Annotated in this window: 180 protein-coding genes and 15 pseudogenes; 105 read left to right on the top strand and 90 right to left on the bottom strand. The window is 53.6% G+C overall.

Annotated features, from left to right (window positions below):
• Window positions 1-147 precede the first annotated feature (147 nt).
• Window positions 148-1,221: a RepB family plasmid replication initiator protein gene (locus AC6I8D_RS23205; protein ID WP_312056599.1), complete on the top strand. Its 1,074-nt coding sequence runs from the start codon at window positions 148-150 to the stop codon at window positions 1,219-1,221.
• Between the two features lie 1,750 nt (window positions 1,222-2,971).
• Here the strand turns inward: AC6I8D_RS23205 and AC6I8D_RS23210 are convergent.
• From AC6I8D_RS23210 to AC6I8D_RS23225, 4 genes are all read right to left on the bottom strand, one after another.
• Complete coding sequence (locus tag AC6I8D_RS23210; protein WP_497821066.1) at window positions 2,972-4,165, bottom strand: diguanylate phosphodiesterase; 1,194 nt, start codon at window positions 4,163-4,165, stop codon at window positions 2,972-2,974.
• Between the two features lie 305 nt (window positions 4,166-4,470).
• Entirely contained in the window at window positions 4,471-4,680 is a 210-nt protein-coding gene (locus AC6I8D_RS23215; RefSeq protein WP_312760005.1) for a DUF1471 domain-containing protein, read from the bottom strand.
• A gap of 225 nt (window positions 4,681-4,905) precedes the next feature.
• Entirely contained in the window at window positions 4,906-6,690 is a 1,785-nt protein-coding gene (locus AC6I8D_RS23220) for an EAL domain-containing protein (protein ID WP_497821067.1), read from the bottom strand.
• A 513-nt stretch (window positions 6,691-7,203) separates the two neighbouring features.
• Window positions 7,204-7,428, bottom strand: a complete 225-nt coding sequence (locus tag AC6I8D_RS23225) for a DUF3606 domain-containing protein (RefSeq protein WP_312056595.1) — start codon at window positions 7,426-7,428, stop codon at window positions 7,204-7,206.
• 379 nt (window positions 7,429-7,807) lie between these two features.
• Here AC6I8D_RS23225 and AC6I8D_RS23230 point away from each other — a divergent pair, with 379 nt between their 5' ends.
• Window positions 7,808-8,047 (top strand): transcriptional regulator, encoded by a 240-nt coding sequence (locus tag AC6I8D_RS23230; protein ID WP_312056594.1) that lies wholly within the window; start codon window positions 7,808-7,810, stop codon window positions 8,045-8,047.
• A gap of 168 nt (window positions 8,048-8,215) precedes the next feature.
• Window positions 8,216-8,710, top strand: coding sequence for an Hsp20 family protein (locus tag AC6I8D_RS23235; protein ID WP_312056592.1), 495 nt, complete (start codon window positions 8,216-8,218; stop codon window positions 8,708-8,710).
• 109 nt (window positions 8,711-8,819) lie between these two features.
• Here AC6I8D_RS23235 and AC6I8D_RS23240 read toward each other — a convergent pair whose 3' ends face one another.
• From AC6I8D_RS23240 to AC6I8D_RS23250, 3 genes are all read right to left on the bottom strand, one after another.
• Window positions 8,820-9,590, bottom strand: coding sequence for a MerR family transcriptional regulator (locus AC6I8D_RS23240; protein WP_312056591.1), 771 nt, complete (start codon window positions 9,588-9,590; stop codon window positions 8,820-8,822).
• Window positions 9,591-9,800: 210 nt separating this feature from the next.
• On the bottom strand, window positions 9,801-10,010 hold the full coding sequence (locus AC6I8D_RS23245) for a CsbD family protein (protein ID WP_312056589.1): 210 nt from the start codon (window positions 10,008-10,010) through the stop codon (window positions 9,801-9,803).
• Between the two features lie 148 nt (window positions 10,011-10,158).
• A complete protein-coding gene (locus AC6I8D_RS23250; protein ID WP_497821068.1) occupies window positions 10,159-11,379 on the bottom strand; it encodes a diguanylate phosphodiesterase in 1,221 nt (406 codons plus the stop codon).
• A 1,050-nt stretch (window positions 11,380-12,429) separates the two neighbouring features.
• Here AC6I8D_RS23250 and AC6I8D_RS23255 point away from each other — a divergent pair.
• Window positions 12,430-12,714, top strand: a complete 285-nt coding sequence (locus AC6I8D_RS23255; RefSeq protein ID WP_497821069.1) for a DNA polymerase V subunit — start codon at window positions 12,430-12,432, stop codon at window positions 12,712-12,714.
• 31 nt (window positions 12,715-12,745) lie between these two features.
• Here AC6I8D_RS23255 and AC6I8D_RS23260 read toward each other — a convergent pair whose 3' ends face one another.
• Window positions 12,746-13,066 carry a hypothetical protein gene (locus AC6I8D_RS23260; RefSeq protein WP_312759998.1) on the bottom strand — a complete coding sequence of 107 codons (321 nt, stop codon included), beginning with the start codon at window positions 13,064-13,066 and terminating at the stop codon, window positions 12,746-12,748.
• 967 nt (window positions 13,067-14,033) lie between these two features.
• On the opposite strand from AC6I8D_RS23260, the pseudogene AC6I8D_RS23265 reads away from it, so the two are divergent.
• Window positions 14,034-14,439: pseudogene (locus AC6I8D_RS23265) on the top strand (methyl-accepting chemotaxis protein); the annotation flags it as partial.
• 52 nt (window positions 14,440-14,491) lie between these two features.
• Here the strand turns inward: AC6I8D_RS23265 and AC6I8D_RS23270 are convergent.
• Genes AC6I8D_RS23270 through AC6I8D_RS23280 form a run of 3 tightly spaced genes read right to left on the bottom strand, consistent with a single transcriptional unit; the run spans window position 14,492 to window position 17,478 of the window.
• The gene (locus AC6I8D_RS23270) at window positions 14,492-15,295 is read right to left on the bottom strand and encodes an MBL fold metallo-hydrolase (RefSeq protein WP_497821070.1); all 804 of its coding nucleotides are present in this window, start codon (window positions 15,293-15,295) and stop codon (window positions 14,492-14,494) included.
• 37 nt (window positions 15,296-15,332) lie between these two features.
• Window positions 15,333-16,205: an EamA family transporter gene (locus tag AC6I8D_RS23275; RefSeq protein WP_497821071.1), complete on the bottom strand. Its 873-nt coding sequence runs from the start codon at window positions 16,203-16,205 to the stop codon at window positions 15,333-15,335.
• Between the two features lie 10 nt (window positions 16,206-16,215).
• Window positions 16,216-17,478: an MFS transporter gene (locus AC6I8D_RS23280; RefSeq protein ID WP_497821072.1), complete on the bottom strand. Its 1,263-nt coding sequence runs from the start codon at window positions 17,476-17,478 to the stop codon at window positions 16,216-16,218.
• A gap of 131 nt (window positions 17,479-17,609) precedes the next feature.
• Here AC6I8D_RS23280 and AC6I8D_RS23285 point away from each other — a divergent pair, with 131 nt between their 5' ends.
• A complete protein-coding gene (locus AC6I8D_RS23285) occupies window positions 17,610-18,065 on the top strand; it encodes a winged helix-turn-helix transcriptional regulator (RefSeq protein WP_497821073.1) in 456 nt (151 codons plus the stop codon).
• Window positions 18,066-18,120: 55 nt separating this feature from the next.
• Here the strand turns inward: AC6I8D_RS23285 and AC6I8D_RS23290 are convergent, their stop codons facing one another.
• The 4 genes from AC6I8D_RS23290 to AC6I8D_RS23305 all read right to left on the bottom strand — a co-directional run bounded on the left by AC6I8D_RS23290 (window position 18,121) and on the right by AC6I8D_RS23305 (window position 24,892).
• Entirely contained in the window at window positions 18,121-19,236 is a 1,116-nt protein-coding gene (locus AC6I8D_RS23290) for a metallophosphoesterase (protein ID WP_312056579.1), read from the bottom strand.
• A gap of 278 nt (window positions 19,237-19,514) precedes the next feature.
• The gene (locus AC6I8D_RS23295) at window positions 19,515-20,738 is read right to left on the bottom strand and encodes a cupin domain-containing protein (RefSeq protein WP_312056577.1); all 1,224 of its coding nucleotides are present in this window, start codon (window positions 20,736-20,738) and stop codon (window positions 19,515-19,517) included.
• A 449-nt stretch (window positions 20,739-21,187) separates the two neighbouring features.
• Window positions 21,188-23,515, bottom strand: coding sequence for an FdhF/YdeP family oxidoreductase (locus AC6I8D_RS23300; RefSeq protein WP_497821074.1), 2,328 nt, complete (start codon window positions 23,513-23,515; stop codon window positions 21,188-21,190).
• Between the two features lie 258 nt (window positions 23,516-23,773).
• Entirely contained in the window at window positions 23,774-24,892 is a 1,119-nt protein-coding gene (locus AC6I8D_RS23305; protein ID WP_497821075.1) for an acyltransferase family protein, read from the bottom strand.
• A gap of 195 nt (window positions 24,893-25,087) precedes the next feature.
• Between AC6I8D_RS23305 and AC6I8D_RS23310 the strand changes: the two genes are divergently transcribed.
• From AC6I8D_RS23310 to AC6I8D_RS23320, 3 genes are all read left to right on the top strand, one after another.
• Entirely contained in the window at window positions 25,088-25,399 is a 312-nt protein-coding gene (locus tag AC6I8D_RS23310) for a hypothetical protein (RefSeq protein WP_497821076.1), read from the top strand.
• 37 nt (window positions 25,400-25,436) lie between these two features.
• Window positions 25,437-26,261, top strand: a complete 825-nt coding sequence (locus AC6I8D_RS23315) for an SGNH/GDSL hydrolase family protein (protein ID WP_497821077.1) — start codon at window positions 25,437-25,439, stop codon at window positions 26,259-26,261.
• Window positions 26,262-26,870: 609 nt separating this feature from the next.
• The gene (locus AC6I8D_RS23320) at window positions 26,871-29,975 is read left to right on the top strand and encodes an efflux RND transporter permease subunit (protein ID WP_497821078.1); all 3,105 of its coding nucleotides are present in this window, start codon (window positions 26,871-26,873) and stop codon (window positions 29,973-29,975) included.
• A gap of 171 nt (window positions 29,976-30,146) precedes the next feature.
• Here the strand turns inward: AC6I8D_RS23320 and AC6I8D_RS23325 are convergent, their stop codons facing one another.
• On the bottom strand, window positions 30,147-30,332 hold the full coding sequence (locus AC6I8D_RS23325; RefSeq protein ID WP_072051034.1) for a con-10 family general stress protein: 186 nt from the start codon (window positions 30,330-30,332) through the stop codon (window positions 30,147-30,149).
• A gap of 207 nt (window positions 30,333-30,539) precedes the next feature.
• Here AC6I8D_RS23325 and AC6I8D_RS23330 point away from each other — a divergent pair, with 207 nt between their 5' ends.
• From AC6I8D_RS23330 to ahr, 3 genes are all read left to right on the top strand, one after another.
• Complete coding sequence (locus tag AC6I8D_RS23330; protein WP_312759976.1) at window positions 30,540-30,836, top strand: hypothetical protein; 297 nt, start codon at window positions 30,540-30,542, stop codon at window positions 30,834-30,836.
• A 267-nt stretch (window positions 30,837-31,103) separates the two neighbouring features.
• The gene (locus tag AC6I8D_RS23335) at window positions 31,104-33,077 is read left to right on the top strand and encodes a methyl-accepting chemotaxis protein (RefSeq protein WP_312056563.1); all 1,974 of its coding nucleotides are present in this window, start codon (window positions 31,104-31,106) and stop codon (window positions 33,075-33,077) included.
• A gap of 104 nt (window positions 33,078-33,181) precedes the next feature.
• A complete protein-coding gene (ahr, locus tag AC6I8D_RS23340; RefSeq protein ID WP_031378088.1) occupies window positions 33,182-34,198 on the top strand; it encodes an NADPH-dependent aldehyde reductase Ahr in 1,017 nt (338 codons plus the stop codon).
• Between the two features lie 53 nt (window positions 34,199-34,251).
• Here the strand turns inward: ahr and AC6I8D_RS23345 are convergent, their stop codons facing one another.
• The gene (locus tag AC6I8D_RS23345; protein WP_497821079.1) at window positions 34,252-34,920 is read right to left on the bottom strand and encodes a DUF2268 domain-containing putative Zn-dependent protease; all 669 of its coding nucleotides are present in this window, start codon (window positions 34,918-34,920) and stop codon (window positions 34,252-34,254) included.
• Between the two features lie 378 nt (window positions 34,921-35,298).
• On the opposite strand from AC6I8D_RS23345, the gene AC6I8D_RS23350 reads away from it, so the two are divergent.
• Both AC6I8D_RS23350 and AC6I8D_RS23355 read left to right on the top strand, forming a co-directional pair.
• A complete protein-coding gene (locus AC6I8D_RS23350) occupies window positions 35,299-36,078 on the top strand; it encodes an MBL fold metallo-hydrolase (RefSeq protein ID WP_312056559.1) in 780 nt (259 codons plus the stop codon).
• A 66-nt stretch (window positions 36,079-36,144) separates the two neighbouring features.
• On the top strand, window positions 36,145-37,161 hold the full coding sequence (locus AC6I8D_RS23355; RefSeq protein WP_497821080.1) for a GlxA family transcriptional regulator: 1,017 nt from the start codon (window positions 36,145-36,147) through the stop codon (window positions 37,159-37,161).
• Window positions 37,162-37,227: 66 nt separating this feature from the next.
• Here the strand turns inward: AC6I8D_RS23355 and AC6I8D_RS23360 are convergent, their stop codons facing one another.
• A complete protein-coding gene (locus AC6I8D_RS23360; RefSeq protein WP_312056556.1) occupies window positions 37,228-37,629 on the bottom strand; it encodes an H-NS family histone-like protein in 402 nt (133 codons plus the stop codon).
• 271 nt (window positions 37,630-37,900) lie between these two features.
• On the opposite strand from AC6I8D_RS23360, the gene AC6I8D_RS23365 reads away from it, so the two are divergent.
• Window positions 37,901-39,463 carry a GGDEF domain-containing protein gene (locus tag AC6I8D_RS23365; protein WP_497821081.1) on the top strand — a complete coding sequence of 521 codons (1,563 nt, stop codon included), beginning with the start codon at window positions 37,901-37,903 and terminating at the stop codon, window positions 39,461-39,463.
• A gap of 68 nt (window positions 39,464-39,531) precedes the next feature.
• Window positions 39,532-39,981: a VOC family protein gene (locus tag AC6I8D_RS23370; RefSeq protein ID WP_497821082.1), complete on the top strand. Its 450-nt coding sequence runs from the start codon at window positions 39,532-39,534 to the stop codon at window positions 39,979-39,981.
• Window positions 39,982-40,234: 253 nt separating this feature from the next.
• On the opposite strand, the gene AC6I8D_RS23375 is transcribed toward AC6I8D_RS23370, so the two are convergent.
• Window positions 40,235-40,636 (bottom strand): H-NS family histone-like protein, encoded by a 402-nt coding sequence (locus AC6I8D_RS23375; protein WP_312056552.1) that lies wholly within the window; start codon window positions 40,634-40,636, stop codon window positions 40,235-40,237.
• 1,239 nt (window positions 40,637-41,875) lie between these two features.
• Between AC6I8D_RS23375 and AC6I8D_RS23380 the strand changes: the two genes are divergently transcribed.
• Window positions 41,876-42,058, top strand: a complete 183-nt coding sequence (locus tag AC6I8D_RS23380; RefSeq protein WP_312056715.1) for a DUF2256 domain-containing protein — start codon at window positions 41,876-41,878, stop codon at window positions 42,056-42,058.
• A gap of 81 nt (window positions 42,059-42,139) precedes the next feature.
• Here AC6I8D_RS23380 and AC6I8D_RS23385 read toward each other — a convergent pair whose 3' ends face one another.
• The 3 genes from AC6I8D_RS23385 to AC6I8D_RS23395 all read right to left on the bottom strand — a co-directional run bounded on the left by AC6I8D_RS23385 (window position 42,140) and on the right by AC6I8D_RS23395 (window position 43,378).
• Complete coding sequence (locus tag AC6I8D_RS23385; RefSeq protein ID WP_409456009.1) at window positions 42,140-42,445, bottom strand: hypothetical protein; 306 nt, start codon at window positions 42,443-42,445, stop codon at window positions 42,140-42,142.
• Window positions 42,446-42,538: 93 nt separating this feature from the next.
• Window positions 42,539-43,081 (bottom strand): YfaZ family outer membrane protein, encoded by a 543-nt coding sequence (locus tag AC6I8D_RS23390; RefSeq protein WP_312056680.1) that lies wholly within the window; start codon window positions 43,079-43,081, stop codon window positions 42,539-42,541.
• 60 nt (window positions 43,082-43,141) lie between these two features.
• Entirely contained in the window at window positions 43,142-43,378 is a 237-nt protein-coding gene (locus AC6I8D_RS23395; protein ID WP_312056681.1) for a YgdI/YgdR family lipoprotein, read from the bottom strand.
• An 897-nt stretch (window positions 43,379-44,275) separates the two neighbouring features.
• Between AC6I8D_RS23395 and AC6I8D_RS23400 the strand changes: the two genes are divergently transcribed.
• The 3 genes and pseudogenes from AC6I8D_RS23400 to feoB all read left to right on the top strand — a co-directional run.
• Window positions 44,276-44,479 (top strand): hypothetical protein, encoded by a 204-nt coding sequence (locus AC6I8D_RS23400; RefSeq protein ID WP_312056683.1) that lies wholly within the window; start codon window positions 44,276-44,278, stop codon window positions 44,477-44,479.
• 707 nt (window positions 44,480-45,186) lie between these two features.
• Window positions 45,187-45,414 (top strand): ferrous iron transporter A, encoded by a 228-nt coding sequence (feoA, locus tag AC6I8D_RS23405; protein ID WP_046289418.1) that lies wholly within the window; start codon window positions 45,187-45,189, stop codon window positions 45,412-45,414.
• A pseudogene (gene feoB, locus AC6I8D_RS23410) lies at window positions 45,411-46,748 on the top strand (Fe(2+) transporter permease subunit FeoB); the annotation flags it as partial. The gene feoA and the pseudogene feoB, both read left to right, overlap by 4 nt.
• A 365-nt stretch (window positions 46,749-47,113) precedes the next feature.
• Here the strand turns inward: feoB and AC6I8D_RS23415 are convergent.
• Window positions 47,114-47,506, bottom strand: a pseudogene (locus AC6I8D_RS23415) (glutathione synthase); the annotation flags it as partial.
• A 65-nt stretch (window positions 47,507-47,571) separates the two neighbouring features.
• Between AC6I8D_RS23415 and AC6I8D_RS23420 the strand changes: the two are divergent.
• Complete coding sequence (locus tag AC6I8D_RS23420; protein ID WP_001067848.1) at window positions 47,572-48,276, top strand: IS6-like element IS26 family transposase; 705 nt, start codon at window positions 47,572-47,574, stop codon at window positions 48,274-48,276.
• 50 nt (window positions 48,277-48,326) lie between these two features.
• On the opposite strand, the pseudogene AC6I8D_RS23425 reads toward AC6I8D_RS23420, so the two are convergent.
• Window positions 48,327-48,920 (bottom strand): annotated as a pseudogene (locus AC6I8D_RS23425) (alpha/beta hydrolase); the annotation flags it as partial.
• Between the two features lie 124 nt (window positions 48,921-49,044).
• Between AC6I8D_RS23425 and yaaA the strand changes: the two are divergent.
• Window positions 49,045-49,824 carry a peroxide stress protein YaaA gene (yaaA, locus tag AC6I8D_RS23430; RefSeq protein WP_092720585.1) on the top strand — a complete coding sequence of 260 codons (780 nt, stop codon included), beginning with the start codon at window positions 49,045-49,047 and terminating at the stop codon, window positions 49,822-49,824.
• A 27-nt stretch (window positions 49,825-49,851) separates the two neighbouring features.
• The gene (locus AC6I8D_RS23435) at window positions 49,852-50,478 is read left to right on the top strand and encodes an HD domain-containing protein (RefSeq protein ID WP_148570042.1); all 627 of its coding nucleotides are present in this window, start codon (window positions 49,852-49,854) and stop codon (window positions 50,476-50,478) included.
• Window positions 50,479-50,493: 15 nt separating this feature from the next.
• Here the strand turns inward: AC6I8D_RS23435 and AC6I8D_RS23440 are convergent.
• Window positions 50,494-51,189 (bottom strand): annotated as a pseudogene (locus AC6I8D_RS23440) (cryptochrome/photolyase family protein); the annotation flags it as partial.
• A 3-nt stretch (window positions 51,190-51,192) separates the two neighbouring features.
• Between AC6I8D_RS23440 and AC6I8D_RS23445 the strand changes: the two are divergent.
• From AC6I8D_RS23445 to AC6I8D_RS23465, 5 genes and pseudogenes are all read left to right on the top strand, one after another.
• Window positions 51,193-51,786: pseudogene (locus tag AC6I8D_RS23445) on the top strand (oxidoreductase dimerization domain-containing protein); the annotation flags it as partial.
• Between the two features lie 108 nt (window positions 51,787-51,894).
• Window positions 51,895-53,442: an IS91-like element ISCR8/ISPps1 family transposase gene (locus AC6I8D_RS23450; RefSeq protein ID WP_076205821.1), complete on the top strand. Its 1,548-nt coding sequence runs from the start codon at window positions 51,895-51,897 to the stop codon at window positions 53,440-53,442.
• A 223-nt stretch (window positions 53,443-53,665) separates the two neighbouring features.
• Window positions 53,666-55,159: pseudogene (aroA, locus tag AC6I8D_RS23455) on the top strand (3-phosphoshikimate 1-carboxyvinyltransferase); the annotation flags it as partial.
• Between the two features lie 109 nt (window positions 55,160-55,268).
• Window positions 55,269-55,652 (top strand): hypothetical protein, encoded by a 384-nt coding sequence (locus tag AC6I8D_RS23460; RefSeq protein WP_148570043.1) that lies wholly within the window; start codon window positions 55,269-55,271, stop codon window positions 55,650-55,652.
• Window positions 55,653-55,874: 222 nt separating this feature from the next.
• Window positions 55,875-56,579, top strand: coding sequence for an IS6-like element IS26 family transposase (locus AC6I8D_RS23465; RefSeq protein WP_001067848.1), 705 nt, complete (start codon window positions 55,875-55,877; stop codon window positions 56,577-56,579).
• A 53-nt stretch (window positions 56,580-56,632) separates the two neighbouring features.
• Here the strand turns inward: AC6I8D_RS23465 and AC6I8D_RS23470 are convergent.
• A pseudogene (locus AC6I8D_RS23470) lies at window positions 56,633-56,944 on the bottom strand (recombinase family protein); the annotation flags it as partial.
• Between the two features lie 159 nt (window positions 56,945-57,103).
• On the opposite strand from AC6I8D_RS23470, the gene AC6I8D_RS23475 reads away from it, so the two are divergent.
• Entirely contained in the window at window positions 57,104-60,088 is a 2,985-nt protein-coding gene (locus AC6I8D_RS23475) for a Tn3 family transposase (protein WP_497821083.1), read from the top strand.
• Between the two features lie 6 nt (window positions 60,089-60,094).
• Window positions 60,095-61,129: pseudogene (locus tag AC6I8D_RS23480) on the top strand (nucleoside recognition domain-containing protein); the annotation flags it as partial.
• A 338-nt stretch (window positions 61,130-61,467) separates the two neighbouring features.
• Here AC6I8D_RS23480 and AC6I8D_RS23485 read toward each other — a convergent pair.
• The 5 genes from AC6I8D_RS23485 to AC6I8D_RS23505 form a co-directional block, all read right to left on the bottom strand.
• On the bottom strand, window positions 61,468-62,490 hold the full coding sequence (locus AC6I8D_RS23485; protein ID WP_497821084.1) for a tyrosine-type recombinase/integrase: 1,023 nt from the start codon (window positions 62,488-62,490) through the stop codon (window positions 61,468-61,470).
• A gap of 682 nt (window positions 62,491-63,172) precedes the next feature.
• Window positions 63,173-64,465 carry a CitMHS family transporter gene (locus AC6I8D_RS23490; RefSeq protein ID WP_497821085.1) on the bottom strand — a complete coding sequence of 431 codons (1,293 nt, stop codon included), beginning with the start codon at window positions 64,463-64,465 and terminating at the stop codon, window positions 63,173-63,175.
• Window positions 64,466-64,764: 299 nt separating this feature from the next.
• On the bottom strand, window positions 64,765-65,910 hold the full coding sequence (locus AC6I8D_RS23495) for an L-dopachrome tautomerase-related protein (protein WP_312056689.1): 1,146 nt from the start codon (window positions 65,908-65,910) through the stop codon (window positions 64,765-64,767).
• On the bottom strand, window positions 65,907-66,599 hold the full coding sequence (locus AC6I8D_RS23500) for an RraA family protein (RefSeq protein WP_312056690.1): 693 nt from the start codon (window positions 66,597-66,599) through the stop codon (window positions 65,907-65,909). The genes AC6I8D_RS23495 and AC6I8D_RS23500 overlap by 4 nt, the downstream gene beginning before the upstream one ends.
• Window positions 66,596-67,576: a hydroxyacid dehydrogenase gene (locus AC6I8D_RS23505; RefSeq protein WP_312759956.1), complete on the bottom strand. Its 981-nt coding sequence runs from the start codon at window positions 67,574-67,576 to the stop codon at window positions 66,596-66,598. The genes AC6I8D_RS23500 and AC6I8D_RS23505 overlap by 4 nt, the downstream gene beginning before the upstream one ends.
• 94 nt (window positions 67,577-67,670) lie before the next feature.
• Between AC6I8D_RS23505 and AC6I8D_RS23510 the strand changes: the two genes are divergently transcribed.
• From AC6I8D_RS23510 to AC6I8D_RS23535, 6 genes are all read left to right on the top strand, one after another.
• Complete coding sequence (locus AC6I8D_RS23510) at window positions 67,671-68,558, top strand: LysR family transcriptional regulator (RefSeq protein WP_312056692.1); 888 nt, start codon at window positions 67,671-67,673, stop codon at window positions 68,556-68,558.
• 117 nt (window positions 68,559-68,675) lie between these two features.
• Window positions 68,676-69,086: a DoxX family protein gene (locus tag AC6I8D_RS23515; protein WP_312056693.1), complete on the top strand. Its 411-nt coding sequence runs from the start codon at window positions 68,676-68,678 to the stop codon at window positions 69,084-69,086.
• Window positions 69,087-69,125: 39 nt separating this feature from the next.
• Entirely contained in the window at window positions 69,126-69,797 is a 672-nt protein-coding gene (locus tag AC6I8D_RS23520; protein ID WP_497821086.1) for a sugar dehydrogenase complex small subunit, read from the top strand.
• Window positions 69,784-71,376, top strand: a complete 1,593-nt coding sequence (locus tag AC6I8D_RS23525) for a GMC family oxidoreductase (RefSeq protein WP_312056695.1) — start codon at window positions 69,784-69,786, stop codon at window positions 71,374-71,376. The genes AC6I8D_RS23520 and AC6I8D_RS23525 overlap by 14 nt, the downstream gene beginning before the upstream one ends.
• Window positions 71,376-72,740, top strand: coding sequence for a c-type cytochrome (locus AC6I8D_RS23530; RefSeq protein ID WP_497821087.1), 1,365 nt, complete (start codon window positions 71,376-71,378; stop codon window positions 72,738-72,740). Before AC6I8D_RS23525 ends, AC6I8D_RS23530 begins: the two co-directional genes overlap by 1 nt.
• Window positions 72,741-72,751: 11 nt before the next feature.
• Window positions 72,752-73,219 (top strand): GlcG/HbpS family heme-binding protein, encoded by a 468-nt coding sequence (locus tag AC6I8D_RS23535; RefSeq protein ID WP_312056697.1) that lies wholly within the window; start codon window positions 72,752-72,754, stop codon window positions 73,217-73,219.
• Window positions 73,220-73,308: 89 nt separating this feature from the next.
• On the opposite strand, the gene AC6I8D_RS23540 is transcribed toward AC6I8D_RS23535, so the two are convergent.
• Window positions 73,309-73,725 (bottom strand): MarR family winged helix-turn-helix transcriptional regulator, encoded by a 417-nt coding sequence (locus AC6I8D_RS23540; protein ID WP_312056698.1) that lies wholly within the window; start codon window positions 73,723-73,725, stop codon window positions 73,309-73,311.
• 191 nt (window positions 73,726-73,916) lie between these two features.
• Here AC6I8D_RS23540 and AC6I8D_RS23545 point away from each other — a divergent pair, with 191 nt between their 5' ends.
• From AC6I8D_RS23545 to AC6I8D_RS23555, 3 genes are read left to right on the top strand one after another with little or no spacing between them, the layout of a single operon-like run.
• Window positions 73,917-74,522, top strand: coding sequence for a non-oxidative hydroxyarylic acid decarboxylases subunit B (locus AC6I8D_RS23545; protein WP_312056699.1), 606 nt, complete (start codon window positions 73,917-73,919; stop codon window positions 74,520-74,522).
• A gap of 2 nt (window positions 74,523-74,524) precedes the next feature.
• Complete coding sequence (locus AC6I8D_RS23550) at window positions 74,525-75,949, top strand: non-oxidative hydroxyarylic acid decarboxylases subunit C (RefSeq protein WP_312056700.1); 1,425 nt, start codon at window positions 74,525-74,527, stop codon at window positions 75,947-75,949.
• A 13-nt stretch (window positions 75,950-75,962) separates the two neighbouring features.
• Window positions 75,963-76,193: a non-oxidative hydroxyarylic acid decarboxylases subunit D gene (locus AC6I8D_RS23555; protein WP_312759943.1), complete on the top strand. Its 231-nt coding sequence runs from the start codon at window positions 75,963-75,965 to the stop codon at window positions 76,191-76,193.
• Window positions 76,194-76,364: 171 nt separating this feature from the next.
• Here AC6I8D_RS23555 and AC6I8D_RS23560 read toward each other — a convergent pair whose 3' ends face one another.
• From AC6I8D_RS23560 to frlA, 4 genes are all read right to left on the bottom strand, one after another.
• Complete coding sequence (locus tag AC6I8D_RS23560; RefSeq protein ID WP_312056703.1) at window positions 76,365-77,096, bottom strand: GntR family transcriptional regulator; 732 nt, start codon at window positions 77,094-77,096, stop codon at window positions 76,365-76,367.
• 99 nt (window positions 77,097-77,195) lie between these two features.
• Window positions 77,196-77,981: a fructoselysine 6-kinase gene (frlD, locus tag AC6I8D_RS23565; RefSeq protein ID WP_497821153.1), complete on the bottom strand. Its 786-nt coding sequence runs from the start codon at window positions 77,979-77,981 to the stop codon at window positions 77,196-77,198.
• Window positions 77,982-78,080: 99 nt separating this feature from the next.
• Window positions 78,081-79,103 carry a fructoselysine 6-phosphate deglycase gene (frlB, locus tag AC6I8D_RS23570; protein WP_497821088.1) on the bottom strand — a complete coding sequence of 341 codons (1,023 nt, stop codon included), beginning with the start codon at window positions 79,101-79,103 and terminating at the stop codon, window positions 78,081-78,083.
• A 21-nt stretch (window positions 79,104-79,124) separates the two neighbouring features.
• Window positions 79,125-80,465: a fructoselysine/psicoselysine transporter FrlA gene (gene frlA, locus AC6I8D_RS23575; protein ID WP_497821089.1), complete on the bottom strand. Its 1,341-nt coding sequence runs from the start codon at window positions 80,463-80,465 to the stop codon at window positions 79,125-79,127.
• A gap of 732 nt (window positions 80,466-81,197) precedes the next feature.
• On the opposite strand from frlA, the gene AC6I8D_RS23580 reads away from it, so the two are divergent.
• Genes AC6I8D_RS23580 through AC6I8D_RS23590 form a run of 3 tightly spaced genes read left to right on the top strand, consistent with a single transcriptional unit; the run spans window position 81,198 to window position 94,879 of the window.
• Window positions 81,198-82,862: a ShlB/FhaC/HecB family hemolysin secretion/activation protein gene (locus tag AC6I8D_RS23580; protein WP_497821090.1), complete on the top strand. Its 1,665-nt coding sequence runs from the start codon at window positions 81,198-81,200 to the stop codon at window positions 82,860-82,862.
• A gap of 12 nt (window positions 82,863-82,874) precedes the next feature.
• A complete protein-coding gene (locus AC6I8D_RS23585; RefSeq protein WP_497821091.1) occupies window positions 82,875-94,544 on the top strand; it encodes a hemagglutinin repeat-containing protein in 11,670 nt (3,889 codons plus the stop codon).
• Window positions 94,541-94,879: a hypothetical protein gene (locus AC6I8D_RS23590; protein WP_448310741.1), complete on the top strand. Its 339-nt coding sequence runs from the start codon at window positions 94,541-94,543 to the stop codon at window positions 94,877-94,879. Before AC6I8D_RS23585 ends, AC6I8D_RS23590 begins: the two co-directional genes overlap by 4 nt.
• 88 nt (window positions 94,880-94,967) lie before the next feature.
• On the opposite strand, the gene AC6I8D_RS23595 is transcribed toward AC6I8D_RS23590, so the two are convergent.
• On the bottom strand, window positions 94,968-95,102 hold the full coding sequence (locus AC6I8D_RS23595; protein ID WP_448310742.1) for a SymE family type I addiction module toxin: 135 nt from the start codon (window positions 95,100-95,102) through the stop codon (window positions 94,968-94,970).
• 261 nt (window positions 95,103-95,363) lie between these two features.
• On the opposite strand from AC6I8D_RS23595, the pseudogene AC6I8D_RS23600 reads away from it, so the two are divergent.
• The 17 genes and pseudogenes from AC6I8D_RS23600 to AC6I8D_RS23680 form a co-directional block, all read left to right on the top strand.
• A pseudogene (locus AC6I8D_RS23600) lies at window positions 95,364-95,633 on the top strand (VENN motif pre-toxin domain-containing protein); the annotation flags it as partial.
• A gap of 45 nt (window positions 95,634-95,678) precedes the next feature.
• Window positions 95,679-96,017 (top strand): annotated as a pseudogene (locus AC6I8D_RS23605) (polymorphic toxin type 17 domain-containing protein); the annotation flags it as partial.
• Between the two features lie 5 nt (window positions 96,018-96,022).
• Window positions 96,023-96,238, top strand: a complete 216-nt coding sequence (locus AC6I8D_RS23610; RefSeq protein WP_497821092.1) for a hypothetical protein — start codon at window positions 96,023-96,025, stop codon at window positions 96,236-96,238.
• 30 nt (window positions 96,239-96,268) lie between these two features.
• A complete protein-coding gene (locus AC6I8D_RS23615) occupies window positions 96,269-97,123 on the top strand; it encodes a hypothetical protein (protein WP_497821093.1) in 855 nt (284 codons plus the stop codon).
• Between the two features lie 7 nt (window positions 97,124-97,130).
• On the top strand, window positions 97,131-97,352 hold the full coding sequence (locus AC6I8D_RS23620) for a CdiA C-terminal domain-containing protein (RefSeq protein ID WP_497821154.1): 222 nt from the start codon (window positions 97,131-97,133) through the stop codon (window positions 97,350-97,352).
• Between the two features lie 6 nt (window positions 97,353-97,358).
• The gene (locus tag AC6I8D_RS23625; RefSeq protein WP_497821094.1) at window positions 97,359-97,664 is read left to right on the top strand and encodes a CDI system immunity component; all 306 of its coding nucleotides are present in this window, start codon (window positions 97,359-97,361) and stop codon (window positions 97,662-97,664) included.
• A gap of 218 nt (window positions 97,665-97,882) precedes the next feature.
• Entirely contained in the window at window positions 97,883-98,122 is a 240-nt protein-coding gene (locus AC6I8D_RS23630) for a CDI system immunity component (RefSeq protein WP_497821095.1), read from the top strand.
• Complete coding sequence (locus AC6I8D_RS23635) at window positions 98,047-99,036, top strand: hypothetical protein (RefSeq protein ID WP_497821155.1); 990 nt, start codon at window positions 98,047-98,049, stop codon at window positions 99,034-99,036. Before AC6I8D_RS23630 ends, AC6I8D_RS23635 begins: the two co-directional genes overlap by 76 nt.
• Complete coding sequence (locus AC6I8D_RS23640; RefSeq protein WP_497821096.1) at window positions 99,021-99,884, top strand: VENN motif pre-toxin domain-containing protein; 864 nt, start codon at window positions 99,021-99,023, stop codon at window positions 99,882-99,884. Before AC6I8D_RS23635 ends, AC6I8D_RS23640 begins: the two co-directional genes overlap by 16 nt.
• Window positions 99,885-100,111: 227 nt before the next feature.
• A complete protein-coding gene (locus tag AC6I8D_RS23645; RefSeq protein ID WP_072051033.1) occupies window positions 100,112-100,303 on the top strand; it encodes a DUF4926 domain-containing protein in 192 nt (63 codons plus the stop codon).
• 201 nt (window positions 100,304-100,504) lie between these two features.
• A pseudogene (locus AC6I8D_RS23650) lies at window positions 100,505-100,786 on the top strand (tyrosine-type recombinase/integrase); the annotation flags it as partial.
• Window positions 100,787-101,512: 726 nt separating this feature from the next.
• On the top strand, window positions 101,513-101,824 hold the full coding sequence (locus tag AC6I8D_RS23655; protein ID WP_497821097.1) for a polymorphic toxin type 25 domain-containing protein: 312 nt from the start codon (window positions 101,513-101,515) through the stop codon (window positions 101,822-101,824).
• Window positions 101,811-102,272 carry a hypothetical protein gene (locus AC6I8D_RS23660; RefSeq protein WP_497821098.1) on the top strand — a complete coding sequence of 154 codons (462 nt, stop codon included), beginning with the start codon at window positions 101,811-101,813 and terminating at the stop codon, window positions 102,270-102,272. The genes AC6I8D_RS23655 and AC6I8D_RS23660 overlap by 14 nt, the downstream gene beginning before the upstream one ends.
• A complete protein-coding gene (locus AC6I8D_RS23665; RefSeq protein WP_497821099.1) occupies window positions 102,245-102,574 on the top strand; it encodes a hypothetical protein in 330 nt (109 codons plus the stop codon). Before AC6I8D_RS23660 ends, AC6I8D_RS23665 begins: the two co-directional genes overlap by 28 nt.
• A pseudogene (locus AC6I8D_RS23670) lies at window positions 102,529-102,651 on the top strand (VENN motif pre-toxin domain-containing protein); the annotation flags it as partial. The gene AC6I8D_RS23665 and the pseudogene AC6I8D_RS23670, both read left to right, overlap by 46 nt.
• 251 nt (window positions 102,652-102,902) lie before the next feature.
• Window positions 102,903-103,418 carry an O-acetyl-ADP-ribose deacetylase gene (locus AC6I8D_RS23675; RefSeq protein ID WP_312759934.1) on the top strand — a complete coding sequence of 172 codons (516 nt, stop codon included), beginning with the start codon at window positions 102,903-102,905 and terminating at the stop codon, window positions 103,416-103,418.
• Window positions 103,419-103,896: 478 nt separating this feature from the next.
• Entirely contained in the window at window positions 103,897-104,901 is a 1,005-nt protein-coding gene (locus tag AC6I8D_RS23680; protein ID WP_497821100.1) for a LacI family DNA-binding transcriptional regulator, read from the top strand.
• Here AC6I8D_RS23680 and AC6I8D_RS23685 read toward each other — a convergent pair.
• The 4 genes and pseudogenes from AC6I8D_RS23685 to AC6I8D_RS23700 all read right to left on the bottom strand — a co-directional run bounded on the left by AC6I8D_RS23685 (window position 104,894) and on the right by AC6I8D_RS23700 (window position 110,093).
• Window positions 104,894-105,778 carry an NAD(P)-dependent oxidoreductase gene (locus tag AC6I8D_RS23685; RefSeq protein ID WP_312759930.1) on the bottom strand — a complete coding sequence of 295 codons (885 nt, stop codon included), beginning with the start codon at window positions 105,776-105,778 and terminating at the stop codon, window positions 104,894-104,896. The two genes, AC6I8D_RS23680 and AC6I8D_RS23685, sit on opposite strands and share 8 nt — an antisense overlap.
• Window positions 105,779-105,835: 57 nt before the next feature.
• The gene (locus tag AC6I8D_RS23690) at window positions 105,836-107,191 is read right to left on the bottom strand and encodes an NAD(P)H-dependent oxidoreductase (protein WP_031377937.1); all 1,356 of its coding nucleotides are present in this window, start codon (window positions 107,189-107,191) and stop codon (window positions 105,836-105,838) included.
• A 34-nt stretch (window positions 107,192-107,225) separates the two neighbouring features.
• Window positions 107,226-108,683, bottom strand: coding sequence for an MFS transporter (locus AC6I8D_RS23695; RefSeq protein ID WP_312759928.1), 1,458 nt, complete (start codon window positions 108,681-108,683; stop codon window positions 107,226-107,228).
• Between the two features lie 478 nt (window positions 108,684-109,161).
• A pseudogene (locus AC6I8D_RS23700) lies at window positions 109,162-110,093 on the bottom strand (Rpn family recombination-promoting nuclease/putative transposase).
• 409 nt (window positions 110,094-110,502) lie between these two features.
• On the opposite strand from AC6I8D_RS23700, the gene AC6I8D_RS23705 reads away from it, so the two are divergent.
• The gene (locus tag AC6I8D_RS23705; RefSeq protein WP_312759926.1) at window positions 110,503-110,790 is read left to right on the top strand and encodes a hypothetical protein; all 288 of its coding nucleotides are present in this window, start codon (window positions 110,503-110,505) and stop codon (window positions 110,788-110,790) included.
• Between the two features lie 65 nt (window positions 110,791-110,855).
• On the opposite strand, the gene AC6I8D_RS23710 is transcribed toward AC6I8D_RS23705, so the two are convergent.
• From AC6I8D_RS23710 to AC6I8D_RS23725, 4 genes are all read right to left on the bottom strand, one after another.
• Window positions 110,856-112,475 carry a cholesterol oxidase substrate-binding domain-containing protein gene (locus tag AC6I8D_RS23710; protein WP_312759924.1) on the bottom strand — a complete coding sequence of 540 codons (1,620 nt, stop codon included), beginning with the start codon at window positions 112,473-112,475 and terminating at the stop codon, window positions 110,856-110,858.
• A 21-nt stretch (window positions 112,476-112,496) separates the two neighbouring features.
• On the bottom strand, window positions 112,497-112,733 hold the full coding sequence (locus AC6I8D_RS23715) for a phage holin family protein (protein WP_409519818.1): 237 nt from the start codon (window positions 112,731-112,733) through the stop codon (window positions 112,497-112,499).
• Between the two features lie 123 nt (window positions 112,734-112,856).
• A complete protein-coding gene (locus tag AC6I8D_RS23720; protein ID WP_312759922.1) occupies window positions 112,857-113,378 on the bottom strand; it encodes a winged helix-turn-helix domain-containing protein in 522 nt (173 codons plus the stop codon).
• A gap of 775 nt (window positions 113,379-114,153) precedes the next feature.
• Complete coding sequence (locus AC6I8D_RS23725) at window positions 114,154-115,131, bottom strand: Rpn family recombination-promoting nuclease/putative transposase (RefSeq protein WP_497821101.1); 978 nt, start codon at window positions 115,129-115,131, stop codon at window positions 114,154-114,156.
• 596 nt (window positions 115,132-115,727) lie between these two features.
• Between AC6I8D_RS23725 and AC6I8D_RS23730 the strand changes: the two genes are divergently transcribed.
• Window positions 115,728-115,937: a YdgH/BhsA/McbA family protein gene (locus tag AC6I8D_RS23730; protein ID WP_312056173.1), complete on the top strand. Its 210-nt coding sequence runs from the start codon at window positions 115,728-115,730 to the stop codon at window positions 115,935-115,937.
• Between the two features lie 205 nt (window positions 115,938-116,142).
• Here the strand turns inward: AC6I8D_RS23730 and AC6I8D_RS23735 are convergent, their stop codons facing one another.
• From AC6I8D_RS23735 to AC6I8D_RS23750, 4 genes are all read right to left on the bottom strand, one after another.
• Window positions 116,143-116,691 (bottom strand): NADPH-dependent FMN reductase, encoded by a 549-nt coding sequence (locus AC6I8D_RS23735; RefSeq protein ID WP_312760129.1) that lies wholly within the window; start codon window positions 116,689-116,691, stop codon window positions 116,143-116,145.
• Window positions 116,692-116,725: 34 nt separating this feature from the next.
• Window positions 116,726-117,844 (bottom strand): porin, encoded by a 1,119-nt coding sequence (locus AC6I8D_RS23740; RefSeq protein ID WP_312760127.1) that lies wholly within the window; start codon window positions 117,842-117,844, stop codon window positions 116,726-116,728.
• Between the two features lie 659 nt (window positions 117,845-118,503).
• On the bottom strand, window positions 118,504-124,074 hold the full coding sequence (locus tag AC6I8D_RS23745) for an ATP-binding sensor histidine kinase (protein WP_497821102.1): 5,571 nt from the start codon (window positions 124,072-124,074) through the stop codon (window positions 118,504-118,506).
• Window positions 124,071-124,457, bottom strand: a complete 387-nt coding sequence (locus tag AC6I8D_RS23750) for a response regulator (protein WP_312760124.1) — start codon at window positions 124,455-124,457, stop codon at window positions 124,071-124,073. Before AC6I8D_RS23750 ends, AC6I8D_RS23745 begins: the two co-directional genes overlap by 4 nt.
• A gap of 504 nt (window positions 124,458-124,961) precedes the next feature.
• Between AC6I8D_RS23750 and AC6I8D_RS23755 the strand changes: the two genes are divergently transcribed.
• On the top strand, window positions 124,962-125,171 hold the full coding sequence (locus AC6I8D_RS23755; protein ID WP_497821103.1) for a YdgH/BhsA/McbA-like domain containing protein: 210 nt from the start codon (window positions 124,962-124,964) through the stop codon (window positions 125,169-125,171).
• Between the two features lie 62 nt (window positions 125,172-125,233).
• Here AC6I8D_RS23755 and AC6I8D_RS23760 read toward each other — a convergent pair whose 3' ends face one another.
• A complete protein-coding gene (locus AC6I8D_RS23760; protein WP_497821104.1) occupies window positions 125,234-126,694 on the bottom strand; it encodes an amidase family protein in 1,461 nt (486 codons plus the stop codon).
• 149 nt (window positions 126,695-126,843) lie between these two features.
• On the bottom strand, window positions 126,844-127,332 hold the full coding sequence (locus AC6I8D_RS23765) for a GNAT family N-acetyltransferase (RefSeq protein WP_312056179.1): 489 nt from the start codon (window positions 127,330-127,332) through the stop codon (window positions 126,844-126,846).
• Window positions 127,333-127,426: 94 nt separating this feature from the next.
• Between AC6I8D_RS23765 and AC6I8D_RS23770 the strand changes: the two genes are divergently transcribed.
• A complete protein-coding gene (locus AC6I8D_RS23770; RefSeq protein ID WP_312056181.1) occupies window positions 127,427-128,371 on the top strand; it encodes a LysR family transcriptional regulator in 945 nt (314 codons plus the stop codon).
• A gap of 26 nt (window positions 128,372-128,397) precedes the next feature.
• Here the strand turns inward: AC6I8D_RS23770 and AC6I8D_RS23775 are convergent, their stop codons facing one another.
• From AC6I8D_RS23775 to arnB, 8 genes are all read right to left on the bottom strand, one after another.
• Complete coding sequence (locus tag AC6I8D_RS23775; RefSeq protein WP_497821105.1) at window positions 128,398-129,927, bottom strand: Fic family protein; 1,530 nt, start codon at window positions 129,925-129,927, stop codon at window positions 128,398-128,400.
• Between the two features lie 370 nt (window positions 129,928-130,297).
• Window positions 130,298-130,681: a 4-amino-4-deoxy-L-arabinose-phosphoundecaprenol flippase subunit ArnF gene (gene arnF / locus AC6I8D_RS23780; protein WP_312760116.1), complete on the bottom strand. Its 384-nt coding sequence runs from the start codon at window positions 130,679-130,681 to the stop codon at window positions 130,298-130,300.
• Window positions 130,678-131,001, bottom strand: coding sequence for a 4-amino-4-deoxy-L-arabinose-phosphoundecaprenol flippase subunit ArnE (arnE, locus tag AC6I8D_RS23785; protein ID WP_312760114.1), 324 nt, complete (start codon window positions 130,999-131,001; stop codon window positions 130,678-130,680). Before arnE ends, arnF begins: the two co-directional genes overlap by 4 nt.
• Entirely contained in the window at window positions 131,001-132,662 is a 1,662-nt protein-coding gene (gene arnT / locus AC6I8D_RS23790) for a lipid IV(A) 4-amino-4-deoxy-L-arabinosyltransferase (protein WP_497821106.1), read from the bottom strand. Before arnT ends, arnE begins: the two co-directional genes overlap by 1 nt.
• Window positions 132,653-133,570, bottom strand: coding sequence for a 4-deoxy-4-formamido-L-arabinose-phosphoundecaprenol deformylase (gene arnD / locus AC6I8D_RS23795; protein WP_497821107.1), 918 nt, complete (start codon window positions 133,568-133,570; stop codon window positions 132,653-132,655). Before arnD ends, arnT begins: the two co-directional genes overlap by 10 nt.
• Window positions 133,567-135,549 (bottom strand): bifunctional UDP-4-amino-4-deoxy-L-arabinose formyltransferase/UDP-glucuronic acid oxidase ArnA, encoded by a 1,983-nt coding sequence (arnA, locus tag AC6I8D_RS23800; RefSeq protein ID WP_497821108.1) that lies wholly within the window; start codon window positions 135,547-135,549, stop codon window positions 133,567-133,569. Before arnA ends, arnD begins: the two co-directional genes overlap by 4 nt.
• Window positions 135,546-136,541, bottom strand: coding sequence for an undecaprenyl-phosphate 4-deoxy-4-formamido-L-arabinose transferase (arnC, locus tag AC6I8D_RS23805; protein WP_497821109.1), 996 nt, complete (start codon window positions 136,539-136,541; stop codon window positions 135,546-135,548). Before arnC ends, arnA begins: the two co-directional genes overlap by 4 nt.
• Window positions 136,534-137,679 carry a UDP-4-amino-4-deoxy-L-arabinose aminotransferase gene (gene arnB / locus AC6I8D_RS23810; RefSeq protein WP_497821110.1) on the bottom strand — a complete coding sequence of 382 codons (1,146 nt, stop codon included), beginning with the start codon at window positions 137,677-137,679 and terminating at the stop codon, window positions 136,534-136,536. The genes arnC and arnB overlap by 8 nt, the downstream gene beginning before the upstream one ends.
• A 762-nt stretch (window positions 137,680-138,441) precedes the next feature.
• On the opposite strand from arnB, the gene AC6I8D_RS23815 reads away from it, so the two are divergent.
• Window positions 138,442-139,020, top strand: coding sequence for a YceI family protein (locus AC6I8D_RS23815; RefSeq protein ID WP_497821111.1), 579 nt, complete (start codon window positions 138,442-138,444; stop codon window positions 139,018-139,020).
• A gap of 146 nt (window positions 139,021-139,166) precedes the next feature.
• Here AC6I8D_RS23815 and AC6I8D_RS23820 read toward each other — a convergent pair whose 3' ends face one another.
• Window positions 139,167-139,529, bottom strand: a complete 363-nt coding sequence (locus AC6I8D_RS23820; protein ID WP_497821112.1) for a hypothetical protein — start codon at window positions 139,527-139,529, stop codon at window positions 139,167-139,169.
• 135 nt (window positions 139,530-139,664) lie between these two features.
• Complete coding sequence (locus tag AC6I8D_RS23825) at window positions 139,665-140,678, bottom strand: Gfo/Idh/MocA family oxidoreductase (protein ID WP_497821113.1); 1,014 nt, start codon at window positions 140,676-140,678, stop codon at window positions 139,665-139,667.
• Window positions 140,679-140,787: 109 nt separating this feature from the next.
• Here AC6I8D_RS23825 and AC6I8D_RS23830 point away from each other — a divergent pair, with 109 nt between their 5' ends.
• The 4 genes from AC6I8D_RS23830 (at window position 140,788) to AC6I8D_RS23845 (ending at window position 146,857) form a co-directional block, all read left to right on the top strand.
• Entirely contained in the window at window positions 140,788-141,798 is a 1,011-nt protein-coding gene (locus AC6I8D_RS23830; protein WP_497821114.1) for a LacI family DNA-binding transcriptional regulator, read from the top strand.
• A gap of 599 nt (window positions 141,799-142,397) precedes the next feature.
• Entirely contained in the window at window positions 142,398-142,571 is a 174-nt protein-coding gene (locus tag AC6I8D_RS23835) for a hypothetical protein (RefSeq protein ID WP_497821115.1), read from the top strand.
• A 47-nt stretch (window positions 142,572-142,618) separates the two neighbouring features.
• Window positions 142,619-142,822 carry an Hha/YmoA family nucleoid-associated regulatory protein gene (locus AC6I8D_RS23840; protein ID WP_312760095.1) on the top strand — a complete coding sequence of 68 codons (204 nt, stop codon included), beginning with the start codon at window positions 142,619-142,621 and terminating at the stop codon, window positions 142,820-142,822.
• A 1,047-nt stretch (window positions 142,823-143,869) separates the two neighbouring features.
• Entirely contained in the window at window positions 143,870-146,857 is a 2,988-nt protein-coding gene (locus AC6I8D_RS23845) for an autotransporter outer membrane beta-barrel domain-containing protein (protein ID WP_497821116.1), read from the top strand.
• Between the two features lie 696 nt (window positions 146,858-147,553).
• On the opposite strand, the gene AC6I8D_RS23850 is transcribed toward AC6I8D_RS23845, so the two are convergent.
• The 4 genes from AC6I8D_RS23850 to AC6I8D_RS23865 all read right to left on the bottom strand — a co-directional run bounded on the left by AC6I8D_RS23850 (window position 147,554) and on the right by AC6I8D_RS23865 (window position 149,522).
• Window positions 147,554-148,123, bottom strand: coding sequence for a hypothetical protein (locus AC6I8D_RS23850; protein ID WP_497821117.1), 570 nt, complete (start codon window positions 148,121-148,123; stop codon window positions 147,554-147,556).
• A gap of 128 nt (window positions 148,124-148,251) precedes the next feature.
• A complete protein-coding gene (locus tag AC6I8D_RS23855) occupies window positions 148,252-148,659 on the bottom strand; it encodes a LuxR C-terminal-related transcriptional regulator (protein WP_497821118.1) in 408 nt (135 codons plus the stop codon).
• Window positions 148,640-148,885 (bottom strand): hypothetical protein, encoded by a 246-nt coding sequence (locus AC6I8D_RS23860; protein ID WP_497821119.1) that lies wholly within the window; start codon window positions 148,883-148,885, stop codon window positions 148,640-148,642. The genes AC6I8D_RS23855 and AC6I8D_RS23860 overlap by 20 nt, the downstream gene beginning before the upstream one ends.
• Before the next feature lie 46 nt (window positions 148,886-148,931).
• Window positions 148,932-149,522, bottom strand: a complete 591-nt coding sequence (locus AC6I8D_RS23865; protein ID WP_312056199.1) for a helix-turn-helix domain-containing protein — start codon at window positions 149,520-149,522, stop codon at window positions 148,932-148,934.
• A gap of 1,015 nt (window positions 149,523-150,537) precedes the next feature.
• Between AC6I8D_RS23865 and AC6I8D_RS23870 the strand changes: the two genes are divergently transcribed.
• The 11 genes from AC6I8D_RS23870 (at window position 150,538) to AC6I8D_RS23920 (ending at window position 162,212) form a co-directional block, all read left to right on the top strand.
• The gene (locus AC6I8D_RS23870; protein WP_312056200.1) at window positions 150,538-150,855 is read left to right on the top strand and encodes a hypothetical protein; all 318 of its coding nucleotides are present in this window, start codon (window positions 150,538-150,540) and stop codon (window positions 150,853-150,855) included.
• Window positions 150,856-150,864: 9 nt separating this feature from the next.
• Window positions 150,865-151,089, top strand: a complete 225-nt coding sequence (locus tag AC6I8D_RS23875) for a hypothetical protein (protein WP_497821120.1) — start codon at window positions 150,865-150,867, stop codon at window positions 151,087-151,089.
• Window positions 151,090-151,199: 110 nt separating this feature from the next.
• Entirely contained in the window at window positions 151,200-151,730 is a 531-nt protein-coding gene (locus AC6I8D_RS23880; RefSeq protein ID WP_312056203.1) for a fimbrial protein, read from the top strand.
• 66 nt (window positions 151,731-151,796) lie between these two features.
• Window positions 151,797-152,534 (top strand): fimbrial biogenesis chaperone, encoded by a 738-nt coding sequence (locus AC6I8D_RS23885; RefSeq protein WP_497821121.1) that lies wholly within the window; start codon window positions 151,797-151,799, stop codon window positions 152,532-152,534.
• 27 nt (window positions 152,535-152,561) lie between these two features.
• The gene (locus AC6I8D_RS23890; RefSeq protein WP_497821122.1) at window positions 152,562-155,156 is read left to right on the top strand and encodes a fimbria/pilus outer membrane usher protein; all 2,595 of its coding nucleotides are present in this window, start codon (window positions 152,562-152,564) and stop codon (window positions 155,154-155,156) included.
• Window positions 155,157-155,170: 14 nt separating this feature from the next.
• Complete coding sequence (locus tag AC6I8D_RS23895; protein ID WP_312056208.1) at window positions 155,171-156,223, top strand: fimbrial protein; 1,053 nt, start codon at window positions 155,171-155,173, stop codon at window positions 156,221-156,223.
• 61 nt (window positions 156,224-156,284) lie between these two features.
• Window positions 156,285-156,947 carry a response regulator gene (locus AC6I8D_RS23900; protein ID WP_497821123.1) on the top strand — a complete coding sequence of 221 codons (663 nt, stop codon included), beginning with the start codon at window positions 156,285-156,287 and terminating at the stop codon, window positions 156,945-156,947.
• Between the two features lie 80 nt (window positions 156,948-157,027).
• On the top strand, window positions 157,028-158,305 hold the full coding sequence (locus tag AC6I8D_RS23905; protein ID WP_497821124.1) for a TolC family outer membrane protein: 1,278 nt from the start codon (window positions 157,028-157,030) through the stop codon (window positions 158,303-158,305).
• 26 nt (window positions 158,306-158,331) lie between these two features.
• A complete protein-coding gene (locus AC6I8D_RS23910; RefSeq protein WP_312056213.1) occupies window positions 158,332-159,591 on the top strand; it encodes an HlyD family secretion protein in 1,260 nt (419 codons plus the stop codon).
• A gap of 16 nt (window positions 159,592-159,607) precedes the next feature.
• On the top strand, window positions 159,608-161,797 hold the full coding sequence (locus tag AC6I8D_RS23915; RefSeq protein WP_312760070.1) for a peptidase domain-containing ABC transporter: 2,190 nt from the start codon (window positions 159,608-159,610) through the stop codon (window positions 161,795-161,797).
• Complete coding sequence (locus tag AC6I8D_RS23920; protein WP_312056215.1) at window positions 161,778-162,212, top strand: DcrB-related protein; 435 nt, start codon at window positions 161,778-161,780, stop codon at window positions 162,210-162,212. Before AC6I8D_RS23915 ends, AC6I8D_RS23920 begins: the two co-directional genes overlap by 20 nt.
• A 414-nt stretch (window positions 162,213-162,626) precedes the next feature.
• Here the strand turns inward: AC6I8D_RS23920 and AC6I8D_RS23925 are convergent, their stop codons facing one another.
• The 4 genes from AC6I8D_RS23925 to AC6I8D_RS23940 form a co-directional block, all read right to left on the bottom strand.
• Window positions 162,627-163,547: a substrate-binding domain-containing protein gene (locus AC6I8D_RS23925; RefSeq protein WP_497821125.1), complete on the bottom strand. Its 921-nt coding sequence runs from the start codon at window positions 163,545-163,547 to the stop codon at window positions 162,627-162,629.
• 72 nt (window positions 163,548-163,619) lie between these two features.
• Window positions 163,620-164,402, bottom strand: coding sequence for a TIM barrel protein (locus tag AC6I8D_RS23930; protein WP_312760066.1), 783 nt, complete (start codon window positions 164,400-164,402; stop codon window positions 163,620-163,622).
• Window positions 164,402-165,415, bottom strand: a complete 1,014-nt coding sequence (locus tag AC6I8D_RS23935) for a Gfo/Idh/MocA family oxidoreductase (protein WP_497821126.1) — start codon at window positions 165,413-165,415, stop codon at window positions 164,402-164,404. Before AC6I8D_RS23935 ends, AC6I8D_RS23930 begins: the two co-directional genes overlap by 1 nt.
• Before the next feature lie 12 nt (window positions 165,416-165,427).
• Window positions 165,428-166,876 carry a sugar porter family MFS transporter gene (locus AC6I8D_RS23940; RefSeq protein WP_312056221.1) on the bottom strand — a complete coding sequence of 483 codons (1,449 nt, stop codon included), beginning with the start codon at window positions 166,874-166,876 and terminating at the stop codon, window positions 165,428-165,430.
• Between the two features lie 189 nt (window positions 166,877-167,065).
• On the opposite strand from AC6I8D_RS23940, the gene AC6I8D_RS23945 reads away from it, so the two are divergent.
• The 4 genes and pseudogenes from AC6I8D_RS23945 to AC6I8D_RS23960 all read left to right on the top strand — a co-directional run bounded on the left by AC6I8D_RS23945 (window position 167,066) and on the right by AC6I8D_RS23960 (window position 172,513).
• The gene (locus AC6I8D_RS23945) at window positions 167,066-169,024 is read left to right on the top strand and encodes a sigma-54-dependent Fis family transcriptional regulator (RefSeq protein ID WP_497821127.1); all 1,959 of its coding nucleotides are present in this window, start codon (window positions 167,066-167,068) and stop codon (window positions 169,022-169,024) included.
• A gap of 151 nt (window positions 169,025-169,175) precedes the next feature.
• Window positions 169,176-169,790 carry a TetR/AcrR family transcriptional regulator gene (locus AC6I8D_RS23950; protein ID WP_312056223.1) on the top strand — a complete coding sequence of 205 codons (615 nt, stop codon included), beginning with the start codon at window positions 169,176-169,178 and terminating at the stop codon, window positions 169,788-169,790.
• A 247-nt stretch (window positions 169,791-170,037) separates the two neighbouring features.
• On the top strand, window positions 170,038-171,324 hold the full coding sequence (gene fabF / locus AC6I8D_RS23955; protein ID WP_497821128.1) for a beta-ketoacyl-ACP synthase II: 1,287 nt from the start codon (window positions 170,038-170,040) through the stop codon (window positions 171,322-171,324).
• A gap of 304 nt (window positions 171,325-171,628) precedes the next feature.
• Window positions 171,629-172,513 (top strand): annotated as a pseudogene (locus AC6I8D_RS23960) (ROK family protein).
• On the opposite strand, the gene AC6I8D_RS23965 reads toward AC6I8D_RS23960, so the two are convergent.
• Window positions 172,510-173,463, bottom strand: coding sequence for a LacI family DNA-binding transcriptional regulator (locus AC6I8D_RS23965; RefSeq protein ID WP_497821129.1), 954 nt, complete (start codon window positions 173,461-173,463; stop codon window positions 172,510-172,512). The pseudogene AC6I8D_RS23960 and the gene AC6I8D_RS23965 overlap by 4 nt on opposite strands.
• 289 nt (window positions 173,464-173,752) lie before the next feature.
• Here AC6I8D_RS23965 and AC6I8D_RS23970 point away from each other — a divergent pair, with 289 nt between their 5' ends.
• From AC6I8D_RS23970 to AC6I8D_RS23985, 4 genes are read left to right on the top strand one after another with little or no spacing between them, the layout of a single operon-like run.
• Window positions 173,753-174,082 carry a PTS sugar transporter subunit IIB gene (locus AC6I8D_RS23970; protein WP_069729930.1) on the top strand — a complete coding sequence of 110 codons (330 nt, stop codon included), beginning with the start codon at window positions 173,753-173,755 and terminating at the stop codon, window positions 174,080-174,082.
• On the top strand, window positions 174,079-175,407 hold the full coding sequence (locus AC6I8D_RS23975) for a PTS sugar transporter subunit IIC (protein ID WP_497821130.1): 1,329 nt from the start codon (window positions 174,079-174,081) through the stop codon (window positions 175,405-175,407). Before AC6I8D_RS23970 ends, AC6I8D_RS23975 begins: the two co-directional genes overlap by 4 nt.
• Before the next feature lie 20 nt (window positions 175,408-175,427).
• Entirely contained in the window at window positions 175,428-176,828 is a 1,401-nt protein-coding gene (locus AC6I8D_RS23980) for a glycoside hydrolase family 1 protein (RefSeq protein ID WP_497821131.1), read from the top strand.
• Window positions 176,825-177,139: a PTS lactose/cellobiose transporter subunit IIA gene (locus AC6I8D_RS23985; RefSeq protein ID WP_497821132.1), complete on the top strand. Its 315-nt coding sequence runs from the start codon at window positions 176,825-176,827 to the stop codon at window positions 177,137-177,139. The genes AC6I8D_RS23980 and AC6I8D_RS23985 overlap by 4 nt, the downstream gene beginning before the upstream one ends.
• A gap of 243 nt (window positions 177,140-177,382) precedes the next feature.
• Here the strand turns inward: AC6I8D_RS23985 and AC6I8D_RS23990 are convergent, their stop codons facing one another.
• Window positions 177,383-178,171, bottom strand: coding sequence for a MipA/OmpV family protein (locus tag AC6I8D_RS23990; protein WP_497821133.1), 789 nt, complete (start codon window positions 178,169-178,171; stop codon window positions 177,383-177,385).
• A gap of 130 nt (window positions 178,172-178,301) precedes the next feature.
• On the opposite strand from AC6I8D_RS23990, the gene AC6I8D_RS23995 reads away from it, so the two are divergent.
• From AC6I8D_RS23995 to AC6I8D_RS24010, 4 genes are all read left to right on the top strand, one after another.
• Window positions 178,302-178,997: a response regulator gene (locus tag AC6I8D_RS23995; protein WP_046289442.1), complete on the top strand. Its 696-nt coding sequence runs from the start codon at window positions 178,302-178,304 to the stop codon at window positions 178,995-178,997.
• A complete protein-coding gene (locus AC6I8D_RS24000; protein ID WP_031378228.1) occupies window positions 178,994-180,163 on the top strand; it encodes a sensor histidine kinase in 1,170 nt (389 codons plus the stop codon). The genes AC6I8D_RS23995 and AC6I8D_RS24000 overlap by 4 nt, the downstream gene beginning before the upstream one ends.
• A 93-nt stretch (window positions 180,164-180,256) precedes the next feature.
• Complete coding sequence (locus AC6I8D_RS24005; RefSeq protein ID WP_497821134.1) at window positions 180,257-181,393, top strand: efflux RND transporter periplasmic adaptor subunit; 1,137 nt, start codon at window positions 180,257-180,259, stop codon at window positions 181,391-181,393.
• Window positions 181,390-184,443 carry an efflux RND transporter permease subunit gene (locus AC6I8D_RS24010; protein WP_497821135.1) on the top strand — a complete coding sequence of 1,018 codons (3,054 nt, stop codon included), beginning with the start codon at window positions 181,390-181,392 and terminating at the stop codon, window positions 184,441-184,443. Before AC6I8D_RS24005 ends, AC6I8D_RS24010 begins: the two co-directional genes overlap by 4 nt.
• Window positions 184,444-184,495: 52 nt before the next feature.
• On the opposite strand, the gene AC6I8D_RS24015 is transcribed toward AC6I8D_RS24010, so the two are convergent.
• Window positions 184,496-184,741 carry a hypothetical protein gene (locus tag AC6I8D_RS24015; protein ID WP_031378213.1) on the bottom strand — a complete coding sequence of 82 codons (246 nt, stop codon included), beginning with the start codon at window positions 184,739-184,741 and terminating at the stop codon, window positions 184,496-184,498.
• A gap of 87 nt (window positions 184,742-184,828) precedes the next feature.
• The gene (locus AC6I8D_RS24020; protein WP_069729935.1) at window positions 184,829-185,719 is read right to left on the bottom strand and encodes a LysR family transcriptional regulator; all 891 of its coding nucleotides are present in this window, start codon (window positions 185,717-185,719) and stop codon (window positions 184,829-184,831) included.
• A gap of 104 nt (window positions 185,720-185,823) precedes the next feature.
• On the opposite strand from AC6I8D_RS24020, the gene budA reads away from it, so the two are divergent.
• The 6 genes from budA to AC6I8D_RS24050 all read left to right on the top strand — a co-directional run bounded on the left by budA (window position 185,824) and on the right by AC6I8D_RS24050 (window position 193,429).
• On the top strand, window positions 185,824-186,606 hold the full coding sequence (gene budA / locus AC6I8D_RS24025) for an acetolactate decarboxylase (protein ID WP_497821136.1): 783 nt from the start codon (window positions 185,824-185,826) through the stop codon (window positions 186,604-186,606).
• Window positions 186,607-186,620: 14 nt separating this feature from the next.
• Complete coding sequence (gene alsS, locus AC6I8D_RS24030) at window positions 186,621-188,300, top strand: acetolactate synthase AlsS (RefSeq protein ID WP_497821137.1); 1,680 nt, start codon at window positions 186,621-186,623, stop codon at window positions 188,298-188,300.
• 23 nt (window positions 188,301-188,323) lie between these two features.
• Window positions 188,324-189,097, top strand: a complete 774-nt coding sequence (locus AC6I8D_RS24035; protein WP_312760043.1) for a (S)-acetoin forming diacetyl reductase — start codon at window positions 188,324-188,326, stop codon at window positions 189,095-189,097.
• Window positions 189,098-189,304: 207 nt separating this feature from the next.
• Entirely contained in the window at window positions 189,305-190,756 is a 1,452-nt protein-coding gene (locus AC6I8D_RS24040; RefSeq protein WP_497821138.1) for a flagellin N-terminal helical domain-containing protein, read from the top strand.
• Window positions 190,757-191,112: 356 nt separating this feature from the next.
• Window positions 191,113-192,426 carry a CitMHS family transporter gene (locus AC6I8D_RS24045; protein ID WP_497821139.1) on the top strand — a complete coding sequence of 438 codons (1,314 nt, stop codon included), beginning with the start codon at window positions 191,113-191,115 and terminating at the stop codon, window positions 192,424-192,426.
• A 163-nt stretch (window positions 192,427-192,589) separates the two neighbouring features.
• A complete protein-coding gene (locus tag AC6I8D_RS24050) occupies window positions 192,590-193,429 on the top strand; it encodes an MBL fold metallo-hydrolase (protein WP_312056621.1) in 840 nt (279 codons plus the stop codon).
• Between the two features lie 152 nt (window positions 193,430-193,581).
• Here AC6I8D_RS24050 and AC6I8D_RS24055 read toward each other — a convergent pair whose 3' ends face one another.
• Both AC6I8D_RS24055 and AC6I8D_RS24060 read right to left on the bottom strand, forming a co-directional pair.
• Window positions 193,582-193,872: a hypothetical protein gene (locus AC6I8D_RS24055; protein WP_031378219.1), complete on the bottom strand. Its 291-nt coding sequence runs from the start codon at window positions 193,870-193,872 to the stop codon at window positions 193,582-193,584.
• Window positions 193,873-193,881: 9 nt separating this feature from the next.
• Entirely contained in the window at window positions 193,882-196,152 is a 2,271-nt protein-coding gene (locus tag AC6I8D_RS24060) for an S-type pyocin domain-containing protein (RefSeq protein ID WP_497821140.1), read from the bottom strand.
• Between the two features lie 599 nt (window positions 196,153-196,751).
• Here AC6I8D_RS24060 and AC6I8D_RS24065 point away from each other — a divergent pair.
• Window positions 196,752-197,045: a hypothetical protein gene (locus AC6I8D_RS24065; RefSeq protein WP_497821141.1), complete on the top strand. Its 294-nt coding sequence runs from the start codon at window positions 196,752-196,754 to the stop codon at window positions 197,043-197,045.
• 105 nt (window positions 197,046-197,150) lie between these two features.
• On the opposite strand, the gene AC6I8D_RS24070 is transcribed toward AC6I8D_RS24065, so the two are convergent.
• The 6 genes from AC6I8D_RS24070 to AC6I8D_RS24095 form a co-directional block, all read right to left on the bottom strand.
• Window positions 197,151-197,567, bottom strand: coding sequence for a type II toxin-antitoxin system VapC family toxin (locus tag AC6I8D_RS24070; RefSeq protein WP_497821142.1), 417 nt, complete (start codon window positions 197,565-197,567; stop codon window positions 197,151-197,153).
• Window positions 197,564-197,794 carry a type II toxin-antitoxin system VapB family antitoxin gene (gene vapB, locus AC6I8D_RS24075; RefSeq protein WP_159224163.1) on the bottom strand — a complete coding sequence of 77 codons (231 nt, stop codon included), beginning with the start codon at window positions 197,792-197,794 and terminating at the stop codon, window positions 197,564-197,566. Before vapB ends, AC6I8D_RS24070 begins: the two co-directional genes overlap by 4 nt.
• A 429-nt stretch (window positions 197,795-198,223) precedes the next feature.
• The gene (locus AC6I8D_RS24080; protein WP_497821143.1) at window positions 198,224-199,708 is read right to left on the bottom strand and encodes a YsnF/AvaK domain-containing protein; all 1,485 of its coding nucleotides are present in this window, start codon (window positions 199,706-199,708) and stop codon (window positions 198,224-198,226) included.
• A gap of 283 nt (window positions 199,709-199,991) precedes the next feature.
• A complete protein-coding gene (locus tag AC6I8D_RS24085) occupies window positions 199,992-200,921 on the bottom strand; it encodes an alpha/beta fold hydrolase (RefSeq protein WP_497821144.1) in 930 nt (309 codons plus the stop codon).
• 63 nt (window positions 200,922-200,984) lie between these two features.
• Window positions 200,985-201,557 (bottom strand): pyridoxamine 5'-phosphate oxidase family protein, encoded by a 573-nt coding sequence (locus AC6I8D_RS24090; RefSeq protein ID WP_312760032.1) that lies wholly within the window; start codon window positions 201,555-201,557, stop codon window positions 200,985-200,987.
• Window positions 201,558-201,700: 143 nt separating this feature from the next.
• On the bottom strand, window positions 201,701-204,061 hold the full coding sequence (locus tag AC6I8D_RS24095) for a glucose/quinate/shikimate family membrane-bound PQQ-dependent dehydrogenase (protein WP_497821145.1): 2,361 nt from the start codon (window positions 204,059-204,061) through the stop codon (window positions 201,701-201,703).
• A gap of 346 nt (window positions 204,062-204,407) precedes the next feature.
• Between AC6I8D_RS24095 and AC6I8D_RS24100 the strand changes: the two genes are divergently transcribed.
• Window positions 204,408-204,953, top strand: a complete 546-nt coding sequence (locus AC6I8D_RS24100; RefSeq protein ID WP_497821146.1) for a GNAT family N-acetyltransferase — start codon at window positions 204,408-204,410, stop codon at window positions 204,951-204,953.
• 60 nt (window positions 204,954-205,013) lie between these two features.
• Window positions 205,014-205,937 (top strand): GNAT family N-acetyltransferase, encoded by a 924-nt coding sequence (locus AC6I8D_RS24105; protein ID WP_497821147.1) that lies wholly within the window; start codon window positions 205,014-205,016, stop codon window positions 205,935-205,937.
• A 10-nt stretch (window positions 205,938-205,947) separates the two neighbouring features.
• Here AC6I8D_RS24105 and AC6I8D_RS24110 read toward each other — a convergent pair whose 3' ends face one another.
• A complete protein-coding gene (locus tag AC6I8D_RS24110) occupies window positions 205,948-206,193 on the bottom strand; it encodes a hypothetical protein (protein ID WP_089562175.1) in 246 nt (81 codons plus the stop codon).
• Between the two features lie 231 nt (window positions 206,194-206,424).
• On the opposite strand from AC6I8D_RS24110, the gene AC6I8D_RS24115 reads away from it, so the two are divergent.
• The 3 genes from AC6I8D_RS24115 to AC6I8D_RS24125 all read left to right on the top strand — a co-directional run bounded on the left by AC6I8D_RS24115 (window position 206,425) and on the right by AC6I8D_RS24125 (window position 209,121).
• Window positions 206,425-206,958, top strand: coding sequence for an SRPBCC family protein (locus AC6I8D_RS24115; RefSeq protein WP_497821148.1), 534 nt, complete (start codon window positions 206,425-206,427; stop codon window positions 206,956-206,958).
• Window positions 206,959-208,125, top strand: coding sequence for a zinc-dependent alcohol dehydrogenase (locus AC6I8D_RS24120; protein ID WP_046289436.1), 1,167 nt, complete (start codon window positions 206,959-206,961; stop codon window positions 208,123-208,125). It abuts the gene before it with no gap.
• 453 nt (window positions 208,126-208,578) lie between these two features.
• A complete protein-coding gene (locus tag AC6I8D_RS24125; protein WP_031378125.1) occupies window positions 208,579-209,121 on the top strand; it encodes a chorismate mutase in 543 nt (180 codons plus the stop codon).
• Between the two features lie 106 nt (window positions 209,122-209,227).
• Here AC6I8D_RS24125 and AC6I8D_RS24130 read toward each other — a convergent pair whose 3' ends face one another.
• From AC6I8D_RS24130 to AC6I8D_RS24165, 8 genes are all read right to left on the bottom strand, one after another.
• Window positions 209,228-210,232 carry a substrate-binding domain-containing protein gene (locus tag AC6I8D_RS24130; protein ID WP_497821149.1) on the bottom strand — a complete coding sequence of 335 codons (1,005 nt, stop codon included), beginning with the start codon at window positions 210,230-210,232 and terminating at the stop codon, window positions 209,228-209,230.
• 29 nt (window positions 210,233-210,261) lie between these two features.
• On the bottom strand, window positions 210,262-211,671 hold the full coding sequence (locus AC6I8D_RS24135; protein WP_497821150.1) for a sucrose-6-phosphate hydrolase: 1,410 nt from the start codon (window positions 211,669-211,671) through the stop codon (window positions 210,262-210,264).
• Window positions 211,671-213,041 carry a sucrose-specific PTS transporter subunit IIBC gene (locus AC6I8D_RS24140; protein ID WP_046289434.1) on the bottom strand — a complete coding sequence of 457 codons (1,371 nt, stop codon included), beginning with the start codon at window positions 213,039-213,041 and terminating at the stop codon, window positions 211,671-211,673. Before AC6I8D_RS24140 ends, AC6I8D_RS24135 begins: the two co-directional genes overlap by 1 nt.
• A gap of 71 nt (window positions 213,042-213,112) precedes the next feature.
• Window positions 213,113-214,630 (bottom strand): carbohydrate porin, encoded by a 1,518-nt coding sequence (locus tag AC6I8D_RS24145; protein ID WP_497821151.1) that lies wholly within the window; start codon window positions 214,628-214,630, stop codon window positions 213,113-213,115.
• A 163-nt stretch (window positions 214,631-214,793) separates the two neighbouring features.
• Complete coding sequence (gene cscK / locus AC6I8D_RS24150; RefSeq protein ID WP_312056602.1) at window positions 214,794-215,720, bottom strand: fructokinase; 927 nt, start codon at window positions 215,718-215,720, stop codon at window positions 214,794-214,796.
• A 255-nt stretch (window positions 215,721-215,975) separates the two neighbouring features.
• Entirely contained in the window at window positions 215,976-216,959 is a 984-nt protein-coding gene (locus tag AC6I8D_RS24155) for a ParB family protein (protein WP_094106375.1), read from the bottom strand.
• A complete protein-coding gene (locus tag AC6I8D_RS24160; protein WP_031377930.1) occupies window positions 216,956-218,158 on the bottom strand; it encodes an AAA family ATPase in 1,203 nt (400 codons plus the stop codon). The genes AC6I8D_RS24155 and AC6I8D_RS24160 overlap by 4 nt, the downstream gene beginning before the upstream one ends.
• Before the next feature lie 854 nt (window positions 218,159-219,012).
• A complete protein-coding gene (locus AC6I8D_RS24165) occupies window positions 219,013-219,264 on the bottom strand; it encodes a Rossmann-fold NAD(P)-binding domain-containing protein (protein WP_312056601.1) in 252 nt (83 codons plus the stop codon).
• 407 nt (window positions 219,265-219,671) lie between these two features.
• Here AC6I8D_RS24165 and AC6I8D_RS24170 point away from each other — a divergent pair, with 407 nt between their 5' ends.
• On the top strand, window positions 219,672-219,881 hold the full coding sequence (locus tag AC6I8D_RS24170) for a helix-turn-helix domain-containing protein (protein WP_497821152.1): 210 nt from the start codon (window positions 219,672-219,674) through the stop codon (window positions 219,879-219,881).
• A gap of 154 nt (window positions 219,882-220,035) precedes the next feature.
• On the top strand, window positions 220,036-220,470 hold the full coding sequence (locus AC6I8D_RS24175; protein WP_312760139.1) for a LysR substrate-binding domain-containing protein: 435 nt from the start codon (window positions 220,036-220,038) through the stop codon (window positions 220,468-220,470).
• The last annotated feature ends 1,715 nt before the right edge of the window (window positions 220,471-222,185 follow it).

A 222,185-nucleotide genomic window follows, 5' to 3' on the forward strand; every position in this document is an offset into this window, starting at 1 on the left:
GATCGCTAACCACTGTAGTGAGTAAATCAACCACTGTGGCGAGACAAAAAACCACTATAGCGAGTAGATTAACCGCTATAGTGAGTGCTAGTATCCACTGTATCGAGTAACGGCGACTCTCGCTTGTTCACATCACGGATCTTCCGCATGGCCAGAAAAGAACCAGATATCCTGAACATAGCTGAAGCGTTTAGCGAAACAGACAAACGTACCGGTGAAGTTGTTACCCTGACGCCTAACAGCAATAACACGGTGCAGCCGGTGGCTCTGATGAGACTGGGTCTGTTTGTTCCTACGCTAAAGTCCACGGCGCGCAGTCAGAAAAACCAGATGAATGCGATGGACGTCACGCAGGACCTTAAACAGTTATCTCTGGTCCGATCGGAAGGGTATGACAACATCAAGATCCTCGGCGCCCGGCTGGATATGGATAACGATTTCAAAACATGGGTGGGGATCATTCGTGCTTTTGCCACGCACGAGTGTCTGGGAGACACGGTAACGCTTTCTTTCGTCGAATTCGCCAAACTGTGTGGCATTCCCTCTGTTCGCCTCTCGTCGAAGCTCAGGAACCGTCTGGACGCATCACTGACGCGTATTGCCTCTAATACATTAACGTTTACCAGCAAAGGCGGCGAAAACTACACGACTCACCTGGTGCAGTCCGCCAAATACAGTATTAAAAAAGATACTGTGACGTTGCAGGCCGATCCGAAGATTTTTGAGTTGTATCAGTTCGACCGAAAAGTGCTGTTGCAGCTCAAGGCGATTAATGAGCTGGCGCGTAAAGAGTCCGCCCAGGCGCTTTATACCTTCATTGAAAGCCTGCCGCCGAAGCCTGCGCCGATATCCATGGCCCGACTGCGCGCCAGGCTTAACCTGACCTCCCGCGTGATCACGCAAAATGCGACCGTCAGAAAAGCGATGGAGCAGTTGAAAGAGATTGGGTATCTCGACTACACCGAAACTAAGCGCGGCTCGTCAGTCTACTTCTGGGTCCATTATCGACATCCTAAGCTGCGGCCGGCAGAACTGCCGCTTAGTCAGTCGGGTTTAATTGACGATGATATGGATGATTATGATGATATCGACAGCGATGCAGAGATCATGGATATGAGTCTGCCGGATATTATTCCGGAAGAAGAGAGCAGTGAGTTGGTGATGGTGTCACGTGAAGAGAAAGAGCTACTGAATAAAATCCGCAAAGAGAAAAAAGGCTAACCTCCTTGCGGCTCTACGACGCCTGGCAGCGAGTGAGAATGTGAGCAAGGCCGCAAACTAACCACTGTAGCGAGTAGGGCACCGTTTCGGGCAACCGCTGTAGTGAGCACTAACCACTATAGTGAGCAAGATCACTCGCTATAGTGGTTGTTCACCTCCACCCCTGGTATTCACTTACCTGTCAGCCCGTGCTATGAATGATGTTAGTGGTTACTGACATTGCTTTTCCTCTCTGCTGCACATATATCAAGCTGCTGCTGGGCAGTCAGCGCGTCAGAGATGCTCGCTACAGTGGTTATGGGTGGCGCGCTGATGAGACGTCCTTCCGTTCACACTCTGCTCTGGCACGCTGATAATATCGCGATCGCCAGTTTGACCATTCTCGCTATAGTGGTTGTTACCCGTGGCAACCCTGTCTGACTCCTCTTTTCTCCGCCTCGAAATGAATGTTCTTTGGCCCCTTTACGCTTCACAGTGGTTGGTTGCTGTTTTTCTAACCTATAGCGGCTGATTTTTTGTTCAGAAAATGTTGAGTTACACTGTTACTTCCTCGCTACAGTGGTTATCAATTGAGAACGGTCAGCGTGAAGTAAGTTAATACTCGCTACAGTGGTTACCAATTGATAGCAGATACCCTAATACAGGTTAAGTACTCGCTACAGTGGTTAGCAAATGAGAACGGATACCCTAAAACAGGTTAAATACTCGCAATAGTGGTTAGTCAGAACGGTGGATTTGAATTGATCTCTCCTGTTTGCCTGGTCACCGGCCTGTTTTCTAAGCTAATAGCGGCCTATTACTCGCTATAGTGGTTAGTTGCCTGATAGGCAGAGCTTCTCGCTATAGTGGTTGTTGAGCTGTCAGGATGACACTGACTGACACTGACGGGCGAGAAAAACCACGCATCGCGCGGTGTTTTACTCGCTATAGCGGTTAGCTGACAACGAATGCAGGCCATTACCACGCAAATCTGGTCGAATCGGCGCCTCCCTAACTGAACGAACCTGTCAGAACAGGCTATAAACGCGATGCTATCGACTACCTGCGCTCAGGCTACTCGCTACAGTGGTTAGCTAAGTGCGAAAAGCAGCGAAGAGGGTTAACCACTGCGATGAGTTATTGTGTCAGTCGCTGCCTGACGCTCTGCTGGGCAGCGTTGGTGGGAAGGACGTAATTTCTCGCTATAGTGGTTATCGGCGGCGGGGCACCGGTAGGCGGGCACTCACTACAGTGGTTATCCGGTGGAAATTTGGCCGGATAAGACTCTTCTGTCGGGAGCTCAGGAGCATAATTGCGCATAATCACTCGCTATAGTGGTTGTTAATGTCTCTGGCCGACTTTTCACGCGCTCTGGTCGATAGCTCTGCCACCTGATGCTGCGGGATGTCAAAGCGAAACAGATCTCAAAAGTGATACGGTCACTCGCTATAGTGGTTAGTCTGACTTTTTACTCGCTATAGTGGTTAGATGTAATAACCATGATTGCGGAAGGCTAAGCGAGGTAGCCACATGCCAGCGCTGCTGTCCCGAAGGATAAACCAGGGAACTTCAGTCACGGCAGTCCGGATGTGAAAGAGATCGGCTGTATCGGTAGCGGCCGCGGTTCTGACGTGAACATTCATTGTGGTATGCACTCCCGGCAAGGTTGTCAGCTGTGCGCGATCAATAGCGCAACAGGCGCAGCGGATCACGATAAAAAAAGCCCGCCATCCGGCGAGCCCTGCTGAGGGGGTAGCCCACTGTGCCGTGATTACATCGCTTCGCGGTATTCCGGCCAGGCGACCGACTCTGGATCATAACGTCCGGCGGCGGCGAACAGCGTCCCCTGAAAGTTAATCACGCCCGCCGCTTCCAGCCACATCCACTCTTCAGCCTGCACGATACCGGCTGCGATCACCGTAATTTCCAGCGCCGAGCAGCATTTGATAATCGCCTGTACCACCGCTTGCTTTGGTCCGCTGCGGTGAACATCGCGGGTGATACCGGCATCGATGCGGATACGATCTGGCTGAATATGGGTCAGTAACGACAAACCGGCCGAACCGTCACCAAAGTTGTCGACGGATAAGCTGATCCCTACCGCTTTAAGTTCGCGCACGGCTTTGGAAAACGCATCAAGCTGGGAGATGACAGCTGTTTCGCTGACGCCGATAACTACCTGCTCAGGCACCAGACCCGCCTGCTCAATCGCCGCTACAATCAGCTTCACCGCATCCGGCACCACCACCAGCGTCATAGGCAGCAGGCTGACGTAGAGCGTCATGCCGTCCGGGCAAACCAGACCGGCATGGGCAAAGCTCTTTTTCACTGTTTCAAGATCGTCGAAATAGAGCTGTTGGCTGGCTGAATCTTCTGACAGCGATCCTGCCGGGCGGTTAATGGTCGCTTCAATAGCGGTGACCTGACGGGCCAGCGGATCGACGACCGGGCGGAAGCTGACCCCTTCGGTGAGCGGTCTGGAATCCGGCACATCACTGCGTTCAGAAATGAATTCCCAGTAACCCGGCGGAAGAACTTCGTAGTAATTTTCTTTCTCGCGCGACTCAACGAAGGTACGCAGAAATTGCAGTGCCCGATCGTCATAGGTCAGGCGATATTTCGAGGTCCCTTTATCGAGTACCGCCTGCAGCACGGAGGAACGGTCGTGCTCGCGCAGATCGAACAGTTCCATGCCGGCATTACCAAAACGACGTGAAGGTGCATAGTCGCGCATCAATTCCACTACGTTGTGATGGCGTTTATCGGCGCAGATCCGTCCATAAACGGCGAGTATTCCGGCTTCAGGGCCTTCCAGCAGCTGAAAGAAATGGGTGCCGTTGAACAGTAAAATGCCGGTGACATCGTGGGCCGCGTTAATTTTGCTGGCGTTTTCGACCATTTCGGGCACCGTTTTAAGCGGAAAGTCATCCGAAATATGGCTGCGATATATTATTGTGGTCAGCATGTGCAGCTCCGATTTTATGTGATTGTCGGGCACACGCTAACATTGTTCAAATAATGTTGCATCTAACCTTATTTGCTGTCGCACACACTGCACCATCACAGGTGGGAGTAAGCGAAACGGCAATTTTGCCGTTAACCTGTTTTTAACCGTAGCGGCTAAATGCTGACCCGATCCGGTCCGCCTGAACCGGAGGCACTAATGACGTATAATGCGGAGTGCGAACAGGGACGCTGGCGGAGCGTCGTTAAAGCAGCAGGCAAAAAAAAAGCCGCCTTACAGGCAGCCTTTATACAGAACAGATGCACTTATTTAATTAGCTCAGCCGACACATAGGCGCGGTTGTCGACGCGGGCGCCAGTGATTTTATAGGACGCGCCAGCATCTTTCGCCTGTGCAGCGACTTTTGCTTCAGCCGCGTCCAGAGTAGAGGCGGTCGCCGTGATGGTCTGAGCAAAACCAGCGAAAGAAATCAGGGAGAGTGCAGTAGCAGCAACGAAAGTTTTGATGGTTTTCATGGTCATTTCCTCAGTTCATTTTAATTCGGAAGAGGCGTTCTGCCTCGATGGAATGAATAGTAGGCGCAATGAGGAAGAAGAAAAATAGCCTTATTTTGCTGTTAAAGGTCAATTATTTTGAATGACTGATTGGTGCCTGATCGGGCTGCCCGATCGCTGACAATAAAAAAGCGCTGTCTGTCACAGACAACGCTTTAGCTATTTTCAGCCAGGCCAGCGGCAGCCTCAACGGCATTCGCCGCGTAGCTTCCAGTGCAGCCAGTGGTTAAGGGCTTCTTCAGTTAACGGTTTTGAGTAAAAGTAACCCTGTGCCTGATCGCAGCCATATTCGGTCAGCGAGGTCACGGCATCCGGGCAATCGACGCCTTCCGCCAGCACCACATAATCCAGTTCTTTCAGCATGGCGATAATGCTGCGGGCGATGATACGGGAAGCGGTATCTGAGGAAAGCTCACTGATCAGTGAACGATCCAGCTTAATCACATCAAGCGGCAGCCTTCGCAGATAGCTGATATTACTGTAGCCCGATCCGAAATCATCAAGCGAAATGCCAAAACCACGCTGTTTGAGCATTTCCAGACCGCGTAATGCCATCGGACTTTCAATGATGCGCTCCGTCTCCAGACATTCGATACCCAGCAGCGACGTTGGCAATTTTGCCTTCAGCATTTTATTCTCTAGCGCGGCGGCAAATCCCTCGCGTGAGAAGTCACGCACGCTGACGTTGACGGTTAAAGGCAGCTGGATACAGTTATTTCGCAGTCGCCGCAGACGATCCACCGCCTGATCGATCACCCAGGCCGTCAGGGTCGACAGCAGATCGGTTTGCTCTGCCAGCGGGATAAAGCTGGCCGGAGAGAGTTCACCGCGCGTAGGGTGATGCCAGCGGACCAGCGCTTCCAGACCGACCGGCTTACCGCTGTGCAGACAAATTTTGGGCTGATAGACCAGATAGAGCCCGATATTGTCACGCAGCGCCATTTTGAGATCGGTCATCAGAACGAAATCTTCGGTGCGCTGCATTTCGGTGGCGGCGTCAAAGCGTTGCGATGGCACTCCCCGGCCCACGGCTTCGTTGAGCGCACTGACCGCGCGACGGAGCACTTCAGGTGCCGGCACGCTGCCCGCAGTAAAGTCGGCTTCGCCGGTATGCGTGGTGAGCGCCACCGACAGCCCTTCATCCATATCGGCGCTAATCCCTTCCAGACGTCCTGCGACCCACGCTGCACTCAGACGGCTGTCTGCGCGGGTCAGAATAGCGAACCGACCGGTTGCAACCGTATAGAGCATTTCACCGACCGCCGGACGCAGACGCAGCGGCAACAGGGTCGCCATATCTTTGAGCAGACTTTCAACCGGTCCCATACCCATGGTGCGAGCCAGCTCGTAAGCGCGTGACATATCGATGCAATCAATCAGCACCAGACGGCGCGGCGTGGTATCGCCCGCCACGGCCAGATATTGCAGATCGCGGATCAGCCGCTGACGATTTGGCAGGCCCGTGACCGGATCGGCAAAGCCAGCGGAATGCCACGCCTCCAGAAACGACATCACCAGCGTAGAAAGTAATTTCAGCGTCGTGACCTGATCGACACTAAAAGGGTGGGGCTGCGTATCGGTAACACACAGGGTACCCAGAATAATACCTTCGCGGTTTTTTAACGGCACGCCGGCATAAAAGCGAATAAAGGGCGCGCCGGTAATTAACGGATGGGTAACAAAGCGCGCATCGAGATAGGTATCAGGCACGATAACGGCGCTATCACTGTCGACTACATGACGGCATAAGGAGTCCTGGCGCGATGAACGCTCAAGAGCAAAGTTGTGTGCTGCGCGTACCGTCTGATATTCATCATCCAGCACGGAAATAAAGCTGCCCGGAATACTCAGTGCCTGGCTGGCTAACCTGACAAATTTCCTGAGGACATCGTCGCGGCTTTCGTCAGGGCGGCTGAGCGCCTGCAAAGCACGGGTACGGCGTTCGTCGTCGCCGTTTAAATTTTTTAGCATCTGTGTGTGTCCTTCGTACTGTCTGGTGACGGCACGAAATAAAAAGAGAAATTGTACGGTAACTGACCGGAACGATGTGCGGGTCGGGCGAAAGGAAATAATGCGTAATTATAGTTTTCACTGCGATGATATGTGACTCGACGGCGGGTGTCTCTTATTATTTTCTTTAACGCATTTGATGCCTGTTTACGATTCGATAATTTTATCGACAGTCGTTTTTATTTTCACCGTCAGGCCGCAATACTCTCCAAAGCGGCTAATCGTTTATTACCCGATTGGTAATCAATTATCATTCATTCTGCAGAGAATTAAGTTGGGATTATTTTAATTGTTAAAATTGAAGTCAGCGATAAAACCGTCACTGTGTTGGACGACAGGTGTGGGTAACTTTCTAAATTATATGATGAAAATTCAGCAGGGCACCCAGACCGGGATAGATCCGCGATCTGAGTTAACCTCACCGCAGTCAACAGGAGGAGCAACGCTGGCGCTGATGCTCCAGCGGCAGTCCGTTTAACGCTTGTGTTCTGTTTTGGACTGCTCTGGATGCCGTGGCGGCGGGTTTTTTTCCAGCCAGTCGCGCACGTGGTCTGCCTGCGGCCCGGTCTCACGGATGGCGCGTGTCAGTCGATCCTGGGTAGTTTTAAGCTCCTGAGTCCAGTAAGTGATCTGCCACTGCTCTCGTATCTCCACCCGCGACAGGTCTTCAGGCATACGGCGCTGAATAGGGTTTTTCATCTATTTATTCTCCTCTGTTTTTTTCGGTTATCTGTCCTGAAAAATTTTTCCCAGGCTAAACCGACTATCCTGGTGAAGGATGGAGAGGCAGGGTAGCGGAATAATCCCTGAATTAACGCGCGAGAAAATATCAGGAAAATTCCTGGTGTTGGAAATAAGGCATTCTAAAAATCTGAAAAATGACGATTTACCGACAGATTTAGCCGCTTCGCTTATTCACTGACTGTACTTAAAAGATAAGCCCGACATTTGACATTTAATTAAAATGGTCAATTATTCTCATGTCAAAACGTCCGGACCGCGTTCTTCACGCTTCGCTTTCGATAAAAAGTGGCGTGAAATATTTTTGCGCGGGCCCCCTCATTCAAAGGAGTTTTTTTTGGTTAATCGTCCTCCCCGGCAGCCTGTAGTGGTTCAGAATAATGTGCGTGAACTTCGTCTTGCTGCTGGACTCTCTCAGCAAAGTGCCGCCGAGCGCTTCGACCTCAGCCTGCGTGTCTGGCAAACCAAAGAAGCCGCAGTAAATCCGACACCGCTAAGTCAGGGTGAATATGAATTACTGCTGCTACTGGCCGGCCAACACCCGCATTTTTGCCTCGCTCCCCATGCAAAAAAATAGCGGATTACAGGCACGATATTATCTTTATAAATCTTTGGTTTTACTGGAATAAAAAATTTATTTGCCGGGCTTGAAAGCGCAGTAAAAGACCTTATCTGGAGTAGTGACCGGCGATTGAAAACCGGTCAGATGAGCTTTTGGATGAACATTATTCAGGAGGTTGTCACCATGTCTTTACATCAGTTTTCTGTCTTCCCATCGCTGGCCGATTCCGTTTTGTCAGACCGCTTTAGCCGTATCGATAAACTGTTCAGCCAGCTAACCGGCGACAGTCAGATCGCCTCGGTACCGGCTTACGATCTACAGCGGGTTGACGATGTCCGCTATGCACTGACGGTGAGCGTGCCCGGCTGGAAAGAGCACGAGCTCGAAATTGAACTGAGCGGCGGACGCCTTTCGGTCGCCGGTAAGAAAGAAACCACGGCATCCGACGCGTCTGAGGAAGCGAAAGAGGAGAAAAGCGGCTGGATCTACCGCGGCATCGCGCGTCACGATTTCCGGCTGAGCTTCTCGATCCCTGAGCACATGAAAGTTACCGGTGCCAGCCTGGCGGATGGCCTGCTGAACGTAGGCTTACTGCAGGAGATCCCGGAAAGCGAGAAACCTCGCCGTATTCCGATTGAGGTTGGCGGGGCACCCCGGACGCTGGAACATCAGAAATAAGCTGTTGGGGTAAACACAATGGCGGAAGGTGACTCAGGTGGCCTTCCGCCTTTTTTATCGTCAGATTCGGCCGGGTTTTATCCGCTCGTGATGCTGCGGCAGGCCAGCATCAGGCGCTGGCAGCCAGCAGGCTGGTTTCAGTTTCAGCTTTGAGCCGGGTGTCGGTTCCGGTCAGCATTACCGGTTTGCCCGCCTCCAGCATCGATTGATACGCCGCTTTCATCAGCGGAGTGATCCCATCACCGCACCACATCAGATGGTGCTCAAACCGGCGATGCGCCACGGCGGGTTCACCAGACGCAACTGCAGCCACCTCAACCCGGAATCCCTGTCCATTCAGTCGAATGGCCTCCATCCAGATTTCTGTTTCATCAGTGACGCTCACCGCTTCCAGAAAAAGCGGCACGGTACTGCGACGCTGGGCAGCCAGCGCCAGTCGTTCCCACTGGTTGACAATAGCAGAATGAAAGCGCTGCTGGCGCCCTGTTGCTCCTTCACTGGGGTCGCTACGTAACCAGAGATTCAGCGGTCGCAGATAACGATTAACATAATCATCGCCACTGTAGTTCGCGCCCATTATGCGTAATTCACGCGCGATATCGTCATCATCGTCATGCCGCAATAGCTGCAACAATTCTTCTTCCCGACAGATCCAGCCGCCCTGCAGCGTAAGCGCAGGCCAGCGAAGCGAAGCATGAATATCAAAAAGAGTATGCCCACCCGAAGTCAGGTCGCGCACACACAGCGCACGCGTTAGCTGGCTGTCGGAATAACCGGCCGGGCCCGGAGACGTCATGAGTCCGGCACGTCGCCAGCGGCGCAGCGTCTCAGGCAGAACACCGACGAGGCCACAGACCGTGTCGGTAGAGTGTTGGGGCATGTAAGATTTCCGCAGGCGATTCAGATCCCGTTGACAGGGACAAGGCCGGCAGTATGCGCGCCACGCCATGATAAAGAAACAATCATTTCCATAATAATTGCGGTCAGGAGATGTGATGAAGGTAGAAAGTCGGGACAGAGAGAAAAAAGCGCTCCGCAGGCGGGAGCAGATAACGAGCCGGGCGCGACGAGGCCCGGCGTGAACAGCGTATTACCAGCGGTATTTATTCGTATCTTCCCACTCTTTCACTTCTTTTTCGGCCCGATCTTTCTCGTAACCGTAGCGTTCCTGAATTTTACCGACCAGCTGATCGCGCTTCCCTTCAACAACGGTCATATCGTCGTCCGTCAGATCGCCCCATTTTTCCTTAACTTTACCTTTAAACTGCTTCCAGTTACCGCCAATGCGATCTTCATTCATGGTGAACCTCCACTTTAAGGCTGTTATCCAGGGGACTCAATCATTACCGGTCAGGCGTTATGCCTGCGGATGGATTAAGCCTGGCACAGCTTTTGCTGTTTGCAGCGAAGCGGTGTGAGCAAGGTCAAAATTCAGCTAAAAGAGTCGATCAACGCAGAAGACGTCGCGCAGGCCAGCTTACCGGCGGAATGGCATTAAGCGCTGGCCGGGCAAACAGGAAGCCCTGATAATAGCGGACGCCGGCGCTTTCCAGCCACAGCCATTCTTCAATCTTCTCTACGCCCTCCGCAATGACGGTGATTTCCAGCGCGCTGCAGCACTTAAGAATCGCCTGCACGATGGCCTGACGGGGACCACTGCGGTGGATATCCATAATCAGTTTTCGATCGATTTTAACTTTATCCGGCTGAAAGTCCGCTAACAGCGACAGGCCGGCAAAGCCCGCGCCAAAATCGTCGAGCGCCAGACTGATCCCGGCGGCTTTCAGTTGCCGAACGGCAAACTGAAACTCATCGAAGCGCGAAATAACTTCATCTTCAGTGACTTCGACCACCACCTGCTCCGGACGTAACCCCTGGCGGGTGATCTGCCGGATAAGCCGGTCAACCGCGTGTTCAATCACCACCAGCGACATCGGCAGCAGATTGACCGACAGGGTCTGATGTTGCATACCTACATGACGGGCCAGCAGAAACGCATAGTCCTTTGAAGCGAGATCGGCCTGGTAGATTTGCTCTTCAGGCAGCGCGGCAAAATAGTCCGCTGGCGACCTGCCCTGCGGGCCGCGGATCAGTGCTTCACAGGAGACAATCCTGCGATTGGCGACATCGACAATCGGCTGTAATGCAAATTCACATTGCTGGCCGGGGGCAGGGCGATAGGCTAACGGTGCATCCGCTAACGGCGGGGTAATCAGTTGCCACTCTTCTGCAGGGTCAATCGCAATAAACGTCTCTTTGTCACGCCCTTCAACAAACGAGCGTAAAAATTTCACTACCCGGTCGCCTTTCACCCGCTCGGCATTGAGCGTGACACGATTAAGCAGTGCATCAACCACGTTGCTGTCCCGGTAATCGCGCAGATCAAACAATTCCATACCGGCGTGACCAAAGCGACGGGCGGGCGCGTAATCACGCATTAATTCAATCAGATTGAAATGCCGATCGTCCTGACTGATACGCTGGTAGACAGTGAGAACCGCCTCCATAGTGCCTTCCAGCACCTGAAAAAAATGCTGGCCATCAAATAGCAGGATCCCGGTAACCTGAATCGCCGCATTTTTCGAACCGGCATGATCGACCAGCGCCTGCAGTCTCTCAGACGAGACGCAGGACGTAAGCTGGCTGCGGTAAATGATGGTGGAAAGCATAGGCGGACTCGCATGGCTGGTGGTTGCTTTGCAACCATAGCACAGCGCGATACGCGGTTAGCGGCATAACAGCGGCGTTTTAATGCTGCTACTGGGCGCATGGCTCGCTTCAGCCATCGGGCAGGTCACCCGTTTTGCTCGCTGGCGACGACTCTTTTAGCGCCATAAAGTCAATGGGAAGCGGCACAAAATAAAAGCCCCGCCAGACAGGCAGGGGCAAAAAACGGGCAGAACATATTTTTATAGGCTAACGGCTTCCCTGGTGAGGCGCCGGATAATAAGGGCTGATTGATTATTACGCGTTTTTTTCGACAGTTGCCATATCTCAGCTGGCTAATTATTAGCCGTAAAAAAAGCGCCAGAGCAGTATAAAGAGAAAAAATGATTACTTTCAACGGAATAACAACAGTGATTTTGGTAATAACCCAGAATGTTGAATTATCACGTTACAAATAAATAACCGTTCTTAACTGTTTCGATCGATAAATGCGCAATTTTTCTGAATTCTGACACGTGCTGATCCGCGTTATCACGCGACGATTCAGCCACTTTCAGCGGATAGCGAAGCGGGAGATAAAGACTGTATGTTGAATAAACATCCGCTCCGCAGGAAATAACCGGGACCAAAAAAAGAGCCCCCTGTAAAAGGGGGCAAGGGTAGGAGTTAGATCACTCTGTAACTGGAGTGGATTTCGTTACAGAGCCATTTAAAGATAGGGCAAAACCGTCAGCTTTGCCGTTACGCTTTTCTGATTTTTTAATTAGATATCAAATGATTAATAAGCGAAGGGTGAGTTATGTTCTTGCTTATCAACGCGTTACGCTTATATGAAAACGTTTTCTAAGATTTGGCTTAAAGTCATCGCAGCTGAAAGGTGAACAGAACGAGATCGTCAGGATGGCAGCTGCCAGTCCACCAGAAGCTGGCCGACACAACCCACAGGCAAGCCTTGCGCATCCAGCAATGACGCAGCAGAAAACAGAAGCCGCTTGATCATCCTGTTAATCGGTAATACTGTTTATCTATACAGTCTGTGTGAGAAAAGATGAATGTCACAGCCGGATGAGATTTATAGTGCGTTTTGTCAGGTCATGCGCCGGAGCGGTAAGGGCGGATGGACGGTAAGTACCCGTGATTTTGTTGCTGAACTGAAACGGCGCAACTGGCCACATAGCCTGCGGGCTGCTAATCAGTGGATCGAGATCCACATTACGCTGTTTCGTGACATCTCGATTGAGGCGGGTGACTATCGGTTATTTGAACTGCCGGACAGCGCGTTAATACCCGCATTAGCCACCACCGCGATTCAGCTATCTGACCAGCCTGATCGGTAACGATCAGGCTGAAGAAGAGCCGTCGCGGCTATCAGAGCAGGCGACTGGCTGAATGCCCGGTGGGGCGATTCAGGCTGGCTGGGAAATTCTTTTCGCAGCTGAGACGTGCAAGGTTAACCGCCACTTTGCGTTTTTTAAGCCGCAGTTTAGGCAACCACTCTTTGAACTGGGCGGTCAGCGATTTTGCCTGCTGTTCATTCACTACGCGGCAGATGAACAGCTTACTCTTGGTCTGACGGCTGACATCAATGGCATAAATCTCGACACGGTCGCCGCAGACTTCATATTCTACATCGGTAAAGTGCATATGTGGCCAAAGGCCGGTTCTGGCTTCAAAAGTTGCTAAATCCATAATCACTCCTTTTTTTATTGTAAGCGCTATTGCTGTGGACCTGGCCGAAGCCTGGTCGGGCCAGTGAGCATAGACCACTATTCTGTTTCTGCCAGTCCGATCACAGTTTTAAATTGGTCCTGACAGAATCAGTCAGATTCTGGTCACAGTTGTTCAGGCAGGCTAAAAGAATATCCCACTTTTTGATCAGATATTCTGATGATATGTGGCAACCCTGTTGTCTGCGCGGTGACCGGCTCCACAGCGCCTGACCCGCGAATAAACCTTAAGAGTCGGGGCTGCGGTCCACTCTTTTAGCCGACGACGCCCCGCCTGGAATAATTCCCGCTGCCGTTAATCAAAATTAAATTTGCACAATAAGCGGACTAATCATCAGGGATCAAAAAGTGACCGCCGGAGAGCTCCAGCCGCCCGGCAGGTTAATTGTGGCGTTAAGCAAAAAATCAATAAACCGCGATGAAAAATAATGTTTCTCATCCGGTCTTAATAGCGACGTCATCAAGACTGGCCCTTAGTTCAGAATACGCAGTGTGCAACTCAGAATAAAAAATACAGTAGCGGTAATTAATTAAAGACAGGTTAAACAGCGCCGATAAGATCGATTCAGCTAATCACTTTGTTCTTTTTTTAATCTATTACTCAGAGCACCTATAACCATTACACGGCGACTGTTATTGGTATTTCCACTGCTTGCAATGTCCGTGATTGCACAGTGATATCGGGCTTCCAGTCTCGTTTTAAATATGTGCAGGTGAACGCGATTCCCAGCATTGGTGATTTAAACAAATCGATCAGTGCTCCAATCAGCTCGGTATTGCGTTATATGGTTATCAAAGCTTGATGGATAACGCTAAACAGCCGGCCACCGAGCACCGGTTCGACCCGGATTGCTGTCAGCATCGACGATCTCTCTTCCCGCACTGAAGAGCAGGCCGAAACCCTGTCGGCGCTGGTAGCTTTCAGGTAGGCAGCCAAAGCCGCCCGCGCCGGGGAGCAGGGTAAAGGATTTGCGGTGGTGGCATCGGAAGTCCGGGCACTGGCGCAGCGATTGGCCAGCGCGGCGAAAGAGATCAAAGAGCTGATTGAGCAGTCAGTGGGTCACGCGCAGGAAGGGATCTCCATGGCGCAAAATGCCGTCGACAAGGTAAAACAAAGCGTCAGCGCCATTGAACAGACCTCTCAGCTGATGCGTGATATCTCTGCATCTTCAGCAGAGCAGTGGCATTGCGCAAATCAACATTGCGGCTAACCAGATGGATCAGGTCACCCAGTAAAATGCGGTTCGGGTTGAACAGTCCGCTTCCTCGGCGGATGAGCTGGCCGATCGTGCCGGAAAGCTGCGGAATAGGGTCGCGCGGTTCCAGACTGCCTGATTATCATTCCCGGACGGCGGCCTGCGGGCCGCTGTTTATCCCGGTTCTGCGGTTACTCGTCGCGGTCCTGCAGACAGTGCAGATAGATTTGCCCCGATCGCATCACCTTCTCTTTCGCCTGCTGGCGAATATCCTGACCTTCGAATGCGCCGTAAACCTGGCCGAACGTCACGCCCGACAGCCGTTGCATTATACGCTGCACCGCGGCAGCCGGGAGCGGCAGCATATTCGGGTAACTCCACATAAATGAAACACCATGCGCGCCGGGCGTGACCTGCAAAATGTCGCCCGCCAGGATCACGCCGTCACCTTCAGCCCAGTGCAGCACACAGCCGCCGGGAAAATGGCCGCCCAGCCGCAACAGCGTCAGTGAAGGCAGCAGCGAGAATGCGTCACCCTGCCACAGTTTAAGATGCGGACTGTCTCGCACAATCCATTCGCGATCGCGGGCGTGCAGATAAATCGGTGCGTTAAACGCGGCGGCCCACTCCTGCATCGTGGTGTAGTAATGCGGATGGGAAATAGCGATGGCCTGCAGCCCACCCAGCGCGTTCACCAGCGTCAGGGTTGCCTGATCAAGATTGGCAATGCAGTCCCACAATACGTTACCGTGCGGCGTGCGCAGCAGAAAGGCCCGTTGATCGATAGCAAATTTCGGCACGGTTTTGATGCTTAGCAGCGCATCGCCGTGTGCCGTCCATTTGTTGGCGTGGCGGGCGGTCAGCTGCTCGAAATCGATCCAGCTCTGGCCGCCTGCAGGCACATACTGACGCGGGTCATCGCAGATTTTACAGCGATCTGACAGGCTGTAAGGGGGCTGATACGCGGTGCCACAGGCGGTACATAACTTGATCATACTGTCCTCCTTCTCTCCCGGCAGGGAATGGGGTGAATTATGATGCCAGCCTGCCGCGCCACGCCTGCATCAGTCGTGCGCCATACAGGCCGATGGTCAGTCCGCTGACAACGATCAGCAGCGCAGCCAGTTTCAGCGCGGAGAGCTGCTCGTCGAAAATCCAGAACGATCCCAGTAAACCAAACACCGGCACCAGCAACGAAAGCGGCGCGACGGTCGAAACCGGATAGCGTTTTAGTAAGACATTCCATACCCAATAGCCGAACAGGGTGTTGGGATAGACCTGGAAAAGAATCGACAGCAGCGTTGTCCCATGGGCGTGAGTCAGTAAACCGTGAAAGCCACTCAGCCCATTAACAGCATAAGACAGAATGAATAATGGGATCGGCGCGAACAGGCTCGACCAGATTAAAAAAGCGAATACCTGATGACTGTTCGCTTTTTTATACAGGATATTGGCCACGCTCCAGGCGATAGCCCCGAACAAGACGCAACCCAGCCCGAGCGCTGAAACGGAGCCATCGGTCAGAAAAATAATGCACGACAAACCGGTGAGCGCAATGACGATCCCCGCCGACTGAAAGCGCGACAGCGGTTCGCGAAACGCCCAGCTGCCGAGTAACAGGGTAAACAGCGCGCTGAACTGCAGCACCAGCGACGCGACACCGGCAGACAACCCGAGCCGGATGCCGAGATTGACCATGCCCCATAAGCCGACGCCGAATACCAGCCCATAGCCGATCAGCCAGCGCCATTTCACCGCGGGCTTAGCGATAAAAAACAGCGCGGGCAGGGCGCACAGCAGAAAGCGGATGCCGGCAAGGACAAACGGGTCAACCTCTTTCAGCCCCAGCTTAATCACTGAAAAATTAATTCCCCAGATAGCGGTGATCAGTAGCGCCAGCAGCAAATGGTGGGTTTCATTTTATCGATCCTGCAGCAGAGTGAGCGTCAGTGGAGGTGGGACCTGAAGTGGCCCACCAGAACAGCAGTGCCGCCAGGCTGATGGCGCTGCCGAGCAGACAGACTCCCGGCCACTGCCAGCCGGCATAGACCCGGGTGGCGGCGAGGGCCCCGAGGGCGCTACCGACAGAGTAGAAACACATATAGGCAGCGATCAGTCGATGATTTGCGTCGGACCGGCCATGAAGAAGCAGGCTCTGACTGCTGACGTGGACCGCCTGCACCGCAAAATCGAGCAGGATCACGCCGGCGATAAACAGCCACATTGTGTGATGCAGCCCGGCTAGCGGCAGCCATGACAGCGTCAGCACCAGCAGAGCGATGCCGGTGGTACGTTGCCCATGACCCTGATCCGCCCAGCGTCCGGCCCGGATGGCGGCCAGTGCGCCGGCGATACCGGCGAGACCAAACAGCCCGGTTTCGCTATGGCTAAAATTAAGCTGGCTTAACGGCAGCACCATGGCGGTCCAGAACACGCTGAAAGCCGCAAAAATCAACATGGCGAGGATGCCGCGCACCCGTAATAGCGGTTCATCAACGAATAACCGGAAAAAGGCGCACATCAGCGCTCTCCAGGCCGGCCTTTGTACCGGCAAAACCTGGCCGGGCGCGGTTCGCCAGAGGACCGCGGCCAGCAGTACCAGCAGCGTGGCAGAGCAGAGATAAACCGCCCGCCAGCCGGCGAGATCGGCGATTACGCCGGCGGTCAGGCGGGCAACCAGAATCCCCAGCACCACCCCGCCGGTAACCCTCCCCACCACCTGACCGCGTTGCGCCGCAGAGGCGAGTGAGGCGGCGTAAGCCACCACCACCTGAACCACCACTGCCATCAGGCCGACCAGACTCATGGCGATCAGCAAGGCATAAAAGTCCGGAGCCAGGCTGACCAGTAACACGGCCAGCGCAAGCATCAGCAGCTGACAGACAATCAACAGCCTGCCATTAAATAGGTCGCCCAGCGGGACCACAAACAGCAGCCCCAGCCCGTAGCCGACCTGCGTGGCGGTCACCACCATGCCTGTTGCTCCGGCGGAGACGGCGAAGGTTTGCGCCATGGCGGTCAGCAGCGGTTGGGCAAAGTAGACGTTGCCAACCGCCAGCGCGCAGGTTGCGCAGAGCAGCAGCACCAGGTTCAGCGGCACCGGTGTGCTGCTGGCTGATAAGGCCAGACGTTTACTGTCTGTTGCCAGCAACCGGCTATTGCTGTCGGGCTGAACCATCTATACCTCCTGTTATATTGGTTTCAAATTAAAACCAGCTTGGCCATTATTAACGGCTTTGGTTTTTTTTAGCAACCAGATTACGACACTAAGATATACTCAGGCGAAAGCAGAACAGAGCAGGAGAGAAGATGGCGAAGCAAACCGCATTGTTAAACAGTGAATGCCCGGTAGCCCGCACTCTGGAAGCCGTGGGTGAGCGCTGGTGTTTGCTGATCGTTCGCGAGGCGTTCGACAACGTCCGCCGCTTCAGCGAGTTTCAGAAAAACCTCGGGCTGGCGAAAAATATCCTGGCCGCACGTCTGAAATTGCTGGTGGAGCTGGGCGTGTTTGATCTGCGTCCCGCTTCTGACGGCAGCGCCTACAGCGAATACGTGCTGACAGCACGCGGACGCGCGCTGTTCCCGATTATCGTGGCGATGCGTCAGTGGGGTGAGCAGAATATGTTCACCCCAGGCGAGACCCATTCGGTACTGAGGGATAACCGTGACCAACAGCCGTTGCAGCCGCTGGCGGTGAGATCCGCCAGTGGAGAGCCGCTGGGGCCGGAAGACTGCCACCGTGTGCGGGTGGTGAAGGGCGGCTAATCACTCTTGCCGGGCCTGCTGCGGCTGTGTCCCGCAGCAGGCCCGACCGGGTGAATCAGGGTTGCCGTCTGAGCGTGATGCGGGTCAGCTCTGACGGGCGGCCCAATCGGACTGCCATGCCCGGCCAGAGCGCGGTACCGTTATTGACATAGAGCTGCATTCCGTCCACCTGATAGAGCCCGGAAACAAAGCCGCCGTTGGGTTTAGCAAACAACCGGTCCAGCCCGGCGATCAGGCCGCCGTGGGTATGACCCGACAGCTGCAGGGCCACGCCCATCGCGGCGTTAAGGCGGGCATTACGTGGCTGGTGATCCAGCAGGATCACCGGCGCATTGGCTGGCGCATGCGCCAGCGCTTTGGCCAGATCGGGTCCCTGCGCCTGTCTGGCCGGGGCGGATGCGTCGGGCAAACCGGCCACCACCAGCTTCGCCGCGCCGCGCTGGATCACCGTATGGCTGTTGAGCAGCGGCTGAAGCCCCAGTGAAGCCAGATGTTCAGTCCAGATCGCCTGATGAAAGAAGTACTCATGATTACCGGTGATTGCCCATACCCCATCAGGCGCCTGCAGGCCACGCAGCGGGGCGACGTCGTCGCGCCGGTGTTCAAGACTGCCATCAATCACATCCCCGGTCACCACGATAAGGTCAACCCCCAGCGTCATCGCTTTCGCCACCGTGGCTGCACTCCACGCCGCATTAAACAGGCGGGTGATATGTAAATCTGTCAGCTGTAACAGCTGATAGCCGTCGAATTCCGCCGGCAGATCAGGGATCACCAGCGTCAGGTCTTTAACTGGCGGCACCCGTATGGCCTGGTGAACGCCGACGGTGGCCAGTCCCATGGCGAACAGCACCGCCAGATAGCGCACGCCGGGCACCAGTTCCAGCGGATGGCGCAGCAGCAGGGCCACCAGCGTCACCGCGTCAATCAGCATCTGGGTCAGCGCCAGAAACAGCACGGTGCTGAAAGCCCAGTTAAACAGAATGATAATCATCCGCGGCATCTCAGCCGAGAAAATGCCGCCCGAGGTAAAGCGGCTGACCAGCAGATACTGTGAGGCCAGCAGCACCAGCAGGGATAACAGAATTTTGACCACCAGCGGCAGGGATAAGGGAACAATGACGCGCGCAATAACGTACCAGCTGGGTAAGCTGAAAATCAGGTGAAACATAGCAATCTTCCCTTTGAGCGCTGAAGGTCAGCGCAAGAAATAAAACCAGAGCGTGCGTGATAAACCGCGAACTTTCACGGGATGTGCAGGCGTGTAGTCAGGCATGTAGTGTAGACGACGCTGCCGCGGTGTTGACCTGGCGACAAATGCTTTATACCGTGATAACCGCAGGCAGCGGCGGGAGGGATGAAACCAGTGAAAAGAGACGCGGGTGCGGGATACAACAGCCAACGGCCGTGCAGACGCGGTGAAAGTGGCCGGCAATCCGGCCACTGCGGTTACCCGACGACCGGGCGTTTACTCTGCGACAGCGCCGCCATAAAGGTATCGTCCAGATGCAGATGCTGCTTAACCAGCTCCGGCGGCGTGCTGGCCAGCCACTGGTTGAGCGAAATATCGGCGTAATAGTCGCTCTTAAACAGTTCGAGAAAGCGTAACGGACCCTTGCCGGTATTTTCGATGTAATGACCCATGGCGAACGGCACGTAGCCGACGTCACCGGCGCGATAATCAAAGGTGCGGGCCTGACCCGACGAGGCGAAAACGCCCATCCGGCCTTCGCCTTCCAGATAGTATTGCCATTCGTCATTATTCGGATGCCAGTGCAGTTCGCGCAGTCCGCCGGGTTCAATTTCGACCAGTGCCGCAGCCACCTGTCTGGCTATCGGAAAGTTTGAGGTGTCCGTAATCCGCACCGTTCCGCCAGGCGCCTTTAACGGATCCTGAGCCAGCATCCGGTGGGTAAAACGCAGCGAGGATCGGGTGCCGCCCTGAACGCTGTCGGAGGCGGCGCGGTCAGGCGGCGTAGCGGCGAAAATATATTCATCTGACGGCGACGGCAGCTGAGAGAAGACAGAAACCGGGACCTGAAAGTTTTTGGCGAGGATCTCGGGCGGAATGTGCTTAAACCAGTCAGAGAGCAGAAAGGTGCTGTCCTCATCAAAACCACCGTCGTCAAAGGCCAGCAGAAATTCACAGCCATCCGGTCCCAGTCCCTGAATGGAGTGCGGTACGCCGGGCGGGAAGTACCACAAATCGCCGACGCCAATATCATCAACAAACCAGCCGCCGTGAGTATCAAAGGCGGTCACCCGCGCCGTTCCGTAGGTCATGTAGGCCCATTCCGCTTGTTTGTGCCAGTGCAGCTCGCGGATCCCGCCGGTGTTGAGGCGCATGTCGACCCCGGCAATGGTGGTGGAGATGCCCAGCTCGCGTTGTGTCACCTGTCGCGTCCAGCCGCCGCTGCCTTTGCGCACGTGCGCATCGCTGAAACTGTAACGCAGATTAGGCAAGGTACCGCTGTCGGTTGCGGGCGGATCAACCAGGTCGGGATTTTCTGCTTCGCGCATCGGGTCATGTGGGCCGGGATCGCGCCCGCCGGGTTTGGCACCGGCCGGATAGGTCCTGACCTGATTATCATGGGCATGAACCTGACCCGCGGCCAGCGCCACCGTGCCACCGGCGGCAAAGGCCATAAAGCGTCGTCTGCTTAACGTTGTCATTGGCAATCTTCCTTCAGCTGTAAAATAAGTAGAGAGGGTTATGAGTGCTGCCTATCCGTTATAAACAGAGAAGAAAGCTGGCGTTTAACAAACTTGTAACGTTATAGCGGTGGCAATAAACAGATAAGCCCTGATGATACGTTGCTGGAGGTCTGGAAGAATGATGCAGGTTGAGCGAAGGTATAATTTCAGCCGGTAAATGGGCTTAAGAAAAGCACGCAATGGCTAAAAAGTCGGCGTGTGTTTAACGGCGGTTGAAGAAGTGGTCAGCATTGCTGACGAAATAAAAAGTTACGTATAAGGTAAATAAAATTTATATCTTAGCCTGCTGGCTATTGTTTTAACGACGGTGTTTTCAACCGGCAGGCTCACGGCGAAGCAGCGCGCATAAAAAAGGTTGCCTGGCTCTCAGGCAACCTCTGTGGTGACTACGCGACGTCATCGAAGATTTAGCGCAGTACGCCCGACGTAGTCGTTGTCTCGTCGGTCACCCTGGTCATCGTCACCGGGATACTTTTATAGGCAGGAATACCGCTGTGCGTATCATGGCTGTCGAGCGGCACCATCACGTTAGCCTCAGGATAGTAAGCGCCGACCGAACCGGGAGCCATGTCGATGATCACAATCGTCAGGTTTTTCATCTGACGTGAGGTCGGATTACCGTCCGGATCGAGCGCCATTAAATCGACCCGATCGCCGACGCGCAGCTGACGTTTCTCCGCCTCTTCGGCATTGATAAACAGCACGTCACGGCGGCCGGTCACGCCACGATAGCGGTCGTTGAGGCCGTATAACGTGGTGTTGTACTGGTCGTGGCTGCGCAGCGTGGTCAGCACCAAATCATGGCACTTCAGCGATCGCGGATCTTCATTAATCCCCTGCATCACCTTAAATTGCGCCCGGCCGGAGGGCGTATTCCACACCCGTTCCGACGCGGCATTATAGAGCCGGAAGCCGCCCGGTTTTTTCACCCGCTGATTGAAGTTTTCAAATGCCGGGAACACGGCTTCAATCGCATCACGGATGCGGTTGTAATCGGCCGCCATAGCACTCCAGTCCACCACGCTGTCTGGCAGCGTGGCCTGAGCCAGCGCGGCCACCAGCGCCGGTTCAGATTTCAGGTGCGGTGAAGCCGGTTCCAGCGAGCCACGCGAGGCGTGCACCATCGACATGGAATCTTCTACCGTCACGCTTTGCGCGCCGCTAGCCTGCACATCGGTTTCGGTGCGGCCAAGAACCGGCAGCAGGTAGTTATGTTTGCCCAGCAGCAGGTGTGAGCGGTTGAGTTTGGTGGCCATATGCACCACCAGATCCAGCTTACGCATCGCCGGGAAGGTCACCTGAGGATCGGAAATGGCCTCCGCCAGGTTACCGCCCAGACAAAGCAGCGCTTTAGCTTTACCGTCACGCATCGCCTGTATCGCCTGAATAGCGCCGTGGCCGTGTTTCTGCGGCGGGCGGAAGCCAAAAACGCGTTCCAGACTGTCGAGCAGCGACTGTGGCGGTATTTCGGTGATACCCACGGTGCGGTCGCCCTGCACATTGGAGTGACCCCGCAGCGGACAGATGCCGGCACCGGGTTTACCGATGTTGCCGCGTAACAGCAGCAGGTTGGCAATCTGCTGCACATTCTGGGTGCCATACTGATGCTGGGTAATGCCCATGCCATAACAGATGATGGTGCGCTCAGCGCTGGCATAGAGCCGGGCGATGTGCTGGATCTCTTCACGCGCCATGCCCGACACCTTCAGGATGTGCTGCCAGTCGGTGCTCTCCAGATCGGCCTTCAGCGCCTCGAATCCTTCGGTGTGTTCATTAATAAAGGCTTCATCAATCACGCCGGGCTCGCCGTTGCTCAGCGCCTCCTGATGCATTGACAGCAGGATCTTCATCACGCCTTTCAGCATCGCTGCATCGCCGCCGACCCGCACTTTGTAATAGGTCGATGCCAGTTCGGTCGAGCTGAGGGAGAGCATTTCAATCGGGCTCTGGGGCGAGGTAAAGCGCTCAAGCCCACGCTCCCGCAGCGGGTTGATCGCTACGATGGTCGCGCCGCGTTTAGAGACTTCACGTAAGGTGCCGAGCATGCGGGGATGGTTGGTGCCAGGGTTATGACCAATGCATAACACCAGATCGCAATGGTCAAAATCCTCCAGTTCAACCGTACCTTTGCCGACGCCAATCGATTCCGGTAATCCGACACTGGTCGGTTCGTGGCACATGTTGGAACAGTCAGGAAAATTATTGGTGCCATATTCGCGGGCAAACAGCTGCCACAGGAAAGCCGCTTCGTTGGAGGCGCGACCCGAGGTGTAAAACTCCACGCTGTCAGGGTGGTCATAACCGCGAAGATGTTCGCCGATCTCTTTAAACGCGGTCTCCCATTCGATTGGCTGATAGGTGTCGCTGGCCGCATCGTACTTCATCGGGTGGGTGAGTCGCCCTTCGCCTTCAAGGTGCAAGGCGCTGCGCTGCCACAATTCTGTGACCGTATGCGCGGCAAAGAATTCCGGCGTGGTACGCTTGCTGGTCGCTTCCCACGACACCGCTTTCGCACCATTTTCACAAAATTCAAACGAAGAGGCATGCTGAGGATCGGGCCAGGCGCATCCCGGACAATCAAAGCCCTGCGGCTGGTTAACTTTGAACAGGGCGATCACATCCTGCTTGACTGACATCTGACCGCGTATGGCATCGGCAACCGCTTTCAGTGCGCCCCAGCCGCCTGCTGCGCCGCCGTAAGGGGCGATCCCGGTTGTGCGATTTTGCTCTTTCATAATGCTCCACAGGTTCTGTGTTGTTATTTTTGTAAGTCTGGTACACAAATAACCTTATCAGGGTGGATTCAACGCATTATTTACTGAAAATTTTTCTCAAAATGTTTCCGGAAAGCGACGTCACTGGCAGCTGTTTTTTATTGGCAGGCATAATGCTGGCGCAGGATTGCGCCAGCAGAGGAATAAACGGAGCGAGGACGTACTGCATATTAACGGTATTATCGCTGCGCTATATCGGCACGCAGCAACAGCAGTCTGTTAGCTGACCGACGCCAGCGCTTTTGCCGGCTTCGCTTTCAGGCCAAAAAGTGTCGACAGGAAACTATTACGCTTAATGACCATATAGCAGAGGGCGCTTAGTCCTGAAGCAATAGCCGTTACTATCAGAACATAGCTGACGGGATAATTGTCCGGCAGGTAATCATCCAGCAGCCAGGCAAAGCCAATCGCGATAGGGTAGTGAAGGATGTAAACCACCAGCGCGGAATCGACTACCGTGTTCACGATGCGGCTCTCTTTCATGCGCAGCTTCTCAAAAAAGAAGATTACCCAATAGGAAAAGATCACCGAGAAGACGCTGCTAAGCAGAACCGGAATGTATTTCGCTACGCCCTGCAGGTTAAATTTCATCGTCAGGAAGAAAGCGATATAACAGATTATCGCCAGCAGCGTCACAACAGCCGTATTCAGCAGTGGATGTTTCGCTAATTGCGGAATCGCATCACGATTAAGATAAAGTGCATAGCCAGCTGCATAATAAACGCAGAAACGCGCCGTCACCGGAATTAAGGTAATCAGCTCACCCAGGTCTTTAACCGCGAATTTCACCACAAACAGACTGTTAGCAGCGATTATCAGGGCTGCCAGCCACAGGGTAAAGGGCAGGCGGCGGGCAAATGTCGCCAGCGTCTGGTAAAGGCGGGCAGGCACAAAAAAGGAGATAGCCGACAGCGAGACCAGGAACCACAGGTGGTGCAGCTGGGTGTAGGCCGCCAGTAACCCACTGGTTGAGGTATCGACCCCTTTTATCGTCGTGCTCAGCCAGTACATGATGCCGGGGATAAAGGCAAAGGCGGCAATCAGCGGAACCAGCACGCGTTTGCGGCGATTCTCAAAGAAAAAAGCCTGACCTTTGCGTAAAAAAACCATGGCGGAGAACATGCCGGAGAGAAAGAAAAAAGCCTCCATCCGGAAGGTATGGATGAATTCAATCAGTGAACTAAAAATCAGCGACGGATTTTTATCAGCAACGTAATACCAGCTATTACCGCCTGGCAGGCTACGGGCGGCATGATATAAAACACCTTCAAGGATAAGGATGGCGCGCAGAAAATCGAGACCGATGTTTCGGCTCGATAAAAAAGCGGGTGTGGTCATTTTTATTACCTTAATAAATGACGAAGTTGTAGTGTGCGAAGTGACGTAACAGCGGCAGAATATCACTCTGAAGTTTAATTAACATATTGCGCCACGCTTTTCAGAATTCCGCCAGCATGTCCTTTCAGGTAATCGATAAATTATGGTAAACCGGCCTGGCCATTTTTTAGCGCCACTTTTTTATCAGAAAAAAGTGTGCTGCTGCTGATTGTCATCGCCCTTTCTGGCGGAGACCTTGTGGGACGGGCAATCAGTCACCTGATAAACTGCAAGCCGGGTGAAGCTTCGCTTAACAGAAGATTAAAAATTGAGCGGCGCGTAAGCATTTTATTGATGTTTATTCGCCGCCGACGCGGCTTTTTTTTCGCTGCCGGATCGAGAAAGAGATTATCAATCATCGCCACGGGCTTCGCTTATTGGCGATTTTTTCCGCGTAGTACCGGTTTCAGCGGCCTGACAGCGCGGCGGCACGGCAAAATAATTTTGCAGCAAATCAATTCTGGCTGATAAGCTTTTCCTCTTCGCCTTGCCAGAGTTATGCCCAATGAAAAACCTGTTTTGTCATCTGCTTGTTTTTATCGCGTTCTGTTTATCTTCGGGCGTTGCGCTTGCCAGTCAGCAGGATGATAAATTTATTATTGAAGCCTATGGCGGTTCCAGCACCAAAGGCGCGATGGCAGTCAGAAAAGACGGTAAATTGCGGGCGACCCTCACACCCAATAATGAAATTGCACAGTTAAACCAGATGCTGAAGGCCAGATATGGCGCTGAGGTAGAGATCATCAATAAAGGCGCGCTGTCGGCGCAGTCGAAGGATCTGCTGCAGGGTCGCAATTTTTACCGCAATAACAAAACCTGGCGTGAAGAGATGGCCGCCTCGCCGGCAGATCTTATCCTGCTCAACTTCGCCACCAATGACGCCCGCCACTATCACTTCAAAGACATAGAGCCTGACTACATCGTCAGCCCGCTGCAATATCGGGCGATCATGACTGAACTGATTCGTGTGGCGCAGCAGTATGGTAAAGCGGTGATTGTTCAGGAGCCTCATCCGTTATGCGGCCGGGCGGAAAAATGGAACGTTGCGCCCTATGTTGCGCAGATCGACAGCCTGACGCGGGACGAGAATGTGCCGCTGGTCGCGCAGTATCAGCGCATTCAGCAAATTAAAAACTGGCAGACGCTGATGTCACCGGATTGCATTCATCCCTCCGACGCGCTTTACCAGATTAAAGCGCAGGAGACCTTCAGAGTATTAGAGAGTCATTATGACCGGCAGATTAAGGCCGCGATTAATGGCTCGCCTGCCGCTGTTCCGCCACGTTCGCAGGCAGCCTCCCTCAACCGGACCGGCAATCAGGCGGGATAGTGTAGCGAGGAAATTTTAGCGAGACAGGTTAGCCGAATAGCCTGGAGCGGCAGACCGGAAAAAACCTGAAACGGTCAGCCGCTGGAAATTGAAAAAAGCCGGATTCCTTTTCCAGCCTGATCAATCAGATAGGATACCTGATTCGCCTGTTTGCCGCTTTGCTTCGCTCGTTGCGTCAGATGTAATGCCGGACGCCATAAATCGCCCAGAATATGGCATTCGCCCCGAGGTAAGCCCAACATCCCCAGTAGGCAATAGGTTCGCGTTTGGTTCGGAGTTTAGGCAGGAACGCTAATAAATAGAGCGCTGAAGCAATAAGCGAAACGAAGTAGAAAAATTTCATCATTCTCTCCTGTTTAATTTCCTTTATTTTCAGCATAGCCAGGCCTCGCTATTTTGCTTAACGCGTTGCTCAGGTATTCAGACTTAAGCGGTTCTGTCAGGATTGCGTCAGGCTGTAGCCGTCACCGGATCTGCGCGGGATTAACAAATGATACCGTCGGGATGTTTAGCGGGAAGGTTACAAACTATAATCAGCGCTGCAACGTTGTTACACAACCTGCAGGAATGCAGGCTTTGCGCCCGCCCTAAAAGGAAGAGACCCCGCTGATGTTTTCTCGTTTTTTTATTTATCGCCCCGTCTTCGCATGGGTCGTTGCCATTTTAATCATGCTGCTTGGCGCGCTCTCCATCACCCTACTGCCGGTTGAGCAATATCCTGATGTGGCACCGCCGTCGGTGAATATCAGTGCCACCTATACCGGCGCGTCCGCTGAGACGCTGGAAAACAGCGTCACCCAGGTGATTGAGCAGCAGCTGACCGGGCTGGACCATCTGCTCTACTTCACCTCCAGCAGCAGTTCGCAGGGCAATGTGACGGTCACGGTGACCTTCAGTCAGGGAACCGATCCCGACACGGCCCAGGTGCAGGTGCAGAATAAGGTGCAGCAGGCGCTGACCCGCCTGCCGAGTGAGGTACAGCAGCTCGGGGTCACCGTCACCAAGTCGCAGTCCAACTTTTTGCTGGTGATGGGGCTGTATGACACTACCGGCAAGAGCAACAGCACCGACATCGGTGACTGGCTGGTGAGTAACATGCAGGAGCCGCTGGCCAGGATCGAAGGCGTAGGGGATATCCAGGTGTTCGGCGGGCAATACGCGATGCGTATCTGGCTCGACCCGTTTAAGCTCAACGCCTACGCACTGCAGCCTTCCGACGTAACGGCAGCGATTCGCTCGCAGAACATTCAGGTCTCCGCCGGTAAAATTGGCGGGCTGCCCTCGCCAGATAATCAGCAGCTCACCGCCACGGTCAGGGCGCAGTCGCGACTGCAAACGCCTGAACAGTTTCGCAACATCATCGTCAAAAGCGATACCCGCGGTGCCATTGTGCGGGTCGGGGATGTGGCGCGGGTCGAGCTGGGCGGTGAATCTTATGACATGACCACCCGGCTTAATGGTCATCCGGCGGCCGGTATCGGGGTGATGCTCGCCCCGGGCGCCAACGCGCTGGATACCGCCATTCTGGTGAAGAACAAAGTGGCAGAGTATCGACACTCAATGCCGCAAGGCTACGAGGTGGCGTACGCGCTGGACAGCACCGACTTTATCAAAATTTCGGTGGAAGATGTGGTGATCACCCTGATCGAAGCGATAGCGCTGGTGGTGGTGGTGATGTACCTGTTCCTGCAAAATCTGCGCGCCACGTTGATCCCGGCGCTGGCGGTGCCGGTGGTGCTGCTTGGGACCTTTGGCGTACTGGCGCTTTGCGGTTATACCATCAATACCCTGACTCTGTTTGCCATGGTGCTGGCGATCGGGCTGCTGGTGGATGACGCGATTGTGGTGGTCGAAAACGTCGAACGCATCATGCATGACGAAGGCTTGCCGGCCCGCGAGGCCACGGAAAAATCGATGAAAGAGATTTCCGGTGCGCTGATCGCCATTGCGCTGGTGTTGTCGGCGGTGTTTCTGCCGATGGCCTTTTTCGCCGGCTCGACCGGGGTGATCTACCGGCAATTCTCGGTCACCATCATCGCGGCGATGACGTTCTCAGTGCTGGTGGCGCTGACCCTGACCCCGGCGCTGTGCGGCATGTTACTCCGCCCCGGCACGCCGCATCGCAAAGGATTCTTTGGCGGATTTAATCGCTTCTACGCCGCCACCGAGCGCCAGTATCGTCACAAGGTGGTCAGCACCCTGCGTCGTCCGCTGATTATGGTGTCACTGTATGCCGCGATGGGCGTGGTGCTGTTTGTGATGTTTACCCGCTTGCCGGGCAGCTTTCTGCCAACCGAGGATCAGGGCAGCATTATGCTGCAGGCGACGCTGCCAGCGGGCGCCACTGCCAGCCGGACGGAAGCGGTCAATAAGCAGATCATCGACTGGTTTCTTACTGAAGAGAAAGAGAACATCGATGTGGTGTTTACTATCAACGGCTTTAACTTCAGTGGTGCAGCCCAGAATGCCGGCATGGCGTTTATCAAGCTGAAAAACTGGGATCAGCGGCCCGGTAAGGAAAACTCGGCCGAGGCGATTGCCGGACGGGCGACCTATGCGCTCTCCGCTATTCGTGATGCCCAGATATTTGCCCTGACGCCGCCGTCGGTGCCGGGCCTCGGGCAGAATAATGGTTTTACCTATGAACTGCTGGCCAGTGGTGGCACCACCCGCGATGAGCTGGGCAAACTGCGCGATCGGCTGTTGCAACGCGCGGCGCAGAGCCCGGAACTGATCGGGGTGCGGGCCAACATCCTGCCGCAGACGCCGCAGTTGCAGGTCGACATTGATACCAATAAGGCGGTTGCGCTCGGGCTGCAGCTGGATGACGTTACCGATACCCTGACCAGCGCCTGGGGCGGAGCCTATATCAATGACTTTATCGATCGCGGCCGCGTAAAACGGGTCTATGTGCAGGGTGATGGTCAGTACCGGTCGGCACCGTCCGATCTGGATAAATGGTTCATTCGCAACAGTGAAGGCAGCATGACGCCGTTCTCTGCCTTCGCCTCAACCCGCTGGACGATGGGACCGGAAAGCCTTAACCGCTACAACGGTTCCGCTGCTTACGAAATCCAGGGACAGAACGCGGAAGGTTACAGCTCCGGCGATGCGATGAACACCATTGAACGGCTGGCCGATCAGCTTCCGGCTGGGACGACCGGCGCATGGAGCGGACTTTCACTGCAGGAGAAGCAGGCGGGTGGGCAGTCCACCACGCTGTATGCGATCTCCATTCTGGTGGTGTTTCTCTGTCTGGCAGCGCTGTACGAAAGCTGGTCGGTGCCGTTTTCGGTGCTGCTGGCGGTGCCGCTCGGCGTGCTGGGCACGGTGATAGCGGTGGCGTTACGCGGATTGAGCAACGACATCTATTTCCAGGTCGCGCTGCTTACCACCGTTGGCCTGACCTCGAAAAACGCCATCCTGATTATTGAGTTCGCAGAGGACGCGGTGCGTCAGGGCAGTTCGCTGAGCGCAGCGGCACTGCAGGCGGCGCGTACCCGTTTACGGCCGATCATGATGACCTCACTGGCGTTTATCGCCGGGGTGATCCCGCTGGCGGTGGCGACTGGCGCGGGCGCCAACAGCCGTATCGCGATTGGCACCGGCATTATTGGCGGGACGCTGGCGGGTACGGTACTGGCGCTGTTCTTTGTACCGCTGTTCTTCGTGCTGGTGAAACACTACCTCACCCGACATTGCGCAGCGAAATAACCCCTGGCACGTCTGCCGGCTTGCCTGCAGACGTGCTGATTTCTGCCCGCAGCGGCAGCTTCAACGGCTGTCATGGGGATTTTCACAAAAATGGGGAAGGAGTGTGGCAGCAGGCAGTTTGCTGCTTAAAGGTGAGATGCCATTCCATGGCGTAAAACGTCCTAAGGCGCCTTATTCAGAATTACTTGCAGGACGCCGACTGATCCTGCCGCCTTTCCGACCGGCTTCCCTGGCTTTTTCATGATCGTTTTTGAAATTGCCCCCACTGACCTTGCCTCCTGCACTGCCAGCTTCGCTCGCACGGCCCGGATCGTTGGCAAAATTGCCAGCACCACCTCGGTATTTCTGTTGTGTCATAGAGAGACCTCCTATCAATGTTCCATTAGATAAAAAGGACTAGCTAGTCACACCACGAAGCATAGATGACCGCTTCGTTTATGCAAATACCCCCCCCTGAGAAAATGTTGGTATCAGGCTGATTATCCGCAGGTGACCGACCGGAAACGGCAGCGAGCCTGTGTTCGCCAGGCTACCCTTAAAGGCTCAACGAAAAAGGAGAACGCGATGACTGATGCAACCTTAATCGATACGCTTGAGTTTGGTTCTGACCCACAAAAGCAAAAATATGAGATCTATGGTGATGATGCGCAGACGCCGACTTATGCGGTGATTTATCGTCAGCAGGACGGCGAATGGCAGCCGCTGGACGATAAGCTGAGCTTTGCTGCCCAGGATGAGCAGGAAGAGGTGACCGGCTCAATGGGATATGGCGCCGGCGATAGTCTGCCGGACCTGCGTGACTTACCGGCTGAAGCCCGCGAGCGCTGTGAGCAGCACTGGCAGCAGAGCCGCGATGAGTAATCAGTAACGTTGCCGGGATCGCTTCCCGGCTTATTTTATGCTGCTTAAGTGCGCTGTTTTCATCGTTTTCACCAGTTACAGTAATCGTTAAAGCTTTTCCCGCTATTGGCGATAACGAACAGGCGCTGAGCGTGCCGATCAATGATGATTCCGGCCCTCAGGCGTGAGTTCTGAACGCGTACGGACCTGCTTTTAGCCCTCCTTTTTGACACACCAGAAAGCGCTTTTTTAGCGCAAAATCATTCTAATTAAAGCGAAAACAATAATATGTCGATTATTAAGGCGATGATACAACGCCTGCCTGCTGCCCGCTTTGGGCGTAGCAGCCAGCCTGCGCATGGCACTTTTGATTGTCGTGCGCTGCCAGCGTCACTCAGTGCCGCCGGGTTAAGCCAGCGCGCCGGCGGCCTGCTGATGACCTTTGTGCCGCCCGAGGCGGATTTTCAACGGGTCAGTCAGGCCTGGCAGCGCTTTACCTCCGCTGACCTGACGGTGCTGACGCTCTCCTCTCATGGCGCGCTGAGCAGCAGCGGCCGGCAGAGCACCTATTGCGACGGGGCCGGTCAGGAAGGGAGCTGGCTCTGGTTACCGGACAGCCTGATTGCGCGGCATGAAACGCACGTTATTGACCTGCACGTGCAGGATACCCACAGCGCCAGCCAGCGGATCACCGCGATACAGCAGGAGCTGGAGCGGTTGCAGCTGCGGATGCCGCTCTCTGCCGATCGGACTTTCGCGATGATCTACTGCGACGGTCTTTCTGCCTCGGAAGGTTTCCTGATGCAGGCCTGGTATAACAGCGGACGTTTCCCCTGCCTGGCGATCGGCGGATCGGCCGGCGGTAAAATCAGCTTTGACGGCACCTGGATTGGGATTGGCGGCCAGATACTCCAGGGCAAAGCGGTGATTATTTTTTGCCAGATGGCGGCGGGAAAATCGTTTGCCCCGTTCAAAAGCCAGAACTTTACCCCGCTGGACAGCAGCTGGCTGATCGCCGAGGCCGATCCGATCGCGCGCACCGTCAGTACGGTATTTAACCGTCAGGGCCAGCAGCAATCGCTGGTCTCCGCGCTCTGCACCCACCTGAATTGCGAACCGACCCGGCTGACTGAACGGCTGCAGGGGCTGACCTTTGGCGTCAAAGTCGGAGAAGAATACTTTATTCGTTCGGTGGCCAAAATTGAGGCTGATAACGTGCAGTTTTTCTGCGATCTGGAATTTGGCGACCGGCTGTTCCTGATGCAGGAAAAGGACTTCAAACAGGCGACGCAGCAGGAGTGGCAGGCGTTTGCCCGTCAGCACGGCAAACCGGCGGCAATACTGATGAACGACTGTATCCTGCGTCGCGTCGGAAATGCCGGTCAGTTACACAACGCCCACTTTTTCAAAGGCATTCCGGCGGCGGGCTTCTCCAGCTTTGGCGAGATCCTTGGCGTGCCGATTAACCAGACGCTATCAGCGCTGGTGTTCTTTAATCATGATGTGAAAGCGATGAGTCAGTTTCCGGTGGAGTACGCCGGCTACGCGGCACACTATGCGCAGCGGGCATTACGTCGCTGGGAAGCGCTGAACAGCGTGCAGACGGGCGTGCTGAATCGGGTGATCGGCTATCAGCAGGCACTGACGCCGCTGATGGAGGCGCTGCCGGTATTAGAGAGCGCCACCCAAAGTCAGGGCGAAACCCTGAGCCTGGCAGAAAACAGTATTCGTGCCATCAGCGACATCGCCACCCAGAGCCAGCAGGCGCAGGGTCGGCTGGATGACGGGCTGGACGATTTGGAGAAAATCTCGCACGGGATTAACGAGATCACCCACGGCATCAGTAACATCGCTTTCCAGACCAATATTCTGGCACTGAACGCGGCAGTGGAGGCCGCCCGTGCCGGTGAAGCAGGCCGGGGTTTTGCGGTGGTGGCCGGCGAAGTGCGGCGACTGGCCCACTCTTCCAAAGAGCAGGCTGAGGCTACCGCCAGTAACATCAGCGAGGCGGTAAGCACCATCGCTCGCATCCGACTGGTGGCCAGTGACAGCGCGCAGACTGCGACACAGATGGCCGCACGCAGCATCAGTGCCGCTGACACTCTGGCGACCATGAATCAGCAGACCCGCCATGAGCGTGCCGATATCGCTAAACACCTTGGCAGTCTGCGTGAATTAACCCAGGGTATGGATGCGATGCAGGAGGCGGTGGCGCAGCTAAAAGTGTTACAGATTCTGTCTGGCGGGCAGGTTAACGGCTGATTTTTCAGCATAAAAGACAACAAAGTGCGGTGCAGGCGCATCGGCCAGGCAAGCCGCGCCTGCAGTTGTTACACTTGACGATGATTAACCACGCAGAGGTACCAATGAAAATTAAAAGTTATGCAGCCATGCAGGCTGGTCAGGCGCTTGAACTTTATGAATATGATGTTGCTGAACTTGCAGCAGAAGAGGTTGAAGTAGAGGTTGAGTATTGTGGCGTCTGCCACTCTGACCTGTCGATGATCGACAACGAGTGGGGCATTTCACAGTTTCCCGTTATTGCCGGACATGAAGTCATTGGACGGGTTTCTGCGCTGGGCGACGCGGCTAAAAACAAAGGCCTGTCGATTGGTCAGCGGGTAGGCATTGGCTGGACCGCGAAAAGCTGTCAGCACTGTGACGCCTGTATTAATGGTGAGCAGGTTAACTGCCAGCAGGGCAGCATCCCGACCATCATGAACAAGGGGGGTTTTGCTGAGAAACTGCGTGCCGACTGGCAATGGGTAATCCCGCTGCCGGAGAAACTGGATGTTACTACCGCCGGTCCGCTGCTGTGTGGCGGCATCACCGTCTTCAAACCGCTGCTGATGAGCAACATCACCGCCACCAGCCGGGTTGGCGTGATCGGTATCGGAGGCCTCGGCCACATCGCTATTAAAATTCTGCATGCAATGGGTGCGGAAGTGGTGGCCTTCAGCTCAACGCCAGATAAGAAGCAATCGATTCTGGATATGGGCGCCGATGAAGTGGTTAACAGCCGTGACGCTGAAGCGCTGAAACAGCAGGCGGGTCGTTTCGATCTGATCCTCAGCACCGTAGCGGTCGATCTGGACTGGAAACCGTATTTCGCGGCGCTGGCGCCTAAAGGCAAATTCCATACCGTCGGTGCCGTGATGAAACCGTTCCAGGTCGGTGCGTTTGACCTGATTATGGGTGACAAAGCGGTAACCGGCTCTTCGACCGGATCGCCAGGTCAGCTGCGTTCGTTACTGAAGCTGGCTTCGCGTGCTGATATTGCGCCGCAGGTTGAGTTCTTCCCGATGTCAGACATCAATAAAGCGCTGGAACACGTGCGCGCCGGTAAAGCCAATTACCGCGTGGTGCTGAAAGCCGATTTCTGATGATCGTGTGATGAAAACCGATGCCGCAGATTTCTGCGGCATTTTTTTTGCTTTCAGCGAGTGATCAGCCCGCAGCTCAGCCCGGCGGCGATCACTTCTTCCGCCGTCACGTTAAGCCATTTTTCCGGCGTTAAGGCCGGAAGCGGATCGCGCCACGCGGCGACCAGTTGATAACCCAGGGTGTAACCGTACCAGCGGGGACAGGTTCCGCTGCCAAAGAACCAGGCAGTGTGATCGTAAGGACGGCTATTCAGCGCCGCCAGCCTGACCGGATTATCCAGCAGCCACTGACGTTCAACTGCCCGCTCCCACCGTTCGGGCGGCGAATCCAGCAGCCAGCAGACAAACTGTCCTGCCAGCCCTTCACTCACCAGCGCGTCCCCTGGTGTCCAGCCATATCCCGGGCCAGCCATGCGCAAACAGTGATGCACTTCGTGCAGGATGGTGCGCATCAGCGAACCGCTGCTGAGTGTCTGCGCCAGATCGGGATGAGTCGGATCGAGTGTCAGACCAAAGAGCGTTGCACTATAGGCGTAGCCGCCGGTGCCGGTTTCCGGGATCACCGCCGCCGGCGCGCACTGAACCAGAATATCAAGGCGCGGTGGCGGCATAACCGCTGACAGGATCCGCCAGGCAGCATCTGTCTGGCGGGTAATTTCCGTTTGATAATCCTGTAAGTCGCCTGACGCTTCAAGCCAGTGCAGTTTCCATCGTTCAGCCATCGCCTGCTCCTGCAAGGATCAGATTGAGCCGCTAAAGCGGTCAGGTTTTGCTGTCCGGCTTCAGCTCGCCGGCACTCTCATCAGCACGCATGTCAACACTCTGACCGGCACGGAGAATCACAATGCCTCAGCCGATCAGTTTATCTTCGCGCCATCCAGCTTAGCCGCGACAGGACGAGATTGTCATCCCCCAACGCGCGCGAATGTTGCCGAACGCGACAGGGGATTTGCCTGAGCTGACAGGTTGGCCTGATTTCATCGATCACTGTCCATTGAGCCTGTCACGCCAGCGTTCGCAACCGGGTAAAGTCACACTATCGCAGCAACGACGTCGCCGACGCTGGCTGCATCCGACTGAAAACTGACCGGAGCCTGATTATGCAACTGACCCAAGTCCGTAACGCCACGCTGGTGCTGCACTATGCCGGCAAGAAATTCCTGATTGACCCGATGCTGGCTGAAAAAGAAGCCTGGCCGGGCTTTGTCGGCAACGCCCGTCCGCACCTGAGAAATCCGATGGTGGAACTGCCGATGCCGGTTTCGCAGCTGCTGGATGTCGATGCGGTGATTCTTACCCACACCCATACCGATCACTGGGATGAAGCCGCACAGCAGCAGGTGCCCAAAACGATGATGATTTATACCCAGAATCACAGCGATGCTGACCTGATCCGCTCTCAGGGTTTCCTCAATGTTCAGGTGCTGCAGGAAGCAAATGCGTTTGTCGAAGGCCTGACGATCTATAAAACTGACGGCCAGCATGGCAGCAATGCGCTGTATGCTGACAAAGTGATGGCCGATCTGCTGGGCGATGCCTGTGGGCTGGTGTTTACCCATCCGTCGGAAAAAACGCTCTACGTTGCCGGCGATACCGTCTGGGTTAAACCCTATGTGAGGAGTCTGCAACGTTTTCAGCCGGACGTGGTGGTGCTGAATATGGGTAATGCAACCAACGATCTCTATGGCCCGATAATTATGGGTAAAGAGGATACACTACACACGCTGGAGATCGTGCCTGAAGCAACGCTGGTTGCGTCGCACATGGAAGCGATCAACCATTGCCTGCTGACCCGTGCCGAACTGCGGGCTTACACCGATCAGCAGGGGATAACCGATAAAGTGCTTATCCCGCAGGACGGTGAAACCATAACGTTCTGACCGGTACGCCGGGACAGAGCACTGATCCCTGCTCGCCAGCAGGGGGCTGACGACTAAGGGGGCGAGATGGCTGCGTTGAATGTTGCAGTGATAGCGACGACCGGATTCAGTCCGTTCCACTTTTCGGTTCCCTGCATCCTGTTTGGATCAGCGATGCCGCAGCCGGATCTTTTCTGCGTCACGATCTGCGCTGAAAAGCCCGGTACGGTTCTGTCGGAGATCGGCCTGTCGATTAATGTGGAACAGGGACTTGAACAGCTGGATACGGCGGATATTATCATTCTGCCGTACTGGCATAATCCGGCTGAAAAGCCCGATCAGCGGCTGCTGGATAAGCTGGCCGCTGCCTGGCAGCGCGGCGCGGAAGTGGTCGGCCTTTGTCTGGGTACCTACGTGCTGGCCTATGCTGGCCTGCTCGATCAGCACCGCGCCGCGACTCACTGGGAATTCGAACGTGACTTCAGCCAGCGCTTTCCGCAGGTTCATCTCGACAGTAATGCGCTTTATACCCGCGACGATCGCCTGATTACCTCGGCCGGAACCGCTGCGGGCATCGACTGTTGCCTGGATATCATCCGTCAGCACTACGGTAGCGCCGTGGCCAATCGGGTGGCCAGAAGAATGGTGGTGCCGCCGTACCGTGAAGGGGGACAGGCGCAGTTTATTGAGCGGCCGGTGCCGGAAAATACCCGGGATGGCAAAATTAATATGCTGCTGGAGTCGCTGCGGCGCAACCTGCATCAGCCACACGATCTGGATTCACTGGCGCGTTCAGCGGGCATGAGCCGGCGAACGCTGACGCGCCATTTTTTTAAGGCGACCGGGATGACGCTGGGGGACTGGCTGACGGCGGAGCGACTGCAACGCAGTCAGGAGCTGCTGGAAACCACCGACATCAGTATTGAGAGCGTGGCCGAAAAAGTGGGGTTCAGCTCGCCGATCTCTTTTCGTCAGCGGTTCAAACATCGATTTGGCGTCGCCCCCAGCGAATGGCGACGAACTTTCCGTGGGCCGGTGTCGGTAACCCCCGCAGAGAGCCTGCAGTCATTGCCAGATGCGCGCCACAAAATCAGCGGCGGATAATCAACACGTGCCGGAAAATTCAGCGTGCCGGTGCGGCTAAATTTTCCGGAACGGAATCAGCCAGGATTAAAGCAAAAAATCATCCATTGACTGGCCGTTTTCGAGGGCAGTTTTAATCGGTGTTGGCGTGCGACCCTGACCGGTCCAGTATTTCAGCTCGCCATTTTCATCACGATACTGATATTTTGCCGGGCGCTTTGTGCGCTTTTTACCGCTGCGGGTGGCCGGGGAGAGACCCGCTAACAGTTCAGTCGGGTCGATACCGTCTTCCTTTAGCAGTTCACGGTACATCGCCAGTTTCTCCGCTTTCTCGCGCGCTTCAGCCGCACGGGCTTCCTCTGCTTCACGGCACTCTCTGACCACGGTCTCTAATTTCTGCACCATCTCGTCCAGCACGTCTAACGTGACATTGCGCGCCTGGGCGCGCAGGGTGCGGATATTATTCAGGCTGCTCAGGTTTTCACTCATAAAAAAAGGTCCTTCAGTACTCACATTAATTTACAGCTCACATTCACTGTAAGCGGTAAGGATAACATTCATCCCGCTGATTTTTGAAGGGTTGTAGCCGATTCGGGTCTGAATTCAGGGCGGGCGGAACAAGGGCAGGCGACTTAATACACAACGGTTCAGAATGCGCGCGTAACAATGAAGGATGAAAAACAACGCAACAGCGATATTTGTACTTTTGCCCTCCGTTAACTGTGCTTAACTCAGTGAAAGAGTTTGAATAGGGATGGGCATGACGTTTCGCAGGAAAAATGCGGCAGCCGCACCAAAGATATCGCCGCTACTTAAAAGCATCACGTTGTCAGGCTTGCTACTCACCGTGGCGGTCATCGGTATCAATCTGTGGACGCTGCGTGAGGACTGGCGCGAAGCCGTTAACCAGGCTGAAGAGATGGCGGTCAATCTGTCATTGTCGCAGGCGCGTCAGGCAGAAGACACCTTTCTGCAGACGGAACTGTCGCTGCGCGAGGTACAGCGCGAACTGCAAACGCAGATAGCGACCGATCGTGTTGACGGGGAGGCGCTGAGTCAGACTATGCGGATGTTGCAGAATCGCCTGCCGCAGCTGCACGGATTGTTCTATTACGATGCTCAGGGTCGCTGGATCGCTACCTCGATGAGCAGGACGCCGATCGGAATCAACAATTCCGATCGGGAGTACTTCAGTTATCACCGCGCCAGCCTGCGTAACAGCGTGCATGTCGGCCCGGTGGTCCGCAGCCGCACCACCGGGGAGTTAGTGATACCGGTGTCACTGCGCGTCAATGATGGGGCCAACGGTTTTAATGGCGTCCTGCTCGCCACCATTAAGGTGGACTACTTTCGCCGCTTCTACAGCTATTATGAGCTGGGCGCGCGCGATGTGCTGGTCCTGATGCTGGCAGACAGCACGGTGCTTTATGCCCGGCCGCTGCCGGAGCGGTATATTGGCAAAAACCTCTCCTCAAGCCATCTGTTCCGCAAAATGCTGGCCGATGCCGATCGGGGCAGCGGGCAGTGGAAGGCGGCGCTTGATGGTGAAACACGGATCTTCGGCTTTGCGCGCTCGGAACGCTATCCGCTGATAGTGGCCGCCGGTTACGACAAATCCGCGCTGTTTACCCGCTGGATTAAAGGCCGGGTGCAGGATGTCATGCTGAGCCTCGCACTGCTGGCGGTGATTCTTTCGCTCAGCGTTTTTCTGCTGCGCCAGGCGCGACATACGCTGCGCTATCAGCGGGAACTGACCCGGCTGCGTGATGAGCTGACGGCGGCGAACCTCTCTCTGCAGAGTCTGGCAAATAGCGATGGCTTAACCGGGGTAGCCAACCGCCGCTACTTTGATCGCAGGCTGTATGAAAATCTGCAACAGGCCAGAGTACAGGGCTGGCCGGTCTCTCTGATTCTGATCGATATCGACTATTTCAAACATTACAACGATACCTATGGCCACGTGGCGGGTGATGAATGCCTGAAAGCGGTGGCGTCGATTCTGAAAAACGTTGCGCTGCGTAAAAATGATCTGCCGGCCCGTTATGGCGGCGAAGAGTTTGCGCTTATTCTGCCGCGCTACACCCCAGAAGAGACATTAAAACTTGCCAGCGAGATTGTTGAGGCAGTTTACCGGCTGAATATTCCGCATCTCACCAGCGGACTTGCGGCAAAACGGGTTACGCTCAGCGCTGGCTGCGCAATTCAGCACGGCAACGGCGGGCAGCAGGGAGTGTCAGATCTGATTGAACGGGCAGATGAAGCCCTGTACCGGGCCAAGCGGGAAGGGCGCAATCGTGCAGAAGGTGAAAATCCGGGCGGTTAAGCACTGTTGATCACTTGCGCTCCCCCCGCTGTGGCAGGGTAGTTTCTCAACCACTTCAGGGAGTGACTATGTCAAACGATACGGGATTCAGCCATCTCGCTCTGCAGGTCCGCGATCTGGAAAAAAGCGTGGATTTTTACCAGCGTTATGCCGGAATGCAGGTTATTCATCATCGCGAGCCGGGCATTGCAGAAGCGCAAAAAGTAGCATGGCTGTCTGATTTAACCCGGCCATTTGCGCTGGTATTGGTTCAGTCCGCGCATCCAGAGGATACGCCGCTGGGGCCTTTTGGTCATATTGGCGTCGCCTGTGCCTGTCGCGAGGAAATTGATGCCAAAGTTGCGCTGGCGCAGCGCGAAGGCGTACTACGTCGGCCCGCGCAGCAGTCTGGCGAGCCGGTGGGTTACTGGGCTTTCTTCGCCGATCCAGACGGCAATACGCTTGAACTATCGTATGGTCAGCAAATCGGCCTGGAAATTATCATGGCGCGTAACGCTTCCTTGCAACGGGTCGATTAACCGGCGTGCACGTTCGCTCGCCGCTGTGGCCTGTTGGCTGACAGTGAAAGGCAAGGCGTAGTCGGGAAAGAGGGTGTGAATTCGGCGAGGGATGACGGTTTGCCTTACAGCGTAATCAGACTTGTGTGGAGCTACCATCCTAATCTTACGCCCGGCAGAATAATGGCTGCTGGATGTTACCGCGTCACTGGCGAGTGACGATAAATCCGCCCGGCAGATATCGGGCGGATTTACTGCAAGTGATGCACTGCAATCAGATCAGAAAATCATCCAGTGATTTACCATTTTCAATCGCAGATTTAATTGCTGAAGGTGTACGTCCCTGACCGGTCCACTGCTTAACTTCACCGTTTTCGTCAGTGTACTGATATTTGGCAGGGCGAGGCGCACGCTTTTTCTTCTCAACCGGCGCTGACTGCATACCATTTAACAGTTCGTTAGGATCGATACCTTCCTGCAGCAGTAATTCGCGATATTTAGCCAGTTTCTCCGCTTTCTCACGATTAGCGGCTTCAGAAGCCTGCGCTTCTTCACGACGCTCACTAACAACAACAGAAAGTTTTTCCAGCATTTCTTCCAGGGCAGCAAGATCAAGTTCGCGAGCGTTTGCGCGAAGCGTACGGATATTATTCAAGCTGCTGAGAGTGTCACTCATCAAAGTCACCATAGTCATGTTCAGATAATAAAATACAGAGCGGGTTCACGCTGATGCTTTTCGTCAGACCTGCTTTTTTAAAAATGCTTGCCTTCGAAGAATCTCAATACTGAACCAATAGTTCAACTCTGACATATTAATCGTTTTTTAAGGCAGTTGAAACTGTAATTAACGTGCAATAACACCGCAAAGGTAAAAGAACTTAAACCTGGCGTTAAGGTCGCTCAAAATGACAAAAGCATCGCCTGTTCTATCCATGAGATAAATCAGCCGCCTCGGCGATTATTCCTGCTCAGGTCACCATTTTTTAGCATTTTATCCACTGGCGCCGTGCCGGATATCTCTCTGCAGGCAGTTAAAATCAGCGGCATATTAAGTCAGGTGAAAACACGTCACGCGGCGTTGTTAAGTGTGATTATGACGTGCTGAAGTATCGCATCGGGTAACGGTTAAATTTATCTTAACCTGACTTCTCATGGATAAAAATTAACTTATCTTTATGATTCAACTATTTTTTTAAGGATGTGCATCGGATAAAAACAACCGGTGCTACTGCCATACTCTGCTACGGGTGCTGTTAGCCTGAGAGATGGCGGAGAAGCAGCGTGGCGATGAAAATCAGTTATTCCGGCTTAAGAAAAACACAGGCAGGTTGCGGCGCACCTGAAACTGGTTAATCAGTGTAATAATAACTCCCGGGTCGGTTTTTAAGCATGCTTTATATAGGTGTGATAAGCCGCTATAAGGTGATTATTGACAGTCTGCGCTAACATTATTGCGTTACAGGCACTAAACCGGTTTCACCTGTCAGCCGTTAAAGCCGATAAGCCGCCAGCAATGCGGCTAATTCGCCGGACTTTATCCGAAGTTAACCCGACCCGGGAGGTGATAAACAGGCTGAGAGGGATAAAAACAGGCAGCATAATGCTTTTCGTGGTGCAAAGTGGCCTTGCCATTATGGCGCGACAGGGTGTTGTCACAGGTTATTAAAATCTCAAGCCGAAAAAATTAGCCCCGCCGCTCAGGGGCCTGTCAGGCGAAGATGCGGCTTTTAAGGATCGGCTTCGCGCAGAGCATGTTATAAAGCGCAACACTGCGCGTGTCCCCAGCGAAAAGGCCACGTTAGTACGGAAGCAGAATGCGCCGGCGGAGCAGCAGAGCCTGATCTGTCCTGCCCGCATCTGCACAGGCGGATACTCTGATACAGGCTTTTCTTCAGCACTCTCTGATGAGGCACCCCTGATGACATTCAAAGGCAATAAGAAATCACTGCCGGTCCGTTATTGCGAAACCTGCAATAAGCCGATGACGTGGCGTAAGAAATGGGAAAAGTGCTGGGATGAGGTGAAATATTGCTCCGAACGCTGCCGGCGAGCGCGGCGTCAGCACGCCGTCGGACGTCCAGACAGTGATGACCGCTAAATTATTCAGTTTCAAAGCGAGGGTGGGAGAAGAACATCATCAGGCGCGGTTTGACTATCTGAATCAAACCGCGCCGGTTTTTTACTGCTGAACTTTAATCTGCTGCCAGCCTTTTTTGAACATACAGTCCTTCACCAGGATCTCCCGCTGCGCTTCATTTGCGTCGCTGGTTGAGTAATCGGTGTCGGTGGTTTTGTACTTGCTGTCTTTAGAGGTGTATTTACCGCTGACCACATTATCAGGCGGTAAATCGCGTAATGCCTGAGCCTGACAGGCGGTCTCCGCCCTGATTTCCTGCTGTTCTGAAGCCTCGGGTTTGACCCATTTATACTCTACGCACCCGCTCAAAGAGAACGTAAAAATCAGCAGTAATAACGGTTTCATCATCGTTTTCTCAGCGAATTCGATCTGCAATCAGGCCGGCAGCACGCTCAGCTTACCGGCCAGCAGACAAGGGATAGAGGGAACAACATTTACCGATCAGAAGGTCAGGCCACCCCCAATGAAGGGACCGTCAATCAGCGTATGACCGGGACGTCCATCTTTGCCATCCACACCCGCATAGCGATAACCCGCTTTCAGCGTCAGTGGCATCATCGGTGTCCAGCTGATTCCGCCATCGGCCTCAACGAAATTTTTAACGCTGTTAGCGAAGGATTCGGGAGCCGAATATCCCTCACCGTAGAGGGCAAAATTAGCCGGCAGATTCAGCCTTACACCGGCACCGACCGGGAAGGCGACGCCGTTATCGCCTTTTTTACCGCCGATATAGGTGGCTTTGACGCCCGCTGACAGCATCACCGGGCCTGCTTCCAGGCTATAGCCGGTGCCCGCTTGCCCAATCTGCACGCCGTCGTCGGTGTTTTTAACCCACTGGCTATCCAGATAAAGTCCGCCTGAAGAACGCCCGATTTCTGCGTCGAGGGCAGTAAAGTTTTTACCCTGCTCTGCGCTCAGGCCGATGGCCATAGCCGATGACGAAGCACACAGCAGCAGGCTGATGCCAATCACAGTTGTTTTCATTTCAGTAATCCCTGGTGTAACAATGGCTGCTTCGCAGTCTCGTTTTAAGTCAATAAATCTCTATTTTTCAACAATCTCTTTTACATCCTGCTGCTGCAGTTGATGCGTATTACCGTCGGTATCTTTGTATGAGATCAGGCCGGTTTCTTTATCTTTGGCAGGCTTGCCGTGGGTGGAAATCATATGCCCGTCGCGGGTCGAGATGACGTAATTGCCTGAACATCCTGCAACCAGCATCACCGTAGTGAGCAGGGCAAGGGGAAATAACGTTTTTTTAGCTGTTGCTGAGAGTTTCATTTTTACTTCCTGATACAGTCTGTTAATGACACGCGGTATTGTCGGGACGCTGCATTTTCACCCTCGTTTATTAAACCGATGGTTAACACCATGACCTGAGTGAGTTTTAAATAATCTGTCATGATTCAGATCATGGTTGATCGATGTCGCCCTTTACTTGCCGGCAAAAATCCACGTTCACCCTCATATTTATGCTGGCGCATCCGTTGGTAAATAAGCTGCCGGAAAAAGGCGTGTTGACGGCTGACGTTGTCAGAGCAACCGTGAATAGCGCAGGCTATTCGCTGCGGTTCGGGAAAGCGTTAATCCGGGATAAAGCGTCATCGGAATAATCCCGGCGCGGGCAAGCGCATCAGCATAAACAGGCCAGGTTTTAAACAGCGCCACAGCGAAATAGCGCAGCGTGAACGATTCGTCCAGCCGGTAATGGCGGTGTAAGTGTGGCTGCGCGGGTGCGGTTAAATCCGTCCGGCAGATAAATATATTACGGCCATTTTTTTCTGGAGCAGTTCAGCAGAGCAGGCATTTTCTTTTCGAAGGTTCAGACTATTACGCCATCACAGCTTAGCTTTGTGCGGATCGGCTATCGGGGCCATCACGCTAAATAACCGAACCGGTTACATTAAAAACCGGGTTTTAAGATTTCTGCCAGCATCAATCCGAGGTCCGGCTGCATAAAATAGCGCGGGTTTAACGCTTCGGTTAATCCCCGAAATCGCTCGGCGATAAATTTAACCGGCGATGTAGCCGACTATGCTGGCTGGCAGAGGTAACTCGTCAGCTGCGGTATAGCGTCAGGGGCCCGACTGAGAGTGTTCATCGGGCCGGTCAGCATCGGGAAATCGCCCTTTAGCACCCGGGACAGCGTTTATCTGCTGCTAACGGTTAAGGACAGGTATGAACAGTTCGGATCAGGCAGTCATCAGCGCCACTTCATTTACGCAAGCCGCAACGTTGCTGGAGCAGGGCAGTCGGGCGCGCATCCGGCTTAGCTGGAATATTTCAGGCGATGAGTTTTTTCGCCTGGTTAATCTGGTTAAGCAGGGCAGCGAGATGTCGATTGAAAGAGAGGAAGATGGTTTCTGGCTGACGCAGAAATAAGCCGCTGAATTTAATAAGTTATGCGGCATAGCAGAAGCAGGCCTGGCGGTGAGGGGCCTGCTGAAGAGCGAGGGTGCGTTTGCCGGGTATTTTGCCAAAAGAGACCAGTGACAGATGAAGCTTTTACTGCAATTAGTTACATCATCCTGTAGTGCCCTGTTTATTGGCACAGCCCGATTTTATCGCGGAGCCCCTCCATACAGAGTCCGCTGCGATGTGAGAGTATGACGTCGTTCTGATCGTTGTAGAGTGCAAACTTCAAACATGCGCCCGGAATAACCTCCTGACGAGGCGCCCCGCCGGGCCGCAGGCCCGATATGTTTATTCGCTGTATTGAATGATGTAACTAAGCCGCTAACGGTTATCTGCCTGACCGGCAGCCAACCGCAAGCCCCCGGAAATCACCGATTTCATGTCGCACGCGCCATAAAATCAGCTCACCGGGGCGTCGGGCTTAGGGTACGTAGAGTGTAGCGGTCAGTCCGTTATGTCTGGCAGGAGATAGTTTTGCCTGTCAGCCAGCACCCGTCGCCGGCCTCCGTTTCACAGCCTGCCAGTAAAACGCTGAGATTACGAGGTGAATCTGCCGTTTTCTGAACCAGCGTTGACGTTTCCTGACATTAATCCGCTTCGCCTGATCTTAGATCAAATTCCGGAATGCTTATCATTTATATAATCACTGCTTCTTACCACAAACAGATGGTTATATGTCGATGAACATGCACAGTACCTATCGAATCCTCGGCTATCAGCCCGCGGTGAACCCCGCATGGCGTCAGAAATTGCTCACCATGGGAATGCTGCCGGGTGCGGTGATTGAGATCATCCGCGTCGCGCCAATGGGCGATCCGGTGCAAATCCGTACCCGCCGGGTCAGTCTGGCGGTACGTCAGCGTGACCTTGACGCCATTGTTCTTGAGGAAATGGTCTCATGAAAAACATAACCATTGGGCTGATCGGTAATCCTAATACCGGTAAAACCACCTTATTTAATCAGCTGACGGGTGCCCGCCAGCGGGTAGGAAACTGGGCTGGCGTAACCGTCGAGCGCAAAGAAGGACAATTTTTTACCGCTCAGTCCGATGTGCGGTTAATCGATTTGCCTGGCACTCGTTCTCTTACCACGCTCTCAGCGGAAAGCTCAATCGATGAGAGTATCGCCTGTCAGTATCTGTATAACGATCACGCCGATTTAGTGATTAACGTGGTCGATGCGTCGAACCTTGAAAGCAATTTGTTCCTGACGTTTCAGCTACTCGAACTCGGTGTGCCCTGCATTGTAGCCCTCAACATGCAGGATATTGCTGCCAGCCAGAATATCGCTATTGATGTTGAAGCTCTGTCAGCACGGCTGGGCTGTCCGGTCGTCTCTCTGACCTCAACCCGCGGCGAAGGCATTGCACAACTCAAGACACTGATTGACCAGCCGCACCGTTATACCGCGCCAGAGCGGGTGCGCTATCCGGAAAATGTGGAAGCCGCGATTACTCAGCTCTGCACGCTGATGCCCGCGTCGATAACGCCGCAAAAACGCTACTGGCTGGCATTACAGTTACTGGAAGGCGATATCAACAGCCAGCAGCTCTGCCCAACGCTGGTACCTCAACTGCCGGAGATCGTTCAACAGGCCGGTGGTGATACCGGGGTGCTGATTGCCGATTACCGCTATCGTGCGATCCACGCACTGTGCGCCGCCGTCAGTAATATTCACCACGCTGCGCCTGGCAGTCTGACCAGCCGGATCGATAACATCGTGCTGAACCGCTGGCTGGGTATTCCGATATTTCTGGCGGTGATGTACGTGATGTTTGTATTGTCGATTAATATCGGTGCCGCGTTACAGCCGCTGTTTGACAGCAGTTCGGTGGCGATATTTATCCATGGTGCACAATGGCTGGGCTACGTCTGTCATTTTCCGGCTTGGCTGACCGTCTTCCTGGCGCAGGGGATAGGGTCGGGCATCAATACCGTGCTGCCGATTATCCCCCAGATTGGGCTGATGTTCCTTTTCCTCGCGTTTCTGGAGGATTCCGGTTACATGGCGCGAGCCGCCTTTGTCATGGATCGCCTGATGCAATCGCTGGGTTTACCCGGTAAATCCTTTGTGCCGTTAATCGTCGGATTTGGCTGCAATGTGCCTTCAGTGATGGGCGCCCGCACGCTGGATACGCCGCGTGAACGCCTGCTGACGGTACTGATTGCACCCTTTATGTCCTGTGGGGCGCGGCTGGCCATCTTCGCGGTGTTTGCTGCTACGTTCTTGGGGTCCGCTTGGAAAACGGAAAATATCCCACGCTAAGACTGTTTGCTGTACAAATTGATGTCGACAGCGCGTAATGACCGTAGTCACAGGAACAGCTAATGGTATTGAAAATTGACCCGTAACTGAAACAGCATCGACCCAGCAGCGATGATGTGAACCTTGAAGAACTTTGGGTGCAGCCTCTTATAGCAGCAGTTTTTGCTGTTGTTCCCTTAATAAGATATGCCCTGTAAATACCCTCATGGCTTCATTTATAATACTATTATTAGCTTACTACGACTCAGTCTAGAAACAGCATCATCTCCACTGGGGCTAAAACACCACTTACCGCATGCTTTCATATAACCAGATTTCAGCCCCCTTGAAAGGGACTAATCGCTGTATACCAGCGAGTCTAAAACACCTTGTCCACTATGGACCCCTCCCTCTGTCGATTCAGCTGATTTGCTACGAATTAGATATCCAGCAAAACTGTGCTCAGCACTGGAGGGATTGTTATCTGTCTGCACGGAGAACATTCCAAGTTCGCTTATCAAATCATTCACCTTATGCAACTCCCCTTTACGCACAATCAAGGTGGGCATAGCTCGGGGCTGAGGGTGTAAACGGCGCATCAGCGACCAGGACTGATATTGTTGTGGAGTGAGTTCCGTCAGTTTTGTCAGGATATCCGCACCAAACAGACAATGCCCCCCGCCTTCACCCTGATTTTTGAGAACCCAGGTTTCCGAAGGAGACTCTTTTGCAAGGTTGATACTATCCGGGCGGCACTGTTGCAAATAGTCGGTGGTGATAAACTTATCATCCCCTTTTGCTGATGGAGCTGCACATGAACCCATTCAAAGGCCGGCATTTTCAGCGTGACATCATTCTGTGGGCCGTACGCTGGTACTGCAAATACGGCATCAGTTACCGTGAGCTGCAGGAGATGCTGGCTGAACGCGGAGTGAATGTCGATCACTCCACGATTTACCGCTGGGTTCAGCGTTATGCGCCTGAAATGGAAAAACGGCTGCGCTGGTACTGGCGTAACCCTTCCGATCTTTGCCCGTGGCACATGGATGAAACCTACGTGAAGGTCAATGGCCGCTGGGCGTATCTGTACCGGGCCGTCGACAGCCGGGGCCGCACTGTCGATTTTTATCTCTCCTCCCGTCGTAACAGCAAAGCTGCATACCGGTTTCTGGGTAAAATCCTCAACAACGTGAAGAAGTGGCAGATCCCGCGATTCATCAACACGGATAAAGCGCCCGCCTATGGTCGCGCGCTTGCTCTGCTCAAACGCGAAGGCCGGTGCCCGTCTGACGTTGAACACCGACAGATTAAGTACCGGAACAACGTGATTGAATGCGATCATGGCAAACTGAAACGGATAATCGACGCCACGCTGGGATTTAAATCCATGAAGACGGCTTACGCCACCATCAAAGGTATTGAGGTGATGCGTGCACTACGCAAAGGCCAGGCCTCAGCATTTTATTATGGTGATCCCCTGGGCGAAATGCGCCTGGTAAGCAGAGTTTTTGAAATGTAAGGCCTTTGAATAAGACAAAAGGCTGCCTCATCGCTAACTTTGCAACAGTGCCGTTTTAAGTAACCTGTAAAGAAATGATTCGCACCAGGTAAAACAGTAATCAGATGACGTTGTGGTTTTGCCCAAACAATCAGGTCAGATAATAAAGTCACTTCATCACCTTCACCATGAATGAACAAAATATCACCTTTAATTTCAGGGGTAACATAGTGACGTAAACCAGCAACAGTTGCAGTGGGCAAACCACATAAAATGACTTGTACTGGCTTAATTTCATCTGGCAGGGCATGGTAGCTTTTTGCCATAACATGAGCGCCAAAGCTGAAACCACCGACATAAAAAGGCAGACCAATATGCTTAGAGCGAACTTGTTTAATGACTTCTAGAGTATCGTCAGTTTCACCAAAACCTTCATCATGAAGACCTTCACTTTGGCCAGAACCACGAAAACTGGGGCGATACACAATACAACCACGCTCCATAAACATTTGTGCCAAAAGTGTAGGAACTTTATGTTGGGGCGTACCGCCTTGTAATGGATGAGGATGAGATACAACCGCGAATCCTTTCACTTCACCCTGTGGATAATCTACAAATACTTCAATTTTTCCAGCAGGTCCTTGAATGAAAATTTGCTCGGACATATGACAACCGACTAATAACAGGAGAATAGGCTATTTTACCGATAATGCTCAGTAAAAACACAAATTGGAAATAAAATAACGCTGCTGTTATAGTCTGTTTAATTATTTTTTGATCAGGTTGTCCATGCTCGCCTTAATTTCTCCTGCAAAAACGTTAGATTATGAATCTGCTTTACCCATGGATCTTTTTACATTACCAAGATTGTTGGAACATTCACAAGAACTTATAGACATAAGTCGTAAGTTATCTGTCTCAGATTTATCCAGTTTAATGCACATTAGTGAAAAAATTGCCAAACTGAATGTCGAACGCTTCAATGATTGGCAATCAGAGCTCAATTTTTCAAATGCACGTCAGGCAATCTTTGCTTTTAAAGGGGATGTGTATACTGGTCTAGATGCCTATCATCTTAAAGATACGGATATTGAGTTTGCTCAACAACATTTGCGTATGCTGTCTGGATTGTATGGTTTATTGCGTCCACTCGATTTAATGATGCCTTATCGTTTAGAGATGGGAATCAAATTAAAAAATGCCCGTGGGCATAACCTATATGAGTTTTGGGGCAGTCATATCACAGATTTAATTCATCAAGATTTGGAAGAAACCAATTCTAATCTGTTGTTAAATCTTGCTTCGGATGAATATTATAAAGCTGTGATCTCAACTCATTTGAAGGCTGAGATTATTAAGCCTGTGTTTTTGGATCAAAAAAATGGTCAATACAAAGTCATTAGTTTTTATGCTAAAAAAGCACGTGGCCTGATGGCACGCTATATGATTGAAAATAAAATTGAGAAGGTTGATGAATTGAAATCATTTGATATTGATGGTTATTCTTTTGATGCGGCCAGTTCCTTAAAAGGCGAACTGGTGTTTAAACGCAATGAGCGAATAGCCTAAGCAATATAATCAAAAAGGCAGAGTCCAATGCAGACAGATTTTCAACAGTTTAAGCAATATTGGAGTCTGCTGGCTATCGCTCATCAATGGTCCGATGGCTTAAGTTTAAAGGTTTATCAGAGGCTTGAGGCGGCTTATACAGAGCCGCATCGGTACTATCATAGCATACAGCATATTGTAGAATGTCTGACTCTATTTCATCAGATCAAAGCTCAGTTAAATGATCCTCTCGCCGTGGAAATTTCAATCTGGTTTCATGACGTGGTTTACCAACTACAAGCTTGTCATAATGAAAAGCAGAGTGCACAACTCATGAGTGATTATTGTGCCGATATTTTGACTTCAAGTCAGCTCAAAAAAGTGTTTCGCTGGATTGAAGCAACGGAGCAACATCTACCTACATTTGAAACGGATTTACAATATTTACTGGATATTGATTTGGCTATTTTGGCCAGTTCTGTTGAGCGTTTTGAACAATATCAACATCAGATCTGGCAAGAGTATCAATGGGTTGAACCAGATATTTATAGAAAAAAACGTCAGCAAGTACTGGCTTCTTTCTATCAGCAACAACCCTTATACCGTACTTGCTTTTTACATGAAAAATTAGAACAACAAGCTAAATTAAATCTCGTGAATGCTTTAACGAAATAGGCTTAAAGACCTTGCTTAAAGTCCCTTAAATGCTTCTAGTGCACGCAGTCGGCTTTGTTTTAAATCGACCATGGGTTTGGGATAATTGAGCTTGAGATCAGGATTTCGTGCATAGGGATCATGAATACTCTTTGCATCTAAATGTGCCAATTCAGGTACCCAAGTGCGGATATAATCACCTTGTGGATCAAATTTTTGTGACTGACTCACTGGATTGAAAATACGAAAATAGGGCACTGAATCCGTACCTGTGGAGGCGCACCATTGCCAGCCACCATTATTGGCAGCCAAATCTCCATCAATTAAATGTTGCATAAACCATTGTTCGCCTAGCCTCCAGTCTATTAAAAGATTTTTAGACAGAAACATCGCTACAATCATGCGAACACGATTATGCATCCAGCCAGTCGAAAGCATCTGGCGTATGCCTGCGTCTACAATAGGAATACCCGTTTGACCCATTTGCCAAGCGTTTAAAGCTGTTGAATCTTCAATCCAAGCAAGCTTTAATGTGTTTTCTTTGAACGGTAAGTGTTTAGAAACTTGAGGAAAGTCAAACAAAATATGTTGATAGAACTCACGCCACAAAAGTTCATCCAGCCAAATTTGTTGACCCTCATGATCAATATGAAAATGACCTTGCTGTTCACGAAATAATGCTTGGATACATTGGCGAATAGACAATATCCCGATATTTAAATAAGTTGAGAGTCCAACGTGGACATCCAGATGCGCACCAATGTGCCGCACATCTTCGCCATCGGCGACATCGTGGGCCAGCCCATGCTGGCGCACAAGGCGGTGCACGAGGCGCATGTGGCAGCCGAAGTCATCGCCGGTGAACTGCAAGGCAACAAGGAACTGGCCGCTGCCGCCTTCAACGCCCGCGTCATCCCCAGCGTGGCCTACACCGACCCCGAAGTGGCCTGGGTGGGGCTCACCGAAGACCAGGCCAAGGCCCAGGGCGTCAAGGTCAAGAAAGGCCTGTTCCCCTGGGCCGCCTCCGGCCGTGCCATTGCCAACGGGCGCGACGAAGGCTTCACCAAGCTGCTGTTCGACGACAGCCCCGAAGCAGGATCAGGAGACGGCCATGCTGGCCGGGGCCACGGCAAGATCTTGGGCGGTGGCATGGTCGGCACCCACGCGGGCGACATGATCGGAGAGATCGCGCTGGCTATCGAGATGGGTGCCGACGCAGTGGACATCGGCAAGACCATCCACCCGCATCCAACCCTTGGCGAATCCATTGGCATGGCGGCGGAAGTGGCGCATGGCAGCTGCACGGATGTGCCGCCTGCGCGCAAGTAAGTCCGCAGCCAAGCTACCCTGCCAAGGCCCGAACTGGCGACGGTTCGGGCCTTGTGCTTTGCGTACCCAAACAATCGCCGCAGAATACTGTGCATTTGTACAGTATTCATGTCAGCCACTTCCAAGCCCAAGCTCTACAACCCACGCCACCCCGAACGCACGCTGCTCTACCAAACGGTAGCCGAGCACTACGAGACCTGGCTAGAGTTGGCCAGCGCGGGTCAGTTCGACGGCCAGGGCGACCACCACACCCCCAAGCCCTTCGTGCGCAAAGCGTTTGCCAAGTATCTTGAGTGCGGCATCTTTGCCCATGGCTTTGCCCGCGCTCGCTGCGGCGACTGTGGGCACGACTACTTCGTCGCTTTCTCCTGCAAAGGCCGGGGAGTCTGCCCCTCGTGCACCACCCGGCGCATGGTGGAGACAGCAGCGCACCTGAACGATCACGTATTCCCCCGCCTGCCGGTGCGCCAGTGGGTGCTGTCGGTTCCCAAGCGGCTTCGTTACTTCATGCAGCGCGACGGAGCGGTGCTGAGCATGGTGCTGCGCATCTTTCTGCGGGTGATCGCACAAACTCTGCAGACCCACAGCCCCGGTGCGGCCCATATGGACAAGGCAGGCCTGCACATCGGTGCCATCGCCTTCATTCACCGATTCGGCTCCAGCCTCAATGAACACGTCCACTTCCACGTTTGTGTGGTGGACGGGGTGTTTGAGGAAGTGGAGGGCGAGGGCGATGCTGATGCGACCCCTCGAATCTCATCGCCGGGTGTCATCTTTCACGCGGCCACCGGCATCGATGCGGCTACCGTGGCCCCAGTGCAGACCACACTGCAAAAACGCATCCTGCGCGCCTTCGTTGCTCGGGGCCTGCTGGAGAACTGTGACGCCAAAGACATGCTGGGCTACAAACACAGCGGCTTCTCGGTGGATGCGGGGGTGTGCATCGAAGCCCACGACCGCGCTGCGCTGGAGCGGCTGCTGCGCTATTGCGCGCGTCCACCGTTTTCCATGGAGCGCCTACGCAAAGAGGGAAGCAAACTGGTGTACCGCTGCGGCAAGCAGCGCAGCGAACCCACCAGCGACAAGCGCGGTGCCAAGGTTGATGAGCTGCACCTCACACCGCTGGAACTGATCGACCGCATCGCCGCGCTGGTGCCACCGCCACGCACCCACCGGCACCGCTACTTTGGTGTGCTGGCACCAAACTCGCCGCTGAGAGCGGCGGTAACGGCGCTGGCTCAGCCTGCTGCGTCGCAACCAGCCACGGTGGAGACTGCACAACCTGGCGCGGGCGTACCTGGGGTGGCGGCGCCGGGCAACGCGGCCACACCCACACCCGAACCTGAAGCACGCCCGAAGCGAGCGGCGCATTACTTGTGGGCGGTGCTGATTGCCCGCATCTACGAGGCATTTCCGCTGCTGTGCCCCATGTGCGGTGGGCAGATGCGCATCATTGCCTTCATCACCCACAGCGCCGAAATCCGCCACATCCTGAACCACATCGGGGTGGAGTCTGCCCCCCCGCACATCACCCCGGCACGCGGGCCACCGCTGTGGGAGGGCTGCGACGCGCCGGTGGATGATGGTGCGCAAGGCGAGCCGGATTGGGATCTGGCAGCTCAACCCGACGAGGTAGACCAGCGCGTCAATTGGTGACCCAGTGAAGCGGCGGTATCCATCGCTGCGGGGAAGCAGCTGCGCGCGCGCCAGGCCCAAATGCATACTGCCTCCCAAGCTCTTGCCATTGAGCGGCAAGCGAGCGCTCAACCTTCCTTGGCCGAACGTGTTTCGAGGCCCAAAACTCGTGCCATACTTGGCCTCATGCGGTTGAATTTCCTATCCGTCGTGCCATACTTGGCCTCATGCGGTTGAATTTCCTATCCGTGGCTTTGAAAAACAGCTCGCAACGTTACGTCAATTAATTGAAGATGAAAACTCACAAGCTTTAATGGGCGTGTTGGGACATGCGCAAGCCGCACGACAACATTTTAATCATATGCTTGCCAATAAACCTTTGATGGAGAAAAATAAAGTGACACAACAATTTACTATTTTACCCGGTGCGAAAACTTTCCAAGGTAAATTTACGGTACCCGGTGATAAATCAGTGTCACATCGCTCCATCATGTTTGGCGCAATTGCGGAAGGTACAACGCGTGTTACCGGTTTCTTGGAGGGTGAAGATGCTTTGGCGACTTTACAGGCTTTTCGAGATATGGGTGTCAGTATCGAGGGACCTAAAAATGGTGAAGTCACCATTCATGGGGTGGGCATGCACGGTTTAAAAGCCCCTGCTAGTGCTTTGTATATGGGGAACTCTGGAACCTCAATGCGTTTACTTTCAGGTATGTTGTCTGCACAAAAGTTTGATTCGGTGATGACGGGTGATGCATCGTTGTCTAAACGTCCAATGGAACGAATTGCTCAACCTTTGCGTGCAATGGGTGCGCAAATTCAAACCACGGGCGAACGTGGTACACCACCTGTGTCTATGATGGGTGGTCAACATTTACAAGGCATTCATTATGATTTGCCTATGGCTTCTGCACAGGTGAAATCAGGTATTTTATTGGCAGGTCTATGGGCAAAGGGTGAAACTTCAATTACTGAGCCTGAACCTACGCGTGACCACTCTGAACGTATGCTACGTGCTTTTGGTTATGATGTAAAAACTGAAGGCAATCGTATTTCATTACAAGGCGGTGGAAAGCTGATTGGGACTGACATTCAGGTTCCATCAGATATTTCTTCAGCGGCTTTCTTTATGGTCGGTGCTGCAATTACTGAAGGTTCAGATATTACCTTAGAAGCTGTTGGTATTAATCCAACACGTACAGGTGTAATTGAAATTTTGAAACAAATGGGTGCAGACTTAACTGTAGAGAACGAACGGATTGCAGGCGGAGAGCCGATTGCAGATATTCGCATTAAAGGCACACGTACTTTAAAGGGTATTCATATGCCTGAAGATCAAGTTCCTTTGGCGATTGATGAGTTTCCTGCGCTTTTTATTGCAGCAGCATGTGCTGAGGGTCAAACCATTTTAACAGGAGCTGCGGAGCTTCGAGTCAAAGAGTCTGATCGAATTCAAGTGATGGCAGATGGTTTAAAAACGATGGGAATTGACTGCACACCGACGGATGATGGCATTGTTATTGAAGGTCAGGGCAAAGCGGGTGACTGGTCTGCAATTTTCACTGGTGGTGAAATTGAATCACATCATGATCATCGTATTGCCATGAGTTTTAGTATGGCGGGTTTACGTACTTCAGGTGCAATTAAAATTGTAGGAACAGAAACGGTTGCAACCAGTTTCCCAACCTTTACTGAACTGACCAATCAAGCAGGGCTTACTATTCAAGTGAGTGAATAATTGGTCTGATATTTGTTATTTGTTTGACAACAACCAAGCTTTTGCTTGGTTGTTTTGTTTTTATTGCTTATTCTAAAACCATACAATAAAAATGAACTTGGATCAGCAAATGAGAAAACTACAATTTACCGCACATTGTGAAAAGCATAATCCTGCTTCACCACAGTCCAATGATTGTGATACGACTCAAGCTTATGTGGCGGATCTTTTGGCACAGCAACTTGAACAGTATGGCTTTAAGACTCAAAATATCTGCACAGATTCAAAGCAATTGTCGGTAAGTGTGGAAAATCATCCATTACCTTTATCTGTCACTTGTCGAAAAAAGTCTGAAAATGGCCTATTGATGTGTGAAATTTCTTCACATCCTGAAGAAGAGCAGGATTGGTTTTCAAGAATAGAAATGCAAAGCGTGATTAAACAACTGGCACAAGCGGTCGAAAATACGTTAAAGCAAGATAAATCTTTTGCTGAGTTTGAGTGGAAAAGTTGATAGAAGTGAGCAAAATTTTTGTGTCGAAGTCAGCAATACTTCTGAATAACTAAGCTGAAAAGCAATAAAAAACCATCTTTTAAGATGGTTTTTTATTGCTTTTAGAATTTTTATTTAACAATTAAAAACCGAGCAATCGCAATCCGTAACTGTTTTAAGGGCACTGTTGCAAATAGTCGGTGGTGATAAACTTATCATCCCCTTTTGCTGATGGAGCTGCACATGAACCCATTCAAAGGCCGGCATTTTCAGCGTGACATCATTCTGTGGGCCGTACGCTGGTACTGCAAATACGGCATCAGTTACCGTGAGCTGCAGGAGATGCTGGCTGAACGCGGAGTGAATGTCGATCACTCCACGATTTACCGCTGGGTTCAGCGTTATGCGCCTGAAATGGAAAAACGGCTGCGCTGGTACTGGCGTAACCCTTCCGATCTTTGCCCGTGGCACATGGATGAAACCTACGTGAAGGTCAATGGCCGCTGGGCGTATCTGTACCGGGCCGTCGACAGCCGGGGCCGCACTGTCGATTTTTATCTCTCCTCCCGTCGTAACAGCAAAGCTGCATACCGGTTTCTGGGTAAAATCCTCAACAACGTGAAGAAGTGGCAGATCCCGCGATTCATCAACACGGATAAAGCGCCCGCCTATGGTCGCGCGCTTGCTCTGCTCAAACGCGAAGGCCGGTGCCCGTCTGACGTTGAACACCGACAGATTAAGTACCGGAACAACGTGATTGAATGCGATCATGGCAAACTGAAACGGATAATCGACGCCACGCTGGGATTTAAATCCATGAAGACGGCTTACGCCACCATCAAAGGTATTGAGGTGATGCGTGCACTACGCAAAGGCCAGGCCTCAGCATTTTATTATGGTGATCCCCTGGGCGAAATGCGCCTGGTAAGCAGAGTTTTTGAAATGTAAGGCCTTTGAATAAGACAAAAGGCTGCCTCATCGCTAACTTTGCAACAGTGCCAATCCACGCCTCCAAGCGCCAGACAATGGACTCGGATATCGGAAGTTGCCAGCTGCTCTACTGTTTTTCGGATATCCATCGCATTACGACCAAGGCGATCAAGTTTGGTGACGATCAATACATCACCATTTTCCATGCGGTCAAGCAGGCGGAGAAACCCTGGTCGCTCACATCCAGCAACCGAACCACTTATATGTTCTTCTACGAATCGCTGGGGTCTGACATCAAAACCCGCAGCCTGAATTTCCCGTCGCTGATTCTCAGTGGTCTGTTCCAGAGTGGATACCCGGCAATAAGCAAAAACACGTGACATAGGAAACTTTCCGTACGAAATGGATGTCCGAATTATATAGCCTGTACGAAATATATTTCACTTACTTTCGGACATATTTACATAATGGTGTCCGAAACCGACCGGTTTCGGTCATAGCGAACAAATAACAGATGAAAACTATACGCGAGGGAAGCATTTATGCCACGGCGACAGATACTGAGCAGTGAAGAGCAGGAACGCTTACTGGTTATACCAGATGATGAAATTATTCTGACCCGAATGTGTTTTCTGAACGAACCGGATATTGCGCTCATTAATAAGCACCGACGGCCAGCGAATCGCCTGGGCTTTGCTGTATTACTCTGTTATCTGCGTGGACCCGGATTTATTCCGGACAAAAGCAGTGCTCCTCACAATGGCGTTGTAACCAGGGTTGCTTCCCGACTGAAACTTCAGCCTGATTTATGGCCGGAATATGCATCCAGAGAGCAAACCCGCTGGGAACATCTGACCGAACTTTATCGCTACCTGGAAATATCCCCGTTCAGCCGGTCAATGCAAAAAGACTGTATCCGTCATCTGCACCCCGATGCCATGCGAACTGACAAAGGATTTATGCTGGCGGAAGAAATGCTCAGCTGGCTACATAACAATAATGTTATTTTCCCTTCTGTTGAAGTGATCGAACGGACGCTTGCCGAAGTCGTCACGCTCGCTAACAGATCGGTATTTTCGACACTTACCGCGCAACTGGAAAAGCAGCATAAATCAGCACTCGACAGCCTGCTCATATCAGAGGGTGAACAACCTTCCCGTCTGGCATGGCTGCTACAGCCTCCGGGTAAAATAAACGGTAAAAATGTGCTGCAACATATCGACCGGCTTAATTCCATCGCTGCGCTGGGGTTGCCTGATGGTATTGCGCTTTCCGTTCACCAGAACAGGTTGCTTAAACTGGCGCGTGAGGGCCGGAAAATGAGCAGCAGGGACCTGGCAAAATTCACCGATGTCAGACGTTACGCTACGCTGGTTTGTATAATAATAGAGGCCAGGGCCACTCTGACTGACGAAGTGATTGATCTGCACGAGCGTATCTTGGGTAGTCTGTTCAGCAGGGCAAAACGCACGCAGGCCGAACGGCTCCAGCAAACGGGAAAGCTTATTCAGAGCAAGCTGAAGCAGTACGTTACCGTCGGGCAGGCGTTACTTAACGCCAGAGAATCCGGGGAAGATCCCTGGACTGCAATAGAAGATGTCCTTCCCTGGCAGGAATTCATCAACAGCGTGGAAGAAACGCGGTTTCTGTCCCGTAAGGGCAATTTCGACCCGCTTCACCTGATCACCGAAAAATACAGTACGCTGCGTAAATACGCCCCGCGTATGCTGTCAGCATTGCAGTTCATGGCGACACCTGCGGCGCAGACGCTCAGCGATGCGCTGGACACCATCAGGGAAATGTACCGTAAACAACTTCGTAAAGTGCCGCTATCGGCGCCAACAGGATTTATCCCTGAAAGCTGGCGAAAACTGGTACTCACGCCTTCAGGAATCGACCGCAAGTACTACGAGTTTTGCGTAATGAATGAACTCAAGGGGGCGCTACGTTCCGGTGATATCTGGGTAAAAGGATCGCGCCGCTACAGAAATTTTGATGATTATCTCATCCCGACTGCTGAGTTTGAGAAATCCCGCCACAATGACCAGTTACAGTTGGCCGTTCAGACCGATTGCCAGGCATATCTTCAGGCCCGTATGACGCTTCTTGCATCGCGTCTGGAAGAAGTTAACGCGATGGCGCTTGCCGGTGATTTGCCCGATGTTGATATTTCAGATAAAGGAGTAAAAATCACTCCGCTGGAGAACAGCGTCCCTTCGGGTGTTTCGCCCTTTGCCGATTTGGTTTATGGCATGCTTCCTCATCCGAAAATTACAGAGATACTGGAAGAAGTGGACAGCTGGACGGGGTTTACGCGTCACTTCGCGCACCTCAAAAATAATTACGTCAGACCAAAAGACGGAAGACTGTTGCTGACCACCATTCTGGCCGACGGCATCAATCTGGGGCTGACAAAAATGGCGGAGTCCTGCCCGGGGGCAACAAAATCGTCACTCGAAGGTATTCAGGCATGGTACATCAGAGATGAAACTTATTCAGCGGCACTGGCCGAGCTGGTCAACGCTCAGAAAGCGCGGCCTCTGGCCGCATTCTGGGGCGACGGGACAACATCATCGTCAGACGGGCAGAACTTTCGGGTAGGCAGTCACGGACGTTATGCCGGTCAGGTCAATCTTAAATATGGTCAGGAGCCGGGCGTGCAGATTTATACGCATATCTCAGACCAATACAGCCCGTTCTATGCCAAAGTGATCAGCCGGGTGCGCGACTCAACCCACGTGCTTGATGGCCTGCTGTACCATGAAAGCGATCTGGAAATTACCGAGCATTACACCGATACCGCAGGCTTCACTGAACATGTTTTCGCCCTGATGCACCTGCTGGGATTCGCTTTTGCGCCGAGGATCCGGGATCTTCATGACAAGCGGCTGTTTATTCATGGAAAGGCCGAACGCTATCCGGGGCTTCAGTCCGTCATATCAACAACCAGCCTGAATATCAAAGACATTGAGGCACACTGGGATGAGGTATTGCGCCTGGCAACCTCGATTAAGCAGGGGACAGTCACCGCATCGCTGATGATGAAAAAGTTAGCCAGTTACCCAAAACAGAATGGACTTGCCAAAGCGCTGAGAGAGATTGGCCGCATTGAGCGGACACTATTTATGCTGGACTGGTTCCGTGATCCCGGTCTGCGCCGACGCGTACAGGCGGGGCTGAATAAGGGTGAGGCCCGTAATGCCCTTGCGCGAGCGGTCTTTATGCACCGTCTGGGTGAAATAAGGGATCGTGGGCTGGAGAATCAGAGTTACCGCGCCAGCGGGCTGACGTTACTGACAGCGGCGATCACGTTGTGGAACACGGTATATATAGAAAGAGCTATTGAGTCACTAAAACGAAAAGGTATCCCGATAAATGAGCAACTGGTATCTCATCTTTCTCCCCTGGGCTGGGAACATATCAATCTGAGTGGAGATTACGTCTGGCGTAATAATTTTAAGCTGGGATCCGGAAAATACCGCTCATTACGCACAGTCGACACCACATTGTACAAAAAACAGTCTTAGCGTGGGATAATTTCCGTTTTCCAAGCGGACCCCTTCTTCAGTTCCCATGGCTCCAGCCTGGTCTTTTCACTCTATCTGCTGGGTATTGTGGTGGCGATCGTAACCGGCTTAATACTCAAGCACACCTTACTGGGTGGCGAAGCCTCACCGTTTATCATGGAGCTGCCGGTTTATCACCGACCGCATCTCAAAAGCCTGCTGATCCAGACCTGGCAGCGTCTGAAAATGTTTGTGGTGCGGGCCGGTCGGGTGATTATCCTGGTCAGTATGTTAATCGGCGTGCTGACCAGCTTTTCGTTTAACGGACAGCCGGTCGACGACATCAATCACTCTGCGCTGGCCACCACCAGTAAGCAGATCACACCGGTTTTGCTGCCTATCGGCGTGATGCCGGATAACTGGCAGGCAACGGTCGGATTAGTGAGCGGCATCATGGCGAAAGAAGTGGTGGTGGGTACGCTAAACAGCCTTTATACCAGCGAAGCCGTACAGAGTGGCACGTTTGACCCGCAGGCGTTCAGTCTGATTGATGAACTGAAGGATTCGCTGACCGAGACCTGGGCTGGCCTGACAGCCGCGTTCAGTATCGATGCGCTGGCTCACCCTATCGATGCCAGCAAAGGGGATGGCGAAATGGCGGCCGGCCAGATGAGCGTGATGTCGGCCAAATTTGGCAACGGCATTGCCGCCTACAGCTACCTGATTTTTGTCCTGCTGTACGTTCCCTGCGTATCGGTGATGGGCGCGATCTCACGCGAAGCGGGCCGTAACTGGATGCTGTTTTCCTTCTTCTGGGGACTCAATATCGCCTATACCACCGCCACGCTGTTTTATCAGAGCGTGACGTTTGCCGAACATCCCACCTTCAGCGCCAGCTGCCTGATCGGCGTGATCGCGGTGAATGCGCTGATCCTGCTGGCCATGCGCAAATCGGGCAACCGGATAAAACAGCATCCGCTTACGCTGCCGGTGGTCACCAGCGGCTCGGGCTGCGGTGGCTGCAAAAGCAGTTGTGGTAAACAGGATAGCTTCGCACAGTAACGCTGGCTCCTCCCGCCGGCGGCGCTGTAAAGGCCGCTGGTGGATGTGGATTCAGCCTTCCGAGCCTTCCGCCGGCTTATTAACAATGCGCGCGCGGCAGACCTGATGCAGATCTCATCCGAACTGATTTTCAACGCCTGACAGGCCATTAGCCTGCCGTGACAGGCGGTTATTCCTGCTCATCCGCTGGCACCCGCGGCAGTTGCCTGTAAACAGGCTATCTTGCTGATCTGTCAGGCACATCCGGCCAGTGAGTACCGGCTTACACACAGGCTGTCCACTTTTTCTGTGGATAACTTCTCACGGCAAAATGAGAACGGCTCATCCGTTAGCGGCGGTCAGTCAGTGTGCTGTTCCATAAAATCGACCATCGCGCCTTTATGGGCATCAACATTACGGATATAGCGCATCAGGGTTTCCGGTTTTTTCCAGGTGCCTTCCTGCATAATCTGGGCGATAGAGTAACCTTTGGCTGCCATATCCTGCGCAGCGCCGACACGGGCACTGTGTCCACTCCAGCCGGTGTAGCGTTTTTTATTGGCGTTTACGGGACCGTTATTTGCGGCGGCGGACCAGGCGCGGGAGAAAATCTGTTCCAGCGCTCGGGTACTCATCGGCGTCCCGCTGGTGATCACCCGACCCGAGCGGTGCAGCGCGCTAAACAGATAAGCATCAGGCTGGCTGGCCAGTCCCGCCGCATCAATCCATGCCTCAAGCCGTTGTGTTGAGCGGGAACTCAGCGCCTTAACCAGACCACCGGTCTGAACAACGGTTTTGGTCCAGCCGACGTCGAGGATCACTCTGCCGTCTGCGGCGTGCGTGACATCCCGCACCCGTAGCCGTGCCAGCTCACTGATGCGCAGTAAGGTTGAATATGCCACGTGTAAAAAGGCTAAATCACGCAGCGCCTGCAAATGGTCCGAACTGCACCATTGTTTGTCCAGCGCCAGCAGATCGCTCAGTCTGAACGGCACGGCTTGTCCGGCTCGCTCGCCTTTCATCACCGCAACCCGATTTATCTTCTTCATGGCACGAAAAACCAGCGGAGAGTGGTTAGGGGCAGGCAGCCCGGCGTTACGGTGTAACATCGAGATCAGCGCGGCGTGCGACGTCACGGTCGAAGATGCCCTTCCGCTTTCTGATAAAAACGAGAGGTAATCCCGCAGATCTTCGGCGGTCATAGGCAGAAAACTGCGTTGATTATCCTCTGCCCACCGGCTACAGATGCGCATTACGCTTAGCAACTGTCGCCAGGTACTAGGCGAAAAGGCCTCTTTATCCTGAACGAACTGTTTAAGCTGTTCCGTGATATCCGCATGCTGTGGAATAGTCAGATTCGCCAGCTGGCTTAACTTTGTCATCGTAGCTCTTTTATTGACTGTTTTTTCCGGTGAACGCGCTACGCCAATTCTGAGATTCAGGCAGGGGGATAACCGGCCAGAATTCGCGTAGCGTTGTCATTTTTCGGCCGTGATTTGCGCCGCGCTGGCCTGTTCTGCCATCACTTCTCAGATCTGGCTTCGTATAAGTACAATTATACGAAGTCAGTATAAAAATGAACAGCAATCATTCATTCATGCGGCGAGAACCAAAAAGGTGAGGGCTGCTGATGCCCGCTGGTAGCCCGTTCAGGTGATTTTATGGTGACGTCTTACCTGAGTTTACTTTGCCACTGGAGGCCCATTAATTTCAGACGATGATACCGATAATCTTTCAGGCGCTGGCCAGCCGTTTTATTTTTTCATCCGTAACCGACGCGTTAATTATCAACACATGATTTTTTCTAAAAAAGTGGCGCATCCGGTCAGATTAAAATGACTTTAACAGCCCTGGAAATCTGCATATTGAAGTTGTGTATTACACCACAACCTGGAACGCGCAGCTTCAGCAGCGTATTAAGCCGATCAACAAGGCAATTCGGCCAGACTATCTGATGAACGATATTATCTTCATTCCGGAAATAATTATCTCTGAAGTCATTGAGGCTTATCAGCCAGACCGTGAAGGTAATATTTACAACGATCACCCTGTTATTTTTTAATATTAAACACTCTGGTACAAAGGAAAGGCACCCAGCAGCAGGCAGGTTAAAAAGAATACGACACTGGTAATAAATGACCAGCGCAAGGTGAATCGCTGTGTTTGCGCGTAATCCAGTTTCAGCATGCCCACCAGCAGATAGGTCGACGCCACCAGCGGGCTTAATATATGTACCGGCTGCCCTACCAGCGCAGCACGAGCCATCTCTACCGGCGCAATGCCATAATGACTGGCAGCCTGGACCAGAACCGGCAACATACCAAAATAAAAAACATCATTTGAAACCAGCCAGGTCACCGGAACGCTGATTAATGCGGTAATCACCGCTAAATAAGGACCTGCTGCGGCTGGAATAACATTTACAATCGCCTGCGCCAGCGCATCTGCCATCCCTGTTTCTGAAAAAATTCCGGTAAATACTGCCGCGGCAAAAATTAAGCTGGCGACAGACAGAATCGCCGGTGCATGCCGGCCAAGCTGCTCCTGTTGCTGATCGAGACGTGGAAAATTAACCAGAAACATTATTGCGGTGGCCAGCATAAACAGATAGGCCATTGGCACCCAATCCAGCACCAGCAGTGTAATCAGTGCAATGGTTAATACCCAGTTTGTCCAGAAGCGCCAGCTTGCACAGGCTTTCGCTTCGAACACCAGCGGGGGTTTTTCTGTGGAATCGCCGTTCCAGGCTATGCGTTTACGTTCATGCCGTCCCAGTATAAGCGCCATGACAAAAGTCCAGATGACGCACGCCAGCAGGGGCAGCATTAAGGGAACAAACAGCGTGCTGATCTCTGCATGTACCGCCGTTGCAGCCCGTGCCGTTGGGCCTCCCCAGGGAAACATATTGCCCAGGCCGGTACACTGTAATAGCAAACACGCTGCTTTTAATTTTGATAACCCAACGCGTTCATAGATTGGCAGAAACGCGGAAAGCACAATCATATATACAGTTGCGCCATCACCGTCCAGCGCGACGATAAAACCCAGCAGCACCGTCCCGAAAAATATTTTTACCGGGTCGCCGTCTACTGCTGAAACAATTTTCTTAATGATCGGATCAAACATGCCGGCGTCCGTTACGCTCATAAAATAGAGCATAGCGAAAATCAGCATGACGCCGGTTGGCGCAACGGTGCGCAATCCTTTAATTACCATATCGCCCGTCTCTAAACCGTTCCCTGCTAATAATGCAAACAGAGTGGGCACCATTATTAATGCCGTCAGGGCAGAGAGTTTTTTGGTCATTAACAGAGCAATAAACACGGTTATCATGAGCAGACTGATAATCAGTAACATATTTTATCCTGTTGCAGGGAGACCGCCCGTCCGTCAGCGACAAACAGAAAACGTATCGGATGTTAATTCATTCAATGCGATATGCACTAACATTATTATTAATGAGCCAGCCATTATCAGAAAAAAAGACAGCCATTAACAATCAATAAAAATATTATTCATGTGCGCTGACTCATATTTTTTGAAAATTTAAAATCACGCAGGGTGATGGTGATAAAAGGCGATACTTACGCCTGCGAACTGTTAATGATTTTCTGGCTAATGCCCGTTTATCTGGCCCGAATAAACGGGCCGTTGAATTATTGATGATCGCGCGGCGATGGCGCGACAGGCAGACTCAGACGATAGAGCTTAACCGGGTACTCAACCACAGAAGGCTTACCGCCGGTGGTTGCCGGCGTCCGGTTAATCTGTGCCGATGGCATCCAGAGCTGTCCCTCAGATATCCACATCGCATCGATCCAGACCAGCCGGGGATCCTGAATCACGGTGCTCACCTCCCCCTGCGGAGTGATACGTTTCACGGCGCGCGTGTTGATATCCGATGCATAGAGATTGCCGTCAGCATCAATAGCGGTGCCACCGGTGCTCCAGGTTTCAACAAACTTCTGCGTATGCCGGGCAACCTCGTCAGCCGTTAACGTCGCATCATTAAGATAGCGGGTTTCTATTCGCGCCATCGGGCCGGGGATAGCCTGATAATAGAGCCATTTGCCGTCGGGAGAGACTTCAAGCTGATCCAGGCCTACCCGCTTTTCCCGCCCGTCGCGTAAGAATAGTTTTTTCCCATCGGCATAGATTGGCTGATGATCGATAGAGAGCGGGTGATTATCCAGCACGCGCCAGCTTTGGCCATTTTTCAGGTTAAGCACTACCAGCCCGACCGCGCCGGGATCGGTAATATAGGCGAAATCACCATTGAAACGGACATCATCCAGATAGCTGGCGGGCTTGAGTGTGGGTGCCTTAAAGATATAGGTCGCCACAACTTTGCGCGTCTGAATATTGATACGCACCAGTTTAGCACCGCCTTCCACCGCTTTGTCGCCGGTCCCGATCCCTGTATTGCCGGCATCCATGACCCAAAGATCGCCATCAGGGCCAAATCGCAGTGCATTAACATGTAAAAAGTGATGCGACGGATCCTTGCTGTCCCATTGATTCCACGCCTGGTCTGGCCAGGCTTCCAGTTGCCCGTTTTTGACTTCAGCCAGTTGCAAACCGGTGCCTTCTGACTGGGTCAGTGAAGCAAAAATGCGCCCATCCGCGCTGACCGTGACGCCATTCCAGACGCGCGGTGAGGTTTCAACCTGCTGTAAACGACTGTCCTGCTGAACCGGCAGCTGAACCGGCAGCTGATCCTGAGCCGCGACGTAGGGAGCTGTTATCATTGTCGTCAGCAGGGTAAGCATGCTGAATGAGCGGGTATGTTTTTTATTGATCACAGCGGGCACCCCTTAGCACGTAAAATGGCGTTAAAACGTTCCGGATCGGCGGTGCCCTGGCGGTTATTTTCGCGAATGCGCGCTTCGCGTTGCTCATGCTCACGTACCCGCGGCAGTAAAGACGCGAGCTGCTGCTGCGGAATCGCAATTACGCCATCCGCATCGGCAACAATTAAATCGCCTGGTGCCACCACCAGCCCCGCGCACTGTATGGTGACGTTGATTTCGCCAGGGCCTTCCTTCGAAGGCCCGCGCAGCGTATTTCCCCGCGCCCAGAGAGCGACGCCGCCTTCTGCCCATTCGTTGATATCCCGAATCGCGCCATCAATGACAAAACCCGCGATACCTTTCGCCAGCGCGGAGGTGCGCATCAGGCCACCAATCAATGCCTGGGTGAGATCGCCCGATCCATCTATCACCAGAACATCCCCCGGCTGGGCCATCTCTATCGCTTTGTGGATCATCAGGTTATCGCCGGGACGGACCTTGACCGTCAGCGCCGGGCCGCAGAGTACCTGCTGCGGGTCATTATGATAAGCCTGTAATCCGGATGCGCCGCAGCTGCGTCCCATGCAGTCACCAATATTCGGCACCGGTAAACGGCGAAAGGCATCGATGGTTTCAGCATCGGGCAGGGATCCACGTTGTCCAATAAAATAGCCAGCAGGCCAGCGGTTATCGGTTGTCATGAGCGTTCCTTAAGGACAGTTCGGTTAACACAGGTCACTGGATTTACCGCATGACCTTCCAGAAAATCGAGACACTGACGCGCTGCCATCCGCGCTACAGCGTCCAGCGCTTCAGGCGTCGAGCCGCCAATGTGCGGCGTCAGCAGCAGATTATTCAGCGAGCGAAAAGGATGATCGGCGGGGAGAGGCTCCGAGGCGACGGTATCCAGCCCGGCGGCGAACAGCTGACCGTCACGCAGGGCCGCATCCAGCGCGGCTTCATCGACCAGCTCACCGCGCGCGGTGTTGATGATCAATGCGCCAGCCGGTAACAGCGCCAGGGTGCGGCTGTTCAGCATCTGACGTGTTGCCGCATTGACCGGGCAGTGCAGGCTGATGACGTGGCTTTGGGTCAGCAGGCTGTCCAGTGAGCTGACCTGTTCGCCAGGCAGCATGGTCTGAGGTTCTTCAACCGCCGGATCGTAAAAGCAGACGCGCATCCCGATTGCGCCTGCAATACGTGCGACCCGCTGGCCAATTTCACCGAAGCCCACCAGACCCAGCGTCTTACCGCTGAGTTCAATCCCGCCGCCGTTGCGGGTCCAGCGGCCCGCCTCAATTTCCTGTTGATACCAGCTTATGCGGCGTGCCGCGTTCAGCATTAAGCCGACAGTCAGCTCAGCGACCGACTGCGCATTGGTACCGGGCGTGGTCAACACCGGGATGTTGTGTTCGGTAGCCGCGTCAATATCAATGTTGGTTACGCCAACGCCATGTTTACAAATCACTTTCAGGGTCGGGCAGGCGGTGATGGCACGCCGGGAAAGGGCAACGGTGCGGGAAATAACCGCATCAAACGGGATGCGCGCCATGATTTTTTCAACCTCGGCAGCCTCCTGGCTGTCACGCAGGTAATGTACTTCGCATCCTGCCTCGGCCAGTGCGTGTTGTCCTCCAGCCCCTAAGGTCGGGGCGGTCATCAGGATTCTCCAGCTCATGTGTTACTCCAGTGTTAATTTTCATTTAGCCTGGCAGGTTGAATTGATAAATAATATTCTCTGTTCTTTATGATTCGATTCCTGCGAGGAATGAATGGAGCTCAAAGATCTGCGTTACCTGGCGGTAGTGCGTGAAACGGCCCATCTTGGCAAAGCGGCGCAAGCCCTTGGTATCACCCAGCCGGCGCTGACAAAGTGCATTCAGCGGATGGAAAAATCGTGCTCAACGCGGCTGATTCTGAAGGTGGGGCGCGGGATACAATTGACGGAAGCTGGGTTGCTACTTTGTGAACGCGCTCAAAAAGTGCTGCACCTGATGCAGGTGACGCAGCAGGATTTAAATGCCCTCGGCGCGGGAACCGCCGGCGTGATCCGCCTCGGCGTTGCGGCTACCGCAGCCGAGTTTATGCTGCCGCATTTAACCCGCGAATTACTGCAGCAGGCGCCTACCGTGGTGCTTGAAGTGCAGGTTGGACTGAACGATCTGCTGCAGTCACGGCTGCGGGAAAACAAACTGGATTTAATTCTGGGATTTTTACCGGATAAGAGCGATGAATTCATCACCCGCCCGTTGATGGAAGATCCTGTGGTGGTGGCTGCCAGCTGCTTTCATCCGCTGGCGGGTCTGCACCCGACCCCTGAACAGCTGGACCGCTTTCAGTGGTTATTACCCGCGCCGCAGGTTGCGACCCGGCAGTGGCTTGAACAACGTCTGCTGAGCGGCGGATATGCCGCGCCAAGGGTGCAGATGGAGAGTAATACCCTGTCGCCGCTTCGCCAGGTACTGGCGCAGACTCAGCTGCTGAGTTTTGTTTCTCGCCGTCTGTTGCAGGAGGAGATGTCCCAGCCGTCGCTGGTTGAAATTACCCTGCCGCTGGTGATTATGCCGCGGACTTTTGGCTGGCAATACCGGTCACTGAGCGAACTGACTCCGGCCGCGCGATTGCTGGTTGAGCTGGCTGAAAAACGCTGGCAGTGGTGAAGCAGACTTAAACGCAATGCCGATGCGGTGAAATGAATCACCGCACAAAAAGTCAAAAATATTTTATTGTTTGAGGCCTATTTTAAAATAACAACGCTTACCTCAAGCTAATAAAAAATGAAAAATTATAAAATGTTTATCTGGGCGTTATCGCGCCTGCTCGCTGTCGCACTCTTTTTCACCTCTGGCATCGATAAAATAATTCATTACGATGAGAACGTAATGTTAATGCATCAAAACGGCGTATCTGATTATTTTCTTCCGTGGGTGATTTTGCTGGAAGTCGCAGGCAGCATCGCCATAACAATCGGATTTTTAACCCGTTTTGTCTGTATCTTTATGGTTTCTTTTTCACTGCTTTCCGCATTCCTTTTTTACCCCGGTTATTCGCACGCCCATCTGATGGTGTGGTTGAAAAATATATCCTGCTGTGCCGGATTCCTGATGCTAATAATTCACGGTGCCGGCCCCTGGAGCCTCGATACATGGCTGAACCAGCGGATTCAAAATAAAAAATACGCCGTTTAATCCGCTTTCTTTGTTACCCAACCTACACCTGGAGGAAAAATGAACAGGCGTACATTCCTGCGCATGATGATTTCATCAAGCGTGATTATCAGTGTGCCCGCCATTATGCCTGCTGCGCTGGCTGGGTCCGGCAGTGAAGAGACATTACTCTTTGTCAGCCAGACCTTAACCGGTCGACAGGGGCTTGATCCGGCCATCAGTCAGCGTCTTTATCGGTTGTTATCCGGCCAGGCGCGCGATTTCGACCAGCAGCTTGCGCGGCTGGCTGAACGCTTACGCCGCTATATCCACCTGCCAGCGGAAGAGCGTCTCGCGCAGCTTACCGAAGCGGAGGTCACAACCGCGCTGGCCATCATCACGCCGTGGTATCTGGGCTATACCGGAGACCCTGCCACGACCCGCGCTACTGACGATGCACAGTTTGTTTCGTTCCTCTCGGCATTGATGTATGAGCCGACGGCCGGTGTTACGCCTCGCCCCTCCTATTCACAGCGCGGACCTGATTACTGGCAGGCAGTGCCAGAGGGCGTAACTGCACCCCCGATGCCGGAAAATATCACCGCCTGGGGCAGCGATTCTCCGCGTGCAGCTGGCGTTATCACCGAGCCGCAGCCTGAATGGCTGGCAATGGTGGAAGGGCGAGCCAGAACCCATGCTGAGGCGAGGCGTCTGCTGAATCGCGCAGAGGATCTAAATCATGACGCAGTATGATGCCGACGTAGTGATTATTGGCTCTGGCGCACTGGGCGCCAACGCAGCCTGTCAACTGGCCAAAGCCGGCAAGTCGGTGATCATGCTGGAGGCGGGGCCTTACATTCCACGCTGGAAAGTGGTTGAAAATTACCGCAACAGCGCCAGCAAGCGTAACTGGTGCGCGCCTTATCCGAATTTACCCTGGGCGCCCAACAGTTATACCGATGGCTACATTGAGGCGCACGGCGATGCAGATTTTCAGTATGTCACCAGCTTTCTGAAAGTGGCTGGCGGCAGTACCCGCCACTGGGCATCGGCCTGCTGGCGGCTGTTGCCGAATGATTTCAAACTAAAAAGCGTTTATGGCGTTGGCCGCGACTGGCCGATAGATTATGACGATCTCGAACCCTGGTATCTGCTCGCCGAGCGTGAGATTGGCGTAGTGGGCAGCGCTGATGAGGATCAAAGCGGTCAGAGCCGGGCGGCATGGCCGCCGCGTTCCGCGCCTTATCCTCTGCCGCCGGAAGCCAAACCCTACATGGTGCAGCGGATGCAGGCAAAGCTGGGCCCGCTCGGTTATCAGGTGATCCATGAACCCCATGCGCGGATTTCACAGCCTTACGATGGTCGTCCAGCCTGTGCCGGCAACAATAACTGCGAACCGGTTTGTCCTATTGGCGCCATGTATTCCGGCGATATGCATGTGGATAAAGCGGTGGCGCTGGGCGTTGATCTGCGCACTGAATCGGTGGCGTGGCAGCTGGAAAAGGGTGCAGATAATCAGATCGTTGCGGTGCACTATCGCAAACCTGACGGACGTAATGTGCGACTCAGCGCGAAAAAATTCATCGTGGCTGCCCATGGCCTGGAAACAGCAAAATTGCTGTTGATGTCGGAGGTGGCGAACAGTTCCGATCAGGTTGGCCGCAACCTGATGGATCACACCGGCTTAAGCATGACGTTTCTGGCAGATGAACCGCTCTGGACAGGGCGCGGCTCGGTTCAGCACGGCACTATTGCCACCCGCCGCGATGAGCCGAGCCGGGCGCAACACTCTGCCATTCGCTACTCGCTGCGCAATCTGGTGCCGAATATTGACGTGACACCGTCACTGCTGAAGCAAGGCCTGATGGGACCTGAACTTGATGCGGCGATTCGCGATCGCGCCTCACGCATTATGAACATCAGCACCATGAGCGAAACTCTGCCCAGCCCCACCAATCGCGTGATTCCGCACCCGAGTCGGCGTGATGCTATCGGATTACCCATGCTGCAGGTGAACTATCAGCTGGACAGCTATGTTCGCGGCATGCGCCCGCAGGCTTACCGGGATTTCGCTAATTTTCTGATGGCTTTTAATGGCGAGATAGTGGAAGCACCCACAGGATGGCGTAATCAGTATCACATCATGGGCACCACGATTATGGGCGACAACCCGCGCGACTCGGTGGTCGATGCACACTGCCGCAGTTGGGATCATCCTAATCTGTTTCTTGCCACCACCGGGGTAATGCCAACGTCTGCCACGGTGAATCCGACGCTGACCGGCATCGCGCTGGCGCTCCGGCTGGCTGACACCCTGGTTCGGGAGTTGTGATGATGCGAATGATACTGTTTTTGCTGTTGCTGCTTCCGGTGCTGGTGCGGGCAACACCTGATGAGGCGACGCTTAAGCGGGGTGAATATCTGGCGATTGCTGGCGACTGCTCGGCCTGTCACCGGAATCCCGATAATGGCCACCCGTTTTCAGGCGGTTACCGCATCTCATCACCTCTGGGCGATATCATCGCCACCAATATTTCCCCCTCACGGCTGAATGGCATCGGCGGTTACTCGCAGAGCGACTTTCGGCGCGTGATGCGGGAAGGCCGGCGGCCGGATGGCAGTTATCTCTATCCGGCAATGCCTTACACCGCCTTCGCATCGATGACCGATGCGGATATCGACGCGCTCTATGACTACTTCATCTACCGCGTTCCGGCTGAAGATCACCGCGTGCCTGAGACACAACTGCCGTTTCCGTTCTCTGTCAGATCGATGATGGCCGTCTGGAATGGGCTGTTTTTGTCTCAGGAAGCGTTGCCCGCCGGAACTGCGGATCGAATCAGCGAAACGCGCGGTGAATATCTGGTGAAAACGCTGGGGCACTGCGGCAGCTGCCATTCGCCGCGCAACCTGATGATGGCAGAGGACAACGGGCGTTTTTTGGGTGGAGGCGAAGTCGGCAGCTGGAATGCCCCCGATCTGACCCAGGCTCATCTGTATGACTGGTCAGAACAGGAACTGGCCACCTATCTCAAAACCGGTTCGCTGCCGGGCAAAGCCATTGCGGCGGGTGAAATGGGCACTGCCGTTGAGAATTCTTTCTCACGCCTTACCGATAACGACCGTCACTCCATCGCCCGCTATCTGTTAACGCTGGGAGAAGCGCCGGCAAAACCTCAGGTGCTCGCCGCGCCGGACAAACTTAACGTGGCGGCGGTGGAAGCCGGGCCGGCGGCGACGCTCGATGACGCGATATCAGGTAATCATCTGAGTGGCGCGCAGCTCTACAATGCCGCCTGCGCCAGCTGTCATGGGGCAAACGGCGAAGGCACTCACGATAATCCGCAATCCTTCCCGCGACTCACCGGCAGCGCTGCGGTGATTGCCGCCGATCCGGCCAATCTGATTATGACCGTTGCTGAAGGGGTCAACCGGACCACTGAAGCCGGGCACGCTTTTATGCCTGCCTTCGCCCATCAGATGAGCCGTGGCGAGCTGACACGCCTGCTGGATTACGTTTCAACCCGATTTGGTAAGCCCGATCACGCTGTCACCGACGGGCAGGTAGAAAAGGTGTTGCTACAGCCGAAAAACAATCCCTGGCTGCAGCGCGCGCCGTGGATCGTTCTGGGTCTGCTGGTACTGCTGATCGGCCTGCTGGCAAGGCATTATCACGCCAAAAAAATGAACCGGTAAAAGGAGAAACAATGAAAAAATCACTTTGTACCTCGCTCTGCATGCTCGCCACGCTCTGGACAGCGACAGCTGATGCTACCCTGACCCAGACCATCCTCAGCGCTGAAGATGCACAGCACATGATTGCCCGGGCTGAAAAGCAGGCGCAGACCCTCAATGCGCAGGTTTGCATCGCGGTGCTGGATCAGTCCGGTCAATTGCTGGCATTTAAGCGGATGGATAATGCGCCTGTCGGCTGTATCGACTCTTCAATTCAGAAAGGACGTGCCGCCGCGCTTTATCGCACCTCAACCGATCGCTATATGGCGCGTGCCAATGGCGCTGAACCCGCCATCGCCACGCTGCCCGGAATGGTGCCACTGGGCGGCGGATCGGTGGTGACCGTCAATAATCAGGTCACCGGCGCGGTTGGCGTCAGCGGCTCAGCCAACCCGAATGAAATTGCCATTGCCAAAGCGGCCAGTGAGGCGCTGAAATGATTGGCCGGGTCACCGGCCGCTGTAAGCTGTCAGGAGGTGGATCGACGCCGCCTGATGGCGGCCGTGATAATGTCTTTCCGCAGTAATACTCACTGTTCAGCCAGCAACGATTGCAGCAGCGTGATTAACTGCTGCTGCTGTCCGCTGTTAAGCCGGGAAAGAAAAGTGGCGTCGACGGCTGCGGCAAGGGGACGCGCCTGCTCCAGCACCGCACGACCTTGCGCCGTCAGCGTAATCAGCCGTCGACGCTTATCTGTTTCGCCTGGCGTGCGGATCAACAGCGCTTTTTTCTCCATGCGCACCAGCAGCTCAGCCAGCGTCGCCTTGGTCATCAGGGCCTCATCCATCAGCTCGAGCTGCTCAATTCCGGGTTTATCCGCGACCGCGCACAGCACTGAAAACTGCTGCTTCGTGAGTTCCGGCAACGACCTTTGCCACCGGGCAGTATGTTCCTGAAGCAGCTGACGCATCAGGTGAAAAGGGATATTGCCGAGTTGATTTTTCATAGTTAAGCGAACCGCTTGCGCGCCGTAAAACGCCAGAATACCCTATTCGGTCCGACACCTGAACGTTTGACAGGCCTCCACGCTGAAACATTCGTATACGAACTTTTTGGCCACATAAGGTTGCCGACTCTCATCCCGGGGGCTAGTGTAAATACAAAGTTCGTGTACGAACGTATTTCCGGAGGGATTTGATGCGACTCATCATCGGCATGACCGGCGCGACCGGTGCACCACTTTCTATCGCGTTATTGCAGGCGCTGAAGGCAATACCTGAGGTTGAAACACATCTCATTATTTCAAAATGGGCTAAGACCACCATTGAACTGGAAACGGCTTTTAGCCCACGTGATGTCGCCGCACTGGCTGACGTGGTGCATAACCCCGCCGATCAGGCAGCGACCCTCTCTTCGGGGTCGTTTCGTACCGACGGGATGATCGTCATCCCCTGCAGCATGAAAACGCTGGCAGGTATCCGGGCAGGCTATGCGGATGGACTGATTGGCCGCGCAGCCGATGTGGTGCTGAAAGAAGGAAGAAAGCTGGTACTGGTGCCACGCGAAACGCCGCTCAGCACTCTCCATCTGGAAAATATGCTGGCGCTTTCCCGCATGGGCGTCGCGCTGGTGCCGCCGATGCCCGCCTGGTACAACCACCCCACATCGATTGATGACGTGACTAACCACATTGTGGCGCGCGTCCTCGATCAGTTTGGTCTCGATTTTCCGCTGGCGCAGCGCTGGCAGGGATTACATCGGGCCGCTTCACCGCATTGCGATTGCGCTCAACAGGAGGATTGATCATGGCGTTTGACGACTTACGCAGCTTTCTTAAGGCACTTGACGAGCAGGGACAACTGCTGCACATCGACGAAGAGGTCAATGCCGAACCCGATATCGCCGCCGCCGCGAATGCCACCGGCCGCATTGGGGAAGGCGCGCCGGCACTCTCCTTTAACCGGATTAAAGGTTTCAACCACGCACATGTGGTGATGAACACGCTGGGTTCGTGGCAGAACCACGCCATTGCACTCGGCCTGCCACCCGGCACACCGGTGAAACAGCAGGTTGATGCGTTTATCCGCCGCTGGGATAACTTCCCGGTTGCGCCAGAACGACGTGAGAATCCAGCCTGGGCAGAAAACAGCGTAGACAATGATGACATCAACCTGTTCGATATCCTGCCGCTGTTCCGCCTCAACGATGGTGATGGCGGTTTTTATCTTGATAAAGCCTGCGTTGTCTCCCGCGACCCCGACGATCCTGACCACTTTGGCAAGCAAAACGTCGGCATTTACCGCATGGAGGTGAAAGGCAAACGCAAACTCGGCCTGCAACCGGTCCCGATGCACGATATCGCCCTCCATTTGCATAAAGCAGAAGAGCGTGGTGAGGATCTTCCTATCGCCATCACCCTCGGTAATGACCCGATTATTACCCTGATGGGCGCCACACCGCTGAAATATGATCAGTCTGAATATGAGATGGCGGGGGCGCTACGGGAAACGGCCTATCCCATCACCACGGCACCCCTGACCGGCTTTGATGTACCCTGGGGTTCGGAAGTGATTCTGGAAGGGGTGATCGAAGGGCGCAAGCGCGAAATTGAAGGCCCGTTCGGTGAGTTTACCGGTCACTATTCGGGCGGCCGGAATATGACCGTGGTGCGTATCGATAAAGTCTCTTACCGCACCCAACCCATTTTTGAGTCGCTCTATCTCGGCATGCCGTGGACAGAGATCGACTATCTGATTGGCCCGGCCACCTGTGTGCCGCTTTATCAGCAATTAAAAGCCGAGTTCCCTGAAGTGCAGGCAGTGAATGCGATGTATACCCACGGGCTGCTCGCCATCATCTCAACCAAAAAGCGCTACGGCGGCTTTGCGCGGGCGGTGGGTTTACGTGCAATGACCACACCGCACGGTCTGGGCTACGTGAAAATGGTGATTATGGTGGATGAAGATGTGGATCCGTTCGACCTGCCGCAGGTGATGTGGGCGCTGTCATCCAAAGTGAATCCTGCCGGCGATCTGGTGCAGTTGCCGAATATGTCGGTGCTGGAACTTGATCCGGGTTCGAGCCCGGCCGGTATTACCGATAAGTTGATTATCGATGCCACCACCCCGGTTGCGCCCGATACCCGCGGCCACTACAGCCAGCCGGTGAAGGATCTGCCAGAAACCGCGCAGTGGGTAGAGAAACTGACCGCCATGCTGGCTAACCGTTGATAAGGAGATGCAAATGATCTGTCCACGCTGTGCCCACGAGCATATTGAAACGATGGCGACGTCACCCGTAAAAGGTATCTGGACCGTTTATCAGTGTCAGCTTTGCCTCTACACGTGGCGGGACACCGAACCGGCACGCCGCACGCAGCGCGAGCACTATCCTGAAGCGTTTCGCATGACGCAGCAAGGTATTGACGCCGCACCTGAAGTGCCCACGGTTCCGCCATTGCTTACAGAACGGTAGCCGAAGCCGGTCAGCTCACCCGGTGCCACCACGCCACCGCCGGGTGAGCGCTATTCATTCCGTCACGCTGCGGGGGTGCTGTTGCCTGCGATCGGAAAGCCAGCGCGATCGCGTGCGGCAGGGATCACGTCAGGGCGGGTTTCAGCATGCTCCCCGCCAATACGCCGATTTTCAGTGACGATGGTTATCAATTGTCAGGCTTACCCGGTTTGCCCGACAGAACAGCTCTGAATAGTGCACCGGTTTGTCGTTCTGGTCGTAAGCGATTTTACTGATGCGAAACAGCGGTTCGCCCAGCTCGCACTGCAGCCTGAGCGCTTCGGCTTTGGTGGCGGTAAATATGTCGATGGTTTTTTTGTCGCTGACCACGCGACTGTCATATTTTTGCTGGAAAAGTTTATAGGTTGACGCACCAACGTGATACACCCGGTCAAAATCGGGATACCGCGAGAGCGGGATCCACGAACAGTCGATAAACAGCGGCTCGTTATCAAGATACATCACCCGCAGCAGGCGAAACATCTCGCCATTACCGGCAATATTCAGCCGTTCGCAGAAGGGATCGCTACTGACACGTTCCTGTTCAATCACCTCTTCACGCGTCGGTTTTCCCTGCGAGACGCCGAAATCGGTGAAGCCACTCACCGTCAGCAGCGCGTTCTCAACCTTCTTACGCTGCACAAAGGTGCCTTTTCCCTGCCAGCGGATCAATACGCCATCGTTAACCAGCTCGGTTATCGCCTTACGAATGGTAATGCGGCTGACGTTATACAAGCTGCATAAGTCGCTTTCGGTCGGGATTTGCTGGCCCGGCTGGTAAACGCCCTGCGCAATATCATCCAGCAGGCGCTGACGTACCGTGGCATAGAGCAATTGATGTGAATATCGCGCCGTCGCTGGCATGAGTCGACCCTGACAGTAGGAAACAGTGGAGGTGATTATAGGAGGCTTTATGGCGGAGTCATAGGGGTTGGCGCGCCCAGCGTCACGCCAACCCCGGGATTACCAGGCGCCATGATAGCGCAGTGTCCGCGCGGCACAGCGCGATCCCTGCCGCATGGCCTGTGCGATCGGCAGGCCGGCAGCAACCGCGCAGAGAAAGCCAGCAATGTAAGAATCACCGGCCCCCATCGTATCCACCACGCTCACCGGTTCAGGTGGCATACGCCAGAACTGCTTACCATCCCAGGCGAGACTGCCATTTTCGCCCAGCGTGGCAATCGCGACGCCCGCGCCGCACTCTACTACGGTTTGCAGTCGGTCACGTAGCCAGGCCGATTCGACATGCGCCGATGCAAACAGGTAGTCAAGATGCGGCGGCAAGCTCTGCCACAACGGGTTTTCCCATTTATCGGCAAAGTCGAAGGAGACGATCCTGCCCGCCGCTTTTAACCCCGGCAGCGCCGACTCCGCGTGCCCCCAGACAGCCGAATGGATCATATCAAAGTCGTTAAGCCAGGCCAGGTCTTCATTATTCAGCGTAAATTCCGCCATGACGCCTTCGGTGTAATCGCCCAGCATGCGGTCGTTGTCACGCAGCTCGACCTGGGTCTGCGCGGTCACGCCCGTTTTAGTGTAAAGATGAAAAATATCAACACCCTGTTGCAGCAGGTCACGCTTCAGCAGCGCGCCATACTCATCGTCACCGACCCAGCTCACGCAGGCAGACTGCATGCCATAACGTCTGCTGTAGACCGCGACATTCACCGCGTTACCGCCGGAAAAGGCTTTGTTAAGTTGCGGATAGATATCCACGCAGTTATCGCCCACCGTCGCTAACCGCATCATCCCGTCAGGCTGCGTTGTTGCACCTGCACCTGCATCATCCTTTTTCATTTCGCTTCTCCTGGTCGCAGCGCCCGGCCTTCATCAGGCCGGGCAAAAGGGTTAATACTCAACCAATCCGCCGTAATAACGGCGATCGTCCGGGTTATGATCTTTATAAATAGAAAGGTAGTAGCAGAGCCACTCCATCGGGACGAACATCAGGAAAGGTGCCAGCCACGGATGCAGTCCCTGAGAAATCTCCGCATAATCAATTACGATCACCTTATCGGTGCGCTCGCGTACGAAGCGGATTGCCCGTTCGGTGGTATGACGACTCTCATCGCTGCCCAGCAAAAACAGGAAAGGCACGCCAGGCTCGACAACCTCCAGCGGCCCGTGACGAAACTCGCCGCTCTCAATCACCGAACCGTGCGTCCAGGTAAATTCCATTAAGGTGACAATGCCCTCTTTATAGCCGAGTGGACGCAGCGGACCGGCCGATACGGTATAGATCATCGGCCACTGACTCGCCTGTTCGCCAAGCTGACGGCCTTTATCTTCCCATGTGCGCACCAGATGCCCCAGCGCCTGCGGCAGCTTACGCAGGTCATTTTTGATTTTGCCGATCTCGGTATGCGGTGAGAGACGGGTAATCATCCCGATCACCACGCTGTAGCAGAGCAGCAGGTGAATCTCCCAGATACAGTCCGCTTCATAGGCCAGGACATGGTCAGCCGCCTGGGTAATCGGGCTGTCGTGATGTTTGGTGAAGGCCGCCGTGAGCGCACCGCAGGCTGCACCCAACTCCAGCGCCTTAATCACCTCCTCGGTTTTACCGTAATCCGAGACGCCAATCACCGCGCAGCGCGCATCGAGGCGATGCGGCGTGTTATCGCAAAATTCCCAGCCGGACAGCGCATAAACCTGCAGGCTGGAGAAACGATCGGCGAGGTGCTTTGCCGTCTGGGCGGCATTGAGCGGTGACCCGCAGGCGACAAAGTAGATGCGATCGATTCCGCGCTGTACCATCTCATCAACCATGGCGTCAACGCGCGGCACATCCCGTTCCAGAATCTTTTCAACTTCCGGTACCATATTTTCAGTTACCAGAAAATCCACACTGCGTTTATCAATATTCAACATGAAACAACTCTCCAGACAGGGTTAAGAAACGTGAGCCAGACGGCGATTGCGCTTTTCCCAGAAGGCGTAAGCGGGCAGACCGGTAGCGATGACAATCAGGGCGCAGATCAGCCCCGGAACGGGTGCCCACACGAAGGTAGACGCCACAAGAATCAGGCTGGAGCCGATAGCGGCGAAGGTCATCAGACCGAAGGCGGGCGTGCGCCACAGCGGTTTGTAATCTTCGCGTTTGCGACACCAGATGATGGAACCGAAGGTGAGGGTGTTCTTAAAGCACATCACCAGCGTGAAGTAGCCGAGCAGGCTGGTGAGATCGGAAACGAAGATAAAGAAAATGCCGAGCGCGCATTGCAAAATGATCGAGACATCCGGCGTGTTGAATCGGGGATGAACGTGAGCAAAGCTTTTGAAAAACAGCTTGTCTTTGGCCATCGCATATTCCAGCCGGGGCTGATACATCACACAGCTGGAGAGCGAGCCGAGGATGACAATAATGGCCGTCACCGCGACAAAAATACCCGCTACGCTACCGAGCGCCGGTATATAGGTGAGGGCATCGGAGAGCGGCGTTTCGGAGGCAGCCAGTTTGTCGAACGGCATCAGACCTGAAATCACCAGCGCTAACAGCGAGTAAAGCACCAGTACCAGCAGGCAGGAGCCAATCAAGGCGCGCGGCATCGTTTTACCCGGGTTTTTGATTTCGCCGGTCATATAACAGATCGACGCCATGCCGGTATAAGACCAGCTGGTGGCTGAAATCCCCGCCAGCAGTGCCATAAAGCCTGCTGTAGCGCTGGTCGTTACCGTACTCTGCGCGACGACAAAGTTGTCACCTTTCAGCCAGAAGATGCCAATGCCGATCACGATGACAAAGGGAATGATTTTGGCAATGGTGATCAGCGTCTGAAAGGTGGCTCCGCCTTCTACCGAACGCAGATGCAGCAGCATAAAAGCCAGAATCAGCCCGGTGGCAACCAGCTTGCCGCTCAGCGGATCGAGCGGGATCAGAAAGCCGAGGTTACTGACAATCGCCAGCGCCATGATCGAGAGTGACGGCGCATCATTCGCCCAGAAACTGGCCCAGCCAGAAAGAAATGCCAGCGGACGACTGCCGGCGTTCTTCAGGTAAATATAATCGGCGCCATTTTCAGGATAGGCGGTAGACAGTTCCGCATAGACACACATCTGGGGAATGACGATAAGCCCGCCAATCACAAATGCCAGCACGGTAAGCCACGGCGTGCCCGCCGCTTTTGCTACTTCACCCACCGAAACGAAGATACCGGAACCGACGGTGGTTCCGACGGAAATTGCCAGCACGGCCCAGAAGCCGAGCTTGCGTTGCAGATCCTGGCTTTCCATATCGTTACCTTTTTTAATTTTCAGGGTTGTAGGGTTACGAGCAGCTCGTCGAAATAACGCCAGCAGAAAGCCGCATGTCCCTGAACGGCGCGGGTCATGAATAAACAGCTGAACAGCCTGGTAACGAGATGACTCATAACCAATATAACAACACATAATGAATCGAGTTGGCGAGGCAGATCACAAATTCATCACAAGTAGTAACGATGTGCGGTGGTTAGCAGTCAGGGTATTGAATTATACGGATATAATATTTGTGACGGGTAACGTCGGGAGAATTCCGGCTGGTTATTACGCAGCCATGCCGGAAACAGTCGGTAAACCCTGTTTTACGCTGCGCTAGCGATTAAAAATCACAACTGACCAGCGCCAGAGTCAAACTGGCACGGTTTTTTTGCGCTTTTCAACACGGATAATCCCGTAATCTCTACCACTAACCGGTCGGGAGAAAGAGATTCTGATAAAGGATTAGTTAAGGATTACAGTAAATACTGACGTCAGGTGAAATAGCCTGAGCATAAGAATTAATAGTTCACCCAGCGATTAAACGAATAAGAATATTCAAAACACCTGCCTATTTAACTTAAGTAACGACATCTTACTTATTATTTTAGCTGTAAAAAACCATTCTCGTTATTTGTTCATTATCACTTTTATCCGATTGTTGAGATGTTATTCTGCGTTCCCTTACAAATGGATTACTTACAATCACAATTACTTAAGCATTTAACTATGATAGCCAAAACAGGGAAGTGGCGGATATTGCTTGCCGCACTGATAACTTTTCAGGTTTCAGCTGCGCCGCTGAGTCCGGCAGACCGCGATCAGATTCAGGAGCAACAGCAACAACGCCTGCAGGATAATCAGCAGCAGCGCGATACGCTGCTAAATGCTCATCAGGTGACGTTGCCTGAACAGTCTATGGACGATCCACAAGGCCCCTGTTTTCCAATCCAGCAAATTATTATTGCGCACGCAAGCCTGTTATCTGAAGCGACCACCACACGTCTCACGCAACCTTATCTGAATCAGTGTCTGCATTTAAGTGAAATTAAACAGCTTATACGCAATATTTCCGAATGGTATATTCAGCGCGGTTATATCACCAGCCGCGCTTTTTTAACCGAACAGGACCTGACACAAGGTAAGCTCAGTATCACGGTGCTGGAAGGTAAACTGGAAAGTATTCGTCTTGAGGGCAGTGCCTCTCGCCAGCTAAAAATGGCATTCCCGGGTCTGGAAGGCAGGATCCTTAACCTGCGGGATATTGAGCAGGGCATGGAGCAGATTAACCGGGTGCGAAACACGCCGGTACAGATCGAAATCCAGCCTGCGCCACAGCCGGGCTATTCCATTGTGAATCTCACCGCTAAACCGCAGTTTCCGCTATCCCTGATGCTTAACGCTGACAACAGCGGACAGAAGAGCACCGGCACCGGGCAATTTTCCGCTTCACTGACAGGAAATAATCTGCTGGGCATTGCCGATCGCTGGTTTGTCAGTGGAGGACGGAGTAGCGCCTTTAGTGAGTGGCGTGACGCGCAAAATCTCCAGGCTGGCGTCAGCGTGCCGTATGGCTACGGTCTGCTGGATTACAGTTACAGCTGGAGCAACTACCACAGCAGCTTCCTTAACAACAACTTCAGCTGGCTAAGCAACGGAGACAACGTTTCTCATCGTCTGAATGGATCGTGGGTACTGTTCCGAAATGGAGATGTCAAAACCGGGGTGCAACTCGGTCTGAATCACTATGTCAGCCACAACTACCTCAACAGCACACTGCTTCAGAGCAGCAGTCGCAAGCTGACCAGCCTGCAGGCTGGCGTTAATCATACCCAAAAAATCTTTGGTGGCGTCGCCACGTTTAATCCGACGTTTAGCCGCGGAATGCCGTGGTTTGATGCGGAGAGCGATGCGGGTAAATCGGGCGCGTTACCAAAAGCAGCGTTTCGTAAATGGAGCCTCAGCGGCAGTTTCCAGCGCCCGGTAACACAGGATGTGTGGTGGCTCAGCAGCTTTTATAGCCAGTGGACGCCCGATCGTCTGTATGGCAGTGAACGCCTGACTATTGGTGGTGAAAGCTCAGTGCGCGGCTTTAAAGAGCAGTATCTCTCTGGCGACGTCGGCGGTTATCTGCGCAATGAACTGAACTATACCCTGCTAACGTTACCGGTTATCGGCCAGGTCAACAGCACGCTGGCGCTGGATGGCGGCTGGCTGAAGCGCGACCAGCAGGATCCTTACGGTTCAGGTTCTTTGTGGGGCAGTGCAATCGGCATCGGCACCCGCAATCAAACCGTCTCAACCCAGTTCACGCTGGGCATTCCGGTCAGCTATCCCAGCTATCTGGCCCCGGATCATCTCAACGTTTACGCCCGCGTCACCCTGGTTTTTTAAGAGGCAAAGATTATGGATAATCGTCAACCCGTTTCACTATCACGCCGTCTGCTCAGTTATCTGGTATGTGGTCTGGTCGCCTTTCAGCCGCTTTTGCCTGCGTTTTCAGCGGCCATTACCCCGGTCACCCCAGGGACAAAACTGGATGCGGCGGCTAACGGCGTGCCAGTGCTCAACATCGCGACGCCGAACGGCGCGGGGATTTCCCATAATCAGTACCAGCAGTACAACGTCGGGCAGGAAGGACTGATCCTGAATAATGCCACCGGCCAGCTTAATTCAACGCAACTCGGCGGTCTGATCCAGAACAACCCCAATCTGAAAGCGGGCCATGAAGCGCAGGCGATCATCAATGAAGTCACCGGCGCGAACCGATCGCAGCTGCAGGGCTATACCGAAGTGGCGGGCAAAGCGGCCAATGTGATGGTCGCCAACCCTTACGGCATTACCTGTAACGGCTGCGGCTTCATCAACACGCCGAACGTCACGCTCACCACCGGTAAACCGCAGCTGGATGCAAACGGCAATCTCTCTTCTCTGGATGTCACTAAAGGCTCGATCACCGTTGAAGGCAAAGGGCTGGACGGCAGTCAGAGTGATGCGCTGTCAATTATTGCGCGCGCCACCGAAATCAACGCCGGTATTCACGCCAAAGATTTAACGGTCACAACCGGGGCCAACCGCGTCGGTGCGGATGGTTCCGTAACGCCGATTGCCGGTGAAGATGCAGCACCGTCGGTGGCGGTGGATACCGGCGCGCTGGGCGGCATGTATGCCAACCGTATTCATCTGGTGTCGAGCGAGAAGGGCGTCGGGGTAAATCTTGGCAATCTGGTGGCTAAACAGGGTGATATTCAGCTGGATGCCAACGGCAAACTGGTGATCAATAACAGCCTGAGCCGCAGGGCGCTTACGGCGCAGGGAACATCGGTAACGCTGACCGGCGAAAACAAAGCGTCCGGTCAGATTACCGTCGCTGCGCAACAGGATGCCACGTTTAGCGGCACTCAACTGGTCAGTGATGCCGGTATTGCCGTCTCGGCAACGGGGAATCTGACATCCGGCAACAGCAGTCTCACTGCCGGACGCGGCATTAAACTGAATGGCGCATCCATCACCGCAGATAAGCTCACTATCGCTAATGCAGGTGACGATATCCAGCTTCAGGCGAACAATCAGCTCAGCAATAGCGGTCAGTTTACCGCCGGTAAAGCCCTGTCGGCGACGGCTCAGCAGATCAGTAATGGCGGCATGCTTACCGGCAGCGTTACCAGCGTAAATGCGGGTGGGTTGCAAAACAGCAGCGGTGCAACGATCGCTGGCTCCGGCAGCCTGACGTTCAGCGGACGTGATCTGCACAACCAGGGGGTAATTTCAGCCCCTGTGCTGACAATAGACAGCGTCACAACCAGCAACCACGGCCTGCTACAGGGCACGAATGCGCTCAGTTTTACCGGCAGCAGCTTCAATAATCAGGCAGGCGGTACGCTTAGCTCAAACAACAGCTTTGCACTCAACCTGCCGGATCTCTATAACAGCGGACTTATCTCCAGTGGGGCGACGCTGTCACTGGGCGGCCAGAACCTGACCAACAATGGCGAAATAAACGCAGCGGATCTTACAGCGTCTACTGTCCATCTGATCAACCAGCAGGGCGGATCGCTGCTGGCGGAGCATACGCTGCAGCTGACCAGCGATTCACTCACCAATAACGGAAAAGTGGCGGCCACGCAGCTGGGCCTTAACAGCGCAGTGATCGATAACAACGGAACGCTACAGGCAAAGCAGGCGCTTCAGGCTGAAGGCGAGCGGTTAACCAACAGCGGCAGGCTACTCAGTGACGGTCAGCTGGCGATCGCCTCAGGCAATCTGCTGAACAGCGGCATGCTGCAGGGACAGCAGCTGACGTTGCGGACAAACGACTGGCAGAATAGTGGCAATCTGCTGAGCCTGGGTGACGCTAATCTTATCGCCGCGACGCTGAACAACACCGGCAGCATCCTGAGCCGGCAAGCACTGCAACTGGCTGGCGCATCCACAGACAACGACGGACTGATTCAGGGCACGCACGCGCTGCGTTTCAGCGCTGACCGCCTGATTAACCGCGGCAATGGCACCGTCAGTTCAGACAACAGCTTTGCGCTTAATCTGCCGGAATTCACTAACTACGGATTGATAACCAGTGGCGCCTCGCTGACGCTGGATGGCAATAGCCTGACCAATGCTGGTGAGATCAACGCCAGCGATATCACCGCAAATAACGTTAATCTCATCAACCGGCCGTCTGGTCTGCTGCTGGCCGATCACGATCTGAATCTAAAGAATGCCTCACTGGGTAATGCCGGCCAGATGGCAGCAGATCGGCTCAGTATTAACAGTGGCGTAGTCGACAACAGCGGGATGTTGCAGGGTAAGCAGTCCCTGCAAACTCACGGTCAGCAGCTGACCAATAGCGGAACGTTACTCAGTGGCGGCCAGCTAACGACCGCGGCCGATCGGCTCGATAACAGTGGGTTGTTGCAAGGTCAGCAGCTAAAACTGACGGCCCGCGACTGGCTGAATCGGGGCAATGCCTTAAGTGCGGCCGACGCTGAACTGACAGCAGAGACGTTAAGCAACAGCGGCAAAATACTTGGTCAGCAGCAGGTTCAGTTGCAGGCTGGCAAGACAGATAACAGTGGCTGGCTGATGGCCCAGGTTCTCACGTTACAGAGTGATTTAATTAACAGCGGCCTGATTCAGGGAAATAACGCGCTGACATTGAAGGGCGATCGGCTCGTCAACCAGACCAGCGGACAATTGCTTACCGCCGGTAGCCTGCAAGCCCAGGCCACCACGCTGGATAACCAGGGTTCACTGCAGGCCAGTCAACTCGACCTGACGCTGCAAAACTTAAACAATGCGGGCAGCGCGCGGGCGGACGCGCAGTTTACTGCCGACGTTAGCGGATCGCTGGTAAACAGCGGCACGCTGTTAAGCGAACGCAACCTCGACCTGCTCAGCAGCGAAATCAGCAACAGCGGCTCCCTGGCTGCAGATCGCCTCAGCGTAACCGCAGCACAGCTGACCAATGCAGGCTTGCTGCAAGGCAACAGTGCGCTGACGCTGGACAGTAAAAATATGATTAACGCCAGCGGCGGCCAGCTGATTAGCGGCAGCGATCTTGATCTTGCTCCGGCTGAGCTGACTAATAACGGACTGCTTCAGGTCGCTGGCAACTTTAGCCTCACTGGACGCGACTTTAGCAACAGTGGTCAGCTCACGGCCGCCAGCATCAACGCCCAGCTGAACGGCACGCTGAACAACAACGCCGCAGGGTTGTTGTTCGCGCAGCAGCGGGCTGAGTGGCACGCTGACAGGCTGGATAATGCCGGTACGTTTGCTGCTGAGCAGCTTAGCGCAACCGGTGATACGTTGAATAATCAGGGGTTATTGCAGGGTGATGCCGGTGTTTCCGGCGACTTCCGTCAGCTCAACAATCTCAGCGCGGGTCAGATACTTAGCGCTGGCGAACTCATGCTGAAGGGCGTGACCGCCAGCAATCAGGGTGTCTGGCAAGGCAATAATCTCACTTATCATTTCGACTCGCTGACTAACAGCGGTACGGTGAACGGGTTTGCGTCACTGAGTGGATCGTCTGACGGGCTGCTGGATAACCGCGGCGATCTGCGCTCAGGCGGCAGCGCCACGCTTGCGGCATCCACTCTGCTCAACAGCGGTAAGATGATGGCGGATAACCTGGACCTGCGCGGGGATACGCTGGAGAACCGCGGGTTGTGGCAGGGAAGCGCGGCACTGGATATCCAGGCTAACGGTACGTTTGCTCAATATGCCGGCGGTAAAGCACTGACGGCTGGCGATCTGTGGTTGCAGGCTACCCGTCTGGAAACGGCAGGGACGTTACAGAGCGATAACCTGCACGTCAGCGCCGGTAGCTGGCAACATCAGGGTTCTCTGCTGAGCAGCAGCGGCCTGATGGCGTCGGTTAGTGGTGAGTTAAGTAATAGCGGTGAACTGCTGTCACAGGGAACAGCACAGATTAATGCGCAAAGCCTGGTAAACAAAGGATCGTTACTGGCAGAAAAAGCCGTAAATCTTAACGGTGGCGCGCTTAATAACAGTGGTACCGTGCAGGGCGATACGCTAACCATTACCCCGGCGAACGTCGCTAATCAGGGCAGTCTGATTGGACTGCAATCGCTGACGCTCGCCCCAGCCCAGACCGGTAACTTGCGGATGCGGGTCGCACAGGCTCAGCCAGCGCGCGTGATAACCAATAATGCGGGCGGCAAACTGCTTACCCAGGGAACGCTGCAACTCCAGGGTGACGCGGTCACTAATAACGGAACATGGCAGGGCCAGCAAATTCTGTTAGATGCCACCAGCCTGACTCATGGCGGCGCGATCCAAAGCGCTGACGGCCTGCAACTCACTCTCAGAGATACCCTTACCTCCACTGCAGGCAGCAAAATTACCGCTAATGGCACCGCAGCGCTCAATGCGCTCAACTTCGCTAATCAGGGACAGTGGATAGCCCAAAACCTGTCGTTGCAGGGCGTAACGCTTAATAATAGCGGTGCTATTTCAGGCGTTAATGCACTCGGCGTCACCCTCAGCGGCGCATTAACCCAGCAGCAGAACAGCTCACTATTAACCGGCGGCAAGCTGGCGTTGCAGGCAGCGGCGGTTAACAACGGCGGGCAGATACAGGGTAAAGAGCTGATACTGACCAGCGGTGCGGTTGATAACAACGGTCGCGTACAGGGCGACAGCAGCCTGCTGCTGACGGCCAGCGGTCGGCTAACCAACAACGCCAACGGCATTCTGCTCAGTCAGAACGGACTGACGCTCACCACACCTGAACTTTATAACTATGGGCTGATTCAGGGCGCCACCAGCCGCATCACCGCATACGGACTGGCCAACAATAGTGGCAAACTGCTTTCTTCTGCCGATATCACCCTGACCACGCCGCAGTTAACCAATAGCGGCTGGTTACAGGCCGCTCAACTGAACCTTAATGCCGATAATGCCAGCAACAGCGGTACGCTGCTGGCGGATCAACAGGGTACGCTGACCGGCACACAATTACAGAATCAGGGCACCGTGCAAGGCGGCAATCTGACGGTAAATTATGCGCAGCTGACTAACGGTGGCACGCTGCTGGGCGTCAACCAGCTCAACGTTAAAGCCTCACAGGTGACGCAACAAGCGAGCGGTAAATTGTTCAGCGGCGGCAATTTGCTGCTTGAAAGCCACGGGTTTGACCAGCTTGGTCAGGTTGTGGCGCTGGGCGATGCCGCCCTGCAGTTAGTTAACGGTTTTACCAGCCGTAATATTCTGGCAGCAGGAAATCACCTCTCCATCGTCAGTAACGGTGCGATTGAAAATCAGGCAACCCTGCAGGGTCAGGCGGTGACGCTAAGTGCCGGCGGCGATCTGACCAATAACGGTCAAATCACCACCGGCACCGGCGACAGTAGCCTTAGCGGCAGTCGTATTATGATGAACGGCGCAGGTACGCTTCAGGGTGGCGGGAACGTAACCCTTACCAGCCGCAGCGATGTCGATCTTAATGGCTTTACCGGCACGCGCGGCAATCTCACCATCACTTCCCCCGGCAATATCGTCAACACCGCACTGCTGTACGCCGGACAGAATCTGTATCTGTTCGCTAACAGCATTCGTAATCAGCAAGCCGATATCTTAGCTGGCAACAGCCTATGGATGCAGCGCGATGCAACGGGCAATGCTAATGGCGAGGTGGTTAATAACTCCGGAACGATTGAGACCCAAAACGGTGATATTACGATCAATACCGGACATTTGCTGAATACGCGGGAGGGGCTGAACGTTACTCAGACCAGTCAGGTATTACCCACGCATGAGGGGGTAGGTAATGCCACGATAAGAGTTAATGTCAGTGAGCTTCCTGACGGTTCTTATGGCTACTACACGACTAAAACCTATACAGAGAGTGGTGGTGGTTGCTCCGGCGCTGATGGCGGCTGCTCTGTGCACACCACAATCAAAAACTATTACGCACCTTTTGCAGCAGCCACTACTCAAAAGTTCGCCCTGAGTAGTTCAACTATCGATGTTGTCAGTAATGGCGCTGCCGGGCGCATCTCTTCAGGCAGAGATATGTCTGTACATGCACTGAGCCTGGAAAATCAGGCTAGTGACATATTAGCGAACCAAAATATCAGCCTGAGTGGTGACCAACTCAATAATCAGTCCTGGCAAGCCGGTACACAAAACGACTATGCCATTTATCAATATAAGGGGACTAAACCGACTAGTGGTTTACCAACTTCAGGTAAATCGTCTTCCGGTGGAAGGCTTAATGTAAATACTGAAAGCAATAATATCATTTACACATTAACGGGTAATGAATCCAGCTTTACGCCAGGTCAGCTTTATCGCGCGGTCATTCAGGCGGGAGGCAACGTCAGTGCCAGCTTTAACGGCGATATCAGCAATACGTCAAATACGGCAAATGCTGGCTGGACAGGAAATACATTGTCGGTACCGAGCGTTAAAGGTTTAACGGCACTGGGTCAGGCTTCAGCGGCACAGCGTCAGACATTAACCGGCAGTAACGCAGTCGCTGTCAATTCACCTGAATGGCGAGACCAGTTGCGCAATGCATTGCAGCAGATTAACGGTGGCGTTGTGCTGGATAACACCAAATCAGCGGAGATATCCTTGTCTGCACCCTCTGGCTCCAGTAAAGACCTGACCGGCTTTGGCAAAGCAGAGAGTCTTGCAGGCGGGGATATCCACCCAGCCTCACTACATGATTATCAGCTGTCAAACGTTGACACCAGTGCCTATCCACTACCAACCAGCGACAATGGTTACTTCGTTACCGGCAATAGCCAGAGCCCTTACCTGATCACTATCAACCCTGAACTGAACGGTCTCGGTCAGCTTGATAGCAGTCTGTTTGGCGATCTCAATGCGCTGTTGGGCAAACAACCGGGCAGTGCCCCGCAAGAGACCCGCCAGCAATATACCGACGTCAATACCTTCCTTGGCTCATCTTATTTGCTTGATCGCCTCAGCCTGAAACCTGACTACGATTATCGCTTCCTCGGCGATGCCGCATTTGATACACGCTATGTCAGTAACACTGTACTCAATCAGACTGGCAGTCGTTACCTGAATGGCATTGGGTCTGATCTTGATCAGATGCGTTATCTGATGGACAACGCTGCAGCGGCACAGCAATCCCTCGGCTTACAATTCGGCGTCTCGCTGACGGCTGAGCAGGTTGCGTCACTGGATAAAAGCCTTATCTGGTGGGAAGCCGCTACTGTTAATGGCCAGACGGTTATGGTGCCGAAAGTTTATTTGTCCCCTAAAGATGTGGATATGCACGACGGCAGTGTGATTGCCGGAAATAATGTCACCTTATCTGGCGGCAATATTATTAACGATGGGAGTACTCTGACGGCTCAAAATGCGCTGTCAGCCAATAGCCAGAACCGCATTGTTAATCTCAATGCCGGATTAATAAGCGCGGGCGGCGATCTGCAGCTCAGCGCAATCAGCAATATCAATAATGTCAGTTCAACCATCAGCGGCAAAAAGGTGGCGCTGGAGAGCGTGGACGGCAACATTAACAGCATCACCATTTCTAAACAGTGGACGCTGGATGCAGGTACTAAATCCTTTAGTGATACGTTCAATGGCAATACTGCTGCGATCAGCGCGGACGACACACTTAGCCTGAAAGCGGGCAATAACATTACGCTGACAGCAGCCACGCTCAACGCGGGCGGCAACGTGTTGCTGGATGCCTGGAATGATATTGCGATTAACGCGAATCAGCAGGTGGAAGGCAAATCGCAGAAAGGCGAAAAAGGGATTTGGCTAAGAACTGAAAATACCAGCGACCAGAAAATCAGCAACATCGGCAGTCAGATCGCAGCTGGTGGCAACTTAACGCTAAAAGCTGGCCATGATCTCGGCGTAACAGCCAGTACGCTGGAAGGCAAAGGCGATACCACGCTGGCAGCTGGCAATAATCTCAATCTCAATAGTGCAGTTACTGGCCAGAACACCACCAAAGGCAATAAAGAGACGCACCATTCCGGCAGTGACCGCACGTCCATTGTCAGTGGCGGCAATCTTTCTCTCTCCGCTGGTCATGATCTTACCAGTCAGGCTTCGGCACTCGCAGCGAATGACGATATTCACCTGCAGGCTGGCCGCGATATTAATCTCAACGCGCAAGAGAACCGTTCAGGCAATAGTGAGCGTGGCAGTAAGAAAACCATTATTAACGAAACGGTGCGCCAGCAGGGTAGCGAAATCATCAGCGGTGGCAGCGCCACGCTGCTGGCCGGTAATAACATTACGAGCCAGGCCAGCACCATGACTGCAAATAACGATCTTGTGGTACAGGCTGGTCACGATGTGAACATCACTTCATCCACTGAAAGTGATTACGCTTACAAAGAAGAGACGAAGACCAAAAAAGGGCTTTTCAGCAAGAAAACGACTCACACCATCAGCGAAGAGAGTTCAACTGTCGAAAAAGGCTCACAGCTGAGCGGTGATCGGGTGTCGATCATTGCGGGTAATGACCTGACGGTAAAAGGTTCATCGGTGATTGGCGAAAGTGATGTGGGCCTGAAAGCCGGTAACGATCTTACCCTCGCAGCGGCTACTGAGAGCCAGACCCGCTATCGTCTGAGTGAAACCAAAAAGAGTGGCATGCTCAGCAGCGGCGGTATCGGCGTCACGTTTGGCAGCGCCTCGTCGAAACAGCAGTTGAAACTGGATGGTACGACCCAAAGCCAGAGTGCCAGCACAGTAGGAAGCACGGGGGGGGATGTCACTCTGGTTGCCGGACGCGATGCGCATGTGGCGGGTTCAGATGTGATTGCGAAGCAGGATATCAGCCTGGTCGGCGGATCGGTTACTATCGACCCGGGCAATGATACGCTGACACGTCGTCAGAGCTATGAGCAGAAGCAGAGCGGCCTGACGCTTCAGCTCACCAGCCCGATTACTGATGCGCTACTCAGCCTGGGCTCGCAGGCAAAGGAGGCGGGTCAGGCAGGTGATGATCGCCTCAAGGCGCTTAATGCCGTGAAAATGCTGGAAAGCGGCTGGGCGATGTCAGGTGCTGCCGGGCAGTCCGCCACCGCGCTGGCTAATGGCAACATGAAAGAGGCTGGCATAAAAATCGCTCTTAGCGTCGGTGCCAGCAAAAGCAAATCGTCATCGCAATATAATAGCAATACCGTCAGCGGCAGTTCGCTCAGCGGGGGCGGTAGCGTCGCGGTGGTAGCCACCGGTGGCAACGGTACCAGCGGCAATCTGACACTGGCAGGCAGTGGGATCACCGGTAACAACGTCACGCTGGCTGCCGCGCACGACCTTAATCTGGTAGCCGCCAGTAATAATACCGAACAGAAGAGTAGCAATAATTCATCTGGCTGGAGTGCCGGAGTCCATGTTGCTATTGGCCAAAGAACCGGTATTGGCGTGCAGGCTAGCGGATTTATGGCCAGCGGTGCGGAAAACGGCAACAGTACGACGTTCGTCAACAGCCGCGTCAATGCCAAAGATAACCTGACTCTCAGCAGTGGTAACGACATGCTGCTCTCTGGTGCCCAGGCACTGGGTGACAGTATCAGCGTTAACGCGGGCAACAACCTTACGCTGGCCAGCCTGCAGGATACCGATAACTATCAGAGCAAGCAGCAGAGCGCCAGCGGCGGCTTCAGCTTTACCTTTGGTAGCATGACCGGCTCTGCTGGCCTGAGCCTCAGCAAATCTAAAATCAACAGCGAGTACGCGAGCGTCGGTGACCAGAGCGGGCTGTTTGCCGGCGACGGCGGTTATGACATCTACGCCGGCAACCATACGCAGTTGAACGGCGCAGTCATCGCTTCCACTGCGGATGCGGCAGATAACCGCCTCTCCACCGGCACGCTGGGCTGGGACAGCATCGGAAATCACGCTGAATACCACGCCAGCAGCACCGCCATCGGCATCAGCGGCGGATATGACAGCAGCATGGCCTCCGGCCAGCAGTTTGGCGGCGGCGCGCTTCCGGCGGTAGTGAACATGAGCGGCAGCGCCTCCGGCACCACGCATTCGGCCGTAGCGGATGGCTCGCTTACCGTGCGCGATACGCAGCGCCAGACGCAGGATGTAGCGGGCCTGAGTCATGACACGGACAATGCCAACGGCCATATCGACAAAATATTCAATAAAGAAAACGTTGCCAGCCAGATGGCGTTTGCCCAGGGCGTACAGGAGCTGGCGGGCAAAGTCGTCGGCGACGTCAGGGCCTACAAGCTGGACGCGGCAGCGAAGGAGACCTCTGACCGCCTGCTTAAAGAGAATCCGGAAAACGCCAGTCTGTCAAAAGATGCGTTCAGCGCGCTGGTGCAGAAAGATGCAGGCTATAAAGCCGTGGCGGCTCAGTGGGGCACCGGCGGTACTTACTCGATGGTTGCCAGCGCCGTGGCGGGTGCACTGGGTGGACTGAGTGCGAATAACCCTGGTGCAGCTGCGGGCGGGGCGATGGCTCCTTACATCGCCAACGCCATCAAAAAGGCAACCACCACTCAAAACGCTGACGGCACGGAAAACACCAATCTGGTGGCCAACACCATGGCGCACGCCGTGGCGGGCGCAGTGCTGGCACAGCTAGCAGGCAGCAATGCCGGCGCTGGCGCAGCCGGTGCCGCAGGCGGTGAGCTGGCCGCACGCGCAATTGTGGCGGCAATGTATCCTGACACCGGCATCAGCAAGCTGACGGAAAGCCAGAAGCAGACCGTCAGTACTCTAAGCCAGATAGCGGCGGGGCTGGCGGGCGGTATAGCGGCAGACTCGTCGGCCGGTGGTGCTGCCGGTGCCGGAGCGGGTAAGAATGCGGTTGAGAATAACTCGTTAAGCCTGGTAGCAAGAGGCTGTGCGATGGCTGCACCTTGCAGGACGAAGGTTGCAGAGCAGTTACTGGAAATCGGCGCAAAAGCCGGGATAGCGGGTCTTGCCGGTGCAGCTATCAAGGACGTGGCGGATAAGATGACCTCAGATGAACTGGATCATCTTGTTACCCTGGAAATGATGGGCAATGACGAGATAACCGGTAAATACCTGAGTTCGTTGCAGGATAAGTATGCGCCTTCGCATACAGGGAATAATGATGCTCAGATTAATGCCGGGCCAAATCATACAGGGAACAATGCTGGTCAGGTTGATGCTGGACCGAATCATACCGGTAATAGTGGCAGTCAGATTATTACCGGACCAAACCACACTGGTGGGGACCAGTCTGTAGAGCAGTTGCCGAACAATACTGGTAACACTGAAGGTGTTCCTGATTTACCAAATTACATGGAAAGTCAGGATTATGAGCCAAATAAAAACGCTGTTGGAAATATGGGTGAATTCCTGAAACAACCGGGGTTCGGTAGTACAGTTAAGGATAACACCCAAAAAACCAATCAGCAGTATCAGGGGCAAACCATTTACAAAGCCACTGATAATGTTGGCAATTATATTAAAAAAGGCGACCAGTTTTATCTGGATGGTTTACATAAGGATCATATTGAAGTTTTTGATAAACGAGGGAACTTCAGGGCCGTTCTGAATTTGGATGGTTCTATAAACGAAAGAAAAACCCAAGAAGCCGAAGGACGGAAATTAAAATGATGTCAACTTTAAGCAGGCTTAAAAGTAGTCTGCTCACACTGTGGGCAGAGAAAAAAGTAGCATCTGGTATAAACATTGAGTCGGGTGTCGTAGAAAATTATGAGAACTATGTGGCCGATTTTTTCAAGGCGACTAAGCTGCTTGAAAAAACTATAAAAGAAAAAGATCAGGTGGCCATTAGGTGTGCATTAACAAGGGTAAGAATGGCATCTTTAAATATGTCTAATCTTTACCAAGATATTATTGATGACGTTGTAACGATAAATCAGCAAGAATCTTGGCCCGAAATACCAGAAGGGTACAAACTTCCGGATCGTTATAGTGAACCTGATTGAAAAAGTCAGGCAACAATAGCGTAAGGACAAAAAAGGGTTACCTAAATAACTAAAAATCCCGGCCATTGAGCCGGGATTTTTTTGCCAGTTACTCAGCAGGCCGGATCACCAGTTGCCCCTGTTCAACGGCCACGGTAACCGGCGTATCGGTTCCGAATCCGGCCTCTGCCAGCCAGTCGCCCTTCAGGTGCAGGCTGGGCGTGCGGCTGTAGTATGTGGTCATACCGGTAGCCCGCTTAATATGCCAGACACTGGTGTATCCGACTTTAGTTGAGAATAACCCGCTGAGTGCGCCGCAGATAGATGATTTTGCGGCAAGAGCGAAAGGGTGTGACGCTCGTGGTGACTGCGGTCAGATCGTGAAGGAAATGGAAGATCTTAGCCTGAAACAGCAACAGGAAATGATTGCGGTCTGCTCTGCCAATCCTTTGGCCTGTAAGGATAAGTACGGTGATATCCCGGCTAATGGAATGCTGGTACGTGAAGCCCGGTGGAAACCTACGAAGCACTGAAGACGCTGTTTAACAGCGGCGATGTGCTGGGCAATGTCTCGGATGCGGTGAAGCACTCCTACATTGACCGTATCGACCGGATGGAAGCGCAGTACCAGAAGGCCGGAGTCAGCGGCTCGTTTAATGCCGGTATTGAAGGCGGCAAACTGGTCACGGATATCGTCGGGCTGCTGGCTGGCGGTGCAGGGGTTGCTAAAGGTGGCGCGGTACTGACGGAGAAGGTAGTTGCTAAGGTTGCAGGTTAGGCTGAGTCAGCAGTAATAAATACAGGTAAAATTCCTGCTTATATAGAAGAGCCACCTTTCAATCCCTCTGGTACAGGTAGCGCGGCTCAACCTTGGTCGACTAAAGGTCGTATCAACTATGTTCAATTACCGAACGAAGGTAAAATCCGTTATGTACCGCCAGAGGGATATTCTGCATCTCAGCCATTACCCAGAGGTCCAAATAAAGGTTACATCGACAAATTTGGGAACGAGTGGGTTAAAGGTCCATCACGTACTGCGGGCCAGGCATTTGAGTGGGATGTCCAGTTATCACGAACAGGTAAAGCCCAGTTAGGTTGGGCTACGCGAGATGGTTCTCACCTCAATGTATCCCTGGATGGAAAAATTACGCACAAGTGATCACTATGAAGATAGATTTTTATCAGGAAGTGGAAATTAAAGGAAACGCCAAAAATAGTACATACGCAAAATGCAAAGGAGTCGTTCTCGGGATCAGCGAGGAAGACGATATTGTCTATGGTTACTCTGTGGTGCTTCATGGGAAAGAAAACACAGTGTACTTCGAGAAGGACGATGTGTTCCCCACAGGCGTGGTCTTCAGTCGAGAAGACTTTTATTGATAAAAAGCCCAGCTTATAAAGCCGGGCTTTTTGTTATTCGGATCTTGCTTTGTAGTGGAGAATAACTTCCTTAGCCCACAACAAGCTGAAACTCTGAATAAGTCTATTGAGGAGCAGAAAGCTGGTAAAAACCTGCTAGAGGCTTCACAGAATATCGTCAGGCTGACGAATGAAGACCGAGCTAGCAATGTGTTGCTGCAACAGTACCAATCAGGCCAACCACTGACAGACGGCCAGAAACAAGAGCTGGCTGGATTGCTTAACCAGTATGGTTATGAACTTCAGTCTATGTACGGATATACCCCACAGCAAGCGGCTGACGCTATTCAGTCATTGGTTGCAGGCAAGGCGTTTGTTGCCTCAACAGGAGATACCAAAGCGTATAACGAGGCGCTGAGTTATCTGAAAGGGTATAGCGTACAATCCGGCCAGGCTGCATTAGGAACCGATGCTTTACTCGCTTTGCCTGGTGCTCCGGGGATTATTGCTCGTTCAACTTTGGCAGCAGGCGGAGGTTATCAAACCAGTACAGGGATCGGCCAGGTAGTTGATGGCAACTACGGTGAAGGTGCACTGAATATAGGCTTAGGGACAGCGGCAATCTTTGGTGGTGTTGCTGGAAATAATGTTATAGGTAAGACAGATGGCGCAATAGCGTCACCGGGTAACTCTAATATATGGCAAACCGGTTCTATCGGTAATGTGATTACGAAGTCTGAGGGGGCTTTAACGGGGCCTGTCACTAAGATAGAACCAGGTATGACGAAGGAGAATATTCGCTCCCTTAACCGAGAAAATGAGAGTGCAAAAATTCTTTCACAATCAGGGTTTTATGTAGAACAAAACCCTTCTGTAGCTGGAAAAAAATCCAGATTACCAGATTAATGGTGAGATTTTTGATCACTATGCGCCAAAATCTAGTAGCGTAAGAAATATTTGGACAGAAGTAAAAGGAAAGATTGAGGAGGGACAAACTACTAATGTCGTAATCAATATTTCTGATACTAAGGTGAGTATAAAAGCGTTACAAAACCAGTTCAGTCAATGGCCAGTGTTGGGTATGGATAAGCTAATTGTTATCGATAAATCCGGTAATGCGATTAGGGTAAAGTGAGGAAATATGTCAATAAGTATAAGGTGTTACACTAAATTTTCAGTTTCTGAGCTACAACCTCAGTTGGATCGTATTTTATCAAGCAATCCAAAGGTATTCCCCCAACATTACATTTTGTATAAAGCAAGAACATTGGGACCTTTTGACAAAGAGATATCAAATGAATTTGGTTTAGACCCTGAATCATATTTTTACATTGATGTGAACAATAAAGCATTAGAAATATCCACTGACGAAATGGCCGATATGGTTAGAAATGAGCTTGGTAAGGAAAATGTCATTGTACTGTTAAATGGTGAAGATCTGATCTGAGTCTAGTAGTATCCAGTCAACTTGAGGGGCTTATTATATCTAAGCCCTAAGTATTTCATACCCTTGTGGCCAGGGGACCGATTTTTCTCTTTAACAGCGTTGGGGAAAATTGCAACGTCAACTTAATCAATGGCCAATTATGGGGCTTGATAAAGTTATTGTTATTGTTATTGTTATTGTTAAAGCTGGTAATGCGATAAGGATAAAGTGAGGTAAGAATGGTTATTGATTTAACATGTTTTACAACACTTTCTATACCTGATCTGCAGCGTAAACTTGACTGTTTTCAGGGGAGGAATTCTCAGGTGTTCCCGGCTCATTACGTTTTGTATGATGCTCGTTCGTTAGATCGAACGCGGGCAACAACCTTACGCTGGCCAGCCTGCAGGATACCGATAACTATCAGAGCAAGCAGCAGAGCGCCAGCGGCGGCTTCAGCTTTACCTTTGGTAGCATGACCGGCTCTGCTGGCCTGAGCCTCAGCAAATCTAAAATCAACAGCGAGTACGCGAGCGTCGGTGACCAGAGCGGGCTGTTTGCCGGCGACGGCGGTTATGACATCTACGCCGGCAACCATACGCAGTTGAACGGCGCAGTCATCGCTTCCACTGCGGATGCGGCAGATAACCGCCTCTCCACCGGCACGCTGGGCTGGGACAGCATCGGAAATCACGCTGAATACCACGCCAGCAGCACCGCCATCGGCATCAGCGGCGGATATGACAGCAGCATGGCCTCCGGCCAGCAGTTTGGCGGCGGCGCGCTTCCGGCGGTAGTGAACATGAGCGGCAGCGCCTCCGGCACCACGCATTCGGCCGTAGCGGATGGCTCGCTTACCGTGCGCGATACGCAGCGCCAGACGCAGGATGTAGCGGGCCTGAGTCATGACACGGACAATGCCAACGGCCATATCGACAAAATATTCAATAAAGAAAACGTTGCCAGCCAGATGGCGTTTGCCCAGGGCGTACAGGAGCTGGCGGGCAAAGTCGTCGGCGACGTCAGGGCCTACAAGCTGGACGCGGCAGCGAAGGAGACCTCTGACCGCCTGCTTAAAGAGAATCCGGAAAACGCCAGTCTGTCAAAAGATGCGTTCAGCGCGCTGGTGCAGAAAGATGCAGGCTATAAAGCCGTGGCGGCTCAGTGGGGCACCGGCGGTACTTACTCGATGGTTGCCAGCGCCGTGGCGGGTGCACTGGGTGGACTGAGTGCGAATAACCCTGGTGCAGCCGCGGGCGGGGCGATGGCTCCTTACATCGCCAACGCCATCAAAAAGGCAACCACCACTCAAAACGCTGACGGCACGGAAAACACCAACCTGGTGGCCAACACCATGGCGCACGCCTGGCGGGCGCAGTGCTGGCACAGCTAGCAGGCAGCAATGCCGGCGCTGGCGCCGCCGGTGCCGCAGGCGGTGAGCTGGCCGCACGGGCGATCGTGGCGGCAATGTATCCTGACACCGGCATCAGCAAGCTGACGGAAAGCCAGAAGCAGACCGTCAGTACTCTAAGCCAGATAGCGGCAGGGCTGGCAGGCAGTATAGCGGCAGACTCGTCGGCCGGCGGTGGTGCCGGTGCCGGAGCGGGTAAGAATGCGGTTGAGAATAATGCGCTGGGTGCTTTGGTTCAGGGCGGAAAGCTTGCCGCACAAGGCTGTTCTAAGGTTGCAGCCTGCCGGAATGCGCTGGTTGAGAAAGGGCTGGGGGCATTGTTGGGCATCGGTGCAGCGAATACCGTGCTGAACAATCTCTCTGCTTCAGAGCAGGAATATGTCTTTAACGTTGCCATGACGGGCAAGGCTGACCTGATAGAGAAGTTAACGCCAGAGCAGCGTGAAGCCTACGATTATATGGTGGGCCAGGATCAGAAAGGTTTAATCACTATATTCCCACAACCGGACAGGGATCTTACGGGCGGTAAGCTGGTTAATCCGGCGCAGGATGAGAATAAAGGAACCACGCTCACAACACCGGATCAGTCAGGGCAACAGGGCGCGACAAATACTGGAAATGTAGAAGGTAATCCAGATACGGGCGGTAATACCACGGTAACGCCAATTCCTGATGGGCCAAATAAAGATAACTTGGCTTATTTGGCTGAAGGGGGTAAAAATACACCAGAGACGCAAGCTAGTGTTGATAATAAATTAACTAATTATCTACTGGAAAAAGATCACCCTGTTGGAGGAAGCAAGGCTGAATGGTTTGACAAAGCCCTTTGATTTAACAAAGATAATTCAAGCGAACTTGCGAAACAAATTGTCTTTGAACCAAGCAAAGCAGTGGGAACAGCAGAAACTCAGCATGGTGTTAAATATGACCAAGTTATATCTATCACTGGAGCGAATGGAAGAGTAATAGATGTAAAATTTGGTTGGATTAAGAATAATGATGGTGTCGTTAGACTTGTAACAGCTATTCCAGCCAAGAAGTAACAGGTGCTAAAATTATGCTCAAAGAATATGATGTTGTTAAATCTACAAAAGTATTATCTGACTCTATAGTCGTAGGATGTAAGGGAGCTGTGGTCATGGTATATACAGAACCTACGTTAGGCTATGAAGTGGAATTTGTTGATGCTGATGGCGAGACATTAGATGTTTTGACTGTTTATCCCGGTGATATTGAGTTATTGAGCTAACCTTTCGCTCCAACAGATGAAATCCCGGCCACTTCGCCGGGATTTTTTTCGCCTGCTATCTGCCACGCCGTTGTTACGACTGTGCACGGTTTTACCGCTCAACTGCGGGACAGGGTATGTTTTGTAGCACCGCCACGCTGTGGCCGTCCTCCAAAACGTCTGTAGCTATCGGTCAGGGCGCAGCCCCGACACCCGTTAAATAAGGCACTGTTCGTGGCAATGGACGGCCTGGCGGGCCTGACGGTGAACGGCATCACACAGGCAGTGGTGCTGTACCTGAGAGCGTGCGGCATCGATAAAGGAAGCTGCCACCTGCTCTGTCACGCCATGGCGACGCAGATGCTGGAGAACGGCGCGGACCTGCGCTGGATACAGGCGATGCTCGGTCATTGCAGCGTGACGAGTACGCAAATATACACGCATGTCAGCATCCGGGCGTTGCAGGCGGTACATGCCAGTACACATCCGGCAGAGCAGCGGGAGGCAGCAGAGCCGGACGGGACAGGCCGCAGGGATAGCGGGTGGCGTCTTTCAGCCCGTAAGGAAAGTGGAACGGCAGAGCGCGCCTTCCCTGGCGCGATCTGCCTGCTTCAGCGCCGTGCCTCGCGGGGTAAATGGCCGCGCAGCGGCATAAGCCCGTCAGAATATGTTCATCCGGTGCGGCCGCTGCCCGTCCATTAACCATAATGCGGGAGATTAGACGCACTCTCGCGGCCATCCGGGCCGCTCCTTCCTGGCAGTGTCACGCGCTCGTATGCGTCCAGTCTGCATTATGGCTTGCGCCGCCGCGTCAGGCAGCGGGTGCAGGCCGCCTTCCCTGGCGGCGTCCGGCCACGTTGCGCAAACTCAGCAAACGGCCTGGTGTTGTCGGTCTCCTGCCTCCGCTTAAAGGGCTTCATGCCCGCCCGGCGTTAACCCGACTGAAACTAAAGGAAATACTAATGGCAGGGTTGTTGCTGGCTGCTAAGATGCGGCGGTGCAGATCGGCTGATCACGGCATGGCGGTAGCGTGTCCGGGCTGAAAAAGTGCATCGGAGCAAAAAGTGAGTGGCGTGAAAACGCGACAGGAAAACTCACTTCTAACCTGCGGAAAGCACAGGGAAAAAGTGGTTGCGGCGGGGGATAGCGCGCCGGGTGAAGTAAGTTAAACCTAATAGAAAGATTGAGGTTTCAGGTGGCGTGGGACTTGCTTTGAAAGGAGGGGCTTAAATGAATAATGATTACTTCTCCATTTCTACAGGATATACGAAAGAGTTTGGTGTTAAGGCTGGAGCTTCGGTCGGTATTGATTTTGGTCCATATTTCCCAAGGTTATTTGGCGACTTAAATCGTGATTATTTAACCATTATCGGTTTGGGTCCCGGTTCTGTAGGAATGTCGAGCGGAAAAGATGGTGTTGTTTTTTCCTTCTCTGTTGGGCCAGGTATTGTTTTTACAGGTTCAGCCACTGGATCTCATGATGAAAAATTAGAGCTGAACGGTGATTCTACTAAGAAAGTATACCACCATGATTTCAAATGATATTATTCTTAATATTTCATCCTGTATGTTGTTGTTTTTTTTGTTGTCGTGGGGAGTGTGTTTTTTTATTTTTGTTTATAAAAAACTTGGTGGTGTTAAGGTAGGCAAGGAACCCTTGCTTTATTTTAATTTTATGTTTTTTAAACGTGATGCTTTATCAAACTATGCATTGGTTTTTCTTGTTCTTGGGTATGTGACAGCGGCAATAGCTGAATATAGAAGGGAATACGACAATTTATTGTTAATGGCTGATTTGTCTGGAGGGATATCATTCTTTCTCTTTGCACTATATGGGAAGTATATTTACCAAGGGTTAATTGATGATGAAAAACCATTTTTCTTTATTAGGGTGTTTCTAACAAAATTAGATCTATCCTTTGGTGCAATTTTTCTTTGGCTATCAAGACTGGCATATGTAATATGGTTGATTATATTTATTGGCAATTAAATAATGTAGTGGAGAATAATGCGTTGGGTGCGCCGCAAATAGATGATTTTGCGGCAAGAGCGAAAGGCCGTGACGCTCGTGTTGACTGCGGTCAGATCGTGAAGGAAATGGAAGATCTTAGCCTGAAACAGCAACAGGAAATGATTGCGGTCTGCTCTGCCAATCCTTTGACCTGTAAGGATAAGTACGGTGATATCCCGGCTAATGGAATGCTGGTACGTGAAGCCCGGTGGAAATTTACGAAGCATTGTAGACGCTGTTTAACAGCGGCGATGTGCTGGGCAATGTCTCGGATGCGGTGAAGCACTCCTACATTGACCGTATCGACCGGATGGAAGCGCAGTACCAGAAGGCCGGAGCCAGCGGATCGTTTAATGCCGATCATGCTTCTGCCTGCATGATGATTAGCTATCCGCTTTCAACTACCACCTTCGCTTGCTGCCCTGCCTTCAAACCCTGCATCTTCCACTCCTGGTATTTACTCTATCCTGTAGTGAGCACTCAATGCACGTTGATGGCAATGATCCGTAATGAAAAATCTGGACATGATTGTTATTCCACTGACAACAACGAAGCGCAGAATCGATGTTCACTGAGCTAATCACTAAAGTTAAAAAGCAGGGAAATACGATGAATAAAATAACCGTAATTCAGGGTGATATCACTAAAATCGCGGCAGAAGCGATTGTCAATGCCGCCAATTCTTCGTTACTGGGTGGCGGCGGCGTTGATGGCGCAATCCACCGCGCAGGCGGGCCGGCGATTCTGGCTGAGTGTCAGGCAATCCGCAATCGTCAGGGTGGCTGCAAAGTCGGTGATGCCGTTATTACCGGCGCAGGCAATCTGCCCGCTGATTACGTCATCCATACCGTTGGCCCGCGCTGGAGTGATGGAAGACATGACGAAGATGCGCTGTTAAGAAGGGCCTACCTGAGTTGTTTTAAACTCGTCGACCAGCATGACATCAAAACGGTTTCGTTTCCCAACATCAGCACTGGAATTTATGGTTTCCCTAAAGAACGTGCCGCGGCGATTGCCTTAGAAGTAATCAAACATTGCATCGCTGAGAACAGCAAAATCGGCAAGGTTAACTTAGTCTGCTTTGATGCAGAAAATTATGAACTGTATCTTAAACTACTGGCCTGAGGATTGGTGCGGGCAGGTCAGAGGATGCGTTTATTAGCCAGGACAAACGTCCTGAAGATCAGCCGCACTGGCATCCCGCTGAAGAGCAGTGTCTTCGTTGTTGAGAAGGCTCTTCGAGACAGGCCGGCCTGTCGAATGCTGTCTGAATCTTAATCGCCAGGGCAGCTTAAAGGCGCCAGAGCGACAGACAGGGTAAAGGAAATCACCCGGTCACGCTTAAGACTGCTCCCCATGCTGAGGACTATTACTGGCTGCGCGTGGATCCTGGTGTGACGGATCTGCCGGAAAAGAGTTTGGCTAAAACCCGGATATCTCAAAACAGCCTTAATCACCTCCCGCCAACACCAAATCCTCCAAAGCAGAGTAATGCAGTCTCACGCCTGCTAAAGAAGGCTGATCACTGAAGAACGTTTATCTTATGAAGTGATTAATCTAACATGACCTTAGCTAACCTGATGATGTGAGGCTGAGTGTTGCGTTGACAGAGAAAAAGAAAAGTACCATCAAAGAGGTGGCGGCCTTAGCAGAGGTCTCTATCGGTGTGGTTTCTCGGGTATTGAACCCCGGTTCAGGTTCAGTATCTGAACGCACCCGTCAGCGTATTCTGGAGGCAATGCAAACGCTGAATTACACTCCTCAAAGTGCCGCTCGTGAGCTTAAAACCAGTCTGAATAACACTATCGGCCTGGTTGTAGCAGACATCGCAAACGATTTTTTTTCTGAGATCTCCGATCTCATTGTCCGCCGCGCCAGAGAAATGGCGATGAATGTCATTTTGGTGACTACCCAGGAAGACCCGCTACTGGAGCGGGAAAGCTTGAGTATGTTAATGCAAAAGCGGGTTAAAGCCATTATAGCAACGCCCACCAGCGCAAATAGCGATATGTGGAAATCCATTAGCGAAATGGGCATCGCTATTGTTTTCATCGATCGCTACCTTAGCGAGGTGACACATGCCAGCGTCATCGGCTTCAACAATGAAGCTTCCGCTTGTGAGGCAACCCGCTATCTTGCTCAGCAAGGCCATCGCCGTATTGGCTGGATAAGCGGGCCGCTGAACACCTCGACCTCTTTGCAAAGGCTGAAGGGTTATAAACAAGGATTGAAAGAGTATGGAATTGACTGGGAAAAACAGTATGCGGTAGTGAAGAACTTTCGTGATCCGCTAGCCAGTCAGGCGCTTGATGAGTTGTTATCGCTTGAGGAACCACCGACTGCAGTCATTATTGGAAATACGTCGATTGCACCGATGATTATGTCGCGCATCCGGCAGTTGAAGCTCTCTGTTCCTGAAGACCTCTCGCTGATTGTTTACCATGACAGCCACTGGAGCCGTCTCCTGAGCCCGTCAATAAGCGTTATCAAACATCCTCTTGAAGCGTTGGCCGATAAGGCACTATTAAGTCTCTCCGTTGAGAAGCAGACGACCTGTGAACTAAACAGCACCTTAATCAAACGTGAGAGCGTGGCCCGGGTTAAATAGTCATGCCGTTTAAACGCTGAATTTGCCTGATAATGGCGCAGTGATCTAAGTCGCCATCGCCAGCTTCAATCATCTGGCTGAAAAGCTGGTTCACCGTCTCAGTCAGCGGCAATGTCAGACCAAATTGCTCAGCCAGCGCCACACTACTGCGCGTATCTTTAAGCTGCCACTTTGCCGCGCCGCGGGCCTTAAAGTCCTGGTTTACCATACGTTCCCCTTGCTGTTGCAGCAGGGTTGAGTCAGCAAAACCACCCAGCAATGCTTCCCGCACTTTTGCCGGATCGGCTCCGCCGCGCTGGGCAAGGGTAAAGGCTTCCGACAACAAGCTTAGCGTGCCTGCGACAATAATCTGATTGGCGAGTTTTGTCAGCTGACCCGCGCCCACCTCACCGACCCGCGTGACTTTTCCCAGTTGAGACAGCAGAGGGCGTAACCGGTCAATAGTTTCTGCCTTACCACCGGCCATCAATGACAATGTGCCGTTTTCAGCCCCCGAAGTGCCACCTGAGACAGGCATATCGATATAGTCCGCCTGTGCTGCGTTCGCCTTGTGTTGCTGCTCAATCACAATCTGTGGCGACAGGGTGCTCATCATAATAATGACTGCTTTTTTCTCGATGTGCTTCAGCGCATCATCAGTAAAAAGAACATCGTTACAGGCTTGAGCATCGCTCAATAAACAGATGATGACATTACTGCCTGCTATTAACCGGGCGGGCGTGTCTACCGCCGTAACGCCATACTTTTCCAGCGCATACGCTTTATCTTTAGAACGATTCCACACCGCAACGGAGTAACCGGCAGCAGCTAAGCGCCGTGCCACCGGCTGTCCCATTAATCCGGTGCCAGCCAACCCAATACGTATTTCTGAAGCCATGTTGTTCCTCCTGACATTACCCGCTACTGCAACGTCAATAGCGGGTAATATCACTGTTTATAATCCTGCCAGACTGACCATCTGCTTGCGCAACTCGACGATATCCAGATTGTTATCAAACTGAACATCTGAAAAACGCACCGCTTTGTCTTTGGCGACATCTTTCACCAGACGAACGTGATGCGCTAATCCCATAGGTAACAGATCCTGCGCCACGCTGATGTTAGCAGGCAGAGCATTGGCCCAGACGGTAAACCCACCTTCGCCATCCAACATTTCGCCCGCTTTGAGGTCTCGTTTAGCCGTTGCGACAGCATCACCCCGGAAGCTTAAAGCCGAACCGGTGGCTTCATTACGCAGCACCGCAGAGAGAATACTGATGCTGGTTTCAAGGCCAATGAGATGGAAAGGGCGCCACATAGAGGCATACCAGCCACTGGGATCGGTCAACAGTCCGTACTGTTTAAAACAGGCGCGGCTGTATTCATCCCGGGCTTTAAAGGTGACAAATACGCCATAGCGAATGTTGTTCAGTACCTCCCTGCCATCTGGCTCCTGGCTGGCAGCAATATCCACCAGACCGCTACGGCTCAGTCGCCCACCGTCAGACTCAGGTGAGAAGACCCGCGCCAGGTCATGCACACCGGCTGGAGGGAAGGCCAGTCCGTTATCAGGACAATCCAGTCCGGTAGCGTTGGCCACCGCCGCCATTTCAATTGCCGCTTTGGTGCCGTCGGTGAAGGAATTGTACATCTTTGGATTAAAGTCTCCGGCCGCCACTTCTTCTTCGCTCCAGCCGAAAAATCCCCAAACTGTATCCGGAGTAGAATAGCGATAGCGTGGTTCAAAGTTCATGCCTTTGCCGGCCGCAACAATTTCAAATCCACAGGCTTTGGCCCAATCCACCAGCTCACAAATAATGGCGGGTTGATCGCCGTACGCCATGCTGTAAATCACACCATTTTGACGCGCACGCTCAGCGATTAACGGGCCACACAGCACATCGGCCTCAACGTTTACCATCACCACATGCTTGCCATGTTCAACCGCATGGAGTGCATGACGCGTTCCCGCCAGCGGATGTCCAGTGGCTTCAACAATGCAATCGATCTGCTCGCAGCGGAACAGTTTTTCCGCATCCTCAACCACACAGGTTGAACCTTCGCGTAACGCAGCCTCGATAGTTTGTGCCTGATACTGAGATTCAGGCCAGCCCACGCGCGCCAGAGCTGCACGGGCTTTACTCACGTCAAGATCGGCAATGGCGACCACCTGTAAACCGTCCAGATGGCGCAGTTGGGCAAGAACCATCGACCCAAATTTACCTGCGCCAATGATGCCAACCCGGATCGGTTGTGCTGCACCTGATTTCACGGCACAGGCACGCTCAGCTAACAGTGCTGCTAAGTTCATTTTCTACTCCTTGACAGGGTTTGATGCGTGGGATTTAACGCCAGCCAGCGACCTGACGGCGACTTTTACTCAGGAGATAAATCAGTAGCGGCGAGAACAGCACCAGAATCGATAACAGATAGAGGCCGTTTTGTGATTTACCGGTAAGAGAAATAGTGAGACCCACCAGGAAAGGGCCAAAGAAACCGCCAACATTCCCGATAGAGTTGATGAGCGCCAGGCCACCCGCAGAACCCTGGCTGGTAAGGAAGGAGGCGGGCAGAGTATAAAACGTCGGTACACATGCCAGCATACCAACAGTCGAAAGCGTCAATCCCAGCATGGATATGACGGGAGAATCGCTGATAGCTGCGACCACGAAACCGACAGAAAACAGCAGCGAAGGCAGAATGAAATGCCAGGTGCGCTCGTTGGTTTTGTCAGAATGATTTGACCACCAGCACATCACCACGGCACCCACGATATAGGGAATAGTGCCAAGCAGTCCTACCACCGTGTCTGAATAGTCGAAGCGTTTAATAAACTGCGGCATCCAGAAACCGAGACCGGTTAAGCCAATGACCGTAAAGAAGTAAGCCAGGCCTAAGATCCATACCCGCCGGTCTTTGAACATCGCTTTCAAACCAGAGTGGCCCACCGCTAATGTTGCCTGCTGCTCTTTTTCCATCAGCTCCTGATAGGCCTGACGTTCCTCGGGCTTAAGCCAGGAAGCTTTAGCCGGTTTATCCGTGAGGTAAAGAAAAACGATGACTGACAAAATTACCGGCGGACATCCTTCAATTAAAAACAGCCACTGCCAGCTTTCCAGCCCACCCACATCATGGAAATTGTCGAGAATATATCCTGATAAAGGATTGGCAATAATAGCGGCCAGCGGAACACCTAAATAGTAAATGGAGAAAACCCTGGCCAGCTCTTTTTTGGGAAACCATGTGGTGAGATAAAAAACAATACCTGGCGCCAGACCTGCTTCGGCTACACCTAATAAAAACCGCAGGATACTGAGACTCACCACACCTTGTGCGAACGCCATCGCCATCGAAATCACACCCCAGGTGATCATGATCCTGGCTAACCAGAAGCGTGCACCATAACGTTCCAGCAGAACATTGCTGGGAATTTCAAACAGGATGTAGCCAAAAGAGAAAATGCCGACAGCGAAGCCAAAATGCTCAGGCGTTAACCCTAAAGACTGGTTCATGGTTAATGCCGCCATGCCGATATTAGAACGATCAATAAACGCCAGCAGATACATCATCAGGATCAGCGGCATTAAGCGCATCCGGGCTTTTTTGATCGCGCCACTGGCCAGTGATGATATTTCTGGCTGAGGATGATCCGGCATCACATCAATGCCGACCAGTGAATTATCGTACTCTTCTACGTGTTTCATGATGTATCCCAGTAGAGTTATAACCCCCGGAAATATCACGGAAAATGCATATATACCGCGACGCCTGAGTCCAAAAGTAAAACGTTTTACTTTTTGCAAGTTTTACGACAGAGCGGTCAACAGTCAAGGGATGAAAGCGTGAAGTTAAAAAATTGTGACTGAGTTAACGCATAGCGATCGTCAAGGGTAATGCGCTTTGGTACGAGGACTAAAATCACTCCTCTGGCGTTTAAACAGCGGCGATCATAACGTTGAGTTTTGGCAGTTCTGGCGCTTTGGCCTTGTCATCAAGGGCAATCACTTGCCAGCCGCCGGTATCCTGATGAGGGAAGGGAGGCTGTTAGCTAACCGGGTTTTAACAGGCAGGATTTGCTCAGTCGCGTGCCCACAAACGTTATCAGTTACGTGCACACAGGGAAGCTACCGATAAGGCGTGATGTCGGTCTCATTTCCGATTAAATGCTGCTGAAGTCCATGAGATTACTGAAGGCGCAGAAGGGCCAGGATATCACCGAAAGGTTACAGTGAGGCTGAGGCTGACGGCCGGGTAGTGCGGCCGGAAAAACTAACCAATGAGTCAGTGACGGATTTGTGCCAGTTCATCTTCCGTCAGGCCTGTCATTTTCATGACGGTGCTCTGATCGATGCCGTTCTGCAGCATGGTACGCGCAACTTCGAGTTTGCCTTCGTTTCGGCCTTTTTCGATGCCGCGCTGTTCACCCAGCTGGATACCTTGCTCGATACCCTTCTCGATGCCCTTCTGCTCAAGCTGCTGTGCGATGGTCATATGTGCGTCTCCGTGTTGCGGCACACGCTGTGCCAGTTCGCGTACAAAGGCCCCGGCATCAGCTGTTTCGCCTGCCTGTACAATACCAGCGATATCACCTGGGATGAAGACAGATATCCGGCCAGCAGAATGGGCGCCAGCCTGTCCACCAGTTCGGCCAGATCGCGCTGATGAATGTGCTTCTGCAGCAGGGTCAGGGCAGCCATACTGCGATGGTCCGCGATTTCATCATCCGGAATGACGGTAACATCAATCAGCGGAAAAGCCTGGCTATAAAGTCTGCCTGCCAGTTCCGGATCGTCAAACTCATCCAGCCATCGTGTTGAGTGCGGATACGGACTGCGTTTACCTGTGTAAAACAGCACCGGGATCACCAGTGGTAACTTTTTATGGCCCGCCTCAAGGTGCCGCTGCATTGCAGCCACCGCATAGCGGATCAGGCGAAAGGCCATGTGCTTATCGGGTGAGGACTGGTGCTCGATAAGCACGCGAACATAACCCTCACCGGCTGTGGTTTTCAGGCTGTAGAGCACGTCACTGAAATACTGGCGGAGATCATCCTCGACGAACGAACCGGATTCCAGCTTCAGCGTACTTAAGTCACAGATAGCACGCAGCTCTGCGGGCAGATGGAGTTCCATGAAATCACGGGCGACATCCGGGTGGGTCAGAAACTGCCGGCTGTACCGTAGGGGAATCGCTATAGCTTCTTTCAATGATATTTAACATAATCTATGTTTTGCGCACCTGATTTAACTATTCAGAACGTGATGTAACAGATTTCAGGTCGGACTAAGCTGGAATATTCTCACCGGAGAAGCTATTAAGTTCCATATAGGGCAATGGTCAAGGCACAGAGCGTTTTCGTTATGGGATAATCTGTATTGCACACTGCACCTTAAATTATTAACGATATTTTTACATAATTGAAACCCGAGCCTCTCAAAAGACATCAGAGATAACGCTTTGATGAATCAGGAAATTATAATCATGTGATAAATGTCACCTTTATTAAATTATAAATGCATTTGGTATTGTATATATTTTCCCCACGTATAAAAGTAAGCCTGCAGTTAAAGCTGTGATGTATTTTAAAAAATGTCTATTAATTCAATATAAAAGGATTTGATTGTGCGAGAACTTACTACAAATGAGATCGAAAATGTCTCTGGTGCGTTTTTATTTTCTTTTCTTGGTGAAACCATTATAGATGCAGTTAAAATTATTAATGATGTTTTAAATACAAACCTGGTGTCATCAGTAGGTAGATTTTTTGATGCTATTGGTCTTGGTAGTATACATTACGCCGCTGATTCTATTGGCTATGGGATTTTTTCGGCAATAGCAGGGATCGGTGCACTTCTTGGCGGCGATGCAGAAAGAATTGACTATCACTTTAATAATGAATGGGGTGCATAGTATAGTTTGATTTATCACAGGGCATACAGACTCCGGCGTGAGTGTCTGTATGCCCTGACATGAAGTTAACTACTAAAAATCTTGTCAATTAATGGAGAAAAGTAGATATGATGAGGATCGTATTTTTCTAAAGTTTTGACTGCAAATTCCCATCCACTATCCTTATTTAAACCCGCAGTAAAGCTATCAGGAATACGCTCTTTTAAAACCTTTTCATTTTCCCAGGCTCCTGATGAAGTGTAACCCCAGCCTTTACTCCATTCTACTCTGGCCATTGCATAATCACCGGCATAATGACTAAAAATCCATTCTTCCATTTCACTATAAAACTTTAAAGCATCCGGGGTGTCAGGCAGAGTTAAAATATCCAGCCATATAGCGACATCCCATTCCGGGTGTGAATCAACAGGCCGGGCTGCTGATAACGCAGGCGGTAATGCACCTGGAACGTTAGTATCTGTTGGAAAATCTAAACCAGTAACACGCACTTCAATCGGACCATTCATTGGGTACGAGTTTACTGCTTTATATTCATTAACCATCATTTCATACCTGATCATGAATTCATTAAGCACTTTTTGGATATTAGAACGCCTGGTTATAATGGCATATCCATTTGCAGTAACGCGAAGAGTATCAGGTTTTACATACATCAGTAAATCTTTACTCCATCCCCATAAATCACCACTGATAGTCGCCCCTAACCCTGTATTTACCAGGGTTAGCATCGTGGCACCTAAAGTCGGCGTCAGCTCTGGAAAACCATTAGCTATTTTTTTCACCAGGTCAGATATTTGAACCGGAATTGTATGAGAAAAAGGATAATTGAATGGGGAATGTACTGGCTTGGATATGGTGTTGTATGTCGGCGAGTTAGTCCAGACTTTCAACCACGGCTTTGTCGTAAAAGGAAACCAGATGATTTCTGCCCGGCCTGCTTTATTTAAATAGTAGCTGAAATTTCGCGGAGTACTCTCATCCTTGCTAAAAAGCTCCTGGGCCGTTATGTTCATAAAGCTCTGACATCTGAGACGCTTGTTACGTGGTACCTGCAGCGTAACTTCGAGAATGAACGCACGCCCTACGTGGACCAGAAAAGCAGATGTTTCTGCATTCTCTCGCTTGAACTCCTTTATCACATAAAGTTGGCTGTTTTCATCCCATACAATAGCTTTTAATTCAGTAATGCTGTTGCTGACCGATCCCCAGCTGCCGCCGTCCGTTAATGCTTCATTCAATGCGGGTATACATGTACCATGCCCTCCGATAGCGAGTACACCTCCCAGTGAGAGATCACCGGGCGCGGGCATGGCGTAAAAACCCAGTTTCTTTTTCTCAAGGGCTGTAGCTAACGCCTCCATTTTGATGCCGGTTTGAGCAGTAACGTACCCGTGATCTCCCTGTTTCGTGATAGTTAAAGAGTTAAGGTGTTTAGCCATATCGATGAACACAACATCTTCATTTTTATCACCATTATCGATGGTTAACCTTGACCAATTGTGTTGATTTCCTAGCGGCCGAACGCGGCACTTGTTCATCTTTGCCCAATTAATGACCGCCACTAATTCTGAAGAATTTTTAGGTGCGCACGTAAGAACGGCTTTACCTGAGGTTTCTTTGGACCAGTTAATAAAATCAGTATGATAATTACCTATTGGGAAAGAATTTTTACCTGTTACGTTCATTATAAACCCTTATTCAAAATATTATGAATATCCGGCAGCTATGACTTTGCTGCTGAAAAAAGACATTGTCCCGCATAAAAACATCGCCCTGTATATATCAGTTTGCAGATAAAAACATAACGCACCTATCAACATGCCAGAGAATAGAGACAACGACATGTCAGCAAAGAATCGAGAAGATTCTGAAGTTAGCGTTCTTCTTTTGTAGCCATTTAAGTATTTAGTTAACCCTCCTAAGAAAGACGTTAATAAAACCATAAGCCAGTTTATTATTTGTAAGTCGAATTGCAAAGCCTACCTCCTCGTTAAGGGTGAGCAGTATTAATGCAACTTAAAATTACCTGACAGGGAGATAACCCTCAATAAAAAAATAAATATTTATCACTCTATTTGCTCTGTGTTATAAATCACCGACTTTATTATTGCCTTGATTAAAACACCTCTGCAATTAAAAAAAACAACTTTGCGGTTCATTTTGGTGTAAACACCCTCTCTTTTCGAATAGCTTATAGTCATTGGTATTTTTATTTCTTTCATTTTCCTCCTTACCAGATATATGAGTTGTGAGATGTTATGCGCTGCGATCCCTTTGCATCTATTCCCCCACACACATGAAACAACGGTTTCATTATCAACCTGCATTATTTTTTTGTTTTTTACTAACAATTCAAAAAGAAGGAACTCCTTCTTGCTCAGTGAAATACACTTTCCGTGAAATATAATGCTTCTGTCTTTTTTATCTATAAAAACTATCATGCACGCATCTTCCTTGTTGTTGTTACCGCGATAATAAATAGCAAATATCACGAGGAAGTACATTAAAAATTTACGCATTGTAGTCAATTTTATGTTTTTTGTTTTTTTATTAACTTTTCTTTTTTTGTTTTCCATGGATTTATGCATTTATGCATGCGCACCTTATAAAATGAATGTTTATTTCTCATCTTAGCCTGATTTTTAAAATGCTGTGAGCATGAGTAAAATATAGATATCTTACTTACATTTCGGTTGGTGAGTCGGGACGAATATAATTACTGGCGCTCTGTCCTTCATAATGAATCCACACTCGTTAATAGAGGCAAGAGTAATATGCAAAACGGCAGAGTTATCCTGCTTAACGCTTGCGACAGGAGTGGAATTAGCAGCAGGGTGTAAGAGTTAAACCGGCTCTCTGGATGAGATTGCGCGCTGGCTACATACTCAGCGGCGGACTGCAAATATCAATTCGGCAAAATGGCCGTCATTCAGCTCTGAAGGGATTTGTACAACCGTTAGCGACCTTATGCCGTTACGCAGCATCGCAGGGCTTCCTGCGCGCTGCCAGTGCCTTACAATCTGGCCGATTACAGGCTTTAAACCTGTCAACTGCGCTATCTCTGACAGATTTAATACAAACTAATCCTTACTTAATTGGCCGGACATGTTACAGGTAAGTCGCCATTGATACTGACAGGGAATGGCCTGCCACCACCAGTCAGTGATTCCAGACTGCGGGGGCACGGACTGTTCCGTATACACATAGGAAGCTACTGGTAAGACATTAATGGGGTCTTATTCCCGATTAAATGCTGCTGAAGTCCCTGAGATTACTGAAGGCGCAGGAGGGCCAGGATATCATAGAAAGGGGGACTGTGAGGCTGAGGGCCGGGTAGTGCGGCCGGAAAAACTAACCAATGAGTCAGTGACGGATTTGTGCCAGTTCATCTTCCGTCAGGCCTGTCATTTTCATGACGGTGCTCTGATCGATGCCGTTCTGCAGCATGGTACGCGCAACTTCGAGTTTGCCTTCGTTCCGGCCTTTTTCGATGCCGCGCTGTTCACCCAGCTGGATACCTTGCTGGATACCTTGCTCGATACCCTTCTCGATACCCTTCTCGATACCCTTCTCGATACCCTTCTGCTCAAGCTGCTGTGCGATGGTCATAAGTGCGTCTCCGTGTTGCGGCACACGCTGTGCCAGTTCGCGTACAAAGGCCCCGGCATCAGCTGTTTCGCCTGCCTGTACAATATAGTGTACCAGCGATATCACCTGGGATGAAGACAGATATCCGGCCAGCAGAATGGGCGCCAGCCTGTCCACCAGTTCGGCCAGATCGCGCTGATGAATGTGCTTCTGCAGCAGGGTCAGGGCAGCCATACTGCGATGGCCTGTGATTTCATCATCCGGAATGACGGTAACATCAACCAGCGGAAAAGCCTGGCTATAAAGTCTGCCTGCCAGTTCCGGATCGTCAAACTCATCCAGCCATCGTGTGGAGTACGGATACGGACTGCGTTTACCTGTGTAAAACAGCACCGGGATCACCAGTGGTAACTTTTTATGGCCCGCCTCAAGGTGCCGCTGCATGGCAGCCACCGCATAGCGGATCAGGCGAAAGGCCATGTGCTTATCGGGTGAGGACTGGTGCTCGATGAGCACGTGTACGTAACCCTCACCGGCTGTGGTTTTCAGGCTGTAGAGCACGTCACTGAAATACTGGCGGAGATCATCCTCGACGAACGAACCGGATTCCAGCTTCAGCGTACTTAAGTCACAGATAGCACGCAGCTCAGCGGGCAGGTGGAGTTCCATGAAATCACGGGCGACATCCGGGTGGGTCAGAAACTGCCGGAACGTGGCATCGTGAGGAGTTGGTGTGCGGTTTTTCTTCTTCATCCGTTCCGGCTCTGAAAAATAACCGACGTATGTTACCACAGGCAGAAAACCGTCGGTATGGATGGTGAAAAGACCCGCTACTCCCGCAGGAAGCCATTCGGGTTATTTTTAGCGTTTACGGACATACTGTTTCATCGCGTAACCGCTGATAAATGAAACACAATTATCTTTGCTCGCAGGGGGCCAAGCCAGAGGAGTGATGGAGTCATAAAATACCGTCAATACGGCAGGGAAATGTTATAGCTACTCTCGACATTATTTAGCAATAATCACATTTTTCGCATTTAAATCGCTGGCATTTCCATTCTTCTTTCCAGACAGCAGCATCCGTTCAGCCAGGCCTTAGCAGCAGTTACCGCCAGATAAAACATGCCCTCACTCCGACGGCACCACTAATCCGCCGCTCTCAAAAGATGCGGCCACGCATACTAAAAAAACCGCCTCTGTTTAAAACTTTCTGCCGCAAAATCATCATTCATATTTTTTGATTAAGTAAAGCAATAAATACCGATTTTCATTATCAGGCCTGTTCTCTATTATTCATTCCATCGAGGCACAACGCCTCACAAACTAAAACTCAACTTCAGGAACTGACCATGAAAAACTTCAAAAAATTCGTTGTTGTCGCTGTACTGACCTTTATCTCATCAGCAAGTTTTGCGCAGACCGTAACCGCGACAGCCTCCACGCTGGATGGTGCGGAAGCACAAATTGCGGCCCGGGCAAAAATGGCCGGTGCGGATTACAGTATTACCGAGGCTTACAGCGGTAATCAGGTCCATATGACCGCGCGACTGATTAAATAATCATGGTCGCAAAAGGATTTGCCAGAAAGGGCTGCCGTCAGGCGGCCTTTTCTGGTTTTGCGGGTTGCTGAAGCGGTATATAAATTTCACGCCGGCCATGCCATAAGCCAGATTCTGGCTGCCCGTCACTGCCCCCTTTAAATGCCTTCCGCAGCACCTGTTTTGTACAGCAATACGTCGGAGCTGCGCTTAAAGAATGCCGCGCTTATTTACCTGCAAAATCTCTGAAAGCCACCAGCTGGCGTGACAGGAATTGACGGGTAGATTGATCGGTCAGGATACCGTCTGTAACCTTATCACTGACTTCACCAATGATAGCCTCCGGCTTGTTGAGGATACGGGCATCGAAGTAGCCGAGGATCTGTCGCAAATGCAGTTGCGCCCTTACCCCACCCAGCTTGCCGGGCGAAGCAGACTGAATCAGTACCGGCTTACCGGCGATCGGCTGAGGTGATACCCGGGACAGCCAGTCGAGGGCATTTTTGAGCACGCCCGGAATCGAATGGTTGTATTCCGGTGTGATGATAATCAGCCCGTCGGCTTTGTAAATTGCCTCAGCCATCGCCAGCACTTCAGTTGGAAATCCTGCTGCTTCGGTGTCCTGGCTGTAATGCGGGAATAAACCTGGCGATCCTAACGGCTCAAAAGTGACACCTTCAGGTGCCAGTTGCGGTAGCGCGGCTGCAATGGCGGCATTAAATGAGCCGGCGCGCAGGCTGCAGGTTAGCGTGACAAACTTCAGGGCAGTATTCATGGTGATCCTCATTATTCAGTAAACAACGGCACAATCAGAACTGATAAACCAGGCCGACGGCCAGAATATCATCGGTGGATACGCCGGCCTGTTGAGAAAATTCGCTGTTATCAATCAGGTTGAGTTTGTAATCGACGTACGCCAGCATATTGCGGTTAAACAGGCAGGAGCCGCCAAAGTCGATGAACTTCACCAAATCCTGACTACCGTAGACGCGGCCATTACCTGCCGCGCCAAGGTCTTTTGCCCGGGACTGGCTATAGGCGATAAAAGGAACCCAGCCGGTATCAAAGGTATATTGTGCAAACAGTTCGATGATATCTGACCGGTTAGCGTAGCCATAAATCCCGGTTGCACTGCTGCTGCCAAACCGCGAGGCATTGAATGCCTGCGTATACATCACCGCCAGATAGAGGTTGTGGGCGTCATATTTAAGCGACGCAGAGTAAGCTTCCGCTTTGTCGCCCTCCCCCATAATCCCGGCGTCACTGTTCTGGGCAGCGGTACGACCGGAACGGGTTAACGCTCCCACCGCTTTAAAACCTGCGCCAAAGGAATAAGCGGCAGAGACGCCGTATCCCTCACCATTCTGACGCAACACATCCCGTGTACCCGGTTCACCCGTGCCGCTATTTTTCCCCTGATACTGCAGGGCAAAATCCAGACCGTTCACCAGGCCAAAGAAATCGGTGTTGCGATAAGTGGCCAGGCTGTTTCCTCGCCGAAACATAAACTGATCGGTGTTATAGGTTTGCGCATCAAACTCGGGCTGCATGTCGGTCTGGCTCAGCGCGTCATACAACACGCCGACATTGCGGCCATAATCAAATGACCCGTAGCGACCGATCTTAATACCGGCAAAACCGAGGCGGGTGAACAGACTGTTGCTGTCACTTTCTGACTGGTTAGTGTTGAACTGACCCTGCCACTGGCCATAGCCAGTGATCTGCTCAGCGATCTGGCTTTGTCCTTTAAAACCTATTCGCATATAAGACTGATCGCCATCCTGGCTTTTGTCACCACTTATATAACGCAGCCCGGAAACCAGACCATACAGGTCAATCTTATTCCCGTGGTTATTATAAATTTCAGCGGCGGACACTGGCAGGGTTAAAAAAAAAGACGACATTAGCGCCAGATAATTCGCTTTCATTCATTCCTCATAGCCTGATAAGACCGCTAGCCGGCCTCGTCAGACAGGTTCACGTCGCCGCTGATTGCTTGATGTCAGGGCAATAAATTTCCGCAAGGGGAGACAAAGGATTATCAGACGCGAACGGGGGAAAAGAGAAGTTATACAAAGGGATAGGTATACCAATGGATAATAGCTAAAACGCTTAATCTGTTTCCTGCCGTTCGCCCGGACAGTGTGACGCCGCCACAGAATACGCATCTCAGGATGTTCAAATTAACTGATTTACTTCAGCATAATCTCTCTATTTTAAACCGGGTCCTGAACGCATAACATGCATCTCAATGACAGCGGTTATCGGCTTGCTGAATATCACCGCGAAAATACGCGTTAAACAATATAAGTGAAAACTTAAACCGTTTCCTCGCCTGCACGACTAACACGACTGCTGTGTGGATAAATAATTCTGCCGCCTGACAGCCGACTATTAAAAGAGATAATTACCGTGAATATGCTGAAAACCTGCGTTGTGCTGATCGTTGTTGGCCTGTTTTTGCTGATTATGAAGAAATACGCCAGGCCGGCGGGATAGTGACAATGATAAACCGGCGGGCGGACGCGGCCCGTCAGCCTGTCCGCTCGCCCTGCCCGGTTCTGCGCTCAACACAGTGGGTCCGCACTCAGGCGGTCGTCTCTTTTCCTTCTAATGGCAGAGTGAACCAGAACAGGCTCCCGCCCTGCGGACGGTTTTCTGCGCGTAGCTCACCGCCGTGACGCTTAATAATCTCATTACTGATGGTCAGTCCCATGCCCATCCCTTCCGCTTTAGTGGTGTAAAACGAATCGAATATTTTTCCAATCACCGCTTCAGACAGACCCGCGCCGTTATCAGCAACCTCAATGCGAATCACCTTAGCGGAAGGATGTGAAGAGGCGATGCGTAAATGGCGCGCACCGATGTTGTCAGCCATCGCTTCAATCGCATTGATCACCAGGTTGAGCAACACCTGTTGTATCTGAACGCTCTCACAGAAAACATCGTCGTTTTCTGCCGCCAGATCCAGCTCCAGTGAGACAAACCGACGTTCCAGCTCCAGACGCGACAGAACGATAATATCGCGGGTAATCTGGTGCATTTTTGCCGGCGCAAATTCAGCAACCTGATTACGCGTCAGCGCCTGCAGTCCGCGAATAATGTCGCCAGCCCGGCGGCCTTCCCGGATGATCTCATCAAGGCTGTGACTGGCATTGTCAAGATTCGCCGGGTCACGTTTAAGCCAGCGCTGGCTGGCACCGGCATTGGCCACGATTGACATCAGTGGCTGATTAATCTCATGGGCAATCGAAGAGGTCAGCTGGCCGACGGTGGTTGCCCGCGCAACGCGGGCCAGTTCCGCCTGAGCGATGCGCACCGCATCTTCCGACTGGCGCTGAGCGGTAATATCGGTGAGCGTACCAAAATATTCTGCCACCTCCGGCCAGTTTTCATTGGGCTCGCCAATGCCTTTGATGTAACGGCATTCACCGTCATCACGAATGATACGAAACTCAGCCTGCATCACCGTCCCTTCCCGCACGCTGGTTTCGATCAGCTCCCTCAGACACAGAATGTCATCCGGATGAACGCGACTCTGAAACTCAACCATCGAGGTCGTCGCCTGCTGCTGTGGCAGTCCCATAATGCGTTTATATTCATCGGAGATGTACTGAATGTCGGGTTCAAGATGCCAGTGCCAGGTGCCGGTATGACTGATTTTCTCGCCGAGCATTAAAGAAGTCTGGCTGGCGCGCAGCTGCTTCTCAATTTTGCGGCGTTGAATATTCTCATCAACCAGCTCGGCGTACAAACGAGCCGTCTCAAGTGAGACCGCAGCCTGCGCCCCCAGCATTGAAACGATCCGCGAGTGATCGGCGGTAAACACGTCTGGCATCAGGCGGTTTTCCAGATAAAGTACGCCCACCATCTGCGCCTGTCTGAACATCGGGACACACATCACCGCCGCGCCGGAGGCAACCAGATAGTTATCCTGACTGAAGGGGCTGAACACCTCTGGCTTACCGGTACGGATCTCCTGCCCGGTACGGATCACCGCAGAGAGCACCGACAGCGGCAGATCGGTGGCGACCGGCAACTCACGAACAATTTTGACCTTAACGCCGTCGACGGTGGTCGAAGCCCTTGCCTGGATTTCCGGGATATTGCCGTCGACCAGTCGAATCAGCATGCAGTGCTGGGCACCGGCACGCTCCACCAGCATCATCATCAACACGTGAATAAGCCGGTCCAGATTAATCTCTTCTGTCAGCGCTCGCATCACCGTCACCATACTTTGTAAATCGCCGATCACCGCACTCTGCTCAAACGGAACGGTACTCAGCGCGGTCTGCGTTGCCTGGCTGGCCAGCGCCGGATGCTGCATCTCCAGCTGGCGAACCTTAGCCCCGGCTCCCCAGCGATCCCAGGCGGCGATGGCCCCTTTGATGTAGGCATCGCCAGCAAACGTCATATTACTGGCATAGGCCATCCGTGCAGCCAGTTCGCAGGTCAGCCCGTTAATATGATGAAACTGCCCTTCGCGTGACAGCACGATCGCCTGTTCAAATTGCTCAAACGCCGGTGCGGTTTTCCCTTCCAGACGAAGCCACTCGGCGCGCAGCAGCGCCTCTTTATCGGCGAACGTTTTGCTGTTTTCGTTTGACCAGGTCACGATCCTGTCGAGGTGCTGCTTCAGCTGCAGTCGTAACTTATCCGTCATCGCCCCGCTTTTAAGCGGCACGGTCAGCGAAAGCGCGCTGTAGAGATGATAATCGAGCATATGCACATGCCCCGGTATACGTGCGGTGAACGGTTCGGCCTGCTTAAACCATGCCTCTGCCGCCGCATACTCACTGGCAAAGAAGTGGGCCATCGCTTTATAAAGCCGGGACCAGAACTGCATCAGGTAGATAGGTTCAACCGCCTGTTCAGGTTTAACCACCGCCAGCACCGGCGGCTGAAAATCATCACCGGTGAAGATAGTGCTGCGCGGCTTGCGCAGGAAAAGGACGTAGTCCAGCTGCATCCCGAGGATCACTTCCACGTCGCGGTATTGTGCCTTTCTGACAAACTGCATGCCTCGCGCAATTGAGGTGTGTACACCATCAAGATGATCGCCGCGCGCCAGGTAATTCATGACGATGTGCCGCAGTGCCAGACACGCTGACGTCCGGTCGCCGGTTTCAACCCCCACGTCAAAGGTGGCCTTCGCCCGCTCGATGGCATAGGTCAGCGGCATCGTCCAGATACTGACCTGATCGAGCGGCAGCAGCGTCCGGGCCTTAAAGCTGACAAAGTCATGCTTATAGACCAGCTCGCGCGCCAGTAGCGTACTGGCAAAGCCACGGCTGTACTCATCATACTGGTCGCCGCACACCACGCCATACCACGCCAGCGCCAGCGTCGAGGCGCCACTTAGCCCACGCTCCATTGTCAGATGCAGCAGCTGGCACAGGATCATAAAGTGCAGTCGCGGATTGATGAACGCGGCAAAGGTACTGGCGCTGGCCAGCAGATTCATCACCGCTTCGGTATTTTTACAGTCGACCCGGGCCAGCGAACGGAAACGGGCATAGGGATTTTTACCCACCGCCTCCTTCAGCTTCACTCTGGCCGCATCGCACTCCGTCTGGTCCGGATGACGGTTCAAATGAATGCCAAACACCGCCAGCCAGGCGAGCGCGGTCTCCAGCGCCAGCTTGCTGTCCGACTGACGCATATGAATTTCAGCAATCAGGCAGGCCGCACCGGCTTTATCGGCGGCGTCGCCGGGTGAAGACTGGACCCGGGAGCTTAAGGTCAGTGCGGCGGGCAGATTGCCGTTAAGAAATTCGCATTCCGCCTCTTCCAGCAGAAATTCGCTGCTTCCGGCATCATCGGCGTCGTTGTGCAGTAAGCGGGCGGTCTGCAAATAGCGCAGCGCCGAGAGGTAATCACCACTGGTTTTTGCCCGCCGGCTGGCGTTGAGCAACAGCTGGCAGAACGGCCCGGTCTGATGCCGCAGAAGCGTAATTTTTTTAACCGCCAGCAGGTGATGCGCCGCCCGGAACAGTACCGCATTAGTGATGTCGTGCTGCGATTGATGCATGTAATAGCTGGCAGCAGCGCAATGGAAAGCATCTTTGTCTGCATCCGGCAGAAGATTAAGCGCCGCCGCATGCACGCTGTCATGCATAAAGGCATAGCCCTCCTCATTGCGGCTGACCAGTCTGGCCGTCACCGCCGGCAGCAGGATCGCCTCGATCTCCGCAGCGGAGACGGCCAGAATCTGGCTCAGGACCGGCAGCTCACCGGCACTGCCCAGCAAAGCCAGCCTACCCAGCATATGCCGGGCCGTCAGCGGTAGCGAGGCGAGGTGCAACAGCACGCTGGCCGCGACGTTGGCGGTGTAGTGGCTGTTTTTCAGCGCCTCTGCATCGTAGGTCCATCTGAACGGCGCATGGTGGGTGATTAACCCCTGCTGCACCGCCTGGCGGAAGAAGTCATGGGTAGCAAGCGGATTACCGCCAGTTTTTTCGTGGATGACCTGTGCCAGTTCAGCCGTCGCTGAACTGCGGGTATGAAACTGCCCCGCCAGCCAGCCCGCAATACTTTTTTCCGACAGCGGCTCGGGCGTGATCGCCATGATGCGCGGGGTGCTTGCGCAGAGCTGGTTCAGATTACCCGCGATAAGCGGGCAGGGTAACGAAGTGATATCCCGGTGCGCGATCACCAGCAGCAGCGGGATATCCTCTCCCTGACTCAGCAGATTTTGCAACAGCAGCAGCGTTGCCTGATCGGCCCAGTGGCCATCATCAATAAGGATGACCAGCGGCCGCCCCTGGGCGGTAAACGCTTTTACCAGGCTACATGCAACCAGATTAAAGCGATTTTTCGCATCCAGCGTATGCGAGTGCGGTAAAACCGCCGCTTTCTGATTAAGCAATATTCCCAGTTCTGGCACCAGGTTCACCGCCAGTCCGGCGTAGGCACCCAGCAATCGTGAAATATGCGTTTTCCAGCGGACCATCTCTTCAGCAGGCAGGCCCAGCACGTGCAGAGTCAGCGTCCTGAAGGCGGCGGTGAAAACCGTATAGGGTAACACCGGCGCATGCTGTTCGACTTTCACCAGGGTGAGTAAGGTTTTCCGGCTGCGCAGCAGTTTAAGCGCTGAGGCGATCAGCGAGGATTTCCCGGCACCGGCAGCACCACTGATGGTCACCAGGCTGTGTTTGCCGCTGTTGCTGACCTCATCAAATGCCGCCATGATCTCATTGGCCTGCGGATGATCGCTACACAGCGAATCGGCTGACAGACTGGCGGCAGGTAAATCCTGCAGTCCCAGCGTAAAGGGCTCAATTGTTCCATCCGGCTGTAGCGTGGCCGCACAGCGACGAAGATCGGCCAGCAGCCCATCGGCGGTCTGATAACGGTACTCTGGCGATTTGGCCAGCAGCCTCAGGATGATGGAGGAGAGGATCACCGGCACTTCAGGGCGCAACAAATGAGGCGGCAATGCTTCAGAGGCGATGTGATGGTGCACCCATTCCGCGTGGCCGCCCTCAATGCTGCCATAGGGCAGCCTGCCGGTCAGCAGCTCATAAAGCACAATGCCCAGACTGTACAAATCACTGACGTGACTCACCTGATGGGCTGAACGGGAGGTGTGTTCGGGCGACATATAGGCAAGAGTGCCGCCCGTTACCGGCAGTCGCTGCTGCTCGGGCAGCGGATTATGCAGCGAGGAGAGCCCGAAGCCGCCGAGATAAACGCGATGATCATCGCTCAGAAAGAAGTTTGCCGGTTTGATATCACCGTGCACCAGTCCCTGTTGATGAACCTGGCTCAGCGTAGTGCACAGCCTCGCGGCAGATTTGAGAAACTCAGAGAGGGGGCCAGGCGGCATGCTTAGCACATCCGTCAGGGTGCGGTAATCAAAAGCGGGATAAATCAGCGCATAACGCCCCTGGTAATGGGTGTGCCATTGCGGTTTCAGCGCCCAGCTTTCCGCTAACCGGTCACGGAGGGCATATTCATTTTTCAGCAGCTGCGTGACATGAAAGACCGACGCTTCATTGCCTGCGGTCGCCAGCACAAAGGTGTCACCGGCGGTGGCGTGCCGGCACAGCAGCCAGTCGATATTGCCCTCCTGTGCCAGCGGGCTGAAAAGTATATCCTCTGATAGTGCGATTTCATCGTTTTCTGCTGAATGTAACGCCTGCGGATTAGTACTCATTGGCGGGCAGCCCTTGAGGAGAATTCCTGTCGGATATGTTCAAACAACGTATCAATTTCGATCGGCTTTGGCAAAAAGGCAATCGCCCCCAGGTTGATGGCATAGCGCAACATGGTGTCGTCACCGTTGCCGGAAATGATAATTCCCGGCGGATTTTCAATGCGCTGGGTCAGGTTGATAAACAGCTCAAACCCATTCATGCCTTTCAGTTGCACATCAATGATAAAAAGCGCGGCACTGGCTATCGCGGCTTCATCACACAGCAGAGATTCTGCCGACTCGAAGGCATTGGTCAGATAGCCCTCAGACTGGAGCAGGTTGGTCAGACCACTCCGAACAGAACGTTCATCATCAATGACGACAATACGCTGCGACAGCTGCATGCTGTTTTCCTTAAATAAAGCTCAGGCCTGTGTCAGGCACGTCCCTGGCAGGATTTGTCACCTGAGAACGGTGGAGTGTTGCCGGTTTTAGCGGAACAGCAGGGGTAAAACGGCGGGCGGTTCAGCCGGTTTCGCGTCCGTCTGGCGGGTCAGTCTGTCAGCCAGGCGGCAGAACCGGTCACGATCGCTGAGTCGTTAGCGGAATCGGCCCGATCCGCCCTGACGGTCAGTCATCCACTAACGCCCGAAAGCCTGCCGGTTTCCGGTTGCGTAACGGTCTGGTGTCATTGTAAGAACCTTTTTTTCTTCGGACTATTATCTTTAGGTATAACTATCCCGACCGGTAGCCTGGCTTACCCTGCGTTGCTGGCCAACCGGATACATCAGTTTTTTTGATTTACTTCAGCATATTTTCGGGATGTTCATCGCCGCCTTCCCTGCGTATTCTTCATTCCATCGAGGCACGCTGCCTCACAAACAAACGTTAACGCCGGGAAAATCGCCATGAAAAACGTCAAAAATTTCGCTGCAGTCATCGTCCTCTCACTGATTTCAACCGTCAGCTTCGCACAGACGGTGACAGCCACTGCCTCCACGCTTGATGCAGCCGAAGCGCAGATCGCCGCCAGAGCGAAAATGGCGGGTGCCGGCTACAGCATTACGGAAGCCTACAGCGGAAATCAGGTCCACATGACAGCCCGCCTGACTAAATAATCGCTGTGTTTTGCGCAAAGGGCTGCCCACGGGTAGCCCTTTGCTGTTCGGTTTTTTTCTAATCAGTGACTCAGCGACTCAATCTCAGTGACAGCAGGCATCAGACGTTTGCCGATGACGCTTTCAATGGCCCTGGCAGCCTGCAGCGTCGTCGCATCCTGACCCGGTGCGGCGTATACCGTAACGCCGAACGGCAAGCCTGCCGCATCTGCACCTGCGGGGATCGCCACCACCGGTGCGCCCGCTTTCCCGGTGCATTTTGCCGCTGCCGACATCGGCGACAGCAGCACATCTGCCGGTCCGTTGTTCAGCGCAGCCAGAATCCCGGCGTCCAGACTGAGGGCAATGTCCTGCCGCCGATCGTCAATATAGGCTGATGAGCAAAGATCCGGCGCGGCATCTGTCGCTTCAAGCAGAGACTGTCCATAAGGAATGCTGTGCGGATGTGCGTTGTTCCACATGATAATGTCCTGCAGAGAGCGCATGCCGCACGGCTTAAGTGCCATAAGCAGGCGGTTGAGACCGGCACGAAACTCCGCGCGAAAAACGCAGGAGCGTACGCCATTCAGCTGTTCTGCCGCAGGCAGATCGCAGGGATCGACAATCACCGCCCCTGCCTGCGCCAGCGCGTGCAGCAGGCGGTCAAACACGGCCTCGCGGTCGGGCGTCAGCACCGTGTCAGCGATAAAGCGGCGCGGGATGCCGATTCGCAGCCCCTGCAGCGGTTGATTGCGCTGCGTTTCAGCCGGAAACACGGCAAGCGTGGCGGTATCGTTCATATCCGCCCCACAGATCGCCTGATAAACCAATTGCGCATCATCTACGGTTCGGGTCAGCGGACCGGGCGAATCCTGACTGGCCACCAGCGGAATAAAGCCGTGACGACTGACGCGGCCCACCGTGGGTTTAAAGCCGACGATCGCACTGTGAACCGCCGGAGCCTGAATCGAATTTTGTGTTTCAGAGCCAATAGCAAACCCACAAAAACCGGCTGCCACCGCCGCGGCGGACCCGACGCTGGAGCCCATACCCCGATCGTATCGCCCGCCCAGCGGATGTCTGACCACGCCGCCCGCCCCGCTAAACTCAGCGGGCATGGTTTCGGCAACGAAGTCGGCAAATTCGGTCAGGTTAGTTTTTCCCAGCAGTACAGCGCCCGCGTCGCGAAGACGCGCCACAACCGTCGCTTCATAAGGCGGGATAAACTCAGCCAGCGCACGGGCACCTGCCGAGGCAAAGCTGCCGTCGAGGGTAAACGCATTATCTTTGATCAGATAAGGTACGCCGTGCAGCGGTCCTGCCGCCTGGCCGGCAGCCAGCGCGGCATCGGCACGTCTCGCCTCTTCCCGCGCCAGACGGGACACGGTTCTGACGCAGTTAATGCCGTCTTTACCCTGATCAAATCGCTCAATACGATCCAGGTACCATTCAGTGGCTTCAAGCGCGCTGATTTCACCCGCCGCAATTGCCGCACCGATCGCCCGTGCTGAGCCCGAAGCCAGCAACGCTGATATTTTTTTCATTACATTTTCCGCCTTTGACGCGCTGAAGCGCTGAACACCGGGTAAAAGCGCCGCACTGTTTTACCCTGATGTGCATCTGGCCGCGCTCAGGATGAGGCAGCTGAGGTCATCCTGCCACGGGGCGGACCGGTCGGTTTTTACAAATTGGTTCAGTTGAGCTCACGCGAGGCAAATCTTTCCAGCGCTGGGCCATCCAGCCGGTAACGCACCCATTCGCTCAGCGGAAGCGCGTTAATACTCTGATAAAAATCTTTAGCGGATTTATCCCAGTCCAGCACATTCCACTCAATCCGGCTGCAATGCCGGCTGACCGCCAGCTGCGCCACATAATGAAGCATCGCTTTGCCCGCCCCTCTGCCGCGATAATCGGGCGTAAAATAGAGGTCTTCCATATTCAGGCTCTGGCGGCCAATCCAGGTGGAAAAACTCATCGAAATGACGCAGTAACCCGCAATTACGCCCTCAATTTCACAAATATAGGCTTCTGCTGTGCTGTCAGATCCAAACAGGGCGTGTCTGATTTCGTCAACGTCCGGCACCGCCTGCAAAGGCGCTTCGCTGTATACGGATAAGCCGTTGATCATGTTATAGAGGGCATCCGTATCTTCCGGGCTGGCCTGGCGAATAATCACGCTCATAAATATTCTCTGATCAGTACTGTTTGATGCCCGTAAGGATAATCGCTATTCTTTAATGAATTAAGTGCAATAAAATCAATTACAGGTGAATTTCATGCATCATGTACTGAGACGTCTCGATCTCAATCTTCTGCCTGTTTTCGATGCCGTTTATCGCCACCGCTCGGTCAGGCTGGCTGCGGTTGAGCTCTCCATGAGTACTTCTGCGTTAAGTCACGCCTTAACCCGCCTGCGTGAATTCCTGAAAGATCCGCTGTTCTATCGCGAAGGCCATAAGATGTGTCCCAGCGTCTTTGCCCACCAGCTGGCACCGCAGATTGCTGCCTCCCTCGCGGTGCTCAATCAGCATCTCAGCCCGGTACAGCCCTTTGATCCCGGAACCAGCAGCCAAACTTTTCGGGTTGCGGTAACCGACTACACCGCCTTTTGTATTTTTCCGGAACTGATCAAAGCGCTGGAAAAAAGCGCGCCCGGCGTTAATTTCGAACTTTGTCACCTGCCCCACAATCCGGCACTGACCGAATTACTGGCCGGTGAGGTTGACCTGGCGTTGAGTTTTAGCGAGCCGGATGATGTCCGGCATCAGGATCTGGAAGAGGTGGATTTATTCAGTGATGAATTCGTGGTGATCGGTAACATCCATCGCCAGAGCCTGACGCTGGAGGAGTATCTGGCCGCCGGCCATCTGGTAGTGACGCCGTGGAATGAAAAAAAGGGATTGCTGGATACGCATCTTGCCCGGCTGGGGCTGACGCGGCGGATCGCCCTCAAAACCCCGTCAATGCTCAGTTCGCCGCACATCGTGGCGGAGAGTGAATTGCTGATGGCCATCCCCTCCTTTGTCGCCGGTAAAATTGCCCCGCTCGCGCAGGTCAGAGTCTTCAGATTGCCCTTCCACGCGCCGCCTTTTACGGTAAAAATCTTTTCCCACCAACGCAGCGGCAAAAAATCCTCTACCGACTGGCTGAAGGACAATATTTTCCAGAGCATCCAGCGACAGAATCTGACGCTTAACCGACAGGCCCAGCCGGTCAGTTAATGGCCTGGTAGTGCGACCGGTGCCGCTTAGCGCACCGGCTCCTCAAAGGCCGATCTGACCGCCGCGACAATCCGTTGGGCTTTTTCGGCGTCATCAAGCTGCGGGAAGGCCTTTTTCAGTTTGCCGGAAACCTGCCAGCCATTCTCTTTCAGCGAGCGGATGATGCGGCTGGCGTCCTGGTCGGGCATCTCAATCACCTCTTTCAACCGCTCCTGTGCCCGCTGAAAAATCACCAGCACTCTGGCCTCATCTGCCATTTCAGTTCGCACCGTATGTTCGACCACCCGGGCGGTATACAACACCTGTTCGGTCAGGTCGGGATAACGCCAGGCGAAACGGGCATCGTCGTAGTCAGTGAAAACGAAGTTACTCAGGGTGCCATCTTCATAGGTGATCAGTTCAGCAAACCGATAGCTGCCGGCGTAGCGGCGCATCAGCCGTTTCGAAAAAACGTCCAGCGTGCGATCGTAGCCGGCGCGGAAATCGATTGAACTGGTGATGGTGGCCGAGACCGGCAGAATAACGCCCTCCGGCACGGCGTGGTCGCGGATCAGCGTATCGTTGATTAAAAAGCGGTGGATGCGGCCATTGCCATCGCGCATCGGATGGATATAGACAAAACCAAAAGCGATCACGCCGGCTCGCGCCAGCGGTTCTGCCCCGCGCGTAGCCTGCTCAAAGGCTTTCAGGCCCTGCATAAAACGCGGAACATCGCTAAACTGCGGCGCAATGTAATGGACGATGTCTTCGCGCATTGTCGCCTGGCCGACAAATACCGGCGAGCGGCGCAGCCCCAGTCCGAGCGCATCGTGACCGAGAATGCCCTGCTGCAGGGTGTGCAGACTGGCATCGCTGAGCGGATCGTCAAGCTGGCCGCAATATTGCGCAATGACGTGGGCGAATCGCTGAATACGATCGGCCTGGCTGGCCTCTTTTTCAATCAGAAAGCTGGCGCGGGATTCCTTAAACGTCAGCCAGCTGGCGGTACGCAGCAGGATATCGGCACCAAACGCGTTATCCAGCTCGGCAAGGGCGCTCTTCAGATCAAAAGCCAGCGCCTGTTCGGTGGCGGCTGTCCGCCGCACTATCGGACAGAAATCAACGCTGCCAGGCAGATTGTCATTGATGCGCCAGCGCTTTGACCGCTTCAGGCTGGTGCGGGTCAGGTAGGCCTTCGGGGAAATCGCATCCACATAGCCGCCGTTGGTTACATCCGGCACTGCCAGCGTCTCGCCGGTTAGCCACTCATAGAAAAAACCGGCGCGGCGGGCATATTGTCCGTAAGGTTCGCGGCGGCACCAGTTCTCCAGCGGTTCGGGGCCGATAGCGGCAAACAGGCGGGCAAAAAATTCCAGATGGATCTCTTCATATTTGAGTCCAAAGGCGAAGTGACCTGCAACATCGTCTTCCGGGCGGTAGCTCGGCGGATAGCGGTTCTCTATCTGACCCTGATTCTCGTGGCGGGATCGTACAGTGCCGATAAAGGACGCCACACGCAGCGGTTGCGCCAGTTCAATAGCATAACGTTCAGACAGCGCTTTAAAGCCGACCAGCATCGGTTAAATCCTTTATCAGAAGATTAAAAATGATAATAAAAAGCAGATTTAACACGGAAATGCTAATTTCGCCAGCCAGAGAACGCTATTGCTCAGGTGAAAAGAGTAATGAAAGTGACGTTGTCAGTGAAAATGATAATCACAGAGTCACAATGCGATCGCATTGCTGCTGTCGGGACAACAGGCTGGACGCCGGGAAAGGGTATTCGGGCGTTAAAGATTAGAGCATGGTGGGAACGGCCCGGAACAGCTTTCCCCACCGAAAATATGCGGGAAAAGAGCAGCACGGGGCTGCCCGGTCAGACGGCATAAGCGTCCGTGGTCGTCCGATCGCGATAAGGTGACGCGAGCGGCCAGGCTGGCGGAAATTTTATTCCTCCAGCAGCAGACACGTTATTCCGAGAATGATAATCGCGATACCTGCCAGCCCACGCCAGCTAAAAGGTTCATGGAAAAACGGCAGGCTGACGGCCGCCAGCCACACCAGCACATAGCTCAGGCTCAGCAGCGGATAGATCCGGCTGAGCGGAAAACAGCGCAACGCCCGTAGCCAGCACAACATCGACAATCCGTAGGCCACGAGCCCGACCGTCAGTGACAGGGTGGGCAGCAGCAGAACGGGCAGCAGCGCCAGCGGACTGCCGCAACAGCTCAGCCTATGCAGGTCGGGCAGTTGCGGCATTGCCCAGCGCATCATCAGCTGGGCCGCTGACACCAGCAGCACGCTGGCCGTTATCCAGCCGTATCTTTTCATAGCTGGCTGCCCAGCAGCGTCACCCCAATCACCACCAGTAGCGTGCCGCCGATCTGGCGCAGCGTCAGGCGCTCACGCCAGATGATGCGCGCCGCCAGCGCAACGAAGATAAAATTGAGGCTCAGCATTGGATACGCCTGACTGACCGGCACCCGCTGTAATACTGCCAGCCACAGGATCATGGCGATCCCCAGCAGCAGCACGCTGCCCGCCAGCCAGCCAGTAACCGCCATCCGGGAACCGCTGACCCGCGTGGCCTGTTTCTGACATAGCTGCGCGCTGCAGCTGAGCAGGCTCACCAGCACAATCAGCAGCACCATCAGGGAGTCTGCCCATAATAGAGGCTGACCAGCCTGCCCTGACGATAAACCGCATCCGGTACCGGGATCGCCGCTGCGATATCGCTGTGCACCGAGTCAACCAGCAACAGCAACGACACGCTGCCGATACGGCGATGCGCCGTGAGCCAGCCGGCCAGGTCGGCCTCGCTGAGAAAGCAGGATTGCGCATCCGGATAGCTCAGCCCATATTCCAGTTCGCCTTTCTGGTCATAAAAACCGATATCGCTGCGCCGCAGATGCCAGGCAACCGCCGAGGCGACGCCCGGATTATCCGCCAGAATATAACGGCTGCCGGCCAGCCGATCGCTGATTGCCGCCACAAAATGCTGTGGCTGTTTGGCGTCACGTATTTTATCCGGCATCACAGGGCCGATCGTCAGCGCAACGACTAACGGGCAAAGCGCCGCTGCCTGCCAGCGATGGCTGGCGTAACGGGTGCTGTACAGGCCGATCAGCGACCAGCTAAGGAACGCCAGCGCCGCCAGCGCCAGTTTACTGTTTTCACCCGACGCAAACAGCGGATGGTGTGTCAGGCTCCACGGTGCCAGCACCAGTAGCAAAGTAGCCAGCATCACCACGCCATACAGGGCATTCAGCCAGCCGTTGATCTTCAGCGCCCGCCCCGCCCGTTGCGCCGTCTGTAGTCCGTAGTGCGCCATCAGCAGCGACAGCGGCACAAAACAGGGCAGGATATAGGTCGGCAGCTTGCCTTTTGCCAGGCTAAAAAACAGCAGCGGCATCACCGTCCAGCTCAGCAGATAGCGTGCTGCAACCTGATGCTGACCTTCGCGCCAGCCCGTCATCAGCGCACCGGGCAGCAGTCCCAGCCAGGGTAACGCCCCCAGCAGTAAAACCGGCAGGTAATACCAGAATGGCGCTTTGTGCTGCGCATTCGGTTCGGCAAAACGCTGAATATGCTCAACCCAGAAGAAGTAGTGCCAGAAATCGGGCGCCTGATGCCAGATCGCCAGCGCCCAGGGTGCGCTGATCGCCGCCGCCGCCAGCACCGCCAGCGGACCATAGAACAGCAGTTCAGCGATCCGCCGACGCCAGATCGCCCACGGCAGAATCGCCAGCACCGGCACCGCCAGCGCCAGAAACCCTTTGGTCATGAATCCGATACCGCAGGCGAGGCCGAGCAGCAGGTAGCCACCGACCCGGGTGGTGCGCGCGTCAGCCTGGGTTGCCAGCCAGTAGCTGCACATCGCAGCCGCCAGCCACAACATCAGCATCGGATCGAGCACCGCATAGGTCCCGACCCCGTACACCAGCAGAGAGCTGAGGAAAATCACCGCACCCACCGCCGCGGTACGCCGTGAATCAAACAGCCGTTTGCCCAGCCAGTAAATCAGCGCGGCGGTCAGCGTAGTGGTGATTATCGATCCGGCCCGCACGCCAAAAAGAGTGTGACCAAACAGCCACTGACACAGCGTGTTGACCCAATAGCCCGCCACTGGCTTTTCAAAATAGCGCAGGCCGAAAAAATGCGGCACCACCCAGTCACCGGTCGCCAGCATCTCGCTGCTGATCTCCGCATAGCGGGTTTCATCCGGCTGCCAGAGATCGCGAAACATCGGCGGAATCAGGTAATACAGGGCAAAAAAACCAAAAAAAAGCAGCCATTTGCTGGTTATCCGCATCGGGGCTCTTTCACCTCATCAATCAGTTGCTGACAGCCCAGCCACCCTTCCCGCCCGGCAATTTCGCCTCTCACCACGTTGCCGCGCGGCAGGGTTGAGAGATCGGCGGGCAGCAGCGCGCTTAACGGGCAAAACTCAATGCCGTTGCGGTCCGCCCAGGTCAGCAGCGTGGCAAAGTCCTGATAGCCGACAATGCCTTCCACCTCGGCATGAATGGTATAAACCGGCGTTTCCCCGGCGGAGAGCATCTGCTCGAGGATATAGCCATTAAAACCGTTCGCACTGACCTGTCGGCCCACCACTTCATCCCAGGTGGGCAGCGTGACCGGTATCTGTACCGTGCCGGCCTGCCCGTCAGGCAGGATCGGCACGAACGGGCCGCTGCCGCGGCAGTCGCTGTTGTAGTGAAAGCCAAAGTGCTGTTTAGCGGCCATCACCCGCCCGTCGGCGCGCCAGCCTGCGGCGGCCGAGCAGCTGATGGGCTGACCAAGGATCTCGCTCAGCGTCTCGTTGCCGCGGGCTAACTGCTCAATCAGTTTCTCCTCCGGCCAGACACCGGCCCAGGTTTGCCAGGCAAAATGATCCCATGCGTGCAGCCCGACCTCATGCTGCCGGGCCGTCTCCTGCATAATGCGACTCAGGCCGCGGCCAATCGGCTTGCCCGGCCAGGCGGTGCCGGCCAGCAGGATGTCCCAGCCGTACAGCGAGGCGGCGCGCGAACGCATCATTTTCCAAAGAAAAGCCGGTTTGATCAGACGCCACAGATGGCGTCCCATGTTGTCAGGTCCGACACTGAAGAAAAAACTGCCGCGTATAGCGTGCTGCCTGAACAGTGCCAGCAGCGCCGGCACGCCCTGCTGCGTGCCGCGCCAGGTATCGACGTCAATCCGCAGACCGATGCTTTTCATCGATGATCAGCCTGCTGTTCAAGAGTACGCAGGAAGAAGTCGAGCGTATTATCGATGGTGGTATCCATCGTCACGGTCGGCGTCCAGCCCAGCAGCCGGCGCGCGTTGCGGATCGCCGGTTTGCGGTGTTCGACATCCTGATAGCCTTTGCCGTAGTAGCTGCTGCTCTCCACCTCACGGAAACCGGCAAACGGCGGGAACTGGTGACGTAATGGATGACGTTCGAAGCTGGCCAGCAGCTGCTCTGCCAGCTCTTTAATGCTGGCTTCGTTATCCGGGTTGCCAATATTGATGATCTGGCCATCACAGTTCTGCTGCTTGTTTTCAATAATCCGGAACAGCGCTTCCACCCCATCCTGAATGTCGGTAAAGCAGCGCTTCTGCCTGCCGCCATCAATCAGCTTGATCGGTGACCCCTCGACCAGGTTGAGGATCAGCTGGGTAATGGCGCGTGAGCTGCCGATGCGCGCCGCATTGAGGTTATCCAGCCGCGGTCCCATCCAGTTGAACGGCCGGAACAGGGTGAAACGCAGCCCCTCTTTCTCGCCGTAGGCCCAGATAACCCGGTCCAGCAGCTGTTTTGATACTGAATAGATCCAGCGCTGCTTGTTAATCGGTCCGACTACCAGACTGGAGCAATCCTCATCAAAGCTGGCGTCGGTACACATGCCGTACACCTCTGAGGTCGAGGGGAAGATGATGCGTTTTTGATACTTCACACAGTCGCGGATGATTTTGAGGTTCTCCTCGAAATCCAGCTCAAACACCCGCAGCGGATTGCGGGTGTATTCGATCGGCGTCGCAATCGCCACCAGCGGCAGAATGACGTCACATTTCTTAATGTGGTACTCAATCCATTCGGAATGGATTGCGATATCTCCCTCGACGAAGTGGAAGCGAGGATGATCGAGAAAACGGCTGATAGCATCAGAACTGATATCCAGACCATAAACCTCAAAGTGGTCATCCTGTAACAGCCGTTCGGTGAGGTGATTACCGATAAAGCCGTTTACGCCGAGGATCAGCACCCGGGAACGGCGCTGCAGTACCGACTGCGGCTGCGAGTAGAGCAGCGCACCCGGCACCATTCCTAAGCTTTGCGCCAGCTGGCTGCCGTTCATGTAGACACCATGCTCAGACTGCCCGGTCTGGATCTCCAGCGCACCGTCACCGCAGGCGATCAGAAAAGGCTGTTTCGACAGCACCGTGCCCGGCCTGGCGTGGTGTTGCTGTGGGTGAACCCGGCTCTTCCAGACGATAAATTTTACCGAGCCGGCAAAGGCGAAGGCACCCGGCCAGGGATCGGTTACCGCCCGAACCAGATTGTGAAGTGCCTGCGCCGACTGATGCCAGTCGATGCGGCCATCTTCGGCGGTGCGCCGTCCGACCCGGCTTGTCTGGCTCTCATCCTGCGGCCATTCGCTGATTTGCCCGCGACGCAGATCGGGCAGCAGATCGTTCAGCAGCTGCGCCGCCGCCGCCGACAGTTTACGGTGCAGGGTCAGCGCCGTGTCCTGATCCTCAATCGCCACCCGCAGCTGCGCCAGGATATTACCGGCATCGGCCCGTTTCACCATCCGGTGCAGGGTGACGCCGGTCTCGCGTTCGCCGTTGATCAACGCCCAGTTGAGCGGTGCCCGGCCCCGATATTTTGGCAGCAGCGAACCATGCAGATTAAACGCGCCATGACGGGCGCACTGCAAAATCTCGTCGCTCAGCAGGTGCCGGTAGTAGAACGAAAAAATCATGTCGGGCGCCAGCGTGCGGATGCGGTCAAGCCAGATCGGGTGGTTCGCCTCGTCCGGGGCATAGACCGGGATACCCTGTTCAGCCGCCAGCCGCGCCACCGATCCGAAAAAGTGATTTTCGGTCGGCTCATCATTGTGGGTAAAAATGGCGACGATCTCATAGCCGGCATTCAGCAACGCCGTGATACCAACACAGCCCATGTCGTGGTAGGCGAAAACGAGGGTCTTCATAGGGAACTTTCCTTTACTGATGGCTGAACTGAAGGCGCTTGCGGAGCCTTAACAACCCGTTGAACGAAATAGCGCGGACGCGCCCGGACATCGTTATAAATACGCCCGATATACTCACCGAGCAGGCCCATACCGACGAACTGCGCGCCGATAAACATGAACAGCACGGCGAACAACACGAAAACGCCGTCGCCCGCCCAGGCGGCACCAAAGAACAGCCGCAGCACAATTAACACCAGGGAAAAGGCGAAGCCGGTCAGCGCAATCAGGCTGCCGACCACGCTGAGCAAGCGCAGTGGCGTGGTGGTCAGGCAGGTCACCAGGTCATACATCAGGTTGATCAGCCGCATGAAGCTGTATTTCGAGTCGCCAAACGCCCGTTCGGCATGGATGACCGGCAGCTCAATGGTGTGGCGGGCAAAGGTATTAGCCAGTATCGGAATAAAGGTGCTGCGTTCGTGGCAGTTGAGCATCGCATCGACAATATGACGACGGTAGGCGCGTAACATGCAGCCATAATCGCCCATCACCTGGCCGGTCACCCGCTGGATCAGCCGGTTCAGGGTGCGGGAAGCCTGACGACGGAACCAGCTATCCTGCCGCTGTTGCCGCACGGTCCCGACCACGTCATAGCCCTGACGGGCGGCGTCAACCAGCCGCGGGATCTCTTCCGGCGGATTTTGCAGATCGGCATCAAGCGTGACAATGACGTCGCCGCGGACGTGGCTGAAGCCCGCCATGATGGCGGAGTGCTGACCATAATTACGGTTGAGCAGCACCCCAATCACCGGGCTATCCGGAAGGGCTGCCGCCTGTTCAATGACCTCTGCTGAGCGATCGCTGCTGCCGTCATCGACCAGCAGGATTTCATACTCCAGTTCCAGCGGATCACAGGCTGCGCGGGTGCGGCGAATCAGTTCAGGCAGACTCTGCTGCTCGTTGTAGACCGGGATAACCACGGACAGCAGCTTGATAGGTTTTACGTCACGCATCGCAGGCTCCCGCAATGTCATGCAACGCCGCGATCACCCGTTCCACATCCTGATCGGTCATGCCAGGGAACAGCGGGATTGAACACATTTGCTGGCTGTTGCATTCGCTGGCAGGCAACCGCAGCTGCGGGAAGTGCTCACGGTAATATTTGTGGGTATGGGCAGCGCGGAAATGCAGTCCCGATCCTATATCCCGCGTTTTCAGCGCCTGCATAAACGCATCGCGTGACAGTCCGCAGCGCGACTCATCAATGCGCAGAATAAACAGGTGCCACGCATGCTGATGCGGCCAGTCGGGCAACGACAGTGGCGTGAACGGCAGCGCCTGCAGGGCATCAAGATAGCGCCGGGCAATCTCACTGCGGCGCGCGATAAAACCCGGCAGCTTTTTTAACTGCACCAGCGCTATGGCGGCGCTGATGTCAGGCAGGTTGTATTTAAAGCCCGGCATCAACACTTCTGCCTGCGGCTGGCGGCCGTGAGTCTGGCGATCAAAGGCATCAACCGCCAAGCCGTGAAACTTCAGGCTGCGGATCCGATCGGCCAGCGCGGCGTCATCCGTCACTACCAGCCCACCCTCCGCGCAGGTGATATTTTTAATCGCATGAAAGGAAAAAATCGCGGTGCCCTGATGTCCGACATGCTGGCCGCGATAGGTGGTGCCGACCGCATGGGCGGCATCTTCAATCACCGCAATGCCGTGCTGGCGCGCCAGCTGATAAATCGGGTCCAGATCCACCGGCACACCGGCATAGTGCACCGGTATAATGGCGCGGGTGCGCGGCGTGATGGCGTGGGCAATCTGTTCGGGCATCACCATCAGATGATCCGGGTCGACATCAATCATCACCGGCGTTGCCCCAAGCAGGGTGATCAGATTGAGGGTGGAAACCCAGGTCATCGACGGCGTAATCACCTCATCGCCCGGCTGAATGCCGAGGGCCATCAGCGTGACGTGCATCCCCGCCGTCGCCGAACTGACGGCGATGGCATGCTGATTGCCGGTCAGCTGTATAAATGCCTGCTCCAGCCCGGCGCATTTCTCGCCGGTGGTTATCCAGCCGGAGTCAAAAACCGCTTTTACGGCGGCCAGTTCTTCATCGCCAAACGCGGGGCGTGAAAAAGGCAAAAATGCCATGGTGAAGCTCCTGCAGTGCTAAACAATTAACAGGCACGCACGTTAATCATGCGCAACGCCAGTCGTCGCGAGGAAATAGCGCATCTCCCGCTGGCACCCTTTTAAAGAGCGCGCGTCGATCTTTTAACAAATTAAAAATATCTGACTGGTGATACACGCTAACGCACAAAAGTTAACTGAACATTAAATGAAGTGGGTTAAATCCAATAAAATAAAAACAGTTTCATTTAATCATTTTCGGAAAAGTTCAGTTATTTAACATTAATAATTATATCGATTGCCACTCTTTTCGTCTTATTGACAACAGGTTTATAATCGATGAGTATCAGGTGGGTTAACGACTCTGCCATCAAATTGAATCAATAACCAAAAACCGATTAAAAATCGTTTATTTTCATGAAAATAAAAATAATCACGACACGCAAGTGCAATTAAAAACTGCTGTAACGCGCACGGGAAAATAATTTCAGAATAAATGTTATCGGCTTAAGGTTTTCTTAATATTAGCCACACCGGTTTACTCACGCACTGATCGTGGGTTGAGGGCCACTGTGTTAGCGTCAGATTTTTACCTGCAGGTCAGCTGTTTTAGCAGGGATACTGGTCAGGCGCGATTCCGGGCAATAACGGTATTCGCGCTGCAACCGTTTACTGCTGGCCGATTTTATTCAATCAAAAGTAAAGCTGGCCGTGCGATAAAATGAATACATTCAGCCCGACAGACGTTAACACCTTACCTGCACATATAAAGAGAACCATCTGATGATCCGCATCGCCTGTCTGTTAAGCCTGAGCTGTTTCTTAAGCGCGTCGCTTCACGCCGCGCCGGTGACCTACCTCATCGCCACCGATAAGACCGCCATCGGGCTGTCGTGGCGTGCCTTTGGCCACCGCTTTTCACAGGCGCATCTTGAAGGCGTGACCGGCACTGTGACGCTCAACGCCGGGCAGGACAGGGACGATCGTGTTGAGGTGTACATTCCCGTCGATACGCTGGTCGCCTCAAACGCCTTATTAACCTGGCAGCTAAAAAGTGACATGTTCTTTGATGCGCAGCATTATCCGCGGATCCGCTTCGTCAGCAGCCGGGTTGCGGCGCTGGGGGCGGGGGAATACCGAATCTTTGGCATCCTGACGGTGAAAGATGTCAGCCGGCCGGTGGTGATGCTGGCGACGCTGGAGGGTGGCCAGCCGCTCACCTCTGGATCACAATCGCTGACGCTGCATGCTACCACCGCGATATCCCGCACCGCCTTCCGGGTTGACCGGCTGGTCGGAATAGTCGATGACCACGTGGCGATTGCCCTCACCATCACCGCTCAGACCAAACCCCCACTGTAACTGCTGTCCAATCAGCCTCCGCGCAGCGCTGACCGTAATGTTTCAGCAATGGCGGCCAGTTGCCCCGGTGGATTACGGCCGATCAGGACAAACTGATGTCGCTGATCGGCCCACCAGGCCAGCTGCATACCGTGGCGCTGCTCACGCTAAACCGCGTGGCTTGCCTGGGATTCGGGCGAGATAGAGAGCGCCAGCGGGCCGAAATCAGCCTGCAGCCAGGCAATCTGCGCAATTGAGGTGCGTTCATAGCGCAGCATCCGCACCATTTTCAGCTCAGCCTGCGGCAGGTGCAGCTGCTGTGGCGTAATCTGCATGCCCAAATCGAGCCGGGTGCGATCCAGTCCACGTTGCAGCAGATCGGGAGCGCCCGGGGTATCCGCCAGGGTTTCCGCACTGTAAAGCGACATGTAATGCGCCTCAAGATCGCGGACATTCTGGCTTTCATCGGCGCTTTCACGTTCCGGGCGGGCCAGTAAACCGAGGCCATTTCCCAGCAGCAGAAAACTCACCGAGGCGGCGCGGGACGGGATAATCCGCAGCGCGGGCTGAGTCTGTTATTACTTTGATGGCGCAGGGGTGACAGACGGTAACCTCAGCAACGTATTACTGGCTGACCGGCAGGCAGATCGTGCTGCCGATCCGGATTAGATCGACACTTTTTCAACCCGACAGAAGCGGTGTTCGGCCAGCGAAATCACCGCCGCTTCAGCAATCGCCTGGGCTTGCAGACCATCTTCCAGCCCAGGCAGATCGTCAACCCTCTCGCCATTCAGCGAACGGACAAACGCATCCAGCTGCGCATACCAGGTCGCCTTTATCCGGCTGAGCCAGTCGGGCAGCAACCCGGGCTGCTGGATCTGCTCGCGCTGATAGCAGGTCACGCCCTGCTGCTGCTGACTGCGGGACGCCAGCATACCAAGCGGCCCCATCACGCTGATCCGCTCATCGTAGCCGTAGCCGGTGCGCCGGGCGTTATCCAGTTGTGCCAGCCCGCCACGCTGCAGCCGCAGCAGCAGCATGCTGGTGTCCACGTCCGCAAACTCGCTGATGGCAGGCAGCGCCAGCGCTGCGCCCATGGCGGCCACTTCCGTCACTTCGTCATCGGTCAGCCAGCGTAGCAGATCAAAAAAATGGATCGCCTGATCGCGCATCTGTCCGCCGGACGCCTGCAGATAGGCCAGCGGCGGCATCTCAGAAGAACGGCAGACCATCTGAATCAGCTCGGCTGGCCCGACTCTGCCCTGCCGGAGTTGCTGCTTAAGTTGCTGGTGGCTGAGGTCGAAACGGCGATTAAACCCGATTGTGACCGGCACATTACAGGGCAACACCTGCGCCACCGCCCGGCGGGCGCGTTCCAGTGACAGATCGATAGGTTTCTCACAGTAGATCGCTTTGCCGGCACGCGCCGCCGCCACCAGCAGATCGGCATGGGTCGGTGTCGCGCTGGCGATCAGTACCATATCGATACTCTCATCGTTCATTACCTGGCTGACTGGCGCGGCGTGAGCAGCAAAACGCGCAGCAAATGCAGCGGCACGCGCGCTATCGGGATCGGTCACCAGGACCAGCTCAGTCGCCGGATGGGCCTGCAGATTGGCGGCATGCACTTCACCTATAAATCCACAACCCAACAGGGCAACACGTTGCTTTTTATTCATTTATTTGAACTCCATCATAATCCAGCGGAAAGCGGCCTTTGCAGCTTAGCCTTGCTGGTTACACTGGTGACATCGCGTTGTTGAGGTCTTTACCTCAGGGGAGAAAAGAATGTCGCTGAAAGAGATCGCCCGGCGTGCGGGTGTGGGTCTGGCGACCGTGGATCGGGTGCTAAACGAGCGCGGTGGCGTCTCTCCCCTGACGGTGCGTAAAGTCCTGCAGGCGGCGCGTGACAGCGGGCTGAAACGTATTTTGCCGCAAGAGCATCGCCAGCCGTGGCAGATTGAGGTGTTAATCAGTAGCAATGATGCTTTTTTCTTCCGCCAGCTGGCGCAGGATTTTATTGAAGCGGCAATGCATCCGGGCTATCAGCGGGTGACGCTGCACCGTACCTTTGTCCCGGAAGCGCAGCATGAGCGACTGGCACAGCGCATTATGGCAGGCAGCGAAACGCGGGATGGTCTGATCGTCTTTGCGCATGCGCATCCGGCGATTTACGCTGCGCTGGCGCACTGTGAGGCGCGTGGTGTGCCGGTAATTACGCTGGTGACCGACCTGCCTGACGCAGCCCGGCTCTGCCATGTCGGTATAGACCAGCACAAAGCAGGACGCACCGCCGGACAGCTGATGGGCAAAATGTTGCCTGAGTCGGGTGAGGTACTGATAGTCAGTGGACGGCTGGATTACACCGCGCATCGTGAACGAATCGAAGGCTTTCGTGCTGTACTGAGCGCGCGTTTTCCACATCTTCATCTGCGGGAGGTGCTGGCAGCGGATGAAAATCGCGATGCCATCAGTAAGCTGCTGGAAAAACAGCTGATCAAGGGCGGCAACCTGCTGGGTATTTACAATACCGGTCTGGGCAATACCGAAATTGGCCAGGCGCTGGCGCGTCATCGTCGTCTTAATCAGTGCGTGTGGATCGCCCATGAACTTTATTCCACCACCCGCACGCTGCTGGCGCAGCAAAGTCTCGCCCTGACGCTGGATCAGAACACCCGGCAACACGCGCAGCTGGCGCTGCAACTGATGCTCAACTATCTGGAGCAGGGAGAGAAACCACAAGTCTACACTGCCGGCAAAGTTGAGTTCGTCATTTACACCTCTGAAAATAGCGTTTAGGCACCAGGAGATGACCACACACATTCGACAGCCGCTGTCTTAACCTCCAGACTCCCCGGCGGGTAAAAGGTCAGGATGGCGACCGCAGGTTTACCTGTCCTGATTCAGCCCCGGCCAGCCAATACAAGGCGTGCTCCGGCCAGAGCATTATTCTGGCCGTTCACTCTTCCTCTTTTTCAGACTACTTTTGGAACAGCCGTTATTTTATTATTCATTGAATGTTGATATCGGGTTAACTGTAAAATCAGCGGTAATTCAACCTGGTTAAAATAATCTTTAATTACAATTAAATACCTATTTAGAGCAAATAACACACAGCCATAAATATTATTTCCCCCAAACCAGACCGCTCAATAAATAACCAATCAAAACCATTATAGCGGCTAACATCAAATTTTTTAGCACTTAAAATGTCTGATAATAGCGGCGCTGACCGATCTGCATCAGGATTTTCTAAACAGTCGGATATTTCCGTCCTGAAATGCGCCACAGCAGACACCGATAGCTCAGCATGCAGTAAGCAGATAAGGCCAGGATGATAAACCCACGCAAGGGTTACGCCTTTATGGGCACTGTCACTTTACGAGGAGAGCAATATTGTGAGTCTGAACGTCAGCAGGATGGGTTCGATGCAACAGCGGCCCGACCGCGGTGCGCAGCTGATTTATCCTGGCGCTCTGCTCATCCTGATGCTTAACCCGGTGACATCATTCTGGCCGGGCAAACGCGATCAGCTTACAAATCTGTTAACCGCCATCCAGCCTGATAATTGATGCCTCAACTAAGACGGCCAAAATTTTATCTTTTCAAGTGAGGGTTTATGAAGAAGATTGATTATTTATTACAGTTAAGAAATTGCCCAAGTAAAGATATTCTTGATATTGCGACCAGCTATATGCGCAAAGGTGTACCAATAGAAGATCGTGCTTGCTTCGAAGGTGCTTACGATCACCGCCGAGCCGAACTGGCAATGAATAAAATTTACAGTGAAGTGCCCAGCGAAGCCTGGCGGCATGTCAATTAGCTCCCCATACTGATCACGCAAAACCAGATGTTCTCTGTACCAGGACCGACAAATCCGGCTAGTGAATTTACTTTCCTGCCGGAACCTAAGAGACAGAACAACCTCCGCCTGATGCTCAGTCTTTTAGTTTCCGGCAGGGGTGTAACAATCCGTCGCTATGGTCGATTTTAAGCGTCCGATCACAACCGCTATCGCTGGCTGCTGCCCGCACAATCGCAACCTGCCGCTACCCATTAACCCGTACGGCTTACCTTTTATACAACGTCTCATCTTTTCGTCTGAATACACAAACTGCAGGGTTCCGCTTTTGCCGATGAATGATAATCATCATATTCGGGCGACATCTGATGCCGGCTAATCCTATTAACGGCGATCAAATCACTCGTTAGCGGCGCGATTAGCCATTATAACTGCGTCATTTTTTTAATATGTCTATTAATTGCTGATTAGTGCCGCCGCATGAGCTTCAGCTTGGGCCGTCATCCCCAGCCTTTAAAATCATTTCAATGATTAGGGAATGGTTACCTGCCCGGCTTATCATTTAACCGATAAACGTTAATGACTTCATTAATGTCCAGCCTGCAATAAGGCGTTATTTTTCGACAACGAACCTGGTTGATTCGCGCGCCCCCAATTCAACTCATTATAAACAAGCTGCGATAACGTCAGATATTCCCCTTCGAATCCCGGATTAACTGTAAAAAGGCATAATCAAAAAAGAATGTAGGTGAACTTATTTAACATCCATATCCTGACGGCAATTGTCGCATCACCTTAATTTTCAAAGGAGATCCTTTTCAGAGGCGAACACTGCCGCCTTCAAAAGGTAAAACCCGGCAATCTCAGCTCCTTTACACAATTCGATTCTGCCCGGCATAATCCTGTCACGTTGGTTAAAAATGAGGTAATCAACTTACTAACTTCAACTGAGCTGGCCGGTATTCGCTCGGTCTGCTCATTCATTCTGCTTAATATCCCTCTGCTGATATCAGGATTAACAGCGCTGAATTCGGGTCATTAATAAAATCTTAAGGAAGAGTTACGGCTATGAATAATAAATTTAGAATGAGCAAGATCGCGAAGATGCTAATGCTGGCCAGTGGCGTCAGCGTTATGCCCGCCCCGACCACTGCGGCAATAATCGGAAGCCAGACCGGCAGCGATATTACCCTGCCAGACGGCACCATCCTGATGGGCGACAAAATCAGCAGTGGCGGACTTTACGGCATTCTGGTGCCCACCGGAACCACTGCGACCGTTGATGCAGGCATTGGCAGCACCGTCCGCGTTACCGATGCTGACCATATCGCCCAGGGCATCGTGTTAAGAGGCCCGGAGAGCCAGTTTACTGCGGATAAACTCATTGTCAGTGTATCGGGCAAAACAGCCAACGGCTTTGAGCTGGCGGGTAAGCATTCCCACGCTGAATTAGGTACCGGCAGTTCGGTGGCTACCGTCGGAACCGGCAATGGATTCGCTGATGCCGTAACGGTGAGCAATGGCTCCAGCCTGACAGCGGAGAAGTTGCAAATTATCACTCAGGGTACTGCCGGACGTGGCCTGCATGTTTCCGGCTACGGCACAGAGGTCAGCTTAGGAAATAACAGCACCATTCAGACAAACGGCGATAACAGCCACGGCGTTCAGATTGATGCGGCGACCGGCCAGGCTACAGACAGCCTGCCATTACTGACGGCCAATCAGCTCACGATTAATACGCTGGGCGAACGCTCTAATGGGGTTAATATTCAGGCAAACAGTTCAGTAGACCTTGGCAGCCATTCCAACATCATTACTACAGGTGATATCTCTGCGGGGATCTGGAGCCTGGGTAATTTAACCGCCGATCATCTGACCATCAGTACCTCCGGAGTGGAAGCCGCAGGCCTGTCCGTAAGAGAAGACGGGGTCGCCGACGTTGGCGCGGGCAGTACCATTTCCTCGACTCAAACCGGTGCAATTGTGGCGATGGGTGAGCACGCCGTTCTGAATTTTTTTGGCACCGGGGAAGAACGGAACACGTTAAAATCCGCGGGCTTATACGGCGCTTTATCGCAGTCTGCAGGCTCAATGGTCAATCTGCTGAATACCGACATTGCCATTAATAGTGTCAATAGTTCCGGGTTTGGCTTGCTGGCAATCAATGGGCAGATTAACGGTGAGAACCTGACCATCACCGGATTAGCGGACAGCACCATCGGGGCTTACGCCTTAAGCGGCGGGCAGATTAATCTTCACGGCGATTTAACCGTTGATATGGGTTCGCCGGAAGGGGTTGCGATCGCCACTCAGCATGATGATGGCTATGCGCCGGGCGTGATTGCCGCTGACGCAACAATGGCGATTACCGGTAGCGTGATATCGCAAGGTGGGTTAATCGATCTCAATTTTGCCTCCGGCTCGCGCTGGTCAGGCAGTGCTGGCAGCGACCATGTCAATGAGGGTCATCTTAACGTCAATCTGACCGACAGTCAGTGGCTGGTAGCCGGCAATTCTGAGCTGGATAACCTGCAAATGCATAATTCGCTGATCGACATGACCGCAGCCAGCGACGTCGACGCTTACTCCACTCTTACTGTTGCTAACCTGAGCGGCAACGGCGATTTTGCCTTACGTACCGATCTGGTCGGGGAGGGAGATGGCGTCAATAATATTGGCGATAAGGTTGTGGTGACTGAAAGCAGCGCGGGTGATTACACCTTATTCATCCAAAACCGGGGCAGCGCCACCACGACCGGTAACGAAGTGCTGACCGTGGTTGAAACGCCCGATGGCGTCGCGACCTTCAAAGGAGACACAGATGTTGAACTGGGTGGTTATGTCTACACCGTTAACCAACAGGGCACCGACTGGGTGCTTTCCGCGCCAAAAGTCGAAGTCGTCCCCCCGGAAGAGATACCCGCTCCCCCGGCAGAGTCGCCTGAAGCAGAACCTTCTCCACCAGCCGATAATGGCGAAGCATCGCCAGCCGTGCCGCCAGTAGCAGAGCCTTCTCCGCCAGCCGATAATGGCGAAGCATCGCCAGCCGTGCCGCCAGTAGCAGAGCCAGTTCCACCGGCAGTGGGTGAAGACAGCGCTTCACCCGCCGCTCCAGCAGCACCGCCGGCAACCAGCGGCCCGACAGTGATCAGCAGCAGTGCTAATGCCGGTGCAAACTTCCTGAATATTGGTTATTTACTGAATTACGCCGAAACCCAAACGTTGATGCAACGGATGGGCGATGTACGCCAGGGTAAAACCACCGGCAACGTATGGCTGCGTGGTATTGATGGTCGCTTTAGCGGTTTTGCCAGCGGCAAGTTAAGTCATTTCAGTATGAACTATAGCGGTTATCAGTTCGGCGCAGACAAACGTGTTGCTGATGAAGTCCCTGTTTATCTGGGTTTGTTTATGGGAGCAACAGACGGCTCACCACACTATCAAAGTGGCAAGGGTGCAACCCACTCCAGCCATTTCGGCCTTTACAGCACCTGGATAAATGACAGCGGCTACTACCTCGATGGCGTCATTAAATTCAACCGGCTTAAAAATCAGTTCAGCGTCAACGATACGCAACATAATCGTGTGTCCGGAACGGGCGTCTCGTCCGGTTACAGCGCATCACTGGAAGCCGGGAAAAAATTCAGCTTCTCAGACAGCGCCAACGGTGTTTACCTGGAACCTCAGCTGCAGCTGACGGTCGGTCATCAGGATGGCAGCTCGCTGCGTGCCTCTAACGGACTGAAGATCGACCTGTCTGGCTATAAATCTGTGATTGGTCGGGGCAGTCTGCTGGCGGGGTATGAAATTAATCAACACGGTTATAAATTTAATGGTTACTTTAAAACCGGCATGATGCGTGAGTTTTCAGGTGATGCGAAGTATGCACTGAATGGTTCTGATGAACGACTCTCCTTTAAGGGAACCGGCTGGAATAACGGCATTGGTATCAGTGCTGAGCGCAGCAATCATACCCTCTTTCTGGAAGCCGATAGCGTTGACGGCAGTCGTTTCAATCAGCGTCAGGTCAATGCCGGCTATCGCTTTAACTTTTGATCGTCAACCCGTGAAGCCGCAACAATGTTGCGGCTTCCGCTGATGATAATGAAGAGCGGTTGATCGATAAACACTAAACATGAACAGTAAAACCCAGCACGATATTGACCAGCCAGACAGGTACAGGGCTTAGCACGTTATCGTGCAGTCAGTGATCTGCTGTGAACCAACAAAGCCAGCCCTGAAGCTGGCTTTGTTTTGCCGGTTATTATTTCGGCAACAGTCGGGCATGTTAGCCCGGTACCTGTACTCGCCGGCTTTGGACGGTCAAAAAGGGGCATGAGAATGATTTTGCCACACTGTTATCGATAAACGGCAGCCTGGCCGATGAAGCTGACCAGTGGCGCTGCCGTAGCCGATTTTTTTATTGAATCGTAGTTGCGGATAGACATCAGCGGGTAGTGCAGAGGTCAATACTGCTGCAGCATCGGGCCTTCGCCGCAGTTACACCGATAGTGCAGGCATCCAGGAAAGGGATTCTGACTGCAGACTCAGAACAATACATAACGCATTCTGATCAAAGCCGCAGTATCCAGCATTGACGGATACCGGCAGGCGCGACATTTAGCGTTTTTTAACATCCTGTCAGGTTCGTTATCGGAGGATTTTCAGGCTTACCAGCCCATCAGTCGCAGTGATATCAACACAGATGTCGTTTTATAACGTCGTTAAGGCCCACTCAATCCGTCGCAGCGGTTATGGCTGGCAGTGTTGAGGGGCGACGGCCGAGAGCGTCAGCAACTGAGGATTAAGGCTAAACGGCGCCCTATCTGCTTCGCTCGCCGAAACCCATTGAGCCGTCATTTTATCCGGTTTGTTTAAAACAATCTGACTGAAGTAACGCTTTCCTGCCTGCAACGTCAGGGATGTCGCCGAAATATTTTCAGATTGTCCGAAACGACGCTTATCCAGTTGACCAACTGAAATATCGAGCGCGATAGCGCCCGGGCAGAGAATGAGCTCGACTGCACGATTGCGGGGAAGAATGCTGGTGAAATATTGCTTATTGATAAAAATGCTCACCACTTTTCTTGACGCAGGCGAGTTATCATCATCTACCCGATAAAGAATTACTTTTGCGTATGCCTCAGATACCGAGCGGGAGTGGGTAATCTCAGTATAAGGCTCCGCTCTCAATGACGCCGCCGCCGCATAGTTGCAATAAAGGTAACTAAATAAAACGATTATCATTATAAACACGATAGCCATAGCGGCGCTGAAAGGAAACTTTATCCAGCGAGGGGCATTTTGAGAAGGATGTTTCATGAAGGACTCTCACAGAAATATTAAGAGCCTCATGAATTTGGCTCTACAGAGGCTTCTGATAGTTATTATCTATAAAAATTTCACCTATTCACCAGACAGATGAGTGTGAATTTAGCTGGGTATCCTGTCTATTCATCTTTTATTATCCCTTTGTATAATTCCAGTAAAGAAACAGCATTAAGAAATGAGTGAAACTCATAATCTCCCTTGATATTAAATTTTTTCATAACATTATACTTATGTGCATAGATAGTCTTGACGGAAAGACCAAGAAATTTTGCTGTATGCTGAGCGTCATTGCCTTTTTTCAGGAAACTCATGACCTGCAACTGGACTAATGAAATCCGCGAAAAATTGCAACGTGCACAATCTGATGAATGAAATCCGTGCGAACTTTCATCGTGTGCAAGCAGCCAGGCTTTGGTGAACTTATCTCTGACATTTTTTACACTTGTGCTCCATGAGATCACCGTCAATGACTGGTAGCATATTGGCAGTTCTTCCGCGATAATTTTGTCAGGCTGATCGGTAAACACCAAATAGCAGGCAGCCTTTTTTTCTGTACTGGTACGCAGGCTGACACAAATGAAGTCGCCATTGCGAGAAGTTGATTATAATAATGTCCGCTTTCGCCAGGTTATTACTGTCAAACCCGGTTAAAAAATCCACATTTGCACTGAACAGAAAGGCTTCTTTAATCAGCTCGATGATACCCAGCTTAAAGTAAAGATTGTCATCCTTGCATATCACCTTAACATCCATTTTATTTCCTTTTAACGCCCAGATATTCGAGCTGCAGTAAATTACGCTAGGTAAACTTACCATTTACCAACTCAAGCTCTCCCTTCTCTTTCAGGTCTTTTAACACCCGACAGATGGAACTCTTAGAAAGATGAGAGCTATGCTCGATCAGATAAAGTGCCGAGAAGCGCTTCTTAAGGTGCGGAGGTAATTTTTTCCAGCGACCAATCAACGAAATCACCTCATCATAAGAATTGCTCTTTGGCAGTTGAATGTAATTCATCAGATCAGAATACTGTCCTGAGAGAATTGACATCGCATCGTTAAACAGGTTCTTTTCAAACACCAGCATCCAGAATTTCTCATAATCAATAAAACTGACCTTACCGTAATCAACTCTTTCGAGGTATATGGGCGGCTCGTCCAGCGCCGGCGTAACGCCGATAACAGAAGGCGCAGCCAGAATGTTAAGGACTTTATTCTCCCCTTTTATCTTGATCAAAAAATCACCATCAAGAATAAACATGACCCGCCGGACGTTATCTTTAGTCAAATGATAGCGGCGCTTTCCCCGTGATATCTCATCGGGATTAGCAATCTGGGTATAACCCGCCAATGCATCGATGATGCGCTCATGATTCTCACTCACTCTATACATATCGATTAACCCAATTCAATTGATACACAAGCCTGGGATAAGCAACTCATGTTCAATATTTAAATTTTAGAAAAACCAGTCTGCGCTGTTATCTTTGCTTGTTCCTGGTGAGCCGATTTTTTCGCTACCTGTTCTCCAACCCATAAACTGGGAAAAGAGAATTATCGGGTTCGCTATAATAAAATCAGCTCAGTAAAATTCAATCCCACAAACCAGTCAAAAGGAAGGATCAAAATCCAGTAAGCAAGGAAACAACCACACCAAACACTGCTTAAAACTTATTTTTCAGATCATATATCCGCAAAACAGGGATATAGTTATTGTGTTATAACTTTTTTCCTAAAATTTCACTTTCACATACCCATATGATTACCGATGTTATCGAAGTGGCAATTTAAACCCCCTCCATCACAAAATCCTGAACCAAAAAAAATCATCTTAATTTCCTCCTTAATATTGGAATCAATGTTAATGCCTGTTCAGAAAAAATTTTATCCTCAAAAGCGCAATCCGAAGCAGACAAAGAATCCCACCACCAAACAGAGGATATTGTATGTAGCAACAAAATAAATGGCCATTTATTCTGTTTATTTGCCTTTATATAGTCAAATGGCCCAACCATTTCATCCAATGTCTTTATCGTTATTTGTAGTTGAGTAAGGTTCTATAAATTGAGCTGATTTTCTTGTAAGGGGCAATCTTGTGGCACGTTAAGAAGATGGGGACCTCAGAATCCTGCGGGTAACAGATATCATTAACTATAGGATCCGGATAATTAAAATGGGACTAAACACCTAACAAAGCGTAACTCCGCCCCCCTTTACCTATAATAAAGACGAGAGGAAATGCGAAGGTTACATAATTACCATGCAGGTTACGTAATTGTAAATAAACCAACCAAAACTAAAAACAAAACTCATTATGGATGATTTACTATTTAAATAGCCTCAATTAATTTATTTAATAGCGCAGCTCAAGTGGAAAAGTATTAAAAACTAATAAGGGAGACAGATAAGTGAGAGAGTTAACTTCTTTTGAAATGCAACACGTTTCAGGTGCAGGCTTTTTTGATTTTATTGGTTCAGTTGTTGTTGGGGCTGTTGCTGGCATCACTTCTTTCGGTTTGAAATGGGCAATGAGTGGTGGAAGTGCGGGTGGCGTGCTTGGCGCTGGCATTATTTCTGGCGGTGTAGGTTTAATCGTCGGCGCCGTAGTTGGTCTGGTTGATGGTGCTCTGTATGGCGCGATGAATGGCTGGGATGCAACGTCAGCCTGGTTTACACAAATGACTGAAAACCAGTTTGATTTGAATAACAAACCCGTTGCGGCATAAGGTACAAAAATGCGTGAATTAAAAGCAAGTGAAGTTTCCTGCGTCAGTGGAGGTTCATTAACCTCAATGATTCTCGACTTTTTCAAAAACCTGAACGCGCCTTCTCAGGAAGAAAAAACCGAATGGATCCGTCCTGATGCCGTTCCTGATGCCAGTACCGTTAGTGGTCGTGACTTTGGCCTTGGCATTGTTGGTCTGGGCATTACAGTGGCCTTTGGCCTGCTGTTTTTTTAATTACGGCGAGATGATTTCTCCCGTAACCCTACTTTGAGTGGTTGCAGGTCATCGTCACTGCTCATTGTTAATGCAGTTCATCTTTTTATTTTTTATACAAAGGAAAGTATATGAAAAAGGTATCTTTGATTTCTCTTGGTCTGTTACTGGCAGCGGCGCAGGTTAATGCAGCAGAAGCATCTGATGGCACCATCAATTTTACTGGCCAGATTAACAGCCAGACTTGTACCGTAAGTGTTAACGGTGGTCCAAGTACCAATACCGTGGCACTGCCTGCGGTCTCTTCAAGCCTGCTGAAAACCGCAGGTCAGACTGCTGGTGCTACACGTTTTAACATCGATCTGAGCGATTGTGCGGTTAAAACCGGTAACGTTTTTGCCTATTTTGAGCAAGGCGCTAACGTTAATGCCAACGGCCGTCTGACCAATACTGGTAGCGCAACTAACGTCGACCTGCAGCTGCTGGACAATAACAGCGTTGCGCTGAACGCTGGCAGCACCGAGCAGTCAGCTTCTCCGCTTACTGCAGCCCTGACTGATGGCGCGGCAACCCTGACTTATGCCGCTCAGTACTTTGCTACTGCTGCAGCAACTTCAGGTACTGTTGCTTCATCAGTAACCTATTCAATCAATTACCTCTAATTGATTCGGGTGGGGAGTTAACTTCCCCACCTTTTTTCTCCCCCTCTCTTAAAAACTCAGCCATTTATGAAAAAAAAAAGTGTTAACTTCATCGCCTCACTGATGATTGCTTGCGTTTTTTCAATGCCAGCTCTCGCCAGTGTGACAATTACAGGCACCCGTATTATCTACCCTGCTTCTGAAAAAGAGGTAACGGTACGACTGGATAATCGCAGTGAACGTCCAGCTCTGGTTCAGGCATGGATAGATAATGGCGATCCTAATCAACCGCTGGATAAAATTGACGTTCCCTTTGTTTTGCTGCCCCCGGTATTCCGAATGGAAGCAAATAAAGGACAAACATTACGTATCGTTGTTACTGGCACTACCTTCCCTTCTGATAAAGAGTCGTTGTTCTGGCTCAATGTACTGGACATTCCTCCTCGCGATAAAAGTTTTGCCGATAAAAACCAACTACAAATGGCTATCAGAAGTCGTATTAAACTTTTTTATCGTCCAGCCACGCTGGATTATAAAGGTGCGGAAACAGCAGCATCTGGTCTTATATGGCGCAAAGGTAATAAAAGTAATCAGTTAACGGCATTCAATAACTCACCCTACCACATTAATGTGGCACAAATTACGGCAGAAGACACTACTGGTCATAAAGTAATAAGTGAAAAGGGTGACATGCTGCTACCTGGTGGAAGCAAAGATTTCATCCTGAAAGGGGCCAGCGTAAATCAAATAAAATCCACGTTCGAGTACCAGTATCTGGATGATTTCGGCGCAGCACGGCGTGTCGAAGGACATATCAGCCAGTAATTCTTATGGTGATAATTTAGGGTAATCATGATGGCAAGGACAGTCTCTGTAAAGAAGCCAGCGGGCAAACATTTTTGTCGCTCTTTTTTAGCTCTATTTCTGACCGCTGCAACAACCTCAGCCCTCGCTGAAAACAACGTTGACTTTGATGAATCATTTGTAAAAAACCGGGCAGGGGTAAAAGTTGACGTCACGCGTTATGCTAATGGCAATCCAATAGATCCTGGCATCTATACGCTGGACATTTTTCTTAATGGCCGCCAGGTCGGTAGGGATAACGTTCGCGTTATACGTGACGGAGACGATACTAAGGCGTGTCTTTCATACGATCTGGTAAAAAGCCTGTCTATCAAAGACAGTGTATTTAACTCTCAGCAGGCAGAAGAATTACGCGCCGGAAAAAACTGTTTGTCTCTCGAAGACGTTATCGAGAACAGTAATGCTGCAATAAATAGTGCAGATATGCAAATGGATATTTCTATTCCGCAAATCTACCTGCTGCGATCGGCGCGGGGCTATGTCGCACCGGAGTTCTGGGATAAAGGCGAAACCGCTTTTAGTCTGAACTATAACACTAACTATTATCGGTCCGTTTACAACGGCGGCCGGGAGTATGACTCTTTCTATGGCCGGGCGCTGGCCGGCTTCAACCTTGGCGGCTGGATGTTCCGTCACGATGGTGCGCTCAGCTGGCGGCGTCAGCAGGGAAAAGAAAATCATCGTTATGATGACATGAACACTTATGTGCAGCGTGATATCCCGCTCTTGAAATCGCGTTTACTGTTGGGCGAAGGCAATACCAGTGGTGAAATTTTCGACACCCTTTCCTTCCGCGGCGCTCAGATTTCAACCGTTGACCAGATGTGGCCAGACTCACAGCGCGGATATGCTCCCGAAATTCGTGGTGTCGCGCGAACCAACGCTCAGGTTACCGTGAGTCAAAACGGTAATAAAATTTATGAAACCACCGTCTCGCCAGGTGCATTCAATATCACTGACCTTTACCCGACCGGTTATGGCGGAGATCTGGACGTTACCGTTAAAGAAGCTGACGGTAGTGAAAGCCGGTTTTCTGTACCTTATGCAGCGATGGCACGCTTAAAACGCCCCGGCATGACTTACTATTCACTGACTGGCGGGGTCTCACGCCGTGATAATTTGGTTTATACCCCGTCAGTCTACCAGGGCACTCTTCAGCATGGCTTCAGTAATAGCTTTACCGGTTACTCAGGTATTTTAGGCTCAGATAATTACACCTCACTACTATTCGGTGGCGCGTTTGGCTTACCGATTGGTTCCATCTCTCTGGATATGACGGCCGCGAAGACAACCTATTCAGATGAAAAAAAACAGGGCGTCAGCTATCGGGCGACTTACAGTAAAAAAGTCTCTCAGACTAATACTAACTTCACCCTCGCTGCCTATCGTTTCTCATCTTCCGGCTATTACAGCTTTGATAACGCCTTACAAATTAACAACTATTATAAAATTCATGGTAAAAATGGTACTGGTAATTATATTTCACGTCCTAAACAACGTTTTTCATTGACCGCCAGCCAAAATTTTGAAGAGTCATTTGGGAGTCTGTATCTTACTGGTTTCATTCAAAACTACTGGAATGATACCGGTACCAATACTCAATTCCAACTCGGCTATAACAATCTAATCGGGCAAGTATCCTATACAATCTCGGCGAACCGATTATTATATTCAACCGGTGGACATGATACACAACTATCACTTGATTTCTCTGTCCCTTTAGGCAGCGATAACAGACGCTATTTAACGGCCAGTGCAACGCATAGTAAAGATGGCGTTAATGCTCAAACGTCGATCAATGGGATTGCAGGTGATCAAAACCAGTTCAATTATAACGTTGGCGTAGCACGCGATATTGAAAATAATAAGTCAGGTTCGGTGAGTGGACAATACCGTTCTCCTTACAGCACATTAACCGCCTCTTATACTAAAGGCGAGAATTATTATTCAGCATCGGGTGGGGCCAGCGGCGCCCTGGTAGTATTACCAGATAGCCTGACTTTCAGCGCTTATCAGTCATCAACCTATGCTGTGGTTAGTGCTGAAGATGCCGCGGGAGCCAGGGTTCTGGGTTATCCCAACATTGTGCTTAATAGCAGTGGTCGGGCTATAGTACCGAATCTTAATCCGTACCGTATAAACGAGCTGGCAATCGATCCGAAAGGTATCCCGCTTGATGTCGAAATGGAAGCGACGCAGCAACGCGTCATTCCGGTTGAAGGGGCAGTCGTCAGACTCGACTATAAAACCAGTAAAGGTAAGCCGCTGTTGATTCGCGCTAATCAGCTTAACGGAGAAGCTTTACCTTTTGGTGCATCGGTTAATGATGAAAATGGCAACCTGGTTACCACCGTTTCTCAGGGTGGGCAAATTTATGTGAGGTTGAATAAAGATATTAGTCGTCTGCATGTCTCATGGGGCAAAGCGCCGATTGATAACTGCCTGGTTAACCTGGAGTCGGGTGCAGTGAAAGCGAGCGAAACTAAGACGCTTGCCAGACTCACCACGATATGTAGCAGCGATCAAAATCAGCCTGTTCGCTATGTTTCGAACGGCAAAAACGACAATGACACTCAGGGTTAACGGGAAGCATGATTATGAATTTTTTTATGATTGTTAAGAAAATAACCGGAATAAGTGCCCTGACTCTTTTAGCGCTTAACATCATCGGCTTAACCGCAACCAGCGCGCGTGCGGCGGCTGATACCAAATTAATCTGTAAGGCGCCCTTAACGACTACAGCGTTAGATATGAAAACGATAGGCATTACGCTTTCCTCAGCGATCCCTATTGGTACCACGGTCTATGAGGGTAGTATGAAAGTTGACGTGAAATGTGGCCTCAACTTCCTCGATTATCAAGAAAACCTGAGTGCAGAAGTCTATTTTAAACGATTAGCAATGCCTGAGGGGTCGTTAGGCTACGGACTAACACTGTACCTGGGTTACGGTGGTGAATATTCAAATCAGGCCGGGAGTGTGGCTACCGGGAAAATGATTACCACTTATGCGGGTATCACCGGCGGCGGCGTTCTGAATGATTATACTGAGTTTACTCTGGACGTTCCTTTTAAAATTGTGCGCACGTCTTCTGATTTAAAACCGGTTACGCGTACCACCCTTAACCTGTTTCAGATCGGCTCTGCGGTGATTGGCAGTGATGAAAACTATGTAGCAACTAACCTGCGAAATAATGCTATCACCATAAAAGATGAAACCTGTTCCGTCGCCAGTAATGTGAATCAGGTGGTGCCGTTAGGCAGTTATTCGACCAGTAAAAGCAGTGGATTAGGGGCTGGGGTTGGACAGACCAGCGATGCTGTTCCGTTTAATATTCAGCTAAATTGTGAATCGTTGTTATCAGGTACGTTTGATGTATTGATGCAGTTCGATGGCGATGCGGTGAGCGGTTTATCGGATTTGGGTGTTCTAAGCCTGAATTCAAGCTCATCCGCCAGCGGCGTCGGTGTTCAGATACTGAACGAAAACCAGCAACCGATCGCATTAGCGTCGCCCTTTAATGTTGCTTCTTATCCTTTATCAACGGCTTTAGTCAGCGTGCCGTTATATGCACGTTACTATCAGACTGCTGAGACAGTAAGTCCGGGAAGTGCCAATGCAGTAGCAACTTACACAATAAGTTATCAGTAAACACAAGCAAGGCTCGTCAGAGCCTGCTTTATTCAATTCTAACTGATCAAAGGATTTGTCAGTGGACTTTAACCAAACCAAAAATACGCTACGGATTGGTGTATCTGATGAGAGCCCATTCATTTTTTACGCAGTTCAGTCCATTTTATCAACGGGGTTCTTTCAGCACGAAATCCAGGCCCTTCCTGTTAATAAAGAAGACCTGCTAGTCAAACTTAAGGATACCACACCTGATATATTGATTACCGACTTCAGCTTTAGCTTTGAACGTTATGACTTAAATGGTGTAAAAATAATTGAGGAAATACATAAGCAACTACCTGATCTTAATATCATCATTTTCACCGGTCAGAACAGCCCTTCCATGTTGAATAAATTATTGCAAATCCCTGTCGCAGGCATTGTGAATAAACGTGATGATTGCAAGCAACTGATTGAGGCTTTTCACTGGATATCTTCAGCCAACAAAGGAATATATTATTCAGAGAAAATGAAATACCTGGCACAGGAGATAATTATCGGCACAACGAACAGCCTTTTATCACCGTCAGAAAATGAGATCGTCCGATTATTTGCTATGGGTTACAGCCTGATGGATATCGCCAAAATACGTAAGCGCAGCGTCAGCACTATTGCAACGCAAAAATATAATGCAATGCGAAAGCTACATCTGCAGTCTAATACAGAATTAATAAAATATGTTTTTGCCCAGGAATTAATTTAACCCAGGCATTTTTAATGTATGAAACAGCGAATAAAATGAAAACTCATAACGTAAACAGACTCGTGCTGATGTTTATGTGTATGCCAGCTTATACACATGCAACAAACTTACAGCAAGCTGCGCAAGCCGCATTGAATTACGACTCCGCACTACAGGCCAGCCAGCAAACCAGTGAGGCAGATAAACAAAAATACTGGCAGGGAATGTCAGGAATGTTACCAACGCTCACGCTTGAGGGCAGCTGGGATCGTCAGGAACAGCCTGATAAGAAATACCAGAGCGGTGTTACTTCGCATAATTATGATGTTCGCGTCAGGCAACCGCTGTTTGATATGAGTAAATATGCAGGATGGCGTAAAGGCGTTGCTATTGCCAATACCGCCGAAGCACAGGCACGTCAGGCTGAAGAAAAACTGCTGGGTACGGTAGCCAATGCTTATTTTACCGTGCTGTATCAGCAGGAAGTTCTGCAGGCAGCACAGGCGGCAAGTCACAACTTTAAACAGCAAATGGCAAAGCTGCAGGCCGGTTTAAACAACGGGCAAAATACCCGTACCGAAGTGGATGAGGCGAAGGCGAACTATGCCATTGCTCAGGCCAAACAGATTGAGGCCAGCAATCAACTGCTGCTGGCAGGAGAAGCGGTGCGTCGCTTATCAGGTATTAATCCTGACACCCTGGAACCGGTTAATTTCCAGTGTCTTAACGCCATCTCCTATTCAACATTATCCGAAGCGATCAGTGCCAGTCAGCAGCGTAACACTGATATAAAGGTTGCGATGTTCCAGCACGATCAGGCGGATGCGGATGTATTGGCCGCCGATGCCGCTCATATGCCGGTGGTGTCGCTGTATGCCAGCTATGGCACCAACTGGAGCCGGAATGATAATGACCAAAACTTCCTCTATGACGCTATTTTCGGAACGAATTCGAAAAGTAATAACCTGCAATATGGGGTAAATGTCTCCGTTCCGCTGTTTGCCGGCGGCAATCAATTGTCCCAATCCTTTGAAGCGTCATACCGCCGCGAAGCGTCAAGGTTCAGCACCATAGAAGCACAGCGCAAAGCCATTCAGGAAACACGCTCTGCCTGGCTCAGTCTTACCAATGGTAAAGCGCTTATCGACGCGGAAAAAAATGCGGTTTCATCGGCGCGGGAGAAAGTCGTCTCGGTCAAATATGGTCGCGAGATGGGCTTCCGAACGGTTAACGATGAAATGGACGCCCAGCAGAAATATTACAGCGCACTAAAAGATCAGGCTGAAGCACGGCTTAACTACCTCAACGCGCTGCTTAACCTGGTGCAAAGCACCGGATCGTTATCAATTGAGATGCTGAATTTTTTTCAGTGCCGTTAATCCTCCCACCTACGATGAATAGTTAAATGGAACAGTCACTTTTTCGCCAGGAAGCACTTGATGCTGCTAATCGCGGCAGTCTGGGCACCGTCGCTCTTTATTGTCCGCCGTACCGATGGCTGGTTATTTCCATCGTGATAGTAATTACTGCCGCCACAACACTCTTTTTTATTTTTGGCAGTTATACCAAATATGAATCCTCTACCGGCGAGTTGTTGCCAAAAAACGGCATGCTGATTATTCCCCCACCGGTAAGCGCAACGGTAATTGATATTCCGGTTAAAGAGGGTCAGCGTGTCGAGAAAGGCGATGTATTGATGGTGTTGTCATCAGAAGTCTCGACTCAATTTGGTCAGACGCGTCAGGTGGTTGCAGAAAACCTGGCTGCGCAGCGTAAACGTCTGGAACAGGACCTCGCGACCCTTGGCAAGTTGCATGAAGTGGAAATGCAGGGGCTAAAAGAGACCGTCAATAGTCTTAAATTACAGCAGGAGCAACTGCGTCTTCAGTTAACGCATCGTAAAAAACAGGTCGAGCTGGCGCGATTGCAGCTGACTAAGTTGAATGCCATGCATAACCAGGGCTACGCCTCTAATCGTCAAATGGAAGAGCAGGAGTCGGCACTGCTCGACAGTCAGGCGCGCTATCAGGAATATCAACGACAGCTGCTGGATATTGCTCAGAAAATCCTTCAGACGCAGCAGCAACTGAATGAAAAGCCGCTTGATGAAGCGAAAAAGCGCAACGATATTGAGCGACAGCTGGCGGATAATCGGCAGTCGCTGGTTGAAAACGAAGCCCGGCGCTCTTTTGAATTACGGGCACCGAAAAGCGGTTATATCGGCATGATTATGATCAAGAACGGTCAAATGCTGAATGCAGGGCAGTCGGCAATTGCCATTTTGCCCAGTGACAGTGAGCTGGTCGCTCGCGTCATGGTAAATACCCAATCGATCGGTTTTATTCAGCCCGGACAACGCGTCGTGCTCCGCTATAAAGCTTTCCCCTATCAAAAGTTTGGTCAGCAATACGGCAAAGTGCTCGAAGTTTCACGCACCGCCCTCACCCCGCAAGAAGTCACCATATTAACCGGGAAAAACAACATCCAGGAACAACAATACCGGGTGCTGGTGGCATTGGATAAGCAAACTATCCAGGCCTATCAACAAAATGAATCCCTTAAACCCGGTATGGCGCTCGACGCCGATTTTATTGTCGACAAACGTCGCCTGTACGAGTGGGTCCTGGAGCCGTTATTCGCGCTCGGCCACAAAATTTCGCTCTGATTAAAAGGTCTGTGCTGTGTTGTTAAAAGATAAGCTTAATTTCAGATGGTTTAACCGTCTGCCGATGATCCGTCAGTCACAAGCGACCGAATGTGGACTGGCTTGCCTGGGCATGGTTGCTAACTATCATGGGCATGAGATCGATATGATCACCCTGCGCAGACAGTTTGCAACCTCGCTTAAAGGTGCCACGCTTGCCGATGTCATTGCGATGGCACAACGGCTAAATATGAGTTCACGTGCGCTGCGCGTTGATCTTGAAGAGCTGTCGAAACTGCGTATGCCCTGCATTCTGCACTGGGAGCTGAACCATTTTGTCGTGCTTAAAAAAGTCCGCGGCAATAAGATCACCCTGCACGATCCCGCACGCGGTATTCGGGTACTGACCTTTAAAGAAGCCTCAAACGCATTTACCGGCGTCGCACTGGAGCTTATTCCCTCTTCGACCTTTGAAGTGAAAGAGGAAAAAGCCAGCATCTCAATGATGAAGTTGGTCGGCAGCGTAACGGGTGTCAAGTCTGCGTTCGCTCAGGTACTGATCCTGTCGATAGCGCTGGAGTTGTTCGGCGTATTATCCCCGTTTTTTATGCAGTGGGTAATGGATATGGTACTGGTATCCGCCGACTATTCGCTGTTAACCCTGCTGGGGGTTGGCTTCATCATGATTGCTGTCTTCCAGACTATGATTACTGCACTCCGCTCCTGGGTGATGAGCTGGTTCTCAAGTCAGCTCAGTGTGCAATGGACCATTAATGTCTGCCAGCATATGCTGAAGCTGCCGCTTGACTGGTTTGAGTCACGTCACGTCGGCGATATTTTGTCACGCTACGGTTCACTCAACACCATTCAAAGCACGCTGACTTCACGTTTCATCAGTACCGTACTGGATGGTGTGATGTCGATTGTCACCGTCATGATGCTGTTTATCTATAACGCCAAACTGGCGTGGCTGGTCATCGCGCTCTTTATTGCTTACGGCCTGTTGCGCTTCCTCGCCTATGATCCGGTGCGGCGCGCAAATGAGGAGCAGATCATCAGCTCAGCGCGCACCCAGTCGTCGCTGCTGGAAACGCTGCGCGGTATCCAGGCGGTAAAAACCAACAATAAACAGGTCCCACGTCTTGCCGCCTACATGAATTTTTTGGTGGAGAGTACCAATAAAGGGATCGTGATGCAGAAGCTCAATATCCTGTTTGGTTCGGCGCAGGGAATACTGACCTCGGTAGGTCGGGTGGTACTGGTATGGCTGGCAGCGTTACAGGTGCTGGATGGTAACTTTTCTGCCGGTATGCTCACCGCGTTTATCAGCTTTTCCGATCAGTTTATGAGTCGTGGTGCAGGTTTAATCAATGCGATTATTGATTTCCGTATGCTGCGTATGCATGGAGAACGTCTGGCTGACATCGTCTTATCTGAGACCGAACCCACTGCAGAAGTCAGCCCTGATTTGAGCGGTCACCGCGACGAACCCCACTCCGCTCCGGATCTGGTGCTCGAAAATATTTGCTTCCGCTATGCACCGACTGAACCCTGGGTGATTGACGATATCAGCCTCACGATTAAAGCAGGTGAAAGCGTGGCCATAGTTGGCCCATCGGGTCAGGGTAAAACCACGCTGGCGAAAATTATTCTCGGTTTATTACATCCGGAGAGTGGCGTCATCACCGTTGGCGGCATGGATATCAAACAGACCGGGTTGCAGAATCACCGCAACCGTATTGGCTGTGTGATGCAGGACGATATACTCTTTTCTGGATCGATTAGTGAAAATATCAGCTTTTTTGATAATGAACCCGACCAGGCCAAAATTACTCGCGTGGCACGTCTGGCGCAGATTCATGGCGATATTATGAAAATGCCGATGAATTATCAAAGTCTGGTCGGCGATATGGGATCTTTTCTCTCTGGCGGTCAGTTGCAACGTATTTTGCTTGCCAGAGCACTCTATCGTGAACCGCAAATCCTGGTACTCGATGAAGCCACCAGTCATCTGGATATTTATAACGAAACACAAATCAATAACGCGATTAAGCGTATGAACACTACACGCATCATTATTGCGCATCGCCCGGAAACCATCCGCAGCGCAGACAGAATCGTTATGCTAAACAACGGTAAAATCAGCGAAATCACTGCCGAACAGTTATTTTTGCGCACAGAAAATGAACACCATATGGAAACGAAAAATGAAAAATCAGATATGTAAGTTTAGTGAAGGTATGATTACGTTACCTGAGGGATACAGTGAACGTACAATTAATACCTTTGTCGATAAGCGTTCTGCCCTGCCGCCAATTACTCTTTCGCGTGATGTATTGGGCCATCACAACAGTATCGAAGAGTATATTGAAAGCCAGCTTGTTATTTTAAAAAAGCAGGTTAAAGACTGGCAGCAGGCGGCATACAAGCCGATTGCGCTGGGTGACAATCTGGCAGAGGGTGTACTTATAAAGTATGATTTCCTGCGTCCTGATAACATTCGCCAGTATCAGACACAGGCCATTTTTACGTTGAACATGGAAGATCTGCTGATCTTAACCCTGTCGAAGCCATCCATGCTGACCGAAAAAGATCAGCAGTGCTTAGCTGACATTGTGAACGGTTTTAAACTGTACGATTAACATCCACCCGGCACACTGCCGGGTAAGCTTATTTATTTCAACCTGTTATCTTATAAAAATCTTTCAGCCGCTGCTAAGCGGCTTTTTTATTCCTGTATGCTGTCAGGATTAAAATCCTTATTGAAGAGTGCAGTTTCACATTTTGACAAAACAAACAGATCAGCGGTGTGCAACTATTTTGACCTGACGGATAACCCAGCCTGTCAAAGAGGTAACGGTCGGGAAGCACATTTTCTCTTATATCAATAATTGAACCCTGCTGGCCTTAGGTTGCTATTTTCAGCGTCACACGGTTTATATTAAACCGCAGGTTTATCTGATTAAGCCTCCAGTAATATTTACCGATGCGCCAGGCAATATCTGAATATACCTGGCGCCTATGATATAAATATATAAGCCCAATCACGCTCAATGTTACAGCGCGTTGGCCGCCGCAAATTCTGCGTAATTATCGTGGGTAATGGTTTTATAGGGGACCCAGTTAATCTCATCCACTTTCTGCTTATCCAGCAGCGCCTTCGCCACTTTTACCGCCCCGGTCGCCTGCCCTTTTGCATCCTGAAAAATGGTCAGCGCCATTTTGCCGGTTTTGACGAACTGCTGACCATCCGGCGTACCATCAATGCCCGCCACCAGAATGTGGCTGTTTTTAGCCTGATTCAGCGCCATAATCGCCCCGATGGCCATTTCATCGTTATTGGCGGCAATCGCATCAATCGGGCGCTGGTTGAGCAACCAGCCAGACACCACATCCACTGCTTCATTACGCTGCCAGCGCGCAGTCTGCTTTTCAATAACCGCCATCTGCTTATACTTTGCGATTACCGCTTCCACTGCCCGCGTGCGTTCCCGCGCCTCTTCGTTCGACAGCGCGCCCATCAGGATGGCGACGTTACCGCGATAGTTCATCCTCTTTGCCAGCGCTTCCATCTGCATTTCACCGCCCAGCGCAGAATCTGAGCCGACATAAGCCATATTTTCCGGCAGCTTAACTTCCGGCTTGCGGTTAACAAACACCAATGGAATGCCTGCTGACTGGGCCGCTTTAATCATCGGTAACACGCCCTGGGTATCCACCGGGTTGAGAATTATGGCATCCACACCCTGGTTAATGAAATCCTCAACCTGTTGTACCTGCAGCGCAACATCGCCTTTGGCATCAACGAACTGCCCATCCATCTTCAGTGCGCTGATTTCCCCAACCATTTGAGTGCGCAGGATCGAAACAAAATTAAGGTCAAAGTTTGCCAGCGCCACGCCGATTTTGGGCGTTTTAGCAGCGGCCGACACGCTGATCAGCATGCCGAGAAACAACGCGATTAGTCTGGTTTTCATGGTGTTATCCTGTAGGGTTTTTTATTGTCATAAGTCCGTCGGGCAACAGACAAATACCCGACGGGGAGGTGATTACAACACGGTGAAATGATCGCGGAACTCCGCCAGTGCCTGTTCGCTGTCGCCGGCCGCCCAGCCTTCCAGCGCCACGACGCCGCGATAGCCGGCCTGCTCCAGCGCGCGGGCTATCGCCCGATAGTTGATTTCGCCGGTGCCCGGCTGCATCCGTCCCGGCACATCCGCAACCTGTATTTCACCGATTGCCGGACCACAGCGGCGGATCAGCTCAATCAGATTGCCTTCGCCAATCTGGGCGTGATAGAGATCCAGATTCATCTTCAGTGCCGGACTGTTGACCGCCTCAACCAGCGCCAGCGTATCCGCCGCGCGGGCAAAGGGAGTGCCCGGATGGTCAACCGCCAGATTGAGGTTTTCCAGGGTAAAGACGCGTCCGGCCCGCTCACCGAGCGCGGCGAGGCGGCGCAGCGTATCCGCCGCTTTAAGCCACATCGCCCCGGTCACCCTCTCCACCGGCCTGATCGCCTGGCCATTCTCATCCAGTCCGGTGCCGTGCAGATTCAGGCTCGGGCAGTTAAGCCGTTCCGCAACCGCCAGCGATGCTTCGGCACTTTGCAGCAGCGGCTCGATTTGATCCTCATCCGTCAGGTTGCCGCTCAGATAGCCGGTCATCGAGGTGAAGCGCGCGCCGGTCGCCACCAGCGCATCGATATCCTTGTTAGCCCAGTTCCAGATCTCGACCCCAAATCCCAGTGCATGAATACGCTCAACCCGGCGGATAAACGGCAAATCGAGAAACACCATTTCGGCACAGACGGATAACTGATAACCAGCCATTAGCGTGCTCCCAGCAAGACAGGCTTGCGCTGCTGCACCGACTCAATGCAGGCCAGGGCAATCTCCAGCGCATTGCGGGCATCAATGCCGGTGGCGCGTGGCGTCTCACCGTGCAGGATGCAATGCGCAAACTCGGTCATTTCCGCCACGTAGGCCTCACGCAGCAGGTCGGTATCCATCCTTGAGGTTGCTATTGCAATACCGTCGGCGTGATAACGAACACAGTTATCCTGATTGAAATTACCGGCCTGCAGCATGCCTTTACTGCCAAACACTTCGCCGCGCACGTCATAACCGTAGACTGCCTGGAAATTAGCTTCGGCGGTGGCAATCGCTCCGTTATCGAAACGGATGGTCACCACTGAGGTATCCAGCAGCCCCTTATCTTTGAAATCAGGCCGGACCAGCGCATCCGCCAGCGCATAAACTTCAACCGGTCGGGCACCAGGGTTGAAATGCAGCAGGGTGTCAAAGTCGTGGATCAGCGTTTCCAGGAAGATGGTCCACTGCGGGATCGGGGCCGGATCGCGTAAGGCGGGGTCGCGGGTCACCGAGCGGCTTAGCTGGGTAGTGCCGTTTTCACCGGCTTTGACTGCGCTGATGGCGGCGGCAAAGCCGGCACTGAAGCGGCGGTTAAAGCCGACCTGTAACACCACGCCCGCCGTTTTCGCTGCAGCAATTGCCCGGTCAGCTTCCTCGAGTGTCACCGCCATCGGTTTTTCACAGAACACATGCTTACCGGCCTGCGCGGCGGCAATCACCAGCTCAGCATGGGTACGGGCCGGCGTCGCAATCGCCACCGCATCAATCTCACTGTCGTTGAGTAATGCCTGCAGGTCGGTATAGGCCTTCTCAACCCCCAGCCGATCCGCCAGCCGCTGCGCGGCACCAGGCTGCAGATCCGCCACGGCGGTCAGTCGGGCACCGGGCACCCGCAGCGCCAGATTCTCCGCATGAAAACTGCCCATTCGGCCTGCGCCGATCAATCCCACACGCACAGTTTTATGATTCATAACAACTCCTGTTTATTTATTGTTTGCCCAGTCAGGCTGGATAGAGGGTCCGGATGTCTGCTGTGCCTCAGCGGCAAAGCGACGGGATTTCGATAACATCAGCGGCTCGATGTGCTCCAGTGAGACGCCGCGGGTTTCCGGCAGGAAACGCTGCACAAACCAGAAGGCCACCAGACAGCCAACGGCGCACAGCATCAGCGGAAACGCGCCGTGAAAATGGTCCATCAGCAGGCTGCTGCGATTCATCATCGGGAAACTCTGGGTGACAATGAAGTTAGCCAGATACATCGATGAGAAGGCGTATCCCATGGCGACGGCGCGGATCCGGTTGGGAAAAATTTCCGAGATCAGTAACCAGGCGCCAAGGCTCCATGACATGCCGAAAATCAGCACGAACGCCACCAGTCCGATCACCGGCAGCAGCCCGCCAGTCTGCGAAATAAAGGCCCACGAAGTCACCATCAGGCAGACGGCACAGCCCAGCGCCCCCCAGCGCAGCAAGCGGGTACGTCCCCAGCGATCGACGGCGTTAAGACAGAAGGCCACCCCGGCCAGCAGCGCAACCCCGAGGAAAATGCTGTGGAACAGCGAGGTTTGCGTATCGGAGGAGATGTTCTGCAGCAGTGACGGTGCGTAATAGAGCAGAATATTAATGCCGGAGATCTGCTGCAGGATGGCGATGGCGCAACCAATCAGCAGGATGTAGCGCGCCCGGGCGTCACGCAGTAACGCGGGCCGGGCGCCGCCGTCACGCTGATCGGCAGCGGAAGCGCTGATCTCTGCCAGCAGGCGGGCCGCATGCTGTGGCGTAGACAAACGGGTCAGCACCGCCAGCGCGCGATCGCGTTTCCCGTTCAACGCTAACCAGCGCGGCGATTCCGGCATGAACGGCACCAGCGCCAGGAACAGCAGGCAAGGCACCACGCCGGACGCCAGCATCCAGCGCCAGCCTTCGCTGACGATCCAGCTGTGAGACATGCCGCGGGCGATCAGATAGTTGACCACATAAACCGTGACCTGCCCGCCAACCATCAGCATCTGCTGCAGACCCAGCATCCGACCGCGCCAGTCTTTCGGTGAAACCTCAGCAATATAGAGCGGCGTAATCGCTGAAGCCATGCCGACGGCCAGTCCGCCAACCAGCCGGTAAAGCACGAACTGGGTCAGGGTATCCGCCAGCGCTGAACCTACCGCTGACAGCGTAAATAGCAGCGCGGTGATCACCAGCGTCGGCTTGCGGCCGATCCTGTCAGAAAGTGCGCCAACGCTCCAGGCACCCACGACGCAACCGAGGATCACGTTTGAAACAGCCCAACCGCTTTGCCACGGCGACAGGGAAAGATGTTCGGTTAATGGCTCAATCACCCCGGAAATAACTGAGGCGTCATAGCCGAGGATCACCCCGCTGAGCGAGGCGATGGAACAGATAAACAGCAACAATTTCAGATTATGTTTACGCATAACAGCTTAACTTTCCCGTTAATTTTTTCCGGTGAGCGTTAGTCTGAAGATTGCAAAACAGGTGCCAGTTTTAAAACCGGGTTTTATGTGAACGACCTCTCAGATAACCGCGGCCGGATGAAAATAAAATTTACATGTCAACTTAACATGTCATTAAAATGGACATTTCATCCTGACCCGGAGGCAGAAATGCCCACGCTGCACGATTTATTGCCGAATAAAGAAGAGAGCGACGCCATTTTCAGCCTGCCTGAAGGCAGCGATGCGGCACGCTGGGAACAGCTACTCGCACAGGGATGGCAGGCTTTTGTGGCGGGCGAACAGCCGCACTGGATCCGCAGTAGCATCCTGCAATCCTGGACACGCTCCCGGCAACGCGGCATCGATCCGACCCGGTTCAGCTACAGCGCGCCCGATGCCGACGAGGTGGCCGTTATTCTCAGCCAGAACAGTGAACTGATTGCGGTGGCGCACAGCGTGATGGAGAACCTGCTGGCCTACAATCCGGATGGTCACATCAACCTGACTGATGCACAGGGCGTGGTGCTGAGCTTTTGTGGCAGCGATCTGACGCCGGTCGGCAGCATCCTGCGTGAAGAGGTGCTGGGCACCAACTGCACCGCACGCTGTTTACGCGAACAGCGGCTGGTCTATGTACTGAGCGGAGAGAACTGGAAGATGGCCCTTCGTGCGCGTAACCAGCAGTGCGCGGCGGCACCGATTCGTGATGCCAGCGGGCGGATGATCGGCGTCCTGACGCTGACGGCAACGCCTGACAGTTTCAACGTTCACACCCTGGGCACGGTGCAGGCGGCGGCCGAAGCGATTGGGCAGCAACTGACCCTGCGCCGCCTGCTGGCTGAGCAGCAGTCGATTCTGGAAACCCTGAATGAAGGCGTGGTGGTCTGCGATCGCGACGGCCGCATCAAAACCCTGAATCGTTACGCCCGTCAGATTTTTGCCGGCATGGCGACGGACGATGCGCCGATCGACCAGCTGCTACAGCCGCAATCTGGCTCGCTGCTCACCCTTCCCTGCTGTAACGATCGCGAGATGGTGTTTCGCCCGGATGGCAGACGCAGCGTCTCCTGCCTGGTATCACTGATGCCAGCGCCGGATGGTGGACGTATTTTATCGCTGCGCGAAAACCAGCGGATTCGGGCGATCACCCGGCGGGTGCTCGGGGTCAGCGCCAGCTATACCTTTGAGATGATCCGTGGCAATGCGCCCACTCTGCAACAGGCGATACAGCATGCGCGAGCCAGTAGCCGCAGCGACAGCACCGTGCTGCTGACCGGCGAAAGCGGCACCGGTAAGGAGCTGTTTGCTCAGGCGATTCATAACGCCAGCAGCCGGTCGCAGGAGTCATTTGTTGCGGTCAACTGTGGCGCGCTGCCGCGCGATCTGGTGCAGAGCGAGCTGTTCGGCTACGTTGACGGCGCTTTTACCGGCTCGCGACGGGGTGGATCGGCCGGAAAGTTTGAGCTGGCCGATGGCGGCACCCTGTTCCTTGATGAGATTGGCGAAATGCCGCTGGAGGCGCAGACCAGCCTGCTGCGCGTGCTGCAGGAGAATGAGGTGCTGCGCATCGGAGCTGCGCATCCGGTAAAGGTGGATGTGCGCATCGTGGCGGCCACCCATTGTGACCTGCAGAGCGCGGTGGAGCAGGGGGCATTCCGGCGTGACCTGTTCTATCGTCTCAACGTCATTTCGCTGACCATTCCGGCCTTACGGGATCGTCGAAGCGACATCCCCGATCTGGTCAATACCTTTAGCAGCGCGCTCTGTCAGCGACTGAACAAACTGCCGCCGCAGGTGACGCCAGAGGCGATGCGCTGCCTGCAGGCCTGGCACTGGCCTGGCAACGTCCGTGAGCTGGAAAATCTGGTCGAGCGGATCGTTAACCTCTGCCAGAGCAGCACCATCGGGCTAACCGATCTGCCAGCCGAATTTATTGCCAGCGCCTCACCGGTCGCCGCAGAACCAGCCAGCCTGCTGCAGGATAATGAGCGGGCCTGCATCTTACAGACCATTCGCGCCCAGGGCGGTAATCTGCGGCAGTCCGCTAAGCTGCTGGGAATTTCACGCACCGCGCTCTACAACAAGCTGAACCAGTGGAACATCCCGATTGACAGCCTGCGCCAATAGCCTGCCGCGCCGTCGGGGCAGGCTGCAGGCTACCCGCATCGGTCATCACCATCCAGCGCGAATCATGGCTTTTACCGGTTAAAACACTTAAAATGTGACCATCTAAATCAGTGGTCACTGAATAAGCCACTTTACTTACCAGGCGGTGAAAATGTCAGACCAGCTTACCGATGCCGGCAACCGCGGCCCTGCCGGGCATAACGTGCGCGATCAGATCGTTGACGCCGCGATGCAGCACTTTGCCCATTACGGCTATGAAAAAACCACTGTTGCTGACCTTGCCCGGGCAATTGGCTTCTCCAAAGCCTATATTTACAAATTTTTTGAGTCTAAACAGGCTATTGGCGAGGTGATTTGCGCCAGCCGGCTGGCAATGATTATGCAGCGGGTGGAAGCGGCGCTGGCCGACGCGCCCAGCGCCGCTGAACAATTCCGCCGCCTGTTCCGGACTCTGTCAGTGACCGGCACCGAGCTGTTTTTTCACGATCGTAAGCTGTATGACATCGCCGCGGTGGCCTCGCGCGATGGCTGGCCTTCGGCCCAGGCGCATGAAGAGCGGCTGCTGAACCTGATTCATCAAATACTGCGTCAGGGCAGAGAGGCAGGCGAATTTGAACGTAAAACCCCGGCCGATGACGCGGCAGAAGCGATCTATCGGGTGATTAAACCTTATGCCAGCCCGGTGCAGCTGCAGTACAACCTTGATGAGGCGGAAGCAGCCTCCGTTCAGCTGGCGGCGCTGGTATTGCGCAGCCTGGCACCCTGAACTGTGACCATTGACTAAATCGGTCACTTGATCAAAGATAGCGATGACTTTGATCGGCCGATCAGGTCATTGCTGTCGTTACGCTCACCGGTTTTCTTCCCGTTAAGCCTGATGGCCTGCTGGCAACCCTGCGCCAGGTGCGCAGGGTTGCCTCATCCACGCTAAGGTTGAAAGCGTGCATTGATTAAACTCACGCGTCTGTAGCAGATGAATTGCCACTGCACAGACTGACCACCGGAGGAAACACATGAGTCATTCAGCGGCGTCTGAACGCATCGTCATTACCGGTATGGGCATCGTTTCGCCGCTCGGCTGCGGCGTGGAGACGGTCTGGCAACGTTTAACTCAAGGTCAGTCGGGAATTCGTGGCCTGTCCGACGAGATGAGTGCCGGCACCGGTATTTCGGTTGGCGGTAGCGTCCCAACGGTCGATGAAGATCCGCTGGCAGGATACGATCCTGAAGCCTTGATTCTGCCTAAAGAACGCAAAAAAATGTCCCGCTTTATCGAGTTTGCGCTGCTGGCGGCGGACGAAGCACTGAAGCAGGCGGGCTGGCATCCTCAGCCGGAAGATGAGGCCGCGCGCGAACGCACCGCCACCATTATCGCCTCAGGCGTAGGCGGCTTTGGTGCCATTGCGGACGCGGTGCGTACCACTGACGCTCGCGGCCCGCGCCGGCTTTCACCTTTCACCGCCCCTTCCTTCCTCGCCAATATGGCGGCGGGTCATGTCTCAATCAAACATGGATTTACCGGGCCGCTCGGCGCCCCCGTCACCGCCTGTGCAGCAGGCGTGCAGGCGATCGGTGATGCTGCCCGCCTGATCAGAAGTGGCGAAGCGGATATTGCAATCTGCGGCGGCACGGAGGCAGCGCTGGATCGGGTGACGCTGGGCTGTTTTGCGGCCGCACGCGCGCTGTCGGTAGGCTTTGCAAATGATCCGCATCACGCTTCACGACCGTTTGATCGCGACCGCAACGGTTTTGTGATGGCTGAAGGCGCAGGCCTGCTGGTGATTGAGTCGCTGGCGCATGCCGAAGCGCGGGGTGCAACGCCGCTGGCAGAACTGGTTGGTTACGGGACCAGTGCTGATGCTTATCACCTGACCGCCAGCCCGGAAAATGGCAGCGGCGCGGCGCGGGCGATGAGACTGGCCCTGCGCCAGGCCGGAATTGGCCCGGAAGCGGTGCAGCACATCAACGCTCACGCCACCTCAACGCAGGTTGGCGACCGCGGTGAGCTCGCGGCAATTCGCGCGGTGTTTGGCGACGATTCACCGGTAGCCATTACCTCGACTAAATCAGCAACCGGGCATCTGCTGGGCGCGGCGGGCGGGTTAGAGGCGATATTTACCCTGCTTGCGCTGCGTCATCAGTGCGTTCCGCCTACGCTCAACCTGCATCATCCCGATGAAGCGGCAGGCAATCTCAATCTGGTGGCGCTGAACGCCCGCCCGGTGGATCTGACCTATGCCATGTCGAATGGCTTTGGATTCGGCGGGGTAAATGCCAGCATCCTGCTGCGTAAGTGGTGACCCCGTCCGCCTGAGCCGGATCCCAATGTCGTGCGGTTGCCTGTGGCACGGCAGCGGGATCCACTCTCTCACGCTTAGCCGTTTCGGAACCAGGCCTCACCGCCTGTTATTGCTAACCTAAATGCTTGTTTTCACTTCCCCCGCCTGCTGCTGATTTCCGGTAAGTCGATGCTGACCGCGCCGGGCCGCCGGTATTATCTTTATAATTCCGGACTTTTCCTGACACTATCGCCCGCCCGTCGCCGCTTACGGTTAAATTTCAGCGCTACAATTATATCGACGACAATAACCTCAGAGACAGCGAATGAATATTGCAGCCTTCGATATTGGCGGGACCTCATTAAAAATGGGCGTAATCGATCGTCAGGGAAATATTCTGGCGAGCGACAGTAGCGATATCTCCCATAATGACCGGAATAAGATTCTGGAGCAGATTATCGCCTGGCTAAAGAAGAACCCGTCCTGCAGCGGCATTGCGGTCAGCACGCCGGGTTATATCGATCCGGATAACGGCTATATTGCGATGGGCGGGACGGTGCGTGACTTTGATCGGTTTCATCTGAGCCAGTGGCTGACCGAAAAAACCAGCCTGCCCGCTACGGTTGAAAACGATGCGCACTGTGCATTGCTGGCAGAGCGCTGGCTGTGAAAAGCGAAAAAGCTGAATGATTTTCTGATGTTAACCATTGGCACCGGACTCGGTGGCGCAGCGTTCTGTAACGGCGCACTGATCCGCGGGGGACGCAATCGGGCCGGAGAATTTGGCTGTCTGCTGACCTCGCGTCCGACCGACAGCAATATCGAGCCGCATACCATGGCCCAGAGTTGCACCATGACCGCGCTGCGCGAAAATTACGCTCAGCTCAGCGGCCAGCCCGCCGATGATATCAGCGGTAAAGATGTGTTCGATGCTTTTGAGCAAGGTGATGAGTTAGCACAAAAAGTGGTTAATACCTTTTACCAGCATCTTGCCGCCGGTTTATATAACCTGTTCAGCGTGTTTGACCCGCAGACCATTTTCATCGGCGGCGGTATAACCGAACGCGAATCCTTTCTGCAGGAGCTTTCACAGCAGCTGGAAAAATATCAAATCGATATCCGCATTGATACTGCCACCTACGGCAACGACTCCGGCATGCTGGGCGCAGCCTATCACTTTTTGCAAAGCCAGCAGAGTGAGCTCTCTTAGCGCTGCCGCCAGTCCGGAATGATTAAATCGCCGCGTAACACCGAACTACCCAGCATCTGCTGGGTAGTGGCGGTTAACCAGCCGACAATGCGTGATGCCAGCAGATCGAGTGAATATTCAATAGCCGGAATGGTCGGTAACCCGGGTAAATTAACCGATCCCGCCAGGCTGAATACCATCACGTCCTTCGGCACCGCTTTATTAAACGCCTGCAGCTGCGCCATGGCGTTTTGCGCTTCCTGCTCGTTAGCCACCAGCAGCGCATTAAAACTCCGGCTGCTGGCATTATTCAGCAGCATCTGAATTGCCACCGACGAGGAGACCGCTTCGGTGATCACCAGATTGCGGTTAAAGGGCAGAAGATTGTTTTCCAGCGCCAGCTTGTAGCCCAGTAATAGCTGCCCTGCGGTGCCCCCGTTCTCAGGCTGAATTAAGGCGATCTGCCGGCGGCCCTGATTGATCAGGAAATTGCAGGCCGTCTCAGCGGCAAACGCGTGGTCGAACTGAATACTGTTCGGCCCTTCGGCTTCGGCACAGTCAACCAGAATGACATGTTCATCATCGATGTTAAGAGGAAAGCGCGCGCCGATGATCAGCACATCATCGCACAGGCCACAACTCAGCTCCTCCAGCGCGGTCAGAACCTCACTTTTGCTGCGGGCAAAGCGCAACAGCAGATGTTTCTGATGCTGGCGCAGCTGCTTTTCCAGCGCAAAAAGCCAGGCGGTGATCTGGTTTACGTTTTCCTGGGCACAGATAACGCCGATGCAGTGGGTAGTCTGGCTGAATAACGATTGAGCTATTACGTTAGGCCGGTAATTCAATTCCTCGACTGCCTTCAGTACCGCCAGCCGGCTGGCTTCTTTCACGCCGCGTGAACCGCTCAACACCCGGGAAACTGTGGCTTTCGATACCCCAGCTAACCGTGATACATCGTTGATAGTAGACATGTTATTCCCCTGAAAACGGCGCTATGCCAAAAAAAGCCAACCTGTGCTTACTGCCCATTTGTTCGCCGGGCAAAGTATAGCCATTTCAGCATTCTATGGAAACCGATTTTCCAAATACCCGAAAAGGCTGCGCTATTACAGCCATTTTTGTGACCGGAATCCAATAAAAAAACCCCGCATCATCGGCTTATTGACCGACATCACACTTCTGAGCACCGCCAATGGAAACCGGTTTCCATATGATATCCAATCAGCCTCACTTTGGTGTCAAAGGTGAGGAACAGTAACCATGTACAGAATCATGTTGTGTTGTTCAGCAGGAATGTCTACCAGCATGCTGGTGCGGAAAATGGAAGAAGCGGCCGCGCAACGGGCGCTTGAAGTTGAAATTAAAGCGTTTGGCGTGGCGGAGTTTGATGAGCAGTTTTCCCGCTATCAGGTGGTGTTACTCGGGCCGCAGGTGAAATACATGCTGAAAAGCCTGGCCGACAAAGCGGCAGGCCAGAATGTGCCGGTACAGCCGATCGATATGATGGATTACGGCATGCAACGGGGTGACAAGGTACTGGACTTTGCGCTGTCGCTGATTACGGCTGCCAATGAAAAGGCGGCCCTATGAGCTCACTTTATCAATCGATGATTGCGGTGATCGAGCAATCGATTACGCCGCTGGCCGGCCGGCTGGGCCAGCAAAAATATGTCATCGCCATTCGTGACGGCTTTACCGCCGCGCTGCCGTTTATGATCATCGGCTCCTTTATGCTGGTGTTTATTTTTCCCCCATTCTCAGCCACCAGCACCAACAGTGTGGCCCGGGCCTGGCTCGATTTTTCCGCCACCTACCGTGACCAGCTGATGCTGCCGTTTAACCTCAGCATGGGGGTGATGACCTTCTTTATTTCGGTAGGCATCGGCGCCAGCCTGGGACGACAGTTCTCGCTGGATCCGGTGATGTCCGGCCTGCTGGCCTTTATGGCCTTTTTACTGGTGGCAGCACCTTACTCCAATCACACCATCTCTACCGAATATCTTTCCGGCCAGGGGATTTTTACCGCGTTGCTGACCGCCATTTATGCCACCCGTGTTTACGCCTGGCTGAAGCACAACAACATCACTATCCGCCTGCCGAAAGAGGTCCCGACCGGGGTGGCGCGATCGTTTGAGATTTTGATCCCGGTGGTGGTGATTATCGGCACCCTGCATCCGCTCAATCTGTTGATTGAGGCGAAAACCGGGATGATCATTCCGCAGGCGATCATGCATCTGCTGGCACCGCTGGTTTCCGCCTCTGACTCACTGCCGGCGATTCTGCTGTCGGTGCTGCTGTGTCAGATCTTCTGGTTTGCCGGTATTCACGGTGCGCTGATTGTGACCGGCATTATGAACCCGTTCTGGATGGCTAATCTCTCCGCTAACCAGGCCGCACTGGCAGCGGGCACGGTATTGCCGCACATCTATCTGCAAGGTTTCTGGGATCACTACCTGTTGATCGGCGGTGTCGGCTCTACCCTGCCGCTGGCCTTTCTGTTGCTGCGCAGCCGCGCCACCCATTTGCGCACCATCGGCAGAATGGGCATCGTGCCGAGCTTCTTTAATATCAACGAGCCGATCCTGTTTGGCGCGCCAATCATCATGAATCCGCTGATGTTTATTCCCTTTGTCTGCGTACCCATGCTGAACGCCGTGCTGGCCTACACCGCTACCCGACTCGGCTGGCTGGCGCAGGTGGTTTCGCTTACGCCGTGGACCACACCCGCATCGATTGGCGCGTCCTGGGCGGCCAACTGGGCGATCAGTCCGGTGGTGATGTGTCTGGTCTGCATGGTGCTTTCCGCCCTGTGCTACCTGCCGTTCCTGCGCGCCTACGAACGATCGCTGATGAAAACCGATCAGGAAAAGGCGCAGTCACAGGCCCCACTGGCTGAAAGCGCCAGTACTCATTAATTCCGCTGGAGAGAGGCACCATGCACTACACATTTCCCGATAACTTCTGGTGGGGCAGCGCCAGTTCCGCGCTGCAGACTGAAGGCGATAGCGTAACCGGCGGCAAAAGTGCCACCATCTGGGATCACTGGTATTCGCAACAGCCATCGCGTTTCCATCAGCAGATTGGACCGGCTGACACCTCGACCTTTTATCAGCACTGGCGCGAAGATATCGCCTTGCTGAAGCAGCTGAATCATAACAGCTTTCGTACCTCAATCAGCTGGGCGCGACTGATTCCGGACGGCAACGGTGAGGTCAATCCGCAGGCGGTGGCGTTCTACAACAATGTGATTGACGAACTGCTGGCACAGGGCATCACGCCGTTCATCACCCTGTTTCATTTTGATATGCCAATGGCGATGCAGCAGCTGGGCGGATGGGAGAATCGTCAGGTCGTTGCAGCGTTCAGTCGCTACGCCCGCCTCTGTTTTGAGCTGTTCGGCGATCGGGTGCAGCACTGGTTTACCTTTAATGAGCCGATTGTGCCGGTTGAGGGCGGATACCTGTATGACTTCCATTATCCCAACGTAGTCGATTTCCGCCGGGCGGCAACGGTGGCTTATCACACCGTACTGGCCCATGCTTCGGCGGTCCGCGCCTTCCGGGACGGCCGGTTTGCCGGTGAAATCGGCATCGTGCTCAATCTGACGCCCTCTTATCCACGTTCGCAGAACCCGGCCGATCTGACTGCGGCGCATCACGCCGATCTGCTGTTTAACCGCAGCTTTCTCGACCCGGTGTTGCGCGGCGAATTTCCGGCGGATCTGGTGGCGCTGCTCAGGCAGTATGACCAGCTACCGCCAACCCAGCCGGAGGACCGGGCGCTGATCGCCGACGGCGTCATCGACCTGCTCGGGGTCAATTATTATCAGCCCCGTCGGGTAAAATGCCGCGACAGCGCAATCAATCCCGCTGCGCCGTTTATGCCGGAATGGTTCTTTGACAGCTATGAGATGCCAGGGCGGAAAATGAACCCTTACCGCGGCTGGGAAATCTATGAGCCCGGCATCTATGACATTCTCACCAACCTGCGGCTGAATTACGGCAATCCACGCTGCTTTATCTCAGAAAACGGCATGGGCGTAGAGAATGAACAGCGTTTTGTTGAGGACGGACAGATCAACGATCAATACCGCATCGACTTTGTCGCCGAACACCTTAAATGGGTTCACCGGGCGATTGCCGAAGGCAGCCAGTGTCTCGGTTATCACATGTGGACCTTTATCGATAACTGGTCATGGTGTAACGGCTATAAGAACCGTTATGGCTTTGTTCAGCTGGATATCACCACTCAGCAGCGCACGGTGAAAAAAAGCGGTGAATGGTTTGCGGCGACCTCGGCCCGTAACGGTTTTAACCACCCGGAGAATTTATCATGATCGATCAGGAAGAGGCGGTAATGGAGATTATTGTTAATGCCGGCCAGTCGCGCAGCCTGTGCTTTGAGGCATTGCAGGCGGCGCGTCAGGGGGAGATCGAGCAGGCGCGGGAACTGCTGCAACAGGCCGATACCTTCACCCGCCAGGCGCATAAAATGCAAACCCGGCTGATTGAACAGGATGCCGGTGAAGCCCGCCAGCCAATGACCTTAATTATGGTCCACGCCCAGGATCACTTAATGACGTCGATGCTGGCGCGCGAACTGTCTGAAGAAATTATTCATCTGTACCAGCGAGAAGCGCGCGCCTGATAGCGGGCAGCCCGATGTGCTGCCGGGTAAACACCGTTATAAACTGGCGGCGTGGCACAGCCCCTCTGCGCACGCCGCCCGTCACCGCAGGCTTCGCCGTCTGTTCATCGGGCATTATCCCCGTGGGGCATCAAACAGGCTGATCGCCAGTCCGAGCAGCCCAAACACCAGCAGATACAACAGCAGCAGTGCGGCAAGCAGCGTTCGATGACTGCGCATCTCACCCTCCCCGCCATGCCGTCATCAGAAAGTGTAACTCAGCGCAACAGTGGCAGAGACCCCGTTGCGCCGTGCGACGATTGGGCTGTCTGAGGCGTGTTTATCCAGCCAGCTGTAGTCACCGATCACGCTGGCGGCCCACGCCGGTGTGAACTGATGGCTCCAGGTCAGGCTGGTGTCAGTGCCGTAAAATCCACCGGCCGCGTTATAGCGTGCAAAACCGCTGCGCGCAGTTTGCTGGCTGTTAACGCCATAAAAGGTATTAAGGTAACGCCCATCGCCGAACAGGCCTGCTGCCTGCAGGGCGACCGTGTCGCTGTCGGTCTGCCAGGGAATAAGGGTGACAGAGGGGCGATACTGCACGCCCTGACTGTCGCTCAAGGGCAGGGTCGCTTTGCCTTCTACTGTCAGCCAGGATGTGATCGACCAGCCCACGGCCAGTGAAGTATTGACGGTAGCGTCAATCTTGCCCATGCCTTTGAGTCGATCATCGCCGTCACGCCACGAAGAGTGGCTATCAGCCCGCCCCAGCCCGTAGCCCAGCGTATGTTCAAGATAGAGACCGTTATCCGCCTGCAGGTCATAACCGACACCCTTTTGCGTATCGAGAAAGAAGGCGCCGTCACGCGCCTGAATCAGCGGCATTAACTGCCAGTGGCGTTTATCCGCCCCGCTGTAGCGCGGCGCATTGATACCCGCGATGCCCAGCGTCAGGCTGGGCGCGGGCGTTGTACCCTGATCGGCCATGGCTGCCGCTGCGCTTATGCTCAGCGAAAAACAGACCATGTGAAGCTTTATTTTTCCGGTTATCATCACCTTTCCTCATCATCACATCACGTTGCGGAACTGAGGGGGTCAGTGCCGCGTTTCTGGCCGGAGTATGCGAGGCACGTATCAATGAACGGCCAGGGATTTATGAAGAAACAGTCAAGGTGGTGCGAAAATGCAGTCAAAACGTGTACTGATTATTGAAGATGATGCGGATGCGGCCGGCGTGCTTGAGGCCTATCTGAAACGTGAAAATTATGACGTGACGATAGCCGGAGATGGCCTGAGCGGTCTGGATGCGGCCCGACGCTGGCAGCCCGATCTGATCCTGCTGGATATTATGCTGCCCGGTATGAACGGCACCGAAGTGCTGGCGGCGCTGCGGCGGCGCGACGACACGCCGGTGATTATGGTCACCGCGATGGGCGATGCACCGGACCGCATCGGTGCGCTGCGCTATGGCGCGGACGACTACGTCGTTAAGCCCTACAACCCAGGCGAAGTGGTGGCACGGGTTCAGGCGGTATTACGCCGCAGTCAGAACCCAACACCGCAGCCGGAAACCTTACGCTGGGCCGGGTTAGAGGTCGATCCGCTGGCGCTGATCGCCGTGGTAAAGCATGACGGTGCCGAACCCCGCCGCCTCGATCTGACCCCAACCGAGTTTTCTCTGCTGGTAACGATGATGCGTGCGCCAACCCGCCCGTTTACCCGCCTGTTCCTGCTGGAGCACTGCCTGCCGGAAAGCGATGCGCTGGAGCGGGTGGTGGATACCCACGTCTATAACCTGCGGCGCAAGCTGGAAGTGGCGGGTATTACCGACGTGTTACCGGCGGTACGCAGCGTGGGCTACCGGTTCAGACAACCATGAAAAACACTTCTCATCCTTCACTCTGGCGCTGGATCTGCCTGCGGGTGCTGTTTCTGGCGATAGGCAGCGTTGTGCTGATCGCCATCTGCATGTGGCTGCGATTCGCAGTACAGGCATTCTGGGTTTATTACCGTATGCCGCCCGCGGTGCTGGAGGAGTTCACCCAGCTGCGGCAACATCCCGCCAGCGATCCGGCCCGCTTCCATCAAATTATCGATCAGTGGTGGGGCATCAACTTTTCTGATCCGTCGCTGGCTTCGTCAGACTGGCTTACGGTGATCGTGCTGGTGGTGGTGACGATCCCGTTTATGGTGCTGATGGCGCTGCGTTTCGCCCGTCCGCTGTCTGCGCAGTTCAGCCAACTGGCAACGGCGGCGCGTGCAGTCTCAAAAGGGGAATTTGGTCGATCGGCAGCGCTGGTGAAAGAGGCACCGCAGGAGCTGGTGCGCTTCACCGAAGACTTCAACCAGATGACGCAACAGCTGGCGCGCTACGAGCGCGAACTGCGTGCCTCGCACGTTGCGATGGCGCACGAACTGCGATCGCCGCTGACGGCCGCTATCGGCCGGTTACAGGGAATTCTCGACGGCGTGTTCCAGCCTGAGCCGCAGCAGCTGGCGATGATCATGAAACAGCTGACGCAGCTCAGTCGTCTGACCGATGAGCTGCATCTGTTGTCACTGGCGGATGCCGGCCAGCTGACCCTGAACCGCGATCGCTTTAATCTCAGTGAACTGCTGCGGGAGCGGACCGGCTGGCTGATGCCACAGGCGCGGGAAGCGGGTGTCGCCATCAGCGTGACGCCGGCGCAGGATCTTTACCTCACTGCCGATCCGTTTCGTCTGGGTCAGGTGGTGACCATCATCTGCGAAAACGCCCTGCGCTACGGCGCGGAGGGCGGACGGCTGGAGATCCACGCCAGCCAGAGCGATCGCGCCACGGTTCTGACCTTCCGCGATTACGGCCAGGCAGTGGATCTTAATTTCCTGCCGACGCTGTTTGATCGCTTTACCCGGGCAGATTCGTCACGTGCCCGCCACTCCGGCGGCAGCGGCCTCGGCTTATCGATCGCCAAAGCGATAGTCGACGCGCACGGCGGTACCCTCCACGCCAGCCTGCCCGCCGGAGGCGGTCTGTTAATCGGTATGACCCTGCCGGTGAGCTGAATCGGCGCAACTTGACCGTTTCTTGACGGATCATCGAAGGATTCTGGACACAAGCCGGGTTCAATGAGCACAACTCATTACAGGAACCCGGTTATGACAGACTTACTTCCGGATGCTGCCCGACAGCTGTGGCGTCATCTGCTCAATGTTCACATCTTTGCCCCGATAGTGTTGGTGTTGCTGGGCGTACTGATCATCACCGGCTGCCGTGATGATAATTCCGCCCCGCCCGCTGCCCCGCTGCGGCCGGTTAACACCGTGGTTGCGCCGCCCTTCAGCAATGATGCATCTGCCTCCCTGACCGGTGAGATCCACGCCCATCAGGAGGTGGCGCTGGCCTTCCGGCTCGACGGCCGCGTTATCCGCCGGACGGTCGAATTGGGTGACAGCGTCACAGCCGGTCAGCCGCTGGCCATGCTTGAGGACAACCCGGCGCAAAACCAGTTGAGCAGCGCCCGGGCCGACCTGGACAGCGCCCGCGCCGCCGAACGTGTTGCCGCCCTCAATCTGCACCGGATGCGGTTGCTGATGCCAGGCGGTGCTATCGCCCGCAGCCAGCTGGACAGCGCGCAGGCGGACTTTCAGAGCGCCCAATCCCGTCGCCTCAGCAGTGAAGCAGCGCTGAAAAATGCCGGAGATCAGCTCAGCTGGACCCAGCTCAGGGCACCAGCCGCTGGCCGGATCACGGCCGTCAACGTTCAGCCAGGTCAGGTCGTCAGCGCCGGGCAAAGCGTGATGACGCTGGCGGCGGGCGACGCCCGCGATGCGGTGTTTGATCTGTCAGAGCCGGGTCTGCTGCGGCCTGACGACGCCACGCCGCTGAAGGTGACGCTGCTTGCCGACCCGCAGGTGCAGGTCAGCGGCCGGGTGCGTGACATCAGTCCGCAGGCCGATCCGCAGACCCGGACCTGGCGACTGCGGCTCAACCTGACTGACCCACCGCCCGCGATGGCGCTGGGTGCCACGGTGATGGTCAGCCTGCCCGATGGTCAGCCGCCGGTGATCGCCTTACCCGCCAGCGCCCTGACCCGCGCCGGTGAAAAGCCGGCGCTGCTGGTGGTGGATCGCCCGACCCGGCGGTTGCAGCTGCGTCCGGTGGTACTGGCCCGCTTCACGGCGGATCAGATTTTCATCAGCGGCGGGATCGCGCCGGGTGACCAGGTAGTGACCGCCGGCGTCAGTACGCTGCAGCCGGGCGAACAGGTCGCGTTACAGCAGGAGCAGCCATGAAAGCGCACGCCTCTTCATCCGGCTTTAACCTGTCAGGCTGGGCGCTGGCACATCAGCAGCTGGTGATCTTTTTCATGCTGCTGGTGATGGCGGCAGGCGTTCTGAGCTATGAGCACCTGTCGCGTAACGAAGACCCGGCATTTACCATCAAAACGGCGGTGATCTCCGCCCAATGGCCGGGCGCGGACGTGGACACTACCGTGCAGCTGGTCACCGACGTGCTGGAAAAAAAGGTGCAGGAGATCCCGTCACTGGACGCGGTTGAGAGCGAAACCCGGGCCGGGCAGACGGTGATTTATGTCAATCTGCGCGATGACACCTCACCGGCCGCGGTAGCAGGCATCTGGTATCAGCTGCGTAAAAAAATGCAGGATATCGCGTCTTCGCTGCCGCAGGGCGTCCAGGGTCCTGCCGTCAACGATGAATTTGATGACACCTTCGGCACCATTTATGGTTTTACCGCCGAAGGCTTCACCTCGCGGGAGCTGCGCGATCGGGTCGATAATCTGCGGCGCAGTCTGGCCGATCTGCCGGACATCGGCAAAACCCGCTTACTCGGAGTACAGGAGCAGCAGGTGGTGATTGCCTTTTCTCCGCGCCGGCTGGATGGGATGGGGCTGGATTTACAACAGGTCAGCGATGCGCTCAGGTCGCAAAATGACGTGGTGCCTGCCGGCAGCCTGCGTACCGACCGCGAAAACATCGCGCTGCGGGTGAGCGGGACTCTGACCTCGGTCGCCAGCCTGCAGGCGGTGACACTGCATATCGGCCAGCGTTTTATTCCGCTGACCGATCTGGCGACCATCAGCCTGCAATCCGCCGAGCCGCCAGCGCCAGAATTTCGGGTTAACGGCGTACCGGCCATCGGACTGGCTATTTCCATGGTCGCGACCGGCAATATGCTCGACTTTGGCCAGCAGCTGGATCGGCGGATGACCCGATTAGCCAGTCAGCTACCGCACGGCATTACCCTGACCCGGGTGGCCGATCAGTCTGCGGTGGTCAAAACGGCGGTCAGCGGCTTTGTCCGGGTGCTGGGTGAGGCGATTGTGATTGTGCTGGCCGTCTCGTTTGTGTCACTGGGGCTGCGGGCCGGTCTGGTGGTGGCCGCAGCGATCCCGCTGGTGCTGGCGATGACTTTCACCGGCATGCTGCTGGCAGGGATCGGGCTGCAACGCATTTCGCTCGGTGCGCTGATCATCGCGCTGGGACTGCTGGTGGATGACGCCATGATTACCGTGGAAGCGATGGTGGCGCGGCTGGAAGCGGGCGACAGCAAATGGCAGGCCGCCACCTATGCATTTAAAACCACCGCCTTCCCGATGCTGACCGGTACGCTGGTGATGATAGCCGGCTTCATTCCGGTCGGATTCGCCGCCTCCAGCGCGGGCGAGTATTGCTACTCACTGTTTGTGGTGATCGCCCTGGCCCTGCTCTGCTCGTGGGTGGTCGCCATTCTGTTTTCACCGCTGACCGGTAGCTGGCTGCTGTCAGCGGACAGCATCAAGGCACACCGACCGCCGGGTATCCTGATGCGTGCCTACCACCGGCTGCTGGCGGCGATCCTGCAGCAACGGTTAATTACCCTCGGCGCAGCGCTGGCGGTATTAGCCGTCAGCCTTTACACCACCACGTTTATGCAGGGAGAGTTTTTCCCGTCGTCCGATCGCCCCGAACTGCTGGTCAGCCTGACGCTACCCGCCAATGCCGCCCAGGCCGAAACCGCGCGCCGCACTGAACGGCTGGAACAGAGCCTCCATCACGATCCTGACGTCGCCAATTTTACCAGCTACATTGGCTCCGGTGCGGTGCGCTTTTATCTGCCGATGGATGTGCTGCTGGATAATGAAAATACCGCCCAGCTGGTGGTGGTAGCGAAAGATCTGGCGGCACGCGATCGGCTGCGTAAGCGGCTCGAACGCATACTGGCAAACAGCTTCAGCGACATCACCACCCGGGTTTCGCCGCTCGAACTCGGCCCGCCGGTCGGCTGGCCACTCAAATACCGCATTACCGGGCCGGATAATGCCCGGGTGCGGCAGGCTGCTGACCAGCTGGCGGCGGTGATTGCCCGCTCGCCGCTCACCCGCGAAGTCAATCTTACTGCCGGCGAACCGGAACGGGCGATCACTGTGGCGGTCAATCAGACCGCGGCCCGCGCGGTTGGGGTCTCAACTGACAGCATTGCCCGCGCGCTGAACACCGTGATGTCCGGCAGCGTGATCACCTCACTGCGCGACCGCAACCGGTTAATCGATGTAGTGCTGCGCGGCAATGATGCCGGTCGGCAGGATACGGCGGTGCTGGCCGGTCTGATGCTCACCACCGCCAGCGGGCAGAAAATTCCGCTGAGTCAGGTGGCAACTCTGCAGTGGGGCGTCGACGATCCGGTGATCTGGCGACGTCAGCGGCTGGCTTACATAACCGTGCAGACCGATATCGCGCCGGGCCAGCGTGCTGAAACGGTGTCAGCGCAGTTCGCACCGCAGGTCGACGCGCTGCGTGCCACCCTGCCCGCCGGATACGGTATTGAGGAAGGTGGCGTAGTGGCGGAATCGGACAAAGGTAACGGTTCGGTGTTCGCGCTGCTGCCGGTGACGATCTGCGCCATGCTGGTGCTGCTGATGATCCAGCTTCAGCGCTTTTCCAGCATGCTGCTGGCGCTCTGCATGGCACCGTTTGGCCTGCCGGGCATCGTGTTAGCCATGTTGCCGGCGGGCACCCCGCTGGGGTTTGTGGCCCTGCTGGGGATTATCGCGCTGGCCGGTATTATCATCCGCAATGCGGTGATCATGATCAGTGAAGTGGACGCCAATAGCCGCGCCGGACTGGCGGCTGATGAGGCGATCCGGCAGGCGGCACACCATCGCGTCCGGCCAATTCTGCTGACCGCCTGTGCCGCAATCCTCGGCATGATCCCCATTTCGCATCAGGTTTTCTGGGGACCGATGGCGTTCGCGATTATTGGCGGACTGGTAAGCGGCACGCTGGTCACGCTGACGGTGCTGCCCGCCGCGCTGAGCCTGTTAATGAACAGAAAACCGGGCTGATTCAGGCAGAAACGCCGATCCCGCCACGCGACGGCGGGATCGGCCAGCAGGATTACTTCATCACTTCAACCAGAATCAGCGGGCACTTGCGGACCTTACAGGCCTGGCTGTAGGCCAGTGAGCAGACTGAACAGAGATCGCGGATGTCAGATTGATACTCATACTCCATAAAATAGCGGAACCTGCCGCTGGCGGACGCTGTTCTCCAGAATCGCTGCGGCTCCAGAATCTCATCCAGTTGCCTGAATGTCAGGGCTGACGGGTTGTGAAACCCGACTCTTACGCGGTATGTAGTCATGGCTCGATTATTCGCAACCCGGACCCGGGTAGCCAGTCGGTTATTGTGTTCAGTTCAATAGCCTGCGCTTATCAACGCCGCTTCGCCTCAGACCGGTGGTTTTTCCGCCAGCATCGACAGCAAATGCAGCACCGCTTTTGACGGATGGTAGCGCCGCCAGGCGAATGCCACGTCGGTGAATAAGGTGTTATTTTCGATTTCGCAGAAGCAGATTTGGGGATTATCAACGCAGCGCATCGACTCCGGCACCAGCGCGATGCCGCATCCGGCACCGACCATTCCCAGTGAAGAGGTTATCTGCGGTGCCTGCTGAAAAGCCTGGCGCGAAAAGCCGGCCCGCAGGCAGGCGCTGACGATCAGTTCATACAGGCTGGGTGCAACCTCGCGCGGGAAGATCACCAGTGTTTCTTGCGCCAGTGCCGACAGCGCCACCGCCGGAGCCTGACTGAGTGGGTGCTGACGCGGTAGCGCGATCAGCATTTTCTCGGTGGAAATCACCCGCAGGTTAAACGCCTTGCTGCTCTCGCACGGCAGGCGGATAAACGCCGCATCCAGCAAGCCTTCCTGTAAATCCTGCATCAGCAGCGCCATGTTCTCTTCACGCGTCAGCAGCTCCATTGCCGGATAGCGCGCGGTGAACTGACGGATCAGCGCAAATATGCGCGGATTAAACGCCACCGAACTGGCAAACCCCAGCGACATCTGTCCACTGATCCCCCGGGCAATGCCTCGCGCATTTTCCAGCGCATGATCGGCCAGCTGGACAATCTGCTGTGCCTCTTCGAGGAAAGCCTCACCCGCTTCGGTAAGCTCAACCCCGCGCGTCAGCCGCTTCAGCAGCGGCGTCCCGATCTCCTGCTCCAGCCGCAGGATCTGCTGACTCAGCGGCGGCTGCGATATCCCGAGCATTTCAGCAGCCCGGGTGAAGTGAAGCGTCTGGGCGACGGCGACGAAATAACGCAGATGGCGAAGTTCCATATCAAAAACGTCTCAAAGTTAACAGGTTTTGCTATTGGACCCACCGACTGAATCGGTTCAACCTTAGGTTAACACGGCTTAACGGTTAACTGATGAGGCACCAAATGAGCAATTATGTAACTGATTGTTCCTGTGAGGATCAACTAAAGCATACCGTCCTGAAACTGGCACAGGATGCACCAGAAAGCGTTATCTATCAGACCTCACTGATGAGCGCCCTGCTGAGCGGCGTTTACGATGGCAGCACCCGGATTACCGATCTGCTGCGCAAGGGCGATTTCGGCCTGGGCACCTTTAACCGGCTGGATGGCGAGCTGATCGCCTTTGACAGCCAGGTTTATCAGCTGCATTCAGACGGCACGGCGCACCCTGCCGATCCGCAACAAAAAACCCCGTTTGCGGTAATGACTTTTTTCAAACCGCAGCATCTGTACCAATTTGAACGGCCGGTCTCCCGTGAAGAGATTCACCGGGTGATCGACAGTGAGATCACCTCTGACAACCAGTTCTGCGCGTTGCGGATCAGCGGACGCTTTAACCGCGTCGAGACCCGCACCGTGCCCTGCCAGTGCCGCCCTTACCGCTCGATGCCGGAAGTGCTCGGCAATCAGCCGACCTTTACCTTCAGCCAGCGCGGCGGCGAGCTGATTGGCTTCCGCACGCCGCAGTATATGCAGGGCATCAACGTGGCCGGTTATCACGAACATTTCATTACTGACGACCGCGCTGGCGGCGGCCACATTCTCGATTATGCGCTGGAACAGGGCACCCTGACCTTTGGTGCCATCAGCAGGCTGGTGGTTGATTTACCGCAGGACAGCGATTTTCTCAATGCCAACCTGAATCCGGCCGATCTCGACGCCGCCATTCGTGCAGTCGAAAGCTAAACAGAGGAATGAAGATGAAAAATCCAACCGATAACACACTCTGGACCTGCGGTGCCGACCTGGTGGTGGCGCAACTTGAAGCACAGGGCGTGAGCCACGTGTTCGGTATTCCCGGCGCAAAAATCGATAAAGTTTTCGACTCGCTGCTGGATTCCCCGATTCAGACCATCCCGGTACGCCATGAAGCCAACGCCGCATTTATGGCCGCAGCGGTGGGCCGGCTGACCGGCAACGCTGGCGTCGCGCTGGTCACCTCCGGTCCCGGCTGTTCTAACCTGATCACCGGTATGGCAACCGCCACCAGCGAAGGCGATCCGGTGGTGGCGATTGGCGGTGCCGTGAAGCGTTCTGACAGCGCCAAGCAGGTGCACCAGAGCATGGACACCGTTTCGATGTTTCGTCCGGTCACCAAATATGCGGTTGAGGTGACTGACCCGGCCGCGCTGTCTGAATGTCTGTCGAATGCGTTTCGCCACGCCGAACATGGCCGCGGCGGCGGTGCGTTCATCAGCCTGCCACAGGATATCGTCGATCAGCCGGTCACCGGCAAAGCGCTCAGCCGCAAAGGTCGCCCGGTGCCCGGCGCAGCGCCTGATGCGATGATCGACACCGTCGGCCAGGCCATAGCCAAAGCGAGAAACCCGGTGATCCTGCTGGGTCTGATGGCGAGCCAGCCAGCAAACAGCGAGGCGATTCACCATCTGCTGAACAGCAGCCATATTCCGGTCACCAGCACCTATCAGGCGGCAGGCGCGGTCAGACAGGAGCATTTCTCCCGCTTTGCCGGACGCGTCGGATTGTTCAACAACCAGGCGGGCGACCGGTTGCTGCAACAGGCGGATCTGATTATTACCATCGGTTACAGCCCGGTGGAATATGAACCGGCAATGTGGAACAGCGGCAACGCCACCCTGATCCACATTGACGTGATGCCCGCCGAAACCGACAACCGCTATCTGCCGGACGCCGAGCTGGTCGGGGATATCGCTGCCACATTGCGCAAACTGGCAAGCCGGATCACGGCACCGCTTCAGCTCAGCCCGGAAGCGGCCAGCGTGCTGGAAGATCGGCAACAGCAGCGCAAATTACTGGCGATGCAGGGTGCCAGCCTTAATCAGTTTGCTCTGCACCCGTTACGCATCGTGCGCGCCATGCAGGACATCATTAACGGGGACGTCAGCCTGACCGTCGATATGGGCAGCTTCCACATCTGGATCGCCCGCTATCTCTACAGCTTCCGCGCCCGCCAGATCATGATCTCCAACGGTCAGCAGACCATGGGCGTGGCGCTGCCGTGGGCGATTGGTGCCTGGCTGGTCGACCCGCAGCGCAAAGTGGTGTCGGTATCGGGCGACGGCGGTTTCCTGCAGTCCAGCATGGAGCTGGAAACCGCGGTGCGGCTGAAAGCCAATATTCTGCACATTGTCTGGGTCGACAACGCCTACAACATGGTGGCGATGCAGGAAGAGAAAAAATACCAGCGCGTTTCCGGCGTAAATTTTGGCCCGGTCGATTTCAAAGTCTACGCCGAGGCGTTTGGTGCCGCCGGTTTTGCAGTCAACAGTGCGGCAGAACTTGAACCGACCCTGCGTAAAGCGATGGATGTTCAGGGCCCTGCCGTGGTGGCGGTTCCGGTCGATTATGCCGACAACCCTCTGCTGATGGGCCAGCTGCATCTGAGCCAGCTTCTTTAATTTCAACCTGAAAGGATATGATGATGAAAACCAACGTAGCGTTTGTGACCGGGGCAGGACAAGGCATTGGTGAAGCTATCGCCCTGCGGCTGGCCCGCGACGGTTTTGCCGTGGCGGTGGCCGATTTCAATCCTGAAACTGCCCGCCAGGTGGCAGAGAAGATCATTCAGAGTGGCGGTAAAGCGGTGGCGTTGAAAGTTGATGTCTCCCAGCGTGACCAGGTGATGCACGCCGTTGAGGAGGCTCGTCAGACGCTGGGCGGCTTTGACGTGATCGTTAATAATGCCGGCATCGCGCCCTCCACGCCGATCGCGGAGATCACCGAAGCGGTGGTGGATAAAGTCTACAACGTCAATGTGAAAGGGGTGATCTGGGGCATGCAGGCCGCCATCCAGGCGTTTGCCGCGGAAGGACACGGCGGTAAAATCATCAACGCCTGTTCACAGGCCGGTCATGTTGGTAATCCGGAACTGGCCGTTTACAGCTCCAGTAAGTTCGCGGTACGGGGCCTGACCCAGACAGCGGCGCGTGACCTGGCTCCGTCAGGCATCACGGTTAACGCCTACTGCCCCGGCATTGTCAGAACACCGATGTGGGATGAGATTGACCGGCAGATCTCCGATGCGGCCGGTCAGCCCGCCGGTTATGGCACCCGCGAGTTTGCCAAACGCATCACCCTTGGACGCCTCTCCGAGCCGGAAGATGTGGCGGCCTGTGTCGCCTACCTCGCCGGTCCCGACTCCGATTACATGACCGGACAGGCGTTACTGATTGACGGCGGCATGGTGTTTAACTGATAACCGCCTCACGCTTCCCCTGCTGCGCCCGCGCGCAGCAGGCTTTCCCCTCGCTGAATCGTTAAATTTTTTTATCAAAAAAGCCCACTGCCTTCAGCCACTTGCCCGTACGACCGCTATAACAGCCAGCATATGCGTCTTCGCAGGTTAAAGCTGCTAATCGTCATGCCGATAAAACACAGACCCTACTCCCTGTTCGAAGCGACTATGTTAACGATCAACCATAACGAAACCGCCGCATTTACGAACACTATGCGGTACAGCACTGAGTCAGTTCTGGGAAGAACGATTGAACGGTTATCATCAGGGATGCGGATAAACAGTGCCAGAGACGATGCAGCGGGCCAGGCGATTGCCAACCGCATGACGGCCAATATTGGTGCCGATAGTGTGGTCGCCCGCGGCCTGAACGATGCCATCAGCTATGCCCAGACGGCAGGCGGTGGCCTGGGCAGCATAGCGGACCTGTTGATACGGGCTAAAACGCTCTCTATCCAGGCCGCGACCGGTACGCTGTCGGATGCCGACCGCCAAAGCATCAACGGCGAATACCAGCAGATTCTGGCCGGCATTAACGAGATTGCTGACCAGACGGAGATTTTCGGTAAATACCCGTTAGCCACCAACGATCCGGACCTGCCGCCAGCGCTGCTCGGCAACGTCCAGCCGATCAACACCAAATTCCCGGTGGCGGGCAAGAGCTATTCATTTACCTCCGGGGTGATCCCGCTGGCCTATATTCCGGCCGGCTCGACCGCCATCACCATCTCTATTGACTCACTGGGTCAGGATGATGACCTGCAGCTGTTTACCCGCGACGGTAAGCATCTGGCCGGCACCCCGATTGACGGCAGCGCGCCCGATTATACCTGGGTGAGTAAAGGCATCACCGATGACGCCACCGCGCAGTCTCGCCTGCTGACCAGTAACAACGGCTTCGCCAGCGGCGCGGCCTATGACAGTTCGCAGCTGCTGGAAGGCGGCGTCAGCTGGTCGCTGGCCGGCAGTAACAGCGGCAGTTATAACGGGATGAATATCACCTACAGTGGTGACGGCGATCGCTATGAAGATGTCGCCAGCGGCGATTTCAACAACGGTACCAACACCACCACCCGGCTGGAGCGCATCACGCTGGATACCGTCAGCGAAGACCTGATTGTGGTGGTGGTCGGCAATGGTTCGTTCACCAGCAACCTGACCTGGGGAAATCTGCCTGAGCCAAAATCGAATCCGGTTACCCCGCCGCATCAGAGCGAGCCATTAGAAGTGATCACCAGCGCCGACTACGGTCAGCCGATACAGTCTGATCATATTCCGGCCACGCCGTCCGATACCAAAGCGCTCGGGTTGAATAACACCACCTTACTGACTGCGGGCGATATCAGCAGCACCATGCTCGCACTGGACAGCGCGCTGGACAAAATCAGCCGCTATCAGTCGACCTATGGCGCGAAGATAAACCGCTATGAGTCTAATCGCGCGGTGTTGTCTCAGCAGAGCGTGGATACCTCGGCGGCCCGCAGCCGGATTCAGGATGCTGACTATGCAGAAGAAGCCAGCCAGCTGGCGCGCAGTCAAATCCTCCAGCAGGGCCAGAATGCGGTGATGAAAATGGCGAATAAATCACCTGAATTGATCATGCAGTTGTTAGGCAGTTAATCCCGTTACTCTCTATTTTATAGCTGAGCTTTCCGGCTCAGCTATGCTGCGTTGCTCTCCGCTTTCGCAATAAAAACTCCCGCTACGTTGCCCGTTCTCTGGCCCTGAAAAGCCGGTGTATCGTGCGCCTCAGTTGATCGCAATCACACAAACTCGTTTAACAACCGTTTAATAACGATCGGGATCACTCTTTTTTGTTAAAAAAATGCTAAATCCTGATGCCTCATTATTATCATCTTTAGGTGCAGGGTTAATTAAAACAATCGGTTAATCATTATCGCGCTAAATATACCTTAAGTTTTTATCACACTATGTAACTTTTCCATTACTTTTTAGCCATGACGAGGGCCATTAATTTGCTGACCATACTGGGTTTTTCGATGGTAGTTTGCTTCATGTATCTGATCATGACCAAACGCATGTCAGCCTTGATTGCGCTGATCCTGATCCCGACCCTGTTTGCGCTGATCGGCGGCTTTTATCAGGGTCTGGGCACCATGATGCTGGACGGTGTCAAAACGCTGGCCCCGACCGGCGTGATGCTCACCTTCTCTATTCTCTATTTCGGGCTGATGATTGATGCCGGTCTGTTCGATCCGCTGGTGCGCTTTATCCTGAAAATCGTGCGCGGCGATCCGCTCAAGGTGCTGGTCGGCACCGCGGTGCTGACCTTACTGGTCTCACTGGATGGCGACAGCTCCACCACCTATATGATCGCTATCGCCGCCTTCTTACCGCTCTATCAGCGGCTTGGCATGAACGTGCTGGCGATGACCTGCCTGGTTAACCTCGCCAGCGGCATTATGAACCTGTCGCCGTGGGGCGGACCGACGGCGCGCGCTGCGGCGGCGCTGCGCATTGATGCGCTCGATATCTTCATTCCAATGCTGCCCGCGATGTTGATGGCCTGCATGAGCCTGGTGGCGATGGCGGTGCTGTTTGGCCTGCGTGAACGTAAGCGTTTAGGCGTAATGACCCTGAAAGATCATCATCTGGATAATATCGAACTGGGGCTCGGTGATGCCGAAGAGTGTGCCGCCAATCGCCGGCCGAAAATGTTCTGGCCTAATTTCTTTCTGACCACCGTACTACTGGTGTTGCTGGTGATTGGATTGATGCCGATCCAGATCCTGTTCATGCTGGCATTTGCGATCGCGGTGATGCTCAACTATCCATCGCTGGAAGAGCAGAAAGCGCGTATTGGTGCCCATGCCGGTAACGTGCTGGCAGTTACCGCGCTGATTTTTGCCGCCGGCGTGTTCACCGGCATTCTCTCCGGCACCGGCATGGTCGATGCGATGGCGAAGAGCCTGCTGGCGGTGATCCCGCACAGTTTCGGGCCTTATCTGGCGGTATTCACCGCGCTGGTCAGCCTGCCGTTTACCTTCTTCATGTCCAATGATGCGTTCTACTTCGGTATCCTGCCGGTTATCGCCCAGACCGCGGCCAGTTACGGCATTTCGGCAGAAGAGATCGCCCGCGCGTCGATCATCGGACAACCGTTCCACCTGCTCAGCCCGCTGGTGCCGTCGGTCTATCTGCTGGTCGGGCTGGCGAAGGTCGATATCGGCGATCATCAGCGCTTTGCGATTAAGTGGGGGATTCTGGTCAGCCTGGTGCTGATGGCTGGTGGTCTCCTCACCGGCGCATTCCCGCTGTTCCACCGTTAACTCTCTGCTTTGTGGCGGATAACCGGCAATTTTGCCCGGTTATCCGCTGCACCGCTCCGCCTACTGCGTCATCCCTTTCTACACTCTAAAGCCAGACAGACGTGCCACGCGCCAGGCTGGCCGGGCCGCGTCGTATCTTGTGTATTGAGCTTATGGAGGCCAGATGAAAATTCACCACCTCAACTGTGGCTGTATGTGCCCGCTAGGCGGCGCGCTCTATGATGGATTCAGCAAAGGCCTGACGGCCCAGCTGGTGTGCCACTGTCTGCTGATTGAGACCGACCGCGAAGGTCTGGTGCTGGTCGATACCGGGTTTGGCCGTCAGGATATGCGGGCACCCGGCAGCCGCCTGTCCGGTTTTTTCCGCGCCATGAACAACATTCAGCGCCGCGATGAGCTGACCGCACTGGCACAGATTACCGCGCTGGGCTTCAGGGCTGAGGATGTGCGCCACATTATTCTGACCCATCTCGATTTTGATCATGCTGGTGGTTTAACGGACTTCCCGCAGGCGCGCATTCATCTGCTTCAGCAGGAGGTTGATACCGCCCATCAGCGGCATAGCTGGCTGTCGCGTGAGCGCTACCGTCCCGGCCAATGGGGCGGGATCAGCAACTGGGAAACCTATCAGCCGCAGGGGGAAAAGTGGTTTGGCTTTGAGGCGGTGCACGGATTGCGCAATCTGCCGCCGGAGATTTTGCTGGTGCCGCTGGCGGGACATACGCCAGGCCATGCCGGTATCGCGATCCAGCAGCCCGATGGCTGGCTGCTGCACGGTGGCGACGCCTGGTTTTATCGCGGTGAGATGCGCCAGCCGACGCGCCACTGCACGCCGGGGCTGCGTTTTTATCAGTGGATGATGGCGATGGATAACGCGGCGCGCCGGCATAATCAGCAGCGACTGCGCGAACTTTCCTGCCAGCGTGGCGGCGAGATCACCTTTTTCTGCAGTCACGATGCGCGCGAACTGGATGCGTTGCGGGTTAACGCCCCGCTGCGCTAAGAGCATTAAACTGCCGAAGTAGTGGATACTCCCAATGATTAAGCAAGACACCAGGATTACGAGCAAACTCTCCATCTGATCCGTGATGAGAAAGCAGGCTGGTGTAATGATAAAAACGCCATCCGTAAAGATGGCGTTTATGCAGCAATGATTTACTCGATACCGTATTTTTTCTCGGTCACGAAAGCCGGGGCTTTCCAGTCAGGGCCTTTCCGACATCCAGAACCATAAGATCGGTCAGAGAAAACTTGCCCACTTATCTCAAGTTTTTTTATCTCATGAATTAATTTAATATTATACGACCCATACTTTTCGGCAGCATTATGCCTGCCAAAAAAACGATCTATAGATGGATACGCCATGCCGTTTTCTCCACGACTAACCAAAAACAAAATAACATCCGCCATATCCTCATTTTTGACCATCGTGTCAAAATCAATCATTTTAATACCTCAATATTTATTCTGTGAATTTAAGGATTCAGGCACATACAACAGCTTTTCATCAGAACTCAACTTGAAATCTTCTAACGTCGCCGTGTGGGTGTTGTTCCAGACTTCATAGCAATTTTCAGGAACCATAACATCTGCAATACCTAAGGCCCTGTAACGTTCCAGCTCCCGGATTTCGTGCGTATAAAAACGCTTGTCTGTATCGCTAACCTGTAATTCTCCTGTCAGAATCTTTTCCAGTCTGTCGATCATCACCGCATTTTCCGGTGCTTCTTCAAACCGTCCGACATGCAATTTCACTTTATCCACACCTTCACGTTCAATTAAAGTCGTTTTCCAGTCCAGTTCCTGGATGGGTCCTCCGGCTTTATCGGTGTTGTAGTCACGACCGCTATATTTTCCTGTAGCATTGGTTTCACCATAGGGGTTACTCAGTACCACGTAGACCGGTTCAACGCCCGTTCCAGCCGCATCAGGACGCCAGTAAATAAAGTCCTGTAATCCTTTGATGTCTGCAATCGGTGTTGCGGTTATCAGAGGCGTCTGTACGAAGTAATTTCTATTCCCTATGCGTATCGATTCAATTGTCGTGTTGAAATCGACCGGGTTTACTGTCACCCCGGCAAGTATAGGGTTCGATGGTACTTGTGGATTTTGGTTACCAGTATCCCACTCTCCTTCTGACATGGGGGCTGGATTTACAAGGATAGTGCGCGACGGTGCGCCGGGTATGGCTGGAACGGTAATAAGATCCAGGCCTGTAATGTTATCCCGTATTGCATTCAGAACAGGTACTGTGGCTGAAAGAGATATACCATCTGTTTTCAGTAACTGAAGCGCCAGCTGTTGGTTTTGCCAAACCAGATTTCCGCGTACCGGCATGCTGACACTTGTGACACCCGGCTCTATTTTTATATTTTTATCGATAAGATTGTGCGCGTTAAGCGCAAACATTGCCCCTATATCCCTGTCTGGCACTTTAGCGGAACCTTCTCCTGCAGGTGTCGACCAGAGCAGCAAAGAAACGGAGGGTAATGTTACGCCAGCTATACCTATAAAACTATTCGCTATTAGTCGCCTTAACGCGGAACTAATACTCGCCTCAATAAAGCCAATGGTGTCACCCGTCCCCCCCCATACTCCTCTGCCTGCCAGGGAAAGCTGTACAGTAGCTGGAGCTTTGTTTAGTGACATCACACCCGCAGCATTCAATGCATCTTCAGCAGCACAGACCATTTCCGGCGTATAAGAAGGTGCTCTTATCACACTGGCTGTTTCAAAGAGTTCATATTTGGCATCCATTTCGGCTCTGATCCTTTCTCTTTCAACGTATCTGGCCGCCATTTCTGCATCTATTTTATTCATTCTTTCTATATAGGAGAGCAATGCTTCCAGCCTGGCGCGGGCTTCTGCCTCGGCTCTGGCACGGGCTTCTGCTTCGGCTCTGGCACGGGCTTCTGCTTCGGCTCTGGCGCGGGCTTCTGCTTCGGCTCTGGCGCGGGCTTCTGCCTCGGCTCTGGCGCGGGCTTCTGCCTCGGCTCTGGCGCGGGCTTCTGCCTCGGCTCTGGCGCGGGCTTCTGCCTCGGCTCTGGCGCGGGCTTCTGCCTCGGCTCTGGCGCGGGCTTCTGCCTCGGCTCTGGCACGGGCTTCTGCCTCGGCTCTGGCACGGGCTTCTGCTTCGGCTCTGGCGCGGGCTTCTGCTAAGGCCACTTTTTCATGACGCTTTTGGCGGACAAAATGAATAATTCCGAGTTCGTTTTTTGCTTCCCAGGATTTGTTCCGGGCTGCAGTAATCCTCCTGCCTGCCTGTGTGCTGTTTGCCAGGTTGGCATTATCGTCAATAATTTTCTTTAAGACTGCTATACGTGTGTCTGAAATATCGGCCTGGTAAGTGTCACTGATACTGCTGTTAGCTTGAGCTATTATATCTTTACTATTACTGGTATTTCTCAGGTCTGCCGGGACAGGCCCTAACTCGACCCAGGCAGGCGAAATATCTCCGTTAACTTCCACTATGGCAACTTTACTCAGCCCATACATTATGTTCTCTTCGATAAAATAAGAGATAAACTCAGCGGGCTGTAGGCCTGATGATCTCGCCATTTTATCTCCGATAGAGCACAGGCTTGCTGAATTAATATTCCCCGACGTATTCCCTCCACCAGAATGGGTATTACCAGAACCACCACTATTTCCGCGCGGACTTTGTGAGCCAGGATCAGATGTAGATCCGCTAACCGTCATCGAACCCTTGTCGTTGCTGTTACTCATCTTACTTTACCTCTTCCTTATGGTTGATAAGAGCATTAAATCCATAGAGCATCGAATGAATATATTTCAGTTATTACTCCTATGCCGGGTATTCTGAAGCACAGCAGGGCCTCTCCTGAAAATCGTCACAAAGAACAGTTCCCCTCGCCGGAAATTATTAACCCTCACTAATTGTCGAAGGAACTTTCATATTAACCACCATAGCCCTTCACTGATTAATAATCACAGATGATATGCCATTACCCTTTAATCATAGCCGTTCACACTTTGTCTATTTGCGATCGTCATTCCGTTATTTATTCTGATCGTTATGTTCACCTTAAAAATCCATCCATTTGATAACCAACATCGTCAATAAGTTGCTACTTTAGTGATTCATGGGGTTTAATTGTATATTTGATGTTAAATCTTACTTGTTTTAAATAAATAAAAAGGGGGCAGGCTGATAGCTGTAATAAACGCGTTTTGCGGTAGCGACTGAGACAGTCAGGTAATCCAGGCCCGCTGAAGACCGATAAAAAAAATCAATGCGCAGCAGCGTCATGATTAGTATGATTACTCAGTAAGAGATTACGAACGTTGTAGGAATAATGCTGAATATGATGAACCAAAGCGCAGTCGGAAATGCTATCGCGATCCAGCAGCCCGATGGCTGGCTGCTGCACGGTGGCGACGCCTGGTTTTATCGCGGTGAGATGCGCCAGCCGACGCGCCACTGCACGCCGGGACTGCGTCTTTACCAGTGGATGATGGCGATGGATAACGCGGCGCGCCGGCATAATCAGCAGCGACTGCGCGAACTTTACTGCCAGCGTGGCGGCGAGATCACCTTTTTCTGCAGTCACGATGCGCGTGAACTGGATGCGTTGCGGGTTAACGCCCCGCTGCGCTAAGAGCAAACCAATCATTGTATTGATCAGGTTGGCCAGCAGACTGAGCCGGATAAAGCCCGCTATTTATCCACGGAGCGGTTAAATAGCGGGCTGGAAAACCCATGCTTACTTCACCCAGTCTTCGAACACCAGGCCCGGCACCCGCTCAAACTCCCTGACATTATTGGTCACCAGAATGGCCCCTGCCGCAATCGCGTGTCCGGCAATGGCGGTATCGTTAGGGCCGATTGGCGTTCCGGCCGAAGACAGTGCCGCTTTAATTTCCGCAGTGGCGTCCACCGCTGCCCGATCCCACGGCAGGATTGCATCAAGGCGGGCGCAGAAGGCATCAACCAGCTTTCCATGGCGCGGAGAAGCGTTTTTCCCGATCGCCCCGAAACGCATTTCGGCATAGGTAATCGCCGATACCACGATACGATGATTACGCAGCACCGCCTGCTCCAGACGTCTGATCACCGCTTCCGGCTGCTCGCGCATAATGAACGAACAGATGCAGGTGTCCAGCATGTAAGTCTTACTCATAAGTCAACGCGGCCTTCATCACTGATAACGTCTTCACGCTCTGTCATAAAGTCAGGGTCCGCTTTATCTTCCTGAATAAATGAGCCCCATGTTGGACGTACCGGGCGAAGAATGATGCTGTCGCCTTCACGGATGATCTCCAGTTCGCTCACCCCCTCAAAGTCCATATCACGCGGCAAACGGATGGCGCGATTATTGCCATTTTTAAATACAGATACGGTTCGCATGATTTTTCTCCCATAGAGTAAACGCTGTACAAAGCGAGTGCATCAATGCCAGCAAGTATCCCTGAGCATAGGTCAAGTATATGCAGATGCAAAGCATATGTATTGCTGGCTCACCTGCAGATTGCAGACACCACCGGAACGCTTTATTGGTAAGGGAAGTGTGGGCGCAGGCAGACAAGCCCTCTTTACGGCAAAGAACTGTCTGGAAATCAGATCAGCGGCTGCCGGAACATACAACAGCCCTAATAGCGATATTGAGCCTGCCAGCCTTGCTGAACGAGGCGCGAGGCCAGATGCTATCGCGGGGTAATTTTTGTCATCATGCACAAACCGCACACGTTGTGGGTTAACGCCCTGCTGCGCTGAGAGCAAAAAAATGCCCGTATTAACCAATACGGGCAGTGAACTAAGCCGGATACAGCCGTCGTCTTATGGCTTTTTAAATTTGTCTTCAACCTTCTCTTTGGCTTCGGCAATTTTATCGCCTGCCTTCTCAATCACACCCTCTTTATGCGCCGGATCCCGGCCAGCCAGGCCACCTGGTGATGCTGCCGGACTGTCGTGACCGGTGCGGGCCTGCTGCGTAGCGTCGAGCAGGGGATCGGTGGCAGTCCGGTTGCCGGCAACGTTATCCGTGCTGGCACGATCGATATCCACTTCCTGACGACGGACCGAATCGTTGATAGTTTCGACCCGATCGCTCTGCTCTTTACGCAACACCACTTCTTCAATGATTTGCGCGGTTTTATTCACCACCGGTTGTTCATGGGTCTCTTCGACTTCGATGGTTTTTTCCGACCAGTCGACCTGATCCGGCGCGCCGGTTTCGCTCAGCGGACGACGGAAAATCTCCGCATGCTGCTCACGCAGCGACACGTTTTCTGACACCTGATCGGTGACCGTGTAGCGGCGTACCCGGGTTGAGCCTTCGCTGACCAGTCGTTTCCCGACCTCCAGTCGCTCTTCGGCCAGACGCAGCACGTCCTCTTCACTTTCATCACCGGTCAGTGCAGGACGCACGGTTGCGCTGTAGGATGGATTACCGGTGAGATTGCTGCCCGCTGTCGGTTGATTCAGTGATGCATCCGGTGCAGAGGTCAGGCCATCATCGGTAGCATAATCTTCTGACAAGGCAGCACTGTTTTCCGGCATCGCGGCGCTGCGCTCGGTCAGCTCTTCATGCGCATCGAGAATGCCCAGCGCCCGTGGCAGTTGATCTTCATCCGCGCGTAGCGATAGCACCACGCCGCCGGTACGCATCGCGTCTTCATAGACTTCTGCCTGATCTTCTTCCAGCGTATTGCCAAACAGACGCTGCCAGAAGCCAGGATGACGCGCTTCCTGACCTTCAGTACGCAGGCGCTCTCCGGAAATAATATCAATGTCATCGTCCAGGAAGCCCGCTTTGATCAGGTTGCGCTTTGCGCCTTCTGCCAGTGAGACATTGCTGAACATCGTTACGATTGTTTCACGCGCCATAGTTTTCTCCTCGGTGATGGGTTCAGACTGTTTTGGTTGCTGATGTCTGTCTATCTGAGCGTGCTGTTTTTTCAGGGTGACCACCTGTTCCAGCGGAACCTGGCTAACCACCTTGCGGATATGCAGTTCCTCTTTCAGCACCAGCCGGCGGATAATCTCAACTTCCTCTTCAACAACAGGAATGATGATCACGCCGTTTTCTTCGCGGATTTCCGGCATTGTCGTCAGCCGTTCCGATTTAGGGACTCGCTCTATTTCGGCTGTCTGCTGCCTGAGTAACAGGGCGATTTTTTCTTCATGCTCCGTTACCCGCCGGGTAACCCGGACATGGCCGTCACTGACCTGCTGCTTCGAGACCTCAAGCTGCTCTTCCGCCAGCCTGAGTCGCTGGTCATTTTCCCCTGCCTCCGGTTTTTCAGGCGGTCGATCGTTCATGGTTAACCTGCCCGTAGTCCTGAGAAAGTTATGCTGGGATAAGCGTGCAGAGAAATAATGGTGACTTTTCCTGTCATGAAGCATAAGTGACTGCTTCATGAGAATTTAAAGCCTGGCACAAGCGAAGCTAAAAGAAAGGAAATAGCGTAAAAAGATGGAAATATGAGGATAACGTGGCGCTAAAATCCGTTAAGCGATGCGGCAGATAAAAAAACGCCAGCGCGGCGGCTGGCAGTGAATATGACATTTTAACGCTGGATGGTGCTGGCTGCCGGGCTGCAGGTTAATCAGCCTGATTTTCTCCGGCGGAGTTCAGGAAGGCCTGCAATTCTGCCAGAAACGCTGACGGCACCTCTTCCTGCGGCGAATGGCCGCACGGTAACGCCCGCCCCCGAATATGTGAGGCTTTGTCAGCCCAGGTTTGCGGCACATCATACAGCTGACCGACCGTGCCCTGCTCTCCCCACAGTAACAGCAGCGGGCAGCGGATTCGCTCTCCTGCGCTGGCAGCATCATCCTCTAAATCTATCGTCGCACTGGCGCGATAATCCTCACACACCGCGTGCACCATCGCCGGATGCTGATAGCAGCGCAGGTAATCTTTCAGAATCGCTTCAGGCGTGGCATCAGCGACTTTAAGTTGCGCCCGGATATGCTGACGCAGGAAGAATTCAGTATTTGATCCGATCAGCGTTTCCGGTAATGGCTCAGGCTGAATCAGAAAAAACCACCAGAAATAGCGGGTGGCGAATTCCCTGTCTGTCTGCTGGTACATGGTGGCTGTCGGTGCAATATCGATAAAGGTACAGGCGCTGACGCGATCCGGATAATCGAGCGCCAGCCGATGGCCTACCCTGGCTCCCCGATCGTGTCCGACAAAAGCAAAGCGCGGGTGGCCAAGCGCAGTCATCAGCAGCGCAATATCCTGCGCCATCGCCCGTTTTGAATAGGGCCGGTGCTGCGCATCGCTGGCCGGTTTATCACTGTCGCCATAGCCGCGCAGATCGGGCAGCACCACGGTGTAATGCTGCGCCAGCACTGGTGCCACCTTATGCCAGCAGAGGTGATTCTGCGGATGACCATGCAGCATCACCAGCGCCGGCCCGCTGCCGCCAGTGGCGACGCGCAGCGTGATGCCGTTATTCAGCGTGACATCCTGCAACTGAAAACCCTGAATAAACGGGGACTGGCCCCGATTGCTGATTAAACCCACCCTGACCTCGTCGTTTCAAAAAAGTCTGTTCAGTCAGTGTAGACCGGGATTAAACCCGTCTGCTCAGGGGGCGATCTGCTGACCACTGACCAACGCACCGTCAGTGGCGTAGATCAGCAGCGCCCGCTGATTGTTCTCCCGGTGTAGCTGATACCAGTCCAGCGCACTGACCCGCATCACCACTACGCCGAAATGCTGCCTGCCGGCATCGTCATCCACTCGGGGCACTGCAGCCTGCTCATCACTGTCTGACACCTCGCCCGGCGGGCCGCCGGTGTAGGTGCTGCGGGTCCGCGCCGGTAACCGGGACCACGCAGCATCCGCAATATCGCTCTCCCCGGCATACAGTCCGACCTCTCCCTGCAGGCGCAACTGCAGCCGGGTCTGCAGGGCATATCCCAGCACCGTCACCTGCGGATTGGCGCTCATCTCCTGCCACTTCGGACTGCGGAGATCGGTATGAAAGGTCAGGGTGCGCAGGCGGCTATCAACCTGACGTAAAACCACGGTACGCGCCTGTGGCCGACTGGCGGCATCAACCGTACACAGCGTCAGAAAGCGGAATTCCGCCTGCGGATCGCCAGCAGCATCGACCAGTGTGGCCCAGGCAGAGGCATCAATCTGTTTCAGATCCATCGGTTTTGCTCTCTCAGTGAGAAGGGGGCCGGCTCAAGCGTAGCAATCAAGCCGGGGCTTTACCTGGCAACGCGATAATGTCAGCAAAAAAAAGCCCCCGCAGGCGAGACCGGCGGGGGCTGAACATCACCGATTAATCGGGTTTACGGCAGCGCATAAGCGATAAGCGTATCGCCCATTTTGGTGCCGAACGAGCCGTGTCCGCCCGCCATGATCACCACATATTGTTTACCGTTGACCGCATAGGTCATCGGCGTCGCCTGACCACCCGCCGGCAGTCGGGCCTGCCACAGCAGTTTACCGTCACGCACGCTGTAGGCACGCAGGTAATTATCCAGCGTTCCGGCAACAAAGAAGACATTACCGGCAGTGGTAACCGGACCGCCTAACATCGGCACGCCCATTTTGAACGGCAGCGGAACCGGTGCACTGTCGCGTACCGTACCAATGCGTTTTTTCCAGACAATCTGATGATTCTGCAGATTGATCGCCGAGACAAAGCCCCACGACGGCTGCAGACACGGCAATCCTACTGGCGACAGGAACGGATTCAGCTCAACGCCATAAGGAACGCCATACATATGCTGTACACCAGATTCCGAACCGGAACCGGCGGCACCCGCCGCGCCAGGCTCAATCGGGTTGCCCGGACCGCGTGGTACCAGTCGCGAGATAAAGGGCATCGCCATCGGGTTCGCAATCGCAATCTGACGATCGGTATCAACAGCAATACCGCCCCATTCGAACATGCCAAAATCACCCGGGAACACCAGCGTGCCCTGCTCTGAAGGCGGCGTAAACGGGCCTTCATATCGCAGGCGATGGAACATCACGCGGCACGCCAGCTGGTCGAACATCGTCGCGCCCCACATATCCTTGCCCTGCAGGTTCTGCTTCGGCCGGAAGGTAAGTTGCGAGAAAGGCTGGGTCGGGTTGAGATGATCGCCTTTTGCCGGTCCCTGCGGTACCGGGGTTTCCGGTGCAGGCACCACCGGCTGGCCGGTTTCACGGTTCAGCACAAAAATGTTGCCGGTTTTAGCCGGAACATACACCACCGGTACGCGCTTGCCGCTGCTATCGGTGATGTCCGCCAGGGTTGGCTGAGACGGCAGATCCATATCCCACAGGTCATGATGTACCGTCTGATAGAACCAGGCCAGCTTACCGGTCGAGGCGTGCAGCGCCAGCAGGCCGCTGGCATAACGCTCCTGTTCTGGCGTGCGATGACCACCCCAGATGTCTGGCGTCGAGACGCCCATCGGCAGATAAATAATGTCACGTTGAGCATCATACGCCGCCGGTGCCCAGGAGTTAGGCGAGTTGGCGCTGAAGGTTTCCCCTTCTGCGGGCAGCGCATTTGGATCTTTCGCACCTGGATCAAACGCCCACACCAGCTTACCGCTGTCGATATCAAAACCGCGGATCACGCCAGACGGTTCACGGGTTGACAGGTTATCGGTGACCGAGCCCGCCACAATGACCACTTTGTCGGTGACAATCGGTGGTGAAGTCGGCTCATAACCGCCCGGATAGGCATTAGGCTGCTGATGTTGCAGATTCAGCTCACCATGGCTGGCGAAGTTCTCGCAACGCTCACCAGAGGTGGCATCCAGCGCAATCAGGCGACCGTCATCGACCGGCAGGAAGATACGACGCGCGCAGTGGGCAGGCTGTGAAGCGTTATTCTGCTGCGCCACCGGCATTTCATGGTATGACACGCCACGACAGGTGATGTGCTGGAATGACGGATCGGATTTGAGCTTCGGATCAAAGCGCCATTTCTCTTTGCCGCTCACCGCGTCCAGCGCCAGCAGAATCTGGTGTGGCGTGCAGAGATAGAGCATGTTGCCCGCCTTTAGCGGCGTCACTTCATTGGTAATTTCACCCGGATCGTTAGCGGTTTTGACATCGCCGGTGTGATATTGCCAGGCCACCTGCAGGTTCTGCACGTTGTGCTCGTTGATCTGCTTCAGCGGCGAGTAACGCACACCTTCCTGCGTCCGGCCATAGGCGGTCCAGTCCTCCGCCGGTACCGACGAAGCGGCTGGCGCAGCATCGGTCAGCGGCAGTTCGCCGTTGATCTCCTGCGGATCGTGCAGTGACGAACCCACCAGCAGCGCTCCGTTAGCCAGCAAGGCGATAACCATCGCCGCCAGCGGTTTTTTGCCAGCCGGGCCAAACTGGCGATAGCTGAAAGGCAAAATCAGCCAGATCCCCAGCAGTACCCAGACGTCGAGTCGCGGGACCAGCGTCCAGTAGTCGCTGCCCGCTTCCTGCCACGCCCACAGCGCACTGGCGATCAGAATCGCGGCGTAGAGATAGAGCGCACTGCGCTTTCTGCGCCACAGCAGCACGCTAAAGCCCGCCATGGCCAGGCCGCTGATCAGGTAATACGCGCTACCGCCCAGCGATAGCAACCAGACACCGCCGATCAGCAGCCAGGCAGAGCAGGCGACAGAAAACAGCAGCGTTAACAAATTGAGTGTTCGGGATACCCGTGACATGTGTTTAACCTTGATAAAAAGCGAGAAATGTAAAGAAACATCAGCACAAGTGTAAACGCTATCACATGCCATTTACATTGTCTTTTCGTGGCAGAGTGTAAATAAATAGTTAATAATTGTTATATATCAGTTAGTTATAATTAATCCGGATGAGTTAAAAAATTCAAACCGCTGCGCACCAATCAGCGTTTGATAACAAAGTCGACGTAAGTGGAAGCGATACCACAATAACCGTCTTCAACGGTGCCCGGTTGGCTGGCGAGTTTGACTCCCGCTTCTGCAGCAGCTGTGTTAGCTTGCTGACATCAACATTTGTCCTGAAGATCGGCCTGCAAGGAGCGGCATAATGCAACCTGATGAGATCACTTCTGACCGGCTGCGTTACCGGCCACTGAGTCAGCAGGACTGGCCGTTTTATCTGGCGGTCAGTCAGGATCGGTTGGTGATGAAATATATCTCTGATCCACGCTCTGCCGACGAGATCAGAACCCAGTCGTTTGACGTTCGCTTACCCGCCTGGCATAAAGGATGTGATCACTGGCTTTGCCTGGTGATGGAAGAAAAAACCTCAGAATTGCCGACAGGATTCAGCGGATTTATCGATCGGGGTAACGGCATTGCCGAGTTTGGTTTTATTCTCGCCGCTGACTTTCACGGCAAAGGTTATGGTCGCGAGTCGCTGAATGCGCTGATCGGGTTTTGCTTTGACCAGCTGGCGTACCGCAAGCTGGTGGCGACCGTTACCGCAGGGAATATCGCCTCACGGAAGGCGTTACTCTCCGCCGGTTTCGTGCAGGAAGGCACCTTACGGCAGAACTATTTTCTGGACGGTAAATGGCAGGATGACTGGCTGTTCGGTCTGCTGAAACAGGAGTACCCGAGCCGGCGCTGAGCCGTACCGTTTATTCAGCCCCGATGCTGAACCTGAGACGGGCAATAAGGTGGAATGGGTATGCTGGATTATATGGTGTCGCGCTACCAGAGCCTGCCGGTTTCACCGCACCGGCTCAGGAGCTGGCTGATTGACTGGCTGACGCAGCAGCAGGCGTGGTGCCGTGATGCCCGTTTCTCTGCTGCCTTTCCCTGGCGTGAAACCGGACTGCCACAACACTATTTCCTGCAGCGTGAACTTCACATTGACGGTCAGCGTTATCTCACCGGTCCCCGCTACCTCGGCGGCGATCTGGCCCAGCCGTTTATCGATATCGTCGCGCTGGATGGGGGGATAAATCAGCAGGTTGCCTGCGCCATCATACAGGCGTGGCAGGCGCTGAACCCGCAAACGCTGCGCGTGCTGCTGCCCGCCGCCCACCCTGCGATCGGCACCACCGATCAACTGATCTTTCTTGGTCGCCCGGATTCACTTTCCGCCCCGACCGGGCAGGATGTTTCGCTGGTGACCGCCACCAGAAGGCATTATCCGGTCTGCCTGACCACCATCAATCGCGCCTATCGCGCCAGCTGGCGCGCCCTGCCGCAGCTGCGACATCTGCTGCTGGCAACCGATAAACGCGAACTGCGTAAGGATATCGCCCAAGGCAACGTTTCGCTGATAGTCAGTCAGGGGCAGCTGGCTGGCTTGATCATTTGCGCACTGCGCCGCGTGGGGTTCATTGAGGGGATTCAGATTCTGGATGAGGTGATTTTGCCGGAATACCGCGGCCGCGGCCTGGCGGCGCGAGCCCAGCAGATGCTGTTGCAGCAGCTTGCTCAGCGTTACGGCGACAGCGTGCTGCTGACCGGCACTATCCTTCCCGGCAATACGCCTTCGCTGAAAAGTGCGGAAAATGCTCAGCGGCGTTGCGCGCTAAAGTATCAGTTTTTCACGCCCGATGACTTGAGTGCGGGCCAGCAGGTGATGGCCGCTGACGGCTAAACGCCAGGCCTTACCACAGCGCCAGCTCGATTAATTTATCCTGCACGCTATAAACCCGCTGTTTCAGATTCAGACTCTCTTCTGCACTGATACGTTTTGCATCAAACGCGCGGTTAATCTTTTCCAGCGCCATTTTGGTTTTGCTTTTCAGACCGATGTGCCAGTTTGCCTGCGGGTAACCTGCCACCTGAGTTTCTAAACTCAGTACCAACTCAACCACACTTTTACCACCGGTAGAAGTTTCAGATGCAGACATATCTACCTCTATTTGCTGCTAAAACAGATGTCTCTTTGCTGCAGGCATTATACATAATCCCGCCGTCCGCAACGGGGTTTTCCTGCGCCGCGCACCGCGCTGTCCGATACATAACCTGCGGCCAGACCTGCCGTACCGCAACACTACGGCTTCGCTCGCAAAATTCCGCAGGCTGTTCTTAACTCATTTTCAGTGATTTCCGTTCGACTGAGCCTGCTATCGGAGGACCTTTTGGCCAAAAAATCTCAACCATCCGCCAGCGATAATACGCTTACGATCCGGCGCTGGATAACCGTCGGTCGTCCGGCGACCGAGCTTTTTTCGCTGTGGCTGGAGCCGAATACTCTGCCGCGTATTATGAGCCACTTTGCCACGGTGACGCCGGTCAATAAAAGCGATGCGCACTGGCAGATCGAAGGCCCGCTGGGTAAACACTACGGCTGGGAGAGCCGGATTGTCGAAGCCCAGCCGGGTGAAATTATTGCCTGGCGATCGCTGGAGGGTGCCGACATCCCTAACGAAGGCGAACTTCTGCTGCGCCCGGCACCCGGCGAATGGGGCACCGAACTGGCGCTCACTCTGCGCTTCATTCCGCCGGGTGGCGCGCTGGGGAAAAAGGTGACCAAAGTGTTTGATCTGTTGCCGAAAGAGGTGGCCAGCAAAGCGCTGCATCGCTTTAAAAGCCTCGCCGAGACCGGAGAGATCGCCACGCTGGATGGTCAGCCTGCTGGCCGCCACGCCGAACGTCAGGATAAGGAGAAATAAATGCGCGCACTATGCTGGAATGGCGTTAACGATTTGAGCGTTGAGACGGTGGCCGATCCGGGCCTGATAAATCCTCATGATGCGATTGTTCGCGTCAGGCTGACCACCACCTGCGGCTCCGATCTGCACGTGATTGATGGCCTGATCCCGAGTATGCGCGAAGGTGACATCCTCGGTCATGAATTCATGGGTGAAGTGGTCGAAGTCGGCAGCGCCGTAAAAAATATTCGCCGCGGCGATCGGGTGGTGGTGCCCTCATTTATCTCCTGTGGTTCCTGCTGGTATTGCCAGCATCATTTGCCTTCCTGTTGTGACAACACCAATCCGCAATGGGAGAAAGGAGAAGCCGTACTCGGTCATCCGACCGGCGGTATTTACGCCTACAGCCACGCCTTTGGCGGCTATGCCGGATCGCATGCAGAATATGTGCGCGTGCCGTTTGCCGACAATGATTGCTTCGTGGTGCCCGAGGGCGTGACCGATGAACAGGCGCTGTTTCTCTCTGATGCTGCCCCGACCGGTTACATGGGTGCCGATTTTTGTAATATCCACCCTGGCGACACGGTGGTGGTATGGGGCTGTGGCGGTGTCGGTCTGATGGCGCAGCAAAGTGCATGGCTGATGGGCGCTCATCAGGTGATTGGCATCGATCGCTATCCGGAACGGCTGGCAATGGCGCGCGATTATGCCGGCAGCCTGACGCTGGATTACACCCAGGTGGATATCAACGAAGCGTTACTGGAATTAACCGGTGGACGTGGCCCGGACAGCTGCATTGATGCGGTCGGTATGGAAGCCCGGGGCGAAGGATTGAGCCAGGTTTACGATAAAACCAAACAGATGCTGCATCTTGAAACCGATGTTGGCGCGGCACTGCGTCAGGCACTCTACGTCTGCCGTAAAGGCGGCAACATTGCCATTCTCGGCGTTTACGGGGTGATGGATAAGTTTCCGTTAGGCCTGATGATCAACAAGAGCCTGACAATCCGTACCGCTCAGCAGCATGGACAACGTTATATGCACCGCCTGCTGGAACACGTGGCCCGCAATGAACTGAACCCGGCTTTTATGGCGACGCATCGCTTCCCGCTGGAACAGGCACCGCGGGGTTACGAGATGTTCAAACACAAAGAAGATGGCTGCGTCCGCGCTATCTTCGTCCCCTGACTGACTGCGCCGCCACGATCGGCGGCGTAGCCATTATCCTCAGCACATCACTGGCAGCCTGATGCTGACCGATCCGGATCGCAACATCAGGCTCCACTGGCGGCCTATTAGCGGACAGTGGCTTTACTGCACCCGGCCGTAACAACCTTCTTCACCCTGCCCTGTCGCCCTTCGCTTAGCGCATCCCTGTCTGACAATAACTGGAGCTGCGCTGGCGGCAACATCATTAATACCGGCTGTTGAGCAACACCGGCTGCGGCGGGATAAACCTGTCAGCGTGGCATAGCAACATGAAGATTGTGTGACGTTAAAAGACGAAAAACCCATCAGGATTAATCACCTGCGCTAGCGCACTGACACCGTTTGCAATTCATACTTTGAAAACAAAATAATTACCTTCGGCGATTTTTTCATGACTAAATTAGCGCCAGTTTTCATTAACGGAGCGGGCAAATGACGCATTTTACGACGATTCTTTTCTCTTCACTGTTTGTGTGCTGTAACGTTTTTGCCGGGCCGGTCTCTTCCGTTGCGCTCGGCACGCTTTCCACTGCATTAAATGAACGGATGCAGGTGATGAAAGAGGTGGCTGGCTACAAAGCACAGCATCATCTCCCGATCGAGGATTTGCCGCGGGAACAGCAGGTGATGCAAAGCATGCTGAAAAACGCTGAGCAAGCCGGACTGGAACCCCATTCGGTGGAACCGTTTGTTCATGCCCTGATGAATGCCAGTAAGGCGATTCAATATCGTTATCGGGCGGACTGGCTATCAGTCCCGGATAACGCCGCCGTCAGGGATCTGGCTGATACCCGGCAACAGATACAACGGCTGGATAGCCAATTGCTCAACGCGATCGGCCAGCAGCTGTTGGCTGGCGGCTTTCCGCACGCCGAACGGGCATGGCTGGCCTCGCAACTCACGGCGGCCAACCTGAGCGAAGGCGATAAAAATAGCCTGCTCACGTCGCTCGCCAGCATCCGGCGCAGCCAGTAACATTAATCCGGCCGCTGATTCAGCGCATTAAGCCGCACGACGCCAATCGATAGTTGCCTCTGCCAGCGGGAGTCGCGTTGCTGGCATCGGTTAACCTGCGGCGGCGTTAACAGCGCAGACGAAGCGTCGCAGGCAGTACCAGCTGGCTGTTTACTGGCTCATCGCCGCGGATCAGGCTGGTCAGGATCGCGAAGCAGGCCTGCGCCAGCTGCGGCACGTTTTGCTCGACCGTGTCGATGGGGATGGAGAGGGAATCATACAGGTAGTGATCGTCAAAACTGGCAATGCGGATGTCGCTGGTCAGCAAGCGGTGCTCGCTCATATAGCGCAGAACGCCCTCCAGCAGGCCGCAGGCGGCGGTAAACAGCGCTTTCGGCGGCCGCCCCAGCCGTTCGTACAGGGTGGCAAACATCTCATAACCGCTGGCCGGGTGATAGTTACCCTGAATAATCCATTCCGGACGCAGCGTAACGCCAGCACGCGTGAGTCCCTGGCTGAAACCCGCCAGGCGATCCTGGGTTGGTGACAGATCGGGCTGACCGCCAAGAAAGTAGATCTCATCCGGACTGGCGCGCGCCAGCCTTTCAACCAGATCGGCGGTGGGCGTGATGGCATCGGTGATCACCCAGGGTAAGCGCGTGTCACTGATGCGACGGTCAAACAGCAGCACCGGCAACTGCTCGCTAAGGGTGACGTAATCACTGTCGCTTAACATGCTGGACGCGACAATCAACCCGTCGACCTGGCGCGATACCAGGTTATTGACCACCGCCATTTCCTGCCCGGCATTTTCGTCGGTACAGGAGATCAGCAGCTGCAATCCTGCGGCGCGGCACAGATTTTCCAGCGCATGAGAAAACGCAGCGAAGCCATGGTTGGTGATTTCCGGCACCACCAGTCCCAGCGTATGGCTGCGGGCATCGTGCAGCATCCGGGCATGAATGCTGGGCTGATAGTGATGCTGTCGGGCAAGCGCCAGCACCCGTTCACGCGTCTCCTTCGCGACCCGCAGTTCTTCTCCGCGGCCGTTGAGCACCAGGCTGGCGGTGGCTTTACTCACCCCCGCCAGCGTGGCAATGTCACTGATGGTAACGCGTTTCGTTTTTCTCACGGCAAGGCATCGTCTAAGGAAACAAGCGCTTATTCTACCATGCAGCGACGTAACGACCAGTAGTGAGCCTGCAGTTCTGCGCGGCCACGCAGGGTTAACCACGCCGGCTGCGTCGGAAAATAACGGCTGCTCATCACCCCTTCGCCATCATTGATGAAAATCTCAACGCTGGAGTGATCGCACAGGATCTGTAACCGGCTGGCGGCGCCCGTCCAGTAGCGGTAGTGCCATTCACCCGTGACCAGACTGCGACGCGCCAGCTGCAGTGCATCCTGCTGCCACGTCACGATCAGCGTGTCGGCAAAATTGAGTTCGATTCCGCCCTGGCTTTCCAGCAGCAGTTCCAGCCGCTGCGCATCGATCGGCGGCGCGTCATCAGCACGTCCCTGATAAACCTTTCCGGCTTCGCGCAGCGCCTGCAGCTCGGCGATCGGTTGCTGACAGAGCTTGCCATCCCGGGAACTGAGTTCACGCAGGCAGGTCATCTGGTGGATCCAGTGATGAGCAACGGTGGGCTGGGCCATCTCTTCCCCATCGGGCGTGCCCATCCATCCCACCAGCAACCGCCGCCCGTCAGCGGTCAGCGTGGTCTGCGGCGCGTAAAACTCGAAGCCGGCGTCCAGTTCGTGCAGCGGGCCGTGGTGATAGACCGGCGTCTGATCATCGAGCGTGCCGCTCAGCCAGGCGCTCGGGTGACTGTTGAGAAAGCGTTTTTCCTCGCGCGCCACGCCCTGCGGGCAGCAGATCAGGTAAGTGCTGTCGCCGAGAGTAAACATATCCGGGCATTCCCACATGTAACCCGCCGGCCCGAGACCGCCCAGCCCGCTGCCCGCTATCTCGCCGAGCAGTTGCCACTGCTGCAGATTTTCCGCCCGCAGCAGCAGCACTTTACCCTGCAACTGCCGATCCTGAGCGCCCAGCACCATGTACCAGTGGTTACCCTGTCGCCAGACTTTCGGATCGCGGACATGTCCGGTGTAGCCCTCTGGCAAAGCAATAACCGGCCCGAGCTTATCAAATCCTGCTGCGCTATTTTGCTGAGCCAGGCACTGCCACGCAGTGCGTGTGCCGTCGTCAAATTTCACGTTGCCGGTGTAAATCAGCGTCAGAACGCCATCGTCATCGACCGCACTGCCGGAGTAACAGCCGCTACGGTCATACGCTTCATCCGGCATCAGCGCAATCGGCTGATGTTGCCAGTGCAGCAGATCGGCAGAGCGCCAGTGTCCCCAGCATTTATGTTTATGCTCGCACCCCAGCGCATTCCACTGATAAAACAGATGATAATGACCGTCAAAATGGATAAATCCATTCGGGTCGTTAAGCAGTCCGGTAACCGGCGCCAGATGCCAGCCGGGATAATGATGGTCGTTAAGCGCAGCAGGCATCTTCTGCATCACCGCCTGCAGGATAGCCGGCAAAAGTGTCGATGAAGCCATTATTCAGCATCCGTATTGTATTTAAGCAGGTAAGAGACCACGAACGCCGTGGTGAATGCGATCGCCACGCCGATGCCATAATTGAACAAGGAACCCGCCTTGACGATTGCCATGCCTGGCAGCCCCGTCAGCCCGACGGCTGTCATATAGACATGCACGGAAACCACCCAGGCACCGCCCAGCGCGCCACCGATCAGGCCGGCTATAAAGGGCTTCATGAAGCGCAGATTAATACCAAAGATTGCCGCTTCCGTGATCCCCAGCAGCGCTGAGAATGCCGAGGGCAAGCTAATCGCTTTTATCTTCACATCTTTAGTTTTAAACCACACCGCCAGGCAGGCACCGCCCTGAGCCACGTTGGCCATCGCCCAGATCGGCAACAGGAAATTAACACCAATGGCGGGATTTCCCAGCAGTCCGGCTTCAATCGCATGGAAACTGTGGTGTACCCCGGTAATCACGATCACCGAATAGAGCCCGCCAAACACCAGCCCCGCCAGCCAGCCCGCGTGGGCTATCAGGGTGCTGAGCACCAGAGAGATGCCGTCCCCCAGCATACGACCAGCCGGTCCGATGATCAGCAGCGCGATAAAACCAGAGATGATCACCGTCAGGAACGGCGTCAGGATCAAATCCAGTGCATCAGGAATAATCCGGCGCAGCTGCTTCTCCAGTACGCTCATAAACCACACCGCCAGCAGCACCGGAAACACCGTGCCCTGGTAACCGATCATCGCCACTTCGATACCGAAAAAATTCATGGTATGGAAGCCCGAAGCCACGCCCCAGGCGTTAGTCAGTGCCGGGTGGGTCAGAATGCCGCCAAGGGTTGCGCCAAGAAACGGGTTGCCGCCAAACTCACGAGCAGCGGTAAAGCCGATCAGGATCGGCAGGATAATGAAGGCGGCGGAACTGCACATATCCAGCATGATGTAGAGTGCGTTATCCGGATTGACCCAGCCGTAGGTTTTCACCATGCCCAGCAGCCCCATCAGCAGGCCGGATGCCACGATGGCCGGGATAATCGGCACAAAGATATTCGACAGCAGACGGGCGATACGCTGGAACGGATTAAGCTTGCGCGCCGCGATATCCGCCGCTTCAGATTTGCTCGACTCGCTAATCCCCGCTTCAGCAATAAATGCGGCATAGACCTTGTTGACCACACCGGTGCCAAAAATCACCTGCAGCTGCCCGGCGTTGCGGAAGCAGCCTTTTACGCCCTCGATCCGGCCAATCGCCGCGGTGTCTGCCTGGCTGTCGTCCGCCAGCACCAGCCGCAGGCGCGTAGCGCAATGCGCCGCGCTGGCGATGTTCTCCCTGCCGCCCAGCAAGGGCAGTAGCGCGCGGGAAATTTTTGCATAATCCATATTAACCTCTATCTTCTGGTTTCATTTTTATTGGTGCGGTTGCCCAGCCCCTGCAGGCTGGGGCTGTCTGGTCAGAACCAGGTTTCCATCTGAACGCCAAAGTTCCATTCCCCTCCGGCCTCAAAACCCTTACTGCCAAAGGCATCATCACTGGCATAGTTATCCAGCCGGTGATCCCAGTTCATCCAGCTGGCGAACAAGCGGATTTCCGGACGTTTCAGGAAGTCGCCTACGTCTCCGGCTTTCAGGGTGGGTGCGACGGTGAGTTTGGTGAAGCTGCCGCTGACGGCATTGCGGTTTCTGTACCCTTCCGGGCGCAGGTCCATGTACTGATAAGAGCCTTCATACTGCATCTCAAAATTTTGAGTCATCTCCTGAATCAGCCGCAGGTTAACGGTCGCCCAGTCGTAACTGTCGCCTTTGACATAGCGATCCTGGCTATGCTGAGCCAGCAGCGCCGGGGCAATATGCCAGCCGTCTCCCAGCGCCGTGATGCCATAGCTGGCCAGACGCCAGCTATCCGCCTGCGGCAGCAGCGCGCCATCTGAACCAACAGATTTCACCTCTGCACCCAGACCGTGGCCATACAGCAGCGCCGTTTTCGCCGAGCCGTCGGTCAGGCCATAGAAGCTGTCGTTATGCAGTCCGAGCAACGCATGTACGCCGGTGTTCGCCGCATCGCTTTTGATCTTATTTCCGTCAATATCCTCGCGATCATCATTATCTCTGGCCCGCATGCCGCTCATCATCAGCTGAACCGGGCCGACAAAGTTGTTGAGTGACAGGATGTAGTTTTGCGCGCTGTTTTCGTTGTTTTCGATATCACCAAAGGTCCGTCCATACACCGAGAGGTTGCTGAGCACCCGATCACCCCACCTGATGTCGTAAAAGCCGGCACCGGTTCCGGCGAGGAACACCACATCGGAGTCGATCCAGTGAATATCGAAGTTGTCACGATCAAAGCGTTTACCGGCCCAGACGGTGCTGTCTTTAAAGGCACCGTCGAAGGTCGGCAGCTGGCCGATTTCGACAAACGCCTGCCGCAGGTTGAGATCGCTGCTGTCAGCCGTCCAGTCGTTGTAGGTACGCTGACCGTCGGCCAGCATCGCTTTAAAGCGGGTGGTGGCACCGTTGGTCAGCGTCTGTTTATGTTCCAGATTCAGTTCGACATAGGTGTCAGGCTCATTACCGAGACGCCCGACGTGGCCGCCGGTTTCGCCGGCAGGGGTCAGCGTCGGTCCGCCCTGGGTTTTCGCTGCCGAGCTGTTCATCAGCAGGCCGGAGCGGGCGTAGCCGTGAAATTCAAATCCGCCCGCATCGGCGGAAGGTTTCAGTTCCGGTTTAGCGCTACGTTGCGCAACGTCAGTGGGAGCTGGCGGGGTCTGCTGCTGGACGGTTGCCAGCTGTTGTGCCTGCTTCTCAGCCGCTTCGGCCCGGATTTCAGCCGCGCTTGCGCGTTGCTCCGCGACCTGCAGACGGTGTTCAAGTGCGGCAAGCCGGGCTTCAATCGTGCTGAGGCCCGGCTCTGCCCGGACCGGCACAGCAACGAACAGGGTTGCCAGGGCTAATGCAATCGTACTTTTTTTCATTGTTTTGCGTCTCTGAGGAAGGGCTATCATCACAAACTTTTTTTGCTAAACCGGTTTAGGCGCGAATCATAATCATGGGTAATTTCATCGCGCAATGAAAATTGCTAAACCGGTTTAGTGAATGTGAGATGGCTCGCAAAACCAGTGATAACAGCCCGGAAAATCAGCCTGTCAGGTCGCTGAGTTGATGCAGCCAGGGTAGTGCCGTCATCGCCCCTTTAGCCGTGGTTGCCAGTGCGCCACAACGCTGGGCGCTGGCAAGACTGACGGCTAACTGTGGCTCATCGGCGGGCAGACCCGACTGCGCCAGCTGCCACAACAGTCCGGCGACAAAGGCATCACCGGCACCGGTGGTGTCAATGCTGGCCACCGGCGTAGTGGGATAGTGATAAATCTGCCCCTGGTGATAAGCCATCACGCCCGCCCTGCCCTGCGTAACCAGCAGCAGCTTAATGGCAAAACGTTCAGCCAGCTGTTGCATGCTGTCGGCAGGATCTACAGCAGAATGGAGGAACTGAAGTTCCTCTTCTGACAGCTTCACCACATCAGCACAGGCCAGCGCCTGATGCACAACCGCATGCAGCTGTGTCGGGTCAGGCCACAGATCATCACGCAGGTTCAGGTCGAAACTGACGAATCCGCCTGCGGCGCGTATACGCTGCATTGCGGTAAGTGTGGCTCTCCGTGAGGGTTCGGCTGACAGCGCGATTGAACAGCAGTGCAGCCATTCCCCGGCGCTGAACTGCGGCAGATCGGTTGTCTCGAGAAACAGGTCTGCGCTGGGACGCACCATGAAGGTAAATGACCGCTCGCCGTTGTCATCCAGTCCGACCACCACGGTTGAGGTGCGATGAGCGGGATCGGATGTGAGGAAGGTGGTTTCTACCTGCTCATCATTCAGCGTCTGGCGCATAAAGTCACCAAACGGATCGGCCCCTACTCTGCCGATAAACGCACTGTTTCCCTGCAGGCGCGCCACACCCACCGCCACATTGGCTGGTGCGCCGCCCGGACACTGCATTAAACGTCCCGGCGTTTCCGGCAACAGATCGACCACCGCATCACCCAGACACCACACGCGTACTGACATAGAAATTCCTTAAAGTATATGAGTAAGCTAAACCGTTTTAGCTATAACCGCAAATACGTCAGGATTCAACAATCAAATTGCAGTAATGGGAGATGTAACGCCGGAATAATGGGAAGGATGGCAGTCTTTAACCTCCCTGTAACGCCGGATGGGTCAGCAATGCAGCGAGTTTTCGAGCGGGAGTGATGAATAGTGAAGAAAGTGATCTGACCGGCCAGGATAAAAAAACCGGCGGCAGGCCGGTTTTAACGATAATCAGGAATTGTTCTGCTTCATCGATGACAAAATCTGTTTAATCGAAGCATCAATCTTCTCGGTGATCTCTTTTGGCAGGCGGCTGAATTCATACTGCACGGTCCGCTTCTCGTCGTTGGTTTTACGGCGCGCATAGGTATTGGCGGTGCTGAAGGTCGCCAGTTTTTCCGTCACCGTCCTGCTGGCTGGCGGCGGCGTTTTAAGCTGCTTCCTGGCGGTTTTGAAGCAGTCGAGAATGGCCGATTTTTTTTCGTCGGCGTTGAGCTGTGCCGGCATCGTATCACGGGTCAGTTTATCCTGAATCTGACTGACCAGGTCATCGACCGCGACCGCTTCGGCTTTGGCTTCTTCCCACACATCAAGCAGCAGCTGATAATCCTGCAGCGTCAGTTCAGCCACCACCGGGAAAAGTTCGATAAATTCAGCCGGAACTGAAGCAGCCTGGAAAGCACGCGTCACTTTGGCATTCGAGATCCCTTCCGCTTTGGCAATCTCCGACTTACTCATGCCCTGCTCGTTCATCAGCATAAAACGCAGTCCCAGCTCGCGCAGGTTATGTTCGCGGGCAGTCTGAATATCGGCGGCCAGCTGACGAGCATCACTGATGCTCAGTTCATCCGCCGTGACCAGCACTTCCAGACTGGCACCGGAGAGAATACAGGCTGCGCGGCGACGGGAGCCATCCATGATCTCAATTCTGTCAGCGGTGATGCGCCCGATGGCCGGGAAGAACTGTTGCAGGGTAATGGTGCGGGTGATCTCTTTGAGCGACTCCGCCGTCAGCGTGCTCTGATCGCGACCGTTAATCTTCGGGTCAACGTAGGTCTTTGCTTCAATGTCATCATGCGGGATCAGCTGCCGCACAAAGGTCGCCTTCATACCCGACTTAAGGGTAAAGGTGCGTGACTGGCTGCTGCTGTCGATCATGCTGGCAATGGCGGAGTCACCGAATTTGCGGCCTATGCGCTGGATGGGTTTGCTCACAGGGTGCTCCTGATATATTCAATGCGATCGAATACAGCCCTTGAGAACTGCTCCGCTTCATATTTAGCTTTGCGTAACGCATCGGCGCTGCCGGGATAGGATGACGGGTTCGCGCTGATCACCGTATCAAACGACTCGCCGCAGCGTTCAAAGCCATCAAGCCGCGGCAGGCCACAATCAAGCATTGATTTGGTAAACACTTCGCGGGCATAACTTTGAGACGTGAGGTGATCGTGCTTGGAGGTCATTTTTGACATGAAGCCAATATTTGCCTTCAGGCGTGGCTCAACCCCTTCCGCTTCGATCCGCTCCAGCATTTCTGGCAAACGTGTCAGGTATTTCATCGTCGAGTGGAAATCGACCTGCGCCGGCGGCGTTGGCGTCAGCAGCACATCACTGGCAGCAATCGCATTCAGCATAAACGAATCGAGATGCGGGCCGGTATCGAGGAAGATGAAGTCGTAATCACCGGCCAGACGATCGATGACGTTACGGCGCAGAACTTCAGAAGGTGCAACGCCGGGCAGATGCTGGGCGACCAGCTCTTCCCAGTCACTGGCGACAAACCCGTCATCAATCGAGGCGGGAATGACATCCACGCCAGGCATTACCGTCGGCTTGATAAACTGCTCACGCAGCTGGTCAGCGTCCAGATCGTTGAGCATGGCCTGGGCGGCGGTTTCCAGTACCGAGCCAACGCTGTTGGTGTGGCTGAGGAACATGGTGCTGGAAGCCTGCGGGTCAAGATCGATAACCAGTATCCGCAGGTCATTGTGCAGCATCGAAGGATGGGCGCGCATACCGTGGGCCAGCGTCACGGTGCTGACGGTTTTAGAAACGCCACCTTTGAGGCTGACCACAAAGATCACAAACGGACCTTCGTGCTTATCACGGTATTTTGGTACCTTACGGTGCTGATAAATATCGACCACGTTCTGGATAGTTAATGCATATTGTGAGGTGCTACCGGTTTGCTTCTTACCAAACTGATAGCCGGCTTCTTCCATGTCACTGATGGCGGCAACCACGGCATGCTTACTCAGCAATGGCATGTTGGCAACGGCATTCCGAGAGAAAGTCTGATAAAAACCGGTCTGGTTAAATTCCTGACGCTGCTGCTCAATATGATTACTCAGCCCGTGCAACATAGAGTTGGCACGCGTTGCCATCTCCAGCACACCACCATAGTCACGCTTCATAAGCCCCTCTGCATTAATGTTTTTTGCATACTACACAAAAAGCGGTTATCTGCCAATTTTTTAGAAAAATGCCAAAAACCTGGATTTTTTATTAGAGGATGGAATGCTTCGGGCTGATTACGCTGGCGTAACCTGCTGCCGTCCGGGCCGGGATACTTCAGCGGAAGGCGCAGTGCGGCGAAAGTTGGCTGATTAACAGCAGCCGATCAGAAGCAGAGAACAGCAGGAAAATCATTCCCGCTGGTGAGTCTTTCTAAAACTGCAGCGAAATCTTTCCTGGTAACAGCTAGCGCAGCATACAACGTATCAACAGGACATAATCCGGATGAAGATAGCGAAAAAAGGGTGTTTTCATCGTGAAAATATGAATAATTATCATTTATTTCATAAACTTGCGACTATATTTCCCTGGTGAGTTTCCTGAAAAACGGGCCGTTCAAACCAGCGAATAAAGCACAGAGCAGGAATGCGTCAGCGATACTTTAGATGGCCACGGTGGCACATGTTCTCTCAGCTCTACAGTTAAATTGCGGGTATATAAAAGTTCGCCAGTTGAAATAATCGCTTTACCGGCCGTAAAACAAGGTATGGCGGGTAAGTTATTTCCCTGAAGAGAGCTGTCGAAAAAATGAAATCACAATCCACCGTGCTCACCCGACTATTCTCTGCTTCCGACTCTTCCTTCACGCTTATTCGAAGCACTCTTGCTGGGCGAACTGAATGTTATAGCCTGACAGGCCGCTACAAGAACCCTGTCAAATGCGCAGCATAAACGAACAAGCCAGCAGGCGCGGAAACGATATGCTGAAGTGTAAAATGTCCCTGCTTCACACCACCGCTGAGATCTGAACGGGCTAATCAGTTGAGTTGTGTCTGGTTTCAGGTAGCCTATACCACGACGCGCGCTGCTGATCGAAGCAGAATCCGCCGGTAAATTTCCCCTGACTCTGTTCTGCCAGCCAGACAATCCCGGCCGTAGCCTGGGGCACGCTTCTGTAGCCGCTGTGTTCATTGAAATCTGTGGCGGTATAGCCGGGAACCACGGCGTTCACGCTGATGCCCGCATCCTTAAGCTGTCTGGCAAAGGCTATGATTTTCGCGTTCATTGCGGTTTTTGAGCGGTACAGGCCAGTTAATAGACCTTAAAAAGGATGGTTCGGGTCGGAAACCTATTCCATTGACCCAGTCCACTACTGGCTATGATGAGTGTAGCGCCGAGGGCGAATTTCAGTAGCGGCAGAAAAGCCTGGCTCCGCGCGTCATCGCGACACGCCAGCCAGATACGATAACCGCACAAACCGGGTTGTCTTCAAGCCGATAATTTAGTTGGCCCCGGTAATAAGCACAGCTCTATCTGTCATAACGTCTCCGGCTTATTCAGCCTGAGATGCGCTTTCCTTTGCAGAAGGAGTCTCGTGTTTGCTCTCCCTTTATAAGCGGACTGATAACGTTTGGTAATAAAGGAGAATATGAACAGGCTGATCGGATAACCGAATATTGACAGGCCGCAACTGTGAATGACTTATTGATCTTCATTACCGTGTTCAAAGAGAATGGCTTCCGGATGGCGGCAAAACAGCCTGATCTGTCACCTTCAATCGTAAGCGAAAGCATCACTACGCTGGAGCAGAATGCTGGCGTGCCGCTTTCTATCCGCACTACGTGCAGCGTAACACCAACCGAAGCTGGCCGGACTTTGGCTGACCTATTGCCTCTCTGCTGACTAAAATGAGAGCAGTGCTGAATGACGTTTCAGGTTCTCAGCAAGCGGTACGCGGCGTGCTTAAATTGAACGCTACTGGTGCAGTGATGCTGGATATTCTGCCACCTATAATGAACCGCTTCTCCTGCGCTTTCCGTTATTAGGCGTAGTGATCATGGTTGATGATCGCCTGGCAGACGTTACCTCAGCAGGCTGTGACGCCGGTATCCGCTATGGCGAGCATCCGGTAAAAGATACCAGTGCCGCACTGATTGGTGCCCGCACACAGATGCTCACACCTGCGGCCGCGCCTGGTTATTTAGCGTTGCAGGGTTCACCGTCACATCCGGCTGATTTAGCCAGCCATGACTGTATTCGGTTGAAGTATTCACGCGGTGTACTGATACCCCGGGGATTTGAATATCGGGGTAGAACCGTGAAGGTTAATCCTGCCGGTCGCTTAATTATTGGCATTGATGGTGCAGCTGCCGCTATTAATTTCGCTAAACAGGGCAGAGGCATTATCTGCTCTCTTCGGGAACCGGCTACAGCCCCATTTCGAAACTGGCGAGCTTGTTGCTGTACTGCCGGAATCGCGGTCTGCTTTTGATGGACCCTGGCCCTGCTTTACTCACCGATTTATGTCTGCGCCGCTGCGCACATTTAATGATTTTCTCAACGAAGAGCGTGCGACACAGAGGTAAATCGGCATAGCCTGGTATCGCGAAACAATCATGCTAATTGAAGTGCGGACGGAAAGAGTCGTACTGCGCATTCTTCATTTTGACTATCTGTATAACTCTATATTTGCTGGTGATGAGCGAGCTGAGTCGCGCAACAGAAATTAATTGCGGACTGCTGAGAATCGTTGGTCTGTTTTATCGTTGCCTCCTTTTAATCTTCTCTTCATGATATGAAAAGCTGAATTATCTGACAGTAGCATTTCAGGAGTTAAGCTGTTGACAGAAAACGCAGGTGAATTAGCCTGTTTAAAACGAAACTTTCTGGCTTCCTATGCAGAAAATTGGTGTTGTCAGCCTGAGATGTTTAGCAACCTCCTCTAAATGAACGGATGTGCCACCCCTATTTAATTGCTGGTTTTCAGTATTCAGAACTTAGATTCTCATTTTTCAGCTTCTGATCAGAATGAATTTTGCAAACCGTATCCCAGATGGCTTCTACTTATTGCAGCGGTCGTGTCGATCAACATGAGGCATGTATTCAAGCGTTTGTGCTGAAAATCGCTCTCTTAAGTATGCAGATGTTCATCATTACAAACTCTTCTGATCGTCATTTTCAGGAGAAATTCATGGTGTTTTCATCATGAAAATTTGTTAAAAATATATATTTATCAATATCTTGCATTGATTTCCACCTGGTGAAAATTTGATGTGATTAGCTGGATGAGAAACGTGTTTAGCAGAGCAGGGGAAAGGTGAGGGCATCATTGTTAAATAATTATATCTTTGGATCAGGTGCTTAACTACGCACCCGGATTGGCAATGAAAGAACTGGCACTTCTTTTAATGCATTAAACAGCGGGATGTTTCAGCAGGTATCGGTTCGTCAGGCTTGCTGGTTAGATGATAATCAAAGCGAAGAAAACAATGCTGCATTTAACATCCCTGCGGTGAAAAGGTAGACGATATCAACTGAGCAGGGCTGATTTACCAAACCTGTTGGCCGCTAACTGGCTTTATACCAACATGCGGACAGTCTGTTCAGATTTGCCTTTTCTTTTCCTTTGATTTGCTCTGGCAGGTTACGGTCAATCTTCAGCCCTCCTGTACGCCCTCACTTTTACTCAAACTTTCCTGTTACGATTCCCGCTTTTTTCCCGGCATGTTTGTTGTTTTTATCCTCGTTATCCACAGGTCAGATCCAATCGTTCGATCCTCTATAGATCAAAATGAGATCCTTAATAGATCCCCGCTGCCGCCTGGGCCTTGCAGGAGAAGGCCTGAAGAGGGGTTGATAACCACTATAGCGAGAAGAATAACCACTGTGGGAAGTAAAATAACCACTGTAGCGAGATAAACAACCGCGCTGGCGAGTGACCAATAACCACTGTAGCGAGTAAACCGCTATTTAGCTGTGTATAACCTTTATTTGAATAATCGGGCAACAAACCGCATCAGCAGAGGAACATGGGGGAGGGCGGGGAAGCGGGCTGGTGAGTTGATTCTCTTTATCCACCGTAGTCTGACAGTGATTTAGTCGGTTTATCCACCGATTAGATCCAATAACAGATCCTCATAAGATCATAATAAGTTCCTAAGAGATCCCCATCTGGCCTGAGGCCATGGTATTTCTGCCCTGGGAGGT

Source organism: Pantoea sp. X-Soil-MYKO-1785, from assembly GCF_059730675.1.

Excerpts from the sequence above, each read along its gene's own strand:
- AC6I8D_RS23740 (WP_312760127.1), bottom strand. The coding sequence starts at position 117,844 with ATGAAAGCGAATTATCTGGCGCTAATGTCGTCTTTTTTTTTAACCCTG.
- AC6I8D_RS23280 (WP_497821072.1), bottom strand. The coding sequence starts at position 17,478 with ATGGTTCAGCCCGACAGCAATAGCCGGTTGCTGGCAACAGACAGTAAA.
- AC6I8D_RS23815 (WP_497821111.1), top strand. The coding sequence starts at position 138,442 with ATGATCCGCATCGCCTGTCTGTTAAGCCTGAGCTGTTTCTTAAGCGCG.
- AC6I8D_RS24065 (WP_497821141.1), top strand. The coding sequence starts at position 196,752 with ATGATGAACCAAAGCGCAGTCGGAAATGCTATCGCGATCCAGCAGCCC.
- AC6I8D_RS23935 (WP_497821126.1), bottom strand. The coding sequence starts at position 165,415 with ATGAATCATAAAACTGTGCGTGTGGGATTGATCGGCGCAGGCCGAATG.
- AC6I8D_RS23590 (WP_448310741.1), top strand. The coding sequence starts at position 94,541 with ATGATGTCAACTTTAAGCAGGCTTAAAAGTAGTCTGCTCACACTGTGG.
- AC6I8D_RS23980 (WP_497821131.1), top strand. The coding sequence starts at position 175,428 with ATGCACTACACATTTCCCGATAACTTCTGGTGGGGCAGCGCCAGTTCC.
- ahr (WP_031378088.1), top strand. The coding sequence starts at position 33,182 with ATGAAAATTAAAAGTTATGCAGCCATGCAGGCTGGTCAGGCGCTTGAA.
- AC6I8D_RS23220 (WP_497821067.1), bottom strand. The coding sequence starts at position 6,690 with ATGCTAAAAAATTTAAACGGCGACGACGAACGCCGTACCCGTGCTTTG.
- AC6I8D_RS23520 (WP_497821086.1), top strand. The coding sequence starts at position 69,126 with ATGAACAGGCGTACATTCCTGCGCATGATGATTTCATCAAGCGTGATT.
- arnA (WP_497821108.1), bottom strand. The coding sequence starts at position 135,549 with ATGAAGACCCTCGTTTTCGCCTACCACGACATGGGCTGTGTTGGTATC.
- AC6I8D_RS24010 (WP_497821135.1), top strand. The coding sequence starts at position 181,390 with ATGAAAGCGCACGCCTCTTCATCCGGCTTTAACCTGTCAGGCTGGGCG.
- arnB (WP_497821110.1), bottom strand. The coding sequence starts at position 137,679 with ATGGCATTTTTGCCTTTTTCACGCCCCGCGTTTGGCGATGAAGAACTG.
- AC6I8D_RS23850 (WP_497821117.1), bottom strand. The coding sequence starts at position 148,123 with ATGAAACATCCTTCTCAAAATGCCCCTCGCTGGATAAAGTTTCCTTTC.
- AC6I8D_RS23260 (WP_312759998.1), bottom strand. The coding sequence starts at position 13,066 with ATGGATTTAGCAACTTTTGAAGCCAGAACCGGCCTTTGGCCACATATG.
- arnC (WP_497821109.1), bottom strand. The coding sequence starts at position 136,541 with ATGCGTGACGTAAAACCTATCAAGCTGCTGTCCGTGGTTATCCCGGTC.
- AC6I8D_RS23555 (WP_312759943.1), top strand. The coding sequence starts at position 75,963 with ATGATCTGTCCACGCTGTGCCCACGAGCATATTGAAACGATGGCGACG.
- AC6I8D_RS23610 (WP_497821092.1), top strand. The coding sequence starts at position 96,023 with ATGAAGATAGATTTTTATCAGGAAGTGGAAATTAAAGGAAACGCCAAA.
- AC6I8D_RS23460 (WP_148570043.1), top strand. The coding sequence starts at position 55,269 with ATGAGAAAACTACAATTTACCGCACATTGTGAAAAGCATAATCCTGCT.
- AC6I8D_RS23660 (WP_497821098.1), top strand. The coding sequence starts at position 101,811 with ATGATTTCAAATGATATTATTCTTAATATTTCATCCTGTATGTTGTTG.
- AC6I8D_RS23510 (WP_312056692.1), top strand. The coding sequence starts at position 67,671 with ATGGAGCTCAAAGATCTGCGTTACCTGGCGGTAGTGCGTGAAACGGCC.
- AC6I8D_RS23625 (WP_497821094.1), top strand. The coding sequence starts at position 97,359 with ATGTCAATAAGTATAAGGTGTTACACTAAATTTTCAGTTTCTGAGCTA.
- AC6I8D_RS24070 (WP_497821142.1), bottom strand. The coding sequence starts at position 197,567 with ATGAGTAAGACTTACATGCTGGACACCTGCATCTGTTCGTTCATTATG.
- AC6I8D_RS23320 (WP_497821078.1), top strand. The coding sequence starts at position 26,871 with ATGTTTTCTCGTTTTTTTATTTATCGCCCCGTCTTCGCATGGGTCGTT.
- AC6I8D_RS23830 (WP_497821114.1), top strand. The coding sequence starts at position 140,788 with ATGTCGCTGAAAGAGATCGCCCGGCGTGCGGGTGTGGGTCTGGCGACC.
- AC6I8D_RS23560 (WP_312056703.1), bottom strand. The coding sequence starts at position 77,096 with ATGCCAGCGACGGCGCGATATTCACATCAATTGCTCTATGCCACGGTA.
- AC6I8D_RS23860 (WP_497821119.1), bottom strand. The coding sequence starts at position 148,885 with ATGGATGTTAAGGTGATATGCAAGGATGACAATCTTTACTTTAAGCTG.
- AC6I8D_RS24125 (WP_031378125.1), top strand. The coding sequence starts at position 208,579 with ATGACGCATTTTACGACGATTCTTTTCTCTTCACTGTTTGTGTGCTGT.
- AC6I8D_RS23965 (WP_497821129.1), bottom strand. The coding sequence starts at position 173,463 with ATGTCTACTATCAACGATGTATCACGGTTAGCTGGGGTATCGAAAGCC.
- AC6I8D_RS23235 (WP_312056592.1), top strand. The coding sequence starts at position 8,216 with ATGTCTTTACATCAGTTTTCTGTCTTCCCATCGCTGGCCGATTCCGTT.
- AC6I8D_RS23925 (WP_497821125.1), bottom strand. The coding sequence starts at position 163,547 with ATGAAAACCAGACTAATCGCGTTGTTTCTCGGCATGCTGATCAGCGTG.
- vapB (WP_159224163.1), bottom strand. The coding sequence starts at position 197,794 with ATGCGAACCGTATCTGTATTTAAAAATGGCAATAATCGCGCCATCCGT.
- AC6I8D_RS23750 (WP_312760124.1), bottom strand. The coding sequence starts at position 124,457 with ATGCAGCTGTCGCAGCGTATTGTCGTCATTGATGATGAACGTTCTGTT.
- AC6I8D_RS24000 (WP_031378228.1), top strand. The coding sequence starts at position 178,994 with ATGAAAAACACTTCTCATCCTTCACTCTGGCGCTGGATCTGCCTGCGG.
- AC6I8D_RS23880 (WP_312056203.1), top strand. The coding sequence starts at position 151,200 with ATGAAAAAGGTATCTTTGATTTCTCTTGGTCTGTTACTGGCAGCGGCG.
- AC6I8D_RS23720 (WP_312759922.1), bottom strand. The coding sequence starts at position 113,378 with ATGCATAAATCCATGGAAAACAAAAAAAGAAAAGTTAATAAAAAAACA.
- AC6I8D_RS23255 (WP_497821069.1), top strand. The coding sequence starts at position 12,430 with ATGTCACAGCCGGATGAGATTTATAGTGCGTTTTGTCAGGTCATGCGC.
- AC6I8D_RS23485 (WP_497821084.1), bottom strand. The coding sequence starts at position 62,490 with ATGACAAAGTTAAGCCAGCTGGCGAATCTGACTATTCCACAGCATGCG.
- AC6I8D_RS24055 (WP_031378219.1), bottom strand. The coding sequence starts at position 193,872 with ATGATTGATTTTGACACGATGGTCAAAAATGAGGATATGGCGGATGTT.
- AC6I8D_RS23365 (WP_497821081.1), top strand. The coding sequence starts at position 37,901 with ATGACGTTTCGCAGGAAAAATGCGGCAGCCGCACCAAAGATATCGCCG.
- AC6I8D_RS23775 (WP_497821105.1), bottom strand. The coding sequence starts at position 129,927 with ATGCTGGTCGGCTTTAAAGCGCTGTCTGAACGTTATGCTATTGAACTG.
- AC6I8D_RS24080 (WP_497821143.1), bottom strand. The coding sequence starts at position 199,708 with ATGAACGATCGACCGCCTGAAAAACCGGAGGCAGGGGAAAATGACCAG.
- AC6I8D_RS23350 (WP_312056559.1), top strand. The coding sequence starts at position 35,299 with ATGCAACTGACCCAAGTCCGTAACGCCACGCTGGTGCTGCACTATGCC.
- AC6I8D_RS23300 (WP_497821074.1), bottom strand. The coding sequence starts at position 23,515 with ATGAAAGAGCAAAATCGCACAACCGGGATCGCCCCTTACGGCGGCGCA.
- AC6I8D_RS23475 (WP_497821083.1), top strand. The coding sequence starts at position 57,104 with ATGCCACGGCGACAGATACTGAGCAGTGAAGAGCAGGAACGCTTACTG.
- AC6I8D_RS23930 (WP_312760066.1), bottom strand. The coding sequence starts at position 164,402 with ATGGCTGGTTATCAGTTATCCGTCTGTGCCGAAATGGTGTTTCTCGAT.
- arnE (WP_312760114.1), bottom strand. The coding sequence starts at position 131,001 with ATGGTGCTGCTGATTGTGCTGGTGAGCCTGCTCAGCTGCAGCGCGCAG.
- AC6I8D_RS23825 (WP_497821113.1), bottom strand. The coding sequence starts at position 140,678 with ATGAATAAAAAGCAACGTGTTGCCCTGTTGGGTTGTGGATTTATAGGT.
- frlD (WP_497821153.1), bottom strand. The coding sequence starts at position 77,981 with ATGATGCGGTTAGCGACGGTGGGCGATAACTGCGTGGATATCTATCCG.
- AC6I8D_RS23710 (WP_312759924.1), bottom strand. The coding sequence starts at position 112,475 with ATGAACGTAACAGGTAAAAATTCTTTCCCAATAGGTAATTATCATACT.
- AC6I8D_RS24100 (WP_497821146.1), top strand. The coding sequence starts at position 204,408 with ATGCAACCTGATGAGATCACTTCTGACCGGCTGCGTTACCGGCCACTG.
- AC6I8D_RS23760 (WP_497821104.1), bottom strand. The coding sequence starts at position 126,694 with ATGAAAAAAATATCAGCGTTGCTGGCTTCGGGCTCAGCACGGGCGATC.
- AC6I8D_RS23755 (WP_497821103.1), top strand. The coding sequence starts at position 124,962 with ATGAAAAACGTCAAAAATTTCGCTGCAGTCATCGTCCTCTCACTGATT.
- AC6I8D_RS23945 (WP_497821127.1), top strand. The coding sequence starts at position 167,066 with ATGCCCACGCTGCACGATTTATTGCCGAATAAAGAAGAGAGCGACGCC.
- AC6I8D_RS23920 (WP_312056215.1), top strand. The coding sequence starts at position 161,778 with ATGAAAAATCAGATATGTAAGTTTAGTGAAGGTATGATTACGTTACCT.
- AC6I8D_RS23730 (WP_312056173.1), top strand. The coding sequence starts at position 115,728 with ATGAAAAACTTCAAAAAATTCGTTGTTGTCGCTGTACTGACCTTTATC.
- AC6I8D_RS23690 (WP_031377937.1), bottom strand. The coding sequence starts at position 107,191 with ATGAACTTAGCAGCACTGTTAGCTGAGCGTGCCTGTGCCGTGAAATCA.
- AC6I8D_RS24110 (WP_089562175.1), bottom strand. The coding sequence starts at position 206,193 with ATGTCTGCATCTGAAACTTCTACCGGTGGTAAAAGTGTGGTTGAGTTG.
- AC6I8D_RS23685 (WP_312759930.1), bottom strand. The coding sequence starts at position 105,778 with ATGGCTTCAGAAATACGTATTGGGTTGGCTGGCACCGGATTAATGGGA.
- AC6I8D_RS23895 (WP_312056208.1), top strand. The coding sequence starts at position 155,171 with ATGAATTTTTTTATGATTGTTAAGAAAATAACCGGAATAAGTGCCCTG.
- AC6I8D_RS23770 (WP_312056181.1), top strand. The coding sequence starts at position 127,427 with ATGCATCATGTACTGAGACGTCTCGATCTCAATCTTCTGCCTGTTTTC.
- AC6I8D_RS23845 (WP_497821116.1), top strand. The coding sequence starts at position 143,870 with ATGAATAATAAATTTAGAATGAGCAAGATCGCGAAGATGCTAATGCTG.
- AC6I8D_RS23515 (WP_312056693.1), top strand. The coding sequence starts at position 68,676 with ATGAAAAATTATAAAATGTTTATCTGGGCGTTATCGCGCCTGCTCGCT.
- AC6I8D_RS23500 (WP_312056690.1), bottom strand. The coding sequence starts at position 66,599 with ATGACAACCGATAACCGCTGGCCTGCTGGCTATTTTATTGGACAACGT.
- AC6I8D_RS24160 (WP_031377930.1), bottom strand. The coding sequence starts at position 218,158 with ATGAAGCGTGACTATGGTGGTGTGCTGGAGATGGCAACGCGTGCCAAC.
- yaaA (WP_092720585.1), top strand. The coding sequence starts at position 49,045 with ATGCTCGCCTTAATTTCTCCTGCAAAAACGTTAGATTATGAATCTGCT.
- AC6I8D_RS24005 (WP_497821134.1), top strand. The coding sequence starts at position 180,257 with ATGACAGACTTACTTCCGGATGCTGCCCGACAGCTGTGGCGTCATCTG.
- budA (WP_497821136.1), top strand. The coding sequence starts at position 185,824 with ATGAGCAATTATGTAACTGATTGTTCCTGTGAGGATCAACTAAAGCAT.
- AC6I8D_RS23245 (WP_312056589.1), bottom strand. The coding sequence starts at position 10,010 with ATGAATGAAGATCGCATTGGCGGTAACTGGAAGCAGTTTAAAGGTAAA.
- AC6I8D_RS23885 (WP_497821121.1), top strand. The coding sequence starts at position 151,797 with ATGAAAAAAAAAAGTGTTAACTTCATCGCCTCACTGATGATTGCTTGC.
- AC6I8D_RS23530 (WP_497821087.1), top strand. The coding sequence starts at position 71,376 with ATGATGCGAATGATACTGTTTTTGCTGTTGCTGCTTCCGGTGCTGGTG.
- AC6I8D_RS23940 (WP_312056221.1), bottom strand. The coding sequence starts at position 166,876 with ATGCGTAAACATAATCTGAAATTGTTGCTGTTTATCTGTTCCATCGCC.
- AC6I8D_RS23580 (WP_497821090.1), top strand. The coding sequence starts at position 81,198 with ATGATAGCCAAAACAGGGAAGTGGCGGATATTGCTTGCCGCACTGATA.
- AC6I8D_RS23905 (WP_497821124.1), top strand. The coding sequence starts at position 157,028 with ATGCCAGCTTATACACATGCAACAAACTTACAGCAAGCTGCGCAAGCC.
- AC6I8D_RS24175 (WP_312760139.1), top strand. The coding sequence starts at position 220,036 with ATGGTTGATGATCGCCTGGCAGACGTTACCTCAGCAGGCTGTGACGCC.
- AC6I8D_RS23840 (WP_312760095.1), top strand. The coding sequence starts at position 142,619 with ATGAAGAAGATTGATTATTTATTACAGTTAAGAAATTGCCCAAGTAAA.
- AC6I8D_RS23490 (WP_497821085.1), bottom strand. The coding sequence starts at position 64,465 with ATGTTACTGATTATCAGTCTGCTCATGATAACCGTGTTTATTGCTCTG.
- AC6I8D_RS23335 (WP_312056563.1), top strand. The coding sequence starts at position 31,104 with ATGTCGATTATTAAGGCGATGATACAACGCCTGCCTGCTGCCCGCTTT.
- AC6I8D_RS23290 (WP_312056579.1), bottom strand. The coding sequence starts at position 19,236 with ATGTTTCACCTGATTTTCAGCTTACCCAGCTGGTACGTTATTGCGCGC.
- AC6I8D_RS24035 (WP_312760043.1), top strand. The coding sequence starts at position 188,324 with ATGAAAACCAACGTAGCGTTTGTGACCGGGGCAGGACAAGGCATTGGT.
- AC6I8D_RS23910 (WP_312056213.1), top strand. The coding sequence starts at position 158,332 with ATGGAACAGTCACTTTTTCGCCAGGAAGCACTTGATGCTGCTAATCGC.
- AC6I8D_RS23535 (WP_312056697.1), top strand. The coding sequence starts at position 72,752 with ATGAAAAAATCACTTTGTACCTCGCTCTGCATGCTCGCCACGCTCTGG.
- AC6I8D_RS23630 (WP_497821095.1), top strand. The coding sequence starts at position 97,883 with ATGGTTATTGATTTAACATGTTTTACAACACTTTCTATACCTGATCTG.
- AC6I8D_RS23450 (WP_076205821.1), top strand. The coding sequence starts at position 51,895 with ATGTCAGCCACTTCCAAGCCCAAGCTCTACAACCCACGCCACCCCGAA.
- AC6I8D_RS24120 (WP_046289436.1), top strand. The coding sequence starts at position 206,959 with ATGCGCGCACTATGCTGGAATGGCGTTAACGATTTGAGCGTTGAGACG.
- AC6I8D_RS23375 (WP_312056552.1), bottom strand. The coding sequence starts at position 40,636 with ATGAGTGACACTCTCAGCAGCTTGAATAATATCCGTACGCTTCGCGCA.
- AC6I8D_RS23765 (WP_312056179.1), bottom strand. The coding sequence starts at position 127,332 with ATGAGCGTGATTATTCGCCAGGCCAGCCCGGAAGATACGGATGCCCTC.
- AC6I8D_RS23295 (WP_312056577.1), bottom strand. The coding sequence starts at position 20,738 with ATGACAACGTTAAGCAGACGACGCTTTATGGCCTTTGCCGCCGGTGGC.
- AC6I8D_RS23285 (WP_497821073.1), top strand. The coding sequence starts at position 17,610 with ATGGCGAAGCAAACCGCATTGTTAAACAGTGAATGCCCGGTAGCCCGC.
- alsS (WP_497821137.1), top strand. The coding sequence starts at position 186,621 with ATGAAAAATCCAACCGATAACACACTCTGGACCTGCGGTGCCGACCTG.
- AC6I8D_RS24095 (WP_497821145.1), bottom strand. The coding sequence starts at position 204,061 with ATGTCACGGGTATCCCGAACACTCAATTTGTTAACGCTGCTGTTTTCT.
- AC6I8D_RS23675 (WP_312759934.1), top strand. The coding sequence starts at position 102,903 with ATGAATAAAATAACCGTAATTCAGGGTGATATCACTAAAATCGCGGCA.
- AC6I8D_RS23390 (WP_312056680.1), bottom strand. The coding sequence starts at position 43,081 with ATGAAAACAACTGTGATTGGCATCAGCCTGCTGCTGTGTGCTTCGTCA.
- AC6I8D_RS24040 (WP_497821138.1), top strand. The coding sequence starts at position 189,305 with ATGTTAACGATCAACCATAACGAAACCGCCGCATTTACGAACACTATG.
- AC6I8D_RS23215 (WP_312760005.1), bottom strand. The coding sequence starts at position 4,680 with ATGAAAACCATCAAAACTTTCGTTGCTGCTACTGCACTCTCCCTGATT.
- AC6I8D_RS23420 (WP_001067848.1), top strand. The coding sequence starts at position 47,572 with ATGAACCCATTCAAAGGCCGGCATTTTCAGCGTGACATCATTCTGTGG.
- AC6I8D_RS23950 (WP_312056223.1), top strand. The coding sequence starts at position 169,176 with ATGTCAGACCAGCTTACCGATGCCGGCAACCGCGGCCCTGCCGGGCAT.
- AC6I8D_RS23725 (WP_497821101.1), bottom strand. The coding sequence starts at position 115,131 with ATGAAGAAGAAAAACCGCACACCAACTCCTCACGATGCCACGTTCCGG.
- AC6I8D_RS23645 (WP_072051033.1), top strand. The coding sequence starts at position 100,112 with ATGCTCAAAGAATATGATGTTGTTAAATCTACAAAAGTATTATCTGAC.
- AC6I8D_RS23545 (WP_312056699.1), top strand. The coding sequence starts at position 73,917 with ATGCGACTCATCATCGGCATGACCGGCGCGACCGGTGCACCACTTTCT.
- AC6I8D_RS23550 (WP_312056700.1), top strand. The coding sequence starts at position 74,525 with ATGGCGTTTGACGACTTACGCAGCTTTCTTAAGGCACTTGACGAGCAG.
- AC6I8D_RS23540 (WP_312056698.1), bottom strand. The coding sequence starts at position 73,725 with ATGAAAAATCAACTCGGCAATATCCCTTTTCACCTGATGCGTCAGCTG.
- AC6I8D_RS23665 (WP_497821099.1), top strand. The coding sequence starts at position 102,245 with ATGGTTGATTATATTTATTGGCAATTAAATAATGTAGTGGAGAATAAT.
- AC6I8D_RS23995 (WP_046289442.1), top strand. The coding sequence starts at position 178,302 with ATGCAGTCAAAACGTGTACTGATTATTGAAGATGATGCGGATGCGGCC.
- AC6I8D_RS23465 (WP_001067848.1), top strand. The coding sequence starts at position 55,875 with ATGAACCCATTCAAAGGCCGGCATTTTCAGCGTGACATCATTCTGTGG.
- AC6I8D_RS23315 (WP_497821077.1), top strand. The coding sequence starts at position 25,437 with ATGAAAAACCTGTTTTGTCATCTGCTTGTTTTTATCGCGTTCTGTTTA.
- arnT (WP_497821106.1), bottom strand. The coding sequence starts at position 132,662 with ATGCGGATAACCAGCAAATGGCTGCTTTTTTTTGGTTTTTTTGCCCTG.
- AC6I8D_RS23990 (WP_497821133.1), bottom strand. The coding sequence starts at position 178,171 with ATGATAACCGGAAAAATAAAGCTTCACATGGTCTGTTTTTCGCTGAGC.
- AC6I8D_RS23205 (WP_312056599.1), top strand. The coding sequence starts at position 148 with ATGGCCAGAAAAGAACCAGATATCCTGAACATAGCTGAAGCGTTTAGC.
- AC6I8D_RS23595 (WP_448310742.1), bottom strand. The coding sequence starts at position 95,102 with ATGACCACATACTACAGCCGCACGCCCAGCCTGCACCTGAAGGGCGAC.
- frlA (WP_497821089.1), bottom strand. The coding sequence starts at position 80,465 with ATGGAAAGCCAGGATCTGCAACGCAAGCTCGGCTTCTGGGCCGTGCTG.
- AC6I8D_RS23505 (WP_312759956.1), bottom strand. The coding sequence starts at position 67,576 with ATGAGCTGGAGAATCCTGATGACCGCCCCGACCTTAGGGGCTGGAGGA.
- frlB (WP_497821088.1), bottom strand. The coding sequence starts at position 79,103 with ATGTTGAATATTGATAAACGCAGTGTGGATTTTCTGGTAACTGAAAAT.
- AC6I8D_RS24090 (WP_312760032.1), bottom strand. The coding sequence starts at position 201,557 with ATGGATCTGAAACAGATTGATGCCTCTGCCTGGGCCACACTGGTCGAT.
- AC6I8D_RS24105 (WP_497821147.1), top strand. The coding sequence starts at position 205,014 with ATGCTGGATTATATGGTGTCGCGCTACCAGAGCCTGCCGGTTTCACCG.
- AC6I8D_RS23395 (WP_312056681.1), bottom strand. The coding sequence starts at position 43,378 with ATGAAACTCTCAGCAACAGCTAAAAAAACGTTATTTCCCCTTGCCCTG.
- AC6I8D_RS23735 (WP_312760129.1), bottom strand. The coding sequence starts at position 116,691 with ATGAATACTGCCCTGAAGTTTGTCACGCTAACCTGCAGCCTGCGCGCC.
- AC6I8D_RS23250 (WP_497821068.1), bottom strand. The coding sequence starts at position 11,379 with ATGCTTTCCACCATCATTTACCGCAGCCAGCTTACGTCCTGCGTCTCG.
- AC6I8D_RS24060 (WP_497821140.1), bottom strand. The coding sequence starts at position 196,152 with ATGAGTAACAGCAACGACAAGGGTTCGATGACGGTTAGCGGATCTACA.
- fabF (WP_497821128.1), top strand. The coding sequence starts at position 170,038 with ATGAGTCATTCAGCGGCGTCTGAACGCATCGTCATTACCGGTATGGGC.
- AC6I8D_RS23435 (WP_148570042.1), top strand. The coding sequence starts at position 49,852 with ATGCAGACAGATTTTCAACAGTTTAAGCAATATTGGAGTCTGCTGGCT.
- AC6I8D_RS23745 (WP_497821102.1), bottom strand. The coding sequence starts at position 124,074 with ATGAGTACTAATCCGCAGGCGTTACATTCAGCAGAAAACGATGAAATC.
- arnD (WP_497821107.1), bottom strand. The coding sequence starts at position 133,570 with ATGAAAAGCATCGGTCTGCGGATTGACGTCGATACCTGGCGCGGCACG.
- AC6I8D_RS23525 (WP_312056695.1), top strand. The coding sequence starts at position 69,784 with ATGACGCAGTATGATGCCGACGTAGTGATTATTGGCTCTGGCGCACTG.
- AC6I8D_RS23325 (WP_072051034.1), bottom strand. The coding sequence starts at position 30,332 with ATGACACAACAGAAATACCGAGGTGGTGCTGGCAATTTTGCCAACGAT.
- AC6I8D_RS23225 (WP_312056595.1), bottom strand. The coding sequence starts at position 7,428 with ATGAAAAACCCTATTCAGCGCCGTATGCCTGAAGACCTGTCGCGGGTG.
- AC6I8D_RS24015 (WP_031378213.1), bottom strand. The coding sequence starts at position 184,741 with ATGACTACATACCGCGTAAGAGTCGGGTTTCACAACCCGTCAGCCCTG.
- AC6I8D_RS23585 (WP_497821091.1), top strand. The coding sequence starts at position 82,875 with ATGGATAATCGTCAACCCGTTTCACTATCACGCCGTCTGCTCAGTTAT.
- AC6I8D_RS23385 (WP_409456009.1), bottom strand. The coding sequence starts at position 42,445 with ATGATGAAACCGTTATTACTGCTGATTTTTACGTTCTCTTTGAGCGGG.
- AC6I8D_RS24020 (WP_069729935.1), bottom strand. The coding sequence starts at position 185,719 with ATGGAACTTCGCCATCTGCGTTATTTCGTCGCCGTCGCCCAGACGCTT.
- AC6I8D_RS23345 (WP_497821079.1), bottom strand. The coding sequence starts at position 34,920 with ATGGCTGAACGATGGAAACTGCACTGGCTTGAAGCGTCAGGCGACTTA.
- arnF (WP_312760116.1), bottom strand. The coding sequence starts at position 130,681 with ATGAAAAGATACGGCTGGATAACGGCCAGCGTGCTGCTGGTGTCAGCG.
- AC6I8D_RS23400 (WP_312056683.1), top strand. The coding sequence starts at position 44,276 with ATGAACAGTTCGGATCAGGCAGTCATCAGCGCCACTTCATTTACGCAA.
- AC6I8D_RS24140 (WP_046289434.1), bottom strand. The coding sequence starts at position 213,041 with ATGGATTATGCAAAAATTTCCCGCGCGCTACTGCCCTTGCTGGGCGGC.
- AC6I8D_RS24145 (WP_497821151.1), bottom strand. The coding sequence starts at position 214,630 with ATGAAAAAAAGTACGATTGCATTAGCCCTGGCAACCCTGTTCGTTGCT.
- AC6I8D_RS23270 (WP_497821070.1), bottom strand. The coding sequence starts at position 15,295 with ATGATCAAGTTATGTACCGCCTGTGGCACCGCGTATCAGCCCCCTTAC.
- AC6I8D_RS23360 (WP_312056556.1), bottom strand. The coding sequence starts at position 37,629 with ATGAGTGAAAACCTGAGCAGCCTGAATAATATCCGCACCCTGCGCGCC.
- AC6I8D_RS23890 (WP_497821122.1), top strand. The coding sequence starts at position 152,562 with ATGATGGCAAGGACAGTCTCTGTAAAGAAGCCAGCGGGCAAACATTTT.
- AC6I8D_RS23875 (WP_497821120.1), top strand. The coding sequence starts at position 150,865 with ATGCGTGAATTAAAAGCAAGTGAAGTTTCCTGCGTCAGTGGAGGTTCA.
- AC6I8D_RS23975 (WP_497821130.1), top strand. The coding sequence starts at position 174,079 with ATGAGCTCACTTTATCAATCGATGATTGCGGTGATCGAGCAATCGATT.
- AC6I8D_RS23715 (WP_409519818.1), bottom strand. The coding sequence starts at position 112,733 with ATGGTTTTATTAACGTCTTTCTTAGGAGGGTTAACTAAATACTTAAAT.
- AC6I8D_RS23355 (WP_497821080.1), top strand. The coding sequence starts at position 36,145 with ATGGCTGCGTTGAATGTTGCAGTGATAGCGACGACCGGATTCAGTCCG.
- cscK (WP_312056602.1), bottom strand. The coding sequence starts at position 215,720 with ATGTCAGTACGCGTGTGGTGTCTGGGTGATGCGGTGGTCGATCTGTTG.
- AC6I8D_RS23370 (WP_497821082.1), top strand. The coding sequence starts at position 39,532 with ATGTCAAACGATACGGGATTCAGCCATCTCGCTCTGCAGGTCCGCGAT.
- AC6I8D_RS23985 (WP_497821132.1), top strand. The coding sequence starts at position 176,825 with ATGATCGATCAGGAAGAGGCGGTAATGGAGATTATTGTTAATGCCGGC.
- AC6I8D_RS24050 (WP_312056621.1), top strand. The coding sequence starts at position 192,590 with ATGAAAATTCACCACCTCAACTGTGGCTGTATGTGCCCGCTAGGCGGC.
- AC6I8D_RS23655 (WP_497821097.1), top strand. The coding sequence starts at position 101,513 with ATGAATAATGATTACTTCTCCATTTCTACAGGATATACGAAAGAGTTT.
- AC6I8D_RS24165 (WP_312056601.1), bottom strand. The coding sequence starts at position 219,264 with ATGAACGCGAAAATCATAGCCTTTGCCAGACAGCTTAAGGATGCGGGC.
- AC6I8D_RS23210 (WP_497821066.1), bottom strand. The coding sequence starts at position 4,165 with ATGCTGACCACAATAATATATCGCAGCCATATTTCGGATGACTTTCCG.
- AC6I8D_RS23240 (WP_312056591.1), bottom strand. The coding sequence starts at position 9,590 with ATGCCCCAACACTCTACCGACACGGTCTGTGGCCTCGTCGGTGTTCTG.
- AC6I8D_RS23330 (WP_312759976.1), top strand. The coding sequence starts at position 30,540 with ATGACTGATGCAACCTTAATCGATACGCTTGAGTTTGGTTCTGACCCA.
- AC6I8D_RS23865 (WP_312056199.1), bottom strand. The coding sequence starts at position 149,522 with ATGTATAGAGTGAGTGAGAATCATGAGCGCATCATCGATGCATTGGCG.
- AC6I8D_RS23970 (WP_069729930.1), top strand. The coding sequence starts at position 173,753 with ATGTACAGAATCATGTTGTGTTGTTCAGCAGGAATGTCTACCAGCATG.
- feoA (WP_046289418.1), top strand. The coding sequence starts at position 45,187 with ATGTCGATGAACATGCACAGTACCTATCGAATCCTCGGCTATCAGCCC.
- AC6I8D_RS24135 (WP_497821150.1), bottom strand. The coding sequence starts at position 211,671 with ATGGCTTCATCGACACTTTTGCCGGCTATCCTGCAGGCGGTGATGCAG.
- AC6I8D_RS23305 (WP_497821075.1), bottom strand. The coding sequence starts at position 24,892 with ATGACCACACCCGCTTTTTTATCGAGCCGAAACATCGGTCTCGATTTT.